This window comes from Pseudomonas sp. URMO17WK12:I11, from assembly GCF_007677725.1.
Taxonomy (GTDB): Bacteria; Pseudomonadota; Gammaproteobacteria; order Pseudomonadales; family Pseudomonadaceae; genus Aquipseudomonas.
Window position 1 is genome coordinate 1 of sequence record NZ_VEDF01000002.1, and the last position, 229410, is coordinate 229410.

At 62.4% G+C, this 229410-nt stretch carries 196 protein-coding genes, 3 tRNA genes and 3 pseudogenes (1 of these 202 only partly in view); 102 read left to right on the top strand and 100 right to left on the bottom strand.

Features of this window, described 5'->3' with window-relative positions; all coding sequences use genetic code 11:
• Nucleotides 1-218 precede the first annotated feature (218 nt).
• Nucleotides 219-1418, bottom strand: coding sequence for a tyrosine--tRNA ligase (gene tyrS, locus FS665_RS03295; RefSeq protein ID WP_145183377.1), 1200 nt, complete (start codon nt 1416-1418; stop codon nt 219-221).
• A gap of 215 nt (nt 1419-1633) precedes the next feature.
• Here tyrS and FS665_RS03300 point away from each other — a divergent pair, with 215 nt between their 5' ends.
• Both FS665_RS03300 and FS665_RS03305 read left to right on the top strand, forming a co-directional pair.
• Entirely contained in the window at nt 1634-3052 is a 1419-nt protein-coding gene (locus tag FS665_RS03300) for a peptidoglycan DD-metalloendopeptidase family protein (RefSeq protein ID WP_145183382.1), read from the top strand.
• 2 nt (nt 3053-3054) lie between these two features.
• Complete coding sequence (locus FS665_RS03305) at nt 3055-4146, top strand: anhydro-N-acetylmuramic acid kinase (protein ID WP_145183385.1); 1092 nt, start codon at nt 3055-3057, stop codon at nt 4144-4146.
• A 59-nt stretch (nt 4147-4205) separates the two neighbouring features.
• On the opposite strand, the gene erpA is transcribed toward FS665_RS03305, so the two are convergent.
• Nucleotides 4206-4556, bottom strand: coding sequence for an iron-sulfur cluster insertion protein ErpA (erpA, locus tag FS665_RS03310; RefSeq protein WP_015268740.1), 351 nt, complete (start codon nt 4554-4556; stop codon nt 4206-4208).
• A gap of 133 nt (nt 4557-4689) precedes the next feature.
• Nucleotides 4690-5724, bottom strand: coding sequence for an N-acetyl-gamma-glutamyl-phosphate reductase (argC, locus tag FS665_RS03315; protein WP_145183388.1), 1035 nt, complete (start codon nt 5722-5724; stop codon nt 4690-4692).
• Between the two features lie 142 nt (nt 5725-5866).
• Between argC and hemJ the strand changes: the two genes are divergently transcribed.
• The 6 genes from hemJ (at nt 5867) to FS665_RS03345 (ending at nt 10292) form a co-directional block, all read left to right on the top strand.
• Complete coding sequence (hemJ, locus tag FS665_RS03320; RefSeq protein ID WP_145183391.1) at nt 5867-6292, top strand: protoporphyrinogen oxidase HemJ; 426 nt, start codon at nt 5867-5869, stop codon at nt 6290-6292.
• Between the two features lie 26 nt (nt 6293-6318).
• Nucleotides 6319-7275 carry a nitronate monooxygenase family protein gene (locus FS665_RS03325; RefSeq protein ID WP_145183394.1) on the top strand — a complete coding sequence of 319 codons (957 nt, stop codon included), beginning with the start codon at nt 6319-6321 and terminating at the stop codon, nt 7273-7275.
• Between the two features lie 66 nt (nt 7276-7341).
• A complete protein-coding gene (locus FS665_RS03330) occupies nt 7342-8124 on the top strand; it encodes an SDR family oxidoreductase (protein ID WP_145183397.1) in 783 nt (260 codons plus the stop codon).
• Between the two features lie 64 nt (nt 8125-8188).
• Nucleotides 8189-8527 carry a histidine triad nucleotide-binding protein gene (locus tag FS665_RS03335; protein WP_145183401.1) on the top strand — a complete coding sequence of 113 codons (339 nt, stop codon included), beginning with the start codon at nt 8189-8191 and terminating at the stop codon, nt 8525-8527.
• Nucleotides 8528-8593: 66 nt separating this feature from the next.
• A complete protein-coding gene (gene coq7 / locus FS665_RS03340; protein ID WP_145183404.1) occupies nt 8594-9241 on the top strand; it encodes a 2-polyprenyl-3-methyl-6-methoxy-1,4-benzoquinone monooxygenase in 648 nt (215 codons plus the stop codon).
• Between the two features lie 10 nt (nt 9242-9251).
• The gene (locus FS665_RS03345) at nt 9252-10292 is read left to right on the top strand and encodes a DUF2157 domain-containing protein (protein WP_145183407.1); all 1041 of its coding nucleotides are present in this window, start codon (nt 9252-9254) and stop codon (nt 10290-10292) included.
• A gap of 33 nt (nt 10293-10325) precedes the next feature.
• Here FS665_RS03345 and FS665_RS03350 read toward each other — a convergent pair whose 3' ends face one another.
• The gene (locus FS665_RS03350) at nt 10326-10748 is read right to left on the bottom strand and encodes an OsmC family protein (RefSeq protein WP_145183410.1); all 423 of its coding nucleotides are present in this window, start codon (nt 10746-10748) and stop codon (nt 10326-10328) included.
• Nucleotides 10749-10939: 191 nt separating this feature from the next.
• On the opposite strand from FS665_RS03350, the gene crp reads away from it, so the two are divergent.
• Nucleotides 10940-11584, top strand: coding sequence for a cAMP-activated global transcriptional regulator CRP (gene crp, locus FS665_RS03355; protein ID WP_145183413.1), 645 nt, complete (start codon nt 10940-10942; stop codon nt 11582-11584).
• Here crp and FS665_RS03360 read toward each other — a convergent pair.
• The 4 genes from FS665_RS03360 to FS665_RS03375 form a co-directional block, all read right to left on the bottom strand.
• The gene (locus tag FS665_RS03360; protein ID WP_145183416.1) at nt 11581-12285 is read right to left on the bottom strand and encodes a lipoate--protein ligase family protein; all 705 of its coding nucleotides are present in this window, start codon (nt 12283-12285) and stop codon (nt 11581-11583) included. The genes crp and FS665_RS03360 overlap by 4 nt on opposite strands.
• A 105-nt stretch (nt 12286-12390) precedes the next feature.
• Nucleotides 12391-13224, bottom strand: coding sequence for an indole-3-glycerol phosphate synthase TrpC (gene trpC / locus FS665_RS03365; protein WP_145183418.1), 834 nt, complete (start codon nt 13222-13224; stop codon nt 12391-12393).
• A complete protein-coding gene (gene trpD, locus FS665_RS03370; protein WP_145183421.1) occupies nt 13221-14270 on the bottom strand; it encodes an anthranilate phosphoribosyltransferase in 1050 nt (349 codons plus the stop codon). Before trpD ends, trpC begins: the two co-directional genes overlap by 4 nt.
• Nucleotides 14271-14279: 9 nt before the next feature.
• Nucleotides 14280-14873, bottom strand: a complete 594-nt coding sequence (locus FS665_RS03375) for an aminodeoxychorismate/anthranilate synthase component II (RefSeq protein WP_145183424.1) — start codon at nt 14871-14873, stop codon at nt 14280-14282.
• A 371-nt stretch (nt 14874-15244) separates the two neighbouring features.
• Between FS665_RS03375 and estP the strand changes: the two genes are divergently transcribed.
• A complete protein-coding gene (estP, locus tag FS665_RS03380) occupies nt 15245-17149 on the top strand; it encodes an esterase EstP (protein ID WP_145183427.1) in 1905 nt (634 codons plus the stop codon).
• Between the two features lie 34 nt (nt 17150-17183).
• On the opposite strand, the gene trpE is transcribed toward estP, so the two are convergent.
• From trpE to FS665_RS03425, 9 genes are all read right to left on the bottom strand, one after another.
• A complete protein-coding gene (trpE, locus tag FS665_RS03385) occupies nt 17184-18665 on the bottom strand; it encodes an anthranilate synthase component I (RefSeq protein ID WP_145183430.1) in 1482 nt (493 codons plus the stop codon).
• A gap of 70 nt (nt 18666-18735) precedes the next feature.
• Nucleotides 18736-19554, bottom strand: a complete 819-nt coding sequence (locus FS665_RS03390; protein WP_145183433.1) for a phosphoglycolate phosphatase — start codon at nt 19552-19554, stop codon at nt 18736-18738.
• The gene (gene rpe / locus FS665_RS03395; protein WP_145183436.1) at nt 19551-20225 is read right to left on the bottom strand and encodes a ribulose-phosphate 3-epimerase; all 675 of its coding nucleotides are present in this window, start codon (nt 20223-20225) and stop codon (nt 19551-19553) included. Before rpe ends, FS665_RS03390 begins: the two co-directional genes overlap by 4 nt.
• 93 nt (nt 20226-20318) lie before the next feature.
• Nucleotides 20319-21146, bottom strand: coding sequence for an ABC transporter permease (locus FS665_RS03400; RefSeq protein ID WP_145183439.1), 828 nt, complete (start codon nt 21144-21146; stop codon nt 20319-20321).
• An 11-nt stretch (nt 21147-21157) separates the two neighbouring features.
• Nucleotides 21158-22405, bottom strand: a complete 1248-nt coding sequence (locus FS665_RS03405) for an ABC transporter permease (protein WP_145183442.1) — start codon at nt 22403-22405, stop codon at nt 21158-21160.
• A gap of 60 nt (nt 22406-22465) precedes the next feature.
• Nucleotides 22466-23500, bottom strand: a complete 1035-nt coding sequence (locus FS665_RS03410) for an ABC transporter substrate-binding protein (protein WP_145183445.1) — start codon at nt 23498-23500, stop codon at nt 22466-22468.
• A gap of 40 nt (nt 23501-23540) precedes the next feature.
• A complete protein-coding gene (locus FS665_RS03415; RefSeq protein ID WP_145183448.1) occupies nt 23541-24665 on the bottom strand; it encodes an ABC transporter ATP-binding protein in 1125 nt (374 codons plus the stop codon).
• A 137-nt stretch (nt 24666-24802) separates the two neighbouring features.
• Nucleotides 24803-25432, bottom strand: a complete 630-nt coding sequence (locus FS665_RS03420; RefSeq protein WP_145183451.1) for a response regulator transcription factor — start codon at nt 25430-25432, stop codon at nt 24803-24805.
• 10 nt (nt 25433-25442) lie between these two features.
• Nucleotides 25443-27830, bottom strand: coding sequence for a PAS domain S-box protein (locus tag FS665_RS03425; RefSeq protein ID WP_145183454.1), 2388 nt, complete (start codon nt 27828-27830; stop codon nt 25443-25445).
• A gap of 94 nt (nt 27831-27924) precedes the next feature.
• Between FS665_RS03425 and FS665_RS03430 the strand changes: the two genes are divergently transcribed.
• Nucleotides 27925-28920 carry an alpha/beta hydrolase family protein gene (locus FS665_RS03430; RefSeq protein WP_145183457.1) on the top strand — a complete coding sequence of 332 codons (996 nt, stop codon included), beginning with the start codon at nt 27925-27927 and terminating at the stop codon, nt 28918-28920.
• A gap of 15 nt (nt 28921-28935) precedes the next feature.
• Here FS665_RS03430 and FS665_RS03435 read toward each other — a convergent pair whose 3' ends face one another.
• From FS665_RS03435 to FS665_RS03445, 3 genes are read right to left on the bottom strand one after another with little or no spacing between them, the layout of a single operon-like run.
• Nucleotides 28936-29700, bottom strand: a complete 765-nt coding sequence (locus FS665_RS03435; protein WP_145183460.1) for a TerB family tellurite resistance protein — start codon at nt 29698-29700, stop codon at nt 28936-28938.
• 1 nt (nt 29701) lies between these two features.
• On the bottom strand, nt 29702-30373 hold the full coding sequence (gene murU, locus FS665_RS03440) for an N-acetylmuramate alpha-1-phosphate uridylyltransferase MurU (RefSeq protein ID WP_145183463.1): 672 nt from the start codon (nt 30371-30373) through the stop codon (nt 29702-29704).
• On the bottom strand, nt 30370-31389 hold the full coding sequence (locus FS665_RS03445; protein WP_145183466.1) for an aminoglycoside phosphotransferase family protein: 1020 nt from the start codon (nt 31387-31389) through the stop codon (nt 30370-30372). The genes murU and FS665_RS03445 overlap by 4 nt, the downstream gene beginning before the upstream one ends.
• A 131-nt stretch (nt 31390-31520) precedes the next feature.
• Between FS665_RS03445 and FS665_RS03450 the strand changes: the two genes are divergently transcribed.
• The 11 genes from FS665_RS03450 (at nt 31521) to FS665_RS03500 (ending at nt 45548) form a co-directional block, all read left to right on the top strand.
• Nucleotides 31521-34352 carry an LPS-assembly protein LptD gene (locus FS665_RS03450; RefSeq protein ID WP_145183469.1) on the top strand — a complete coding sequence of 944 codons (2832 nt, stop codon included), beginning with the start codon at nt 31521-31523 and terminating at the stop codon, nt 34350-34352.
• A complete protein-coding gene (locus FS665_RS03455; RefSeq protein WP_145183472.1) occupies nt 34333-35652 on the top strand; it encodes a peptidylprolyl isomerase in 1320 nt (439 codons plus the stop codon). The genes FS665_RS03450 and FS665_RS03455 overlap by 20 nt, the downstream gene beginning before the upstream one ends.
• The gene (gene pdxA / locus FS665_RS03460; RefSeq protein ID WP_145183475.1) at nt 35649-36638 is read left to right on the top strand and encodes a 4-hydroxythreonine-4-phosphate dehydrogenase PdxA; all 990 of its coding nucleotides are present in this window, start codon (nt 35649-35651) and stop codon (nt 36636-36638) included. The genes FS665_RS03455 and pdxA overlap by 4 nt, the downstream gene beginning before the upstream one ends.
• Complete coding sequence (gene rsmA / locus FS665_RS03465; RefSeq protein ID WP_145183478.1) at nt 36635-37435, top strand: 16S rRNA (adenine(1518)-N(6)/adenine(1519)-N(6))-dimethyltransferase RsmA; 801 nt, start codon at nt 36635-36637, stop codon at nt 37433-37435. The genes pdxA and rsmA overlap by 4 nt, the downstream gene beginning before the upstream one ends.
• Before the next feature lie 170 nt (nt 37436-37605).
• Nucleotides 37606-37986 (top strand): Co2+/Mg2+ efflux protein ApaG, encoded by a 381-nt coding sequence (apaG, locus tag FS665_RS03470; protein WP_145183481.1) that lies wholly within the window; start codon nt 37606-37608, stop codon nt 37984-37986.
• Entirely contained in the window at nt 37986-38852 is an 867-nt protein-coding gene (locus FS665_RS03475) for a symmetrical bis(5'-nucleosyl)-tetraphosphatase (protein ID WP_145183484.1), read from the top strand. The genes apaG and FS665_RS03475 overlap by 1 nt, the downstream gene beginning before the upstream one ends.
• Nucleotides 38853-38866: 14 nt before the next feature.
• Complete coding sequence (gene glpE / locus FS665_RS03480; RefSeq protein ID WP_145183487.1) at nt 38867-39196, top strand: thiosulfate sulfurtransferase GlpE; 330 nt, start codon at nt 38867-38869, stop codon at nt 39194-39196.
• Between the two features lie 283 nt (nt 39197-39479).
• Nucleotides 39480-41402, top strand: coding sequence for a PrkA family serine protein kinase (locus FS665_RS03485; protein ID WP_145183491.1), 1923 nt, complete (start codon nt 39480-39482; stop codon nt 41400-41402).
• 160 nt (nt 41403-41562) lie between these two features.
• Nucleotides 41563-42834, top strand: a complete 1272-nt coding sequence (locus tag FS665_RS03490) for a YeaH/YhbH family protein (RefSeq protein ID WP_145183494.1) — start codon at nt 41563-41565, stop codon at nt 42832-42834.
• Nucleotides 42831-44399 carry a SpoVR family protein gene (locus FS665_RS03495; RefSeq protein WP_145183497.1) on the top strand — a complete coding sequence of 523 codons (1569 nt, stop codon included), beginning with the start codon at nt 42831-42833 and terminating at the stop codon, nt 44397-44399. Before FS665_RS03490 ends, FS665_RS03495 begins: the two co-directional genes overlap by 4 nt.
• Nucleotides 44400-44453: 54 nt before the next feature.
• Nucleotides 44454-45548, top strand: a complete 1095-nt coding sequence (locus FS665_RS03500; RefSeq protein ID WP_145183500.1) for a multifunctional CCA tRNA nucleotidyl transferase/2'3'-cyclic phosphodiesterase/2'nucleotidase/phosphatase — start codon at nt 44454-44456, stop codon at nt 45546-45548.
• A 13-nt stretch (nt 45549-45561) separates the two neighbouring features.
• Here FS665_RS03500 and folK read toward each other — a convergent pair whose 3' ends face one another.
• Together folK and folB are read right to left on the bottom strand one after the other, a co-directional pair.
• Nucleotides 45562-46071: a 2-amino-4-hydroxy-6-hydroxymethyldihydropteridine diphosphokinase gene (gene folK / locus FS665_RS03505; RefSeq protein WP_145183503.1), complete on the bottom strand. Its 510-nt coding sequence runs from the start codon at nt 46069-46071 to the stop codon at nt 45562-45564.
• Entirely contained in the window at nt 46062-46418 is a 357-nt protein-coding gene (folB, locus tag FS665_RS03510) for a dihydroneopterin aldolase (protein ID WP_145183506.1), read from the bottom strand. The genes folK and folB overlap by 10 nt, the downstream gene beginning before the upstream one ends.
• A 74-nt stretch (nt 46419-46492) precedes the next feature.
• Between folB and plsY the strand changes: the two genes are divergently transcribed.
• A complete protein-coding gene (gene plsY, locus FS665_RS03515; RefSeq protein WP_145183509.1) occupies nt 46493-47062 on the top strand; it encodes a glycerol-3-phosphate 1-O-acyltransferase PlsY in 570 nt (189 codons plus the stop codon).
• Between the two features lie 12 nt (nt 47063-47074).
• Here the strand turns inward: plsY and tsaD are convergent, their stop codons facing one another.
• Nucleotides 47075-48100 carry a tRNA (adenosine(37)-N6)-threonylcarbamoyltransferase complex transferase subunit TsaD gene (gene tsaD / locus FS665_RS03520; protein ID WP_145183511.1) on the bottom strand — a complete coding sequence of 342 codons (1026 nt, stop codon included), beginning with the start codon at nt 48098-48100 and terminating at the stop codon, nt 47075-47077.
• Nucleotides 48101-48304: 204 nt separating this feature from the next.
• Between tsaD and rpsU the strand changes: the two genes are divergently transcribed.
• The 15 genes from rpsU to FS665_RS03595 all read left to right on the top strand — a co-directional run bounded on the left by rpsU (nt 48305) and on the right by FS665_RS03595 (nt 67410).
• Nucleotides 48305-48520, top strand: coding sequence for a 30S ribosomal protein S21 (rpsU, locus tag FS665_RS03525; protein WP_003255575.1), 216 nt, complete (start codon nt 48305-48307; stop codon nt 48518-48520).
• A 287-nt stretch (nt 48521-48807) separates the two neighbouring features.
• Nucleotides 48808-50787 (top strand): DNA primase, encoded by a 1980-nt coding sequence (gene dnaG, locus FS665_RS03530; protein WP_145183514.1) that lies wholly within the window; start codon nt 48808-48810, stop codon nt 50785-50787.
• Nucleotides 50788-50854: 67 nt separating this feature from the next.
• Entirely contained in the window at nt 50855-52702 is a 1848-nt protein-coding gene (gene rpoD / locus FS665_RS03535) for an RNA polymerase sigma factor RpoD (RefSeq protein WP_145183517.1), read from the top strand.
• Nucleotides 52703-52821: 119 nt separating this feature from the next.
• Complete coding sequence (locus FS665_RS03540) at nt 52822-56565, top strand: EAL domain-containing protein (protein ID WP_145183521.1); 3744 nt, start codon at nt 52822-52824, stop codon at nt 56563-56565.
• A gap of 16 nt (nt 56566-56581) precedes the next feature.
• Nucleotides 56582-56658, top strand: a tRNA-Ile gene (locus tag FS665_RS03545).
• A gap of 120 nt (nt 56659-56778) precedes the next feature.
• Nucleotides 56779-57240: an Lrp/AsnC family transcriptional regulator gene (locus FS665_RS03550; RefSeq protein ID WP_145183525.1), complete on the top strand. Its 462-nt coding sequence runs from the start codon at nt 56779-56781 to the stop codon at nt 57238-57240.
• A 166-nt stretch (nt 57241-57406) separates the two neighbouring features.
• Nucleotides 57407-59089, top strand: a complete 1683-nt coding sequence (locus FS665_RS03555; protein ID WP_145183528.1) for an NAD(P)/FAD-dependent oxidoreductase — start codon at nt 57407-57409, stop codon at nt 59087-59089.
• Nucleotides 59090-59104: 15 nt separating this feature from the next.
• Nucleotides 59105-59899 (top strand): carbon-nitrogen hydrolase family protein, encoded by a 795-nt coding sequence (locus FS665_RS03560; RefSeq protein WP_145183531.1) that lies wholly within the window; start codon nt 59105-59107, stop codon nt 59897-59899.
• 59 nt (nt 59900-59958) lie between these two features.
• A complete protein-coding gene (pqqF, locus tag FS665_RS03565) occupies nt 59959-62235 on the top strand; it encodes a pyrroloquinoline quinone biosynthesis protein PqqF (protein ID WP_145183535.1) in 2277 nt (758 codons plus the stop codon).
• A 167-nt stretch (nt 62236-62402) separates the two neighbouring features.
• Entirely contained in the window at nt 62403-62474 is a 72-nt protein-coding gene (gene pqqA, locus FS665_RS03570) for a pyrroloquinoline quinone precursor peptide PqqA (RefSeq protein WP_003243383.1), read from the top strand.
• 78 nt (nt 62475-62552) lie between these two features.
• The gene (gene pqqB / locus FS665_RS03575; protein WP_145183538.1) at nt 62553-63464 is read left to right on the top strand and encodes a pyrroloquinoline quinone biosynthesis protein PqqB; all 912 of its coding nucleotides are present in this window, start codon (nt 62553-62555) and stop codon (nt 63462-63464) included.
• Between the two features lie 27 nt (nt 63465-63491).
• Nucleotides 63492-64229, top strand: a complete 738-nt coding sequence (gene pqqC / locus FS665_RS03580) for a pyrroloquinoline-quinone synthase PqqC (RefSeq protein WP_178108296.1) — start codon at nt 63492-63494, stop codon at nt 64227-64229.
• A complete protein-coding gene (gene pqqD, locus FS665_RS03585) occupies nt 64226-64501 on the top strand; it encodes a pyrroloquinoline quinone biosynthesis peptide chaperone PqqD (RefSeq protein WP_145183544.1) in 276 nt (91 codons plus the stop codon). The genes pqqC and pqqD overlap by 4 nt, the downstream gene beginning before the upstream one ends.
• Nucleotides 64473-65621 (top strand): pyrroloquinoline quinone biosynthesis protein PqqE, encoded by a 1149-nt coding sequence (pqqE, locus tag FS665_RS03590; RefSeq protein ID WP_145183547.1) that lies wholly within the window; start codon nt 64473-64475, stop codon nt 65619-65621. Before pqqD ends, pqqE begins: the two co-directional genes overlap by 29 nt.
• Nucleotides 65587-67410, top strand: coding sequence for a S9 family peptidase (locus tag FS665_RS03595; protein ID WP_145183549.1), 1824 nt, complete (start codon nt 65587-65589; stop codon nt 67408-67410). Before pqqE ends, FS665_RS03595 begins: the two co-directional genes overlap by 35 nt.
• A 45-nt stretch (nt 67411-67455) precedes the next feature.
• Here the strand turns inward: FS665_RS03595 and FS665_RS03600 are convergent, their stop codons facing one another.
• Together FS665_RS03600 and FS665_RS03605 are read right to left on the bottom strand one after the other, a co-directional pair.
• Nucleotides 67456-67614 (bottom strand): YqaE/Pmp3 family membrane protein, encoded by a 159-nt coding sequence (locus FS665_RS03600; RefSeq protein WP_145183552.1) that lies wholly within the window; start codon nt 67612-67614, stop codon nt 67456-67458.
• 139 nt (nt 67615-67753) lie between these two features.
• Nucleotides 67754-69034, bottom strand: coding sequence for an aspartate aminotransferase family protein (locus FS665_RS03605; RefSeq protein ID WP_145183555.1), 1281 nt, complete (start codon nt 69032-69034; stop codon nt 67754-67756).
• A 209-nt stretch (nt 69035-69243) separates the two neighbouring features.
• Here FS665_RS03605 and FS665_RS03610 point away from each other — a divergent pair, with 209 nt between their 5' ends.
• On the top strand, nt 69244-70167 hold the full coding sequence (locus FS665_RS03610; protein ID WP_145183558.1) for a LysR family transcriptional regulator: 924 nt from the start codon (nt 69244-69246) through the stop codon (nt 70165-70167).
• 237 nt (nt 70168-70404) lie between these two features.
• Here the strand turns inward: FS665_RS03610 and FS665_RS03615 are convergent, their stop codons facing one another.
• From FS665_RS03615 to bioB, 9 genes are all read right to left on the bottom strand, one after another.
• Nucleotides 70405-72183: an acyl-CoA dehydrogenase C-terminal domain-containing protein gene (locus FS665_RS03615; protein WP_145183561.1), complete on the bottom strand. Its 1779-nt coding sequence runs from the start codon at nt 72181-72183 to the stop codon at nt 70405-70407.
• A 146-nt stretch (nt 72184-72329) separates the two neighbouring features.
• Nucleotides 72330-73613, bottom strand: a complete 1284-nt coding sequence (locus tag FS665_RS03620; protein ID WP_145183564.1) for a diguanylate cyclase — start codon at nt 73611-73613, stop codon at nt 72330-72332.
• Between the two features lie 183 nt (nt 73614-73796).
• Nucleotides 73797-75602: a phenylacyl-CoA dehydrogenase gene (locus FS665_RS03625; protein WP_145183567.1), complete on the bottom strand. Its 1806-nt coding sequence runs from the start codon at nt 75600-75602 to the stop codon at nt 73797-73799.
• A gap of 301 nt (nt 75603-75903) precedes the next feature.
• The gene (locus FS665_RS03630) at nt 75904-76200 is read right to left on the bottom strand and encodes a pyrroloquinoline quinone biosynthesis protein PqqE (RefSeq protein WP_145183570.1); all 297 of its coding nucleotides are present in this window, start codon (nt 76198-76200) and stop codon (nt 75904-75906) included.
• 124 nt (nt 76201-76324) lie between these two features.
• Nucleotides 76325-77005, bottom strand: a complete 681-nt coding sequence (gene bioD, locus FS665_RS03635) for a dethiobiotin synthase (RefSeq protein ID WP_145183573.1) — start codon at nt 77003-77005, stop codon at nt 76325-76327.
• A gap of 10 nt (nt 77006-77015) precedes the next feature.
• A complete protein-coding gene (bioC, locus tag FS665_RS03640; RefSeq protein ID WP_145183576.1) occupies nt 77016-77834 on the bottom strand; it encodes a malonyl-ACP O-methyltransferase BioC in 819 nt (272 codons plus the stop codon).
• Nucleotides 77827-78558 (bottom strand): alpha/beta fold hydrolase, encoded by a 732-nt coding sequence (locus FS665_RS03645; protein WP_145183579.1) that lies wholly within the window; start codon nt 78556-78558, stop codon nt 77827-77829. The genes bioC and FS665_RS03645 overlap by 8 nt, the downstream gene beginning before the upstream one ends.
• Complete coding sequence (gene bioF / locus FS665_RS03650) at nt 78551-79723, bottom strand: 8-amino-7-oxononanoate synthase (RefSeq protein WP_145183582.1); 1173 nt, start codon at nt 79721-79723, stop codon at nt 78551-78553. Before bioF ends, FS665_RS03645 begins: the two co-directional genes overlap by 8 nt.
• Before the next feature lies 1 nt (nt 79724).
• Nucleotides 79725-80783 carry a biotin synthase BioB gene (gene bioB / locus FS665_RS03655; protein ID WP_145183585.1) on the bottom strand — a complete coding sequence of 353 codons (1059 nt, stop codon included), beginning with the start codon at nt 80781-80783 and terminating at the stop codon, nt 79725-79727.
• An 88-nt stretch (nt 80784-80871) separates the two neighbouring features.
• On the opposite strand from bioB, the gene FS665_RS03660 reads away from it, so the two are divergent.
• The 4 genes from FS665_RS03660 (at nt 80872) to rarD (ending at nt 84395) form a co-directional block, all read left to right on the top strand.
• On the top strand, nt 80872-81609 hold the full coding sequence (locus FS665_RS03660; protein WP_145183588.1) for a ComF family protein: 738 nt from the start codon (nt 80872-80874) through the stop codon (nt 81607-81609).
• A gap of 26 nt (nt 81610-81635) precedes the next feature.
• Nucleotides 81636-82400, top strand: a complete 765-nt coding sequence (locus FS665_RS03665; RefSeq protein WP_145183591.1) for a TOBE domain-containing protein — start codon at nt 81636-81638, stop codon at nt 82398-82400.
• A gap of 77 nt (nt 82401-82477) precedes the next feature.
• On the top strand, nt 82478-83452 hold the full coding sequence (locus tag FS665_RS03670) for a serine/threonine protein kinase (RefSeq protein WP_145183594.1): 975 nt from the start codon (nt 82478-82480) through the stop codon (nt 83450-83452).
• A gap of 55 nt (nt 83453-83507) precedes the next feature.
• Nucleotides 83508-84395 (top strand): EamA family transporter RarD, encoded by an 888-nt coding sequence (rarD, locus tag FS665_RS03675; protein WP_145183597.1) that lies wholly within the window; start codon nt 83508-83510, stop codon nt 84393-84395.
• 229 nt (nt 84396-84624) lie between these two features.
• On the opposite strand, the gene FS665_RS03680 is transcribed toward rarD, so the two are convergent.
• Nucleotides 84625-85143: a glycine cleavage system protein R gene (locus tag FS665_RS03680; RefSeq protein WP_145183600.1), complete on the bottom strand. Its 519-nt coding sequence runs from the start codon at nt 85141-85143 to the stop codon at nt 84625-84627.
• Between the two features lie 447 nt (nt 85144-85590).
• On the opposite strand from FS665_RS03680, the gene FS665_RS03685 reads away from it, so the two are divergent.
• The gene (locus FS665_RS03685; protein ID WP_145183603.1) at nt 85591-87768 is read left to right on the top strand and encodes a malate synthase G; all 2178 of its coding nucleotides are present in this window, start codon (nt 85591-85593) and stop codon (nt 87766-87768) included.
• A 46-nt stretch (nt 87769-87814) separates the two neighbouring features.
• Here FS665_RS03685 and FS665_RS03690 read toward each other — a convergent pair whose 3' ends face one another.
• A complete protein-coding gene (locus FS665_RS03690) occupies nt 87815-88354 on the bottom strand; it encodes a response regulator (RefSeq protein WP_145184965.1) in 540 nt (179 codons plus the stop codon).
• A gap of 114 nt (nt 88355-88468) precedes the next feature.
• Here FS665_RS03690 and FS665_RS03695 point away from each other — a divergent pair, with 114 nt between their 5' ends.
• The 8 genes from FS665_RS03695 to FS665_RS03730 all read left to right on the top strand — a co-directional run bounded on the left by FS665_RS03695 (nt 88469) and on the right by FS665_RS03730 (nt 99534).
• Entirely contained in the window at nt 88469-90406 is a 1938-nt protein-coding gene (locus tag FS665_RS03695) for a DUF294 nucleotidyltransferase-like domain-containing protein (protein WP_145183606.1), read from the top strand.
• Nucleotides 90403-91113: a PolC-type DNA polymerase III gene (locus FS665_RS03700; RefSeq protein WP_145183609.1), complete on the top strand. Its 711-nt coding sequence runs from the start codon at nt 90403-90405 to the stop codon at nt 91111-91113. The genes FS665_RS03695 and FS665_RS03700 overlap by 4 nt, the downstream gene beginning before the upstream one ends.
• Nucleotides 91114-91241: 128 nt before the next feature.
• A complete protein-coding gene (locus tag FS665_RS03705) occupies nt 91242-91760 on the top strand; it encodes an RNA polymerase sigma factor (RefSeq protein WP_145183612.1) in 519 nt (172 codons plus the stop codon).
• The gene (locus FS665_RS03710; RefSeq protein ID WP_145183615.1) at nt 91757-92713 is read left to right on the top strand and encodes a FecR domain-containing protein; all 957 of its coding nucleotides are present in this window, start codon (nt 91757-91759) and stop codon (nt 92711-92713) included. Before FS665_RS03705 ends, FS665_RS03710 begins: the two co-directional genes overlap by 4 nt.
• A gap of 172 nt (nt 92714-92885) precedes the next feature.
• Nucleotides 92886-95318, top strand: coding sequence for a TonB-dependent siderophore receptor (locus FS665_RS03715; protein ID WP_145183618.1), 2433 nt, complete (start codon nt 92886-92888; stop codon nt 95316-95318).
• A 57-nt stretch (nt 95319-95375) separates the two neighbouring features.
• A complete protein-coding gene (locus FS665_RS03720) occupies nt 95376-96488 on the top strand; it encodes a PepSY domain-containing protein (protein ID WP_145183621.1) in 1113 nt (370 codons plus the stop codon).
• Nucleotides 96485-96673 (top strand): hypothetical protein, encoded by a 189-nt coding sequence (locus FS665_RS03725; protein ID WP_145183624.1) that lies wholly within the window; start codon nt 96485-96487, stop codon nt 96671-96673. The genes FS665_RS03720 and FS665_RS03725 overlap by 4 nt, the downstream gene beginning before the upstream one ends.
• A 71-nt stretch (nt 96674-96744) precedes the next feature.
• The gene (locus FS665_RS03730; RefSeq protein ID WP_145183627.1) at nt 96745-99534 is read left to right on the top strand and encodes a dermonecrotic toxin domain-containing protein; all 2790 of its coding nucleotides are present in this window, start codon (nt 96745-96747) and stop codon (nt 99532-99534) included.
• Here the strand turns inward: FS665_RS03730 and FS665_RS03735 are convergent.
• The 8 genes from FS665_RS03735 to glnE form a co-directional block, all read right to left on the bottom strand.
• Complete coding sequence (locus FS665_RS03735) at nt 99507-100949, bottom strand: lipopolysaccharide kinase InaA family protein (protein WP_145183630.1); 1443 nt, start codon at nt 100947-100949, stop codon at nt 99507-99509. The genes FS665_RS03730 and FS665_RS03735 overlap by 28 nt on opposite strands.
• Nucleotides 100949-101701 carry a lipopolysaccharide kinase InaA family protein gene (locus FS665_RS03740; protein WP_145183633.1) on the bottom strand — a complete coding sequence of 251 codons (753 nt, stop codon included), beginning with the start codon at nt 101699-101701 and terminating at the stop codon, nt 100949-100951. Before FS665_RS03740 ends, FS665_RS03735 begins: the two co-directional genes overlap by 1 nt.
• Nucleotides 101698-102432: a lipopolysaccharide kinase InaA family protein gene (locus FS665_RS03745; protein ID WP_145183636.1), complete on the bottom strand. Its 735-nt coding sequence runs from the start codon at nt 102430-102432 to the stop codon at nt 101698-101700. Before FS665_RS03745 ends, FS665_RS03740 begins: the two co-directional genes overlap by 4 nt.
• Nucleotides 102432-103238 (bottom strand): lipopolysaccharide core heptose(I) kinase RfaP, encoded by an 807-nt coding sequence (rfaP, locus tag FS665_RS03750; protein ID WP_145183639.1) that lies wholly within the window; start codon nt 103236-103238, stop codon nt 102432-102434. Before rfaP ends, FS665_RS03745 begins: the two co-directional genes overlap by 1 nt.
• The gene (locus FS665_RS03755; RefSeq protein WP_145183642.1) at nt 103235-104359 is read right to left on the bottom strand and encodes a glycosyltransferase family 4 protein; all 1125 of its coding nucleotides are present in this window, start codon (nt 104357-104359) and stop codon (nt 103235-103237) included. The genes rfaP and FS665_RS03755 overlap by 4 nt, the downstream gene beginning before the upstream one ends.
• The gene (gene waaC, locus FS665_RS03760; RefSeq protein ID WP_145183645.1) at nt 104359-105417 is read right to left on the bottom strand and encodes a lipopolysaccharide heptosyltransferase I; all 1059 of its coding nucleotides are present in this window, start codon (nt 105415-105417) and stop codon (nt 104359-104361) included. The genes FS665_RS03755 and waaC overlap by 1 nt, the downstream gene beginning before the upstream one ends.
• The gene (gene waaF, locus FS665_RS03765) at nt 105418-106467 is read right to left on the bottom strand and encodes a lipopolysaccharide heptosyltransferase II (protein WP_145183649.1); all 1050 of its coding nucleotides are present in this window, start codon (nt 106465-106467) and stop codon (nt 105418-105420) included.
• 126 nt (nt 106468-106593) lie between these two features.
• A complete protein-coding gene (gene glnE, locus FS665_RS03770) occupies nt 106594-109527 on the bottom strand; it encodes a bifunctional [glutamate--ammonia ligase]-adenylyl-L-tyrosine phosphorylase/[glutamate--ammonia-ligase] adenylyltransferase (RefSeq protein ID WP_145183653.1) in 2934 nt (977 codons plus the stop codon).
• 383 nt (nt 109528-109910) lie between these two features.
• On the opposite strand from glnE, the gene aceE reads away from it, so the two are divergent.
• The 5 genes from aceE (at nt 109911) to FS665_RS03795 (ending at nt 118526) form a co-directional block, all read left to right on the top strand.
• The gene (aceE, locus tag FS665_RS03775; protein ID WP_145183657.1) at nt 109911-112556 is read left to right on the top strand and encodes a pyruvate dehydrogenase (acetyl-transferring), homodimeric type; all 2646 of its coding nucleotides are present in this window, start codon (nt 109911-109913) and stop codon (nt 112554-112556) included.
• Nucleotides 112557-112569: 13 nt separating this feature from the next.
• A complete protein-coding gene (gene aceF, locus FS665_RS03780) occupies nt 112570-114201 on the top strand; it encodes a dihydrolipoyllysine-residue acetyltransferase (protein ID WP_145183660.1) in 1632 nt (543 codons plus the stop codon).
• A 254-nt stretch (nt 114202-114455) separates the two neighbouring features.
• Nucleotides 114456-117140 carry a bifunctional diguanylate cyclase/phosphodiesterase gene (locus FS665_RS03785; protein ID WP_145183663.1) on the top strand — a complete coding sequence of 895 codons (2685 nt, stop codon included), beginning with the start codon at nt 114456-114458 and terminating at the stop codon, nt 117138-117140.
• Between the two features lie 90 nt (nt 117141-117230).
• Entirely contained in the window at nt 117231-117899 is a 669-nt protein-coding gene (msrA, locus tag FS665_RS03790) for a peptide-methionine (S)-S-oxide reductase MsrA (RefSeq protein ID WP_145183666.1), read from the top strand.
• Between the two features lie 3 nt (nt 117900-117902).
• Nucleotides 117903-118526 (top strand): glutathione S-transferase, encoded by a 624-nt coding sequence (locus FS665_RS03795; RefSeq protein WP_145183669.1) that lies wholly within the window; start codon nt 117903-117905, stop codon nt 118524-118526.
• A 70-nt stretch (nt 118527-118596) separates the two neighbouring features.
• Here the strand turns inward: FS665_RS03795 and FS665_RS03800 are convergent, their stop codons facing one another.
• Complete coding sequence (locus FS665_RS03800; RefSeq protein WP_145183671.1) at nt 118597-119097, bottom strand: ATP-dependent zinc protease; 501 nt, start codon at nt 119095-119097, stop codon at nt 118597-118599.
• Between the two features lie 182 nt (nt 119098-119279).
• Between FS665_RS03800 and FS665_RS03805 the strand changes: the two genes are divergently transcribed.
• Together FS665_RS03805 and FS665_RS03810 are read left to right on the top strand one after the other, a co-directional pair.
• Nucleotides 119280-120167 carry an acyltransferase gene (locus FS665_RS03805; protein ID WP_145183674.1) on the top strand — a complete coding sequence of 296 codons (888 nt, stop codon included), beginning with the start codon at nt 119280-119282 and terminating at the stop codon, nt 120165-120167.
• Between the two features lie 140 nt (nt 120168-120307).
• Nucleotides 120308-121657 carry an APC family permease gene (locus FS665_RS03810; RefSeq protein WP_145183677.1) on the top strand — a complete coding sequence of 450 codons (1350 nt, stop codon included), beginning with the start codon at nt 120308-120310 and terminating at the stop codon, nt 121655-121657.
• Between the two features lie 77 nt (nt 121658-121734).
• Here the strand turns inward: FS665_RS03810 and FS665_RS03815 are convergent, their stop codons facing one another.
• On the bottom strand, nt 121735-122310 hold the full coding sequence (locus FS665_RS03815) for a DUF2780 domain-containing protein (protein ID WP_145183679.1): 576 nt from the start codon (nt 122308-122310) through the stop codon (nt 121735-121737).
• A gap of 207 nt (nt 122311-122517) precedes the next feature.
• On the opposite strand from FS665_RS03815, the gene FS665_RS03820 reads away from it, so the two are divergent.
• Together FS665_RS03820 and FS665_RS03825 are read left to right on the top strand one after the other, a co-directional pair.
• Nucleotides 122518-123486, top strand: a complete 969-nt coding sequence (locus FS665_RS03820) for an RHS repeat-associated core domain-containing protein (RefSeq protein WP_256674946.1) — start codon at nt 122518-122520, stop codon at nt 123484-123486.
• 382 nt (nt 123487-123868) lie between these two features.
• Entirely contained in the window at nt 123869-124843 is a 975-nt protein-coding gene (locus FS665_RS03825; RefSeq protein WP_145183682.1) for an RHS repeat-associated core domain-containing protein, read from the top strand.
• 87 nt (nt 124844-124930) lie between these two features.
• Here the strand turns inward: FS665_RS03825 and fdhA are convergent, their stop codons facing one another.
• The 7 genes from fdhA to FS665_RS03860 form a co-directional block, all read right to left on the bottom strand.
• Nucleotides 124931-126130, bottom strand: a complete 1200-nt coding sequence (fdhA, locus tag FS665_RS03830; RefSeq protein ID WP_023532721.1) for a formaldehyde dehydrogenase, glutathione-independent — start codon at nt 126128-126130, stop codon at nt 124931-124933.
• A 273-nt stretch (nt 126131-126403) separates the two neighbouring features.
• Nucleotides 126404-127261: a formyltetrahydrofolate deformylase gene (gene purU, locus FS665_RS03835; protein WP_145183685.1), complete on the bottom strand. Its 858-nt coding sequence runs from the start codon at nt 127259-127261 to the stop codon at nt 126404-126406.
• Between the two features lie 12 nt (nt 127262-127273).
• Nucleotides 127274-127906 carry a sarcosine oxidase subunit gamma gene (locus FS665_RS03840; RefSeq protein ID WP_145183688.1) on the bottom strand — a complete coding sequence of 211 codons (633 nt, stop codon included), beginning with the start codon at nt 127904-127906 and terminating at the stop codon, nt 127274-127276.
• A gap of 74 nt (nt 127907-127980) precedes the next feature.
• Nucleotides 127981-130998 carry a sarcosine oxidase subunit alpha gene (locus FS665_RS03845; protein ID WP_145183691.1) on the bottom strand — a complete coding sequence of 1006 codons (3018 nt, stop codon included), beginning with the start codon at nt 130996-130998 and terminating at the stop codon, nt 127981-127983.
• Nucleotides 130995-131330 (bottom strand): sarcosine oxidase subunit delta, encoded by a 336-nt coding sequence (locus FS665_RS03850; protein ID WP_145183694.1) that lies wholly within the window; start codon nt 131328-131330, stop codon nt 130995-130997. Before FS665_RS03850 ends, FS665_RS03845 begins: the two co-directional genes overlap by 4 nt.
• 14 nt (nt 131331-131344) lie before the next feature.
• Nucleotides 131345-132595, bottom strand: a complete 1251-nt coding sequence (locus FS665_RS03855) for a sarcosine oxidase subunit beta family protein (protein ID WP_145183698.1) — start codon at nt 132593-132595, stop codon at nt 131345-131347.
• A 15-nt stretch (nt 132596-132610) separates the two neighbouring features.
• Nucleotides 132611-133864 (bottom strand): serine hydroxymethyltransferase, encoded by a 1254-nt coding sequence (locus FS665_RS03860; RefSeq protein WP_145183701.1) that lies wholly within the window; start codon nt 133862-133864, stop codon nt 132611-132613.
• Nucleotides 133865-134126: 262 nt separating this feature from the next.
• On the opposite strand from FS665_RS03860, the gene FS665_RS03865 reads away from it, so the two are divergent.
• Nucleotides 134127-135167 (top strand): low specificity L-threonine aldolase, encoded by a 1041-nt coding sequence (locus tag FS665_RS03865; protein WP_145183704.1) that lies wholly within the window; start codon nt 134127-134129, stop codon nt 135165-135167.
• 50 nt (nt 135168-135217) lie between these two features.
• Here the strand turns inward: FS665_RS03865 and FS665_RS03870 are convergent, their stop codons facing one another.
• The 3 genes from FS665_RS03870 to gbcB form a co-directional block, all read right to left on the bottom strand.
• Entirely contained in the window at nt 135218-135520 is a 303-nt protein-coding gene (locus FS665_RS03870) for a cell division protein ZapA (RefSeq protein ID WP_145183707.1), read from the bottom strand.
• The gene (locus FS665_RS03875) at nt 135517-135747 is read right to left on the bottom strand and encodes a hypothetical protein (protein WP_145183710.1); all 231 of its coding nucleotides are present in this window, start codon (nt 135745-135747) and stop codon (nt 135517-135519) included. The genes FS665_RS03870 and FS665_RS03875 overlap by 4 nt, the downstream gene beginning before the upstream one ends.
• Nucleotides 135748-135983: 236 nt before the next feature.
• A complete protein-coding gene (gene gbcB / locus FS665_RS03880) occupies nt 135984-137084 on the bottom strand; it encodes a glycine-betaine demethylase subunit GbcB (protein ID WP_145183713.1) in 1101 nt (366 codons plus the stop codon).
• A gap of 295 nt (nt 137085-137379) precedes the next feature.
• Here gbcB and gbcA point away from each other — a divergent pair, with 295 nt between their 5' ends.
• On the top strand, nt 137380-138672 hold the full coding sequence (gene gbcA / locus FS665_RS03890; protein ID WP_145183719.1) for a glycine-betaine demethylase subunit GbcA: 1293 nt from the start codon (nt 137380-137382) through the stop codon (nt 138670-138672).
• Between the two features lie 42 nt (nt 138673-138714).
• Here gbcA and FS665_RS23865 read toward each other — a convergent pair whose 3' ends face one another.
• The 8 genes from FS665_RS23865 to FS665_RS03930 form a co-directional block, all read right to left on the bottom strand.
• On the bottom strand, nt 138715-139566 hold the full coding sequence (locus FS665_RS23865) for an RHS repeat-associated core domain-containing protein (RefSeq protein WP_145183722.1): 852 nt from the start codon (nt 139564-139566) through the stop codon (nt 138715-138717).
• A gap of 126 nt (nt 139567-139692) precedes the next feature.
• Nucleotides 139693-140403, bottom strand: coding sequence for an RHS repeat-associated core domain-containing protein (locus FS665_RS23805; protein ID WP_145183725.1), 711 nt, complete (start codon nt 140401-140403; stop codon nt 139693-139695).
• Nucleotides 140404-140608: 205 nt separating this feature from the next.
• Nucleotides 140609-141379, bottom strand: coding sequence for an electron transfer flavoprotein subunit beta (locus FS665_RS03905; protein WP_145183728.1), 771 nt, complete (start codon nt 141377-141379; stop codon nt 140609-140611).
• Between the two features lie 10 nt (nt 141380-141389).
• Nucleotides 141390-142622, bottom strand: a complete 1233-nt coding sequence (locus FS665_RS03910; RefSeq protein ID WP_145183731.1) for an electron transfer flavoprotein subunit alpha/FixB family protein — start codon at nt 142620-142622, stop codon at nt 141390-141392.
• The gene (gene dgcB, locus FS665_RS03915; RefSeq protein WP_145183734.1) at nt 142622-144574 is read right to left on the bottom strand and encodes a dimethylglycine demethylation protein DgcB; all 1953 of its coding nucleotides are present in this window, start codon (nt 144572-144574) and stop codon (nt 142622-142624) included. Before dgcB ends, FS665_RS03910 begins: the two co-directional genes overlap by 1 nt.
• Nucleotides 144575-144754: 180 nt before the next feature.
• Nucleotides 144755-146815: a dimethylglycine demethylation protein DgcA gene (gene dgcA / locus FS665_RS03920; protein WP_145183737.1), complete on the bottom strand. Its 2061-nt coding sequence runs from the start codon at nt 146813-146815 to the stop codon at nt 144755-144757.
• A gap of 15 nt (nt 146816-146830) precedes the next feature.
• Nucleotides 146831-147361 carry a DUF5943 domain-containing protein gene (locus FS665_RS03925; protein ID WP_013970507.1) on the bottom strand — a complete coding sequence of 177 codons (531 nt, stop codon included), beginning with the start codon at nt 147359-147361 and terminating at the stop codon, nt 146831-146833.
• Between the two features lie 77 nt (nt 147362-147438).
• Nucleotides 147439-148416, bottom strand: coding sequence for a dipeptidase (locus tag FS665_RS03930; protein ID WP_145183740.1), 978 nt, complete (start codon nt 148414-148416; stop codon nt 147439-147441).
• A gap of 286 nt (nt 148417-148702) precedes the next feature.
• Between FS665_RS03930 and FS665_RS03940 the strand changes: the two genes are divergently transcribed.
• Nucleotides 148703-149104, top strand: coding sequence for a lysozyme inhibitor LprI family protein (locus FS665_RS03940; RefSeq protein WP_145183746.1), 402 nt, complete (start codon nt 148703-148705; stop codon nt 149102-149104).
• 106 nt (nt 149105-149210) lie between these two features.
• On the opposite strand, the gene FS665_RS03945 is transcribed toward FS665_RS03940, so the two are convergent.
• Nucleotides 149211-152054, bottom strand: coding sequence for a metallophosphoesterase (locus tag FS665_RS03945; RefSeq protein ID WP_178108289.1), 2844 nt, complete (start codon nt 152052-152054; stop codon nt 149211-149213).
• 181 nt (nt 152055-152235) lie between these two features.
• Nucleotides 152236-153180 carry a GlxA family transcriptional regulator gene (locus tag FS665_RS03950; protein ID WP_145183752.1) on the bottom strand — a complete coding sequence of 315 codons (945 nt, stop codon included), beginning with the start codon at nt 153178-153180 and terminating at the stop codon, nt 152236-152238.
• Between the two features lie 147 nt (nt 153181-153327).
• Between FS665_RS03950 and choX the strand changes: the two genes are divergently transcribed.
• From choX to FS665_RS03975, 5 genes are all read left to right on the top strand, one after another.
• On the top strand, nt 153328-154272 hold the full coding sequence (gene choX, locus FS665_RS03955; RefSeq protein WP_145183755.1) for a choline ABC transporter substrate-binding protein: 945 nt from the start codon (nt 153328-153330) through the stop codon (nt 154270-154272).
• A 121-nt stretch (nt 154273-154393) separates the two neighbouring features.
• Entirely contained in the window at nt 154394-155278 is an 885-nt protein-coding gene (locus FS665_RS03960) for a 3-keto-5-aminohexanoate cleavage protein (protein WP_145183758.1), read from the top strand.
• A gap of 19 nt (nt 155279-155297) precedes the next feature.
• On the top strand, nt 155298-156263 hold the full coding sequence (locus FS665_RS03965; RefSeq protein ID WP_145183761.1) for an L-carnitine dehydrogenase: 966 nt from the start codon (nt 155298-155300) through the stop codon (nt 156261-156263).
• A gap of 10 nt (nt 156264-156273) precedes the next feature.
• Nucleotides 156274-156744 carry a thioesterase family protein gene (locus tag FS665_RS03970; RefSeq protein ID WP_145183764.1) on the top strand — a complete coding sequence of 157 codons (471 nt, stop codon included), beginning with the start codon at nt 156274-156276 and terminating at the stop codon, nt 156742-156744.
• A gap of 279 nt (nt 156745-157023) precedes the next feature.
• A complete protein-coding gene (locus FS665_RS03975; RefSeq protein ID WP_145183767.1) occupies nt 157024-157281 on the top strand; it encodes a hypothetical protein in 258 nt (85 codons plus the stop codon).
• A gap of 101 nt (nt 157282-157382) precedes the next feature.
• Here FS665_RS03975 and FS665_RS03980 read toward each other — a convergent pair whose 3' ends face one another.
• The 7 genes from FS665_RS03980 to FS665_RS04010 all read right to left on the bottom strand — a co-directional run bounded on the left by FS665_RS03980 (nt 157383) and on the right by FS665_RS04010 (nt 169650).
• A complete protein-coding gene (locus FS665_RS03980; RefSeq protein WP_145183770.1) occupies nt 157383-159041 on the bottom strand; it encodes an ABC transporter ATP-binding protein/permease in 1659 nt (552 codons plus the stop codon).
• Nucleotides 159038-161821 (bottom strand): M16 family metallopeptidase, encoded by a 2784-nt coding sequence (locus tag FS665_RS03985; RefSeq protein ID WP_145183773.1) that lies wholly within the window; start codon nt 161819-161821, stop codon nt 159038-159040. Before FS665_RS03985 ends, FS665_RS03980 begins: the two co-directional genes overlap by 4 nt.
• A 25-nt stretch (nt 161822-161846) precedes the next feature.
• Entirely contained in the window at nt 161847-164627 is a 2781-nt protein-coding gene (locus FS665_RS03990; protein ID WP_256674951.1) for a TonB-dependent receptor, read from the bottom strand.
• Nucleotides 164628-164927: 300 nt separating this feature from the next.
• Nucleotides 164928-165881 carry a FecR family protein gene (locus FS665_RS03995; protein ID WP_145183779.1) on the bottom strand — a complete coding sequence of 318 codons (954 nt, stop codon included), beginning with the start codon at nt 165879-165881 and terminating at the stop codon, nt 164928-164930.
• Nucleotides 165882-165981: 100 nt separating this feature from the next.
• Nucleotides 165982-166482: a sigma-70 family RNA polymerase sigma factor gene (locus FS665_RS04000; protein WP_145183782.1), complete on the bottom strand. Its 501-nt coding sequence runs from the start codon at nt 166480-166482 to the stop codon at nt 165982-165984.
• A gap of 239 nt (nt 166483-166721) precedes the next feature.
• The gene (locus FS665_RS04005; protein ID WP_145183786.1) at nt 166722-167828 is read right to left on the bottom strand and encodes a GlxA family transcriptional regulator; all 1107 of its coding nucleotides are present in this window, start codon (nt 167826-167828) and stop codon (nt 166722-166724) included.
• Between the two features lie 445 nt (nt 167829-168273).
• Nucleotides 168274-169650, bottom strand: coding sequence for an L-serine ammonia-lyase (locus FS665_RS04010; RefSeq protein WP_145183789.1), 1377 nt, complete (start codon nt 169648-169650; stop codon nt 168274-168276).
• A gap of 441 nt (nt 169651-170091) precedes the next feature.
• Between FS665_RS04010 and FS665_RS04015 the strand changes: the two genes are divergently transcribed.
• The 3 genes from FS665_RS04015 (at nt 170092) to choV (ending at nt 173144) form a co-directional block, all read left to right on the top strand.
• Nucleotides 170092-171039, top strand: a complete 948-nt coding sequence (locus FS665_RS04015; RefSeq protein ID WP_145183792.1) for a choline ABC transporter substrate-binding protein — start codon at nt 170092-170094, stop codon at nt 171037-171039.
• A gap of 81 nt (nt 171040-171120) precedes the next feature.
• Nucleotides 171121-171969, top strand: coding sequence for a choline ABC transporter permease subunit (choW, locus tag FS665_RS04020; protein WP_178108297.1), 849 nt, complete (start codon nt 171121-171123; stop codon nt 171967-171969).
• A complete protein-coding gene (gene choV / locus FS665_RS04025; RefSeq protein WP_145183799.1) occupies nt 171966-173144 on the top strand; it encodes a choline ABC transporter ATP-binding protein in 1179 nt (392 codons plus the stop codon). The genes choW and choV overlap by 4 nt, the downstream gene beginning before the upstream one ends.
• Before the next feature lie 145 nt (nt 173145-173289).
• Here choV and hisF read toward each other — a convergent pair whose 3' ends face one another.
• The 6 genes from hisF to FS665_RS04055 form a co-directional block, all read right to left on the bottom strand.
• Nucleotides 173290-174060, bottom strand: a complete 771-nt coding sequence (hisF, locus tag FS665_RS04030) for an imidazole glycerol phosphate synthase subunit HisF (RefSeq protein WP_145183803.1) — start codon at nt 174058-174060, stop codon at nt 173290-173292.
• Nucleotides 174061-174070: 10 nt separating this feature from the next.
• Complete coding sequence (hisA, locus tag FS665_RS04035; protein ID WP_145183805.1) at nt 174071-174808, bottom strand: 1-(5-phosphoribosyl)-5-[(5-phosphoribosylamino)methylideneamino]imidazole-4-carboxamide isomerase; 738 nt, start codon at nt 174806-174808, stop codon at nt 174071-174073.
• 27 nt (nt 174809-174835) lie between these two features.
• Entirely contained in the window at nt 174836-175096 is a 261-nt protein-coding gene (locus FS665_RS04040) for a DUF2164 domain-containing protein (protein WP_027917568.1), read from the bottom strand.
• On the bottom strand, nt 175097-175735 hold the full coding sequence (hisH, locus tag FS665_RS04045; RefSeq protein ID WP_145183808.1) for an imidazole glycerol phosphate synthase subunit HisH: 639 nt from the start codon (nt 175733-175735) through the stop codon (nt 175097-175099).
• Nucleotides 175736-176329: an imidazoleglycerol-phosphate dehydratase HisB gene (gene hisB / locus FS665_RS04050; protein WP_145183813.1), complete on the bottom strand. Its 594-nt coding sequence runs from the start codon at nt 176327-176329 to the stop codon at nt 175736-175738.
• A 1526-nt stretch (nt 176330-177855) separates the two neighbouring features.
• On the bottom strand, nt 177856-179517 hold the full coding sequence (locus FS665_RS04055) for an OFA family MFS transporter (RefSeq protein WP_145183816.1): 1662 nt from the start codon (nt 179515-179517) through the stop codon (nt 177856-177858).
• A gap of 368 nt (nt 179518-179885) precedes the next feature.
• Here FS665_RS04055 and FS665_RS04060 point away from each other — a divergent pair, with 368 nt between their 5' ends.
• From FS665_RS04060 to FS665_RS04085, 6 genes are all read left to right on the top strand, one after another.
• On the top strand, nt 179886-182120 hold the full coding sequence (locus tag FS665_RS04060; protein ID WP_145183819.1) for an AsmA family protein: 2235 nt from the start codon (nt 179886-179888) through the stop codon (nt 182118-182120).
• A complete protein-coding gene (gene mutY, locus FS665_RS04065; RefSeq protein WP_145183821.1) occupies nt 182117-183184 on the top strand; it encodes an A/G-specific adenine glycosylase in 1068 nt (355 codons plus the stop codon). The genes FS665_RS04060 and mutY overlap by 4 nt, the downstream gene beginning before the upstream one ends.
• Nucleotides 183181-183453 (top strand): oxidative damage protection protein, encoded by a 273-nt coding sequence (locus tag FS665_RS04070; RefSeq protein ID WP_145183824.1) that lies wholly within the window; start codon nt 183181-183183, stop codon nt 183451-183453. Before mutY ends, FS665_RS04070 begins: the two co-directional genes overlap by 4 nt.
• Before the next feature lie 90 nt (nt 183454-183543).
• Nucleotides 183544-183619, top strand: a tRNA-Phe gene (locus FS665_RS04075).
• A 202-nt stretch (nt 183620-183821) separates the two neighbouring features.
• Complete coding sequence (ppk2, locus tag FS665_RS04080) at nt 183822-184808, top strand: polyphosphate kinase 2 (protein WP_145183827.1); 987 nt, start codon at nt 183822-183824, stop codon at nt 184806-184808.
• A gap of 100 nt (nt 184809-184908) precedes the next feature.
• Nucleotides 184909-185352 carry a hypothetical protein gene (locus tag FS665_RS04085; protein WP_145183830.1) on the top strand — a complete coding sequence of 148 codons (444 nt, stop codon included), beginning with the start codon at nt 184909-184911 and terminating at the stop codon, nt 185350-185352.
• Nucleotides 185353-185446: 94 nt separating this feature from the next.
• Here the strand turns inward: FS665_RS04085 and gabP are convergent, their stop codons facing one another.
• Nucleotides 185447-186832 (bottom strand): GABA permease, encoded by a 1386-nt coding sequence (gene gabP, locus FS665_RS04090; protein WP_145184971.1) that lies wholly within the window; start codon nt 186830-186832, stop codon nt 185447-185449.
• Between the two features lie 630 nt (nt 186833-187462).
• Here gabP and FS665_RS04095 point away from each other — a divergent pair.
• From FS665_RS04095 to FS665_RS04115, 5 genes are read left to right on the top strand one after another with little or no spacing between them, the layout of a single operon-like run.
• Nucleotides 187463-188236: an ABC transporter ATP-binding protein gene (locus tag FS665_RS04095; protein WP_145183833.1), complete on the top strand. Its 774-nt coding sequence runs from the start codon at nt 187463-187465 to the stop codon at nt 188234-188236.
• A gap of 11 nt (nt 188237-188247) precedes the next feature.
• On the top strand, nt 188248-189000 hold the full coding sequence (locus FS665_RS04100; RefSeq protein WP_145183836.1) for an ABC transporter substrate-binding protein: 753 nt from the start codon (nt 188248-188250) through the stop codon (nt 188998-189000).
• Nucleotides 189001-189054: 54 nt separating this feature from the next.
• On the top strand, nt 189055-189747 hold the full coding sequence (locus FS665_RS04105; RefSeq protein ID WP_145183839.1) for an ABC transporter permease: 693 nt from the start codon (nt 189055-189057) through the stop codon (nt 189745-189747).
• Nucleotides 189748-190437, top strand: a complete 690-nt coding sequence (locus FS665_RS04110) for an ABC transporter permease (RefSeq protein WP_145183842.1) — start codon at nt 189748-189750, stop codon at nt 190435-190437.
• A 60-nt stretch (nt 190438-190497) separates the two neighbouring features.
• Nucleotides 190498-191703 (top strand): methyltransferase, encoded by a 1206-nt coding sequence (locus tag FS665_RS04115; RefSeq protein ID WP_145183845.1) that lies wholly within the window; start codon nt 190498-190500, stop codon nt 191701-191703.
• A gap of 206 nt (nt 191704-191909) precedes the next feature.
• Here the strand turns inward: FS665_RS04115 and FS665_RS04120 are convergent, their stop codons facing one another.
• A complete protein-coding gene (locus tag FS665_RS04120) occupies nt 191910-192182 on the bottom strand; it encodes a DUF3077 domain-containing protein (protein WP_145183848.1) in 273 nt (90 codons plus the stop codon).
• Complete coding sequence (locus FS665_RS04125; RefSeq protein WP_145183851.1) at nt 192175-192447, bottom strand: hypothetical protein; 273 nt, start codon at nt 192445-192447, stop codon at nt 192175-192177. Before FS665_RS04125 ends, FS665_RS04120 begins: the two co-directional genes overlap by 8 nt.
• A gap of 475 nt (nt 192448-192922) precedes the next feature.
• On the opposite strand from FS665_RS04125, the gene FS665_RS04130 reads away from it, so the two are divergent.
• From FS665_RS04130 to FS665_RS04150, 5 genes are all read left to right on the top strand, one after another.
• The gene (locus FS665_RS04130; protein ID WP_145183854.1) at nt 192923-193171 is read left to right on the top strand and encodes a hypothetical protein; all 249 of its coding nucleotides are present in this window, start codon (nt 192923-192925) and stop codon (nt 193169-193171) included.
• Nucleotides 193172-193268: 97 nt separating this feature from the next.
• A tRNA-Thr gene (locus FS665_RS04135) sits at nt 193269-193344 on the top strand.
• Between the two features lie 91 nt (nt 193345-193435).
• The gene (locus FS665_RS04140; protein WP_145183857.1) at nt 193436-194017 is read left to right on the top strand and encodes a hypothetical protein; all 582 of its coding nucleotides are present in this window, start codon (nt 193436-193438) and stop codon (nt 194015-194017) included.
• Nucleotides 194018-194583: 566 nt separating this feature from the next.
• Entirely contained in the window at nt 194584-195459 is an 876-nt protein-coding gene (locus FS665_RS04145) for a DUF5677 domain-containing protein (protein WP_145183860.1), read from the top strand.
• Nucleotides 195460-195544: 85 nt separating this feature from the next.
• Nucleotides 195545-196600: a hypothetical protein gene (locus tag FS665_RS04150; RefSeq protein WP_145183863.1), complete on the top strand. Its 1056-nt coding sequence runs from the start codon at nt 195545-195547 to the stop codon at nt 196598-196600.
• An 84-nt stretch (nt 196601-196684) separates the two neighbouring features.
• On the opposite strand, the gene FS665_RS04155 is transcribed toward FS665_RS04150, so the two are convergent.
• Nucleotides 196685-197722, bottom strand: coding sequence for a phage portal protein (locus FS665_RS04155; RefSeq protein WP_145183866.1), 1038 nt, complete (start codon nt 197720-197722; stop codon nt 196685-196687).
• Nucleotides 197722-198129: pseudogene (locus FS665_RS04160) on the bottom strand (terminase); the annotation flags it as partial. The gene FS665_RS04155 and the pseudogene FS665_RS04160, both read right to left, overlap by 1 nt.
• Between FS665_RS04160 and FS665_RS04165 the strand changes: the two are divergent.
• The 3 genes and pseudogenes from FS665_RS04165 to FS665_RS04185 form a co-directional block, all read left to right on the top strand.
• Nucleotides 198130-198585, top strand: a pseudogene (locus FS665_RS04165) (tyrosine-type recombinase/integrase); the annotation flags it as partial.
• A gap of 930 nt (nt 198586-199515) precedes the next feature.
• A pseudogene (locus FS665_RS04175) lies at nt 199516-200493 on the top strand (integrase domain-containing protein).
• Nucleotides 200494-200993: 500 nt separating this feature from the next.
• Nucleotides 200994-202334 carry a hypothetical protein gene (locus FS665_RS04185; protein ID WP_145183872.1) on the top strand — a complete coding sequence of 447 codons (1341 nt, stop codon included), beginning with the start codon at nt 200994-200996 and terminating at the stop codon, nt 202332-202334.
• Nucleotides 202335-202341: 7 nt separating this feature from the next.
• On the opposite strand, the gene FS665_RS04190 is transcribed toward FS665_RS04185, so the two are convergent.
• The 7 genes from FS665_RS04190 to FS665_RS04220 all read right to left on the bottom strand — a co-directional run bounded on the left by FS665_RS04190 (nt 202342) and on the right by FS665_RS04220 (nt 209145).
• On the bottom strand, nt 202342-202902 hold the full coding sequence (locus tag FS665_RS04190; protein WP_145183875.1) for a GNAT family N-acetyltransferase: 561 nt from the start codon (nt 202900-202902) through the stop codon (nt 202342-202344).
• A gap of 42 nt (nt 202903-202944) precedes the next feature.
• On the bottom strand, nt 202945-203352 hold the full coding sequence (locus FS665_RS04195; protein ID WP_145183878.1) for an ASCH domain-containing protein: 408 nt from the start codon (nt 203350-203352) through the stop codon (nt 202945-202947).
• On the bottom strand, nt 203330-204397 hold the full coding sequence (locus FS665_RS04200) for an N-acetyltransferase (protein WP_145183881.1): 1068 nt from the start codon (nt 204395-204397) through the stop codon (nt 203330-203332). Before FS665_RS04200 ends, FS665_RS04195 begins: the two co-directional genes overlap by 23 nt.
• A gap of 6 nt (nt 204398-204403) precedes the next feature.
• Nucleotides 204404-204925: an ATP-binding protein gene (locus FS665_RS04205; protein ID WP_145183884.1), complete on the bottom strand. Its 522-nt coding sequence runs from the start codon at nt 204923-204925 to the stop codon at nt 204404-204406.
• Between the two features lie 779 nt (nt 204926-205704).
• Complete coding sequence (locus tag FS665_RS04210; RefSeq protein WP_145183887.1) at nt 205705-206004, bottom strand: type II toxin-antitoxin system RelE/ParE family toxin; 300 nt, start codon at nt 206002-206004, stop codon at nt 205705-205707.
• Complete coding sequence (locus FS665_RS04215; protein ID WP_145183889.1) at nt 205994-206233, bottom strand: type II toxin-antitoxin system RelB/DinJ family antitoxin; 240 nt, start codon at nt 206231-206233, stop codon at nt 205994-205996. Before FS665_RS04215 ends, FS665_RS04210 begins: the two co-directional genes overlap by 11 nt.
• Nucleotides 206234-206865: 632 nt before the next feature.
• Nucleotides 206866-209145 (bottom strand): TonB-dependent siderophore receptor, encoded by a 2280-nt coding sequence (locus FS665_RS04220; protein ID WP_371921223.1) that lies wholly within the window; start codon nt 209143-209145, stop codon nt 206866-206868.
• Between the two features lie 157 nt (nt 209146-209302).
• Here FS665_RS04220 and FS665_RS04225 point away from each other — a divergent pair, with 157 nt between their 5' ends.
• Entirely contained in the window at nt 209303-210022 is a 720-nt protein-coding gene (locus FS665_RS04225) for a response regulator (RefSeq protein WP_145183897.1), read from the top strand.
• Nucleotide 210023: 1 nt separating this feature from the next.
• Nucleotides 210024-211418, top strand: a complete 1395-nt coding sequence (locus FS665_RS04230) for an ATP-binding protein (RefSeq protein ID WP_145183899.1) — start codon at nt 210024-210026, stop codon at nt 211416-211418.
• A gap of 48 nt (nt 211419-211466) precedes the next feature.
• On the opposite strand, the gene FS665_RS04235 is transcribed toward FS665_RS04230, so the two are convergent.
• The 3 genes from FS665_RS04235 to aguA all read right to left on the bottom strand — a co-directional run bounded on the left by FS665_RS04235 (nt 211467) and on the right by aguA (nt 214664).
• Entirely contained in the window at nt 211467-212786 is a 1320-nt protein-coding gene (locus FS665_RS04235; RefSeq protein WP_145183902.1) for an OprD family porin, read from the bottom strand.
• 395 nt (nt 212787-213181) lie between these two features.
• Entirely contained in the window at nt 213182-213379 is a 198-nt protein-coding gene (locus FS665_RS23640) for a hypothetical protein (RefSeq protein WP_145183905.1), read from the bottom strand.
• A 178-nt stretch (nt 213380-213557) separates the two neighbouring features.
• Entirely contained in the window at nt 213558-214664 is a 1107-nt protein-coding gene (gene aguA, locus FS665_RS04245; RefSeq protein WP_145183909.1) for an agmatine deiminase, read from the bottom strand.
• A 219-nt stretch (nt 214665-214883) separates the two neighbouring features.
• On the opposite strand from aguA, the gene rfbC reads away from it, so the two are divergent.
• Genes rfbC through FS665_RS04270 form a run of 5 tightly spaced genes read left to right on the top strand, consistent with a single transcriptional unit; the run spans nt 214884 to nt 219994 of the window.
• Nucleotides 214884-215426, top strand: a complete 543-nt coding sequence (rfbC, locus tag FS665_RS04250; protein ID WP_145183912.1) for a dTDP-4-dehydrorhamnose 3,5-epimerase — start codon at nt 214884-214886, stop codon at nt 215424-215426.
• Nucleotides 215423-216283, top strand: coding sequence for a dTDP-4-dehydrorhamnose reductase (gene rfbD / locus FS665_RS04255; RefSeq protein ID WP_145183915.1), 861 nt, complete (start codon nt 215423-215425; stop codon nt 216281-216283). Before rfbC ends, rfbD begins: the two co-directional genes overlap by 4 nt.
• 38 nt (nt 216284-216321) lie before the next feature.
• Nucleotides 216322-218136 carry an ATP-binding protein gene (locus tag FS665_RS04260; protein WP_145183918.1) on the top strand — a complete coding sequence of 605 codons (1815 nt, stop codon included), beginning with the start codon at nt 216322-216324 and terminating at the stop codon, nt 218134-218136.
• Nucleotides 218133-219539: a sigma-54 dependent transcriptional regulator gene (locus tag FS665_RS04265; protein WP_145183921.1), complete on the top strand. Its 1407-nt coding sequence runs from the start codon at nt 218133-218135 to the stop codon at nt 219537-219539. Before FS665_RS04260 ends, FS665_RS04265 begins: the two co-directional genes overlap by 4 nt.
• Nucleotides 219539-219994, top strand: a complete 456-nt coding sequence (locus tag FS665_RS04270) for a YiiD C-terminal domain-containing protein (RefSeq protein WP_145183924.1) — start codon at nt 219539-219541, stop codon at nt 219992-219994. Before FS665_RS04265 ends, FS665_RS04270 begins: the two co-directional genes overlap by 1 nt.
• A 167-nt stretch (nt 219995-220161) precedes the next feature.
• Here the strand turns inward: FS665_RS04270 and cysQ are convergent, their stop codons facing one another.
• Nucleotides 220162-220980, bottom strand: coding sequence for a 3'(2'),5'-bisphosphate nucleotidase CysQ (gene cysQ, locus FS665_RS04275; protein WP_145183927.1), 819 nt, complete (start codon nt 220978-220980; stop codon nt 220162-220164).
• Nucleotides 220977-221543, bottom strand: a complete 567-nt coding sequence (nudE, locus tag FS665_RS04280) for an ADP compounds hydrolase NudE (protein WP_145183931.1) — start codon at nt 221541-221543, stop codon at nt 220977-220979. Before nudE ends, cysQ begins: the two co-directional genes overlap by 4 nt.
• Nucleotides 221544-221607: 64 nt before the next feature.
• Here nudE and yrfG point away from each other — a divergent pair, with 64 nt between their 5' ends.
• On the top strand, nt 221608-222270 hold the full coding sequence (yrfG, locus tag FS665_RS04285; RefSeq protein WP_145183934.1) for a GMP/IMP nucleotidase: 663 nt from the start codon (nt 221608-221610) through the stop codon (nt 222268-222270).
• Nucleotides 222271-222330: 60 nt separating this feature from the next.
• On the opposite strand, the gene lysM is transcribed toward yrfG, so the two are convergent.
• On the bottom strand, nt 222331-222771 hold the full coding sequence (gene lysM, locus FS665_RS04290) for a peptidoglycan-binding protein LysM (protein WP_145183938.1): 441 nt from the start codon (nt 222769-222771) through the stop codon (nt 222331-222333).
• Between the two features lie 176 nt (nt 222772-222947).
• On the opposite strand from lysM, the gene fdhD reads away from it, so the two are divergent.
• The 3 genes from fdhD to FS665_RS04305 all read left to right on the top strand — a co-directional run bounded on the left by fdhD (nt 222948) and on the right by FS665_RS04305 (nt 226826).
• Complete coding sequence (fdhD, locus tag FS665_RS04295) at nt 222948-223778, top strand: formate dehydrogenase accessory sulfurtransferase FdhD (RefSeq protein ID WP_145183941.1); 831 nt, start codon at nt 222948-222950, stop codon at nt 223776-223778.
• A gap of 5 nt (nt 223779-223783) precedes the next feature.
• Nucleotides 223784-226129 carry an FdhF/YdeP family oxidoreductase gene (locus FS665_RS04300; protein WP_145183944.1) on the top strand — a complete coding sequence of 782 codons (2346 nt, stop codon included), beginning with the start codon at nt 223784-223786 and terminating at the stop codon, nt 226127-226129.
• Nucleotides 226130-226343: 214 nt separating this feature from the next.
• On the top strand, nt 226344-226826 hold the full coding sequence (locus FS665_RS04305) for a glycine zipper domain-containing protein (protein ID WP_145183946.1): 483 nt from the start codon (nt 226344-226346) through the stop codon (nt 226824-226826).
• A 51-nt stretch (nt 226827-226877) separates the two neighbouring features.
• On the opposite strand, the gene FS665_RS04310 is transcribed toward FS665_RS04305, so the two are convergent.
• The 3 genes from FS665_RS04310 to hslO form a co-directional block, all read right to left on the bottom strand.
• Nucleotides 226878-227318, bottom strand: coding sequence for a thioesterase family protein (locus tag FS665_RS04310; RefSeq protein WP_145183949.1), 441 nt, complete (start codon nt 227316-227318; stop codon nt 226878-226880).
• A 144-nt stretch (nt 227319-227462) separates the two neighbouring features.
• Nucleotides 227463-229010, bottom strand: coding sequence for a phosphoenolpyruvate carboxykinase (locus FS665_RS04315; RefSeq protein WP_145183952.1), 1548 nt, complete (start codon nt 229008-229010; stop codon nt 227463-227465).
• 179 nt (nt 229011-229189) lie between these two features.
• Nucleotides 229190-229410, bottom strand: partial view of an Hsp33 family molecular chaperone HslO gene (gene hslO / locus FS665_RS04320; RefSeq protein WP_145183955.1) — the 3' portion only. It continues 679 nt past the right edge of the window; 221 of the gene's 900 nt are visible here — the last part of the coding sequence; its start codon lies off the right edge, out of view; the stop codon is at nt 229190-229192.

The window sequence follows — 229410 nt, forward strand, 5'->3', positions numbered from 1 at the left end:
GCCGACCTGACGATCGAAGCGTTTCCAACGCCGCTTGAACAATCTAACTCGTTGAATCTCAAGGAGTTTCTCGTTCCATTGTCGCTGGAAGTGGGGCGCATTATAAGGGGATTCGAGAAGGCGTCAACCGTTAATTTGATTAAATGCAGCTATCGCTGAAAACAAAGCGGGGAGGCCTGCCGGCCTCCCCGCTTCTATATAGCTAAATCACCCGGCGCTTACTCGGCTTTCAAGGTAACCCGGCCGAACGACTTCTTCCCAGCCTGGCACACATGGGTCGCGCCGAGCGCAAACAGGAAGTCCTTGTCAACGACGGCGCCATCCACTTTGACGGCGCCACCACTCAGCAAGTCGCGGGCCTGTGCAGAATTCTTCACCAGGCCAGCCCGGTTGAGAACGGCAGCGATCGGCAGATCTTCAGTTGCTGCCACTTCGATTTCTGGCAGGTCCTCCGGCAGCTCCCCTTCCTTCATGCGGTTGCCCGCAGCGCGGTGAGCATTGGCCGCCGCCTCTTCACCATGGAAGCGTGCGACGATTTCTTCGGCCAGCTTGATCTTGATGTCACGCGGGTTCGCCCCATTGGCGACGTCGACGCGCAGCTGCTCGATCTCTTCCATCGAACGGAAGCTCAGCAGCTCGAAATAGCGCCACATCAAGGTATCCGGAATCGACACCAGCTTGCTGTACATCACACCTGGCGCCTCCTGGATACCCACATAGTTACCCAGCGACTTGGACATCTTCTTCACACCGTCCAGACCTTCGAGCAGCGGCATGGTCACGATGTTCTGTGCTTCCTGACCATAGGCGCGCTGCAACTCGCGCCCCATCAGCAGGTTGAATTTCTGGTCGGTCCCACCCAGTTCGACATCTGCGTGCAAGGCGACCGAGTCGTAGCCCTGCACCAATGGGTAAAGGAATTCGTGGATGGCGATCGGCTGGTTGGTGGTGTAGCGCTTGTCGAAGTCATCCCGCTCGAGCATGCGTGCGACGGTGTACTGCGATGCCAGGCGAATGAAGTCGGCCGGCGTGAGCTGGTCCATCCAGGTAGAGTTGAACGCGACTTCGGTCTTGGCCGGATCGAGAATCTTGAACACCTGCTGCTTATACGTCTCGGCGTTGTCCAGTACCTGCTCGCGGGTCAGCGGCGGACGCGTGGCGCTCTTGCCGCTGGGATCGCCGATCATGCCGGTGAAATCACCGATCAGGAAGATCACCTGATGCCCCAGCTCCTGGAACTGGCGCAGCTTGTTGATCAGCACCGTGTGGCCCAGGTGCAGGTCAGCCGCGGTCGGATCGAAGCCTGCCTTGATACGCAGAGGCTGGCCGCGCTTGAGCTTCTCGACCAGTTCCGACTCGACCAACACCTCTTCCGCACCGCGCTTGATAAGCGCCAGCTGCTCTTCAACCGACTTCATAGACAGACCCGCAAGGCTCAGATTCAAAGGGAGCCAACCATACAAGATCGGCCATCAATTACAAGTTTCGAAATGAAATGTGACCCGACCGTAGCGTCACAGCGTCTACGCGCCCTTGCGCGAAAATAGATTTGGTTATATTTTATACAGTTATTTCATCTTCATCATGTCATTCATCTTTTCCATATTCACTTTTCTTCAAAGTCTCCTTACCTATGACCAACGAAACGCCTAAAGCGCCTCCGCTTTATCCGAAAAGCCATCTGTTGGCCGCTAGCGGTATCGCCGCCCTGCTCAGCCTGGCCCTTCTAGTCTTCCCAACCAGCGACGTCGAAGCGAAAAAAACCACCCTTAGCCTGGAGCTCGAAAGCCCGGCCGAGCAATTGAAGGACGAAGCCGGCACCGCCCCGCTGGTCCAATCGCAAGCCGGTCAAGGCTCGCCCTTTGCACAGATCGAGGGCGCCCAAGCCGATACCGAGCAGGCCGCCCAGCAAGCGCCTGCCGCCGACGACAACACCACCGCCAAGCTCCCCGGCCACCGCGAAGTCACCGTGGCCCGCGGCGACACCCTGTCCACCCTGTTCGCCAAGGTTGGCCTGCCGGCCAATGCGGTCCACGATGTACTGGCCAGCGGCAAGCAAGCCAAGCAGTTCAGCCAGCTCAAGCATGGTCAGGTGTTGCAGTTCGAACTCGACAAGGATGGCCAGCTCGCCAGCCTGCACAGCAAGGTCAGCAACCTCGAAACCATCCGCCTGAGCAAGACCGCCAAGGGCTATGCCTTCGATCGCGAGATCGTCAAACCCGTAGTACGCACTGCCTATGCCCACGGCGTGATCAAGAGCTCGCTGTCAGCCTCCGCGCAGCGTGCCGGCCTTTCGCACAGCATGACCATGGACATGGCCAAGGTGCTGGGCTACGACATCGACTTCGCCCAGGACATCCGCCCAGGCGACGAATTCGATGTGGTCTACGAGCAGAAAGTCATGGACGGCAAGGTCGTCGGCACCGGCAATATCCTTTCTGCCCGTTTCACCAACCGCGGCAAAACCTACACGGCGGTGCGCTACACCAACAAGCAGGGCAACACCAGCTACTACACCGCCGATGGCAACAGCCTGCGCAAGGCGTTCATCCGTACGCCTGTAGACTTCGCACGCATCAGCTCGCGCTTCTCTGCAGGCCGCAAGCACCCCATTCTGAACAAGATCCGTGCCCACAAGGGTGTGGACTACGCCGCCCCACGTGGTACGCCCATCAAGGCTGCTGGGGACGGGCGCATCGAACTGGCCGGCCGCCGCGGCGGCTACGGCAACACCGTGATCATCGCCCACGGCAATCGCTACAAGACCCTCTACGGTCATATGCAGGGCTTCGCCAAAGGCATCAAGAACGGCAGCAACGTCAAGCAAGGCCAGATCATTGGCTACATTGGCACCACTGGCCTGTCCACCGGCCCGCACCTGCACTATGAGTTCCAGGTCAACGGTGTTCACGTCGACCCACTGAGCCAGAAGGTGCCCATGTCCGACCCGATCGCCAAGAACGAGCGCCAGCGCTTCCTGCAGCAGAGCCAACCCTTGATCGCACGCATGGACCAGGAAAAGGCCACCATGCTCGCGGCGAACAAGCGCTGAGCATGGCGCTTTATCTAGGGCTGATGTCCGGCACCAGCCTCGATGGGCTGGACATCGCGTTGATCGAGCAAGGTGCCCAATTGCGCTTGCTCGCAACGCATTACGTGCCCATGCCCACCGACTTGCGCCAGGAATTGCTCAGCCTGTGCAGCAGCGGCGCTGATGAAATCGCTCGCGCGGCCCTTGCCGAAAACCGCTGGGCCACCCTGGCGGGTGAAGGTGTGCATGCTTTGCTGGCCAGCCAGCAGCTGCCTGCCAGCGCCGTCCGCGCGATCGGCAGCCATGGCCAGACCATCCGCCACGAGCCAGCCCGCGGCTTCACCGTGCAAATCGGTAACCCGGCGCTACTGGCGGAGCTCACGGGCATCAGCGTGGTGGCTGATTTTCGCCGCCGCGACGTGGCGGCTGGCGGCCAGGGCGCGCCACTGGTTCCGGCGTTTCACGAGCACTTGTTCGGCCACCTTGGCCAACGCCTGGCGATTCTCAACATCGGCGGATTCAGCAACCTCAGCCTGATCGAGCACGACAAGCCCGTGCACGGCTTCGACTGCGGCCCTGGCAACGTCTTGCTGGATGCCTGGATCGAGCGTCAGCTGGGCCAGACCTACGATGCCAACGGCCGCTGGGCTGCCAGCGGTCAGGTCCAGGCGGACTTGCTGTCGCGCCTGCTCAGTGATGACTTTTTTGCCGGCAGCGGCCCGAAAAGTACGGGCCGTGAGGTGTTCAACCTGGCCTGGCTGGATCGCCACCTGGCTCAGCTGCCTGCCTATTCGATCCAGGACGTACAGGCTACGTTGCTGGAATTGACCGCGCGCAGCATCATCGACGCCTTGCAGAACGCTCAACACGGCACCGAGGCTTTATTGGTCTGCGGTGGCGGCGCGCGCAATGGTGCGCTGATGGCCCGTCTTGGGCAACTGCTGCCCGCTGCCACAGTCAGCAGTACCGGCAGCCACGGCATCGATCCCGACTGGGTCGAGGCCATGGCGTTCGCTTGGCTGGCCCACTGCTGCCTGGAGGGCATCGCGGCCAACCGCCCAAGCGTGACCGCAGCCCAAGGCCTGCGAGTGCTTGGCGCCATCTACCCAGCCTGACCTTAGCCCACAGGGTAAAACGCCGCGCAATTGCGCGGCGTTTTTGCATCCAGCCGGGTTCAGATGGAGAACGAGGAACCGCAGCCGCAGGTGGTAGCGGCGTTCGGGTTCTTGATCACGAAGCGCGAACCTTCCAGGCCTTCCTGGTAATCCACTTCGGCGCCAGCCAAATACTGGAAGCTCATTGGATCGACCACCAACGAAACGCCTTCGCGCTCGACGATGGTGTCGTCTTCGGCAACATCTTCATCGAAGGTGAAGCCGTACTGGAAGCCCGAGCAGCCGCCGCCAGTGACGAAAACGCGCAGTTTCAGACGGTCATTGCCTTCTTCGGAAACCAGGTTCTTCACCTTTTGCGCAGCGCCATGGGTGAATTCCAAAGCCGTAGGGGTGAAGGTTTCGACGCTCATGTTGACTCTCCCGGCGTAATCGCCGCCATAAAACTCGATGACGCGTATTATCCGCTTCTCCGAGAAAATCGGTCAACAATACGTAAGCTGCAAGCGGGCGCCAGGCGCGCGCCTGCAGCTCGACGCGGCTCGCTCAGGGCAGCAGGCCAGCGTGAGACAACCCCATGCGCTCGTCCAGGCCAAACAGGATATTGAGGTTCTGCACCGCCTGGCCCGAGGCGCCCTTGACCAGGTTGTCGATCACCGACAACACCACTACCAGGTCACCGCCTTGCGGGCGATGCACGGCGATACGGCAGACGTTGGCGCCGCGTACGCTACGGGTTTCCGGATGGCTGCCGGCCGGCATTACGTCGACGAACGGTTCATCGGCATAGCGTTTCTCGAACAGCGCCTGCAGGTCGACCGAGGTATCGACCACGGTCGCGTAAAGCGTTGCATGGATGCCGCGGATCATGGGCGTCAGGTGCGGTACGAAGGTAAGGCCGATATCCCCGCCAGCAGCCTGACGCAGGCCTTGGCTGATTTCCGGCAGATGGCGGTGACCTTTGACGGCATAAGCCTTCATGCTTTCACCCGCCTCACAGAACAACGAGCCCACTGCTGCGCCGCGACCAGCACCACTGACGCCGGACTTGCAGTCGGCGATCAGCCGCGAGGGATCGGCCAGGCCCGCTTCGAGCAGTGGCAGGAAGCCCAGCTGGGTGGCAGTCGGGTAGCAACCCGGCACGGCGATCAGACGTGCTTTGCGAATGCGCTCGCGGTTGACCTCGGGCAGGCCGTATACGGCGTCCTTGAGCAGCTCCGGCGCGCCGTGCGGCTGACCGTACCACGTGCCCCATTCCACCGCGTCCTGCAGGCGAAAGTCAGCGGAGAGGTCGATGACCTTGGTCCCGGCAGCCAGCAGCTCGCCGGCCAGGGCGTGGGCGACGCCGTGCGGAGTGGCGAAGAACACCACGTCACAAGCGGCCAGGGTCTTGCTGTCGGGCACGCTGAAGGCCAGGCCATCGTAGTGGCCGCGCAAGTTCGGGTACATGTCGGCAACAGCCATCCCCGCTTCGGAGCGCGAGGTGATGACCGCTACCTCGGCCTGAGGGTGCTGCGCCAGCAAACGCAGCAATTCGACACCGGTGTACCCTGTGCCGCCGACGATACCGACCTTGATCATAACGCTTGCCCCTTATCAACGAGCCGTCTGGAAAGCGCACGATGATAGGGGCGCAAGCCGTCTGTAACAACTCTTGGGGTGCCTCTTCGGGCGCTTGCCCTCTACTATCTGACGACCGTGATCACTTGAAGGAACTTCCCCCATGCTTTACCTATGGATCAAAGCGCTGCACATCGTCAGCGTGGTCTGCTGGTTCGCCGGCCTCTTCTATCTGCCCAGGTTGTTCGTCTACCACGCGCAGAGCCAGGACGGCATCAGCCAGGAACGCTTCATCACCATGGAACGCAAATTGTACCGCGGCATCATGAACCCGGCGATGATCGCCACCTACGTCTTCGGTGCCTGGATGCTCTACCTGACCCCCGGCTGGTTGAGCCAGGGCTGGTTGCACGCCAAGCTGACCCTGGTCATCGTGCTGACCGGCTACCATCACATCTGCGGCGCCCAGCGCAAACGCTTCGCTGCAGGCACCAATACTCGTAGCCATGTGTACTACCGCTGGTTCAACGAAGTACCGGTGCTCTTGTTGCTGGGCATCGTCATCCTGGTGGTGGTCAAACCGTTCTGATCGCCCTCGAGCACTGGAGCCCGCCCATGTCATTGCCCGCATCCCTTGAGCAACGCCTGTGCTTGCCAATCGTCGCCGCGCCGATGTTTCTCATTTCCAACCCTCAGATGGTGCTGAGCTGCTGCGCCAGCGGCGTGGTGGGCAGTTTCCCGGCCCTGAACCAGCGCGACAGCGCTGGCTTCAAGGCCTGGCTCGAGGAGATCGAGGCGGGCTTGGCCGCGCTGAAGGCGCCTGCGCCCTACGCGGTAAACCTGATCGTTCACCCGAGCAACCCGCGCTTGCAGGCAGACCTTGCATTGTGCGTGGCGCATCGCGTGCCGATCGTCATCACCAGCCTGGGCGCGGTGAAAGAAGTGGTAGACGCCGTACACGGCTATGGCGGCCTGGTATTCCACGATGTCACCACCCGCCGTCACGCTGAAAAAGCCGCCCAGGCCGGGGTCGATGGCTTGATCGCTGTGGCTGCAGGTGCCGGCGGCCACGCCGGAACTTGCAGCCCGTTTGCCCTGGCTGCCGAGATTCGCCAGTTCTTCGACAAGACATTACTGCTGGCAGGCTGTATCAACCACGGCCACGAAGTGCTTGCGGCCCAACTGTTGGGAGCCGACCTGGCCTACGTGGGTACCCGCTTGATCGCCACGCAGGAGAGCCAGGCCCAGGATGGCTACAAACAGATGCTGCTGAGCGCCCAGGCTGCCGACATCATCCATACCCCTGCCGTGTCGGGCATCCCTGCCAACTTCCTGCGCCCTAGCCTGGAACAGGCCGGCTACGACATGGCCTCACTCGAATCCGGGCATGAACAGGGCAAGCTCAAGCCGATCGACGACGAGGCCAAGGCGTGGAAAACGGTCTGGTCAGCAGGTCAAGGCGTCGGCGATATCCATGATCTGCCCAGTGTCGCTCGCTTGATCGAACGCTTGCACAGTGAGTACCACGCTGCCCTGGCACGCGCCGATGCGTTACGCGCCAAGGCCCCGTAGCAAAAGGCAACAACTCGCTCGGGCAAGCTGTACACTGTGCGCCCCTTCCGCCCCCAGGAGCCATGCATGACCCGTTACGCCATGATTACCGGTGCTTCCAGCGGCGTGGGACTGGCCCTGGCGGAAGCGCTGGCGCGGCGCGGGCGTAACTTGATACTGGTGGCACGTCATCGAGAAACCCTCGAACCCATCGCGCTCGAGCTGGCCCAGCGCTTCGGCGTCGAAGTGCTGCTGCGCGCTTGTGACCTCAGTCAGCCGCTGCGGCTCTCGGGCTTCGTTCTGGAGCTCGAAGAAGGCGAGCGACGCATCGACCTGTTGGTGAACGCTGCCGGGCAACGCACCTATGGGCCGTTCCTGGCCCATGAGTGGGCAGACGAGCAAGACCTGCTCGAGGTCAACATTCTTGCCGTTAGCCGGCTGTGCCATGCCATCGGTAACCTGATGGCAGTTCAAGGTGGCGGACAGATCCTCACCATCGCCGGCCTGGCCGCCGTTGCGCCGGGCCCCGGCATGGCCACTTACGCCGCCAGCAAGGCCTACGTGATGAGTTTCAGCGAGGCCCTGCGTGAAGAGCTCAAACCGGCTGGTATCAAAGTATCGGTACTGTGCCCGGGCCCGGTTCGTTCGCCGCGCCGGCGCATTCCCAGGCTCGAAGGCAGCAAGCGCTGCCTGAGCCCTGAAGAAGTGGCGCTGTACACGGTACGAGCCCTCGCCAAAAACCGCGCGGTGATCATGCCGCAGCGCCGCAACCGCTGGCTGGCAAGTCTTGCGCGTCTTTTGCCGCGCTGGGCGACGCGCAAGCTGGCCGGCTTGATTCACCGCCGTTACTGTCCGCTCGGTATGGAATAGCCACTGGGCGAGTGACGCCAGGCTGAGTACACTCGGGCCGGTCACTCACCCTGGAGCAAGTGCTGTGGACGATTTATTCATCAAGATCATCAACCGGGAAATTCCCGCCAAGATCATTTACGAAGACGACCAGGTCCTGGCGTTTCATGACATCGCGCCACAGGCGCCCGTGCATTTCCTGGTCATTCCGAAAAAGCACATCCGCACCCTCAACGACCTCACTGAAGAAGATAAGGGCCTGGCGGGCCACATTCTTTTCACCGCCCAGCGACTGGCCAAGGAACTGGGCTGCGCAGATGGCTTCCGCGTGGTCATGAACTGCAACGAACAAGGCGGTCAGACCGTCTACCACATCCACATGCACGTGCTCGGCCAGCGCCAGATGAACTGGCCGCCCGGCTGACCCAAGGCAAGCCCCATGTGGGCGATTGAGGTAGACTGTCGGGCATCACTTCAGCGGAGGTGCCCGATGGCTACCGAACGTCACTACTCGCCGCTCGACCGCTTGTTGCTGCAGGCCGATACCGCCATGCGCACCTTGCTGCCCTTCAGCGGCCAACCGTCCCGCCCGTCGCCGGCGATCATTCAACCCGATGCCCAGCTCGATGAGCAGCAGACCCGCCACGTCGCCGGCCTCATGCGCATCAACCACACCGGTGAAGTCTGCGCCCAGGCGCTTTACCAAGGCCAAGCCCTGACCGCCAAGCTGCCGCAGGTGCGCAAGGCCATGGAGCACGCCGCCGACGAAGAAATCGACCATCTGGCCTGGTGCGAACAACGTATCCGCCAACTGGGCAGTCACCCCAGCGTGCTCAATCCGCTGTTCTACGGCATGTCATTCGGTATTGGTGCCGTGGCGGGTCTGGTCAGCGACAAGGTCAGCCTGGGTTTCGTCGCCGCCACCGAGCATCAGGTGTGCAAACACCTGGACGAGCACTTGCAACAGCTCCCCGAACAGGACGAGAAATCCCGCGCTATTCTCGAACAGATGCGTGTCGATGAGGCCGAGCATGCCGATTCCGCCCTCGAGGCAGGCGGCTACCGCTTCCCGATGCCCGTACGGTTTGGCATGAGCCTGTTGGCCAAGGTCATGACCAAGAGCACTTACCGCATCTGAAGGCGCAACCATGACGGATCGAATCGACGCCAAGGACCTGGCGCGCGCCGTGCAAGCCGGGGTTCTGCAGCCGGGTCAGGACCAGGCCCTGCTGGCCTTTCTGCGCAGCCAGTCCCCGTCCCAAGGCAATCTTCAACTGGCCCACACGGCATTCTACTTCGGTGCGCTGCTGATCATGGGCGCCATGGGCTGGTTACTGACCGAAGCGTGGATGCGCATCGGCGATGGCGCCCTGCTCGCGGTGGCCGCCCTGTATATCGTGTCACTCACCGCACTTGCGCTGTATTGGCAGCGGCGCCAGCAACCCATCGCGGCGGGCGTACTGGCGGCGGCGGCGGTCAGTATCGTGCCGTTGCTGGTCTTTGCCATCGAACGGCTCGCCGGATGGTGGCCAATGGACGATACGCAGGCTGACTATCATCAGTACTACACCTACGTACAAGGGGGGTGGCTGCTGATGGAGGCCGCCACCGTTGTCGCGGGGCTGCTGATGTTGCGGCTGGTGCCCTACCCCTTCATCGTGATGCCGATCGCTGTAGCGCTGTGGTTCATGTCCATGGACTTGAGCGAATGGATCTATGGCTCACCGTTCAGCTGGGACCAGCGGCGCACGGTATCGCTGTGGTTCGGCCTCGCCACGCTCATGGCATTTCTGATCATCGATGGCCGCACGCGCGGCGATTATGCGCGTTGGGGTTACCTGGCCGGGCTGGCGGCGTTCTGGGGCGGGCTTACCATGACGGAAAGCGCCAGCGAGCTGGGCAAGGCGCTGTATTGTTTGATCAACCTGGGCCTGATGGGCATCGCTGTGCTCTTGCGCCGGCCAGTGTTCATGGTATTCGGGGCCATGGGGGTGGCCGCTTATTTGGGCTACCTGTCTTACGAGGTATTCGCCGCTTCGTTGTTGTTCCCCGTGGTGCTGAGCTTTATCGGCCTTGGGGTGATCGGCCTTGGCCTGCTTTACCAGAAGCGCCGGGAGCGCTTGAGCCAGGCAGTGCGCAGCAACCTCCCCGACTGGTTGGTGGCGGCGCTTCCCGCGCTGCGCGACTGAAACGAGGCGGGGCCGCGCGCCGCCCCGTCAGGCTCAGCCCAGCTCGACGATTTCGTAACCATGGGTGATTTCGACGTTGGCCCGTTCGAGCATGATCGAAGCCGAGCAATACTTCTCGGCCGATAGCTCTACCGCGCGCTTGACCTGGGCTTCTTTCAAACCGCGGCCCTTGACCACGAAATTCATGTGGATCTTGGTGAACACCTTTGGGTCTTCACTGGCCCGCTCGGCTTCGAGAAACGCCTCGCAGCTTTCCACGGCCTGGCGCGATTTCTTCAAGATGCTGACCACATCGAAACTGCTGCAGCCGCCCAGGCCGAGCAGGAGCATTTCCATCGGGCGTACGCCCAGGTTCCGCCCACCGGCTTCGGGCGGACCGTCCATCACCACGACATGACCGCTCCCGGACTCGCCGAGAAACATGGCTTCGCCGGCCCATTGGATGCGTGCCTTCATCTGTCTGTACTCCTGGAATTCGCAAAAGGGTGTCAGCTTAAGCCTTGGATGCCTGTCGGAAAAGCTCAATGCACTGCGCTTTAGTGTCAAAACTGCCGGCCGTGTCTGATAAGCTGGCGCCAATTGACTGGCGCTTCGCGTCAGCCGATGACTAACAAGAGCCTATGCGTCGCATCGAACAGGATTTCGTGATGGTTGCCTCAGCCCTACCCGCCAAGATCAAGAACATCGACAAGCTGTTAGCCCACTGCCAGCGCCGCCGCTATACCGCCAAGAGCAACATCATCTGCGCCGGGGATCGGGCCGATACGCTGTCGTTCATCATCAAGGGCTCGGTCACCATCTTGATCGAAGACGACGAAGGCCACGAGATGATCATCGCCTACCTCAACAACGGCGACTTCTTCGGCGAGTTGGGATTGTTCGAGCCCAATGGCGGCGAACACCAGCGCAGCGCCTGGGTACGGGCCAAGACAGAATGCGAAGTGGCGGAAATCAGCTACGACCGATTTCGTGAAGTGACCAGGCAAGATCCGGACATTCTCTATGCCCTGGGCAGCCAGATGGCCCAGCGCCTGCGCAATACCACGCGCAAAGTGGGTGACCTGGCCTTTTTCGACGTGACCGGTCGCGTGGCCCGATGCCTGCTTGAATTGTGCAAGCAACCCGATGCCATGACTCACCCTGACGGCATGCAGATCAAGATCACCCGCCAGGAGATCGGGCGGATCGTCGGTTGCTCCCGGGAGATGGTCGGCCGCGTCCTCAAGGACCTGGAAGAACGCAGCCTGGTGCAAGTCAAAGGCAAGACCATGGTGGTCTACGGTACGCGTTAGTCTTTGGGCAATGCCGCCAGCACATCGTCATAGGCTTTGGCCAAACGCTCGAACCAGGGTGCCTCGGGCGCTACTTCATGCAGGGCGATGTGACTGTCGGCGCGGCAGCGCTGCTCAAGTTCGCAACATTCGTTGAAGCGGTTGACGGCAGCGACCATCGACTCCCGTTCGTTGTCCAGCAACAGGGCACCGTGCACCAGCACCACCGGCCGTTTGCCACCCAGGCCCTGGCGCCAGCGCTGGGCCGTGCCGACCAGCTTGCGGCCATTGAGGTTGACGTTATAGCGCCCATCGCAGAAAGCCCCGTCGATCTCACCCACCGAGGCCACACCGCCCCACTCGCGCAATACCTCGCATAACGGCAGGCACAAACGCTCGTAGGCGTTCTCGATTCGGCCGTGGTCGCCTTCGCTGCGTGGCGCCACGTACACCAGGGCGATATTCACCGTCGCAGGCGATTGCGGGACCGGCTCGCCACCGGTTTCGCGAAGCAGCACCGGCCATCCGGCAATGGCCAACTCTGCACAGGCGGCTTCAAAGTGCTCGAGGCGGCTCATGCGCCGCGGCATGACCAATGCACAATCAGTCGGGCGCCAGAACAACACGGCGCATTCGCGATCACCGCGACATACCGCAGCCAACAGCGCCTGTTCGGCCTGCAGGCCTGCCTCAACAGTGATCGCAAGCGGTTGCTCAGTCATGGTTGTACCTTCGGTAGGGTGGCGCCGCCAAGGCTCGCTGGTCGCAACAGCAACGGCCGCGCGTGCAGGCAGAAAAAAGCCGGCAGTGCGCCGGCTTGTCTGCGCTCAGTCCAGTTGCTGAACGGTTTTCTTCACCTGATCCGGGAAGAACAGCCGCTGCAGTTCGAGCCCGGGCTGTTCGGCGCGCATGAATGCTTCACCGACCAGGAACGAATACACGTTGTTGATTGCCATCAACTGCACGTCTTCGCGATTGAGTATTCCGCTCTCGGTGATGGCCAGGCGGTCGCGCGGGATCCGTGGCAGCAGGTCGAGCGTAGTCTCCAGGCTGACCTCGAAGGTGTGCAGGTTGCGATTGTTCACCCCAACCAGTGGCGTATCGAGCGTATTCAAGGCGCGCTCCAATTCATCGCCATCATGCACTTCGACCAGCACGTCGAGCCCAACGTCCTTGGCGACCGCCGCCAATTCAGCCATCTTCACGTCGTCGAGCGCCGAAACGATCAACAACACACAGTCGGCGCCCAACGCCCGGGCCTCGACGATCTGGTACGGATCGACCATGAAGTCCTTGCGGATCACCGGCAGCGAGACTGCGCCACGGGCCTCTTGCAGGTAGTGGTCGGCGCCCTGGAAGTAATCGACGTCCGTCAGCACCGACAGGCAGGTGGCGCCGCCTTTTTCGTAGCTGACGGCAATTTCGCCAGGAACAAAGTGTTCGCGGATCACGCCTTTGCTCGGCGAGGCCTTCTTGATTTCGGCGATCACCGCCGGCTGCTTGCGCGCGGCCTGCTCGATCAGGGCCTTGGCGAAGCCGCGCGGGGCATCTGCTGTCTTGGCCAGGCGCTCCAGCTCAGCCAGGCTGACCCGCGCACTGCGCTCGGCCACTTCCTGAAACTTGCGGGCGATGATCCGCTCCAGCACCGTTGGCACACTCATGCTTCGTTCTCCACCTTGAATACCGCAGTAAAGGCGCCCAGCTCTTGCAGCTTCTCCCAGGCCAGGCCGGTGTGCAGCACGTCATGGGCCAGCTCCACACCCGACTTGAGGCTCATGGCGTGGTCTGCGGCATACAGCGCAGCCCCAGCATTGAGCACGATCATTTCGGCGGCCTTCTGACCGTTTTCGGTCTTGCGCCGGCTCAGCGCATCGCGAATCAGCGCCAGCGACGCTTGTGGATTCTCCACTGCCAGGCCGTGCAAGCTCTGGCTTTTCATGCCGAGGTCTTCCGGCTCGACCCAGTACTCGCTGATCTGGTCGTTCTTCAACTCTGCGACGAACGTGGGAGCCGCCAGGCTGAATTCATCCAGGCCGTCCTTGGAGTGCACGACCAGGACATGCTTGCTGCCCAGGCGCTGCAGCACCTCGGCGAGCGGGCGGCACAGCGCCTGGGTGAACACCCCGACCACCTGGTGCTTCACACCGGCCGGATTCGTAAGCGGGCCGAGCATGTTGAACAAGGTCCGCAGCCCCAGGTCGCGACGCGGGCCAGCGGCATGTTTCATGGCGCTGTGGTGGCTCTGGGCGAACATGAAGCCGATGCCCAGGCTATCGATGCAACGCGCGACCTGGGTCGGCGTCAGGTTCAGGTAGATACCGGCAGCTTCGAGCAGGTCAGCGCTGCCGCTCTTGCCGGACACGGCACGGTTACCGTGCTTGGCGACCGGGCAGCCGGCTGCGGCGAGCACGAACGACGAGGCGGTGGACACGTTGAAGATATTCGCGCCATCACCGCCGGTGCCGACGATGTCGACCACGCCATCGAGGCTATGCAACTCGACCTTGTCAGCCAGCTCGCGCATCACCGACACCGCCCCGACGATCTCGTCGATGCTTTCGCTTTTCATGCGCATGCCCATCAGGAAGGCGCCGATCTGCGCCTCGCTGCACTGGCCGGTCATGATCTGGCGCATCACATCGCGCATCTCATCGGTGCTCAAGTCCAGGTGGCCGACGATGCGGCTCAACGCGCTTTTGATATCCATGTTCGATCCTTAGCGGCGGCCGCCGGTCTGCTTGAGGAAGTTGGCGAACAGCTCGTGGCCCTGCTCGGTGAGTATGGACTCGGGATGGAATTGCACCCCTTCGATCTGCAAGGTCTTGTGACGCAGACCCATGATCTCGTCGACCGAACCGTCTGCATGGGTGGTCCATGCGGTGACTTCCAGGCAATCGGGCAGGGTTTCGCGCTTGACCACCAGCGAATGGTAGCGGGTCACGGTAAGCGGGTTGTTGAGCCCGGCGAACACGCCCAGATCGCGATGGTGAACCGGGCTGGTCTTGCCGTGCATCACCTGGCGGGCGCGCACTACCTCACCGCCAAAGGCCTGGCCGATCGACTGGTGCCCCAGGCATACGCCCAAGATCGGCAGCTTGCCGGCGAAGTGCAGGATGGCATCGATGGAAACGCCTGCTTCGCTCGGGGTACAAGGGCCGGGAGAGACGACGATGCGCTCGGGGTTGAGGGCCTCGATCTGGGCAATGGTCATCTCGTCATTGCGAATGACCTTGACCTCGGCACCCAACTCGCCAAGGTATTGGACGACGTTGTAAGTGAATGAGTCGTAGTTGTCGATCATCAGTAACATCGGGCTAAACCTCTTGAATCTACTGACTTCATAATCTGAACCTTCCTACACGATTCACAGACGCAGCTTTGCCATAAGGCAAACGTGAACGGACAGGAAGGCAAACGGGGGCGGGCCGGACAGGCCGGCAGGAGATAAAGTCAGGCGCGCCAACGCCAACGGGCGTGGGCCTTGATTACGCGCATCAAGAGTTTGCTGACGATCAACACAGGGTAGGTCTCGCACATACTTGCACGCACAGTAGCCTACCGGGGCGGCGGGCGCAATATGCCCCAAACACCGGGAAACGAATGGACTTGGAAGGGATGCCCGGCGATTTGCTATGGTCGTGCGGCTAGTCCTCATAAAAACAACGAAAAGGATGTTGAACGATGCGAAAAGCACCGCTGATACGCTTCACCCTCGCTTCCCTGGCACTGGCTTGCAGCCAGGCCTTTGCTGCCCCTTCGCCCTACTCCAGCTTGATCGTGTTCGGCGACAGCCTGAGCGATGCCGGGCAATTCCCCGACCTGACCGGCGGCACCTTGGGCATGCGCTTCACCAACCGCGACGCCGCAGGCAATTTTGCGCCGGTCTCGCCGATGATCCTGGGCAGCCAACTGGGCGTCAGCCCGACCGAACTGGGCCCTTCGACCTCGCCCACCTATCGCGCGCTCGGCTTGGCAGACGGCAACAACTGGGCCGTGGGCGGCTACACCACCCAGCAGATTCTCGAGTCGATCACCACCACCTCCAAGACCGTGCTGCCGCCCAATACAGCGCTGTTCCCAGGCCTGGTGCTGCGCGACAAGCCCGGCTACCTGGCCAATGGCCTGCGGGCAGACCCCAATGCGCTGTATTACCTGACTGGCGGCGGTAACGACTTCCTCCAAGGCCTGGTCAACAGCCCCGCCACCGCTGCTGCGGCCGGCGCCCGGTTGGCGGCCAGCGCCCAGGCCCTGCAGCAAGGCGGCGCGCGCTACATCATGGTCTGGCTGCTGCCCGATCTCGGGCAAACCCCGAACTTCAGCGGCACCCCCCAACAAAACGCCCTGAGCCAGCTGTCCGGCGTGTTCAACCAGGCGCTTACCCGCCAGCTGCGCCAGGTCGACGCCCAGATCATCCCGCTGAATATCCCCGTGCTGCTGAGCGAAGCCCTGGCCAGCCCGACGCAGTTCGGTCTGGCGGCAGGACAGGACTTGGTCGGCACCTGCTTCAGCGGTGACAGCTGCGTGGAAAATCCGCTCTACGGGCTCAACAGCAGCAATCCCGACCCGACCAAGCTGCTGTTCAACGACTCGGTGCACCCCACCATCGCTGGCCAGCAATTGATCGCCGACTACGCCTACTCGATCATCGCCGCACCGTGGGAGCTGACGTTGCTGCCGGAAATGGCCCATGCCAGCCTGCGCGCCCACCAGGATGAACTGCGCAGCCAATGGCAAACACCTTGGCAGCCGGTTGGCCAATGGCAGGCGTTCGTCAGCACTGGCGCCCAGGATCTCGACTTCGATGACCAAGGCAGCGCCGCCAGTGCCGACGGGCGCGGCTACAACCTGACCGTAGGCGGCAGTTATCGGTTGAACGACGCCTGGCGCCTTGGCCTTGCTGGCGGCGTCTACCGGCAGAAACTGGAAGCGGGCGCGCAGGATTCGGACTACAAACTCGACAGCTACCTGGCCAGCGCCTTCGCCCAGTTCAGGCAGGATCGCTGGTGGGCCGATGCGGCGCTGAGCGCCGGGCACCTGGATTACCGGGACCTCAAGCGCACCTTCGCCCTGGGCACCAACGCGCGCAGCGAAAAAGGCGATACCGATGGCGAAGCCTGGGCCATGACCGCGCGACTGGGTTACAACCTGGCAGCGGACAGCAGCCGCTGGCAACTGGCTCCGTTCATCAGCGCCGATTACGCGCGCGTCAAGGTCGACGGCTACGCGGAAAAGAGCGGCCGGGCAACAGCTCTGGGCGTCGATGATCAGGAACACACGTCACGGCGTCTGGGCGTGGGCCTGCTCGGCAGCGTGCAACTGGTGCCCAGCACTCACCTGTTCGCCGAGGTGGCGCAGGAGCACGAGTTCGAGGATGACCAGCAGGATGTGACACTGCACCTGACCAGCCTACCCGCCAATGATTTCACCTTGGCCGGCTATACACCGCACAGCGATCTGACTCGCGCGAGCCTGGGCATCAGCCATGAGCTGGTGGCGGGGGTGCACCTGCGCGGCAACTACAACTGGCGCAGAAGTGACGAGCTGACCCAGCAAGGAGTCAGCGTGGGCGTCAGCATCGATTTCTGAGATCGCCGGGGCCGCGCGAGCGGCCCCAACCCACTCACTTGGCGCAGGTCTGCTCGGCCAGCGCCACCGCGCGGAACATGGCCCGGCGCTTGTTGATGGTCTCTTCCCATTCCAACGCCGGCACCGAGTCCGCGACGATGCCGCCACCGGCCTGCACGTGCAGCTCACCGTCCTTGATCACGGCAGTACGAATGGCGATCGCGGTGTCCATGTTGCCGTTCCAGGCAAAATAGCCCACGGCGCCGCCATACACGCCACGCTTGACCGGCTCGAGCTCGTCGATGATTTCCATGGCGCGGATCTTCGGCGCCCCGGATAGGGTCCCGGCCGGCAGAATGGCACGCAGCGCATCCATCGCCGTCAGCCCTTCGCGCAACTGCCCGGTGACGTTGGAGACGATGTGCATCACATTGGAGTAGCGCTCGATGACCATTTTTTCAGTCAAGCGCACGCTACCGGTCGAAGACACGCGGCCCACATCGTTGCGGCCCAGGTCGATCAGCATCAGGTGCTCGGCGATTTCCTTGTCATCGGACAGCAGGTCATCTTCCAGCGCCCGATCGGCTTCTTCGGTTGCACCACGTGGGCGAGTGCCGGCAATTGGCCGGACGGTCACCAGGTTGTCCTCGACCCGCACCAGCACTTCAGGCGAACTGCCAACCACGTGGAAATCGCCAAAGTTGAAGAAGTACATGTAGGGCGTCGGGTTGAAGCAGCGCAGCGCCCGGTACAAGTCGATAGGCGCCGCCTTGAAGTCGATCGACATGCGCTGCGACGGCACCACCTGCATGCAATCGCCGGCGAGGATGTACTCCTTGATCCGGCCAACCGCCTCTTCATAGTCGTCACGGGTATAGCTGGAGCGAAACTCCGGCTCTGCGGCCATCGGCCCGCTGAGGTCAAGGCCACGCCGTGGCGTGATCGGCTGGCGCAGGGTTTCCAGCAGCGTCTGCAAGCGCGCCTGGCCGTGTTGGTAGGCCTGCTCCTCGGCCGGATCGACCAGCACGATGGCGTGCATCTTGCCCGCCAGGTTGTCGAACACCACCACGGCGTCAGACACCATCAGCAGAATATCGGGCACCCCCAAAGGATCGGGGTTGGGGCTGGCACCCAGGCGTTTTTCCACGTAGCGCACGCAGTCATAGCCGAAGTAACCGACCAGGCCGCCGTTGAAGCGCGGCAAGCCAGGGATGTCAGCGACCTTGTAGCGGTCCTTGAACTGCTCGACGAAGGCCAGTGGGTCTTCGACCTCATGGCTTTCGACTTCCACATCGTCCTGCAGAATGCTCACGCGGTAGCCATGGACGCGCATCACCGTGCGCGACGGCAGGCCGATCATCGAGTAACGGCCCCACTTTTCGCCGCCTTGCACCGACTCGAGCAGGTAAGAGTTGGCCTGATCGGCCAGCTTGAGGTAGATCGACAGCGGTGTGTCGAAGTCAGCCAGGGTTTCACAGGCCAGGGGAATGCGGTTGTAGCCGGCAGCGGCCAGGCGCAGGAATTCTTCGCGGGTCATCAGTAGCCTCGTGGCAAGCAGCAGTAGGGTCGGGCAAGCGGACGGGCCGGCGGGCGCCGGCGGGCAGGAGTCAGGCGCGCCAGCGCCAACGGGCCAGGGCCTTGATGACTTTCATCCACAATTTGCCAGTGACCGCCACGGGAGACTCTCTGTCTGGGGAGGCTTGAAGGTCCGCCAACGTTATCCCAGTGGCCGGGTCTGCGCAACCGGGCAGCAGCGCGCGCAGATCATCGACCACCAGGCTGGGCGTTTCATCGCTGATCGGCCGGCCATGGTTGTAGCCGTAGGTCAAGCCCACGCACTGCACGCCGGCCGCCTTCGCCGCCTGCACATCGCTGCGCGAATCGCCGACGAACAATGCCTGCTGGGGGCTGACCCCGGCCATCTGCATGACGAACAACAGCGCTGCCGGGTCTGGCTTTTTCTGCGGCAAGGTATCGCCGCCGATGATCCAGCGGAAATACCGGCCAATCTTCATCTGGTCCAACAGCGGCGCGACGAAACGCTCGGGCTTGTTGGTGATCAGCGCCATCTCCACACCCTGCTTCTGCAACCAGCGCAGGGTGTCCTTGACCCCAGGGTAGACCACGGTGAGCTCATGGCTTTGCGCGTAGGCTTCCATGAACAGCGCCAGGCCCTGCTCGGCCAGCGCGTCGTCCACCTGATCATGCTCCAGGCCGCCGGCCAGGGCACGGCGCACCAGCACCGGCGCACCGTTGCCCACCCAGTGGCGCACAGCCTCGAGGCCTGCCGGTGGGCGGCCGAGTTCGAGCAGCATGCGGTCCACGGCGGCAGCCAGGTCGGGCACCGAGTCGATCAGGGTACCGTCCAGATCGAACATCACCAACCTGGGCAGCGTCCCTGGGAACAGCTGCTCGAAGCCGCTCATGGGCGGGCCTGGGCCAGTTCGGCGCGCATCTTGGCGATCACTTGCTGATAGTCCGGCGCATTGAAGATCGCCGAGCCGGCAACGAAGGTATCGGCGCCAGCGGCGGCGATGTCACGGATGTTGTTGACGTTGACGCCGCCGTCGATTTCCAGGCGGATGTCGCGGCCACTGGCATCGATCAGGGCGCGGGCTTCGCGCAGTTTGTCGAGGGTGCCGGGGATGAACTTCTGCCCGCCAAAGCCTGGGTTGACGCTCATCAGCAGCACCATGTCGACTTTGTCCATCACGTACTTCAGGGCATCCAGGCTGGTGGCCGGGTTGAACACCAGGCCGGCCTTGCAACCGCCGTCCTTGATCAGCTGCAGCGAACGGTCGACATGCTGCGAGGCTTCGGGATGGAAGGTGATGTAGGTGGCGCCGGCCTCGATGAAGTCGCCGATGATGCGGTCGACCAGGCTGACCATCAGGTGCACGTCGATCGGCGCAGTCACACCGTATTTGCGCAACGCGCTGCACACCATCGGGCCAATGGTCAGGTTCGGTACATAGTGGTTGTCCATCACATCGAAGTGAACGATGTCGGCGCCTGCGGCCAGGACTTTGTCGACATCCTCGCCCAAACGAGCGAAATCGGCAGACAGAATGGAGGGGGCAATAGCGTAGGGCTGCATGGCGCACCTGTTGGCAGAATCACGGTGGCGCGCATTGTAACTCAGGCAAACGCCTCGGGGCTGATTGGTATCAACCCCGATGGCGTCCGCGCATCAGCCAGGTTGTTGGGTACGCAGCTTTTCGCTGCGTCCGCGCAACCACTCCAGGGTCAGCAACAGCACGACCGAGAATGCGATCAGCAAGGTCGCCGCGGCGGCAATGGTCGGACTGAGGTTTTCACGGATGCCGCTGAACATCTGCCGCGGCAAGGTGGCCTGTTCAGGCCCGGCGAGAAACAGCGTCACCACCACCTCGTCGAACGAAGTCGCAAAGGCGAACAAAGCGCCGGAGATGACGCCTGGGGCGATCAAGGGCAGGGTCACCCGACGGAAGGTCAGCAGCGGCGAAGCCCCGAGACTGGCGGCTGCCCGTACCAGGTTGTAGTTGAAGCCCTGCAAGGTCGCCGACACGGTGATGATGACGAACGGCACGCCCAGCACCGCATGCACCACAATCAACGAAACGAAGCTGTTACCCAGGCCCAGCGGCGCGAAAAACAGGTAGCTGGCCACACCAATGATCACCACCGGTACCACCATGGGCGAAATCACCAGCGCCATCACCAGCGACTTGCCGGGAAAATCGCCGCGGGTCAGGCCAATGGCCGCCAAGGTACCGAACACCATGGCCAGCACGGTGGCCGCTGGGGCGACGATGACGCTGTTCTTCAATGCCCGCATCCACTCAGCCGAGGCGAAGAAATCCTGATACCACTGCAGTGAGAAACCCTGCAGCGGATAGACCAGGAAACTGCCGCTGTTGAATGACAAAGGCACGATGACCAGTACCGGCAGCACCAGAAACAACAGGATCAGGCCGCAGAGAATGCGCAGGCTGTAGAACCATACCCGTTCGACGGGCGACATGTAGGGGCTCAGCATCTGATGGGTCCTCAGCTTAGGCGCAGGCGGCTGGCACCGACCAGCCAGCTATAGATCAGGTACAACAGCACGGTCGCCAGCAACAGCAAGCCTCCCAGGGCCGTGGCCATGCCCCAGTTGATGCTGGTGTTGGTGTAGAAGGCGACGAAGTAGCTGACCATCTGGTCGTTGGGGCTGCCGAGCAGCGCCGGGGTGATGTAGTAGCCGATAGCCAGAATGAACACCAGCAGGCAACCGGCGCCCACGCCTGCGTAGGTCTGCGGGAAATACACCCGCCAAAAGCTGGCGAACGGATGGCAGCCCAGGGAAATTGCCGCCCGCATGTAGCTCGGCGAGATGCCTTTCATCACGCTGTACAACGGCAGGATCATGAACGGCAGCAGGATATGCACCATCGAGATGTACACCCCGGTGCGGTTGAACACCAACTCCAGCGGCTGATCGATGATACCCATCGCCATCAGCGCACTGTTGATCAAGCCACCGGACTGCAACAGCACGATCCAGGCCGCCACCCGCACCAGAATCGAGGTCCAGAACGGCAACAGCACCAGGATCATCAGCAAGTTGCTTTGCCGGGTCGGCAGGTTGGCCAGCAGGTAGGCCAGTGGATAGGCCAGCACCAGGCAGATGGCGGTGATCACCACGCCCATCCACAGGGTGCGGGCAAAGATATCCAGGTAGATGGCCTGGTCGGGCGTGGCCTTGGCCAGCTCGCCAAGGTCATCGATACGGTGATCCAGCGAGGCGAGCAGGTAGAACGAGGTGGTCGCGCTGGTGTTGCGGCGGATCGCCTGCCAATAGGCCGGGTCGCCCCAACGCTCGTCGAGCGCCTGGAGGGCCTCCTTGTACGAGCTCGGCTCGGCCTTGAACGGCAGCGCCCGTGCAGTCTTGGCCAGCAAGCTGCGGTAGCCGGCCAGCTCCATGTTCAGGCGCTTGGAAAGGTCACCCAAGGTCTGCTGCTTGCGCGATTCGGCCAAGTCCTGGCTCAAGGCTTTGTAGACGTCTTCGCCAGGCAGGCTCTTGCCATCCCATTGGCTAATCAGCTCGACGGTACGCGGCAGGCCATTGACCACTTCAGGGTTGGCCACGCTCTTGTACAGCAGCGCCGCGATCGGCACCAGAAACACCAGCAACAGAAACAGCGCCAGCGGCGCGATCAACGCCTGCGCTTTCCAGCGGTTGACCCGCTCGGCACGCTTGAGGCGCTGCTTGAGACTTGGACCTGCGCCTTCATTGAGGGGCACTGCGATGGCCATGGCGAACTCCGCGAAACAGGCTGAGACGGGGCTGCCTGGCAGCCCCGCTTCCCGGTGGTATTACTTCTTCGCCGCCCAGGCGTTGAAGCGTTGCTCCAGCTGCTCGCTGTTATCGGCCCAGAAGGCCACGTCGATCTGCACCTGGTTGGCGATGTTCTCAGGTGTGGTCGGCATGTCTTTCTTCACCGCATCATCCAGCAGGGGCACGGCCTTGGCGTTGGCCGGGCCGTAGGCGATGTTCTGCGAGTAGGTCTTCTGTTGCTCAGGCTGCACGGTGTAGGCGATGAACTGCTTGGCCTGCTCGGCATCCTTGGCACCCTTGGGAATCGCCCAGGCGTCGAAGTCGTAGATGCCGCCGTTCCACACCACCTTGAGGTTGCTTTCCTTTTGCACGGCGGCGATGCGGCCGTTGTAGGCCGAGCTCATGACCACGTCACCGGAGGCCAGGTATTGCGGCGGCTGGGCGCCCGCTTCCCACCACTGAATGCTCGGCTTTAGCTCATCGAGTTTCTTGAAGGCGCGGTCCACGCCCTCCTTGGTGGCGAGTACCTGGTAGACATCCTTGGGTGCCACGCCATCGGCCATCAAGGCGAATTCCAGGGTGTACTTGGCGCCCTTGCGCAGGCCGCGTTTGCCCGGGAATTGCTTGGTGTCCCAGAAGTCCGCCCAACTGGTAGGCGCCGTCTTGAGCTTGTCAGCGTTGTAGGCGAGCACCGTGGACCAGACGAAGAAGCCAACACCGCACGGCTGGATGGCACCTTTGACGTAGTCGGCCTCGTTACCGAACAGCGCCGGGTCGAGCTCTTCGAACAGGCCTTCGTCACAGCCCCTGGCCAGCTCGGGCGATTCAACCTCCACCAGGTTCCACGACACGCTCTTGGTGTCGACCATGGCCTTGATCTTGGCCATCTCGCCGTTGTATTCGCCAGCGACGATCTTGCCTTTGCCGGCCTTTTCCCACGGCTCATAGAACGCCTTGACCTGGGCTGCCTTGTTGGCCCCGCCGAAAGACACCACGGTCAGGTCCGCCGCCATGCTTTGGCCGGCGGCGCACAGGCCGAGGGCCAGGGCGGTCAGTTTCAACTGCTTGCGCATTATTGTTTTCTCCACAGTTCAGGGTTGGTGAAGCAATCGATCAATGGGCCTCGGCGATCGGATCAAGCGCGCGCGCGTGCTCCACCTCCCAGCCCAGCGGAACCACATCGCCCACCGCCAGGGCCGGGTCGAGTTCGGCGATCGGCTGTTTGACGAAGAAGTCGGTCTTGCCGCACACCTCAAGGCGCACGCGCACGTGGTCACCCAGGTAGATGAACTCGGCCACCCGACCGGAGAAGCGGTTCACGCAGCGCTCGCTGTGGCCGTTGAGGCGCACACGCTCGGGGCGTATCGACAGGGTCACCGGTTCGCCCGCCTGGCCGACGTTCACCGCCAGGGCCTCGACGCGCTCACCGCGGGCCAACTGCACCTGGCAGCGCTTGCCGTCACTGGCCAGCAGCGTGCCGTTGAGGCGGTTGTTCTCGCCGATGAAGTTGGCGACGAAGGTGTTGCGTGGTTCTTCATAAAGCGTGCGCGGGTCAGCAATCTGCTGGATCTCGCCCTGATGGAACACCGCCACCCGATCGGACATGGTCAGGGCTTCGCCCTGGTCATGGGTGACGTAGACCACGGTCACGCCCAGGCGCTGGTGGATGTGCTTGATTTCCATCTGCATGTGTTCGCGCAGTTGCTTGTCGAGCGCGCCCAGCGGCTCGTCCATCAGCACCAACTGCGGCTCGAACACCAGTGCCCGGGCCAGCGCGACGCGCTGCTGCTGGCCACCGGAAAGCTGGCCGGGATAGCGTTGGGCGAAGGCATCGAGCTGGACCATGTTGAGCACCCGCTTGACCCGCTCGCTGATGTCGGTCTTGCTCAGGTTGCGCACGCTCAAGGGGAAGGCCAGGTTCTCGGCCACGGTCATGTGCGGAAACAATGCGTAGTTCTGGAACACCATGCCGATGTCACGCTTGTGCGGCGGCACGTTGTTGATCGAGCGCCCCGCCAGCTGAATTTCGCCGGCAGTGGGGGTTTCGAAGCCGGCCAGCATCATCAGGCTGGTGGTCTTGCCCGACCCGGAAGGGCCGAGCAAGGTGAGAAATTCACCTTTGCGAATGTCCAGGTTGAGGTCTTTGACGATCAGCGATTCGCCGTCGTAGCTCTTCTGCACACCACGGAAGCTGACCAGCGTCTCGCCGCTGGCAGCGTTCGAATTGGCCTCGCTCATGCCTGCACCTTCTTCTTGGAATGACTGCGTACGCACAAGATTAGAAGAGCCGGGGACGCCCGAAAATCGGCGCTGCTGAGAGAATCGCTTGGTCCATCTGGAAGATTTGCTGTAGGGATTGCCCTACAGCAGCACCGTCAAATCAGCTTGTGCTCCATGGCGTACTTGACCAGTTCGGCCAACGAGTTGACCTTGAGCTTCTGCATCAACCGCGCCTTGTGGGTGCTGATGGTCTTGCTCGATAGCGCCAGCTGCTGGGCGATGTCGTTGACGTTGGCGCCCTGGGCCAGGCGCTCGAACACGGAAAATTCCCGCTCCGACAACAGCGTATGCAACGGCCGGCTTTCGGTCAGCCCCACCTCGAAGACCATGCGGTCGGCCAGCGCCGGGTCGATGTAGCGCCCGCCACCGGCCACCCGGCGAATCGCCGTCAGCAACAGCGCAGGGTCGCTGTCCTTGGTGGCATAGCCAGCGGCGCCGGCCTTCAGCGCGCGGGCAGCCATCTGCGCCTCGTTGTGCATCGACAGCATCAGGATCGCCGGTGCATCGTGCAGCGCACGGATCCGTGGAATCGCCTCCAGACCATTGACCCCTGGCATCGAAATATCCAGCAGCACCACTTCACACGGCGTATGGCGCAACGCCTCGAGCAGCTGCTCGCCATTTCCGGCTTCACCCACCACCTGCAGGTCCTTGGCCAGGCCGATCAATTGCTTGATGCCTTCCCGGACAATGGTGTGGTCTTCAGCCACCAGCACTCGTATCACGCTTGCTCTCCTACTCCAAGGGAATGGTCACGCTCAGGCGAGTGCCCTCGCCCGGTTCGCTGTGCAGCGCCATGCTGCCGCCGAGCATCAGCACCCGCTCGCGCACACCCACCAGGCCAAACGAGGCAGGCCGGGGCTGAGCCTGGCTGAAACCTGCTCCATCATCGCTGATGCTCAGGCGCAGGTGCGCTTGCTCGCGCACCAGCTCGATTTCCACGCTATGCGCGTGGGCATGGCGCATCACATTGGTCAGCGCCTCCTGCAGGATGCGGAACAGGCCTGTGGCTTTCGCATCGCTCAATGCTGGCAGATTGTCCGGCACCTGGACCAGACAGGGAATCTGCGTACGCGCCTCGAACCGCCGCGCCTGCCATTCGACCGCCGAGGCGATGCCCGCGTCGAGGATCGGCGGGCGCAGTGCGCTGGCCACGTCTCGAACCAGTTGAAACAGCTGGGCGATCGAACGCTTCATGCTGTCAAGGCGCTCGCGTAGCGCCGGGTCGAGGTCGGCGAATGCCAGCTCGCACATCGACACTTCCAGCTTGAGCACCGTGAGCATCTGCCCCAGTTCATCGTGCACTTCACGGGCGATACGGGCTTTTTCTTCTTCGCGAACGCTTTCCAGGTGCGCCGACAGCTCGCGCAGTTGTTCCTGAGAGCGGGCCAAGGCCAGCTCGGCGCGCTTGCCTTGGGTGATGTCCCAGACGATACCGTCCCACACCACCCGGCCGCTGGCCAGGCGGCGGGCACTGGCCTTGATGTCGGCCCAGCGCAGCTCGCCCTGACGGGTGAGCATGCGGCCTTGCCAGGACCAGTCCTGATGACGGGCGATGGCCAGGTCCTGGACCTGATGGTAGTCAGCCCGGTCGTCAGGGTGCACGAGATTGCGCAGGCCCATCTGCGGGTGCTGGATCTGTGCTGGGGTATAGCCGACCAGTGCCTCGCTGCCTTCACTGATATAGGGAAACTCCGGCTCGCCCTCGGCCGGCGCTGGTTCCAAGCGAAACACCAGGCCCGGCACGTTGCCAGCAATCCCCTTCAGGCGCGCCTCGCTTTCACGCAGTGCTGCCAGGGCGCGATGGCGCTCGGTGACGTCGGCCAGGTACACCACCAGGTATTCGGCATCGCGAAACCGCAGGAAGCTCAATGACAGCTCGACCGGTAGCAACACACCGTCGGCGCGCCGGCAGTGGCTTTCGAAGCGGCGCGCACCACTGACGCCTGCGCGGGCATCCTTCCACAGCTCGAGCCAGCGATCCATGCTCAGGTTCGGCTCGAAATCGCCCAATGGCCGCTCCAGCAACTGGCCTTCGGCATAGCCGAGCATCGCTTGCGCCGCCTGGTTGGCATAGCGCACGTGGCTGTCCCAGTTGACCCAGAGAATGCCCACGGTGCTCTGGTCGATGGCGAACTGGCTCAAGCGCAGCGCCTCTTCACGGCCCTGCCGCTCGCGCAGATTCTCGCGTGCGGTCAGCAGCCTGTGCTCGAGCTGCAGTTGCTGACGGCGCTGCCACACTAGCGTTGCCAGGGCGCAGAGCAGCAACAGGCCAAACAGCAAGGCGAGGTTCTGCCAGAACCCAGGCGACTCACTCAGGCGCGGGTATTTGGGTTGCAGCCAGCGTTGGTGCAATTGCTCCAGCTGCTTGGCGGGCACCGCTTGCAGCGCGCGCTCGAGCACTTCAGCCAGCACTGGCCAGTCGCGCCGTGAGGCGATGCGCAGCAACTGTGGCAGGCCGATGTCACCGACCACCACCAACTCGGCGAACTCGCTTTCGCGAGACAACCGGCTCAACTGCGCTTCATCGAGCACCGCGTAACTGGCCTGGCCACCGAGCACCGCCTGCAAGGCCTCGCGCTCGCTGGGCACCCCTTGCAGATTCAGCCCGCTGTAGTTGCCGCGCAGGTAATCGGCCAGGCCGCTGGGCATGCGCACCGCCACACGGGTTTGCCCATCGAGTTTTTCCAACTCCACCGCCATCGCCCCGGTACGCGGCCCCACCACCAGTTGCGGTACCCGCATGTACGGGTCGCTGAATAGCCACAAGCGCAAGCTGGACGGGGTCTGGGTAAGGCCTGGAGCGAAGTCGATCTCACCCGCCTGCAGGGCATGTTCAAGGCTCGCCTGGTCGGCGAAGTTGCGCCAGGTCAGGTCCAGCTTCAGCGCCTGCGCCAGCCAGTTGACCAGTTCGACGTTGGCCCCATAGAGCTGCTGCAGGCGGCGGTCGAACTGCACGTAAGGCGCCTGCAGCACCACGCCGACCCGCAAGCTGCGGTGGCTGTCGAGCCACTGTTGCTGGGCAGGTTCCAGGACCACAGGCGCGGGCCCTTCTGCCCTGGCCAGGGCGATCAAGGGCAGGCACAACCAGCCGATAACCACAAGGCGACGCAATCGCTTCATCCACACGCTCGTCTGGCAAGGACGGCCATGCAGCATGGCCGTCGCGGGCAAATACTATTAGGCTGCCGGTATCATTCTGGCCTTGGGTTGATTCATGTTGACACTTTATCGCACGACGCTGGCAATGTGCTGCCTGGCCTCGCTACTGCCACTCGGCGCGCTGGCCGCCGATGCCGAAACACCCGAAGCGGCCGCTGAAGCCGCCGCTCCCGCTACCCGCCCGCCGCTGCTCGAGCGCAGCCAGGAAGACGCCCAGGCCTTGGAGCGACGCTTGCCCAAAGCCGAGCAGCAAACCCTGCAAGCCGGCGCGGAGCCTTTTCTCGCGCTGTGGAAGCCGGCCAACGACAGCGATCCCCAGGGCGCGGTGATCATCGTGCCCGGCGCTGGCGAAAATGCCGACTGGCCCGATGCGGTCGGCCCGCTGCGACGCAAATTCCCTGACTTCGGCTGGCACAGCCTGAGCGTGAGCCTGCCCGACCTGCTCGCCGACGCGCCGCAGGCGCGCGTGGAAGCCACACCTGCCGCTGCGCCCGAGCCGGCCGCGGGCGAGAGCGCGCCGGTCAAGGACACGCCGGCCGATGCCAACGCCAATGTCGCCCAGGCCACCGCCGCCGATGCCGAGGTCGCACAAGGCACCGACGCCGAGCAGGCCAGCGAGCAGAATGATCAGGCCGACGCCGAGCGTATCTTCGCCCGCCTCGACGCCGCGGTGGCCTACGCGCAGCAACACAATGCCCGCAGTATCGTGTTGATCGGCCATGGCAGCGGGGCTTACTGGGCCGCCCGTTACCTGAGCGAGAAACAACCGCCGCAGGTACAGAAACTGGTGATGATCGCGGCGCAAACGCCAGCGCGGGTCGAGCACGACCTGCTGAGCCTGACCCCTACCCTGAAGGTCCCTACGGCCGATTTGTACTTCGCCACTCGCACCGTCGACCGGCATGCAGCCATGCAGCGCTTGCAAGCCAGCAAACGCCAGAAAGACAGCCACTACAAACAGTTGTCGCTGATCGCCATGCCGGCCAACAAGGCCGGCGAGCAGGAACAGCTGTTTCGCCGGGTCAGGGGCTGGATGAGCCCGCAGCAGTAAGACGGCCGGCGGGGTTTACAGGCCCCGCCGCTTGCGCACCAGGGCATAGGCCTGGTGCAGCTCGCGGGTGCGCTCGGTGGCCTCACGCACCTGCGCCTCGGTCGCGCCACTGCCAGCCAGTTTGTCCGGGTGATGGCGGCTTACCAAGCGTCGATACGCCTGCTTGAGCTGGTCGATCTCGGTGTCGGCCTGGACCCCGAGCAAGCGCAGCGCGCTGGCGTAGGTCATCACGCCCGCCGTCAGCGGGGCCTTGCGCGGCTCATACTCCTGCGACATCGCCTGCACCTGGCGCCGGCTCAGGCCCAGGGCGTGCCCCCAATCCAACAGCAGCTCACGTTCATGCCGACCGGCCTTGCCATCGGCCCAGGCCATGCGCCAACAAGCACGCAAGGTGCCCTCGGCCGCATGCGGCTGTTGACGGATCCGCCGCAAGTGCCCGCTGAGCCGATCTTTACCGGCCTTGCCGCGGTTGAACGCAGCAATCGCTCGCAGTCGCGCCGCTTCGGCCATGTCCAGGCGCAGCATTTCCTGGCGGGCCTGCTGGATATGCTGCTCGACAACCCGGCCGTCGCTCTTGGCCAGCCGCCCCAGCAGCACGAAGAGCAGCTCATCGTCAGCCAGCGCCGGACGCCCACTGAGGCGCTCGCGCAGGTCAGTCCAGCCCTGCACGCGCAGGCGCCGGTCCATGGCCTGGCCGAGCAGGCCACCGAGCAACGCGCCCGGGATACTGGCGACGGCGAAGCCTGCGCCGAGTCCGATTAGCGTGCCTGGCCACCACATCTCAGGCGCGCTCGCCGATCAAGCGCTCGGCTTCGGCCAGGCGCTCCACGGTGCCGACATCGACCCACTGCCCACGGTAGTGTTCGCCACTGACCTGACCGCCAGCCATCGCCTGACGCAACAGCGGCGCGAGCTTGAATGCCCCCGCCTGGCAGCCTTCGAACAGCGCCGGGTGCAGCACGGACAGGCCGCTGAAGGTCAAGGTGCCAGGAGCTTGATCGCCATCGCTGACCTGCCCGCCCTGCAGGCGAAAATCGCCGCGCCCATGATGGCCAGGGTTGTCCACCAGCACCAGGTGCGCCAGGCCCTGCAAGGGCGCACGCAACCGGGCCAGATCGTAATCGGTCCACACGTCGCCGTTGATCAGGGCGAAGGGTTGCTCGCCCAGCAGCGGCAATGCCTGGAAAATGCCGCCGCCAGTTTCCAGCGGCTCCCCTTCGGGCGAGTAACGGATGTGCAGGCCAAAACGGCTACCGTCGCCCAAGTGCGCCTCGATCTGCTGACCCAGCCAGGCATGATTGATCACCACCTCCTGGAAGCCGGCAGCGGCCAGCGCCCGCAGGTGGTATTCGATCAGCGGCTGGCCGGCCACCGGCAGCAGGGGTTTGGGGGTATGCAAGGTCAGCGGGCGCATGCGCTCGCCTTTGCCTGCCGCAAGAATCATCGCCTTCATTCATGCACTCCGGCTTGCAACTCGGCAATCAGCTGGCCGAGCTCGGCAAGCTCGGGACGACGGCTGATCACTTCATCTATATAGGCGAAGAAACGCGGGACGTCGGCCACATAACGTGGTTTTCCGTCGCGGTGGCAAATCCGCGCAAAGATGCCGATGACCTTCAAATGGCGCTGCACGCCCATCAGGTCGCTGGCACGCTGGAACGCCTCGAACGACGCCTGGACCGGAATACCGGCGCTGCGCGCCTGGTCCCAATAACTGCGCAGCCAGGTTTCGACCCGCGCTTGCGGCCAGCTGAGGAACGCGTCCTTGAACAGACAGGTGATGTCGTAGGTGACCGGGCCGTAGACCGCGTCCTGGAAATCCAGCACGCCAGGGTTGGGCGCACTGTGCATCAGGTTGCGCGGCATGTAGTCGCGATGCACCAGCACCTTGGGCTGGGCCAGGGCGCTGTCGATCAGCAGTTGGGTGACGCGCTGCCAGCTGGCCTGTTGCGCCGCGGTGAAGGTGCGGCCGAGTTCATGCTCGACATACCACTGCGGGAACAGCTCGACTTCGCGGCGCAGCAGGGCTTCGTCGTAGCTGGGCAATGGCCCGTCCAGCGGCAGGCGCTGCAGGGCTAGCAGCGCCTCGATAGCGTCGGCGAACAGGGCGTCGGCGTTGTCGTCCTGGATGATGTCCAGGTAGGTCTGGTGGCCCAGGTCGCCCAACAGCAGGAAGCCGCGCTCCAGGTCCTGGGCATGGATGTGCGGGACATGCACGCCGCCGCTGGCGAGTAGATGATCGATGGCGACGAACGGTCGGCAGTTTTCCTGGGGCGGTGGCGCGTCCATGATCACGAAACTGCGCCCGGCACCCTGCCAACGGAAGTAACGGCGGAAACTGGCGTCGCTGCTGGCGGCGGTCAGACTGCCTGCGGGCACGGCGCCCCAGGCGTTGTCGCGGTAAAGCCGATCGAGCTGCTCGTCGAGCCAGACCGTCAGGTGTTGCAGGCGTACATCGTGTTCAGGCATTACAAGGGTCTCCGACGGCCCTAGCCGTCAAGCGGGTCATGCTTTATTATCCAGCATCTTTTTCAGACCATCGAGAGGCGTGCGGCCCCCACACGCGGGCAGATGGCACGCAGGAAGCCCGGACTAATAAGATGGCATTGAAATCCCCCGCGTTTCGTAGAAAGTTCCCGTTGCTGGTAACCGGCGGTCTGCTGGCCCTGCAACCTCTGGCCACCTCTTACGTGGTGGCAGCCGAGCAGTTCGACTGCCAAGTGTCCGCCTCCGGTGGTTGGGACTGCAAGCCCAAGGCACCCGTGAACAACCTGCCTCCGCGCCCGGTACATGACGGTGCGGCACTTGCGTCGGGCAGCGAAGCTGCGCCCGCCGAAGCCGAAAGCGCTGACAAGCCGGTGCTGGTCACCGAGGCCAAGGGCCGCGGCCTGAAGTCGCGCAGCGAAGACTACAGCCACCTCGACTGGGTACCACGGGACAAGCTCACTGCCGCGCAGCTGGCCGAAACCGGCCCGTACTGCGGCGGTGCCTATATCGAGCCGACCCGTCCAGGCATGGCCGACAACACGCCCAAGGACGAGTCGCCCACCTACATCAACGCCAAGGTGTCCAAGTACCAGCAGGAGCAGCAGATCGCTACCCTGGCCGGTGACGTGGTCATGCGCCAGGGCAGCATGCAGGCCGAGGCCGACGAGGCCAACCTGTACCAGACCGAAAACCGCGGCGAGCTCAAGGGCAATGTGCGCATTCGCGACAACGGCTCGCTGGTCGTCGGTGACCAGGCGCAAATCCAGCTCGACACGGGCGAGGCCCAGGTCGACAACGCCGAATACGTGATGCACAAGTCGCACATCCGCGGCAACGCCCTGTACGCCAAGCGTGGCGAAAACGCCATCATCCGCTTGAAGGACGGTACGTACACCACGTGCGAACCTGGCAGCAACGCCTGGCAGCTCAAGGGCAACAACATCACCTTGAACCCGGCCACCGGCTTCGGTACGGCGACCAACGTCACCCTGCGGGTCAAGGATTTCCCGGTGTTCTACACACCGTACATCTACTTCCCGATCGACGACCGTCGCCAGTCCGGTTTCCTGCCGCCGTCGTTCAGCAGCACCAGCGACACCGGCTTCATGCTGGTGACGCCGTACTACTTCAACCTGGCCCCGAACTACGACGCCACGTTGTACCCGCGCTACATGACCAAGCGCGGCATGCTGATGGAAGGCGAGTTCCGCTACCTGACCGAAAGCAGCGAAGGTCAGTTCGGCGGTGCGTACCTCAACGACAAGAGCGACGACCGCAAAGATCAGACCGACTACGAGAAACAGCGTTGGATGATCAACTGGCAGCACAAAGGCGGCCTGGATTCGCGCCTGCTGACCGAAGTCGACTACACCGACATCAGCGACCCGTTCTACTTCCAGGACCTGGAAACCGACCAGCTCGGGGTCAAGAGCCAGGATATGGTCAACCAGCAAGGCGCCCTGACCTGGCGTGGCGATAGCTACACCGCCCGCTTGAACGCACAGGCGTACGAAATGGCGACCGTGTCGCAGATTACCCCGTACAACAAGCTGCCACAGATCACCCTCGACGGCGTGCTGCCGTTCCAGCCGGGTGGTCTGAACTTCGCCTACGAGACTGAAGCGGTACGCTTTGATCGCGATCTCAAAGACGATCTGGTGTTCGACAAGGATGGTAACCCCGACTTTACTGCCGGCGTGGTCCGCGATGCCAACGGCAATGTGCTTGGCGGCAAGCGTCTGGACGAGAACATCAGCGGCATCGCACGCGCCAACGGTACGCGCCTGAACTTCGCCCCTTCGATGAGCCTGCCGATGACGGCAAGCTACGGCTACATCACGCCGAAGCTCAAGTACGCCTACACGCACTACGACCTTGACCTGGATAGTCAGGGCAAGGCGCAGGCCATCGCACAGTCGGCCAATCCTGCTTATGGCAGCTACAACAGCACCCTGAACCGCGATATCCCGATCGCCTCGATCGACAGCGGCCTGTACTTCGACCGCAACACCTCGTTGTTCGGCACCAACTATCGCCAAACCCTCGAACCGCGCCTGTTCTACCTCTACGTCCCGTACAAGGACCAGAAAGACATTCCGCTGTTCGACTCGGGCGAAACGCTGTTCAGCTACGATTCGCTGTTCCGCGACAACCGCTTCTCCGGCACCGACCGCATCGGCGACGAGAACAAGCTGTCGCTGGGTGTGACCACCCGCTGGATCGAGGAAAACGGCTTCGAGCGGCAGAACTTCAGCATCGGCCAGGCCTACTACTTCAAGGACCGCAAGGTCCAGTTGCCAGGCATCGACTACCGCACCCGCAGCGATGCGCAGTCGGACGTGTCGCCGTACGCCCTGGTGTACAACTACTACTTCAACCGCGACTGGCGCTTCAATTCGGACTTCAACTGGGATCCGGACAGCAGCAGCACCCGTTCGGCCAGTGCGATGTTCCACTACCAGCCGGAAGACAACCCGAACAAGGTGGTCAACCTCGGTTATCGCTACCGCAACGACACCATCGCCTACGACTCCACCACCGGTACCTGGAAAGTGGGCGGCGGCGACTACGGTACGCCGGGCGATCCGAACTACATCAAGGATTACTACAAGATCCAGCAGCACGACTTCTCGGTCATCTGGCCGATCGTGCCGCAGTGGAGCGTGATTGCACGCTGGCAGCATGACTACAACCGTAACCGTACCCTGGAAGCCATGGGCGGTTTCGAGTACGACAACTGCTGCTGGAAGCTTCGCTTGATCAACCGTTACTGGATCGACTACGACGACTTCAGCCAGGCCACGCCACAGAACGAAAAAGGCGACCACGGCATCTTCCTGCAGATCGTGCTCAAAGGCCTCGGCGGCGTTGTGGGCAATAAAGTCGAATCGTTCCTCGACCAAGGCATTCAAGGTTATCGTACACGTGAAGACCAAGCTTATTGATCGACTGCGCCCGGTGTTGCTGGGCGCTGCATTGCTGAGTGGCGCGGTGCATGCCGCGGTACAACCCCTCGACCGCGTGGTGGCCATCGTCGACAACGACGTGGTCATGCAGAGCCAACTGGACCAGCGCGTCCACGAGGTGCAGCAGACCATCGCCAAGCGCGGCGGCGGCGTACCGCCGACCGGCGCACTGGAGCAGCAGGTGCTGGAACGCCTGATCGTCGAGAACCTGCAGCTGCAGATCGGCGAACGTTCGGGCATCCGCATCACCGACGAGGAACTGAACCAGGCCCTTGGCACCATTGCCCAGCGCAATGGCATGTCCCTGGAGCAGTTCCGCGCCGCCCTGTCCCGTGACGGCCTGTCGTTCGACGACGCCCGCGAGCAGGTCAAGCGCGAGATGATCATCAGCCGCGTGCGCCAGCGTCGCGTGGCCGAGCGCATTCAGGTGTCGGAGCAGGAGGTGAAGAACTTCCTCGCTTCCGACCTCGGCAAGATGCAGATGTCGGAAGACTATCGCCTGGCCAACATCCTGATCCCGACCCCGGAAGCCGCCAACTCCGACGACATTCAGAAGGCCGCGCGCAAGATCGGTGATCTCTACCAGCAACTGCGTCAGGGCGCTGACTTCGCGCAGCTGGCGATCGCCAACTCGGCGAGCGAGAACGCACTCGAAGGCGGTGAGATGGGCTGGCGTAAAGCCGCTCAGCTGCCACCTGATTTCGCCAAGATGCTCAGCAGCATGCCGGTGGGTGAAATCACCCAGCCCATCCGTATCCCCAACGGCTTCATCATCCTCAAGCTCGAGGAGAAGCGCGGTGGCGGCGAGAACGTGCTGCGTGACGAAGTCCACGTGCGTCATATCCTGATCAAACCGAGCGAGATCCGCAGCGAGGCGGCGACCGAGCAGCTGGCCGAGCGCCTGTATGAGCGCATCCAGAATGGCGAAGACTTCGCCGAACTGGCGAAAAGCTTCTCGGAAGACCCAGGTTCGGCGCTCAACGGCGGCGACCTCAATTGGGTCGACCCGAACAGCCTGGTGCCGGAGTTCCGCGAGCAAATGGCCAACGCCCAACAAGGCGTGGTGACCAAGCCGTTCAAGACCCAGTATGGCTGGCACGTCCTGGAAGTACTCGGCCGTCGCGCCACCGACAGCACCGAGCAGGCGCGTGAACAACAAGCACTGAACGTGTTGCGCAACCGCAAGTACGACGAAGAGCTGCAGACCTGGCTGCGCCAGATCCGCGACGAAGCCTACGTTGAAATCAAGCTGCCTGGCGCCGACCAGGCTGCACAGTGAAGCCCCTGCGCTTCGCCGTCACCCCCGGTGAACCAGCCGGCATAGGCCCCGACCTGTGCCTGCTGCTCGCCGCAGACGCCCAGCCCCATCCCCTGATCGCCATCACCAGCCGCGACCTGCTCGCCGAGCGGGCCACGCAGCTGGGGCTGGACGTCAGCCTGCTGCCGGTCGGCCCGGGCCAGTGGCCTGATCAGCCGGCCCCTGCTGGCGGCCTGTACGTCTGGGATACCCCGCTGGCAGTGCCCGTGGTGGCCGGACAACTGGCCAGCGCCAACGCCGCATTCGTGCTGCAGACCCTGACCCGCGCCGGGCAAGGTTGCCTGGATGGCGATTTCGCCGGGATGATCACCGCACCGGTGCACAAAGGCGTGATCAACGAAAGTGGCATCGCGTTTTCCGGCCATACCGAGTTTCTTGCCGAACTCACCGGCACCGCCCAGGTGGTGATGATGCTGGCCACCCACGGTCTGCGCGTGGCCCTGGTGACCACGCACCTGCCGCTGCGTGACATCGCCGAAGCGATCACTGCCGAGCGCGTGGAACGCGTGACCCGCATCCTGCATGCTGACATGCGCGACAAGTTCGGCATCGCCAATCCGCGCATCCTGGTCTGCGGCCTCAATCCGCATGCCGGGGAAGGCGGCCATCTCGGCCGCGAAGAAATCGACATCATCGAGCCGACACTGGCCCGTCTGCGCCGCGAGGGCATGGACCTGCGCGGCCCGCTGCCGGCCGATACCCTGTTTACCCCCAAATATCTGGAGCACTGCGACGCAGTGCTGGCGATGTATCACGACCAAGGCTTGCCGGTCCTCAAGTACAAGGGTTTCGGCGCGGCCGTGAACGTGACCTTGGGCTTGCCGATCGTCCGCACCTCGGTCGACCACGGCACCGCATTGGACCTGGCCGGCAGCGGCAAGGTCGACACCGGCAGCCTGCGCGTCGCCTTGCAAACCGCCTACCAGATGGCCGAGAACCGACCATGAACGAGCACTACCAACACCGGGCGCGCAAGCGCTTCGGTCAGAACTTCCTGCACGACGCAGGCATCATCGACCGCATTCTGCGGGCGATCAACGCCAAGGCAGGCGAACACCTGCTGGAAATCGGCCCCGGCCAGGGCGCCCTCACCGAAGGCTTGCTCGGCAGCGGCGCGCAGCTCGACGTGGTGGAGCTGGACAAGGACCTGGTGCCTATCCTGCAGCACAAGTTTGCCGGGCGCGGCAATTTCCGCCTGCACCAGGGCGATGCGCTGAAGTTCGACTTCAACCAGCTGGAAGTGCCCGCACGCAGCCTCAAGGTGGTCGGCAACCTGCCCTACAACATTTCCACCCCGCTGATTTTTCATCTGCTCAGCCACGCCGGCCTGATTCGCGACATGCACTTCATGCTGCAGAAGGAAGTGGTCGAGCGCATGGCTGCCGGCCCAGGCGGTGGCGACTGGGGCCGTCTATCGATCATGGTGCAGTACCACTGCCGCGTCGAACACCTGTTCAACGTCGGCCCTGGAGCCTTCAACCCACCGCCGAAGGTCGACTCGGCGATCGTGCGCCTGGTACCTCACGAGGTGCTGCCGCACCCGGCCAAGGATGCCCGCTTGCTCGAACAGGTGGTGCGCGAAGCGTTCAACCAGCGCCGCAAGACCCTGCGCAACACCCTCAAGGGCCTGCTCGACAGCGCAGCCATCGAGGCTGCCGGTGTCGATGGCAGCCTGCGCCCCGAACAGCTCGACCTGGCCGCCTTCGTGCGCCTGGCCGATCAGCTGGCCGATCAGCAAGGCTGACCAGCTCTGCCCTGCCTCTTCGCCTGAAGGCCGGATCCGCGATCCGGCCTTCGCGCATCCCAGCCTGATACCTGGGCTGGCTATACGTCACCCAAGCCCCACACCGCTGGCCCTGCGCCCTCTCAATGGCCTAGACTGCATCATTGCGTCAGTTCGCCCAAGGCCCTTGCATGTCCGACCCCCGCTATCAGATCGACGTCAGCGTCGTGACCCGTTATTTGAAAGATCAATCCGACCCCGAAAGCAGTCGCTATGCCTTCGCCTACACCATCACCGTGCAAAACAACGGCTCGGTCAAAGCCAAGCTGTTGTCGCGCCACTGGCTGATCACCAACGGTGACGGCGAAGTCGAAGAAGTACGCGGTGCCGGCGTGGTCGGCAAGCAACCGACGATCGAGCCTGGCATGAGCCACACCTACAGCAGTGGCGCTGTGATCAGCACGCGCGTCGGCACCATGCAGGGCAGCTACGAAATGTTCGCCGAAGACGGCAAACGCTTCGAAGCCGAAATCGCCCCGTTCCGCCTCGCCGTCCCTGGGGCGCTGCACTGATGGCTACCTACGCCGTCGGTGATCTGCAAGGTTGCCTGCAGCCGCTCAAATGCCTGCTCGCCGAGGTCAACTTCGACCCGGCCGTGGACCGCCTGTGGCTGGTCGGCGACCTGGTCAATCGTGGCCCGGAATCGCTGGAAACCCTGCGTTACCTGTATTCGATCCGCCACGCCCTGGTGTGCGTATTGGGCAATCATGACCTGCACCTGCTGGCCGCCTGGCATAACGTCGAACGGCTCAAGAAAAGCGACACCCTGCGCGAAATCATCGAGGCGCCCGACGCCGATCAGCTGTTCGACTGGTTGCGCCAGCAGAAGCTGCTGCATTACGACGAACCGCGCGGCATCGCCTTGGTACATGCCGGTATCCCGCCGCAGTGGACCCTGGGCCAAGCACTCAAGCTGGCCGCCGAAGTCGAGCAGGTACTGCGCGACGACAACCGGCTGAAGCTCTATCTGGACGGCATGTACGGCAACGAGCCGAACAAGTGGAGCAAGCAGCTGAGCGGTGTCGAGCGCTTGCGCGTGATCACCAATTACTTCACGCGCATGCGCTTCTGCACCGCCACCGGCAAGCTCGACCTCAAGAGCAAGGAGGGCCTCGACAGCGCGCCCAAGGGCTACAAGCCCTGGTATGCGCACAAGGATCGCCGCTCACGCCATGTCACCATCATCTTCGGCCATTGGGCCGCACTGGAGGGCAAGGTCGACGAACCCGGGGTCATCGCCCTCGATACCGGCTGCGTCTGGGGCGGCGCCATGACCCTGTACAACGTCGACACCGGCGCTTACCACCGCTGCGACTGCGCCGACGGCGGCAGCGTGCGCCAGCTGGCGCCAACCTCTACACTCAACGATCAGACCTGAAGGAAAGCCCAGCCATGAGCGAATTCAAACGCATCCCTCCCGAGCAGGCCTTGGCCTTGCGCGCGCAAGGTGCGGTGGTCGTCGACATTCGCGACCCGCAAGCCTACGCCGCCGGCCACATCACCGGGGCCCAGCACCTGGACAACCACTCGGTGGCCGATTTCATCCGCAATGCCGACCTGGACGCGCCGACCCTGGTGGTCTGCTATCACGGCAATTCGAGCCAGAGCGCTGCAGCCTACTTGGTCGGGCAAGGGTTTTCCGACGTCTACAGCGTCGATGGCGGCTTCGAGCTATGGCGCGCCACCTACCCTGCAGAAACCGCCCAAGGGCCTGCCGAATAATTTTTTCATCTTGACTGCAGCCCGCGCCCCACGCGGGCTGGCACCCTACCTGACGAACGGTAGCAGGCAACTTCTTCCCCGCTCGCCCTTGACCTTGCAGATAACCAACTATCCTTAAGCGCAGGCCATCCAAAAAAGGGGAGAGCCGGTACACCGGCGTGCGGGTCATCGGTAGCGTTCCAAGGTGTTCTGGGGGGTATACAGCAGTCGGTCCAAGCCGATTGCATGCCAGCATCAGCTGACTGATCCGGCGTCGTCTCCACGTATCGAGCGAGGTGACGTCATGAGTATTTTTAGCCACTTCCAAAACCGCTTCGAATCAACGCGTCAGGAAGAACTCACGCTGCAGGAGTACCTCGAGCTGTGCAAAGAGGATCGCAGCGCCTACGCATCGGCGGCTGAGCGGCTGCTGCTCGCCATCGGTGAGCCAGAGCTGATCGACACCTCCACCAACTCCAGGCTGTCGCGAATCTTCTCCAATAAGGTGATTCGCCGGTATCCGGCCTTTGCCGACTTCCATGGCATGGAAGAGTGCATCGACCAGATCGTTTCCTACTTCCGCCACGCCGCCCAAGGCCTGGAAGAGAAGAAACAGATCCTCTATCTGCTGGGCCCGGTAGGCGGCGGCAAGTCGTCGCTGGCCGAAAAACTCAAGCAGCTGATGGAAAAGGTGCCGTTCTACGCGATCAAGGACTCGCCAGTATTCGAATCGCCGCTGGGTCTGTTCAACGCCACCGAAGACGGCGCCATCCTCGAAGAGGAATACGGTATTTCGCGTCGCTACCTGAACACCATCATGTCCCCGTGGGCCACCAAGCGCCTGCAGGAATTCGGCGGTGACATCAGCAAGTTCAAAGTGGTCAAGCTCTACCCTTCGATCCTCAACCAGACCGCCATCGCCAAGACCGAGCCTGGCGACGAGAACAACCAGGACATCTCGGCCCTGGTGGGTAAGGTCGATATCCGCAAACTCGAGGAATTTCCACAAAACGACGCCGACGCCTACAGCTATTCGGGCGCACTGTGCCGGGCCAACCAGGGCCTGATGGAATTCGTCGAGATGTTCAAGGCGCCGATCAAGGTCCTGCACCCGCTGCTCACTGCCACCCAGGAAGGTAACTACAACAGCACCGAAGGCCTGGGCGCGATCCCCTACTCCGGGATCCTGCTGGCGCACTCCAACGAATCGGAGTGGCACACCTTCCGCAACAACAAGAACAACGAGGCATTCATCGACCGGATCTACATCGTCAAGGTGCCGTACTGCCTGCGCGTCAGCGACGAAATCAAGATCTACGACAAACTGCTGATCAACAGTTCGCTGTCCAAGGCGCACTGCGCGCCAGACACACTCAAGATGCTCGCCCAGTTCACCGTGCTGTCGCGCCTCAAGGAGCCGGAAAACTCGAACATCTACTCCAAGATGCGCGTGTACGACGGTGAGAACCTCAAAGACACCGACCCCAAGGCCAAGTCGATCCAGGAGTATCGCGACTCAGCAGGCGTGGACGAGGGCATGAACGGCCTGTCGACCCGGTTCGCGTTCAAGATTCTGTCCAAGGTATTCAACTTCGACCCGCATGAGGTCGCCGCCAACCCGGTGCACCTGTTGTATGTGCTCGAGCAGCAGATCGAGCAGGAACAATTCCCTGCCGAAGTGCGTGAACGCTATCTGCGCTACCTCAAGGAATACCTGGCACCGCGCTACATCGAATTCATCGGCAAGGAAATTCAAACTGCCTACCTGGAATCCTACAGCGAGTACGGCCAGAACATCTTCGACCGGTATGTGCTCTACGCTGACTTCTGGATCCAGGATCAGGAGTACCGCGACCCGGAAACTGGCGAAATCCTCAACCGGATCGCCCTCAACGAAGAGCTCGAGAAAATCGAGAAGCCTGCAGGCATCAGCAATCCGAAGGATTTCCGCAACGAAATCGTCAACTTCGTCCTGCGTGCCCGCGCCAACAACAACGGCAAGAATCCGAGCTGGCTCAGCTATGAAAAACTGCGGGTGGTGATCGAGAAGAAAATGTTCTCCAACACCGAGGACCTGCTGCCGGTCATCAGCTTCAACGCCAAGGCCAGCAAGGAAGATCAACAGAAACACAACGACTTCGTCACGCGGATGGTGGAGCGTGGCTATACCGACAAACAGGTGCGCCTGCTGTCGGAATGGTACCTGCGGGTCAGGAAATCGCAATAAAGAGGCGAGCTACTAGCGGCAAGCCACAAGCTGTCAGCGCCGAGCTCACGCCCGGCGCCACTATCTGCAGCAGCGATGACTGCGCTTACCTGCAGCTTGAAGCTTGCCGCTTGAAGCTTATGGCCTGTGGCTTGCAGCTGCTCCAGCTACCGGAGGGACCATGAGCTACGTTATCGACCGACGCCTTAATGGCAAGAACAAAAGTACGGTCAATCGCCAGCGCTTCTTGCGGCGTTACCGTGAACACATCAAGAAGGCCGTCGAAGAAGCTGTCAGCCGCCGCTCCATCATGGACATGGAACATGGCGAGCAGATCAGCATTCCGGGACGCGACATCGACGAACCGGTGCTGCACCATGGCCGCGGTGGCAAGCAGACCATCGTCCACCCTGGCAACAAGGAATTCACGGCGGGCGAGCATATCGCCAGGCCGCAGGGTGGCGGCGGCGGGGGCGGCCGGGGCAAAGCCGGTAATTCCGGCGATGGCATGGACAACTTCGTCTTTCAGATCACCCAGGAAGAATTCCTGGAGTTCATGTTCGAAGACCTGGAACTGCCCAACCTGGTCAAGCGTCACCTGACCGGAGCCGACACGTTCAAGACCGTGCGCGCTGGCATTGCCAACGAGGGCAACCCGTCGCGCATCAACATCGTACGCACCCTGCGTTCGGCGCATGCACGGCGTATCGCCCTGACCGGCAGCAGCCGCGCTCTGCTGCGCCAGGCCCAGAAGGAGCTGGCGCGCCTGAAGGTCGAGGAGCCAGACAACTTCAGCGACATTCAGGAAGTCGAGCAGGAGATCGAGCGGCTCAAGGCGCGGATCAACCGCCTGCCCTTCCTCGATACCTTTGACCTCAAATACAACTTGCTGGTCAAGCAACCCAATCCCAGCTCCAAGGCGGTGATGTTCTGCCTGATGGATGTGTCCGGGTCAATGACCCAGGCCACCAAGGACATCGCCAAGCGCTTCTTCATCCTGCTTTACCTGTTCCTCAAGCGAAACTACGACCGCATCGAGGTGGTTTTCATCCGCCATCACACCAGCGCCCGGGAAGTCGACGAGGAAGAGTTCTTCTACTCGCGCGAAACCGGCGGCACCATCGTGTCCAGCGCGCTGAAGATGATGCAGGAAATCATGGCCGAACGGTACCCGGCGGCCGACTGGAACATCTACGCCGCTCAGGCCTCCGACGGCGACAACTGGAACGACGACTCGCCGATCTGTCGCGATATCCTGGCCAAGCAGATCATGCCTCACGTGCAGTACTACACTTACGTCGAGATCACCCCCCGCGAGCATCAGGCCTTGTGGTACGAGTACGAGCGGATCGGCGAAGCCTTCCCTGACACGTTTGCCCAGCAGCAGTTAGTCTCGGCCGGTGATATTTATCCGGTCTTCCGTGAACTCTTCCAGCGCAGGTTAGCCACATGACCGCCAGAGCACAGAGACGCCAACCCATTTCCACCGGCTCGGAGTGGACGTTCGAGCTCATCCAGACCTACGACCGCGAAATCAGCCGCCTGGCCGAGCGCTACGCCCTGGACACCTATCCCAATCAGATCGAGGTGATCACTGCCGAGCAGATGATGGATGCCTACGCCTCGGTGGGCATGCCGCTGGGCTATCACCACTGGTCCTATGGCAAACAGTTTCTCAATACCGAGAAATCCTACAGCCGCGGGCAGATGGGCCTGGCGTACGAAATCGTCATCAACTCCGACCCATGCATCGCCTACCTCATGGAAGAGAACACCATGTGCATGCAGGCACTGGTGATCGCGCACGCCTGCTACGGCCACAACAGCTTCTTCAAAGGCAATTACCTGTTCCGGACCTGGACCGATGCTACCTCGATCATCGATTACCTGGTGTTTGCCAAGCAGTACATCGCCCAGTGCGAAGAGCGCCATGGCATCGATGCCGTCGAGGACCTGATCGACTCCTGCCACGCCCTGATGAACTACGGTGTCGACCGTTACAAGCGGCCCTACCCCATCTCTGCCGAGGAGGAACGCCGCCGGCAAAAGGACCGCGAGGAGCACCTGCAGCGGCAGATCAACGACCTCTGGCGCACCATCCCCAAGAGCGCCGACAAGGGCGGCGAGCGTGATGACGCGCGTTTCCCGGCCGAACCCCAGGAAAACATCCTCTACTTCATCGAGAAAAACGCCCCACTGCTGGAGCCTTGGCAGCGGGAGGTGGTGCGCATCGTGCGCAAGATCGCCCAGTACTTCTACCCACAGCGGCAAACCCAAGTAATGAACGAGGGTTGGGCGACCTTCTGGCACTACACCCTGATGAACGATCTGTACGACGAGGGCTTGATCACCGAAGGCTTCATGATGGAGTTCTTGCAGTCGCACACCAGCGTGGTATTCCAACCCGGCTTCGACAGCCCCTACTACAACGGCATCAACCCGTATGCGCTGGGCTTCGCCATGTACATGGACATTCGTCGCATGTGCGAAAACCCAACCGAGGAGGACCGTCGCTGGTTCCCGGACATTGCGGGGGCCGACTGGCTGTCGACCGTCAAGTTTGCGATGAGCAGCTTCAAGGATGAGAGCTTCATCTTGCAGTACCTGTCACCCAAAGTGATCCGCGACTTGAAGCTGTTCAGCATCCTCGATGACGACCAACGCGACGATCTGCTGGTGCCGGCGATTCATGACGAGGCCGGTTACCGTACCATTCGCGAACAGTTGGCGGCCCAGTACAACCTCGGCAACCGCGAGCCCAACGTTCAGATCTGGAGCATCGACCGGCGCGGCGATCGCTCGCTGACCCTGCGCCACCAACAACACAACCGCAAACCGTTGGGCGAATCCACCGAAGAAGTCCTCAAGCACCTGCACCGCTTGTGGGGCTTCGATATTCACCTGGAAACCGTCCAGGGCGACCAGGTGGTCAAGACCCATCACATGCCCCCACGCGGGGAGCATGGCGAAGGCGCCGACTATGGGCGCATGGACCTCGCCGTGATCCATCACCTCTGATGCACTGCCATTACTGTCGACAAGGTATGCTGTCGGCAGTAATGGAGGCTGCACATGCAAATTTACAAAGTTGGTGGTGCCGTGCGCGATCGCCTGCTCGGGCTGCCAGTCAGCGACGTCGATTGGCTGGTCGTGGGTGCCACGGTCGAGCAGATGCACGACGAGGGCTTTCGTCCGGTCGGCGCTGACTTTCCGGTATTCCTGCACCCCAAGACCGGCGAGGAGTATGCCCTGGCGCGCACCGAGCGCAAGAGCGGGCGTGGCTATGGCGGCTTCACCTTTCACGCCAGCCCTGAGGTGACCCTCGAACAGGACCTGACTCGCCGCGACCTGACCATCAATGCGATGGCCGAGGATCTGCACGGGGTTATCCATGATCCCTACCACGGCCAGGCCGATCTGCAGCGGCGGATTCTGCGGCATGTTTCGCCGGCGTTTGCCGAAGATCCCCTACGGGTGCTGCGCGTTGCCCGGTTCGCCGCGCGCTACGCGGGCCTGGGCTTCAAGGTTGCAAAAGAGACCCTCGCACTGATGCGCCAGATCGCCGAATCTGGCGAGCTGCAGGCACTGACCGCAGAGCGCAGCTGGAAGGAAATCGAACGGGCCTTGATGGAAGATCAACCGCAGGTATTCATCGAAGTCCTGCAGGCCTGCGGCGCCCTGGCGCAGTTGATGCCCGAGCTGCCGGACAATCTGCCCACCCTGGCGGCATTGCGCCGGGCTGCGCAGTCACAGCAGCCCCTGCCGGTGCGCTGGGCATGCCTGTTGCGTGGATTGCCAGCGGCAGCAATCAAGGCTCTCAATCAGCGCTTCAAGGTTCCCCGCGAGTGCCAGGAGCTGGCTGTGCTGGTGGGAGAATACGCCGATCAGGCCGACCAGGCATTGCAGCTCCCTGCCGACACGTTGCTGGAGCTATTGCAGAAGTTCGACGTCTATCGGCGCCCGCAGCGCTTCGAAATGTTCGTCGCCACCTGTCAGATGAGCCAGCCAGCGGCCTATCCACAGGCTGGCTTTCTGCTCGGTGCGGCGGCAGCAGCGCGGGCAGTCGCAGTGCAGCCACTGGTGGCAGCGGGGCTGGCCGGCATGGCCTTGGGCGCGGCGCTCAAGGGTGAGCGATGCAAAGCGCTTGAAGCCTACATCCGCGGCTGAGCGCAGCGCTGGGTCACACCGGCGTCAACTGCAACCCGCGCCACTCAAAGGCAACCGGCGCCAGGACCTGCTCGATCTGCGCCTGCTGCCACAACTGCGCCATGCTTTTGCCCACGCCTGGATGCATCAGTGTCGGGGCCAATAGTGACAGTGGCCAGAGCACGAAGGCGTTCTTCAGGATTTCGGCCCGCGGCAGCACCAACCCGTCGAAGGTGCCATGCAGATCGTCGTACATCAGCACATCGATATCCAGCGGCAGGCCCTTGCGCTCAGGCGCATAGCGACCATTGTCCGCCTCGATGAACTTGAGCCGGCGATCGAGCTCGAGCAGCGGCAAATCGGTTTTGCCGGTCACCACGAAGTTGATGAATGGCCCACTCTTGATACCGACCGCCTGACTCTCGAAGGCCGGCGAGCAGTGCATGTCGCTGAGGATCGCCGCCAACGCGTCCAGCCCGGCACACAGATGCCGATGGCGGTCGATGTTGCTGCCAAGGCCCAGATAAACCGTGCTCAGAGACATCCGCGCTCGATCTCCACGCCGACACCGCCACGGGCCGCGGGTACCGCGCCCGGCTTGGTCAGCTTCAACCGCACCCAGGGAATGTGAAACTCCTGCATCAAGGTCGCCACCAGACGCTCGGCGAAGGTCTCGACCAATTCGAAGCGCGCCTGCTCGGCAAACGCCTGGATGCGCGCCGATACGCTGGCGTAATCCAGAGCCAGATTCAGGTCATCGCCGGCTGCCGCTGGGCGGTTGTCCCAGGCGAAACTCAGGTCCAGGCGCAGGCACTGGCGAATATCGCGCTCCCAGTCATAGGCACCGATCACGGTATCGACTTCCAGGCCTTCGATGAACACTCTGTCCAAGCACTTCTCTCCACGACACGACAAGGGCGACTGGCGCCGTTAGAATCAGGGCGTCCTCGCCCGGAATAGTTAGCATGTTTTGGTTATTGGCACTGCTCGCCTACCTGCTCGGCTCACTGTCCTTCGCCATTGTCCTGAGCCGCCTGACCGGTAGCCCAGACCCGCGTTGCAGTGGCTCGGGCAATGCCGGCGCCACCAACATGCTACGCCTGGCGGGCCGCAAGATGGCGATCCTGACGCTGCTGGGCGACCTGTGCAAGGGCTTGTTGCCGGTTCTGTTGGCCCGCGCTGCCGGCCTGGGCCTGCAGGAGCAGGCCTGGATCGGCATGTGCGCGGTGCTCGGCCACCTGTTTCCGCTGTACTTCCGCTTCCGCGGCGGCAAGGGCGTTGCCACTGCCGCTGGCATGCTCATGGGGCTGTACCTGCCGGCTGCCTTGCTGGCCATGGCCGCCTGGCTACTGACCTTCTACCTGACCCGAACCAGCTCGCTGGCAGCGCTGGTCGCCACGCCCCTGACCCTGCCACTGCTGGCCTGGCGCGAGCCCGAGGCGTTGCTGCCGATCGCCGTGCTGACGGTGATGATCGTCTGGCGTCACCGCAACAACCTGCGCGACCTGCTGGCCGGGCGCGAACGCCACTTCTGACCTGGCAAGCGCTCAGACCGGCGGCAGCTGCTCCATCGGCCAACGGGCCTGCACACTGATCGCCAGGTCCTGCTGCTGACCGGCCAGCAGGCGCTGGCAGCCGGCATAGGCGATCATGGCGCCATTGTCGGTACAGAACTGCGGGCGCGCGTAGTAGACATTGCCCTTGATGCTGGCCAGCATGTCTTCCAGCGAAGCCCGCAGTGCCTTGTTGGCGCTCACGCCACCGGCGATCACCAGGCGCTTGAGGCCGGTCTGTTTGAGGGCGCGCTTGCACTTGATGGTCAGAGTCTCCACCACGGCCTGCTGGAATGCCAGGGACAGGTCGCAACGGGTTTGCTCGCTGTCGTCGCCAGCATGCTTGCATTGCTGCCAGGTGTTCAGGGCAAAGGTCTTGAGGCCGCTGAAGCTGAATTCCAGACCCGGACGATCGGTCATCGGCCGCGGGAACACGAACCGCCCAGGTACGCCCTGCTCGGCCAGACGCGCGATCTCCGGCCCGCCAGGGTAATTGAGGCCGATCAGCTTGGCGGTCTTGTCGAACGCTTCGCCAGCCGCATCATCGAGGCTTTCGCCGAGCAACTCGTAGTGGCCGATACCATCGACCCGCACCAGCTGCGTATGGCCACCGGAGACCAACAAAGCGACGAACGGGAACTGCGGCGGATTTTCCTCGAGCATCGGCGCCAACAGATGGCCTTCCATATGGTGCACGCCGATTGCCGGGATATCCCAGGCAAAAGCCAGTGCCTGCGCGCACGAGGCGCCGACCAGCAGCGCCCCGACCAGGCCCGGGCCTGCGGTATAGGCGATGGCGTCGATTTCGGTAGCGACACAGCCGGCCTCGTCCAGCACCTGGCGGATGAGCGGCAGCATGCGCTTGACGTGATCGCGTGAGGCAAGCTCGGGCACCACGCCGCCGAACACGCGGTGCAGGTCGATCTGGCTGAACAGCGCGTCGGCCAACAAACCGCGCTCGCTGTCGTATAATGCGACGCCGGTTTCGTCGCAGGATGTTTCTAATCCCAGTACTAGCATGGGCTCGTCCCTTGTGGGGGCTGAATTCGAAGCCGCGCATGATAGTCCCCGTGCCGGGTGCCGACCAGCGGTTTTCGATCAGAGGCTTTGCATTCCGGCGTACTAAGGGTTAACATCCGCAACCCTTGAAAACCGACGTTCTCCAGCACACCTTTGTTTTGCCAGGAGCACGTCTACCCCGGTAATGAATTAAGGTAGCCCTGGATGCCAGCCGTCAAAGTTAAAGAGAACGAACCCTTCGACGTAGCTCTGCGTCGTTTCAAGCGCTCCTGCGAAAAAGCCGGTGTACTGGCTGAAGTTCGTAGCCGCGAGTTTTACGAGAAGCCGACCGCCGAGCGTAAGCGTAAAGCAGCTGCTGCTGTTAAGCGTCACGCCAAGAAAGTTCAGCGCGAACAGCGCCGCGCCGTTCGTCTGTACTAATACAGACGTTCTACGCAAAAAGCTTCTGCCCTGCCCGGCTCTCCGCCGGGCCGATGGCAGCGGTTTGGTTACACACCTTGAGCAGCTAGCCCAAGGCGCCCGTCGCAACCTGCAGTGGGCACAGCAGTAAAGTGTCAGTGCTGGCTTCGGCCAGGCGTGCACGTCATGACTGACGAGCCCTTGCGGCTGCCGACGAGCACATTTTTCCTCGCATTTTCCCTGTCAGCCTTCGCCCTTGTCGTCGCGGTAGCGATTAGACTTGCCAGCTGCCAGATGACGAGATTGCCATGGCCGGGCTCATTCCCCAAAGCTTCATCGACGACCTGATCAACCGCCTCGACATCGTCGACGTGGTGAGTTCACGTGTCCAACTGAAAAAGACCGGCAAGAACTACTCCGCCTGCTGCCCGTTCCACAAGGAAAAAACCCCTTCCTTCACGGTCAGCCCCGACAAGCAGTTCTATTACTGCTTTGGCTGCGGCGCCGGCGGCAATGCCCTTGGCTTCGTCATGGACCACGACAACCTGGACTTCCCCCAGGCCGTCGAGGAGCTGGCCCGCGCAGCCGGCATGGAAGTGCCCCGTGAACAGGGCCGGCGCGACAACAAGCCGCGTCAGCCGACCGACTCGCCGCTCTACCCGCTGCTCGATGCCGCCGCAGAGTTCTATCGCCAGGCGCTGCGCAGTCACCCGACCCGCAAGGCGGCTGTGGACTACCTCAAGGGCCGCGGCCTGTCGGGCGAAATCGCCCGTGACTTCGGCCTGGGCTTTGCCCCGCCAGGCTGGGATAACCTGCTCAAGCACCTGGGTGCCGACACCCTGCAGCAGAAGGTCATGATCGATGCCGGCCTGCTGATCGAAAATGCCGAGAGCGGCAAGCGCTACGATCGTTTTCGCGACCGGGTCATGTTCCCGATCCGCGACAGTCGCGGGCGCATCATCGCGTTCGGTGGCCGGGTGCTGGGCGATGACAAACCCAAGTACCTCAACTCTCCGGAAACCCCGGTGTTCCACAAGGGCCAGGAGCTCTACGGGCTCTACGAAGCGCGCAAGCACAACCGCAACCTCGACGAGATCATCGTCGTCGAGGGTTACATGGATGTCATCGCCCTGGCACAACAAGGCCTGCGCAACGCCGTGGCGACCCTCGGTACCGCCACCAGCGAAGAGCACCTCAAGCGCCTGTTCCGCGTAGTGCCCAGCGTGCTGTTCTGTTTCGACGGCGACCAGGCTGGGCGCAAGGCTGCCTGGCGTGCGCTTGAATCGACCCTGTCGGCCTTGCAGGACGGGCGCCGCGCGCGCTTTTTATTCCTGCCCGAAGGCGAAGACCCGGATAGCCTGGTGCGCGCCGAAGGCACCGACGCGTTTCAGGCACGCATCAACCAGCACGCACAACCGCTGGCTGACTATTTCTTCGAGCAACTGAGCAACGAAGCCGACCCGCGCTCCCTGGAAGGCAAGGCGCACATGGCGACCTTGGCAGCACCGTTGATCGAAAAGATCCCCGGCGCCAACCTGCGGCAACTGATGCGTAACCGTCTGCGCGAGATCACCGGCCTCGATCCGCAGCAAGTCGAGCAACTGGCGCAACAAGCGCCTGCGCCGAGCAGCGTGCCGGACTACGATCCAGGCTATGACTATGACGCCATGGCCAGTTACAGCCCCGACTATGGCGACATGCCGCAGCTCGATTACGCACACGCGCCACAGGAGCAGGCATGGAAGCCGAACAAAGGTGGCGGCAAGAAGCAATGGAGCGACAAGCCCTGGGACAAGAATCGCAAGGGTGGCAAGCCGTGGCAGCGTGACGAGGCACCGCCGCGCGTGCCGGCACCGGTCGAGCCGCCCACCCTGGCCGCGCTGCGCACGTTGCTGCATCACCCGCTATTGGCTGGCAAGGTCGAAGACGCCAGCCATTTCGCCGACGAAGAGCACCTGTATAGCCAGCTGCTGGTGGCGCTGATCGAAGCCGCGCAGAAAAATCCTGGGCTAAGCTCAATGCAGCTGATCGCACGCTGGCACGGTACCGAACAGGGCCGCCTGCTGCGCGCACTGGCGGAAAAGGAATGGCTGATCGTCGCCGACAGCCTTGAACAACAGTTTTTCGACACCATTACTAGCTTGTCCGCCCGCCAACGCGAGCGAAGTCTGGAACAACTGCTCAGGAAATCACGTCAAAGCGAATTGACCAGCGAGGAAAAATCGCAGCTTCTCGCGCTGCTGAGCCGGAATGTTCCCGCACAAACGCCGACCTCATCTGGCGCGTGAGGCCCATGCTCGGGTATAATCCTCGGCTTGTTTTTTGCCCGCCAAGACCTTCAGTGGATAGGGTGTTATGTCCGGAAAAGCGCAACAGCAGTCTCGTATCAAAGAGTTGATCACCCGCGGTCGTGAGCAGGGCTACCTGACTTACGCGGAGGTCAACGACCACCTGCCTGAGGATATTTCAGATCCGGAGCAGGTGGAAGACATCATCCGCATGATCAACGACATGGGGATCAACGTATTCGAGAGTGCTCCGGATGCGGATGCCCTTCTGTTGGCGGAAGCCGACACCGACGAAGCCGCGGCCGAAGAAGCCGCAGCTGCGTTGGCGGCCGTTGAAACCGATATTGGCCGCACGACCGACCCGGTGCGCATGTACATGCGCGAAATGGGTACTGTCGAGCTGCTGACCCGCGAAGGCGAGATCGAAATCGCCAAGCGTATCGAGGAAGGCATTCGTGAAGTCATGGGCGCCATCGCTCACTTCCCGGGTACCGTCGACTACATCCTCGGCGAATACGACCGCGTGACCACCGAAGGTGGCCGCCTGTCGGACGTACTCAGTGGTTACATCGACCCTGATGACAACATCGCTGCCCCGACCGAAGAAGTTCCGGTACCGGGCGCCAAGGCGCCTGCGGCCAAGGAAGAATCCGAGGACGAGGAAGAAGAAAGCGACAGCGACGACGAAGAAGAGACCGAAAGCGGTCCCGATCCGGTCGTTGCTGCCCAGCGCTTCGGCGCTGTGGCCGACCAACTCCAAGCCACTGCCAAGGTTCTCAAGAAGAACGGCCGTGATGCCAAGGAAAGCGTCGAAGCCCTGCAGGCCCTGGCTGATCTGTTCATGCCGATCAAGCTGGTGCCCAAGCAGTTCGACGTTCTGGTCGAGCGTGTGCGCGATGCCCTGAGCCGTCTGCGTCAGCAAGAGCGCGCGATCATGCAGCTGTGCGTACGTGATGCGCGCATGCCACGTGCCGACTTCCTGCGCCTGTTCCCGAGCAACGAAACCGACCAGACCTGGTCGGGCGACCTGGCCAAGCGCAGCACCAAGTGGGCTGCTGCCCTGGGTGAAAAGGACGCGGCCATCGTTGCCTGCCAGCAGAAGCTGATCGACCTCGAGAACGAAACCGGCCTGACCGTGGCCGAGATCAAGGAAATCAACCGTCGCATGTCCATCGGCGAGGCGAAAGCCCGTCGGGCCAAGAAGGAAATGGTCGAGGCCAACCTGCGTCTGGTGATCTCCATCGCCAAGAAGTACACCAACCGCGGTCTGCAGTTCCTCGACCTGATCCAGGAAGGTAACATCGGCCTGATGAAGGCGGTGGACAAGTTCGAATACCGTCGGGGCTACAAGTTCTCGACCTATGCCACCTGGTGGATTCGCCAGGCGATCACCCGCTCCATCGCGGATCAGGCGCGCACCATCCGTATTCCGGTGCACATGATCGAAACGATCAACAAGCTCAACCGGATTTCCCGCCAGATGCTGCAGGAAATGGGCCGCGAGCCGACCCCGGAAGAACTGGGTGAGCGCATGGAAATGCCTGAGGACAAGATCCGCAAGGTATTGAAGATCGCCAAAGAGCCGATTTCCATGGAAACCCCGATCGGTGATGACGAAGATTCGCACCTGGGCGATTTCATCGAGGACTCGACCATGCAGTCGCCGATCGATGTGGCCACGGTCGAAAGCCTCAAGGAAGCCACCCGTGACGTGCTCTCGGGCCTGACCGCACGCGAAGCCAAGGTGCTGCGCATGCGTTTCGGTATCGACATGAACACCGACCACACCCTCGAAGAGGTCGGCAAGCAGTTCGACGTGACCCGCGAGCGGATCCGTCAGATCGAAGCGAAGGCGTTGCGCAAACTGCGCCACCCGACCCGCAGCGAGCACCTGCGTTCATTCCTCGACGAGTGACGATCAGACCCCGGCCCAGGCCGGGGTTTTTCTTATCCGACAAATAGTTGTGGACGGCTAGTCGACTGGCCATTTGCCCGTCTACACTCGAGTTCAGACCCACTGAACGCGAGAGTGCTATGCAGCCGATGCCGGCCATCCTGTTGTTGCTCCTGATCTTGTGGAACACAACGGCCGGCGCCCTGACCCTGACAGACGAAGAAAAAACCTGGCTTGCTGAGCATCCACAGCTGAAGCTGGGCGTCTACGCCTCCCGGCCACCGTTCGAGTTTCGTGACCAGGAGGGCCGGTACCAGGGATTGGCCGCCGATTACATCAGCTCGCTCCAGGAACGTCTTGGGGTGAACATGACGCCGGTCGAGCCCAGCAGCTGGAACGATGTGCTGCAGCAGGCGCGCGAAGGGCGTATCGATTTGCTGCCCGGCATCATGTCCACGCCCGAGCGCCAGGATTACCTGGCGTTCACCCGTCCGTACCTGGACTTCCCCATCGTCATACTGGCCCACAAGGGCGGCCCGCAACCGCGCACGATCAACGACCTGTACGGGTTGAAGGTAGCGGTGGTCGAGAACTACGCGCCGCATGAACTGATGCGTGCCCATCACCCGGACCTCAACCTGGTGAGAATGCCCAACCTCACCTCGGCACTCCAGGCCTTGGCCACCGACACGGTGGACGCGGTGGTCGGCGACCTCGCCTCGAGCGTGTGGAGCCTGCGCCAGCTCAAGCTCGAAGGGCTGTACGTCAGCGGCGAGACGCCCTACCGCTATCAGCTGGCCATGGCCGCACCGCGCAGCGAACACGTGCTGATCGGCATCCTCGACAAGGCGATGGCTGACATGTCCAGCGCCGAAATCGCCGACATTCAGCAACGCTGGGTCGGCAATGTCGTGGACCAACGCAGTTTCTGGCGCGACATGTTGCTGTATGGCCTGCCGGCGGTGTTGCTGCTGGTGGCGATCCTGGCCGTGGTCATTCGGATCAATCGCCGGCTCAGCTCCGAAATATCCCGCCGAATTGCCCTGGAACAAGAACTGCGCAGCAGCGAATACCATTATCGCGGCCTGATCGAGAGCCTGTCGGCCATCGCCTGGGAAGCCGACGCCAACGACTTCACCTACCGCTATGTCTCCCCTCACGCCGAAGACCTGTTGGGCTATCCGCTGCACGACTGGCTCAAACCGGGCTTCTGGCGCAGCATCGTGCACCCCGACGACGCACTCTGGGCCCAGGCTTTCTGCGAAAGCGAAACTGCAGCTGGGCGCGATCATAGCCTCGACTACCGCGTGTTGCGCGCCGATGGCCAGCCGCTTTGGGTGCGCAACATCGTCAGCATGATCGAGCACGGCCACCGTCCGGTGATGCGTGGCCTGATGATCGACATCAGTGAAACCAAGCGCACCGAGGACGCCCTGCGCCTGTCGGAGCAGAAGTTCGCCTCGGTCTTCGAGCAGTGCCCGGACATCCTGCTGATTGCCCGGCACAGCGATGGCGTGCTGCTGGAGGTCAACGAAGCGTTCGAAGAGCAGATCGGCCTGAGCCCGGGCGAAGCGCTCGGCCGCACCGCCACCGAACTCAACCTGTGGGCCGACGAAGGCATGGGGCCCAAACTGTTGCAGCGTCTGCATGAAGGCGGCATCCGCAACCTGGAAATGAGCTTTCGCCGCAGCAATGGCCAGCTATTCACAGGCCTGACCTCGGCCGAGACCTTCGAGCTCGATGGCACCCTGGCGCTGGTCGTGGCAGTTCGCGACATCAGTCAACTCAAGGAAACCCAGCAGCAACTGCAAACCTCGGAAGAAAAGTTTGCCAAAGCTTTCCATGCCTCCCCGGACGGTTTGCTGCTGTCACGCCAGAGCGACGGCCTGCTGCTTGAGGTCAACGAAGGCTTTTGCCGCCTGACCGGTTATGAATTCCGCCAGCCGATCGACCAGACCTCGTTCGACCTGGGCATCTGGGTCGATCTGAACGAGCGCAAGCGCCTGGTCGAACGCCTGGGCCGGGATGGCTTCGTGCGCGACTTCAGTTGCCACCTGCGGCGCAGCGACGGGCAGATTCGCCTGTGCGAGCTGTCGGCCAGGCCGCTGCCGATCGCGGGCGTCGACTGCATGCTGACCATCGCCCGCGATATCACCGAACGCCACTTGATGCAGGAAAAACTGCAGCTGGCGGCCACCGTGTTCGAGAACACCGCCGAAGGCGTGTTGATCACTGATACCGACCAGCGCATCAGCGCCGTCAACCGCGCCTTCAGTGAAATTACCGGCTACAGCGAGATCGAGGCGCTTGGCCAAACCCCGCGCCTGCTGGCCTCCGGCCAACATGACAGCGCCTTCTACGCGGCCATGTGGCACCAGCTGACTGCAGAAGGCCATTGGCAAGGCGAGATCTTCAACAAGCGCAAGAATGGCGAGCTCTACCCTGGTTGGTTGACCATCAGCGCCGTGCGCAACAGCGAGCGCGAAATCACCCACTTCGTGGCGGTGTTCGCCGATATCTCAAGCCTCAAGCACGCCCAGGCCAAGCTCGACTACCAGGCCCACCATGACCCGCTGACCGGCCTGCCGAACCGCGCCCTGTTCGAGAATCGCCTGCAGGCGGTGTTGACCTGCGCGCAGGTGTCCAACCGCCAGGGCGCGGTGCTGTTCCTCGACCTGGACCGCTTCAAGCACATCAACGACAGCCTCGGTCACCCGGTGGGCGACTTGCTGCTCAAAGGCATTGCCCAGCGCCTCAAGGAGCAGGTGCGCGACGTCGATACCGTGGCGCGTCTGGGCGGCGATGAGTTCATCATTTTGCTGCCAGGCCTGCACAAACCCAGCGATGCCGACGCCATCGCCAACAAGCTGCTGGCGTGCTTCGCCGCGCCATTCCAGGCTGGCGAGCACGAGTTCTTCACCAGTGCCAGCATTGGTTCGAGCCTCTACCCGCAGGACGGCACCGACGTCGCCACGTTGATTCGCAACGCCGATGCCGCCATGTACCGCTCCAAGGCCAAAGGCCGTAACCGCGTCGAAGCCTACACCCGCGACCTGACCGTGCAGGCCAGCGAGCGCATCGCTATGGAGCACGAGCTGCGCCGCGCCATCGAGCGCAACGAAATGAGCCTCAACTTCCAGCCCAAGCTCAGCCTCAAGACGCAAACCCTGGTCGGCGCCGAAGCCCTGATCCGCTGGAGCCACCCGACCTTTGGCGAAGTGCCACCGGAGCACTTCATTCACCTGGCCGAAGAGAACGGCACCATCCTGCAGCTGGGCGACTGGGTGCTGGAGCAGGCGTGCCAGCAGATGCACAGCTGGAAGAAGCGCTACCAAGCCTTCGGCCCGTTGTCGATCAACCTCGCCGGTGCGCAACTGCGCCACCCGAACCTGGCCCAGCGCATCGAGCACCTGTTGAAGGTCTACCAGCTCAAGGCCGGCGACCTGCAGCTGGAGATCACCGAAAACTTCATCATGAGCCAAGCCGAGGAAGCCCTGGCCGTGCTGCACGAGCTCAAGCAACTGGGCGTGCAGCTGGCCATCGACGATTTCGGCACCGGCTATTCGTCGCTCAGTTACCTCAAGCGTCTGCCGCTGGACATCCTCAAGATCGACAAGTCGTTCATCCGCGGCCTGCCCGACGATCCCCACGATGCCGCCATCGCCCGCGCCATCATCGCCCTGGGCCGCAGCATGCAGCTGACGATCATCGCCGAGGGCGTGGAAAACCAGGCGCAGCAACGCTTTTTGGCGGCTGAGGGATGCGAGCAGATACAAGGCTACATCGTCAGCCTGCCACTGCCGCCTGAGGAATTTGCCGCAGCGTTCCTTCGCATAGCACTAACCGATCTTTCGGATGGCACGCTATCGAAACCCTCGTTATAATCCCGCCACTTACTGAGGGCCTATAGCTCAGTTGGTTAGAGCAGAGGACTCATAATCCTTTGGTCCACGGTTCGAGTCCGTGTGGGCCCACCAGATCTGCCGAAAGCCGCGCACCCGCGCGGCTTTTTCATGGCTGCGCGATAACCCTGCGGCAGGGCTTGCCCTGCCTGTCCATGCCTGACTAGGCTAACGGACTTAACGCAGAGGCTCGTCATGTCGAACGCCCTTCCCATCTCCCTCGACGAAATCGATCGCAAGTTGATCGCGCAGTTGCAGATCAACGCACGCGAAAGCGTCGCCACCCTCGCCCGGCAACTGGGTATCGCCCGCACCACGGTCAATTCACGGCTGGAGCGCTTGGAAAAACACAAGGTCATCACCGGCTACGGTGTGCGCCTGGGCCAGCGCGTGATCGGGGGCGGATTGCAGGCGTATGTCGGGATCAAAGTTCAACCACGCTCCGGCAAGGACGTGGTGCGTCGGCTGAGCGCCATGGGCCAGGTGCAGCAACTGTGCGCCGTCAGCGGCGAGTTCGACTATGTGGCCTGGCTGCGCAGTGACTCGCCCGAGCAACTCGATGACCTGCTGGATCAGATTGGCAGTGTCGAAGGCGTCGAGAAGACCACCACGTCGATCATCTTGAGCAACAAGGTCGATCGAGGACAACCGCTGTGACGATTTCGTCATAACTGTTCAATTGAGAGTCATAGTGACGAACATGCGTTCATAAAGTCTCCACTCTGCGCCTTAATTACGATCCGCCCACTCCCTAAAATGACCTCCAGCCATCTCCTATACTCAGGCTCCGCCCCTCGCGCAGCCGCTCTGGCAAGGTCATTACATGAACAACAACAACCGCCACCCCGCCGACGGCAAGCCACCGATCACCATCTTCGGCCCGGACTTTCCCTTTGCATTCGATGACTGGCTGGCGCACCCGGCCGGGTTAGGCCGCATTCCTGCCGATCGCCATGGCGAAGAAGTCGCCATTGTCGGAGCCGGTATCGCCGGCTTGGTGGCGGCCTACGAGTTGATGAAGCTTGGGCTCAAGCCCGTGGTGTACGAGGCGTCCAAGCTTGGTGGGCGCCTGCGCTCGCAGGCCTTCAATGGTGCTGATGGCATCGTCGCGGAGCTCGGTGGCATGCGCTTTCCGGTGTCTTCCACAGCGTTCTACCACTATGTCGACAAGCTTGGCCTGCAAACCAAGCCGTTTCCCAACCCACTGACCGGCGCCTCCGGCAGCACCGTGATCGACCTGGAAGGCCAGACCTACTACGCGCAAAAGCCCAGTGACTTGCCCGATCTTTTCCACGAGGTGGCCGACGCCTGGGCCGATGCGCTGGAAAGCGGCGCGCAGTTCGCCGATATCCAGCAAGCCATCCGCGATCGCGACGTCACGCGCCTCAAAGCGCTGTGGAACAAGCTGGTGCCGCTGTGGGACGACCGCACCTTCTATGACTTCGTCGCCACCTCGCGCTCGTTTGCCAAGCTGAGCTTCCAGCACCGCGAAGTGTTCGGCCAGGTCGGCTTTGGAACAGGGGGCTGGGATTCGGACTTCCCCAACTCGATGCTGGAAATCTTCCGCGTGGTCATGACCAATTGCGATGACCATCAGCACCTGGTCGTCGGTGGCGTGGAGCAGGTGCCGCAGGGTATCTGGCGGCACGTGCCGGAGCGCTGCGAGCACTGGCCGGCAGGCACCAGCTTGAGCGCGTTGCACGGCGGCGCGCCGCGGGCCGGGGTCAAGCGCATTGCCCGGGCCTCCGATGGCCAGCTGGCGGTGACCGATAACTGGGGCAACGCCCGCCATTATGCGGCGGTGCTGGTTACCTGCCAGAGCTGGCTGCTGACCACGCAGATCGACTGCGAAGAATCGCTGTTCTCGCAAAAGATGTGGATGGCCCTGGACCGCACACGCTACATGCAGTCGTCGAAGACCTTCGTCATGGTCGACCGGCCGTTCTGGAAAGACAAGGACCCGGAAACCGGGCGCGACCTGATGAGCATGACCCTCACCGACCGCCTGACCCGCGGGACCTACCTGTTCGACAACGGTGACGACAAGCCGGGGGTGATCTGCCTGTCCTACGCCTGGATGAGCGATGCCCTGAAGATGCTGCCGCACCCGGTGGAAAAGCGCGTGCAGCTGGCGCTCGATGCGCTGAAGAAGATCTACCCGAAAACCGACATCGCCGGCCATATCATCGGCGACCCGATCACTGTGTCCTGGGAGGCCGATCCGTACTTCCTCGGCGCGTTCAAAGGTGCGCTGCCGGGGCATTACCGCTACAACCAACGCATGTACGCGCACTTCATGCAGAAGGACATGCCCGTCGAACAGCGCGGCATGTTCATCGCCGGTGACGACGTGTCGTGGACCCCGGCCTGGGTCGAGGGCGCCGTGCAGACCTCGCTCAACGCGGTGTGGGGTATCATCAATCACTTCGGGGGCCATAGCCATCCGGACAACCCAGGCCCAGGCGATGTGTTCGACGAAATCGGCCCGATCGCCCTGGCTGACTGAACCCAAGGAGGCCGCATGCGTATCGCTCTGTACCAGGGCACACCTCACCCGCTGGATGTCGCCGGCAACGTGCAACGCCTGCGCGAGCAGGCACAACGGGCGGCAGAGGGCGGTGCACGGGTGCTGGTGTGCCCGGAGATGTTCCTGAGCGGCTACAACATCGGCCTGAGCAACGTGCGGCGGCTTGCCGAAGCCAACGACGGCCCCTCGGCCATGGCGGTGGCCGAGATCGCCCAGGCGCACGCGCTCGCCATCGTCTATGGCTACCCCGAGCGGGCCGCGGACGGCGCGATCCATAACAGCGTGCAACTGATCGATCAGCACGGCCGCAGCCTGTGCAACTACCGCAAGACGCACCTGTTCGGCGAGCTGGACCGGGCCATGTTCAGCGCCGGCGCCGATCACTTTCCGGTGGTGGAGCTGGAGGGCTGGAAGATCGGCCTGCTGATCTGCTACGACATCGAGTTCCCGGAAAACGCCCGGCGCCTGGCGCTGGCCGGTGCCGAACTGATCCTGGTGCCGACCGCCAACATGGAGCCCTACGATTTCGTCTGCCAGGTAACCGTGCGCTCGCGGGCCCAGGAGAACCAGTGCTACCTGGTGTACGCCAACTATTGCGGTGCCGAGGGCGATATCCACTACTGCGGGCAGAGCAGTATCGTCGGGCCAGACGGCAGCCTGCTGGCCATGGCCGGGCGGGACGAATGCCAGTTGCTCGCGCAGCTCGAACACGAACAGGTCCGGCGCGGCCGCGAGGCGTTTCCCTATCTCACTGACCTGCGCCGCGAGCTGCACTGGCTGAAAAACTGACCGCTGCCCCAGGCGCACCTGGCAAATGGGTTAGCATGAACGCCTGCCCCGGAGTTGCCATGCCCGACCCTACCCGCCACCTCATCCTGCCCAACGGCCTGACGCTGAAGCTGCGTCAGGCCTCGCGACTCAAGCGCTCGGCGGCAGCCCTGCGGGTGCAGGCTGGCAGCCACGACGCTTCGCCCCGCTGGCCGGGCCTGGCGCACTTCCTCGAGCACCTGTTCTTTCTCGGCACCGAGCGCTTCCCGCTGCACGACGGCCTGATGCGCTATGTGCAGGCGCTTGGCGGCCAGGTCAACGCCAGTACCCGCGAACGCACCACCGATTTTTTCTTCGAAACGCCGCCTGCAGCATTGGCCGGCGGCCTGGAGCGCTTGTGTCAGATGCTGGCCGAGCCCGACCTGGGCATCGCGCGTCAACGTCGCGAACGGGAGGTGATCCACGCGGAGTTCATTGCCTGGTCGCGCAACCCGCGGGCTCAGCAGCAGTTCGCGCTGTTGCAGGCGTTGACGGGCGAGCATCCGCTGCGGGCGTTTCACGCGGGTAACCGGTACTCGTTGCCGCTGAACAATGAGACGTTCCAGCAAGCCCTGAACGGCTTTCACCAGCGCTTTTATCAGGCTGGCCAGATCACCCTGAGCCTGTGCGGGCCGCAATCGCTGGATGAGTTGGAGCAACTTGGCAGGCAGTACGGCGGCAGGTTCGAGGCGGGTACCAGGCGGCCGCAAAGCGTGCCACCGCCATTAGCTTGCTCGCAGCCATGGTCATTCGCCCACGAAGGCTTGCCTGATGGCGCGGAACAGGCACTCGAACTGCTGCTGGCGAACCTGCGCGACAGCCGACCCGGCAGTTGGCTGGATGCCCTGCAGCACCGCGGCTGGCTGAGAGGGTTCGCGATAGAAAAACTGTACGCCTTCGCCGGGCAGCTGTACTGGCATATCGATCTGAAGCTGAGCCCGCAGGCCGATGCCGAAGAGGCGTCGAGGCTGTTGCAGGGTTGGTTCGAGTATCTGCGCCAAGTTCCAGTAGAGCTTCTTGCCAGCGCTTTCGCCAGCCTGCAGCAACGCCACGAACGCAGCGCCACCGCCCTGGACCTGGCCCGCCGCGACTGCGCCGGTCTGCCATTTGCCGCACTGAATGCTCAAGGCCGCAACGCGCTCTGCCTACTGCTCGAACAGCTGCCCCGATCGACTTATGGCAGCTGGCAGTTGCCAGACGCTGACCCGCTGATGCTCGACCCTCTGCCCGCTGCGCGCAGGGTGCACAAGCCGCATGGGCTGTGGATCAGTGACCTGCTGCCGGCTACCCGGCAGTTCGCTGCGCTGTACCTGCGCTGGGAACTGCCGGCAGCGGACCATCGGCTGCAGGCTATGCTGGCGCAAGCCTTGCAGCCCTTGCAGGCGCGCTGTGAACAAGCCTCGGTACACCTGCGATTCAGTGCGATCGGCGACTTCTGGCAATTGCGCTGTGCCGGCCATCCGGCAGCGGTGCTACGGGCCACGCAAGAAGCCCTGGCCGTGGTGCAGGCGCCGAACAGCTGGCAGCAACCGGCAAACGATGACCCTGCTCTGATACCGATCAGAGCACTGCTCGAGCGCTTGCCGGATGCCGTGCTTGGCGCTGCCCCGCTGGCCAACCCGCCGGGGCCGCTCGACCAGGCACTGCTCGACGGTACCTGGCGACACAGCCGCTGGCAGGGTTTGGCCGTGGGCTTCGACCCCAGCGCCGTCCAGGCACTGAGCGCAGTGCTGCAAAACTGTCCCGGCCACGCGGGCGCGCCTTCGCCTGCGCCCCGCTGGCCGGGTCGCCGTTGGCAGCATGCCCACGTGCCCGGCAGTGAAAACGCCCTGCTGCTGTTCTGCGCCCTGCCCCCCGCTGTGCAAGGCAGTGGTCGCCTGCTCGCGCAACACTTGCAAGGGCCGGTCTACCAACGCCTGCGGGTCGAGCTGCAACTGGGCTACGCCGTTTTCAGTGCTTTTCGTCAGGTCGAGGGTGTCGACGGTCTGCTGTTTGGCGTGCAATCCCCGCACACCAGTCAGCTCGAAATCCTCGATCATCTGTGCGCCTTGCTGGGCCAAGGTGTGACGCTAAATGTTCAGGCACGCCAGCAACTGGCCGAGCAGTTCGCCGAGCCGGCGATGGCCAATCCGGAGGTCGCCGAATGGGCTTGGCAATGCCACCTGGGCTCGCAGCCCGCCGACCTTCCCGCGCTGCAGCAGACTATCCTGAATACCCAGCAAGCTGACCTGGATGGCCTGCTAAGCTACCTGCAGAGCGAGCACTGCGCCTGGCTGTGTCTGGCCAACTGCGCCGCGCCCGACCCTGCATGGCACTGACGACAGGTCGATTGTTACGTTTGGCGCAAGGGCGCTTATCAAACAATTAACCTTTCGGTACAAAAATTTCTTGTAAGATAACGCTATCTCCGCCAAGGGAACCTACCGTTCCAGGCGGCGCCCAATGCTTTAGTTGAACCCCCCATCCAGCAAGAAGGAGAACGCCCATGTGGACCAAACCTGCCTACACTGACCTGCGTATCGGCTTCGAAGTGACCATGTACTTCGCCAACCGCTAAGCCCTGCTTGCGGTTCGACGCCTCGGCTCGCCGGGGCGTCGTCGTTTTCATCTTCGGCATTTCGCACACGGAGCGGCCATGTACATCCAGATTCTCGGTTCCGCCGCCGGTGGTGGTTTCCCGCAGTGGAACTGCAACTGCGTCAACTGCAAGGGCTATCGCGACGGCACCTTGCGCGCCACGGCACGCACCCAGTCCTCCATTGCCCTGTCCGACGACGGCGAGCACTGGATACTGTGCAACGCATCGCCCGATATCCGCGCCCAGCTCCAGGCGTTCGCCCCCATGCAGCCGGCCCGTGGCCTGCGCGACACGGGTATCGATGCGATCGTCCTGCTCGACAGCCAGATCGACCACACCACGGGCCTGCTCAGCCTGCGTGAGGGCTGCCCGCACCCGGTGTGGTGCACCGACATGGTCCATCAGGACCTGACCACAGGTTTCCCGCTGTTCACCATGCTCAGCCACTGGAACGGCGGCTTGCAGTGGAATCGCATCGAGCTCGAAGGCAGTTTCGTCATCCCCGCCTGCCCGAACCTCAGGTTCACCCCATTCCCGCTGCGCAGCGCCGCGCCGCCTTATTCGCCGCACCGTTTCGACCCGCATCCGGGCGACAACCTCGGCCTGCTGGTCGAAGACACGCGCACCGGTGGCAAGCTGTTCTATGCCCCAGGGCTCGGCCAGGTCGATGACGCGCTGCTGCAGATGATGCACGACGCCGACTGCCTGCTGGTCGACGGCACGCTCTGGGAAGATGATGAAATGCAGCGCCGGGGTGTCGGTACACGTACCGGCCGGGAAATGGGCCACCTGGCGCAGAACGGCGCGGGCGGCATGCTCGAAGTGCTGGACGGCTTCGCGCGCCAGCGCAAAGTGCTCATCCACATCAACAACACCAATCCGATCCTCGATGAAGACTCCCCCGAACGCGCCGAAGTCGAGCGCCGCGGCGTCGAAGTGGCCTTCGACGGCATGAGCATCGAGTTGTAAGGAGGCGCCGTGAGCGACGCATTGCCGATGTCCCCTGCCGAGTTCGAGCAGGCCCTGCGCGCCAAAGGCGCCTTTTATCACATTCATCATCCGTATCATGTGGCGATGTACGAGGGGCGTGCGACCCGCGAGCAGATCCAGGGTTGGGTCGCCAATCGCTTCTACTATCAGGTCAACATCCCGCTCAAGGATGCCGCGATTCTCGCCAACTGCCCGGACCGTGAAGTGCGCCGGGAGTGGATTCAACGCCTGCTCGACCACGACGGCGCGCCGGGTGAAGATGGCGGCATCGAAGCCTGGTTGCGCCTCGGCCAGGCAGTGGGCCTCGAGCCCGAGCAGCTGCGCTCGCAAGAACTGGTATTGCCAGGCGTGCGCTTTGCCGTGGACGCCTATGTCAACTTCGCCCGTCGCGCCAATTGGCAGGAAGCGGCCAGCAGCTCGCTGACCGAGCTGTTCGCGCCGCAGATCCACCAGTCGCGCCTGGACAGCTGGCCGCAACACTATCCGTGGATCGACCCTGCCGGCTACGAGTACTTCCGCACCCGCCTGGGCCAGGCGCGGCGTGACGTCGAGCACGGTCTGGCGATCACCTTGCAGCACTACACCACCCGCGCCGGCCAGGAGCGTATGCTGGAGATCCTGCAGTTCAAGCTGGATATTCTCTGGAGCATGCTCGATGCCATGAGCATGGCCTACGAACTGCACCGCCCGCCTTATCACACCGTCACCCAGCAACGGGTATGGCACAAGGGGATTGCGCTATGAGCTTCGACCGTAAACAAGTGCCGAGCTGGCGCCCCGGCTACCGCTTTCAGTACGAGCCGGCGCAGCAAGGCCATGTGCTGCTGTACCCCGAGGGCATGATCAAGCTCAACGACAGCGCCGGCCTGATCGGTGGGCTGATCGACGGCAAGCGCGACGTGGCGGCGATCATCGCCGATCTGCAAGGGCAGTTCCCCGAGGTGCCGGAAGTCGCTGACGACATCGAGCAATTCATGGAGGTGGCCCGTGCCGAGCACTGGATCACCCTCGCCTGAGGTTCCGGTCGGCCTGCCGCTGTGGCTGCTGGCCGAGCTGACCTACCGCTGCCCGCTGCAGTGCCCGTATTGCTCCAACCCGCTGGACTTCGCCGCCCAGGGCCAGGAGCTGAGCACCGCGCAGTGGTTCAAGGTGATGGCCGAAGCCCGCGAAATGGGCGCGGCGCAGATTGGCTTCTCGGGGGGCGAGCCGCTGGTGCGCCAGGACCTTGCCGAGTTGATCGGCGAAGCCCGCCGCCTGGGTTTCTACACCAATCTGATCACCTCGGGGATCGGCCTCACCGAAGCGCGCATCGCCGACTTCAAGGCGGCCGGGCTGGAACATATCCAGATCAGCTTCCAGGCCAGCGACGAGCAGGTCAACAACTTGCTGGCAGGCTCGAAGAAGGCCTTCGCGCAGAAGCTGGCCATGGCCCGGGCGGTGAAAGCCCACGGTTACCCGATGGTGCTGAACTTCGTCACCCATCGGCACAACATCGACAAGATCGACCGCATCATCGAGCTGTGCATCGCCCTCGAAGCGGATTTCGTCGAACTCGCCACCTGTCAGTTCTACGGCTGGGCGCACCTCAATCGCCTGGGCCTGCTGCCCACCCGCGAGCAGCTCGAGCGCGCCGAGCAGGTCACCAACGAGTACCGTGCCAAGCTCAAGGCAGCGGGCAGCCCTTGCAAGTTGATCTTCGTCACCCCCGACTATTACGAGGAACGGCCCAAGGCCTGCATGAACGGCTGGGGCAGTCTGTTCCTGACCATCACCCCCGACGGCACCGCCCTGCCCTGCCACGGCGCGCGCCAGTTGCCGGTGCAGTTTCCCAACGTCCGTGATCATGATCTGCGGCACATCTGGTACGACTCGTTCGGTTTCAACCGTTTCCGCGGTTATGACTGGATGCCCGAGCCGTGCCGCTCGTGCGACGAAAAGGAAAAGGACTTCGGCGGTTGCCGCTGTCAGGCCTTCATGCTCACCGGCGATGCCAGCAAGGCCGACCCGGTGTGCGCCAAGTCGCCCGACCACGGCATCATCCTTGAGGCTCGCGAGCAGGCGCAAACCGCCGATCTCGCCATTGAACAGATGACCTTCCGCAATGAGCGAAACTCCCGTGTCATCGCCCGCGGCTGAGTTCAGCGCCGCCCAGGCCGTCGCTGCCGGCACCGACTTCGCCGAGCTCAAGCTCAGTGCCGATGGCCTGTTCTGGGTCGAATTCCGACCTGCCGACGGCGCCTGTCGCATCTGGCACTGGCAGCAGCAGCAGGCGCGCTGCCTGACCCCTGACGGCTTCAGTGTGCGCAGCCGCGTCTATGAATATGGCGGCGGCAGCTTCTGCCTGGGTGGCGATGGGGTAGTGTTCGTCAACGAAAGTGACCAACAGCTCTACACTCAGCCGCTCGACGGCGCACCGCCACGCGCACTGACCGCGCGCAGCGACTGCCGCTACGGCGATGTGCAATGGCACGACGGCAGGGTTCTAGCCGTGGAAGAGTGCCATGGCGAGCAGGTCGCGCATCGCCTGGTGGCCATCGCTCAAGGCGCCCGTGAGGTGCTGGCCGAGGGCGCCGACTTCTACGCGGCACCGACCGTCAGCAGCGATGGCCAGCGCCTGGCCTGGATCGAATGGGACCGCCCGGCGCAGCCCTGGACCGTGACCCGGCTGATGTGCCGGCTGCGCGATAGCCATGGGCGCTGGGGTGCCAGCGAGTGCATCGCGGCTGCCGACGAGTCCCTGCAGCAGCCGCGCTTCGACCACGAGAGCCGGTTGTATTGCCTGTCGGACCGCAACGGCTTTTGGCAGCCATGGGGCGAGGTCGACGGCCGCTGGCAAGCGCTGCCTGCCGAGCTCGCCGACCACGCCGCGGCGCCTTGGCAAATGGGTGCGAGCACTTGGCTGGCAGCAGGTCCGCGAGACTACCTGGCCACGTGGTTCGTCGATGGCGTCGGGCAGCTGGGGCTGCGCGACGCCGACGGACGCGTGGTGCAGTATGCCAGCGCCTACACTCGCTTTCGCAGCCTGGCGGCCGATGACGCGCATATCTACGCCATCGCCGCATCGCCGATCAGCCCGCCGGCAGTCATCCGCATCGGCCGTGCTAGCCACGAAGTCAGCGTCCTTGCCGGTGGCGCCGAGGTGCTGCCCGCCGGCCGCATCAGCCTGCCGCAGCCGCTGTGCTACCCAAGCGCAGGCGCCTTGGCACACGGTTTCTTCTACCCCGCAGCGGCCAGCGACGGCCCCACGCCCTTGGTGGTGTTCATCCATGGGGGCCCGACCTCAGCCTGTTACCCGGTGCTCGATCCACGCATCCAGTTCTGGACCCAGCGCGGCTTCGCCGTCGCTGATCTGAATTACCGCGGCAGCACTGGCTATGGACGAGCCTATCGCCAGGCGCTGCACCTGCAGTGGGGTGTGAGCGATGTCGAGGATGCGTGCGCCGTGGTCGAGCACCTGGGCGCACGGGGGTTGATCGACCCAAGCAAAGCCTTCGTTCGCGGTGGCAGTGCTGGCGGTTACACTACCCTGTGCGCCCTTGCCTTCAGCCAGGTATTTCGCGCTGGTGCCAGCCTGTACGGGGTCAGCGATCCACTTTCCCTGGCCAAGGCTACACACAAGTTCGAAGGGGATTACCTGGACTGGCTGATCGGCGACCCGCAGCAGGATGCCGAGCGCTATCGTCAGCGCACGCCGCTGCTGCATGCAGCGCGGATCCAGGTGCCGGTGATTTTCTTCCAAGGTGAGTTGGACGCAGTGGTAGTCCCTGAGCAGACCCGCTCGATGCTGACGGCGTTACAGGCCAATGGCATCGAGGCAGAAGGGCATTTCTACCCTGAGGAGCGGCATGGCTTTCGCAAGGCTGTGAACCTGGCCGATGCGCTGGAACGCGAGTGGAAATTCTACTGGCGCGTGCTGCGCCAGTGAGGTACGCGGGCAAGTCAGCTTGCCCGCTAGCGGTCAAACCCAGATCTAGCGTTTGGCGATGATGTACACCGCATGAATGATGCCTGGGATATAGCCCAGCAAGGTCAGCAGAATATTCAGCCAGAAGGCCCCGCCAAACCCTACCTGCAGAAACACGCCCAATGGCGGAAGAATGATGGCGATGATGATGCGAATGAAGTCCATGGGGCTCTCTCCTGTAGGGGTTACAACAGAGACTCGCCGCGCCGTGCAGAGGTTCCACAGGCAAAAAAACGCCCCTGGCCAAATGAAACAGGCCCGGGGCGATGCGCAATAACGCCAGACGGTTCGTAGAAAGCTTTGATCAGGCCGGCATGTCGCGCCGGGCCTGTTGCAGGGTGTGCAGCCGGGCGAAGGCACGGGCCAGGCGCAGCAGCATCTCGTCGATGTTGCCCTTGCTCACCGTCAACGCCGGTGAGAAGCGCAGTACGTCGGACTGCACGGCATTGAGCAGCAGGCCTTCGTGCATGGCTGCATCGACCAGGGCGGGGGCCAGGTTGTCCTGAAGCTGCATTGCCCACAGCAGGCCCTGGCCGCGTACCTCGCCCTGGCCGTAGCGGCCGGCCAGACGGCTCAAGCCGTCACGCAAATGGCGGCCGCTGTCCTGCACACGCTCGAAGAAGCCTGGCTCGAGAACCGTGTCCAGCACTGCCAGGCCCGCAGCGCTCATCAGGGCATTGCCATGGTGGCTGCCCTGCAGCTCGCCAGGCTCGGCGCAGCAGGCGTTGCCGCGGGCCAGCAGGGCCGCCAGCGGCACGCCACCGCCCAAGCCCTTGCCGAGGGTGATGATGTCGGCCCGCACGCCGTAGCTATGCTCGGCCAGCAGCGCACCGCAACGGCCGATAGCGGTCTGCACTTCATCGAGGATCAACAGGATGCCCAATTCGCGGCAGAGCTTTGCCACCCCCTGAAGGTACTCGCGGGTCGCTGGAATCACGCCGGCTTCGCCCTGGATCGGTTCGAGCATGATCGCCACGGTGCGCGAGTCGACCTCGGCATGCAGCGCTGCCAGGTCATTGAACGGCACCTTGCTGAAACCCGGCAAGCCAGGCTCGCAGCGCTTGCACGGCAGCGGATCGGAGGCCGAGAGCGCACCCAGGCTGCGGCCATGGCAGGCTTGGCTGGCAGTGATGATGTGATAGGCGCCATTGCGGTGCAGTTGACCCCACTTGCGCGCCAGCTTTATTGCCCCTTCACAAGCCTCGGCGCCGCTGTTGAGCAGGTAGGCCTGATCGCTGCCGGTGCTTTGGCAGAGGCGCTCGACCAAGGTCAGCAGCTCGCGGTTGAGGTAGCCGGCGCCAGGGTTGATCAACGCCTGGGCTTGCTCGCTCAACGCCTTGCTCAGTACGGCCGGGCTGTGGCCAAGGCTGTTGACTGCGCCGCCCTGATTGAAATCCAGATAAGCATGCCCGGCATCGTCCCACAACCACGAGCCCTGACCGCGTACGAACACCTGCGCTTGGCGCTCGGCACCGGCCAGCAGGCGCTGGGCCGGGTATGACGGCGTCGCCACGGGGCTCACAGGCGCGCGCCGAGCCTCGGCCACGGTAACGGCAGCCGAACGGCGCAGTCTGAACAGGTTCATCGAAGCTCCAAACTCACGGTAGGGGTAACCAAGGCCCGGTCTTGGCGCCGGCGCTGATTAATTCTGTCTTGCCTATCAAAAGAGCGTTGTCGAATCGGTAACGAACAGCCGGGTCTAACGCTGTAACCCATTGGAATACGGCGATAGACTAGGGCGCAGCGGCTCACGCGGCCATTTCGATTTCCCAGCTTTTTCAATAAGTATCAGTTATGGATTTCCGCCAACTGCGTTATTTCGTCGCGGTCTATGAAGAAGGCCACGTGGGCCGTGCCGCCGAGCGTCTATCACTGTCGCAACCAGCGCTTTCCCAACAGATCCGCCAGCTGGAACATGGGTTGGACCTCAGCCTCTTCGAGCGCAGCAACAAGCGCCTGTTACCGACCTTGGCGGCCCATACCCTGTACAACCACGCGGTGCCTCTGCTCGATGGCCTGCAACGTGCCCATGAAGCCATGCGCAACTTCAAGGGCCAGTCACTGCGCACCCTGGCCATCGGCGTGCTGCAAACGGTAAGGCCGAGCCTGGTGCCGCAGTTACTTGAACGCGTGCGCAAGGCGCAACCGCATCTGGTGGTGCAGATCTACGAGTTGTCGGGGCTTGAAATCGAACGGCGCCTGCTCAGCGGCAACCTCGACATCGGCATCAGTTACCTGCCCCCGCGCCAGCCGGGGCTGCATGGACTGCTGCTGTACGAAGACGAGTTGCAGCTGGTCATCCCCGACGATCATCCCTTGAAGGACTTCAAAAAGGTCTCGATTCGCCAGGCGGCCGAATTACCGATGTTGATGCTGGGCGAGGAATTTCAGATCCGGCAGATCTGGAAAGAACAGCTGGCCAGCCAGGGCCGCCGGCCACAGGTGCAGGCAGAGATGAACAACATGGCAGGTATTCTCGACAGCCTGTCGCATACGGCGCTGGCGACTATCCTGCCCGGCCGGGCCAAGGATGCCGCTGAAGATGACCAGGGCTTGTTGTGGAAACCGCTGAGCGAGCCGCGCGTGCCGCTGCAAGTGGGCTTGGTGTTTCGTGACGCACAGCGTCAGCAGGCCTCGGTCGAGTTGCTGCGCACCTTGCTGGAGGAAGAAACCCACACCCGGTCGCCCAGTGCGCCAGCGCGCGACGTGCCTGGCTGAAGCGCAGACGAAGAAAACCCCGCCGAAGCGGGGTTCTCTAGACTGTTTCCCTATGACATCCCTATCGCCCCGCCTTCCTGGCAGGAAATCCTTCGTTGTCCCTGTTCTGTCCTTTGCGCTTCCTGCGCAACGTCCATGTGAGAAAGATTAACCGTGGATCCAATCTGACACCAGTGGCGAAAAGTCACCACGCAGTGTAGGAAAAAGCTTACAAACAGCAGCCATTCACAAACGCCTTCAGAACTGCTCGGCCGCTAGCAGATACAGCGACTCGCTGCCCGCCTGTACCGATGCGGCCAGGGACGTCACGCGCGGCAACAGGCGCGCGTAATAGAACCGTGCCGTGCCCAATTTGGCCGAGTAGAACGCCTCATCGCCCTGGCCAGCCAATGCGGCGCGTGCCATCAATGCCCACATGTAGGCGTAAGCCACATAGCCGAAGGCGTGCAGGTATTCCACCGAGGCCGCGCCGATTTCGTTCGGGTTGCCCTTGGCCTGCTCCAGCACCCATTCGGTCAAGCCGTCGAGCTGATCGAGATAGCGGCCCAGGGGCGTTGCGAACTCTGTCATATCGCCATGGCAGGCGGCGATGAACTGGCGAATCTCGTCAGAGAACAGCCGGTAGAACGCACCACCGGAGGCCACCACCTTGCGCCCCATCAGGTCGAGCGCCTGGATGCCGTTGGTGCCTTCGTAGATCTGGGTGATACGCACATCGCGCACCAGTTGTTCCTGGCCCCACTCGCGGATGTAGCCATGACCGCCGAACACCTGCTGGCCGTGGACGGTGCATTCCAGGCCCAGGTCGGTGAGAAACGCCTTGGCCACGGGGGTCAACAGTGCCACCATCTCCTCGCTGCGCTTGCGCGTGGTGGCGTCTTCACTGAACTTGGCGCTGTCGAGCTGCATGGCGACATAGGTGGAAAACGCCCGACCGCCTTCGGTGAGCGCCTTCATGGTCAGCAGCATGCGCCGTACATCCGGGTGCACGATGATCGGGTCGGCAGCTTTTTCCTTGGCCTGTGGGCCGGTCGGTGCGCGGCTCTGCAAGCGCTCGCGGGCGTACTCCACCGCGTTCTGATAAGAGCGCTCGGCCGACGCCAGGCCTTGAATGCCAACCCCCAGGCGCTCGTAGTTCATCATGGTGAACATCGCCGCCAGGCCCTTGTTCGGCTCGCCCACCAGGTAGCCGACCGCGTCGTCGAAGTTCATCACGCAGGTGGCCGAGGCCTGGATACCCATCTTGTGCTCGATCGAGCCGCAGTTCGCCGGGTTGCGTGCACCGAGGCTGCCATCATCATTGACGTGGAATTTCGGCACCAGGAACAGCGAGATGCCTTTGGGGCCAGCCGGTGCATCCGGCAGCTTGGCCAGCACCAGGTGGATGATGTTCTCGGTCAGGTCGTGCTCGCCGCCGGTGATGAAGATCTTGGTTCCCGTCACCTTGTAGCTGCCATCGGCCTGGGGTTCGGCTTTGGTGCGGATGATGCCCAGGTCGGTGCCCGCGTGCGGCTCGGTCAGGCACATGGAGCCGGCCCAGGCACCGGCATACATGTTGGGCAGGTATTTTTCCTTCAGCGCCTCACTGCCATGGGCATTGATCGACAAGCAGGCGCCCGCCGTCAGCATCGGGTACAGGCCAAAAGCCAGGCTGGCAGCGTTGACCATTTCCTCGACCTGGGCAGAAACCGCCTTGGGCATGCCCATGCCGCCGAACTGCGGATCACCGCCCACACCCACCCAACCGCCTTCGGCGTAAGTGGTGTAGGCCTCGATGAAGCCAGCCGGCGTGCGCACGGCGCCATTGTCCCAGTGGCAGCCTTCTTCGTCGGCCGCGCGGCTCAGCGGCGCAATGCTTTTGCTGGTGACCTTGCCGGCTTCTTCGAGCACCGCCAGGGCGGTTTCCACGTCGACCGCCTCAGCCAGCGCAGGCAACTGCGCCCACAGCTCGGCCACGTTGAAGACTTCATTCAGTACGAAGCGCATGTCGCGCAGGGGCGCTTTATAGTCAGCCATGACAACCTCTCGCTGGTCGGGTCAGGCGGTCGATGGACCGCGGCACTGGGCAGGGGCTCGGGTCGCTGACCCGGCATTGAATCCAGTGTAACCGAACAACTTTTGCGAGACATAGGGTCATCACGTGACCTATCAGTCAAGCCCGGTCACGCCATCCTTACCGCTCCGCGCTGGGCTTGGCGGCCGTGAACCATGACGCAATTGCGCCCCGCGCTCTTGGCGCTATACAGCGCCTGGTCGGCGGATTTGAGCACTTGCTCGGGATTGCGATGGTCCGACTGCCGCTCGGCGACGCCAATGCTGATGGTGACCGAAACCGTACCGCTGGCGCTGCCGCTGCGGCGCTGGCGGCCGGCGCTGTCATCTTGCGGGCGGCTGTTCTGATCGCGCAGGTGCATGGTGTAGTTGGCGATCATCTCGCGCACCGCTTCGACATGCGGCACGCACTCCTCAGCCGTCTTGCCGGCGAACACCAGGGCGAACTCCTCGCCGCCGTAACGGTAGGCGCGCCCGCCGCCGGTGACCTTGGACAGGCGGCTGGCGACCAGGCGCAGCACTTGGTCACCGACATCATGGCCATGGGTATCGTTGAATTTCTTGAAGTGGTCGACATCGGTCATGGCGATCACATAGTTGCGCCCCAATCGCTGCATGCGTTCGTTCAGGGCGCGGCGGCCGGGCAAGCCGGTCAACTCGTCACGAAACGCCATCTGGTAGGCCTCATGGGACACCGCCGCCGCGATCATCAGCATGACCTGGCTGCACATGATGTTCAGGGTGAACGGCAGGATGAAGGTCTTGGGCAACATCCAGAAGATCCCGACCAGGCCGATCAACTGTGCCGCATGCAACGGCCGGGGTTCGCGCAGGTACTGCACGATCAGCAGGACGAAGATCAGCAGAAACAGCGGGTAGGCCATCTGGATCAGGCTCATCCACTGGCCGTGCAGGGACGGCCAGCGAATCTCGGCCAGCCAGGCCAGCAACGCATCCGGGTAGCTCTGCTCGAGCGCCACGGCCACCCCGCCGACGGCGAACAGTACAGCGAAGCGGGCGAGCAGGTCCTGAGCCAGGTGGGTGCGTTCCTGCCAGGCGCCGAACAGGCCGTAGAGCGCGGGCAACAGCAGGCAGACCAGATGAAAGATCACCGCCGCATCCTCGCGCACACGGCCATTGTCGCGATAGAAATCGGTCTGGGTGTCGAGCAGGAAGTAAGCGATGTACACCGTGACCATCAAGAACAGTTCGCGCTGGCGGCGGTACACGGCGCAGTAGGCACCGCCCAACAGCAGCACCAAGGTCGGCAAGACATTGAACAGTGACGTGAAGAAGACGTTGAGGTCCCTCACGTAAGCCGCCGCAAGCCCGGCCAGCAGCAGAATCAGCGACGGCAGAAAGTGGCTTGCGCGTACAGCGTTTAGACGAAACAAGGGTAATCTCCGACCCTGTAGATCAATAATAGCATTGTGCCTCTACTTCATCGGCAGCACACGTGAATAGATGAGTGCATGGCTGGGTTAACGGCCGTCAACCCGTCTCGCTTGAGCTTTGTTGCGTGCAAAAAAAACGCCGCTCACAAGGAGCGGCGTTGATTCGAAGCCAACCTGCCGGGCTTAGTAGCCCAGGGCGAAGTCTTCTTCCTTCATGTCCATCAGGTTGTTTGCACCCGACAGCATGGTCGCCACATGGGCGCGGGTACGCGGCAGGATGCGCTGGAAGTAGAAGCGCGCGGTCTGCAGCTTGGCGGTGTAGAACGCTTCTTCGCTGGTGCCGGCCGCCAGTTTCTCGGCCGCCAGGCGCGCGATGTCGGCCCAGAAGTAGGCCAGGCAGGCGTAGCCGGAGTACATCACGTAATCCACCGAGGCCGCGCCCACTTCTTCGCGGTCTTTCATGGCCGCCATGCCCACTTTCATGGTCAGCTCGCCCCACTCCTTGTTCAGGGCGTTGAGCGGCGTGACAAATTCTCTGAGCGCCTCGTTGCCTTCCTGCGCCTGGCAGAACTTGTGCACGATCTTGGTGAAGCCCTTGAGCGCTTCACCCTGGGTCATCAGCACCTTGCGGCCGAGCAGGTCCAGCGCCTGGATGCCGGTCGTGCCTTCGTACAGCATGGAGATGCGGCTGTCGCGCACGTTCTGTTCCATGCCCCACTCGGCGATGAAACCATGGCCGCCATAGATCTGCACGCCGTGGTTGGCGGCTTCGAAGCCCACTTCGGTCATGAACGCCTTGGCGATCGGGGTGAGGAAGGCCAGCAGCGCGTCGGCTTTCTTGCGCTCTTCTTCATCCTGGCTGTACTTGACGATATCGACCTGCTTGGCAGTGAAGTACACCATGGCCCGGTTACCTTCGGCGAAGGCTTTCATGGTCAGCAGCATACGGCGCACGTCGGGGTGGACGATGATCGGGTCGGCGGCCTTGTCCGGGGCCTTGGGGCCGGTCAGCGAACGCATCTGCAAGCGATCGCGGGCATATTTCAAGCCGCCCTGGAAGGCCACTTCGGCGTGGGCCAGGCCCTGCAGGGCAGTACCCAGGCGCGCCGTGTTCATGAAGGTGAACATGCAGTTCAGGCCCTTGTTCGCTGGGCCAATCAGATAGCCGGTGGCAGCGTCGAAGTTCATCACGCAGGTCGCGTTGCCGTGGATGCCCATCTTGTGCTCGATCGAGCCACAGGTCACGCCATTGCGCTCACCTACGCCGCCTTCGGCATTGGGCAGGAACTTCGGCACGATGAACAGCGAGATCCCTTTGGTACCTGCCGGTGCATCGGGCAGGCGCGCCAGCACGATGTGCACGATATTGTCGGCCATGTCGTGTTCACCGGCCGAGATGAAAATCTTGGTGCCGGAAACCTTGTAGCTGCCGTCGGCCTGCGGCTCGGCCTTGGTACGCAGCATGCCGAGGTCGGTGCCGCAGTGTGGCTCGGTCAGGCACATGGTGCCGGTCCACTCACCGGAAACCAGCTTGGTCAGGTAGGTGTGCTGCTGTTCGTCGGTACCGTGGGCGGAGATGGTGTTCATCGCGCCATGGGACAGGCCTGGGTACATGCCCCACGACCAGTTCGAGCCGCCGACCATTTCGCTCAGGGCCAGGCCCAGCGATTCTGGCAGGCCTTGGCCGCCATGCTCGACGTCATGGGCCAGGCTTGGCCAGCCACCCTCGACGAACTGCTGGTAGGCCTCCTTGAAGCCGGTAGGGGTTTTCACCCCCGACTCGCTCCAGGTGCAGCCTTCCTGGTCACCGACACGGTTCAGTGGCGCCAGCACCTGCTCACAGAATTTCGCGCCTTCTTCCAGGATGGCGTCAACCATGTCGGGGGTGGCGTCCTGACAACCCGGCAGGCTCTGATAATGCGCCTCGTAGCCGAGCAGCTCGTCGCGCACGAAACGAATATCACGCAAGGGGGCTTTGTAATCAGGCATTGCGATGAACCTCTGTGATGAGTTCGGTAAGGGGCCGCTGATACCGACCAGCTCTTGAGTGGCTTTCGGTCAAACAGTTGTTTGAAACTTACGTTTAGCACCGCCCGATGTCAAGCAGGGACTATGGTGCCATTTATGCTGCGCAAGAGGGCATTTCTGCCAGCGTCGCCAAGCGGCCGGCAATAGCCAGAGATGAGCGCGCTAGCCGGCAAACGCCTAGGCGCAAGACGCCATCGGCATCCGTGCTAGGGCATTTACAGGCAAACGCGCTGCGGCAAGAGAAACTGAGAGCTGATCGGGTTCAGGCGTAGGTGTCGATGAAACGACCGAGCATTTCGTCGGAAGCCTTGGCAGCTTTGACACCAATCTCTACCTGGGCTTTGCCCAAGGCCAGCTCGACGGTGCTGGTGGCAAGGTCCATCTGCTGGCTGCGGTCGACACCGCGCAGGCGTTCTGCCTGGAAGTCGCTGGACTGGCTGGTGGCGGCGCGTTCGACCGACGCGTTGGCGATCTGGCCGGCGGCCTGATCGACGCGGTTCTGGCCGTTGTAGATCGCGTTGAGGCCCGCGTGATACGCGATGCTGCCGGTGATTTCCATGTCACAACTCCAATGCATCTGGATGGGAACAGGAGCCAATTAAAACAGGCCTGGGTCGAAAAGGCCCGTTTAAATCCCTAATGGCACCTTGCTACCTGATAGGCCACAGGTATTTCTGCGCTGCTCAATCGAGCAGGTCGAGTTGCAGGAACGCCGCCACGGCGTCTGCCGATGCTTGTCTGAGCTTGGGCACACGACCCAGGCACGGCGCCGGCAGCCGCTCTGCCAGGCTGGCCAGGTTCTCTTCAAGGCGCGAGGTTTTCGGTTCGATGATGTTCGCCACCCAACCGGCCAGTTGCAGCCCGTCGCGAGCAATCGCCTCGGCGCTGAGCAGCGCATGGTTGATACAGCCAAGGCGCACGCCCACCACCAGAATCACCGGCAGCTGCAAGGCAATGGCGAGGTCCGACAGATTGGCATGATTGGACAGCGGTACACGCCAACCGCCTGCGCCTTCGATCAGGGTGAAGTCCGCTTGCTGTGCGAGCACGTGCCCCATGGCCTTGGCCAGCGCCGCGACCTCCAGCGCGATACCGGCCTCGCGGGCTGCCACGTGGGGCGCGATGGCCGGCTCGAAGGCGAACGGGTTGATCTGTTCGTAGCTCAGCTTGATCGAGCTCTCATCGATCAATGCCTGGGCATCGCTGTTGCGCAGTCCCTTGGCGGTCATCGTGCAACCCGAGGCCACCGGCTTGGCGCCCAGGGTGCTCAGCCCTTGAACGCGTGCGGCGTGCAGCAGCCCGGCGGCGATGGTGGTCTTGCCCACGTCGGTGTCGGTCCCGGCGATGAAATAGGCCTGGCTCATGTCGCTCCTCTCATGCCTGTGGCTTGCGCAGCACACCATAGACCACTTGGTAGGTAGCCGGCAGCCCCTGAGGCTGGCGAAACGCTTCGTAGGCTTGCATCAGGCCCAGCATGCGCGCCCGGCCGGTCAGACCCGCCGGCCGGCCAGGGTTGAGGTTGTGAGCGCCGAGGGCCTTGAGTTCATGGGTCAGGCTGCGCACGTCGGGGTAGTAAAGCACCTGCGCCTCACGCCGCAGAACGAGCGTCTGCAGGCCACTGGCCGCGCACAGGCGCTGATAGTCTTCGAAGCGGCGGAAACGATTGACATGCACCAGGCCATCGACCGCCTGCCAACTGGCCCGCAGTTCATCCAGGGTACCGACACACAGGCTGCTGAATGCCAGTACCCCACCTGGACGCAAGACCCGTTGGGCTTCGTCGAGCACTGCCGCGAGCTGGTCGCACCATTGCACGGCCAGGCTGCTGAACACCAGGTCGACGCAGGCTGCCCGCAGCGGCAGACGCTCGGCGTCGCCGGCCACATGGTGGCGAGCGCCGCCGCGCCGGTTGCGGGCGTGATGCAACATGCCCTCGGCGATGTCTAGCGCAACGCCGCAGGCCTGGTCGAAGCGCTCATCCAGTACGCGGCTGAAATGCCCGGTGCCGCTGCCCAGGTCGAGCCAGCGCTGCGGTGCCAGGTCGCCAGGCAACTGCTCCAGCAGGCTGATACCGACCGCGCGCTGCAAGGCAGCGACGCTGTCATAACTGGCGGCTGCCCGGGAAAACGAAGCCGCCACCTGGCGCTTGTCCGGCAGGCTGCCAGGCAGGGTCGGACGGGATAGATCAGTCATCGCCACTCTCATGCAGGAAATTCTTGATGCCCGCCGCCAGCTCCTGGGGATACTCCAACAGGAAAGCGTGGGAACTGTCTTCGACCAGCCCGACCTCGACGTCCGGCAGCAGCTCGCTCAAGGCCTTGGCCGCCTCCGCCGGCACCAGCGCGTCGCTGCCGGCAAACAGATGCAACTGCGGCCCGGCATAGGCCTGCAAGGCATCGCGGGTGTCGAGCCTGGCCAGCACCTCGAGCCCCGTGCCCAGGTACAGCGGGTCGGTGTCGGGCACCCCGATGCCCAACTGACGCAGGAGCGTGCGCGGTTGCAAGGCGCCGTCGCTGCACAAACTGCGAAAACGCTTGAGGGTCACCGAGGTATGGCTGCGGCAGCCGTCGACAAACGTGCCGAAGGTATCTTCGGCCATGCCGTGCGGCCAGTCGCTGCGGGCAACGAAGCTTGGGTTGCTGGCCAGGGTGAGCAGGCCGCAGCAATGATCGCCACGCTTGCGTGCCAGCTCGCTGGCCAGCATGCCGCCGAACGACCAGCCGCCCAGCCAGGCATCGCTGGGCAACGTGCGGTCCAGGTAGTCGACCCACGCCTGCACATCGGCGTCGGCCAGTTCCGGCAACGCCGCCAGCTCGACCTGCAGGCGCGGATCTTGTGCGCGCAAGCTGGCGGCCAATGGCTCGAGGGCGGCGCTGCCCAGCCCCCAGCCGGGTAGAAGGATCAAACGATTACGCATCGGCGGCCTCCAGTTGTGGATAACACTCGGCCAATGCATTCAACAATAGCTGCACCTGCGCCTCGCTGTGCGCTGCACTGAGGGTCACGCGCAAACGCGCACCACCAACCGGCACGGTCGGCGGACGAATGGCGGTCACCAGCAGCCCGCGCTTGCGCAGCAACTGCGAGAGCTTCAGGGCCTTGGCGCTGTCACCGATCAGGATCGGCTGGATCGCCGTCGGGCTGTCCATCAGCGCAAGCCCCAGGCGCGCCGCGCCCTCGCGAAATTGCCCGATCAACCCGGCCAGATGCTCGCGGCGCCAGGTTTCGCGGCGCAGCAGCTCGAGGCTCTTGAGGGTGGCGCAGGCCAGCGCCGGCGGTTGGCTGGTGGTGTAGATGTACGGCCGGGCGAATTGCACCAGCGCCTCGATCAGCTCTTCGCTGCCGGCGACGAAGGCGCCAGCGGTGCCACACGCCTTGCCCAGGGTGCCGATCAGCACCGGCACGTCATCGATACCCAGGCCGAAGTGCTCGACGATGCCTGCGCCCTGCGCACCCAGGGTGCCGAAGCCGTGAGCGTCGTCGACCATCAGCCAGGCACCACGCGCTCGCGCCACAGCGGCCAAGCCCGGCAGGTCGGCAAGATCGCCGTCCATGCTGAACACCCCATCGCTCACCACCAGGGTATTGCCGCAGGCTTTTTCCAGTCGCTTGGCCAGGCTGCTCGGGTCATTGTGCAGGTAGCGGCTGAACCGCGCGCCGCTGAGCAATCCGCCGTCGAGCAGCGAGGCATGATTCAGGCGATCCTGCAGCACCGTATCGCCCTGCCCCAGCAGGGCAGTGATCGCGCCGATGTTGGCCATGTAGCCGGTGGAAAACAGCAGCGCACGGGGGCGTCCGGTGAGCTCGGCCAGGGCTTCTTCCACGGCGTGGTGCGGCGCGCTGTGACCGATCACCAGATGCGAGGCGCCGCCACCGACGCCCCAGCGCGCGGCACCGTCCTGCCAGGCCGCGATCACCTGCGGGTGGTTGGCCAGGCCCAGATAGTCGTTGCTGCAAAACGCCAACAGCGCCTGGCCATCGACCACCACCTCGGGGCCTTGCGGGCTCTGCAGCAGCGGTCGCTGCCGGTACAGGTCAGCCGCGCGCCGTTCGGCCAGGCGCGCGGCCAGATCGAAGGCCATCTCAGGCCGATGCTGCGTCGTAGAACAGGGCGGTGCTGCGCTGCTCCACCACGGCCTGCTCGATGGCCGCCTGATGCACTTCGTCGGCATGCTCTTCACGCGCTTCGGGCTTGATGCCCAGGCGGGCGAACAGTTGCATGTCCTTGTCGGCTTGCGGGTTGGCGGTGGTCAGCAGCTTCTCGCCGTAGAAAATCGAGTTGGCCCCGGCCATGAAGGCCAGCGCCTGCATCTGCTCGTTCATTTGCTCACGGCCAGCCGACAGCCGCACGTGCGACTTGGGCATCAGGATGCGAGCCACGGCCAGCATGCGAATGAAGTCGAAGGGGTCGACATCCTGCTCGTTGGCCAGGGGCGTGCCGGCGACTTTCACCAGCATGTTGATCGGCACCGATTCGGGGTGTTCGGGCAGATTGGCCAACTGGATCAGCAAGCCTGCGCGATCGTCCAGCGACTCACCCATGCCGAGGATGCCACCTGAGCAGATTTTCATGCCGGCTTCACGCACATAAGCGAGGGTCTGCAGACGCTCGCTGTAGGTCCGCGTGGTGATGATGCTGGTGTAGAACTCAGGTGAGGTGTCGAGGTTGTGGTTGTAGTAATCCAACCCGGCGTCAGCCAGGGCCAGGGTCTGCTCCTGGTCGAGCTTGCCGAGGGTCATGCAGGTTTCCAGGCCCATGGCTTTGACGCCCTTGACCATTTCCAGCACGAACGGCATGTCCTTGGCTGAGGGGTGTTTCCAGGCAGCGCCCATGCAGAAGCGCGTCGAGCCGATGGCTTTGGCCCGGGCCGCCTCTTCGAACACCTTCTGCACTTCCATCAGCTTCTGCTTTTCCAGACCGGTGTTGTAGTGGCCGGACTGTGGACAATATTTGCAATCTTCAGGACAGGCACCGGTCTTGATCGACAACAGCGTCGACACCTGCACGCGATTGGCATCGAAGTGCGCGCGGTGCACGGTCTGCGCCTGGAACAACAGGTCGTTGAAGGGCTGCTGGAATAGCGCCTTGACCTCGGCCAGGGACCAGTCGTGACGTGTTGTTGCAGTTGTGCTGGCGCTCATCGGTGTTTCCTTGTTTAGGCTGTAGCTGGCGCCGAGCAGCAATGCCGTTCAGCGCATCACGGATTGCTCGCATAGTCATGGAAGGCTTATGAACTGTCAACCTTGGTTAAAGTCGCTGGTTTACAAGTGTTTAAATATTAACCACGCATGTTTGTTGTGCGGCGAATCTGCCCAGCAGCCTTACCCGCTGTGCGTAGCCTGCGAACAGGAACTGCCCTGGCTCGATGAGTATTGCCTGCGCTGTGCCCTGCCCCTGCCGATGGCAGGCCTGACCTGTGGGCAATGCAGCCGCCGGCCGCCGGCCTTCGAGCAGGTCGTGGCGCCCTGGCGCTATGGCTTCGCCCTGGACACCATGATCAGCCGTTTCAAGCACCGCAGCCAGTGGCCGCTGGGCCGCCTGTTGGCAGAACTGCTGGGCCTGAATCTGCGGCACCGCTACGCGGAAGGCCTGGCCAGGCCGCAACTGTTGATACCCGTGCCACTGTCGAAACGGCGCCTGCGCGAGCGGGGTTTCAATCAGGCTGGCATGCTGGCCCGCTGGCTGGCCAAGGCCGTGCAGATCGACTGCAACGAGCAGTGGCTGCTGCGTTCCCGTGACACGCCTGCGCAACAGCGGCTGAACGCCAAGGCTCGGCGCGGCAATCTGCGCCAGGCCTTCGCCCTGAGCGACGAAGCTGAATTTGCGGATCGGCATGTGGCCATCGTCGATGACGTGATGACCACCGGAGCCACTGCGCAAACCATTGCACAGCTGTTGCGTGAGGCCGGCGCGCGCAGGGTCGATGTGTATTGCCTGGCACGCACGGCAAAACCGGGGCAAGCTTGATGGGTCAGTTTCAGATAGGCGCCATCATGTCCCTGCCCGCCCCGCTTACCCAGCATATCGCCCGCCGCCCGCAGCGCATCGCGCTGCTCCAGCACATCGCCGAGCAAGGCTCGATCACCCGCGCCGCCAAGGCTGCTGGTATCAGCTACAAGGCGGCGTGGGATGCCATCGACGAGCTCAACAACCTCGCCAATCAGGCCTTGGTCGAACGCAGCACTGGAGGACGCGGCGGCGGCGGTGCGAGATTGTCGGACGAGGGGCAGCGGGTGCTGCGTCTGTATCAAAAGATCCAGGCACTGCAGGCGCAGATCCTCGACTCCGCCGAGCACGCCAGCGATCTCGATCTGCTCGGCCGCTTGATGCTGCGCACCAGCGCCCGCAACCAGTTGCAGGGCCAGGTGATCGCCATCGAGCACCAAGGGCGGTATGACCGCATCAGCCTGGCGCTGGCCGGTGGCCTGCAGATAGCAGCCTTGATCACCCCGGACAGCACTGCGCGTCTGGAACTGCACTGCGGTTGCACGGTGGTGGCGCTGCTCAAGGCCGGTTGGGTGCATCTGCTGATGGCGCAGGACGGCGCAACAACGGACGCCAACCTGCTCGACGCCACGGTCGCGGCAATTACCACTGATGCAGAAGGCCAAGGCGAAGTACGGGTGCTGCTGGAAAACGGCCAGACACTCTGTGCGTTCGCCGATGCACAGTGGCTGGCGCAACGTGACATCAATGAAGGCGCCAGGCTCAAGGTGCAATTTCACCCTGACGCCGTGTTGCTGGGCGTGCCGGTCTAGGTGCTGGCGTCGGGCTGCCAGCCGTACTACGCCACATGCGGTACCATGCCTGAATGCCGCCATTTTCCGGAGCTTCCATGTCTCACCCCTTCGCTACCTTGACCCCCGACCTGGTGCTCGACGCCGTCGAGAGCCTGGGCTTTCTCAGTGACGCCCGTGTGCTGGCGCTGAACAGTTACGAGAACCGCGTTTATCAGGTGGGTATCGAAGGCGCTCAGCCACTGATCGCCAAATTCTACCGGCCCGGTCGTTGGAGCGATGCGGCGATCGGCGAAGAGCATCAGTTCACCGCCGAGCTGGCCGAGTGCGAGGTCCCGGTAGTAGCACCGTTGCAGCATGCCGGGCAGTCCCTGTTCGAACACGAGGGCTTTCGCTTCGCGCTGTTCCCCCGGCGCGGCGGGCATGCGCCGGAACCGGGCAACCTCGATCAACTGTACCGCCTTGGCCAACTGCTCGGCCGCCTGCATGCGGTAGGCGCGGCGCGCCCGTTCCAGCACCGCGAGGCACTGGCTGTGGACAACTTTGGCCATGCTTCGCTCGACACCTTGCTCGAAGGCGGCTTCGTGCCCAAGGAGCTGCTGCCTGCCTTCGAGTCGGTAGCCCGCGATCTGCTCAAGCGCGTTGAAGCGGCCTACGCGCGCACGCCGCACCAGATCATCCGCCTGCACGGCGACCTGCACCCGGGCAACCTCATGCACCGCGACGAGGTGTATCACGTGGTCGATCTCGACGACTGCCGCATGGGCCCTGCCGTGCAGGACCTGTGGATGATGCTCGCCGGCAGCCGCGAGGAGCGCCTGGGGCAGTTGGCCGAGCTGATCGATGGCTACAACGAGTTTCACGACTTCGACCCACGCGAACTGGCCTTGATCGAACCGCTGCGCGCCCTGCGTCAGTTGCACTACAGCGCCTGGCTGGCCCGGCGTTGGGACGATCCGGCATTCCCGCCGAGCTTCCCGTGGTTCGGCCAGCCGCGCTATTGGGGCGACCAGATCCTGGCCCTGCGCGAACAGTTGGCAGCGCTGGATGAAGAACCGCTGAAATTGTTCTAGAAGCGGGTGCGGCTCTGTCTACAATAGGCCTCGCTTCACTGAGCAAGGACTCTTCATGCAAGCTGCAAACCTGCGCCGCGGGTATCTCCTGGGCCTGAGCGCCTACATCATCTGGGGCTTGTTCCCCCTTTACTTCAAAGCGATTCAGAGCGTTCCGGCGGTCGAGATCATCGTTCACCGGGTGCTTTGGTCGGCACTGTTCGGCTCCTTGCTGCTGTTGCTGTGGAAGCACCCCGGCTGGTGGCGCGAGTTGCGCGACAACCCGCGCAGGCTGGGGATCCTGGCCCTGAGCGGCACGCTGATCGCCGGCAACTGGCTGACCTATGTCTGGTCGGTGAACAACGGGCGCATGCTCGAGGCGAGCCTGGGCTACTACATCAATCCGTTGATCAATGTGCTGTTAGGCATGCTGCTGCTCGGTGAACGCTTGCGCCGCTTGCAATGGCTGGCAGTGGCCATGGCAGCGGTTGGCGTGGCCCAGCAGGTGTGGCAGGTAGGGAGCTTGCCATGGGTGTCCCTGGCGCTGGCACTGAGCTTTGGCTTTTATGGCCTGATTCGCAAGAAGGCGCCAGTTGCAGCCCTGCCGGGCTTGGTCGTGGAAACCTGGATGCTGGTGCCGCTGGCGCTCGGCTGGTTGCTGCTGCATCCGGCTGCGATGAGCGCACAAGGCGCCTTCTATGGCAGCAGCGAGGCGCTCTGGCTGATCGCAGCAGGCCCGGTGACGCTGGTTCCGCTGGTGTGTTTCAACGCGGCAGCGCGGCATTTGCCCTACACCACCTTGGGCTTCCTCCAGTACCTGGCGCCGACTCTGGTGTTGTTGCAGGCAGTGCTGCTGTTCGATGAGCATTTGTCCCAGAGCAGCCTGATGGCCTTCATCTGTATTTGGGCAGGGCTGGCGGTGTACAGCGTCGATGCCTGGCTGAATTTACGCAAACGCGCCTGATCAAAAGATGACCAAACAGCTGCAGGCCAGGTATCGCAGGGCCTGCAGCAACATCTCCAGAGGTTATCCATACCCTCGTCCCCGCGCTTTGTGCAAAAGCCAAGCAGCATTGTGCAGTTTTTGATCAAATCTCTGCAGGCCCCATGGAATATGGGCTGGCGGCTTGGACCCCCAGGTTATCCACAGGGCCTTCCCCGTAAAAGCGGGATAACCCAGGCGGGCGCTGGGCTCATTCTTCAGAGCGCCATTGCAGCTCCACCATCAAATCATCGGCCAAGCCCTCCAGGCGCCGCTGCAGCTCATCCAGCGACAGGGTCAGCGGTAGCGCGAGCAGGGCGTCGGCGCGGAACAACGCCTCATTGCTCATGGGGGCCGGGGTAACTTCAGTGCTCAGACGCTCCACATTCACCCCCTGCTCTGCCAACAGCCGCGTGATATCGCGGACGATGCCAGGGCGGTCGTTACCGACCAGCTCCATGCTGATGGGCTTGCGATCACTGGCAGGCTCCAGGCCGCTTTCAGCGATGAGCACGCGGATGTCTTCTTGCGCCAACCCTTTGAGCGACTTGAGCAATGCTTCATGTCGCGACGCCGGTACTGCGACCCGCAAAATGCCAGCGAACTGCCCCGCCATGCGCAGCATGCGGCTTTCCAGCCAGTTGCCGTCATGTTCGGCAATGCACTGGGCAATCCGCTCGACCTGACCTGCTTTGTCAGGTGCTATAACGGTCAACACAAGATCATCCACTAGCCACCCCCTGCACTGAGCCGCCGAAGGCGGCGAAATCGCGTATCGCGTGAGTATAGGCAAGGCGCGGCAACCTGCCGCAGGGCAGAACGGCACAACAATCGTGTACTGTTTCAAGATTTATCTGGAACAATCCACCTCTTTTTTGCGAACATAGCGCGTTCCAGCGTGACCATTTGCGACCAACCGGTCGCAGAACGGCGCTTTTAGTCTGATTTTGCCGCGTCTACCGCTTCATGTAGTATCCCGTGGCGCGGACTACAAAACGTCGTTTGGATGTCTGCCAAGGCGCCTGTGAAAATACGCACACTGTCTGCCAGCCGGTCTGGCAGGCTGCACCCAGCCGCGCTCGGCTCGTTCGCCGAGGGCAAGCACTGGTACGTGTTTAGAGAAGCGCTACAGGCTTAATACAGAAGAGCGAAATAGCTGAGCAGAGTGAGGCAAGCAATGACTGGATACGTTCAAGTCGGTGGCCTTCAGGTCGCCAAGGTCCTGTACGACTTCGTCAACGACGAAGCCATCCCAGGGACCGGCATCGTCGCCGAGCAGTTCTGGGCCGGTGCAGAGAAGATCATCAATGACCTCGCTCCAAAGAACAAAGCCCTGCTCGCCAAGCGCGACGAGCTGCAAGCCAAGATCGACGCCTGGCATCAGGCACGCCAAGGCCAGGCCTTCGATGCCGTAGCCTACAAAGCATTCCTCCAGGAAATCGGCTATCTGCTGCCACAAGCCGAAGATTTCCACGCCACCACCCAGAACGTGGACGAAGAAATCGCCCACATGGCTGGCCCGCAACTGGTGGTGCCGGTCATGAACGCCCGCTTTGCCCTGAACGCCGCCAATGCCCGTTGGGGCTCGCTGTACGACGCGCTGTACGGCACCGACGCCATCAGCGATGAAGGCGGTGCCGAGAAAGGCCAGGGCTACAACAAGGTACGTGGCGACAAGGTCATCGCCTTCGCTCGCGCCTTCCTCGACGAAGCCGCACCACTGGCCGCGGGCTCGCATGTCGATTCCACCGGCTACCGCATCGAAGCGGGCAAGCTGGTCGTCGCACTGAAGGGCGGCAGCAACAGCGGCCTGCGTGATGACGCTCAGCTGATCGGCTTCCATGGCGATGCCGCGGCGCCAACGGCCGTGCTGCTCAAGCACAACGGCCTGCACTTCGAGATCCAGGTCGATGCCAGCACGCCGGTCGGCAGTACCGACGCCGCCGGGGTCAAGGACATCCTGATGGAGTCGGCGCTGACCACCATCATGGACTGCGAAGACTCCGTGGCCGCCGTCGACGCCGACGACAAGGTGGTGGTCTACCGCAACTGGCTGGGCCTGATGAAAGGCGACCTGGCCGAGAACGTCAGCAAGGGTGGCAAGAGCTTCACCCGCACCATGAACCCGGACCGCGAATACGCCGCGCCCAACGGTGGCAGCGTGACCCTGCATGGTCGCTCGCTGCTGTTCGTGCGCAACGTTGGTCATCTGATGACCAACCCGGCGATCCTCGATGCCCAGGGCAACGAGATTCCCGAAGGGATCCAGGACGGCATCTTCACCAACCTGATCGCCCTGCACAACCTCAACGGCAACACCAGCCGCCGCAACACCCGCACCGGCAGCGTCTACATCGTCAAGCCGAAAATGCACGGCCCGGAAGAAGTAGCCTTCGCCGCCGAGATCTTCAGCCGTGTCGAAGACGTGCTGGGCATGCCGCGCAACACCGTCAAGGTCGGCATCATGGATGAAGAACGCCGGACCACGGTCAACCTCAAGTCGTGCATCAAGGCGGCTGCCGAGCGTGTGGTGTTCATCAACACCGGCTTCCTCGACCGCACCGGCGATGAAATCCATACCTCGATGGAAGCCGGCGCCGTCGTGCGCAAGGGCGCCATGAAGAACGAGAAGTGGATCGGCGCCTACGAGAACAACAACGTCGACGTAGGCCTGGCCACCGGGCTGCAGGGCCGGGCGCAGATCGGCAAAGGCATGTGGGCCATGCCCGACTTGATGGCGGCCATGCTCGAGCAGAAGATCGCTCACCCGCTGGCCGGTGCCAACACCGCCTGGGTGCCGTCACCCACCGCCGCCACCTTGCATGCCCTGCACTACCACAAGGTCGACGTGCAGGCACGCCAGCGCGAACTGGCCTCGCGCACCCCAGCGTCGGTCGACGATATCCTGACCATTCCGCTGGCCGCCAATACCCAGTGGTCTGCCGAAGAGATCCGCAGCGAACTGGACAACAATGCCCAGGGCATCCTTGGCTATGTGGTGCGCTGGATCGACCAGGGCGTGGGTTGCTCGAAGGTCCCGGACATTCACGACGTCGGGCTGATGGAGGACCGTGCCACCCTGCGTATTTCGGCGCAATTGCTGGCCAACTGGCTGCGCCATGGCGTGGTCAGCCAAGAGCAGGTGCTGGAAAGCCTCAAGCGCATGGCGGGCGTGGTGGACAAACAGAACGCCGGTGATGCCTCGTACCGGCCGATGGCGCCGCACTTCGATGACAACATCGCCTTCCAGGCCGCTGTCGAGTTGGTGCTCGAAGGTGCCAGGCAGCCCAACGGCTACACCGAGCCGGTGTTGCACCGCCGGCGCCGCGAGTTCAAGGCCCGCAACGGGTTGTAAGGCGCGAGCCACAAAGTAACAAGGGGCGCTGCGGCGCCCCTTTTTGCTAGGCGATTCGTAACTCTGCCTTGACCAGGCTGAGCAACTTGCCCAAGTCCACCGGTTTCAGCAGAAAGTCGACGACGCCCAGGTGCATGACATCCACCGCTTCCTTCACGTCGGTGTCGCCTGAGACCACGATGATCGATAGCGCCGCCCGCTCCGACTCACGGACCTCCTTGATCAGCTCAAGACCATCGGCCGGCTGCATGCGCAGGTCGGTGATCATCAAAGCAATGCGCGGCTCGTAGTGCAGCTTGAGCATCGCCTCCTGCGCACCGTCGGCCGTCATGCACTCGATGCCCCTGCTTTTCAGATACAGCTTCAAGGCCTCGCTGTTCACCGGATTGTCATCGACAATCAATACCACGGGGCTCGGCGCCAACGGCGCACTTACCACGGCCAATGCTTCGCGCTCAGCGTCGCTCAGAATGTCGTCATGCTCAGCCATGGTCATCTCGTCAAAAAAATCCCGCTTAAGATTTAAGACCGCAGAACCGGCGTAACCCGGCTCGCCTTTCGTCGGCTGTTTGACACCGCCATTCATAGACTTACGTCCAATGGGCACCACTGCGTTGTCGGCTGACCATGGATGCCGAGAACAACAAGGCCGGCACCTATATAGATATATATAGTCCGGCGCAGCGATACGGTCAGTGTCATGAGTAAAAAGGACGCCTACAGCCAGGCGGGCAGAACGGCAGTACTGCAGAACATCCAGGGTACCTTGCAGTTCCTCCAGCGCTTCCCGCCGTTCAATCAGATGGAACATGCACACCTGGCGTTTCTGGTGGAGCAGTGCCAGCTGCGCTTCTATGCCCGTGGCGAAAGCATCATCAAGCCGGCCGATGGGCCGGTCGAGCACTTCTATATCGTCAAGCAAGGCCGCGTGGTGGGGGAGCGCCAGCACCTGGTCAAGCCGGGAGTGGAAACCACCTTCGAGATCGCCGGCGGCGAGTGCTTTCCGTTGGCGGCACTGCTCGGCGAACGAGCCACCCGCACCGAACACCTGGCTGGGGAAGATACGTTCTGCCTGCAACTGAACAAGGCGGCGTTCATTCGCATCTTTTCGCTGTCGGAAGTGTTTCGCGATTTTGCCCTGCGCGGTGTCAGCAGCCTGCTCGACCAAGTCAACCAGCAGGTGCGCCACCGCGCCGTGCAGACCCTGGGTATGCAGTACTCGCTCAACACCCCGCTGGGCGAGCTGGCCATGCGCCACCCGGTGGTCTGCGAGCCGCACACACCCTTGCGCGAGGCCGTGCGCCTGATGCACGAACAGCAGGTCGGCAGTATCGTCGTGGTCGACCCGCAGCGTTACCCGATCGGCATTTTCACCCTGCGCGACCTGCGCCAGGTGGTCGCTGCCGCCGACACTGACCTGGCCGCCGCCATCGCGGGGCACATGACCGCCCAGCCCTTTTACCTCAGCCCCCAAGCCAGTGCCTTCGACGCCGCGATCGCCATGACCGAGCGGCACATCGCCCATGTCTGCCTGGTGGATAACCAGCGCTTGTGCGGGGTGGTGTCAGAGCGTGACCTGTTTTCCTTGCAGCGGGTCGATCTGGTGCACCTGGCGCGCACGATCCGCCACGCCCCGCGTCTTGATGCCCTGGTGCAATTGCGCGGCGAGATTGGTCAGCTGGTCGAGCGCATGCTCGCACATGGCGCTTCCTCGACGCAGATCACCCAGATCATCACCCTGCTCAACGATCACACGGTGTGCCGCGTGATCGAACTGGCCCTGGCCGAACGCGGCGACCCCGGGGTGCCGTTCAGCTGGTTGTGCTTCGGCAGCGAAGGGCGCCGTGAGCAGACCCTGCATACCGATCAGGACAACGGCATCCTGTTCGAGGCCAACGACAGCGCCGACGCCGATGCCATTCGCGCGCGCCTGCTGCCATTGGCACAGTACATCAATCAGTGCCTGGCGCAGTGCGGCTTCAGCTTGTGCCAGGGCAACATCATGGCCGGCAACCCCGAGCTATGCCTGTCGCGCAGTGAATGGGCCAACCGCTTCGCCGCCTTCGTGCGCGAGGCCAGCCCGGAAAACCTGCTGGCGTCGAGCATCTACTTCGACCTGCGGGTGGTCTGGGGGGATGACAGCGGGTGTGAACAGCTGCGCCGCCAGCTGCTCGAGCAGGTAGCCGACAACCGCATCTTCCAGCGCATGCTGGCCGCCAACGCCTTGCGCCAACGCCCGCCAGTCGGTCGCCTGCGCGAATTCGTGCTCAGCCGCCAGGGCGACGACAAAGCTGCCACCCTCGACCTCAAGGTCCAGGGCCTGACCCCGTTCGTCGATGGCGCCCGCCTATTGGCGTTGGCCAACGGAATCGGCGCGTGCAATACCCTGGAACGCCTGCGCCAGTTGGTCGCCAACGGTGTGATCGATGGCTTCGATGGCGCCGCCTTCGAGGAGGCCTACCACTTTATCCAGCAGACCCGCATGCAACAGCACCAGCGCCAGACCCGTAGCAACCTACCCTATTCCAACCGTGTCGACCCGGACAGCCTCAACCACCTGGACCGGCGCATCCTGCGCGAGTCGCTGCGCCAGGCGCAACGCCTGCAAAGCAGCCTTTCCTTGCGGTACCAGCTGTGAGCCTGTTCGCCTGGCTTCGCCCCGCCGGTCCGCTGCTGGACGACGCCTTGCGCCAGCGCCTGGCCCGCTTGCCGTCGGCACTGCCACTGGGTGTCTGCTCCCTGCGCGAACAGCGCTGGGTGGTGCTCGACCTCGAAACCAGTGGCCTCAACCTCAATCGCGATGAAGTGCTGTCGATCGGTGCCGTTGCCATCGCCGATGGCGCCATCGATTTTTCCCAACAGTTCGAGCGCACCCTGCACCGCCCGCAGGTCAAGACCAGTGCCAGTGTGCTGATTCACGGCCTGGGGCCAAGCGCCCTGGCCGCCGGTTGCGACCCGGCCGAGGCCTTGCTCGATCTGCTCGAGTTCATCGGCAACAGCCCGGTGCTGGCCTTTCATGCGCCCTTCGACCAGCGCATGCTGGCGCGCGCCTTGAAGCACAGCCTCGGGCATCGCTTGCAGGTGCCCTTCATGGACGTCGCCGAACTGGCGCCGATGCTCAACCCCGACACCGTGCTGCGCGAAGCGGGCCTTGACGACTGGGTGGCGCGCTTTGGCCTGCAGGTCGATGAGCGCCACCATGCCAGTGCCGATGCCCAGGTCACGGCTGAACTTGCGCTGATTCTGTTCAGCCAGGCTCGACGCCAGCAGTTGGACAGTCCGCTGCAACTGGAGCAGCGCCTGCGCGAGTGGCGTCGCCGCGCGGTGCCGGCCTACGGCTTATGAACGCCCCATCAGCGTCAGTTTTTTCCATGATGGCATTCCGATAAGCGTCCATTGCAAGCGCCCCCGCCCTCTGTAACAATCGCGAATAATTATCGTTAGTTAATGCATTCGCTCCGGGGGGACGCTGCGTGTCTTCTGCCCACAGTCCACATGCCGAGTTGGTCGGCGCGCTGTACCGCGACCATCGTCGCTGGCTGCTGGCCTGGCTCCAGCGCAGCATCGCCTGCCGCCAGCGTGCCGAAGACCTGAGCCAGGACACCTTCGTGCGCCTGCTTGGCCGTGAGCAGCTGGACACCCCCCGCGAACCCCGTGCCTTCCTCGCCGCGGTCGCCAAAGGCCTGCTGTTCGATCATTTCCGCCGCGCCGCATTGGAGCAGGCCTATCTGGCAGAGCTGGCGTCACTGCCCGAAGCCGAACAACCCTCAGCGGAAATCCAGCACCTGATCCTCGAAGACCTCAAGGCCATCGATCGTCTGCTCGGCAAGCTGTCGAGCAAGGCCCGCGCTGCATTCCTGCACAACCGCCTCGATGGCATGAGCCATGCCGCCATTGCCGAGCGCCTGGGCGTCTCGGTGTCGCGGGTGCGCCAGTACATCGCCCAAGGCATGCGCCAGTGCTACGTGGCCTTGTACGGTGAGCCGACGTGAACAGCGCACCGGTTTCCTCACGGGTGTTGGAGGCTGCCATCGCCTGGAAGCTGACCCTCGACGCAGGCAGCGGCACGCCTGAGCAACACAGCGCCTTCAGCCGCTGGCATGCCGCCAGCGAAGAACATGCCCGCGCCTGGCAGCAGCTTGGCGCCCTCGATCAGCGTGTCGGCGCGGCAGCCGGTCCCGCCCGTCAGGCCCTGCTGCAATCACGCGCCGGCCTGCGCCGGCGCATCGGCAAAGCCGGCAGCAGTCTGGCCGGCATGCTGCTGCTGGGCGGTCTGCTGGCCTGGCTCGCCGGGCCTTCGTTGGCACCCAGCTATTGGCTGGCAGATCAACGCACCGCCACCGGCGAACTGCGGACCCTGCGCTTGGCCGACGGCACGCTGCTCAGCCTCAACAGCCACACGGCGGTAGATATCGACTTCGACGGCGAACAGCGTGTGCTGGTGCTGCACCAGGGCGAAATTTCCGTAGAGACCGGTCACGACGATCCGCGTGCCCTGCTGGTGCGCACCGACGACGGCCGCCTGCGGCCACTGGGCACGCGCTTCCTGGTGCGCCGCGAAACCCAGGGCACACGCCTGGAAGTGCTGCAGTCGTCGGTGGCGGCCAAGCCGCACAATCACCTCGAGGAGCAGGTACTGCACGAAGGTCAGCAGGTTTTGATGAGCGCCGATGGCCTGGGCCAGGTGGGCGCGGTAGCGACCGGAGCCGACGCCTGGACCCGCGGCATGCTGGTGGTCGACAACATCCGCCTGGCCGATCTGCTGAAACAGCTGAGCCCTTATCGCAGTGGCCATCTGGGTGTAGCCGCTGAAGTCGCCGACCTGCGCGTGAGCGGCAGCTTCCCATTGACCGATACCGACCTGGCGCTTGCCTCGCTGCTCCCGGTGCTACCGGTGAAGCTCGAACGGCATGCCCCGTGGTGGGTGACCGTCGTTCCCAAATAGATGATTTAGCGGCGAGCGCCTGCTCGTTACCTGCGACCGGGCGCCGATGCGCCCGCCTGCGGCTCACCTTCAGAGCCGAATAATTCTCAGTATTTTTCCGATTAGCCCTGTCACTTCTGCAATCTCGCTCGGCAAGGAAGCAATTAGCACTCATCCGTCGAGGAACCGCTGAATGTCCCGTGCCGTTGATCGTGTCTTGCGTCCTAGCCTGTTGGCCTTGGCGGTCGCGTTTTGCCTGCCATTGACCAGCCCCACCCTGCATGCCGCCGAGCAGGCTGCGCTGCGTACCTACAACCTGCCAGGCGCGCCGCTGGCCTCCACCCTCAACCAGATCGCCAGCCAGGCGGGCATCACCCTGGCCATCGACCCGGCCCTGGTCAGCGGCCGCACCGCGGCGCCGGTCAACGGCCAGTACGATGGCCTCGCCGCGCTGCAGGCAGCCTTGGCAGGCACCGGGCTGCAGTTGCAGTCGAGCAGTGCGGGCAGCTATAGCCTGGTGGCCATACCGGACGGTGCGCTGGCCCTGCCAGAAACCGCGATCAATGCCAGCACGGCCTATGAAAGTGCCTGGGGGCCGGTGGACGGCTATCTGGCCAAGCGCACCGCCGCAGGGACCAAGACCGACACCGCGCTGGTAGAGGCGCCGCGCTCGATTTCCATCGCCACGCGCCAGCAGATGAGCGACCGTAGCGTACACAGTCTCGACGACGCCGTGAAATACATGCCGGGCATCGTTTCGGCCAGTTTCGGCAGCGATACCCGTTATGACTGGATGCGCGTGCGTGGCTTCGAGCCGACCCAGTTCCTCGACGGCTTGCCGCTGCCGCGCGGGGTCTACGCCAACCCCAAGGCCGAAACCTGGAACCTCGACCGCCTGGCGCTGCTGCGCGGCCCGGCCTCGTCGGTCTATGGGCAAACGCCTCCCGGCGGCCTGCTGGACATCGTCAGCCGTCGCCCGCAGGCCGAAAGCACGCATGAAATCGAAGTGCAATATGGTAGCGACAACCATCGCCAGCTCAACTTTGCCAGCACCGGCAAGATCGATGAGCAAGGCCAGTTCCTGTACGGCGTCAGCGGCGTGATTCGCGACGGCGGCACGCAGATCGATCACATCGACGACAAGCGCTACAACATCGCCCCGAGCCTGACCTGGAACATCGACGAGGACACTTCGCTGACCTTGCTCAGCCAGTTCACCCGTGACGATACCGGCGCCACCAGCCAGTTCCGACCGATCCAGGGCACCAAGATCGACATGCCGTTCGGCAAGATCTCGCACCACAAGAACCTGGGTGATCCGGATTACGAGTTCTACGACCGTACCTATTACGCGCTGGGTTATGCGTTCGAGCATCGGCTTAATGACGTCTGGCAGTTCCGTCAGAACCTTCGCTACACCAAGTCGGACCTGGCCTTCCAGACCATCACCCCCGGCAGCTATTACCAGCCTGGCGGCCCTGTGCAAGACGACGGCACGGTCAGCCGCATGTCCACCAATACCGACGAGGACATCAGCCAGTTCGCGGTGGACAACAACTTCCAGGCCGACTTCGCCACTGGCGACATCACCCACACCCTACTGCTGGGCCTGGACCACCAGCGGGTCAACAGCAACTACCTGTCGATCTTCGGCTTCAACGTGCCGAACAGCAACGTGATCGACCCCGTATACGGCGTGCCAATCACCCGCCCCGACCGCTCCACGGCGTTCTATGATTACAACCAGAAGACTCGCCAGACTGGCCTCTATGCGCAGGACCAGATGGCCCTGGGCAACTGGCGTCTGACCTTGGGTGGGCGCGAGGACTGGGTGCACACCAGCACCAAGTTCCTCAACCAGGGCAACGCCACCAATACCCAGCGCGACAAGCAATTCAGCGGCAACGCGGCGCTCAGCTATGTGTTCGACTCAGGCTTTGTGCCGTACATCTCCTATGCCGAGTCGTTCCAGCCCGCCAGCAATGCGGCTGTGTCAGCCTCCGAGTCGTTCAAGCCCACCGAGGGCAAGCAGTGGGAGCTGGGGGTGAAATACCAGCCGCCGGGCTCCAACACGCTGCTGACGGCAGCGGTGTATGACCTGACCCAGAAGAATGTCTCGGTCACCAACAATCAGGGCGGTGTGACCTTCACCAGCCAGACCGGCGAAGTGAAAGTGCGAGGCCTGGAACTCGAAGCGGTGGCTGATGTGTCGGCCAACCTCAAGCTGACCGCCGCCTACACCCTGGCCAAATCCGAAGTGCAGGACGGCCTGTACAAGGGCAACCGTCTGCAACTGATGCCCAACCAGCAAGCCTCGCTGTGGGCCGACTACACCTGGCACAGCGGCATCCTCGATGGCTTCGGTATCGGCGGCGGCGCCCGCTACACCGGCAATACCTATGGCGACCAGGCCAACACCTACCTGGGCAAAGCCAACGCCTACACCGTGTTCGACGCCAGCGTGCACTACGACCTCGGCCGCCTGAGCAACAGCCTCAAAGGCGCCTCGGTAGCCGTCAATGCGACCAACCTGCTGGACAAGGACTATCTGTCCACCTGCGATAGCTATTACTGCTACTACGGTGACGAACGCAGCGTGGTAGCCAGTGCTTCCTATCAGTTCTGAAAGAACGGGGGGCTGCTGCGCAGCCCCCAGGTTCGCACAGACCGAATCGGTACTGTCATGAAAAGCCCAACCCTTCGCCGCTGGTCGGTGATTCACACCTGGAGCAGCCTGGTCTGCACCCTGTTCCTGTTGTTATTGGCCCTCACCGGCCTGCCGCTGATCTTCCATCACGAACTCGAACACCTGCTCGGCGATGCCGCAGTGCTGCGCGAGATGCCCGCTGGCACCGCGCACCTGGACCTGCAGCAGCTGGTCAGCAAGGCCGAGCAGCACCGCCCGGGTGAAGTGGTGCAGTATTTCGGCTTCGACAAGGACGAACCAGACGGCGTGCTTGCCATCACTGCCGCCAGCGCCGGCACCGAACCCAACGCGTCGCACACCTTCATGCTCGATGCCCGCACGGGCGAGGCAGTGGCCATGCCAGCAGCCAACGGCGGTTTCATGATGCTGATGCTGCGCCTGCACGTAGACCTGTTCGCAGGCCTGCCCGGCAAGCTGCTGCTGGCCTTCATGGGCCTGCTGTTCATCGTCGCGATAATTTCCGGCACGGTGCTGTACGCGCCGTTCATGCGCCGCCTGGGTTTCGCCAGCGTGCGCCGTGACAAGTCGCGCCGGCTGCGCTGGCTCGACCTGCACAACCTGATCGGCGTGGTCACCCTGACCTGGGCGCTGACCGTGGGCGTGACCGGCGTGATCAGCGCGCTGTCGGATCTGGTGATCGCCGCGTGGCGCAATGACAGCCTGGCGGCGATGGTTGCGCCGTACCAGGACGCGCCGGTGCTGAGCGAGCGTGCCCCGGCCACGCGCCTGCTAGCGATCGCCAGCGAGGCTGCGCCGGGCATGCGTGCAGACTTCATCGCGTTTCCCGGAACGCGTTTCTCCAGCGAACACCACTACGCGGTGTTCATGAACGGTGCCACGCACCTGACCTCGCACCTGTTCACTCCGGTGTTGATCGATGCCCGTACCCTGGAGGTCACCGCAGTCGGCGACCGCCCCTGGTACATGGACGCCATGGGGCTGTCGCAACCCCTGCATTTTGGTGATTACGGCGGGCGTCCCATGCAGATCCTGTGGGCCGTGCTGGATATCCTGACCATCGTCGTGCTCGGCAGCGGTGTCTACCTCTGGCTGGACAAACGCAAGCGCGCCAGAGAGGCCAAGGCATGAGCCACCGCTCTCGTTCCACCGTGCGCGTGTTAGCCTGGCCTGCCCTCATCGCCCTGCTCGGGGCCCTGGGTTTGTTCGCCGCCCTGCTCGGTGACGGCGCCTGGGATCTGCTGGCCTGGCTCGGCCTGGGCATCCCGGCAGCCTTGAGTGTGCGCGCTCTCTGGCAAGGCTCAGGGCGAAGATGAGGTAGCAGGCTACACCCAGCCGGCGCACGCCTCGCCACACCATGCCCGCTCCCGCCTACAAGGAGCGCCGCATGCTACCTCTGCAACGCATCGATTCGCTTCACGACCAGATAGTGGCATCGCTCGCGGCGATGCCGGTCATCAACACACCGCTGCCGTCACGCCAGCAACTGCACGGCGACCTGGCCGACTATTGGGCCTGGCCGAACAGCCAAGGGCTGTCGCGCCGTGAACAGCTGGCCGAGAACCGTCGCGCCATGCTGCACGCCGAATCCGCTCTGCGCGTAAGCGACGGCACCTTGAGCGCCGAGCAAGCCGCAGCGTTCAGCGTGCTGCTCGACATGCCGCAGGCCTGGCAACGCCACCATCAGGCGCTGGAGCGCCGAGCCCAGATCTACCGGCCGGTGCTGTCGCGCAGCCGCCCGGCCTGGCGTGCGGCCATACCAGGCCTGTTCGTCATGGTTCTCGGCCAGGCCGAAGGCCGCGACCTCGATCCTCAGCACCCGACTGGGCCAGTGCTGGTGTTCGGGCTGGGTCAGGGACTGGAGAGCTACGACTCACTGCAGGCCCTGCACCAGGAGCTGAGCGAGCGCGTCGACGACCCGATCCAGGGCAGGCAACTGCTGCAGTTGCTGGTCGAACCAGACAGCCTGGCCAGTGCCCGCCAGGCCGATCAAGTGCGTTACCAGTGGTACGCCGATGATCCACTGCTGGCACAAGTCGACAGCTTGATCGAAGCACAGCGGCTGCGGCTGAATCAGGTATGGTCAAGCCCCTCGAGCGACGCCGCGCCTAGCGTCGAGCAACTCCGTCGGGCCCTGCAACTGGCCGACGATGCAGGCAGCAAGACGCTGCTGGCCACGCGCTACGCCGCTCTGCTGGAAAAAAACCTGCCTAATTGGATGCGTTCGGCGAGTCCGCAAGCGCTTGCCCACATCATGCAGGGCATGCAGGAACTGGTGGCCGCAGGCGAGCGGGTAGCAGCGCCCGGCATCCTGACCCTACGCCAGTTCCAGCAACAAGACACCCTGCAGCTTTGGGCCCGCCAGCGTGTCGAAGCACGCCTGCGCCACGACCTGGGGCTGGACCTGACTCCCGGGCAGATCTTCGTCACCGTGGTTCACACCCGCCAGACCGGGCCATGGATCTACCCGCTGCAACCCTCGACCTACGTCACCTGGCGGGGCTTTCAGAACGTCGGCGGCCAACTGATCGAAGCGGTCGCTGTGCGCTATTCGCTGGACGAGCTGGCCAGGCGTAACGTGGCATGGTTCGACTACGACTACTGGCTGACTGCACGCGTCAGCGCAAGTGACAGCAGGGCCTTGCCTGCTGGCTTGACGCCTGCCTACATCAAAGCGATGGTCAGAAGCCTGAACGTCGGCGCGAGCTACGCCGATTACCTGCGCACGCAGCTGCTGGAGACTGCCGCCGGCCAATGGCGCTTGCGCGCCCACAGCGTGATCAATCGCGCGCGCATGCGTGCCGAAGCCGCCAAGGCGCGTTATGCCGGGCACCTTGCCCAGGACTGGGACGAACGCGACTACCGTTGGGTCGAGCAGGTCATTTCCCAGCCACACAACGCCCTGCGCCCACGTATCGATGGGCATCCGGTAATCGTTCGGCAGCTGCTGATCGAGCAGCACACCGTGCTGGGCGTGCTGCTCTTGAGCAGCGGCTCGCCAAATACAAACGCCTTTGTGTTGTATACCCCCGACGCCCCGGACCGCCGTGCCTGGCGCTCGTTCGCGAGCCCCCGTGCGCTGTTGCGCCTGGTCCGCGCCAAGCCCGCGCTGCGCACCTATCTGGCACAGCGTCTGCCGCTGTTGCCCGCTGAGCAGGTTGAGCGCTGGCTGGTCAAAGGACAGCTGGCCAGGCGCTTGCAAACCCCCGCCATCGAGGACGATCTGTTCCACGCTTGCTACATGGCCGAGGTGCGCAGCATGCTGGCACTGGCAGACGCCGACAGCCAGACCACGGCCGAGGCAGACCTCCACCAGGCGGTCACCCTGAGCTGGACACTGCTTGATCTCATCAGCATCTTTCTGCCGATCAAAGTCATGGTGCCGTTGACGCTTGGGCGCATGGTGCTGGAGATCTGGAAAGGCGTGGACGCTTACCGGCACGAAGACCTCAATGGCGTGCTGACCCATGCCTACAATGCCCTGAGCCATGCCAACGACGCCGGCACCAGCCTGGTCAGCACCGGGCTGGTGCGGCGTGTGTTGCGCGGCATACCCAAGCCACCGCCGCTGTTATTGCCACTGCGCTATAGCGTCAAGCCTGACAGCAGCAACCTGCGTTACCACATCAACGGTCTGTACGGGGAACAGGTGCATGAAAAAGCCTCGGCCTTCGAGGGTCTGTCCCAGTACTACGTGCAGGACAGCCATGGCCGCTACTACAAAGTGACGTTCGATGGCAGCCGCTGGGGGGCGATCGACCCGGACCAACCGGACGCCTACCTGACCCAACCGGTCAAACGCCTGGCCAACGGCGATTGGGTAATCGACTCACCGTTGCTCTGGTACGACGGCCTGCCGGATCTGCAGTTGCTGCTCGACAGCTGCCGCTTGCCGGCGCCGTTACAGGGCACCGCGCTGAGCGCAGCCGATGGCCTGCATGATGCGGATGGGCAACTGTACCTGCAGACCGACGCCGGACAGTTGCCGCTGCGCCAGCACATCCTGGCGGGCCGCTACCACCTGCCGATACCTGAGGCTGACACGGCCGGGGTGGTGCCATGGGCGGTCCTGCGCTGGCGAGATGAACAATGGCGCATCCAAGTGCGCCAGGCAGGGCGCAGCAGCGACTGGCTGGCCCTGCCTGCGGCCTATTCGGTGAGCTTGGGCAGCAACTGATCCAGGCGCTGGTACAGCGCGCTGCCGCTCGGCCAGTTGCGCAGCAGCCGCGCCCGGTCCCGGGCGTAGGCTGGCGCAAAGCTGAGGGCAGTGGCGTGCTGGCACATGGCGTCGAGATCGATCAGCCACCATTTGCCATCGGCCCAGAACAGGTTATGCCCCTTGAAGTCGCCATGGCTGATGCGCTCGCGGATCAACTGCTGCATGACCTGAACCAGGGCATCGAGCTGTTCCTGGGGGGCATCACCACTGTCTACATAGGGCGCGAAACACTCGCTCAAGTCTGGCCCATCGAGGTACTCGGTGACCAGGTAGGCCCGGCTGCGCAGCCCCAGCACCCGCTGCTCCAGCACCGCCAAGGGCCGGGGCGTGGCGATGTCGAGAAACATCAGACGCTGGCCTTCGATCCACGAATGCCAGGCCCGGCTAGGGCGCCAGAAGCGCTTGAACCAATGGGCAGTGTTCTTGATGTTGTAGCGCTTGAGGATCAGCGAGCGCCCCTGCACCTCGATGCGCGCCACGCTGGCCGCGCCTCCGGTCTTGTACAGGTGGCCTTGCTCGAGCAACGCATCGGCCTGCTCCAGCACCGCAAGCAGGTCCGGCAGCTGGTCACGTGCAATCGCGCGCAGCCCGGAGAGACTGCGCTCGACGCTGAACAGGCTGCACTCGCGGCCGGCTTTTTCCAGATAGTCCTTCTGCCGCCAGTGGCGCACCTTGTCGACCTGCTTCTGCAGCGCTTCCATCGGCAAGGCGTGCTCGGCGTTGGCCAGCAGGTAGTGCACCAGCAGCTCTTCGATGAAGGGTTCCAGACGCTTGGGCAACTGGGCGAAGAACACCCCGAGGTTTTCCAGCACGCGCGCACGCGTGAGCGGCTGCCCTGGCGTCTCGGCCTTGATGCCGGCGCCATCGATCAAGTACAGCTTGCCGCCATGGCGCAGCAAGTTGTCCAGGTGCAGGTCTTCCTGCCACAGCCCTTGCGCATGCATCTGCGCAACGGCAGTGAGCGCTTCGGCCAACACCGCCTGCTGCTCGTCAGCCAGCACCGGCATCGCCTCGACCGCCGCCCAGGCATCGGCCAGGCTCTCGGCGCCATCGAGAAACTCGAACAGCAACCAGCCGCCCTCTCCCTCGACAAGCCCATCGGCGAGCAGCTTCGGTGTCGTCAGGTGCTGTTGCGCCAGCAGCCTGACGCCATCGAGTTCACGCTGGAAATGCCGTGCGGCATTACCGCCGACCAGCAGCTTGGCCAGTACCGGCGTGCCGCGCCAGATGGCGGCGCCGACGTAGCGCTGCCCCGGCAGCACGCGCAGCAGGCTGAGCAGTTGCAGATCCGCGCTGCCGGCCGCATCGGCCAGGGTGATGCTCAACGGCAGCGTCGGGCTGCGCCCAGCTGCTTGCAGTTCGGACAAGCGCATCAACGGGCCTCCTTTTCACGACGGCGGTGCATCAGGCGTTGCAGCCAGGTATCGACCAAGGTGCTGGCGGCAGGTTGATGCAGGTAAGCGGCCAACAGCTGGCGCACGTCCGCTTCGCTCCAGATCGGTGCACGGCGCAACAATGGCTCCAGGTCGCGCAGGCGATCGCGCATGCCAAACAGCAGTGGCCGGGTTTTTTCCAGGTCGATCAGTTGCGCTTCCCAGCTTTCGCGACGCGGGCGCAGGAAGATGTGCTTGGGATAGAAGCAGCCATGCACCTGGCCGGCCCCGTGCAGCGTGCGCGCCAGTTGCCCGCAGGCGTTGAGAATAGCGATGCGGGCTGCGTCGTCCAGCTCGGGCCACTGGGCCAGCAGGCTGTCAAGATCGTTCCATTGATCCAGCGCGCGGGTCATCAGCATCGCCCGGTGCCGGCCGTTGTGCTTGCGCTCGCCATAGAACACCGCCTGCAGCGCCGGGATGCCCAGCTTCTGGTAACGGCTGATGTTGCGGAACTCGCGGGAGAAGGTCGGTTCGCCGAACGGTCGGTGCAAGCTGCGGGTCAGGTAGTCGCACTGGCGCTTGAGGTAGTAACCCTTGCCCTCCAGCTCCAGGCGATAGACGCTACTCCAACCGCCACGTGCCGTGTTGGGTTCATCCACCGCGTCCAGCTGCAGCGCCCACAGCGCTTCGAAATCATTCAAGCCATGGCGCTTGAGCAACGCAAGATCGGTACTGGCCAGGTAATCGGTCATTCCCTTCCCTCGAAGAAGCCCAGTACCTGGCGAATCCGGCGCTTGTCCTGCGCATTCAGGCGCTCGCGCTCACGGTACTGCAGGTAGAAGCGCAGGCGCTGGGTCGCCGACAGGTGATACTTGGCCACCTTGTCCAGGCATGCCAAGTCCTTGATCAAGCGATGCCGCCACATGAAGCCACGCCAGAAGTCGCCGGTCGGGCAGTCGATGAAGAACAGCGTACCCTGATCGTCCACCAGCAAGTTGCGCCACTTGAGGTCGTTGTGGGCAAAGCGGTGCTGGTGCATGACCCGGGTGTGGCGAGCCAGTTGGCGGCTCAGCTGATCGACCCAGGCGCGATCGGCCAGGCGCGCGTCGTGCCGTTCGGCCAGCGCCGATAGGTCTTCGGTGTGCGGCAATTCACGGGTGATCATCGCCCCGCGACCAAAGGCCAGACCCTTGCGCTCCAGCCCCCAGGCCACCACCTCGGCCGTCGGGATGCCCCACTTGGCGAACTGCTTGAGGTTCTGCCATTCAGCCTTGATGCGCGGGCGCCCCAGGTAGCGGCGCATGTGTTTGCCAGCGCCGGTATAGCGCTTGACGTAATAATTGACCCCATCGCGCTCGACGCGCACGACCTCGCTGAGCGGGTCGCGCGTGAGGCGCTCGCCCTGCAAGGCGAATACCGCGTCGAGGCTGCCGAAGTCCGCCGCCAGGTGTTGATAGCCTGGCGCCAGTGTCCAACCCGCCATCAGAGTGCATCCCCATAGCGTTGCTTGCGATCGTAGAGTTTCTGCGCCTTGCCCTCGAGCCAGGCGAGCAGGCTCGCCTCTTCGGCCAGCACCTGGCGCAGCGGGCGCTGGAAATAACCGCGCAGGAAGCGCAACTTGTCACGCCGCGTCAGGCCGATGTCCAGGGCCGAGAAGTACAGCGCGGCCAGGTCCTTGTCGCGCCAGCGCCGGCTGATTGTCGCGCGGGTCTGCGCGCGGTGCAGGTCGATCACCGACAGTTTGAAGTCATCCGCCGTCACCGGGCGGTCGGTGTGCAGCAGAAAGTGGCAGATGTAGCAGTCACGGTGATTGACCCCGGCGCGGTGCATGGTGCCGGTCATCTTCGCCACTTCGGCGATCAACGCGCGTTTCAGACGTGGCTGCGGTGGCTGCTGGCGCCAGTCGATGCTGAAATCTTCAAGGCTGATGGTCGGTGCCAGTTCCTCGGTGATGATGAACGAATGCTGGCTGGCCGGGTTGCTGCCGCGCTCGCCGTAGGCCACCGCGGTCATGGTTGGCACGCCGGCCTCATGCAGGCGCTGGATGGCTCGCCATTCCTGGCCGGCACCGAGCACCGGCAATTTCGCGGTGAACAGGTTCTTGAAGATTTCGCCCCAACCGATACCACGGTGAATCTTGACGAAGAAACCTTCGCCAGCGACTTCGGTACGCAAGGTCCGGCGCCCTTCGAGCTCGCGGTATACCTCACCTTGCAAGGCTTCGACGGCCACGAACGGATCGCGCCCGGCCCACAGCCGCTTGAAGGGTTCGGCCACTATCAGCTTCATGCGTTCTCCTGCCCCAGGATCACATCGGCAGCATGCTGCGGCATGCTGTAGAGGTCAGCGCTGTCGGCAAACGCCAGACCATTGCGCGACCAGTCGGCACGGGCGTGCGGGTCTTCGAGCATACGCTGCAGGTAGCCGTTGAGCTGCTCTTGCTCGAACGGCTCGTCCAGCACCAGGCCACTGTTGGCCTCGGCAATGTAGTGGGCGTAGCCGCAGACCTTGGACACCAGCACCGGCAAACCGGCTACCAGCGCTTCGAGCAGCACGGTGCCGGTGTTTTCGTTGTAGGCCGGGTGGATCAACAGGTCGGCGCCCAGCAGAAAGCGCGGGATATCGCTGCGACCTTTGAGAAACTGCACCTGCTCGCCCAAGCCCAGCGCCGCGCTCTGCAACTGGAACACCTTGGGATCGTCCTGGCCGATGACCATCAGCCGAGTCCGCTTGCGCAAGGCCGACGGCAACGCCGCCAACGCCTTGAGGCTGCGGTCGACCCCCTTGGTCTTGAAGCCTGAACCGATCTGCACCAGCAACAGGTCATCGGCGCCCAGGTTGAATTCGCGGCGAAAGTCGGCGCGGATCTCGGCAGCGTTGTCCGGCGCCCTGCGGTCCTGGGAAATACCCGGCGGCAACAGGTGGAAACGCTCCACCGGCGTGCCGTAATGCTTGATGAACAATGGCTGCTGCACCTCGGAAATCATCAGGATCTCGGTGCTGGCGTCCTTGGCGAACACGGCGCGCTCGTACTCGGCGAAGTGCCGGTAGCGGCCCCAGCGCCGGTACAGACCGCCGCGCAAGGTCTGCGCCTTGTCTTCGAAACAACCGTCGGCGGCGTAATACACATCCAGCCCCGGCATCTTGTTGAAACCGATCAGCCGATCCACCGGGCGCTTGGCCAGGTCGGCCGCCATCCAGGCGCTGAGTTTCTCGTTACGGCGGTGGTTGAAAACGGCCTTGACCGGCGCCACCAGCACTTCGAAGCCCGGTGGAATGTCGCCTTCCCAGATCAGCGTGTAGACCCGGATCTGGTGGCCGCGCTTCTGGCATTCCAGGGCAATGCGCATGAAGTCGCGCTGCAGTCCGCCAAAAGGGAAGTATTTGTAGAGTACGAAAGCCAGTTGCATCAACGGACATCCTCAGCCAGCAGCAGCGCGCTCAAGCGGCTCGCCACATGCTCGGGATTCAGGCGAGTGAAGCACAATGGCCACTCGCGTTTGAGATCGAACCGGCGCAGGTCCTCGGCGCTCGGCTTGTAGGTGCATTTCTTCTGCAGGCAAGGCGCGCAAGGCCAGTCGCTGGCCTGGTGTACCTGGGTCCGTCCGTAGGCGCCGGTCAGGCCCGGGTTGGTCGGGCCGAACAGGGAGATGGTCGGCACATCGAGTGCCGCCGCCAGGTGGCCAAGGCCGGTATCGACCGCCACGCAGGCTTTCGCCGCCGCCAGTACGCGAGCGACGCCGACCAGATTCAACTTGGGGAGCACCTGGCAATTGTTCAAGCCTTGGGCGATGCGCTCGGCACGGGCTTTTTCCGCAGGGTTGCCCCAGGGCAGGCGCACCTGCAGCTGGCGTCGGCCCATGCGCTCGGCAAGCTCGCGCCAGTAGGCTTCGGGCCAGTGCTTGGTGGCCCAGGTGGTGCCGTGCAGAAACACCACATAAGGCGCGGCGGGCGGCAATTGCAAACGCTCAAGATCCAGGCCGTAGTGGCCGACGCCTTCGGGCAAATCATAGGACAGGGCCATGGCGAACAACTGGCGCACGCGCTCGACCGCATGCTGCCCGGTGGCCACCGACAAGCGCCTGTCGTAGAAGCGACTGGCCCAGCCCTCGCGGGCGCTGTAGCGGTCCAGTCCGGCTACCGGTGCTTTCACGTAGCGGGTCAGCCAGGCGGACTTGACCAAACCCTGGGCATCGATCACCAGGTCATACCGACGCTCGCGCACGCGCTGCTTGAAGGCCTTCCACTCGCCGCTCTTGAGGGTCTGCCAGAGGTTCTTGCGCCAGCGCCGAATCGCCACCGGAATCACCCGGTCGACCGCCGGATGCCAGCCGGGGATCTCGGCGAAACCTTCTTCGACCACCCAGTCGAAGCGGATCCCGGGCACCGCGTGGGCGGCGTCGGTCAACGCCGGCAGGGTGTGGATCACGTCGCCCAGCGACGAGGTCTTGATGATCAGTACCCGCACTTAGTCGACCTCGGCCAGCACGTCGATGATGTTCGGCCCACCCAGCCGGGTGAGCGCGGCGATGACCATGCCGGGTTCGAGCAGGCGCAGGCAGTTGTAATGGCCGAAACGGCAGGTGCGGTCGAAGCACGGGCTACACTCGATGCCGGTGCGCACCACTTCGACCTGTTCGGCCAGCGGCGGCGTGAAACCGGGCGAGGTCGAGCCATAGACTGCCACCAGCGGGCGATTGAGCGCCGCCGCCACGTGCATCAGGCCAGAATCGTTGGACACCACGGCATCGGCGCAGGACATCAGGTCGATGGCCTCGGCCAGCGAGGTTTCGCCGGCCAGGTTGTACGATTCTTCCCTTAGCCCCGGGATCAGCCGCTCGCGGATCTGCTCGCCGACCGGGTGATCGTTTTTCGAGCCGAACAGCCACACCTGCCAGCCCTGACGAATCATCGCGTCGGCCACGGCGGCGTAATGCTCGGCCGGCCAGCGCTTGGCCTCACCGAACTCGGCGCCTGGACACAGCGCCAGCACAGGGCGGTCCAGGGTCAGGCCGAACTTGGCCTGCGCAGCCTCGCGGCTGTGCGCCTCGATCTGCAGGTGCGGCCGCGGATAGGGCTGCGGCAATTCGGCGTCCGGCGCGTAGGCCAAGGCCATGAAGCGCTCGATCATCAACGGATAACGGGCTTTGTCGAGCTTGCGCACATCGTTGAGCAGGCCAAAGCGCATCTCGCCGCGCCAGCCGGTGCGCTTGGGAATGCCGGCAAAGAACGGCACCAGCGCCGACTTCAGCGAATTGGGCAACAAGATGGCCTGGTCATACTGACCGGCCAGGGATTTGCCGATGCGCCGCCGCGTGGCCAGCTCCAGCGCCCCATGGCCGAGCGGGAAGCTCAAGGCCTGGCGCACTTCGGGCATGCGCTCGAGGATTGGCCGGCTCCACTCGGGGGCCAGCACGTCGATCACGCAGTCGGGGTGCTGCTGTTTCAGGCACTGGAACAGGGTCTGCGCCATCACCATGTCGCCGACCCAGCTGGGGCCAATGATCAGTATTCTCATGCTTAGTCCAGAAACGCTCGGGGAGGCTACAGGCTGCATACCGCCTGGCCTCCCCTCTTTATATTCAGGCTATGTGGCCGACAGTGTACCACTGCCGCCGAGGCAGGCGCCCTGGCGGCGGCTATCTCAGGTCAGCCCCAACTCGCTCCAGATGCGCCGCACCTCGCGACGCTCGTCGGCAAACTGCGCCGCATCGATCACCCCGGCCTGCTTCTGCAGGGCCTGGCGGTGCGATGCCGAGCGGAAGGCCTTGTACACCTCACGCAATAGCACCGCGTCACTGGCCGGCATCAAGCCTGCCTGCTCCAGCTCTTCCAGAATGCGGATGTTATCGGTCCATCGGAGTATGGCCGGGTGCTGGTCAGACCAGGCCAAAGCGGCGTATTGCACCATAAATTCGATATCGACGATACCGCCGGCATCCTGCTTGATATCGAACGCCACACCCGCCTCGTAGGCATTGGCTGCGGTCCCGGCCGCGGTGGCCTTGGTACCCAGGTTGTCACGCATCTTGGCGCGCATCTCGCTGACTTCCACCCGCAGCTTCGCCAGGTCACGCGGCTGGCCGAGCACCCTGGCGCGTACGCCCTCGAACGCCGTGGCCACCTGCGCGCAGCCGACCAGCACGCGGGCACGCACCAGCGCTTGATGCTCCCAGGTCCAGGCCTCGTTCTGCTGATAGCGCTCGAAGGCGCCCAGCGAACTGACCAACAGCCCGGCTGCACCCGAGGGACGCAGGCGCATGTCCACCTCATAGAGCTGCCCGGAGTTGGTCTGGGTGGTCAGCAGGTGAATGATGCGTTGGCCCAGGCGGGTGAAGAACTGGGCGCCATCGATCGGCTTGGCGCCGTCGGTTTCAGCATTCGGGTCGCCGTCATGGATGAACACCAGGTCCAGGTCCGAGCCATGGCCCAGTTCCAGGCCGCCGACCTTGCCGTAACCGATGATCACGAAGCCTGGATCGCACACACTGCCGTCACTGCGCTGGGGCTGGCCGTGGCGAGCCACGGTCTGGCGCCAGGCCAAGGCCAGAACCTGGTCGAGAATGGCTTCGGCCAGCCAGGTCAGGTAATCGCTGACCTTCATCAATGGCAGATTGCCGCTGATTTCCGAGGCGGCCACCCGCAGGCTGTGGGCCAGCTTGAAATGCCGCAGCGCCTCCATCTGCTGTTCGAGATCGTCCTCGGGAATACGGGTAAGGCGCTCACGCAGTTCGGCCGCCAACTCTGGCGCCAACGGCGGGCTGAACAGACGCCCTTCGTTGAGCAGCTCATCGAGCAGCAACGGGTAGCGTGCGATCTGCTCGGCAATCCATGGACTGGCCGCGCACAGGGTCAACAGACGCCGCAAGGCGCCGGGGTTTTCCGTGAGCAGCACCAGGTAGGCCGAGCGCCGCGCGACAGCTTCGACCAGCGGCAGTACGCGTTCGAGCACCAGGTCCGGGTTGTCATGCTCTACCGCCTGGGCCAGCAGGCGCGGAATGAATGCGTCCAGGCGCTCACGGCCAATGCGCTGAATCGAGCGCAGCTGCGGGCTGGCGCGTAACCCGGCCAGCCGGCGCAGGGCCTCGGCTGGTTGCTCGAAGCCAGCCTCGGCCAACTGGCGACCAGCGGCCTCTTCGTCCTGGGCCTGCTCCCACAACGGCGACCATTCGCCGCCCACCACCAGCTCACCCTCGCCTTCGTCGTCGTCGGGGTCGGCGATGACCTGGCGAAAATGCCAGTCGATACGCCCGCGCCAGTGCATCAACTGGGCATGGAACGCCTGCCAGTCGGCGAAGCCGAGCATGAAGGCGATACGCGCGCGGTCCAGGTCGTTGTCCGGCAGCATCTGCGTCTGGCGGTCGGCGATGGCCTGGATGGCATGCTCGGTATAGCGCAGAAACTCATAACCCTCACGCAGTTCGGCAACCACTGCCGGCGGCAGATAACCCTGAGCTTCCAAGGTTGCCAGGACCTTGAGCAGCGGCCGCTGTTGCAGGCTCAAGTCGCGCCCGCCATGAATCAACTGGAACGCCTGGGCGATGAACTCGACTTCGCGAATGCCCCCGGCACCCAGCTTGATATTGTCGGCCATGCCCTTGCGCCGCACCTCCTGCTGGATCAGCTGCTTCATGGTGCGCAGCGCTTCGATGGCGGAGAAATCCAGATAGCGGCGGTAGACGAACGGGCGCAGCATTTCCTGCAATTGCGCCCCGGCGGTTTGATCACCGGCCACCACCCGCGCCTTGATCATGGCGTAGCGCTCCCAGTCGCGCCCCTGGTCCTGGTAATACTGTTCCAGGGCATTGAAGCTCAGCACCAGCGCGCCAGCCGAGCCGTAGGGGCGCAGGCGCATGTCGACGCGAAATACGAAGCCATCGACGGTCACCGGGTCCAGGGCCTTGATCAGACGCTGGCCCAAGCGGGTGAAGAACTCCTGGTTTTCCAGCGAACGCTTGACGCCTTCGGTCTCGCCGCCCTCGGGGAAGCCGAAAATCAGGTCGATGTCCGACGACAGGTTCAGCTCCCCTGCCCCCAGTTTGCCCATGCCCAACACCACCATATGTTGCGGCTGGCCGCTGCGGTTGCCGATCGGCGTGCCGAACTGCTGGCAGTGACGCGGGTACAGCCACTGGTAGGCTTCATCGATGGCGGCGTCAGCGAGGTCCGAAAGGTCGCGACAGGTTTCGCCGAGTGCAGCCTGCCGGGTGATGTCGCGCCAGATGATTCGCAGCTGTTGGCGATTGCGCGCGCGGCGCAGGTGACGCGCCAGTTCTTCCTCGCTTTGCGCGGCCTGGGCCGCTGCAGCGATCTGCGTGCGCAACTCGCCTGGGCCGTAGCGCCGTTCCAGCTCGCCACTGGCGATCAGGCTGAGCAATTGCGCCGGTTCGCGCTGGACCGCAGCGAGCACGAAGTCGCTGGCAGCGGCGACCTGATCGAACTGCTGGCGGTAGGCTGGGGTCAACGCCTGCAGATCGAGGTCGGCATTGCCGGCCACGGCATCGCGCAGAAACTGCTGGTTGCGCACGACCAGCGGTTGCAGGGATTCAGGCAGTTCGGGCGGCAAAGGCAGGCGCATGGGCTATCCTTGATCGGCGTGAAATGGAGGAGGAAAAGCAGCCGCGAGGAATCCGGCACACGGTTGGACTGTCGTACAAAAGTTGGAAATAGCTGAAAAAACCGAATCCCTGGCACTAATCATCAAGATTCGCCCGCTCTCGACACCAAGCCAACCAACATGAACGTTTTTCCTCACAAGCCGAGGTGCGACCAAACGTCGCATTTCTGTAGTTTTACTACTACCCATTGGATGCAAAAGCATGAAATGCCGGAGCAAATGTAGTAAAACTACACGGCGCCGGGAGACACCCCGGTAATCCAAGAATTCACGACGTCTGCCCATAAGGCCAGTCGCAAACTCAGGCCCCCGATTCTGGTGGCCTTTCCGCCCTGGAGCAAGCCATGCAAGACCTCGATCCAATCGAAACCCAGGAATGGCTGGATGCCCTGGAGTCGGTCCTCGACAAAGAAGGCGAAGACCGCGCTCATTACCTGATGACCCGCATGGGCGAGCTGGCCACCCGTAGTGGCTCCCAGCTGCCGTACGCGATCACCACGCCATACCGCAACACCATCCCTGTCACCCACGAAGCACGCATGCCTGGCGACCTGTTCATGGAACGCCGCATTCGCTCGATGGTGCGTTGGAACGCGTTGGCCATGGTGATGCGCACCAACCTCAAGGACTCGGACCTGGGCGGCCACATCTCCAGCTTCGCTTCCAGTGCCACCCTGTACGACATCGGCTTCAACTACTTCTTCCAGGCCCCTACCGAAGAACATGGCGGCGACCTGATCTTCTTCCAGGGCCATGCCTCGCCAGGCGTCTACGCCCGCGCGTTCATGGAAGGCCGCATCAGCGAAGAGCAGATGGACAACTTCCGCCAGGAAGTCGACGGCAAAGGCCTGTCCTCCTACCCGCACCCATGGCTGATGCCTGATTTCTGGCAGTTCCCCACCGTGTCGATGGGCCTGGGCCCGATCCAGGCGATCTACCAGGCACGCTTCATGAAGTACCTCGAAGCCCGTGGCTTCATCCCGGCCGGCAAGCAGAAGGTCTGGTGCTTCATGGGCGATGGCGAGTGCGACGAGCCGGAATCCCTGGGCGCCATTGCCCTGGCCGGCCGCGAGAAGCTCGACAACCTGATCTTCGTCATCAACTGCAACCTGCAGCGCCTCGATGGCCCGGTACGCGGCAACGGCAAGATCATCCAGGAACTCGAAGGCGTGTTCCGCGGTGGTGGCTGGAACGTCAACAAAGTGGTCTGGGGCCGTTTCTGGGACCCACTGCTGGCCAAGGACACCAACGGTGCCCTGCAGCGCCGCATGGACGAAGTCATCGACGGCGAGTACCAGAACTACAAAGCCAAAGACGGCGCATACGTGCGTGAGAACTTCTTCAACACGCCAGAACTCAAGGCCATGGTCGAAGACCTGTCCGACGACGAGATCTGGAAGCTCAACCGTGGCGGCCACGACCCATACAAGGTCTATGCGGCCTACCACCAGGCGGTCAACCACAAAGAGCAGCCGACCGTCATTCTGGCCAAGACCATCAAGGGTTACGGTACCGGTGCCGGCGAAGCCAAGAACACCGCGCACAACACCAAGAAGGTCGACGTCGACAGCCTGCGTCACTTCCGTGACCGCTTCGACATCCCGGTCAAGGATGCCGACCTCGAGCACCTGCCGTTCTTCAAGCCTGAAGAAGGTTCTGCCGAAGCCAAGTACCTGGCCGAGCGCCGTGCTGCCCTGGGCGGTTTCGTGCCGCAGCGCCGCGCCAAGAGCTTCAGCGTGCCGACTCCGCCACTGGAAACGCTGAAGGCGATTCTGGACGGCTCGGGCGACCGCGAAATCTCTACCACCATGGCCTTCGTGCGCATCCTGGCGCAACTGGTCAAGGACAAGGACATCGGCCAGCGCATCGTGCCGATCATCCCGGACGAAGCCCGTACCTTCGGTATGGAAGGCATGTTCCGCCAGCTGGGCATCTACTCGTCGGTCGGCCAGCTCTACGAGCCTGTCGATAAAGACCAGGTGATGTTCTACCGCGAAGACAAGAAGGGCCAGATCCTCGAGGAAGGCATCAACGAAGCCGGCGCCATGTCGTCGTTCATCGCTGCCGGTACCTCGTACAGCTGCCACAACCAGCCGATGCTGCCGTTCTACATCTTCTACTCGATGTTCGGTTTCCAGCGCATTGGCGACCTGGCCTGGGCCGCTGGCGACAGCCGCACCCGTGGCTTCCTGATCGGCGGTACCGCCGGCCGTACCACCCTCAACGGTGAAGGCCTGCAGCACGAAGACGGTCACAGCCACATGATGGCGGGCACCATCCCGAACTGCCGCACCTACGATCCAACCTACGGCTACGAGCTGGCGGTAATCATCCAGGACGGCATGAAGAAGATGACCGAAGAGCAACAGGACATCTTCTACTACATCACCGTGATGAACGAATCCTACCAGCAGCCTGCCATGCCGGCCGGTGTCGAGGAAGGCATCATCAAGGGCATGTACCTGCTCGAGGAAGACACCCGCGAAGCGGCGCACCACGTCCAGCTGATGGGCTCGGGCACCATCCTGCGCGAAGTCCGCGAAGCGGCGAAGATCCTGCGCGAAGAGTTCAACGTCGGTGCCGACGTGTGGAGCGTCACCAGCTTCAACGAACTGCGTCGCGACGGCCTGGCCGTGGAACGTGCCAACCGCCTCAAGCCTGGCCACAAGCCACAGCAGACCTACGTCGAGCAGTGCCTGGGCGGGCGCAAGGGCCCGGTCATCGCCTCCACCGACTACATGAAGCTGTTCGCCGAGCAGATTCGTCAGTGGGTGCCGAGCAAAGAGTTCAAGGTCCTGGGTACCGACGGTTACGGTCGCAGCGACAGCCGCAAGAAGCTGCGTCACTTCTTCGAAGTCGACCGTCACTTCGTGGTGCTGGCTGCCCTGGAAGCGTTGGCTGACCGTGGCGAGATCGAGCCCAAGGTTGTGGCTGATGCCATCGCCAAGTTCGGCATCGACCCGGACAAGCGCAACCCACTGGACTGCTGAGGAGTATTTTTAAGTGAGCGAACTCATTCGCGTACCTGACATCGGCAGCGGTGAAGGTGAAATCATCGAGCTGTTCGTCAAGGTCGGTGATCGTATCGAGGCTGATCAAAGCCTGCTGACCCTGGAGTCCGACAAGGCCTCCATGGAAATCCCGGCCCCCAAGGCCGGTGTTATCAAGGAACTGAAGGTCAAGCTGGGCGACCGCCTGAAAGAAGGCGACGAACTGCTGGTCCTGGAAGCCGAGGGCGCCGCTGCGGCCCCTGAGGCAGCTGCCCAAGCACCGGCGCAAGCGCCTGAGCCCGCGCCGGCCGCTGAAGCTGCAGCGCCTGCCGAGGCCCCGGCCCCGGCTGCTGGCGCCAGCGTGCAGGACATCCACGTGCCGGACATCGGTTCGTCGGGCAAGGCCAAGATCATCGAAGTGCTGGTCAAGGTTGGCGACACTGTCGAAGCTGACCAGTCGCTGATCACCCTGGAATCCGACAAGGCCTCCATGGAGATTCCATCGCCGGCTGCCGGCGTGGTCGAAGAAGTGCTGTGCAAGCTCGAAGACGAAGTCGGCACTGGCGACCTGATCTTCAAGCTCAAGGTCGCAGGTGCCGCTGCCCCTGCGGCTGCGCCCGCTCCAGCCAAGGCTGAGGCGGCGCCGGCTGCCGCGCCTGCCGCTGCAGCACCAGCCCCAGCTGCAGCGCCTGCTGCGGCTGCAAGCGCACCGGCTGCGGCAAGCAACGCCAAGGTCCATGCAGGCCCTGCAGTGCGTCAGTTGGCCCGCGAATTCGGTGTCGAGCTGGGCGCTGTCGCCGCCACTGGCCCGCACGGCCGTATCCTCAAGGAAGACGTGCAGGTCTACGTCAAGGCGATGATGCAGAAGGCCAAGGAAGCCCCGGCTGCTGCCGGCGCGACCGGTGGTGCCGGCATTCCGCCGATCCCTGCAGTGGACTTCAGCAAGTTCGGTGAAGTCGAGGAAGTGGCCCTGACCCGCCTGATGCAGGTCGGTGCTGCCAACCTGCACCGCAGCTGGCTGAACGTGCCGCACGTGACCCAGTTCGACTCCGCCGATATCACCGAGCTGGAAGCTTTCCGCGTCGCGCAGAAAGCCGTGGCCGAGAAGGCCGGCGTCAAGCTGACCGTGCTGCCGTTGCTGCTCAAGGCCTGCGCCTTCCTGCTCAAGGAACTGCCGGACTTCAACAGCTCGCTGGCACCAAGCGGCAAGGCCATCATCCGCAAGAAGTACGTGAACATCGGCTTCGCCGTGGACACCCCGGACGGCCTGCTGGTCCCTGTGATCAAGAACGTCGACCAGAAGAGCCTGTTGCAACTGGCTGCCGAAGCCGCTGCGCTGGCTGAAAAAGCCCGCAGTAAAAAGCTCTCGGCCGACGACATGCAAGGCGCGTGCTTCACCATTTCCAGCCTCGGTCACATTGGCGGCACCGGCTTCACGCCGATCGTCAACGCGCCGGAAGTGGCGATCCTGGGCGTCTCCAAGGCGACCATGCAGCCTGTCTGGGATGGCAAGGCCTTCCAGCCGAAGCTGATGCTGCCGCTGTCGCTGTCCTACGATCACCGTGTGATCAACGGCGCCGCCGCCGCGCGCTTCACCAAGCGTCTGGGCGACGTGCTGGGCGACATCCGCACCATGCTGCTGTAAGCCAGCCCGCTGCCCCCGTACACGGGGGCAGCAACGTTTTCGAGCTGCCACGCTCGTACCTCAACCCCGCCACCTTGGCGGGGCTTTTTTTGCCTGGCCAACGGCGGCGCGCACAGCCGATTACAGTTTCCCGCCGAGCGGCCGAAAACATGTAAAGGACAGCCCTAATGGCCGCTTGCCAGCCCTAGGGACATGATGCAACCTTGCCAGATGCGCCGTCGCTCAGACCGCGTCCCTCTTCAAGCGAGTCTTCGATGAAAAGCCAACCCGATGCCGCCAGCCGTGTGGCGGCCGAGGTCGTCACGCAGCTCCCCGTGCCTTCACGGCTCGGCATGCTGCGTTTCGAAAGGCTCAACGAAGCGAACTGGGCAATGTTGTACCTGGACCCAGCCTGCTACCGACAGTTCGGCCTCCCAGCTTCGGAGCTCTGCGCGTTGATCGATTCGCCCTATGCCAGCCTGATGGAGCCTGAAGCCCGCTACCGGCTGCATGACGACATTCAGCTGCAGCTGAGCAATCGTGGCTATTACCGGGTGCGCTACATCCTGCACACGCAGACCCACACCCTGCGCCTGCTGGAAACCGGCGAGGCGTTCAAGCAGCACAATCGCCAGTTGCTGCGCGGCTACCTGAGCGTGCTGGACGACGAAGACGACAGCGAGTTCGACACTCATGCCCTGGAGTCGCGCAACAACCGCCTGCAACTGGCCCTGCAGATCAACCAGCGCGCCCAGCAGGAGCAACTCGAACACCTGGAGCGCGTGCGCGCCCAGCAAGACCTGATCCTGCGTCTGGCTCGCCAGCGTTACAGCGCGGAAAACTCGCTGCTCGAAGCCGCCCAACTGATCACCCGCAGCGCCTGTGAGATCTACAAGGTCGACAGCGCCAGTATCTGGCACCTCGATGATCAGCGCCTGGAGCCCATCAGCGCCTGGCTGCGCAGCGAACAACTGCACCGTCTGCCGGAACCCATCGATGCCAGTCGCTTTCCCGACTACCTCGAAGCGCTGCACGCCAGCCGTGCCATCGATGCGCACAACGCCAAGCATGACCCGCGAACCCGTGAACTGGCCGAGTGCCTGTCCGCCGACAACAACGCCATGCTCGATGCCAGTATCCGCGTCGATGGCCAAGTGGTGGGCGTGCTGTGCCTGGAGCAGACCGGCCAGCCAAGGGCCTGGCAGTCCGACGAAATCGCCTTTGCCGGCGAGCTGGCCGACCAGTTCGCCCAAGTCATCACCAACCACAACCGGCGCACTGCGGCCAGCGCCTTGCACCTGTTTCAACGCGCCGTCGAGCAGAGCGCCAGCGCCTTTTTGCTGGTCAACCGCAGCGGCGTGGTCGAGTACGTCAACCCCAGCTTCACCGCCATCACCCAATACAGCACCGAGGAGGTGCAGGGTCACCACCTGGCCGAGCTGCCAGCCCTGGAGAACCTCAGCGAGCTGCTGTTCGACTCGCCGTCGAGCCTGGCCATGGGCAACAGCTGGCAAGGCGAATTCAAGAGCCGACGCAAGAACCTCGAACCCTACTGGGGCCAGCTGTCGATTTCCAAGGTCTATGGCGACAACCGCGAGCTGACCCATTACATCGGTATCTACGAAGACGTCACCCAGAGCAAGATGGCTCAGCAACGCATCGAGCGCCTGGCCTACACCGACAACCTGACCAACCTGGGCAACCGTCCGGCGTTCATCCGCAAGCTCGACGAGCGCTTTGCCCGTGACAGCGAAAATCCGCTGTGCCTGCTGCTGGTGGACATCGACAACTTCAAGCGCATCAACGACAGCCTGGGCCACCACACCGGCGACAAGCTGCTGGTCAGCCTGGCCAGGCGCTTGCGCAACAGCCTGAGCGCCAATGGCGTGCTGGCCCGCTTCGCCAGTAACGAATTCGCCGTGCTGCTCGATGAAACCAGCCTGGAAGATGGCCAGAGCGTCGCCCAGCAATTGCTGCGCACCCTCGACAAGCCGATGTTCGTCGACAACCAGCTGATCAACGTCACCGCCTCCGTGGGCCTCTCGTGCGCGCCGCTGCACGGCAGCGATCCGACCACGCTGATGAAGAACGCAGGCCTGGCATTGCACAAGGCCAAGGCCAACGGTAAGCACCAAGTGCAAGTGTTCACCGAAGTGCTCAATGCCGAGGCCAGCTACAAGCTGTTCGTCGAGAACAACCTGCGCCGCGCGCTGACCCAGAACGAACTGGAGGTGTTCTACCAGCCCAAGCTGTGCCTGCGTAGCGGACGCTTGCTGGGGCTGGAGGCGTTGCTGCGCTGGAACCACCCCGAGCGCGGCATGATCCGCCCGGACCAGTTCATCAGCGTGGCCGAGGAAACCGGCCTGATCATCCCCATCGGCAAGTGGGTGGTGCGCCAGTCCTGCCGCATGAGCCAGCAACTGCAACAGGCCGGCATGGGTTGCCTGCATGTCGCGATCAACCTGTCGCCCAAGCAGTTCTCCGACCCCGATCTGGTGGCCTCGATCGGCACCATCCTCAAGGAAGAAGGCCTGCCGGCGCACCTGCTCGAGCTGGAACTGACCGAGGGCCTTCTGCTCGAAGCCACCGAAGACACCCACCGCCAGCTCGACGAGCTCAAAGCCCTGGGCCTGACCCTGGCCATGGATGATTTCGGCACTGGCTATTCGTCGCTCAGTTACCTGAAGAAATTCCCGATCGACATCATCAAGATCGATCGCAGTTTCATCAACGAGATCCCCGACAACCAGGACGACATGGAAATCACCTCTGCCGTGGTGGCCATGGCGCACAACCTCAAGCTCAAGGTGGTGGCCGAGGGCATCGAGACGCCGGAACAGCTGGCCTTCCTGCGCCGGCACCGCTGCGACGTGGGCCAGGGCTACCTGTTCGACCGCCCCATTCCCGGCCGGGAGCTGGAAGAAAAACTCAAGCGCTATCCGCGCGGTCCAATGGCCTGACAGCAACGCCAAGCTCGGGCACACTAGTCCTCATCCGGGCCACGTGCGAGCGGCCCCAGCACCTATTCACAGACCTACAGAGGAACGGCCATGGTCCTGCGTTCGGAAATCCTGGTGAACAAAAACGTCATGCCTACCGCGGAACAGGCCCTGCCTGGTCGCGAAACGCCCATGCAGTTGCCCGAGTTCCACTACGTGTTCGAAGGCACCCCATTGCTTGGCCCCTTCTTCGAAGGCGCTATCGACTTCGCCATCTTCGGCCTTGGCTGCTTCTGGGGCGCCGAACGGCGCTTCTGGCAGCGTGAAGGCGTGGTCAGCACCGTGGTCGGCTACGCTGGCGGCTTCACCCCGAACCCGACCTACGAAGAAGTCTGCTCGGGCCTGACCGGCCATACCGAGGTGGTGCTGGTGGTGTACGACAAGGACAGGGTCAGCTACCGCGAGCTGCTGGCGATGTTCTGGGAGCTGCACAACCCTACCCAAGGCATGCGTCAGGGCAACGATGTCGGCACCCAATACCGCTCGGCAATCTACTGCACCAGCCCCGAGCAGCTCGAGCAGGCCAAGGCCAGCCGCGATGCTTTCCAGGCTGAGCTGAGCAAGGCCGGCTTCGGCGAAATCACTACCGAAATCGATCAGGCCCCGACCGTGTACTTCGCCGAGGCCTACCACCAGCAGTACCTGGCCAAGAACCCCAACGGCTACTGCGGCATCGGCGGCACCGGTGTGTGCATGCCGCCAAGCCTGCAAGGCAACTGAGCCATGGGCAGCATGACCCTGTTCCACTCGCCATTGTCGCCTTTCGTACGCAAGGTCATGGTGGTGCTGCACGAAACTGGCCAGCTGGACAGGGTCACCCTGCAGCCGGTGAACATCAGCCCGGTCAATGCCGACGCGCAGCTCAACCAGGACAATCCGATCGGCAAGATTCCTGCCTTGCGCCTGGCGGACGGTACGGTCCTGCATGACAGTCGGGTCATCTGCGAATACCTCGATCAGCAGCACGTTGGCCAACCGCTGCTGCCCCGCGAGGGCTCGGCGCGCTGGCGGCGCATGACCCTGGCATCGCAGGCCGATGCGATGCTCGATGCAGCGGTGGCCAGCCGCTACGAGCGTTTCCTGCGCCCTGAAGACAAGCGCTGGGATGCCTGGCTGGACGCGCAAGCCGAGAAGATTCGCCGCAGCCTGGCCAACCTTGAGCAGCAGCACCTGGCGGAACTGGCGTCTGGTTTCGATCTGGCGGCGATTGGCGTGGCCTGTGCGCTGGGGTATCTGGACCTGCGTCAGCCAACGTTTGGTTGGCGCGAGCGTCAGCCCGGCTTGGCAGCCTGGTATGCCGAAGTCGCCAAGCGACCGTCGATGCAGGCAACCGCTCCGCCAGCCTGACGGCGCTGCAACCCTTGCAGGAGCCGCCTTGCCGGGGCGCTCCTGCATGAGCGCCAAACCGCGCTGTGGATCAGCAGCCAGGCTTGCCCGCTGTGTACTTCTTGGCCGGATTGACCGCCGCCTTGAACTCACGCAAGGCCTTGGAGCCGATCAGCAGCGGATAATTGAAGCTGCTGCGGTCCACCAGATTCACTTCGACCGTGCGTTTCTCCTCACCCAGGCACAGCTCCAGGTCGACCACCGGGCGCTTGGACACTTCCGGCGTGTCGCCCTCGTCCTCTTCATCGGCCCGGCCTTTGATCTTGCTGATGCGCGACACCTTGTGTTCGTAGACCTTGCCGTCCGAGTCCTTGGTCGCCAGGCGGAAGCGCACCCACTCATCGCCATCTCGGGTGAACATCTCGATGTCCTTGGCGGACAGGGAGGCGGTGAAGGCCCCGGTGTCCATCTTGGCTTTGAGCGTTTCGCCCAGCTCAGGCAACTTGATGTTCTCGTAGCGACCATAGAGCGTGGGATCGGCAGCCATCACCGGCAGGGCCAGCAGCGATAACAGGGCAAGCAGTGGTTTCACAGTCGGGCTTCCTTGAAAGGGGTCAGTGCTTAGACTGCACTGGGCAGATAGGTTCGCGGTCACAAGCCTAGCCAACATGTTGTGAAACATTTGTCTGTGCCGCCGAGCATTGGATATTTGGCGTAGCGCGCAGCGCTGCTTATCATTGCGCCCTGCTAATTTCCCACAACAAGAGTCTCTCTATGCGTCGCCTGTTTACCGGCATTCTTACGACCACCCTGCTGCTGCTCAACACGGTGGTGTTGATCTGCCCGCTGTTGGTCTTCGCGTTGCTCAAGCTGGTATTACCCGGTCGCGGACGCGACTACGCCTCGGCGGCGGTGATGTGGGTGGCGGAAACCTGGTCGGAAATCGACAAGGCGATTTTCGCCCTGTGCATCCCCACGACGTGGGACATTCGCGGCGTGGAGAACTTGCGCCGCGACACCTCGTATCTTGCCATCAGCAATCACCAGACCTGGGTGGATATCCCGGCGTTGATCGAAAGCCTCAACCGGCGCACGCCGTTCTTCAAGTTCTTCCTGAAAAAGGAGCTGATCTGGGTGCCGCTGCTGGGCCTTGCCTGGTGGGGCCTGGATTACCCGTTCATGAAGCGCTACAGCAAGGCGTTCCTGGACAAGCATCCCGACCTCAAGGGCAAGGACCTGGAAATCACCAAGGCCGCCTGCGAGCTGTTCAAGCGCCAGCCGGTCACCGTGGTCAACTATTTGGAAGGCACACGCTTTAGCGAAGCCAAGCACCGCGAACAACAATCGCCCTATCGCTACCTGCTCAAGCCCAAGGCGGGCGGCGTGGCGTTCGTGCTGGCGGCCCTGGGCGAGCAACTCGATGCCCTGCTGGACGTCACCATCGTTTACCCCGGCAACCCGGCCCCGGGCTTCTGGGCGTTGCTCAACGGCAGCATCAGCCGGGTAGTTATCGACATTCAGGTACGCGAGTTGGACCCCGCGCTGTGGGCGGGTGATTACGAAAATGATCCGGCGTTCCGCCAGACCGTGCAGGCCTGGGTCAATCAACTGTGGCTGGAAAAGGATCGACGGATCGAACTGCTGCGGGCAGAACTGCGCTGAGCGACACGCCCCGAGGGTGACCGCACGCCTCGATTAAAACCCTGGCTAATAATCAGCATAAGTAATCCTTTTTTGTCATCACCCCCTCATGTGGATAAAAATCGACCAAAGCACAACTACAAAAATGCCTGGATCGATCGATGGCCAACCTACCCAGCTCCAACTCCGCCCAACTGCGCCGCGTCCTCGGCCTCCCCGCCCTGGTCTTCTTTGGCCTGGTGTACATGGTCCCGCTGACCATCTTCACCACCTACGGCATCGTCACCGAGATCACCGGTGGGCGCACCGCCAGCGCCTATCTGGTAACCCTGGTGGCCATGCTGTTCACTGCGGCCTCCTACAGCTTCATGGTCAAGCGTTTCCCGGTCGCCGGGTCCGCCTATTCGTACACCAATATGGCGTTCGGCCCCAACGTAGGGTTTCTGGCCGGATGGTCGCTGCTGCTCGATTACCTGTTCCTGCCCATGATCAACTACCTGCTGATCGGCCTGTTTCTCAACATTGCCTTCCCGGCCATTCCGGCCTGGTCGATTGCCTTGGCTGCGATCGTGCTAGTGACCGTGCTCAATGTGGTGGGCATCCACTCGGTGGCCAAGACCAGTAACCTGATCGTCGGCGCGCAGATCGTCTTCATCGGGGTGTTCGTCGCGCTGTCGTGCCAGTCCCTGGGCGGTCAGCCCCTGGACTTGCTTTCCCCGCTGTTGGGCGACGGCTCACAGCCTGGCTTTGGCGCGATCATGGCAGGGGCCGCCGTGCTGTGCTTGTCGTTCCTGGGCTTCGATGCCGTTTCGACGTTGGCCGAGGAATGCCGCGACGCGCGCCGCGACGTGCCACGGGCGATCATCCTCACCACGCTGTTCGCGGGGGTGCTGTTCACGGTCCTGGCCTATGTCAGCCAGCTGGTCTTGCCCGGCAGCACGTTCGCCAATGCCGATGCCGCGGCCAATGAGGTCATGTTCAAGGCGGGCGGGCAATTTTTGGCCAACTTCTTCACTGCCGCTTACGTGGCTGGCAGCCTGGGGTCGGCACTGGCCTCGCAGGCAGCGGTGTCGCGCATCCTGTTCACCATGGGGCGCGACAACGTGTTGCCTCGGCGCAGCTTCGGCTACCTGTCGCCGCGCTTCGGCACACCCGTGTTCGCCATCGTGCTGGTATCGGCGTTTTCGTTGTTGGCGCTGGTGATCGACCTCGCCACCCTCGCCTCGCTGATCAGCTTCGGTGCGCTGGTGGCGTTCTCGGCGGTGAACCTGGCAGTGGTGAAGACCCACCTGATGGATGACCGCGCCCAGCGTCACCTCAAGGGGCTGCTGTGCTATGGCCTGGTGCCGTTGGTGGGCTTGGGCCTGACCTTGTGGCTGTGGACCAGCCTCTCGGCGCTGACCTTGGTGATCGGCCTGTGCTGGTTCGCCCTGGGCCTGGCTTACCTGGCAGTGCTCACCGCCGGCTTCCGCCGCCCGGTCCGGCTGGTGGACTTCACTGAAGCCGCCTGAGCGGACGTGGCCCTGCTGTGCTTGTCATGTGGGAGCCAGTGCCGGCGAAAAGGCCGGCACTGGCGCCGTAAAGATCATCACACCGACGGTTGAGCCAACGGCGCAGGCGTTGTCCACAAGCTCCCCAGGCTCTGCAACAACGATCCGGCAATCCCCTGCTGCCCCAGGTACTGCAGAATCAACGGCGCAAACTGGCCGATCATGCCGCTATCCATCCCCAGCGCCTTGAACGCGTTGTCCAGGTCACTGCGGTTTTCCACATCATTGCCCAGGGCCTTGCTCAAGGCCGACTGACTGTCCTTGTTCTCACCCAGCAACTCACCCAACCCACTCAGCCCGCCCAGGGCATTGGCCCCCGACAGCAGGTCCAGCCCCGGCACGGCCTTGCTCAGCTGGCCATAGTCGTAGGTACTGAGGGTGTTGCGCGCCAGCCCCAGCATCGCCCCTGCCCCGCCCACCGCCTGTTCGGGGGTGATGCTCAACTGGCTGCCCAGCGTATTGAGCAGGTCGGCCTGCCCCTCGGGCGCCTGTACCTGGCCTTGTTGCTTCTGACTCTGCATGGAGGAGACGGCGTTGGCGGCGTCGCTCAGGTTGAAGGCGAACACCGGGCTTGCGGCTAGGGTCATGAGGGTTGCCAGGGTGAATGCTTTCATCGGGAGGGACCTCGTGGGTCGGGATGAGCTCGGGAACGGATATTGGAGCGAAAGCCGGGAAAATTGTTCCCCGCCCTCGTCAGTTTAATTTGTCGATCCGAAGATGCTGTCAGCTTCGACCAGTCAATTATCCGCAAGGATGTATTCACCTATTATTTTTGCCAGTTGACGCTCAGTATAGAGCGCATGAAGACTAAAGCGTCGAACATGACCCTGCTGATCGATACCAAGGTGATCACCATGCCCGCTCGCAGCCGTACATATGTCTTCTATCAGAAAAACAACGTTACCGGATTACTTTCAAGCGGCGAAAATCGCCGGGTAATACAAGCAAACAACATAGCGTTAGCAGAATCCTGCAGCGACGACGCCACCCCAGCATCCATATTGGCAAGCGACTTCAATGGATCCATCTTCGAAGTCATAAGCAGCACTTCACGTGAAACCCATGCCTATTCGGCTTATGGCTTTAATGTAAAACTACCTTCGCCCAACACTTTGTTTGGATTTAACAGAGAGATGGTAGATCTGTCGAGATGTGTTTACTTACTCGGCTCATACCGTACGTACAGCCCTGGACTCAAGCGCTTTCAATCACCTGACAATTTGAGCCCCTTCGAAGCGGGTGGGCTAAACAGCTACTGCTATGTAAGTGGAGATCCAATAAATCAGGTAGATCCGTCAGGCCACGCCTTTATAAAAGGCCTTAAAAACCTCCTGGGGCGTCAGGAAAGAAAATTCGAAAGAATAAAAAGATATAATGATAACGCCTCACACTACAATGCCAAAGCGGAGCCCCTAAAGTTAAGAGATAACGCCCACAGCGCACTTGATCGACGCATCAACATTACCAATCTTTATTTCAACCGGGAAACCATCGAGAAGATCAACCAACTCCCGGCCAGGCCAATGTTGTCAAACAAAGACCGGCACTACGCAAACAAACACGAACGAGCCGTGGCCCAGCTTGTTGAAGACCCAAGAGAAAGCCCCTCTTACCTATTCACTCGGGATCTAATCGAGAAAAATCTCAAGCAACTAGATAGTCTTCGAAGAGACGTTAACCCCGCAAAAGCGGCTCGCGAGGTCCGTGGTCATGTTCCGGAAAGAAGTTTGCTGGGCTACAGGACTGCACGTAAGATTAGGGACCGATATGGTTACAACCCTGAAGTCTGATTCGACGTAGAACAGGTGTTGAGCACACCAAAGCGTTGTCGCGGGTCAATTAGCAGCGAACAGATGAAATCTGCTTAGGTTTTCGTTATTTGCTCTTACCTGTGGGACGTTTCTGAGTTAGTGGGCTTGTCCGCTATCACGGCACAGGTCCAGCTGAACCAGAGTTCTGAACCTTTTATGCCTTCGCTGACATCTCCGCAGCTTCGGTCTCGTAACATGATTTAGGCGTGCTGACCAAAGCGCTGATGAACAATGCAAGATGGGGTATGGTGGCCCAGCGAACGTTTAAAACTGTCATTTTTACCAGTATCTAAATTGCTGTAGGTATTCACAATGAGCTGCACTGAAAGCCCATCCATCCCGCGCAGCAGGTGGTCTAGCCATGAACAAAGCACCGAATCGCACGCTCTTCTTTTACCAACTCAACAAGCTCATCTGCATCAAGCAAGGCGACCAGCATCGCTCCATTTTCCGGCATGCGGATGTGCCGCTGGCTGAACATCAAATGGGTGGCGACCCGAGCACCGCATTGTTAGCCACTGACGATAAAGGTTCGGTTCTCGTCGCTGCGGACGAAGGCGATTCGGAAGACCACCTCTATTCAGCCTACGGTCACGATCCTAACCTGCCGTCGGCACGAACTGCAGCAGGCTTCAACGGCGAGTTTTTCGAACCACACTCTATCTGCTATCGCCTTGGGCAAGGTTATCGAGCGCTAAGTGTAGTGCTGATGCGATTTCTCTCAGCCGACAGCTGGAGCCCTTTCGGGCAAGGCGGCATTAACGCCTATACCTATTGCAGCGGTGATCCAATTAACAACACCGACCCCAGTGGCCATGTGCTGGTCCGGGTTCCACCCGCCTCAGCGCTCACTCCCAGGGCACCCAGTACACCTAGCTATCTGGAATACTGGGGCAAGCGGATCGTGCGGCGCTTCGAGGTAGATCACTATGAGAGCTTAACCACAAAGACGATTGTGACGACAGGTAAGGGCAGGAATACCAGCAGCCAGGTTAGCGAAACAACGCGTAGAACGTTACGCACCACTGAGCTGTTCGAAGTGATTGCCGATCCCCATAAAGGCCCGGCTACCGTGCACGTTACCCGTACACAGCTGGACAGCTTCCTGGAAGCGAGCAATAACCTGCGTAACGCACAGGCGGCTGACGCACTGGGCGATTCGGCTCACACAGTGAGCACTGCCTATATCCGCAACTTAGAGAATTTCCGGCGCGGCTTGACCGTTAGCGGCGAAGATCTGGCACGGCGAGCCAACAACCCCAACGATCTGACAGCGTACCTGGCGGGGAGCTTCCGAGTCAGCGACGGCAACTCGAAGATTCGCCAACGCCAATGATCATCGCGGCTGTACCCATTTTGGCTACCGATAACCTCCATTCAAAAAAGCCCCTCATCGTGAGGGGCTCTTGGTTACATCACGCGATCACGCCGCGCCCCACATCTTGTGCGGGTCGATCACGAATTTCTTCGGCACACCGGCATCGAACTCGCCGTAACCTTCCGGCGCCTGATCCAGGTTGATCACCTGCACACCCACCACTTCAGCGATGTTGATGCGATCCCACATGATCGCCTGCATCAGCTGACGGTTGTACTTCATGGTCGGGGTCTGGCCGGTGTGGAAGCTGTGCGACTTGGCCCAGCCCAGGCCGAAGCGGATGCTCAGCGCGCCAATCTTGGCAGCGGCGTCCACCGCACCCGGGTCTTCGGTCACATACAGGCCAGGGATACCAATCTGGCCGGCAACACGCGTCACCTGCATCAGCGAGTTGAGCACGGTGGCTGGTGCTTCGTGCTTGGCGCCCTCATGGCCATGGCCACGGGCCTCGAAGCCTACGGCGTCAACGGCGCAGTCCACTTCCGGCTCGCCGAGGATGTCGACGATCTGCTCGTGCAGCGGGGTATCCTTGGACAGGTCGACCACTTCGAAGCCTTGGGACTTGGCGTGGGCCAGGCGCGCCGGGTTGAGGTCGCCGACGATCACGCAGGCAGCGCCCAGCAGGCGCGCCGAGGCAGCGGCAGCAAGGCCAACGGGGCCTGCGCCAGCGACGTAGACGGTGCTGCCTGGGCCAACACCTGCGGTGACAGCGCCGTGGTAGCCGGTCGGCAGAATGTCGGAGAGGCAGGTCAGGTCACGGATCTTCTCCATGGCCTTGTCGCGCTCTGGCAGTTTCAGCAGGTTGAAGTCGGCGTAGGGCACCAACACGTATTCGGCTTGCCCGCCAGTCCAGTCGCCCATGTCGACGTAGCCGTAGGCACCGCCTGCGCGGGCCGGGTTGACCGTCAGGCAGACACCGGTGTGCATCTCTTTGCAGGAGCGGCAGCGGCCGCAGGCGACGTTGAACGGCACCGACACCAGGTCGCCGATCTGCATGCGCTCGACGTCGCTGCCCTTCTCGACGATTTCCCCGGTGATTTCGTGGCCCAGGACCAGGCCGACCTGGGCAGTGGTACGGCCACGGACCATGTGCTGGTCGGAGCCGCAGATGTTGGTGGAGACCACCTTGAGGATCACGCCGTGCTCGATCTTCTTGCCGCGCGGGTCCTGCATTTTCGGGTAGTCGATCTTCTGCACTTCGACCTTGCCGGCGCCGAGATATACCACTCCACGATTGCCAGACATGCTCTTACCTCGCTTGATTTGTATTTATGCAGCGGTGGTTGAACGTGCCGCCATCCATGGGCGGCATGGGTTACTGGAATGCAGGGAATTGTGGGCTTGATGGGGCGATGTGCGCTGACTGGAAACGACAGGGAGATGCCATTTAGCGGCAAGGAAAAAGCTGGGGCCGCTGTGCGACCCTTTCGCGACACAAGGCCGCGCCTACAGGGGGAATGTGACACCTGCAGGCGCGGCCTTGTGTCGCGAAAGGGCTGCACGGCAGCCCCAACAGGTTCAGAGCACGACGGTCCGATTGGCGTTGAGGAACACCCGCCGCTCGATGTGATAGCCCACCGCCCGGGCCAAGGTCAGGCACTCGATGTCGCGGCCCTTGGCGATCAGGTCTTCCGGGTAGTGGCTGTGGTCGACGGTCTCCACCCCTTGGGCAATGATCGGCCCTTCGTCCAGGTCGTTGTTGATGTAGTGAGCCGTGGCGCCGACCATCTTCACGCCCTTGTTGTAGGCCTGATGGTACGGCTTGGCGCCCTTGAAGCCCGGGAGCAACGAGTGGTGAATGTTGATCGCCCAGCCATCCAGACGCCGACACAGCTCTGGCGACAACACCTGCATGTAGCGGGCCAGCACCACCAGCTCCGCGCCGGTTTCCTCGATCACCTGGATCACCTTGCGCTCTTGCGCAGGCTTGTCCTTGGGGTCGAGCGCGAAATGGTAGTAGGGAATCTTGTGCCAGTGCGCGAGCGGCTCGAGGTCGGGGTGGTTGGACACCACCGCGACCACGTCCATCGACAGCTGGCCGATGCGCTGCCGGTACAGCAGATCGTTCAGGCAGTGGTCGGCCTTGGACACCATGATCACCACTTTGGGGCGGTGATTCGGTGCGGTCAGCTCGAAGCTCATGCCGAAGGCATCGCTGCGCTCGGCAAGGCCGGCACGAAAGCCGGCTTCGTCGAAATCGTCCGGTTGGCGAAACTCCACCCGAATGAAGAAACGCCCAGACAGCCGGTCGTCGAAGGAATGGTGCTCGGTGACGTAGCAGCGCTGCTCGTAGAGGTAACGCGTCACCACGTCGACCGTGCCGAGCATGCTCGGGCAGTCGGCGGTGAGAATCCAGGTATCCGGTGCCCGACTCATGTTCAGCGCTCCTTAACCTTCGATGCTCAAGCCATACTCAGCCGACGCGTCCTGCAGCCACAGCCACCAGTAGTCGGCGAAGCTGCGACGAATGACCAGCTCCCAGGTGTCCTCGGCAGTGCGCCGGATCACCAGTTGCGACTTGGCGAACACGGTGCCGACCGCCTTGCCAACCGGGAAGTTGTTCGGATGAACGTCGTAGCTGGTGGATTTCATCAGCACTTCACGCACGTTCGGCCCGCGCAGCTCCAGCAGGCTCTGCCCGCCGCTGACGTTGACCACCTGGATGTGCTGGCCTTCAAGCGCCGCGCGCAGCTTCTGCTCGACGGCCAGTTCCTCACCGCCCGGGACGATCAGCAGCCACTCATCCGGCCCGACCCATTGCAGCGACATGTCGCCATTGGCGACCACGGTCAATGCCACAGGCAGCTCCAGGCCCAGGGCCTTGTGCACGCCAGCGGCGAACTCCGGGTTGTGGCCGTCGCCACGCAGGGTCAGATGGCCGAGGAACTTGCGTTCGCGCAAGGTCACCCCCGCGTTCTTGCGACCCTTGCCGACCAGGCTGGCCAGATCGGCGTGATGCAGTGGCGACTGGGCCTTGGCCTCAGCGCCGGGATTTTGCTGGAAGACGTTGATAGCGCTCATTTCGTACCTGCCTTGAATTCTTGTTCGTCAGGGCAGCGCAGCCATGGGTTCAGGCTGCGCCGCCATCCGGGGCCTTAGACGTTCTGCCGCTCACCCTTCGGATCGAAGAACACCGAAGACACGATTTCCGCCTCGATCACGCTGCCATCGGCCTGCGGCGAGTAGACACGCTCGCCCATGCGCTTGAGGCCGCCCTTGACCACACCCATGGCGAACGAGTAGCCCAGGGAGTTGGCTGCGTAGCTGGAGGTCACGTGGCCGACCATATCCATGGGGATCGGCTGCTTCGGATCGAACACCAGCTGAGCACCTTCCGGCAGCCATTTGGTCGGGTCGATCGGTTTCAGGCCAACCAGCTGCTTGCGGTTGTCACGCAGGCAGTCCTCGCGGTTCATGCCACGCAGGCCGATCCACGAGAACGGCTTGTTGCGGCCCACGCACCAGCTCATGTTTAGATCGTCCGGATTCATCGAACCGTCGGTATCCTGGCCGACGATGATGAAGCCCTTCTCGGCACGCAGGACGTGCATGGTCTCGGTGCCGTATGGCGTCAGGTTGTACTTCTTGCCGGCTTCGATGATCTGTTCCAGCACGCCCATGGCGTAGTTGGCCTGGACGTTGACTTCGTACGACAGCTCACCGGTGAACGAGATACGGAACACCCGCGCAGGGACCCCGCCGACGTTGCCTTCCTTCCAGGTCATGAACGGGAAGGCTTCCTTGTCCATGTCGATGTCGGTCAGCTCGCTGAGCAGCTTGCGGCTGTTGGGGCCGGACAGGGTCATGGTGGCCCAGTGGTCGGTGACCGAGGTGAAGTACACCTTCAGGTCCGGCCATTCAGTCTGGTGGTACAGCTCCATCCACTGCAGGACGCGGGCAGCGCCGCCGGTGGTGGTGGTCATGATGAAATGGTTATCGCCGACGCAGGCGGTCACGCCGTCGTCGAAGACCATGCCGTCTTCCTTGCACATCAGGCCGTAGCGGGCCTTGCCCACATCGAGCTTGGTCCAGGCGTTGGTGTAGATGCGGTTGAGGAACTCGCGGGCATCCGGCCCCTGGATGTCGATCTTGCCCAGGGTCGAGGCGTCCAGCAGGCCGACGCTGTCGCGCACCGCCTTGCACTCGCGGGCCACGGCGGCGTGGATGTCTTCACCGGCCTTGGGGAAGTACCACGGCCGCTTCCACTGGCCGACGTCTTCGAACTCGGCACCGTTTTTCACGTGCCAGGCATGCAATGCAGTGAAGCGCACCGGCTCGAACAGGTGACCACAGTGGCGACCCGCTACCGCGCCGAATGTCACCGGCGTGTAGTTGGGGCGGAACATGGTGGTGCCCATTTCCGGAATGGTGATACCGATCGAACGGGCGGCAATCGCCAGGCCGTTGATGTTGCCCAGTTTGCCCTGGTCGGTACCGAAGCCCAGCGCGGTGTAGCGCTTGACGTGCTCGACCGACTCGAAGCCCTCGCGGGTCGCCAGCTCGATGGCGGCGGCGGTCACGTCGTTCTGCTGGTCGACGAACTGCTTGGGTGCGCGAGCGGTACCCTTGTCGTGCGGCACCTGGAACAGCGCGACGGTTGCATCTTCCTTGCGGGCAACGGTTTTCGGCAGCACGCCGACGGTAGCCTTGAAGCCTGCCTCGGTGGCAGCACGAGCGCCGCCTTCGAAACCATCGGCGATCACATCGCCAAGCGCGTAGACGCCGTTGATGCCGCCGACGCACTCACGTTTCTGCGGCGCATCGCCCGGCACGAAACCGAGGATGTCGTCACGCCACACCGGACGGCCGCCGAGGTGTGAGGCCAGGTGCACGATCGGGCTGTAACCACCGGAGGTGGCGATCAAGTCGCAGTCGAGGGTTTCGCCTGGGCTGGTGACCTTGTGTGCCTGCACATCGATAGCGGCGACTCGGGCACCGGTCACGTGCTTGCTGCCCTTGGCCTCTATCACGGCGCTGGAGGTGAGGATGCGAATGCCCTTGGCGCGCGCTTCTTCGACCAGCGAACCGCGGGGGTTGTGACGGGCGTCGGCGATGGCCACGACCTGCAGGCCGGCATCGTGCCAGTCCAGCGCAGCGCGGTAGGCATGATCGTTGTTGGTCGACAGCACCAGCTTGCGGCCGGGCGCTACGCCATAACGGCGCACATAGGTCGACACGGCGCCGGCCAGCATGTTACCTGGCAGGTCGTTGTTACCGTAGACCAGCGGACGCTCGTGGGCACCGGGCGCCAGCACTACGCGCTTGGCCCGCACGCGGTGTACACGATGACGCACCTGACCCATCGGCGCGCGGTCGCCGAGGTGGTCGGTCAGGCGCTCGTGGATGGTCAGGAAGTTGTGGTCGTGGTAACCGTTGACCGTGGCGCGTGGCAGCAGGGTCACTTCCGGCAGGCTTTCCAGTTCTTTGACCACGGCGTTGACCCAGTCGCTGGCAGGCTTGCCGTCGAGGGTTTCGCGGGTGTCGAGCAGGCTGCCGCCGAACTCTTCCTGCTCATCGGCGAGGATCACGCGGGCGCCGCTGCGGGCTGCAGCCAGCGCCGCGGCCAGACCGGCCGGGCCGGCGCCGACGATCAGCACGTCGCAGTGCTGGTTCATGTAGTCGTAGCTGTCCGGATCGTTCTGCAGCGGCGCACGGCCAAGGCCTGCGGCTTTGCGGATGTACTTCTCGTAGGTCATCCAGAACGATTTGGGGTACATGAAGGTTTTGTAGTAGAACCCCGGCGGCATCATGTTGCCGCCAACCTTGCCCAGGATGCCCATCACGTCGTTGTTGACGTTCGGCCAGCCGTTGGTGCTGGTGGCGACCAGACCTGCGTACAGCGCCTGCTGCGTGGCGCGCACGTTGGGGATCTGGGTGGCTTCGGTGGAGCCGATCTGCAAGATGGCATTGGGCTCTTCGGTGCCGGCGGCGATGATGCCGCGTGGACGTGAGTACTTGAAGCTGCGCCCGACGATGTCGACGCCGTTGGCCAGCAAGGCAGCGGCCAGGCTGTCACCGGCATAACCCTGGTAGGTCTTGCCGTTGAAGGTGAAGTTCAGGACCTTGCTGCGGTCGATACGGCCGCCGCTGGCGAGGCGATAGGTCTGGCTCATACTTTTTCCCCTTGGCCTTTGACGGTCGACACTGGGCTGGTTTGCTTGCCGGCTTCGGTCACTTGCGGCTTCTCGCCAATCTTGTAGGTTTCCAGAATCTCGTAAGTCACGGTATTACGGGTGACGTTGAAGTACTGGCGGCAGCCGGCGACGTGGTCCCACAGCTCATGGTGAATACCGCGCGGGTTGTCACGGTAGAACATGTAGGTGCCCCACTCCTCGTCGGAGCAGGCGTTGGGGTCCAGCGGGCGAGCGATGTGCGCCTGGCCAGAGGCGTGGAACTCTTCTTCGGAGCGCAGCTCGCCGCAGTGGGGACAGAAAATATGCAACATGACGGTGTCTCCGGTTAGTGGGCGACGGCGGCGGCGCCGTGTTCGTCGATCAGTGCGCCGTTGTAGAAACGGTCCATGGAGAACGGCGCAGCCAGTGGGTGCATTTCGCCCTTGGCCAGGCTCGCGGCGAAGACGTTGCCCGAACCCGGGGTCGCCTTGAAGCCGCCGGTACCCCAACCGCAGTTGAAGAACATGTTCTTGACCGGGGTCTTGGTGATGATCGGGCAGGCGTCCGGCGAAGTATCGACGATGCCGCCCCACTGACGGTTCATGCGCACGCGCGAGAGGTTGGGGAACATCTCGACGATGGCCTGCAAGGTGTGCTCGATGACCGGATAGGAGCCGCGTTGGCCGTAGCCCAGCCAGCTGTCGATACCGGCGCCGATCACCAGGTCGCCCTTGTCGGACTGGCTGATGTAACCGTGCACCGCGTTGGACATGATCACGCTGTCGATGATGGGCTTGATCGGTTCCGATACCAGCGCTTGCAGCGGGTGCGATTCCAGCGGCAGGCGGAAGCCGGCGAGCTTGGCCATGTGCCCGGAGTTACCGGCAGTGACCACGCCAACGCGCTTGGCACCGATGAAGCCCTTGTTGGTTTCGACGCCGATGACCGCGCCGTTCTCCTTGCGGAAACCGATCACCTCGGTCTGCTGGATCAGGTCCACGCCCAAGGCGTCGGCGGCACGGGCATAGCCCCAGGCCACGGCGTCGTGACGCGCCACGCCACCACGGCGTTGCACGGTGGCGCCGAGGATCGGGTAGCGGGTGTTCTTCGAGCAGTCCAGGTACGGAATTTCGGCCGCGACCTGGGCAGTGTTGAGCAGCTCGCCATCGACGCCGTTGAGGCGGTTGGCCGACACACGACGCTCGGAGTCGCGCATGTCCTGCAGGGTGTGGCACAGGTTGTAGACGCCGCGCTGGGAGAACATCACGTTGTAGTTGAGGTCCTGGGACAGGCCCTCCCACAGCTTCATGGCGTGCTCGTACAGGTGCGCGGACTCGTCCCACAGGTAGTTGGAACGCACGATGGTGGTGTTACGGGCGGTGTTGCCGCCGCCCAGGTAACCCTTCTCGATCACCGCGACGTTGGTGATGCCATGTTCCTTGGCCAGGTAGTAGGCGGTCGCCAGGCCATGCCCGCCACCGCCGACGATGACCACGTCATAGACCTTCTTAGGGGTCGGCGTGCGCCACATGCGCTGCCAGTTCTCGTGGTGGCTGAGGGAGTGCTTTAGAAGGCCGAAGCCCGAGTAACGTTGCATGGTGTGTGACTCCACTCAGCGGTAAACAGGGAAATCTGCGCACAGCGCGGCGACGTTCTTCGCCACATCGGCTTCGACGTCAGCGTCACCGAGGTTGTCGAGGATGTCGCAGATCCAGCCAGCCAGCGCCACGCACTGGGCGACCTGGAAGCCGCGGGTGGTGACGGCTGGTGTGCCGATGCGCAAGCCAGAGGTCACGAACGGCGACTGCGGATCGTTCGGGACGGCGTTCTTGTTGACGGTGATGTGCGCGCGGCCCAGGGCAGCGTCGGCATCTTTGCCGGTCAGGCCCTGACGGATCAGGCTGACCAGGAACAGGTGGTTGTCGGTGCCACCGGAGACCACGTCATAACCGCGGTCGACGAATACCTGGGCCATGGCCTGGGCGTTTTCGATGACTTGTTGCTGATAAGCCTTGAACTCAGGCTCCAGCGCTTCCTTGAAGCACACCGCCTTGGCCGCGATCACGTGCATCAGCGGGCCACCTTGGGCACCGGGGAACACGGCAGCGTTGAGCTTCTTTTCGATCTCTTCGTTGGACTTGGCCAGAATCAGGCCGCCACGTGGACCGCGCAGGGTCTTGTGGGTGGTGGTGGTGACCACATCGGCGAACGGAATCGGGTTCGGGTACAGGCCCGCGGCGACCAGGCCAGCCACGTGGGCCATGTCGACGAACAGCAGCGCCCCGACCTTGTCGGCGATGGCGCGGAAGCGCGGGAAGTCGAGGGTCTTGGAGTAGGCCGAGAAGCCGGCGACGATCATCTTCGGCTTGTGCTCGAGCGCCAGGCGCTCGACTTCGTCGTAGTCGATCAGGCCAGTGTTGGTATCGATGCCGTACTGCACGGCGTTGTACAACTTGCCCGAGGACGACACCTTGGCGCCGTGAGTCAGGTGGCCACCATGGGCCAGGCTCATGCCCAGGATGGTATCGCCTGCCTGCAGCAGGGCCAGGTAGACCGCGCCGTTGGCGGAAGAACCTGAGTGCGGCTGGACGTTGGCGTAGTCGGCACCGAACAGCTGCTTGGCGCGCTCGATGGCCAGCGCCTCGACCTTGTCGACATGCTCGCAGCCGCCGTAGTAGCGCTTGCCTGGATAGCCTTCGGCGTATTTGTTGGTCAGGCCGCTGCCTTGGGCCTGCATCACGCGCTGGGACGTGTAGTTTTCCGAGGCGATCAGCTCGATGTGATCTTCCTGCCGCTGTTCTTCGGCATTCATCGCCGCCAGCAGTGCATCGTCGTAACCTTGGATCTGGTCTTGCTTGCTGAACATCTTGTATCTCCCGGCAGCGATCATTTTTTGTTGGGCGGGTTCAATCGACCCTTTGCGGCGATGGTATGACTGGGCGGGTCGGGTCAGATGCCTGCGCACGCCTTGCAATGGCGCGTTTACGACATTGGCTTTGGCGTTGCGCGTCCAGCCCGCTTGGCGGGCCTCGCCAGCCTGGCCAGGCGCTGGCGGCCGGCTTGTATAGGCAACCGCTGAATCGATGGTTTAGAGTGCTGTCCTGCGTCGTTCACAGGACAGTAGCGTCATGACAGACAAGAGCCAGCAATTTGCCAGCGACAACTATTCCGGGATTTGCCCAGAAGCCTGGGCCGCCATGGAGAAGGCCAACCAGGGCCATGATCGCGCCTACGGCGACGACCAGTGGACCGAGCGCGCGGCCCAGTATTTTCGCGACCTGTTCGAAACCGACTGCGAGGTGTTCTTCGCCTTCAACGGCACGGCCGCCAACTCCCTGGCCCTGGCCTCGCTGTGCCAGAGCTATCACAGCGTGATCTGCTCCGAGACAGCCCACGTCGAAACCGACGAGTGCGGCGCGCCGGAGTTCTTCTCCAACGGCTCCAAGCTGCTGACCGCAGCCAGCGTCAACGGCAAGCTGACGCCCGAGTCGATCCGCGAGGTGGCGCTCAAGCGCCAGGACATCCACTACCCCAAGCCACGCGTGGTGACCATCACCCAGGCCACCGAAGTGGGCACGGTGTATCGCCCTGACGAGCTCAAGGCGATCAGCGCGACCTGCAAGGAGCTGGGCCTGAACCTGCACATGGATGGCGCGCGCTTCACCAACGCTTGCGCGTTCCTCGGCTGCAGCCCGGCCGAGCTGACCTGGAAAGCCGGCGTCGATGTGCTGTGCTTTGGCGGCACCAAGAACGGCATGGCCGTGGGCGAGGCGATCCTGTTCTTCAACCGTCAGCTGGCTGAAGACTTCGATTACCGCTGCAAGCAGGCCGGGCAGCTGGCCTCGAAGATGCGCTTCCTGTCGGCGCCATGGGTGGGGTTGCTGGAGGACGGCGCCTGGTTGCGCCATGGTGGACACGCCAATCATTGCGCGCAGTTGCTGGCGTCGTTGGTCAGTGGCCTACCCGGCGTGCAGCTGATGTTCCCGGTGGAGGCCAACGGGGTGTTCCTGCAGCTGCCTGAGCACGCGCTCGAAGCGCTGCGCAGCAAGGGCTGGCGCTTCTACACCTTCATCGGCAGCGGCGGCGCGCGGTTCATGTGCTCGTGGGATACCGAAGAAGCGCGAGTGCGCGAGTTGGCAGCCGATATCCGCAGCATCGTCAGCGCCTGACGGGCCCCATGCGCAGGCAAGCCTGCGCTCGCCTGGGGCCTGCGCAGGCATTACTGTTCGGCGATGGTGCGCACGATGGCATCGACCGTGGCGTCAATCTGCGCCTGGGTGCGCGCCAAGGTGTTCTGGTGTTCGTGCTGCAGCTCGACCTGCTTGGAACACAGGTTCAGTGCAGCGAGCACCAGCAGTTTGTCACCGATCAGGGTCGGGTACTGTCGCTTGGTGTCGTTCAGCGCGGTGTTGAGCATCCGCACGGCCTGGGCCAGGGTTTCTTCCTGGCCCTCTGGCGCCTTGATCGAATAGTCGATGCCGAGAATCGACACGACATTGATCGGCTGCTCTTGCAGTCTCATGCCTCGACGGCACCTGCACTGGCGCGCTCGAGCAGGGCCTGGATGCGCGCGGCGGCGGCGCCTTGCTTCTCTTCCTGCTCCATCAGCGACAGCTGCAGGGTTTCGTTCTCTTCCTTGGCCTGGGCCAGTTCCTGGTCGAGGGTGGCGTTGTGCGCGGTGAGTTGCGCATTTTTCTGCATCAGGTCGCTGACCAGTTGCTCGAGTTGATTCAGGGAGGCTTCCAGCATGGGGTCTATCTCGGTTGTTGCAAAGGGCGCACACGATAAAGAAAAGCGTGAGCCCCCGCCATTAAATATCGATTTCGCGAGGTTTCACGCCGCAGATTGACAGGCTATCGGCTCCCTTGTTCCGACCTGCGTCAACCGTCGGTCAGCTTTCGAGCTGCTAATGGCTAGCTACAAGCTGCAAGCTACATGAAAGAGCGACGGTGGCGCGTTCCCTCTTGCAGCTTGCAGCTTGCACCTTAGTAGTCGATGCGCACGTCGCCCTTGGGCACGCTGCAGCACGACAGGATGTAGCCTTCGGCTTCGTCTTCTTCGGTGATCCCGCCGTTGTGCTCCATCTCCACTTCACCGCCCAGCTTGAGCACCTTGCAGGTGCCACAGATGCCCATGCCGCAAGCTTTGGGGATCATCAGGCCGACTTTCGCTGCAGCCGCGTGCACGGTCTCGCCCGGGGCGATGCGGATGCTCTTCTCGCTGCCGATGAATTCCACCAGGTTCAGGTCCGAGGCATCGACTTCCGGTGCATCGGCAGCCTGCTCGGCATGCTCCACGGCATCGGCCTTGGCCTCCGCTGGGGTCGCACCGAACGACTCCTCGTGGTAGTTCTTCATGTCGAAGCCGACCGCTTCGAGCATGCGCTTGACTGCGCTCATGTACGGGGTCGGGCCGCAACAGAACACCACGCGCTCCATGTAGTCAGGAGCGATCAGCTCCATCAGGCGCTGGTTCAGATAACCGCGATAACCCGCCCAGGGCTCGCCCAGGCCATGCTTCTCGCAAATGATGTGCAGGCTGAAGTTAGGCACGCGCGAGGCCATTTGTTCGAGCTCGCGGTGGTAGATGATGTCCTTGGGCGAACGAGCGCTGTGCACGAACACCATGTCGACATTGGCATTGGTGTCGTAGAACCAGCGCGCCATCGACATCACTGGGGTGATACCGACGCCACCGGAAAGGTAGAGCACCTTGGCCGCCGGGAAATCGATGGCATTGAACAAGCCCACCGGGCCGTGCACCGGCAACTCGGCGCCTTCGTGCATGGTGTCGTGCAGGAAGTTGGACACCTGCCCGCCCGGCACGCGCTTGACCGTGATCGAGAAGCTGTAGGGCACCGACGGCGAGCTGGAGATGGTGTAGGAGCGCATCACCGGCTTGCCTTCGATCTCCAGCTCCAGGGTCACGAACTGCCCGGGCTTGAAGAAGAACATGATCGGCTGGTCGGCCATGAAGCAGAAGGTGCGCACGTCCCAGGTCTCCTGGATGACCTTGACGCAGCGCACGATGTGGCGGCCGTTGGCCCAGGTCTGGGTAGTGACCGGATTGAGGAAGGTATCGGACATGTTCATCTCCAGCAGCCGACTAGTGGGCTTTTTATGGCTGGGATAATGCGCAAGCTTGCGACGCCGTACATTCCTGCCAGCGACATCGGCGTGCTTATCGCGACCAGCCCCGCACGACAAGGCTTGGCGCGTCGTAATTCAAATCGGCCATGTCGCCCATGGATACGGATCACGCCGCCTTCGGACGCACACTCCACGGCAAAACAACCTGCCATTTTTCGCAGGCAGCCTTGCGCCAACCACAACAACGATTAGCCACCTTTTGCCGGCCGCACACGGCCCCGAGGAATACACGATGGACGTCACCGCAACCCTGAGCCTGGGCGATCCACTTGAAGCTGCACGCAAGGCGACTGCCGAGATGCTGCAGACCCGCGAGCGCACCTACTCGCTGCCCCAGCCGTTCTACACCGACGAGCGTCTGTTCCAGATCGACATGCAGGAGATCTTCCACAAGGAGTGGTTGATCGCCGGCATGACGTGCGAGATCCCGGCCAAGGGCAACTACATCACCTTGCAGATCGGCAAGAATCCGATCCTGGTGGTGCGAGGCACCGAAGGCAAGGTGCATGCCTTCCATAACGTCTGCCGCCACCGCGGTTCACGCCTGTGCGTCAGCGACAAGGGCAAGGTGGCCAAGCTGGTCTGCCACTACCACCAGTGGACCTATGAACTGGACGGCCGCCTGCTGTTCGCCGGCACCGAAATGGGCGCCGACTTCGACATGAAGGAGTACGGCCTCAAGCCTGTGCACGTGAAGGTCGCCGGCGGCTATATCTTCATCAGCCTGGCGGAAAACCCGCCTGCCATCGACGAGTTCCTGGCCACCCTGGACCACTACATGGAACCGTACGACATGGAAAACACCAAGGTGGCGGTGCAGACCACCTTGATGGAAAAGGCCAACTGGAAGCTGGTGCTGGAAAACAACCGCGAGTGCTACCACTGCTCCGGCTCCCACCCAGAGCTGCTGCAAAGCCTGCTGGAGTGGGACGACACCAACGACCCGCGCGCCGACCAAGCCTTCAAGGACCACGTGGCTGCTTCCGCCGCCGCCTGGGAAGCCGAGAAGATCCCGTACCTGCACAAGAGCCATGGCCTGCGTAACCGCATCGTGCGCATGCCGCTGCTCAAGGGCACCGTGTCGATGACCATGGACGGCAAACAGGCCTGTCAGAAGCTGATGGGCCGCATCAAGAACCCGGACCTGGGCTCGATGCGCATCCTCCACCTGCCGCACTCGTGGAACCACTGCATGGGCGATCACATGATCGTCTTCACCGTGTGGCCGATCAGCGCGCAGGAGACCATGGTCACCACCAAGTGGCTGGTGCACAAGGATGCGGTAGAAGGCGTGGACTACAACCCTGAGCACATGCGCAAGGTATGGGATGCCACCAACGACCAGGACCGCCGCCTGGCCGAAGAGAACCAGCGCGGGATCAATTCCACCGCCTACCAGCCTGGGCCGTACTCGAAGACCTACGAGTTTGGCGTGGTCAACTTCATCGACTGGTACAGCCAGCGGGTACTGGAGAACCTGGGAGCGGAGCCGGCGCCGTACTTGAAAGAAGTTCAAGCTCAATAATTGACTGAAACACGCCTGTGGATGAACCACAGGCGTTTCTCATCAGCTGCTGCGGATATCCTTGCGTTCGTCTGAGAGTGAGTTGGAGGGTGAGTTGGAGGGTGGCCTCCTAGCCGGATTTATTCCGGAATCCTGCATCAACTCCACTTCTGTCAATTCCAGCGATATAGGTTCTCGCCTTCGGGGAAACCAGGCGGTCACCATAGCCCCCGTGTTCGCTTTGACGTTTTGCCATGCCTGGAGCCCCATGGGTTTAACGACCAATACTGCTTTGGTTACCAGTGACAAGGCCACCAAGTCTGTTCCAAGCGCTCCAGCGACGAATGCTTGCGGAGCAAATCGGGTATAGCTGGTTATTGCCGCGCCCGTACTTATCGCGCCGCCAAGCACTGCGAGGGCATTAGCGCCCACTCCCCATCTGGAAGTGGGTACCGGTAAGACCAGGGACATGACAGCGCCTGCTGCGTTCAATGCCACTACCCCGCCGTTGAGCGCGTGTCCGGCGACTGCAGAGACAATAGCGGGTACCGGGGGTGGCGGTGTAGTGGTGGGTAGCGTCGATGTGAAGGTACGGCGTAGAGGGAAGCCACCCGACGGATCCCGACGGTTTACCGGATCGCCTGCGCAGTACATATACGCATTCATCCCGCCTTTGCCAAACGGGCTCAGTCTATCTGCACTTTGAAAGCGCATGATGCCCGGATTGAATTGCCGATAGCCGTTGCCTAGGTGATAACAGCCCGTCAGAGGATCCTTGGGTTCGCCACAGAACGCACTCATTGGCCCGTCTTGATCGGCAGACCGCCCATAGGCCGTATACGCACGGGGGACATAGGCCGAATCGTGGATGACAGAACGCTGGCCGTCGAGCGCAAGTAGCCGTACATGTTCCATGGCAGGCCTCGGAGATTGAGGGTGAATTCACAGCTGATAGTGGTATGTACCAGCCCTATGTCGAAAAGCGCGGGAGTTTCACAAGCGGATGGCGACGCCTGCCGCTGGTCGTTTCACATGGACGTTTCATGATGTACGTCTCACCACTGTGACGCTTTCTGGCGGACTCGGCGACGAGCGAAGATGACTCAAGGGAAGTACGACTTGCGGGCCGCTGGATCGCCAGGGTTTATGCTGCGCCAATTTCCATGCTTCAAACGCAGAGGTCGCCAGCGATATGCTCGTCAACCCTGCAACTGCCCAGGTTTGCCAATCGCTTTCCGGATCAACCATCCGAGTGATACCGATGGTAATCCCTGCAGTAGCTGATACGGCACTGATGCTGGAAAGCACCCAGTCTGAGCGAGTGGGCAATGGAATGTCCGGCGCGAGCGGCTCCAGGGCAGTCCTTCGTGCAGCACTGCCCTGCTTGTAAAGAGATCTGAAGCGCAATCCGCTGATGAACAGCCCCACCATATTGGTCAGAACACTCAGCGCTGGAAGCACATAATCCGCTGGCTTGGACTCTGACTGGGCACCAGTGGGATCACGGTGGTTGACTGGATCACCCCTGCAATAGGCATAACTATTCAGCCCACCCTGGTCAAACGGGCTTAGCCTGTCTGCTGACTGAAAGCGCATCAAAGCAGGGTTGTAGGCACGGTAGCCATTGCCCAGGTGGTAACACAGGGTAAAGGGATCATGGCGCTCACCGTTGTATGCAAGCACACCGACTGTGGCATTCGCTCGGTAGCCGTAGGCAGAATAGCGACTGACAGCGAGTGGCACGAGGAGCATCGGGACCGTTCCTGATGGGTGAACCTCGAAAGAGATTACCCGGCCGAACGCGCCACGCTCCACTGGCAGTTTTGTCAGTAGACGGGCTCATCGACATGCCCTGTCCACACGGTGATGGTCCACAGCCGGCGCCGTGCGATGCGATTACTTGGGTCAAAACCGCGTCATGCACAGGCACCAGGCTGAAACCATGAGATGGCCAGGCTCAGCGCAGGACACCCTCCTCTATCAGCAGCTTGAGGATGGCTTCGGCGCCTTCCTGTGGAGAAACATCCTTCAGCACCTTGCCGCCACCACCACTGGCCTTGGCGGTGGCTGCCTTCATCCGGTCCGCGCCGCTCTTGGCTTTGATCACCTTGAGCCGCTTGGGCCGTGGCCGTGCTGGCTGCAGCTCGGCATCCGTGAGCAATTGATCCTCGACGATCGTGACATTACGCGCCGCCAGCACGCCACGGCGCGCCGGCCCGAAGGCGCTCTGGCGAGGCTTGGGGGCGGCGTTATCCACAGTCGCCAGCAGCGGTAGACGCACTTTCAGGCGGCGACGTTGGCCACGCGGCAATGCCTGCAGCACCTGGGCAGTACCGTTCTCGATCGACTCTACCTCGGCCAAGCCGACGATCAGCGGCCAGCCCAGCTTCTCGGCCAGCAGAAACGGCAACATCCCCGAGCCTTCGCCGGTTTCGGCCTGGCTGCCGGTCAGCACCAGTTGCGCGCCGGCATCGCGCAGGTAATCGCCCAGCACGCCCAGCACATCGGCACCGACCGGTTGCTCCAGCACGTCCAGGTGCTCCAGGCCCATGCCCAGGTAGGCACGCAATGCTTCTTCATGCGGGTCGCCGGCGTGTACCACTTGCAAATCATCCCCAGCCAGCTGCAAACCCAGCTCGACGGCGCGTGCGTCTTGCTCGGCGCGGCGCGCGCGGCCGGAGCTTGGGTGGGCACCGATGGAAACCAGGCTGATCACTTTCGTACTCATGCTCATGCCCCTATGCCGCATCGCGCTGAGCGCCGCTGCGGAAGTTTTCCACAGCCTCGATCAAGGCCTTGAGAATTGCCGAGCTGTCGCCAATGACCGACAGGTCGGCGCGTTTGATCATGTCGCAGCCAGGGTCCATGTTGATCGCCACGACCTTGTCGCAGGCGCCGATGCCTTGCAGATGCTGGATAGCGCCGGAGATACCCACCGCCATGTACACCCGCGCGGTGACCCAGGTACCCGTGGCGCCCACCTGGCGATTGCGCGGCATGAAGCCGTCGTCCACCGCCACCCGCGAGGCACCCTCGGTAGCGCCAAGGGCTGAGGTCGCCTGGTGATACAGGTCCCAGTCCTTGACCCCGTTGCCCCCGGACACGATGAATTCAGCTTCGGCCATGGCGATGGTCGCCGGGTCCACCGCCACCGAGCCAAGGTCTTCGATGCGCGAGAGGCTGCGCACCACGCTTGTGGACAACTCGACCGGCAGTGCCTCATGCCGGGTATCACTGACTGGATCGGCGCACTCTGCGGCTGCCAGGATCAAGCGCGGTAGCGAGCGCTGCAGGTCCTGCTGGCCGGCGCCGGCACGGCCGATGCATTGGCCGTCCTTGACCTGCCACACCCGTGTGGCCGGCCGCTCGCCGAGCGAGGCGCCCAGGCGCCGACCCAACTCGCCGCCGCCGGTGCGGCTGTCTGGCAGCAGCCAATGGCGCGGCGTGAACTGGTTATCCACAGCGCGCAGGCCCTGCACCAATTGCTCGGGCGCATAACCTTCGAATGCTTCACCTTCGATCACCAGCAGGCGGTCGACGCCAGCGCTGGCGAAGTTGCTTTCCTTGTGCTCACCGAAGACCACGGCGAGCACTGCGCCGTCACTGCCGGCCAGGCCGTGGGCCAGACCCAGCAGATCACGGTCATGGCTGCTCAGGCGGCCACCGACCATGTCCGGCACCACCGCCACGTAGAAGGCCGGTGTCGGCACCTGGTGCAAAGGCAACTGCACTTCGGCGGCGGCCGTGCGCCGCCCTACGACGCCGGTGCCTTGCTGGGCGCCGCTGCGATCGATGCGCTTAAGGCCAGCAGGGCCAACGAACCCGGCTGCCATGGCGTGGGGATTCTTGCGCATGAGGCCGTTGGGCCCCATCCAGCTGGTCTGTTGCGTCTGCATCGCCGCATGCAGCGGATGCAGTCGGTTACGGGCGATCCACTCGGCGCGTGGGTCGCGGCGGATGATGTCGCTCATCAATGCACCTCCGCAGGTTCACGTTTGCTTGCGGGCGACTTGGCAGGCGCCGGCGCTTGCTCTTCGATCAGCACATCGGCGACCAATTCGGCGAGGTCCTTGATCTGTGGGCGCGGTTCGACCACACCTTCGAGCATGGCGGTGCATTGCGGGCAGCCCACGGCCACCAGCTCTGCCTCGGTCTCGCGAATGTCGTCCATGCGCATGTCAGGGATACGCTGCTTGCCAGGGATGTCGGTGATCGGTGCACCGCCGCCGCCGCCGCAGCAACGCGAACGGAAACCTGAGCGCTGCATCTCGCGTACTTCGATTCCCAGTGCCTTGAGCACCTCGCGCGGCGCTTCGTATTCACCGTTGTAACGGCCCAGGTAGCAAGGGTCGTGGTAGGTGACGCTGCCGCCCTTGTGCTGGCCCAGGTTGAGTTTCTTCGCCGCGATCAATTCGGCGATGTAGGTACTGTGGTGCTGTACCTGGTATTCACCGCCCAAGGCGCCGTATTCATTCTTCAGCACGTGGAAGCTGTGCGGATCGCAGGTGACGATGCGCTGGAAGCTGTACTTGGCCAAGGTCTGGATGTTGCGTTTGGCCAACTGCTGGAAGGTCGCCTCGTCGCCCAGGCGCCGCGCCACGTCACCGCTGTCGCGTTCTTCCAGGCCAAGCACGGCGAAGTCCACGCCCGAGGCTTTGAGCACTTTGACGAACGAGCGCAGGGTGCGCTGGTTGCGCATGTCGAATGCGCCGTCTCCAACCCAGAAGAGCACCTCGGTGGTGTTCACCTCAGACAGCAGTTTCAGGTTCAGGTCAGCCGCCCAGTTCATCCGCCCACCGGGGGCGAAGCCGCCTGGGTTGTCGGTGGCGATCAGGTTGTCCAGCACCTCGGCGCCTTTGTTTGGCGTGGCGCCTTTCTCGAGGGTCAGGTGGCGACGCATGTCGACGATGGCATCGACGTGCTCGATCATCATCGGGCACTCCTCGACGCAGGCGCGGCAGGTGGTGCACGACCACAGGGTTTCGGCATCGACCAGGCCGTTGACGATCGGCTGGTGCGGGTTGCCGCCATGCTCGCCAAGCGGCTTGCCGGGGTATGGGCTGCCGGCGAACTTAGCGTCGGTGCCACCCGCCAGGCCGATCACCATGTCCTGGATCAGTTTCTTCGGGTTCAGTGGCTGGCCGGCGGCGAAGGCTGGGCACATGGCCTCGCACTTACCGCACTGCACGCATGCGTCGAAGCCGAGCAGCTGGTTCCAGGTGAAATCGATCGGCTTCTCCACACCCAGCGGGGCGCGCGGGTCTTCGAGGTCCAGCGGTTTGAGGCCGGTGGAGCGACCGCCGCCGAAGCGCTCGGCGCGGCGGTGCCAGGCCAGGTGCAGGGCGCCGGCGAAGGCATGCTTCATTGGCCCGCCCCAGGTCATGCCGAAGAACAGCTCCGACACACCCCACAGCACGCCCAGGCCGAGAATGCCCACCATGACCCAGCCGCCGGTATTGGCCGGCAGGATTCCGGCCACCGGCAAGGTAGCGATGAAGAAGCTCGCCGCGAACACCAGCAAGCTCTTGGGCAGCCGCATCCACGGCCCCTTGGACAGGCGCGCAGGCGGGTTCAGGCGGCGTTTGAAGACGAAGATCGCGCCCGTGAACATGATCACCGTGGCCACCAGCAAGGCGTAGCCGAGGATCTTGCTCTGCAGGCCGAAGCCGTGCACCAGGATCGCCAGCGCGGCCGACAGTACGAAGCCACCGGCGGTGGCGACGTGGGTCCTGGACATGTACTTGTCGCGCTCGACCACGTGGTGCAGGTCCACCAGGTAGCGCCGCGGCATGGCCAGCAGGCCGCCGATCAGGTTGACCTTGGCAGGCCGGCCACGGCGCCACATGCGCACCCGGCGCAGGGCGCCGAGCACCGCCAATCCGAGGGCAGCGAACAGCAGGATGGGTAGAAGGGTGTTCAACATGGGAGGCTCCCACAACAGCTGGATTCTTGCGTCACCTCAATGGCGGCGCGGACCCCTGTAGGAGCGAGCATCGCTCGCGATAGCGCCCGGTCGGACAACCCGGTTGCCAAAGCCGACGCCATCGCGAGCTCTGCTCGCGCCTACAGGGGGGCCAGTCCCGCCTCTACAGAGGCGGTGCGATCAGAAGTCCTTGCACAGGCGCAAGGCGTCGTAGATCGCGGCATGCACGTTGCGCTGGGCTACGCAGTCACCAATGCGGTACAGCAGGTAACCCTCGCCCGGTTGGCTGAGCATCGGCTGTGGCTTGATGGCGAACAGCGCCTCCACGTCGATCTGGCCCTTGTTGCGCGAGCCGTCCTTCAGCGCGTAGTACAGCTGCTCGTCAGGACGCACGCCGTTCTCCACCACCACCTGGTCGACCACGCGTTCTTCCTTGGCGCCGGTGTACTCGTTCTCCAGTACCGCCACCAGCTTGTCACCCTCGCGATAGACCTTTTCCAGCATCATGTCGCCGGTCATGATCACTTCCTTGGGGTACATGCTGCGGTAGTAGGTCGGGAAGGTCGTACCGCCCATGGCCACGCCCGGCTTGATGTCGTCGGTGACGATCTCGACCTGGCTGCCCTTGTCGGCGATGAAGTCGGCCACCGACATACCGGTGAATTCGCAGATGGTGTCGTACACCAGCACGTTCTTGCCCGGCGCGACCTTGCCGTCGAGCACGTCCCAGCTGCTGACCACCAGCCCTTCGTCAGCGCCCCAGTGCTCGTTCTGCTCGAGGAACGAATGCCCGCCGACCGCCAGTACGATCACATCCGGACGCAGGTCCTGAATGGTCGGCACGTCAGCGGCAGTGCCCAGGCGCAGGTCGACCTTCAGACGCGCCAGCTCCAGCTGATACCAGCGGGTGATACCGGCGATCTGGTCGCGCTGCGGCGCCTTGGCGGCGATGGTGATCTGCCCGCCGATCTGGTCCTTTTTCTCGAACAGGGTCACGTCGTGGCCACGCTCGGCAGCGACCCGCGCCGCTTCCATGCCCGCCGGACCTGCACCTACCACCACCACCTTGCGCTTGACCCCAGTGGTCTTCTCGATGATGTGCGGCACGCCCATGTATTCCCGGGAGGTCGCAGCGTTCTGGATGCACAGCACATCCAGGCCCTGGTACTGGCGGTCGATGCAGTAGTTGGCACCGACGCACTGCTTGATCTGGTCGATCTGGCCCATCTTGATCTTGGCGATCAGGTGCGGGTCGGCCATGTGCGCACGGGTCATGCCGACCATGTCCACGTAGCCGCCTTCCAGAATGCGCGTGGCCTGGTTCGGGTCCTTGATGTTCTGCGCGTGCAGCACCGGTACCTTGACCACTTCCTTGATGCCGGCCGCCAGGTGCAGGAATGGCTCCGGCGGGTAGCTCATGTTCGGGATGACGTTGGCCAGGGTGTTGTGGGTGTCGCAGCCAGAGCCGACCACGCCGATGAAATCGAGCATGCCGGTGCCGTCGTAGTAGGCGGCGATCTGCTTCATGTCCTCGTGGCTCAGGCCATCGGGGTGGAATTCGTCACCGCAGATGCGCATGCCTACGCAGAAATCGTCACCGACTTCGGCACGTACCGCCTTGAGCACTTCCAGGCCGAACTTCATGCGCCCTTCGAAGCTGCCGCCCCATTCATCGGTACGCTTGTTGACCCGAGGGCTCCAGAACTGGTCGATCATGTGCTGGTGCACCGCCGACAGCTCGACGCCATCCAGGCCGCCTTCCTTGGCCCGGCGCGCTGCTTGTGCGTAGTTGCCGATCACCCGCCAGATCTCTTCGACCTCGATGGTCTTGCAGGTGGCGCGGTGCACCGGTTCACGGATACCTGACGGCGACATCAGGGTCGGCCAGTTGAAGCCGTCCCAGCGCGAGCGACGACCCATGTGGGTAATCTGGATCATGATCTTGGCGCCATGCTTGTGCATGGCGTCAGCCAGGTTCTGGAAGTGCGGGATGATGCGGTCGGTCGAGAGGTTGACCGACGCCCACCATTCCTGCGGGCTGTCGATAGCCACCACCGACGAGCCACCACAAATGGCCAGGCCGATACCGCCCTTGGCCTTCTCTTCGTAGTACTTCACGTAGCGGTCGGTGGTCATCCCGCCGTCAGTGGCGTAGACCTCGGCGTGCGCGGTGCTGAGCACGCGGTTGCGAATGGTCAGTTTGCCGATCTGGATCGGTTGGAACATTGCTTCGAATGCCATGACGCTATCTCCGGCTTACAACGGCTTTGTAACGAACAGGCCATCTTCGTGGCCTTCTTCCGACCCGCCATATACCTGCTCGGCGACGGTGCGAATCGAGCTGCCGCGGGCAGCGAGAATCTGGTCCATGGCGCCGGCGAACCAGCCGGTGAACATGTAGTCGACCTTGCGGCCACACTTGCCATAGACGTAGACGAATGCAGAGTGCTTGAGCTTGACGCTGCAGGTGCCTTTATCCAGGTCGATGTCCTGGATCTCGAACAGGCCCCAGCCACGCTGGCTCAGGCGCTTCATGTAGTGCTCGAACACCGCCACGCCTTCCAGGCCATGGCATTCGGCTTCTTTTTCGCACCAGTGCCAGGCGGACTTGTAACCGGCCTTGTAGAGGATCTCGGCGTACTTGTCGGCGCCCAGGACTTCCTCGATGCCCATGTGGTTGTTGACGAAGAAATGCCGCGGCACGTACAGCATCGGCAAGGCATCGCTGGTCCAGACACCGGTCTCGCTGTCGACTTCGATTGGCAATTGCGGGGCGATCTTGGCCATGGAAACTCAACTCCAGAAAATTTTTGTTTGGATGCCCCTGCGTTGCTGGCAGGGGCCGGTCAGGCGTGGAGAGCGGCTTATTCGCCCCAGACATCCTTGAGGACATTGACCCAGTTCTCGCCCATGATCTTGCGCACCACGCGCTCGGAATGGCCGCGTTTGAGCAAGGTCTCGGTGAGGTTGGGGAACTCGCCAACGGTGCGAATGCCCAGCGGGTTGATGATCTTGCCGAAGTTGGTCAGGCGACGCGCGTAGCCCTTGTCGTGGGTCAGGTACTCGAAGAAGTCCTGGCCGTGGCCCTGGGTGAAGTCGGTACCGATACCGATGGCGTCTTCACCGACGATGTTCATGGTGTACTCGATGGCTTCGGCGTAGTCGTCGATGGTCGAATCGATACCCTTGGCCAGGAACGGCGCGAACATGGTCACGCCGACGAAGCCGCCGTGGTCGGCGATGAAGCGCAGCTCTTCATCGGACTTGTTGCGTGGGTGTTCCTTGAGGCCCGAAGGCAGACAGTGGGAATAGCACACGGGCTTCTTCGATTCGAGAATGACTTCCTCGGAAGTTTTCGAGCCGACGTGGGACAGGTCGCACATGATGCCGACGCGGTTCATCTCGGCGACGATCTCGCGGCCGAAGCCCGACAGGCCGCCATCGCGCTCGTAACAACCGGTACCGACCAGGTTCTGGGTGTTGTAGCACATCTGCACGATGCCCACGCCCAGCTGCTTGAACACATCGACATAGGCGATCTGGTCTTCGAAGGCATGGGCGTTCTGGAAGCCGAACAGAATGCCGGTCTTGCCCAGCTCCTTGGCTTTGCGGATGTCGGCGGTGGTGCGCACCGGCATGACCAGGTCGGTGTTGTCGCGTATGAGTTTCTGGCTGGCGGCGATCTGGTCGACGGTGGCCTTGAAACCTTCCCAGACCGAGACGGTGCAGTTGGCCGCAGTCAGGCCGCCCTTGCGCATGTCCTCGAACAGCTCACGGTTCCACTTGGCAATGATCAGGCCGTCGATAACGATGCTGTCGGCGTGCAGCTCGGCTGGGCTCATCAGGCTGTCCCCTTTTTATTCAGTTGGGCTTCGCCGAACCACGTGCCGGCGCTTTGGGGCCAGCATATGCCTGTGCCCGGTGACGCCCCGATGCAAAAACGACAGGGGGTTTGCCGAAAGCGTCAAGGCGCGACATAGCGCCCTCTGGCCCGCCGTTCGGCAATGAGAGACGGTCTCGATAACGACATGGCCGAGCGGTTCATGAACATTTCTGCAGATGGCTACCGCCGCGCGCGCGTCTGAGCGAGAATCCCTGCGATTCGTCAGCCTGATGAGGAGCAAAGGGATGAAATCATTGGCGTGGCTGGTACTGCTGGCGGCCGTCTCCGGCGCCCAGGCCGGCGAAGAAGAAAGCACCCCATGCGACAACGTCGAGACCGACCAGCAGGCGTACGCGTGCGCGGCGTTCAACAAGCACACCGCCGAGCGCGAGCTGAAGGCGTCGTACGAGGACCTGCTGCAGCGTATCCGTGACCAGTATGCCGACGACAATGCCCAGGCCAGTGCCCTGACCGCGCGCATGAGTACTGCAGAGCAACTGTGGCGGCAGCTGCGCGATGCTGATTGCACGGTCGAGACGTACGCCGAAAAAGCCGGCAGCAACGCATTCCAGGCAGCATGGGATACCTGCGTGGCGCAGCACAGCGATGACCGTTCGGAATATCTGCAGTCCATCGGCCAGCAGTGAACGGGCGTAGGACCTCGGGTAACGGCCGCAGCCATCAGGCCGACAGGCGGGTCGCTACCCGATAAGAACGCGCGACCCAGCGCCTAGCTGGGCCGCGTGCAGTCTGTCAGTGACCTGCTTCAGCCTGGCTGGATTCCACCCGGTACACGATCTGGCCAATGTGTTCGATCCCACCTGCCGATTGCGACATACTCAACCCCACAGGCAGCGCATGCTCCTGAAGCATGTCCGGCACGTCGAAGGGTCCTGCATAGCTGCCGCGGTAACTACGGTTGGCGGGCACGCCGTTTTTCTGACCCAGCACACCGAAGACGCCACCCGAAGCGAAGCGCTTCACCTTCATCGAACCCGTGGTTAGCGTCGACCAGTCGACTGAACACGGGAAGTCCGACAGGTAATGAATGCCTGGTGGCACTACGATCGAGCACTTGGAATTCAGCTGGATCATGCCTGGACGGTCGTACAAGGTGACCTGCAACGCTTCTTCCTCACCCGGCCGCTGCGGGCTTGCAGCTATCGAGACGATGTCCTTGGTGATGGGGGAGCCACGGGCGAGCATCTCTGTACCGGCGGGAAGTTCCGGCGCCAAATTGAGGTAATCGATACGGAAACCGCCCGCCTGCCGACTGGTGAAGCAGCGCTCTCCGCTATGCCCTTGAATGCACACCGTCTGGCCTGGTGCGAGACCATTCACGTAAGCTGACGACGCGCGGTTTTGCCAGCCGTCACAAGGGCTCGCGCTCAATCGAGTCACGGCCACGCCCTGCGGTAACGGCAGCCTGCAACTGGCACCTGTCACGCGTTCACCCTCGAACAAGAGGATCTCTGGCGTGGTTGGCTTGAATTCTCGGGTGGAAATGCTGAGCAGGTTGTTGAGCAGCGCGCCTCCCTTGATTTCGACCCTGCGGCCTTGCGCCCCAGTAGTCCAGTTGCTCATACCCTGCAAATTATCAAGGTTGAACGTGCCATTGAACGGGCCGGACAAGCACCACTCCCGGTTATCAGCGCCCTGCAAGCACACACTGGTCGCTGAGCTGAAGGCCGCGATCTGAAGTGAAGCTGCCCTGTTCCGGAAACCAGCACAGGGGGTGCCTGACAGGTCCAGGTAGTCCGCGTTGTAGGCATAAGCGAACGCACAGGTATTGCCTTGACGGTTGGGCTTGTCGTACACATTGATCCACATCGTCTTGTGCACGTTTGCGGTATTCGAAACAGAACTCAGGCCCTTGGTCAGCGCTCCTCCTTTGTGGTCATACCAAACGCCTTTGGGCAAGGTGGGCATACCGCTGAGCGTGCGCAGATGCACATCCCCCTCATAATCACCCCAATAGCACCGTTCCGACTCGGGCTGTATACCTTGCAAGCAAATGCTATCGCCTGGTTTGAAGCCCTCCAGCCTGGCCGAAGCGGCTTTGCTCTCGAACCCTGAGCAGCGCGTGTCGCGCAAGGACGTAAGAGGTGCACCGGCAGCTAACCTGAACTCGCAGGTATCACCCCACTCACTCTCTTGAGCGAACAAGACTACGTTGATCGACCGTACCTGCGGCGTGGCCGACATCGATACAGCATTGCTCAGCGACCCCACCGAAACGACCTGCATACCCGCGGGTACTTGTGGATTGCTTCCAGTCAGGTCTGCGCTGAATCGTCCACGAAAGGTTGTTGAGCTGAAGCAACGTTCTGTCAGCCCTGTGCCATCCTGGAAGCACATCGTCTTGCCAGGCTGCATGTTGTAAATCAAGGCCGTGCGAATGTACGGGGAGTCGCAGTCAAGGCGCTTGAGGAGTTGGTACTCTTCGGCAACGTTACGCAGGCTGCAGATCTCGCTTCCATTCGCCGCAGTTGAAAATCGGATGGCCAGGCCCTGCGGGTTACCCGAACTGATCAGGTTGGTGATCGACTTGGACGGCTGCGTTGATCGATCCTTGAGCACCGGCTGTACGGTGAGCTTCATGCTGTTCCAATCGAACAGGGTTTGCAGGTAGCTGTGAGCCTGCAAGCCTCCTGAGCGATACACCGGTACACCCACGATAGAACCCGCGTACCCCACCGAATCGTGGATATGCCCTGCAAACACTGCACTGACGCCATATTCGATGAGCAGGTCTGCAAACTCAGTGATCCTGATATTGCGCTGCCACTCCCAGTCCTTGTGCAAGTTGACAATGATCACCTGATTACGGCGCCGTGCATCGGCCAAGGCCCCCGCGAACCATGCCATTGAGTCGGTGATCTTGAAATAGCGCTTAGGGTTGGGGTTTGGAAAGCCACCGGTGGACCACGAACGGGTATAGGTCGGTTCCAGGTTGAGCTGGATCAACTCGACCCGCCCTACCGCTACCGCGTAGGACAGCGAGCCTGTATGGGTACTTCCGTTGTACCGGTAATCGAAACCGGTCTTCGGCGAGATAGCCTGCACCCAGGTAATCTGGTCGCAGGTCGCATCCCGCGCACACCCATTGTTGCCGCAGTCATCCACGTTATTCGAATAATCATGGTTGCCCAGACCTGGCAGCATCAGCGGGCCGCCCACACCACCGGCCAGTTGCTGACGAAACAGATTGCGCGTGTCCCGACGCTCATCGCCATGGCCGTACTCGTTCATGTCGCCATTGATCACCAGCGGCACGTAGTAGTTCTTGCTCATCCGCTCTGCACGAATTGCCGACAGCGTCCTGGTCACCGCTGCTGCCCAGCCAGGCTTGTCGATTTCTTCCCTCAAAGGTTTGCGCTCGGCCATAAAGCGATAGGCTTGCGGATCGGACGCGAAGATCATCAGTTGCTGGTTACCTGGGTAGTTGGCGAGCTGGTTCCAGCCAGGCTTGATGAATTCGGAGAAGGTTTGCGAATCGGCGCCTTCACAACCCTCGGCGGCTCTGCTGCTTGCTGCTGGATCCGCAATAGGGGCCGGCGTCTGCTCCTCGGCGAAAGCGGCGCCGGTCAGCAGCATGTGTGCCAGTAAACAAAGGCGTGATGCGGTAACGAAGCCAGGCCACCCCATGATCGGTGCTCCAACTGGATGAGGACGGCACCACGTTAGAGCAGCCGAGAGGTGGCAGGAAACTGGCAGAAATATCAGGTCGGCGGCTTACGTTGTGCCGACATACTCATCGCTGGCCAAACGGCGATCTTCAAATGGCCCGGGCCAGCCTGTCTTCGCGCGGGCAGCGCTGGTAGCGCGCCCGATAACAGCGGGTAAAGTACGAAGCCGACTCGAACCCGCAGGCTACCGCCACTTCCAGTACGCTCATGTCGGTCTGGTGCAACAGCTGCCGCGCCTTGTCCAGCCGCAGGCGCAGATAGAATCCGCTGGGCGTGTCGTCCAAGTGCAAGCGGAACAAGCGCTCCAGCTGCCTGCGAGTCACTTGCACTGCATCGGCCAACACCTGGGTATTGAGCGGCTGCTCGATATTGCCCTGCATCTCGCCGATCACCTTTACCAGCTTCTTGTTGCTGATGCCGTAACGGCTGGCGATCTGCATGCGTTGGTGGTCCTGGCGCGGGCGGATGCGCCCGAGCACGAATTGCTCGGACACCTGCACCGCCAGCTCGCTGCCATGGGCCTGGGCGATCAGGTCGAGCATCAGGTCGATCGATGCGGTGCCGCCTGCGCAGGTGATGCGACGGCGGTCGATCTCGAACAGTTCCTGGGTCACCTGCAGGCGTGGGTAGCGCTCCTTGAATGCCTCCAGCGCCTCCCAGTGCAACGTTGCACGGTAACCGTCGAGCAAGCCGGCCTCGGCCAGCACCACGGGGCCGGTGTCGATGCCGCCGAGGATCACGCCCTCATGCTCGAGCCGACGCAGCACCTGCTGCAGCCGAGGGCCATAACAGGCCAGCGGCTCGAAGCCGGCGACGATCAGCAGCACGCCGCCCGCTTCGCCCTCCCCCAGGGCGCCATCGGCATTGATCGACATGCCATTGCTGGCCTGCACTGCACCGCCATCCAGGCTCAGCACGCGCCATTGGTATGACGGCCCCTTGAAGCGGTTGGCCACCCGCAGGGGTTCCACGGCACTGATGAAGCCCATCGCCGAGAACCCTGGCAACAGCAGGAAATGAATCAATTGCGGCATTGCATGCTCCAGGCCGAAAGGTGGTCGCCTCCGTGCAAATCTTGGTCGCCAGGGTGCGATTTCCCACCCTGGCGCCAGCGTAGCTTATCCACACGGCCCGCAGAGGTCGCCCTCAATAACAATACGCCCTGCCGATGGAGAGCCACCATGCACAGCTTGATCCGCCGCAGTCTGTTGAGCCTTGCCCTGAGCAGCATCGCTTCCACCCCGCTGTTCGCCGCCGAGCCAGCAGTTTGCAAGAACGTACGCCTCGGCGTGGTCAACTGGACCGACGTCATCGCCACCAGCGCCATGGCCCAGGTGCTGCTCGACGGTCTGGGCTACCAGACCAAGCAGACCAGCGCCTCGCAGCAGATCATCTTCGCCGGCATCCGCGACCAGCGCCTGGACATGTTCCTGGGTTACTGGAACCCGATCATGACCCAGACCATCACTCCGTTCGTCGACGCCAACCAGGTCAAGGTTCTGGAAAAACCCAGCCTGGAAGATGCCCGCGCCACCCTGGCGGTGCCGAAGTACCTTTACGACAAGGGTTTGAAAACCTTCGCCGACATCCACAAGTTCGAGAAGGAACTGGGCGGCAAGATCTACGGCATCGAGCCCGGCTCCGGTGCCAACACCCAGATCAAGGCCATGATCAGCAAGAACCAGTTCGACCTGGGCAAGTTCCAGCTGGTCGAGTCTAGCGAAGCCGGCATGCTCGCCGCCGTCGACCGCGCCGTGCGGCGCAAGGAAGCGGTGGTTTTCTTCGGCTGGGCGCCGCACCCGATGAACGTGAACATCGACATGGCCTACCTGGGCGACAGCCAGGACGCACTGGGCCCGGATGAAGGCCGTGCCACGGTGTGGACAGTGACCGCGCCGGACTACGCCCAACGTTGCCCCAACGCCCACCGCCTGCTGGCCAACCTGAACTTCAGCGCCGAGGACGAGAGCCGCATGATGCAGCCGCTGCTCGACCACAAGGACGCGTTGGAGTCGGCCCGCCAGTGGCTCAAGGACCACCCTGAGGACAAGGCCCGCTGGCTGGAAGGTGTGACCACCTTCGATGGCAAGCCGGCGGCGGACAACCTCAAGCTCAGCGCCAACTGACAAGGCCTGTTCGCCGGCTAGCCAGCTCCCCCAGCAGTAGCGCTGACCAGGGTTCACCGAGAACCCTGCGGGGGCGGGCTTGCCCGCGAAAAGCCCACCACAGACAACCCAAGGAAACGCCATGAACCACGACGTCATCATCACCTGCGCCCTCACCGGCGCCGGCGACACAGTCGCCAAGAGCCACCTGGTCCCGGTCACCCCGAAACAGATCGCCGAAGCCGCCGTAGAAGCGGCCAAGGCCGGCGCTACCGTGGTCCACTGCCACGTCCGCGATCCGCAGACCGGGCGTTTCAGCCGTGACGTGGCGTTATACCGCGAAGTCATGGAGCGCATCCGCGAAGCCGACGTCGACATCATCGTCAACCTCACCGCCGGCATGGGCGGCGACCTGGAGATCGGCCCAGGTGAAACGCCCATGGAATTCGGCCCCGGTACCGACCTGATCGGCCCGCTGGAACGCCTGGCCCACGTCGAAGCGCTGCTGCCGGAAATCTGCACCCTGGACTGCGGCACCCTCAACTTTGGCGACGGCAACGCCATCTACGTCTCCACCCCCGCGCAACTGCGCGCCGGGGCCAAGCGCATCAGCGAACTGGGCGTGAAAGCCGAGCTGGAAATCTTCGACACCGGCCACCTGTGGTTCGCCAAACAGATGATGAAAGAAGGCCTGCTCGAAGATCCGCTGTTCCAGCTGTGCCTGGGCATTCCGTGGGGCGCACCGGCCGACACCACCACCATGAAGGCCATGGTCGACAACCTGCCCGCCAACGTCACCTGGGCCGGCTTCGGCATTGGCCGCATGCAGATGCCGATGGCCGCCCAGGCCGTGCTGCTCGGCGGCAACGTGCGCGTGGGCCTGGAGGACAACCTGTATCTGGACCGTGGCGTGCTGGCCAGCAACGGTCAGCTGGTGGAACGCGCCGCCGAGATCATCACCCGCCTGGGCGGTCGCGTGCTCAGCCCGGCTGAAGGTCGGGAAAAAATGAACCTCAAGCGCCGCTGATTGCACCCTGGAGACCGATATGCCCTTCATCACCGAAATCAAGACCTTCGCTGCCCTGGGTAGCGGCGTGATCGGCAGCGGCTGGGTTGCCCGCGCCCTGGCCCACGGCCTGGACGTAGTCGCCTGGGACCCGGCCCCCGGCGCCGAGCAGGCCCTGCGCAAACGCATCGCCAATGCCTGGCCGGCACTGGAGAAACAAGGCCTGGCCCCAGGTGCATCGCAAGACCGGCTGCAATTTGTGGCCACCATCGAGGAATGTGTACGCGACGCCGACTTCATCCAGGAAAGCGCACCCGAGCGCCTCGAGCTCAAGCTCGACCTGCACGCCAAGATCAGCGCCGCCGCCAAGCCCGATGCGATCATCGGCTCCAGTACCTCGGGCCTGCTGCCCAGCGAGTTCTACGAATCGTCCACCCATCCCGAGCGCTGCGTGGTCGGTCACCCGTTCAACCCGGTGTACCTGCTGCCGCTGGTCGAGATCGTCGGTGGCAGGCGCACGGCGCCGGCGGCCATCGAAGCGGCCAAGACCGTCTACACCGCGCTGGGCATGCGCCCGCTGCACGTGCGCAAGGAAGTCCCCGGCTTCATCGCCGACCGCCTGCTCGAAGCGCTGTGGCGCGAAGCGCTGCACCTGGTCAACGATGGCGTCGCCAGCACCGGCGAGATCGACGACGCGATTCGCTTCGGCGCCGGCTTGCGCTGGTCGTTCATGGGCACCTTCCTCACCTATACCCTCGCCGGTGGCGATGCCGGCATGCGCCACTTCATGGCGCAGTTCGGCCCTGCCCTGAAGCTGCCCTGGACCTACCTGCCAGCTCCGGAGCTGACCGACACGCTGATCGACGACGTGGTCGAAGGCACGTCGCAGCAACTGGGCGAGCACAGCATCGCCGCGCTCGAGCGCTATCGTGATGACACGCTGCTGGCGGTGCTGGAAGCGGTGAAGACCAGCAAGGCCAAGCACGGCATGGCTTTCGCCGACTGAGGAGAAGACGATGCCCGCACTGATCACCTACCGCACCCCAGTCCAGGAGGACTGGGTCGACTACAACGGCCACCTGCGCGACGCCTTCTACCTGCTGATTTTCAGCTACGCCACCGACGCGCTGATGGAGCACATCGGCCTGGACGAAGGCAGCCGTGGGCACAGTGGCCACTCGCTGTTCACCCTGGAGGCGCACATCAACTATCTGCATGAGGTGAAACAGGGGACAGAGGTGTGGGTGCAGACACAGATCATTGGCGTCGACCACAAGCGCCTGCACGTCTACCACAGTCTGCACCGCGCAGGTTTCGACGAGGCCTTGGCGGCCAGCGAGCAGATGCTGCTGCATGTGGATCTGGCAGGCCCTCGATCGGCGCCGTTCAGTGAGCGCAGTACGGTCCTGCTGCAGGACTTGCTGGGCAGTCAGCACGACCTGCCTGCTGCCCAGTTCGTTGGCCGGATCATCCAGCTACCACGCTGATCAGGCAAAAAAATAACCCCGGAAAGCCGTGAGCATCCGGGGCCAAGAGCGAGCAACATTCACTGTATCCACTGTGCATGAACGCGGGTGACCAAACCCTGCATTACCGTAGATGGCTTGAGTGTGCGGACTTCCAGCGCGGTCGATTTAGCCGGAAACGACCTGTTCTTAGCCAAAGCAGCCATGCCGGCATCTTGCTGTTGCGGGCATGTCGCAGGCGTCACAGAATCGGTCGTAAACAACAGCAGCTCTCTCTTCGCGATAAAAGGGACAACAGCCATGATGCATGCGGATTTGATTGACCAGGACGACCTGGCAGGCCACCTGCGCGCGCGCGGATTCGACATTCCCGCCGGGGCCACTGCCGAACAGGCCTGCGAGGCGGTGGTACGCGGCTTGACCGAGCCTAATGCACGCGCGCTCAAAGGCATGGTCGAGCAGATGTACACCGGCAGCGCGACCATTCTGCCGGCGGTGCGCCAGGCGATCGACAAGCAGCTGCTGCCGGCGTTGGCCCAGTTCAGCCGGCGCGCCTGATCTCTCCTGTACCGGCCCTTTCGCGGGACAAGCCCGCTCCTACAGAGGTACGCGATCTCTTTGTAGGAGCGGGCTTGCCCCGCGAAGGGGCCGGCACTGGCTTACGCAAGCTCGGCCAATTTCTCCAGTTCCAAGGTGCGGTCGAACAGCCGAGCCACACCCTCCTGGTGCGTCACCCCCACCACCGTGCACCCAGGCAATTCCCGCCTGAGCATCTCCAGCAACCCCCGCGCACTTTCGCTATCGAGCTGACTGGTCGCCTCATCCAGATACAAGGTATCCGGCCGATAAACCAACGCCCGCGCCAGGCTCAGCCGCTGCTGCTCACCCCCTGAAAACACCCGCTCCCACTCTTGCTCGTCATCCAGCCGCCCACCCAGCCCAACCTTGGCCAGTGCGTCCAGCAACAACCGGTCATCGCCAACCGCGACCTGTGGATAAGTCAGCAACCCACGCAAGCTCATGCGCGGCAGATAAGGCTTCTGCGGCAGCAGTAGACTGCGCCCGGGCGGCAACTGCCACTCACCTTGGCAATAAGGCCAAAGCCCCTGCAAGGTGCGCAGCAAGGTCGACTTGCCCAGCCCGCTACGCCCGCCAAGGCGTACCCATTCGCCCTGCCCCACGCGCAGGTCGAGCGCGTCCAGCAGCACACCGCCATCGGGCTTGCACAGCGTCAGCCCCTGGGTGCACAGGCATTGCCCCTGCGGCGCCTCGAGCACCTGCTGGCGGCTCGCGGCAATCGCCTGCTCGAACTGCTCCAGCCGCTGCAACGCCGCGCTCCAGCGCACCAACCGCTGATAGAGCTTGATGAACCAGCTGAGCGAGCCGTGCACGGCATTGAAGGCACTGCGGATCTGCATCAGCCCGCCCAGGGTGATGGTCTTGGCCATGAACGCCGGCAAGGCAGCGAACACTGGGATGATCAGGCTCAGGCGCTCATACGAGACGGTGAACAGGCTGAGGTTGCGCTCACGCCCCATCAACTGCCGCCAGTTGTCGGCGATGGCGCGAAAGCGCTGCGCCAGGTGTGCGCGCTCCACGGCCTCGCCGCGGTACAGGGCGATCTGCTCGGCGTGGTCGCGCTTGCGCAGCAGGCTGGCGCGGAAGTCCGCCTCACGGTGTTCGCGCTCGTAGTTCAGCGCGTGCAGCGGCTTGCCGATCAGGTGCGTCAGCAGGCTGCCGGCCAGGGTGTAGGCCAGCACGATCCACACCAGGTAGCCGTGCACCGTGAAGGTTTCGCCGAACAGGCTGAAGGTCTGCACCCCCGACAGGTTCCACAGGATCACCACGAACGCGCCGACCTGGGCCAGGTTGATCACCAGCGAGGCCACCAGCTCGATGCTCAGGCCGACCATCAGGTCGATGTCCTGGGCGATACGCTGGTCGGGGTTGTCCGGCTCGCCGGTCAGGCCCAGGCGGTAGAACGCCTGGTCGGCCAGCCAGGCGTCGGTCAGGCGCCCGGTCATCGCCTGGCGCCAGCGCAGCTCCAGGCCTTTGCGGATGTAGTCCATGACCACGATGATCAGCACGTAGCTGCCCAGGTACAGCGCGTACTCGCCGACCAGGCCGTACAGCCCTCCGGTGTCGAACGCCGCAAGGGTGTCGTAGAAGGTCTTGCTCCAGCTGTTGATCAGCACATTGATCTGCACCACCAGCAGGCCCAGGCCGATCACCGCCGCCAGCATCAGCCAGGCCGGCCCCTGCTGGCGGCTGGCCCAGAACGGGCGGCTGAGGCGGTAGAACGCACGCAAGGTCTTCACAGCGCCTGCTCCAACGCCGCCGGCGATGGCAACAGGCGCAGCTGCACCTGGTTGGCGCGTGGGAATAGCTGTTTCGCCTGCTGCTGCAGTTCAGGCAGGGTCAGTGCCTCGGGCAACTGCGCCTGGGTTTGCAGGTAGCGCGGGTCGTGCCAGTGGCGGTCGCTGAGGATCAGGCGCTTGAACTGGGTTTGCGGGTCGTCGCGGCGCTTGCTCTCCTGGCGCAGGAACTCGGCGCGCTCGGTCACCAGCCACTGGGCATCCGGTTGCAGGCTGGCCAGGGTCTTCTGGGCCATGGCCCAGAGTTCGTCGACCCGCGCCGGGTCGCAGGTAAAGCTCAGGCTGCTCTCGATGCGCTGGGTGTCGGCATTCAGCTCGCTGTCGAAGCGCAGGCGGTAGACGCCGGACGCCTCGCCGCGCAACTGGGCCTTCAGGCGCTGGTTGGCCAGGTCGCGCAGCAGCGCAACGCGCGCCGCCGCTTCCGGGCTCCAGGCCTTTGGCTGGAAGCTGCTGGCTTGCAGCACGGCACGGGGTTCCAGGGCGATGGCCAGGTCTTCACGGCGCTGGCCGGGTTGCTGCAATGCCGGCTGGCCAGGCACTGCGTGGCGGCGAGGAATGGTCGCCAGCGCCTCGCGCACCAGCGGTTCGAGCTGCCCTGGGGCGATGTCGGCCATCAGGTAATAGGTCACCGGCGCGCTGGCCAGGCGCAACCAGTCGGCGCTCAGTTGCTGGACCGTCAGCCCCTCGAGGCTGGCGACGTCCGGTGACTGCCAGTGATCGACACCGTACTTCAGCGCGCGCTGGGCGCTTTCCTGGCGTCCACGCACATCATCGGGGCGGCTGCGCAGGCGCGCCAGCAGCTCATCGCGGGCCTCGTCGAAAATCGCCGGATCGACGCTGACCATCTGGCTCATCCGGTAGCTCTGCAACAGGAACAGGAACTGCTCGGGCGCAGCGCCGAGGTTGACTTGCAGGCGTTGCGGCTGATGGTCGAGGCTGAGCGTGGCACGCTGCTGCTGGCGCCAGTCGGCAAGCGCTTGCGGGTCCATGCCCGACGATGGGCTGCGCAAGGCAAGCTGCGCCGCCATCTGCAGGCGCCAGACCGGCACGTCGGCCTGCTGATAGCCGGCGGACGATTCTGCCTGCAGCAACCAGTTGCCCTCAGGGCCGTTGCGCTTGAGCCAGACCAGGCGATCACCATTGCTCAGTTGCCACTGCTCGACCTGTTGTTCAGGGAACGCCTTGCGCGCGACGATATCCGCCGCTGCGCCCAGTGCAGGCATGACCACCTTGGGTCGCGCGGCGGCTACAGGGGCCTGTTGTACTGGCGCATCGAGCACACGGCCAGCCAGCTCGGCCTGCTGCGCCTCGACCTGCGCAACGCTTGGCAGCGCTACTTCGGAATTGCCCGCCGCACTGACCTGCAACACCCGATCCGGGCTGGCCAACCAGCGCCGCAAACGGGCGTCCAGATCCTTGCGGTCGATGCTGCCCAGCACCTGCAGATAACGCTCGGCGGTCGCCTGGCGCTCGGTCACTGCATTGCCCTGAACAGCGGCGTTGTTGAGCTGCTCGACCCATTGCTCGAAGGTGCGCGGCGCCTGGTTGGGCACGGTCTTGGCGCCAAGATTGCGAATGTGCTCACGTTCGCGCTGCAGGTCGGCCTCGCTGAAACCGTGCTGGCGCAGGCGCTCGATCTCGGTCAGCAGCTGTTGCAGCGCCTGCTGGTGGGCCTGGCCTTCGACACCCGCAGCGATGCCCAGCACGGCGGAGTGTTCGCCGATCAGGGTTTTCTGCACGATCAGGCTGCGCACACCCGGCTCACGGGGTTGGCGGCGCAGGCTGTCGAGCATGGCGGCCAGGGTCATGCGGTCGATCAATCGCTCGCGCAAGGCCTTGTGAGTGGTGCCACGGCTATCCGGCTCGTGGGCGCGGAACAGCATCGCCACCTGGTTGCTGCCCGATTGCGTGTCCTGCAGGCGGAATACTTTCAGCTTGTCGTCCAGCGGCAGTTCACGCTGCTCGCGGCTGGCGAGCTTGCCGGCCTTGGCCGAGCCGAAGGCCTGTTCGATCTGCGTGCGCATCGCCTGTGGGTCGAAATCGCCCACCACCGACAGCACCATGTTGTTAGGCAGGTACCAGCGGTCCTGGAAGGCCTTGAGGCTGGCCAGGCTGGCCGAGCGGATCGCTGCCTCGTTGCCGATGGTGCGGTGCTCGGGGTAGCGCGAGCCGGTGCGCTGGGACGCCGTGCGCTGTTCGTTCATGCGCTGGGCCACGCCCAGGCCGCCGCGCCATTCCTCGATCACGATCGGCCGCTCGCGCTCCAGGTCTTCGGCGGCGTAGTCGCGGGCGAAGGCCAGGTCGGCCAGCGCCTGCAAGGCCTGCGGCGCCTGGCGCACGCCGGCGGGTGGGCCGATCAGGTACTGGGTGCGCTCGTAGTTGGTCACCGCATTGAAGTTGCGGCCCTGGACCCAGCCCAGGTCAGTCATGCGCTGGCGCAGCTTCTGCTCGCCGCCGGCGCGGCTGTGGAAGGTCAGGTGCTCGACCATGTGGGCCACGCCGACCTGGTCGTCGGTTTCGTCCACGGAACCGGCCTTGACCGTCAGGCGCAGGTCCAGGCGGCTGGGTTGCGAGGTCTCCCGCACCAGGCGGTAGGCCAGGCCGTTGGCCAGTTGGCCATGCACCACCTGGGCATCCCAGGGCAGCGGCGCGTCAGGTTCGGGCAGCGCCGCGCAGGCGCCGAGCAGCAGCGGGCCGAGCAGGCCCGCAATGAGCTTTTTCATCAGGGTATCCAGGTTTCTTATAGGGTCAGAAGCGGTAGCCGACTTCCAGCCAGTACTGGCGGCCGATTTCGTAGGTGGTGCGGGCGGTGCTGCTGTTGCTGACGATCGGGTTGACCTTGTCGGTGACGTTGGTCACGTCCACCGCCACGAACAGCGCCTGCTCGCGGGCCGTGGGGATCTCCCATTTGACGCGCATGTCCCAGGTCGGCGCGGCGGCCACCGAGGCGGTGTCGTATACCTGCAAGCTCTCACCACCCACCTCTTCGGTGCGACCGGTGTCGATGATCTGGTCGTACGCGCCGCGGTAGCGGAAGAAGTTGCTGACGGTCAGGTGCCAGGCAGGGATCTCGGTGATGGTCGTCAGGCGTGCGGTCCATGGGCGGTTGAAATCGCTGGCCGGTAACTCGCTGTAGGCCATGCGCTTGCCGTCGTAAAGCACATCGCCATCGGCGTATTCGGTATCGTTGAAGCCTGATTCATAGGTGCTGTAGGCGTTCTTGCTACGCGACCAATCCAGCGCCAGCTGCAGGCTGGTGACACTGCCCAGCACGCGGAACGACTGATTGGGGGTGATGGTCAGTGAAACGTTGTCGCTCTCGCTGGTGCCGGCATTGACGTAGTTGTAGTAGATGGCCTGGTAGCCCTCCGCTGGGTCCAGGCCAAGCACCCGCGACGAGGCCCGCACCACCTGATCCTTGCCTTTGCGGTGCACGTACTTGAGCCGGAAGTCGGTGTCCAGCCAGCGCTGCTCGAGGCCCAGCATCAACTCGTCGTCGTAGGGGATGTTCATGTCCGAGAGCCGGTTGGTATTGAGCACCTGCCTGCCCACCCATTCACCGGTCTGGGTGGCGCGGGTGTAGGTGGTGTTCAGCCCCTGGCGGCCGTCGGCGAGACGGTACTTGAACAGGTTGCGCCCGTAGTAGCGGTTGGCGCCGAACACCAGCACGGTGCTGCGGTCGCCGAAGAAGTCGTAGTCACCGGCAAAACGCGGCGACACGGTCTTCTGCTTCATGTAGTCGTCGCCCTCGAAGCGCAGGCCGGGGCGCAGGCTGAGCTTGCCGATCTGCATCTGATCGTCGATGAAGAAGGCGTAGGCGTTTTCGGTGAGGTCGATCTTGCCGGCGTTGTACTGGGTACGGGTACTGGCCCACTGGCGGCTATTGCCATTTAGCAACGGGCTGACCGAACACCACGGGTCGCTGGCGGCGCAGCTGGTGCCGTTGTCGCGCTTGAAAGTGCTGACGCCCTGGCCGGTTTGCTCACGTTCCCACACGGCGTGCTGCTGGGACAGTTCCAGGCCGGTGGTGAAACCATGGCTGATGCCAGCGAATTCGAAGGTCTGCCACTCTCCCTTGAGGGTGTAGTCAACGCCGCGCTGGGTCTGGTCGAGGTCACCGAACGCGCCTTCACCGCTTTTGGCCGTGTTGCTGCTGGGGTTGCCCCAGTTCTTGGCGTCGGAGTACCACCACATGACGGTGTCCGTTTCATCGGACTCACGCGAGCTGTACAGGTTGGTCAGCGCCAGCGTATGGGTCCAGCGCGCCTGATCACCTTCCCAGATCGCTTTCAGCGAGCCCTGCCAGCCACCGTTGGTGTTGGTGAACCCGGAGTTGATGAAGTTTTCGCGAAAGAACACGTTCTCCTGGGGCGCCTGGATGAACGAGCCTTCCAGGGTCAGCCGGTCGCTGACGTCCCAATAGGTCTTGAGCATGTAGTTGTCGAGCTGCCGGGTCTGGTCTTCGCGGCTGTCGGCATTGGGGCTGGAGTAGCCATTGTCGTAGCGGTTGAGCGGGATCACCGAACGACGCTGGGAAAAGCTCAGGATCGCGCCGAAGTTGTCGGTCAGGTGGCCTTCGAGCATGCCGCGCAGGGTGGTCTTCTCGAATTCTGGCTGGTACTGCTCGGAGGACGAGTTGTCGAAGCTCTCCTGGTCTTCCTGGGTGATGTGGTAGCGGGTCCATTCCGAGCGACTGATGCCGTAGGAGAACTTGCCGTGGAAGTCCTTGCTCGGGCGGCGGGTGATGGCATCGATCACGCCGCCGTTGAAGCCGCCGTACTCGACCGGCACGTTGCTGTCGTAGACCTTCACTTCCTGCAGCAGGTCGGCGTCCAGGGCGATGCCGTGGGGGTTGCTGGGTGCGGCGTCGAACTGGCGGTTCTCGCTGTAGCCGTGGGCTCCGGGGTCGAGGTCGTTGTTGATCGAGATGCCGTCGATCATGAAATTGTTCTGGTAGAACTTGGCGCCGTTGATGCTGATGTCGGCGGGGTCGATCTCGCCCGGGGTGTTGGAGCTTTTCTGCGACCCGGAGAACTGCACGCTGGGGTGCATCTGCAGCAGCGTGGTGATGTCGCCGTTGGCGCCGGGGAAGGCATGGATGGCTTTGCCGCTGATGACCGTGGCGCCCATGTAGCCGTTGCCTTCGGTATCGCCCAGCACCAGGGTGTCGTGCAGCTCCAGGGGACCGGTGTCGGCTTCGCTGTGCAGCAGACGCAGGCTGACAACATCGCCGTCGGCGTCCCAAGTGAGGCCGCTGCCGGAGAGCAGGCGCGAGAGTGCCGCCTCGCTGCTGAAGTGGCCCTGTACCGGGTTGCTCCGGGCGCCTTCGAGCAGTTGTGCATCGACGCTGACTTGCAGGCCACTCTGTTGACCGAAGGCGATCAGCGCGGCGGCCAGGCTCTGCGCCGGGATGGCGAAAGCGTGCGTCTGGGCCAGCTTCACGGGCGCTTCGGCAGCGCACAGCAACGGCGCCTGCAATACGCAGCCCAGGCCCAGCAGGCCACTGCCCAGCACACATTTCAGGCGCAACGACCAACCCCGCGCGCTGCGCGGCTTCCGGCTTGTTGTTTGAGTCATGCCACATCCCCGCCCCGGGCAGTCGCCGGGAAGCAAAATTGAATACGAATCGATATCATTTGTTGCGCGCGGGGGAGAAGACGGGGCAGTTCGGGGAATTTTCAGAAAATTGTGAAATTATTTTTTCAGCGGGGATTTTTGGGGGCTGCTGCGCAGCCCTTTCGCGACACAAGGCCGCTCCCACATGGGAATGCGACCTCCTGTGGGAGCGGCCTTGTGTCGCGAAAGGGCCGCAAAGCGGCCCCAGCAATCTCAAGGCTTAACAAGCACCAGCAGCCAAGGCCCATAGCTGCGCACCTCACCACCATGGGGCCGGATCACCGCCCGCAAGGCCGCCTCAGGTTTACGCAGGTCATAAACACCGGTGACTCGCTTGTCACCCAGCGCCTTGTCCCGCAGCACCACCTCTCCCGGCAGGTACCGCGCCAGTTCCTGCACCAGCTCGGCCACGCGCTGGTCATCGGCAATCAACTGACCTTGGCGCCAGGCGGCGGTCTGCGAAGGTACGAAGGTCTTCACCTGAACGATCCCCTCGGCATAACGCAGCCGCTCCCCGGCGGTGAGGGCATCCGAGAGCAGACGCGCATCGGCGACATCCTCGACCCGCACCGAACCATGCTGCACATCTACCCCCACCGTGCCCGGCCGCAGCTCGACGTTGAACGCCGTACCGGTCACCGTCACCTTGACCGCCTCGGCGCGCACATGGAACGGCTTGGTCTTGTCGGGCTTCACCTCGAAGAACGCCTGCCCGGCCAGCAGCTTCACGTCGCGGTGATTGCCGGAGTAGTCCACGGCGATGGCAGTGTCGCTGTCCATCTGCACCACGCTGCCATCGGCCAGGGTGATATCGCGGGTCTCGCCCTGGGCGGTGCGATAGTCAGCCTGCAGGCGCAGGCTCAGGGATGGCGCCACGGCCACCAGCAGGCAGGCCGCCACGGCCGCCCCAAGCCACCAGCGTCGGCGGCGTACAGGCAATTGCACCACCGGCGCCTTGGGCCAGTGCTCGATGGTGGCCGGTGCCAGCTGGCCAGTGAGCTGCCAGAGCTTTTCGGCCTTGCGATAGGCCTCGGCATTGGCGGTATCACTCGCGCACCACTGCTCGAACGCCTCGCGCAGTTGCGGGTCGTACGGGGCCTGCTGCAGGCGCAGGAGCCAGTCCAGGGCCTGCTCGCGGCGGCTGGCGGTGAGGTCTGCTGACGTCATGTCGGGCATGGCTCCTGGGGGATCTCTGAGGCGCGAATGGCCGCGAAGGGTCGCACAGAGTCGCCCCGTTCAGCAAAAGACGCGGCAGCCGGGCGTTTTTTCACAGGTCATCCTCCAGGCGTGCCATGCAGTGGCTGAGGGCATCACGCACCAGCTGGTGCACCAGGCTGACCGAGACGTTCAGGTGCGTGGCCACCTCCTGCAAGGTATGCCCGCCCAGGCGGTGCATCTCGAAGGCCACGCGGGTGCGCAGCGGCAACTCTTCGAGGGCGCGGCTGATGGCGCTGAGTTCATTCTGCTGGGTGACGGCCTGTTCGGGCGAGGCGCTGCTGGACGGCAGTTCGGCAAGGATCTCGTCGCCGCCGGGCTGGGCCTTTTCCGTGGCGCTGCGGCGGGTCTGGTCGAGGGCCAGGTTGCGCACGATGCGGTACAGGTAGCTGGCCGGGTGGCGGATGTCGGCATCGTCCTGCTGGCGGCTGAAACGCAGCCAGGCTTCCTGCACCACATCTTCGGCGCGCGCGCGGCAGCCGACGATCGGCGCGGCATAGTCGAGCAGTGCCGCCCGGTGGGCCAGGTAGAGCTGGAGTTTGTCGTCCGCCACGAGGTGGTATGCCAGAGGGTTTCGGGGGCGGCGATGTTACCCGTAGTCGAGAATCATTATCAACGGTTGGATTTGTGTTGCCTGTCCGGGCCTCTTCGCGGGTGAACCCGCTCCCACAGGGATCGTAGAGATTTCGGGGGCTGTGCAGTACCTATGGGTTCCACAGGTACTGCACAGATTTCGAGAACTGCGCAGTACCCTGTGGGAGCGGCTTTAGCCGCGAAGCAGGCGACTCGGTGTCAGAGCCTTACACTGGCAAAGGTCGACTCGTTGCGCGCCTGGCTCAGGGCCGCCATCGGCCCGCTGTGCGGCGACAGGGTCATGGCCTGCGGGATTGGCATCATCGCCACCTGCTGCGTGGTGTTGGAGCCGACGCGCTCGTCGCGCGGCGGGATGCCGAAGTATTCGCGGTAACACTTGGAGAAGTGCGGCGTGGACACGAAGCCGCACACCGAGGCGACTTCGATGATCGACATCGGCGTCTGCTTGAGCAGCTGGCGCGCGCGGATCAGGCGCAGCTTCAGGTAGTAGCGCGACGGCGAGCAGTGCAGGTATTTCTGGAACAGCCGCTCGAGCTGGCGGCGCGATACCGACACGTAGACGGCCAGTTCGTCGAGGTCGATCGGCTCTTCGAGGTTGGCTTCCATCAGCGCGACGATTTCCTGCAGCTTCGGCTGGTTGGTGCCGAGCATGTGCTTGAGCGGCACGCGCTGATGATCCTGCTCGTTACGGATACGCTCGTAGACGAACATCTCCGAGATGGCTGCCGACAGCTCGCGGCCGTGATCGCGGCTGATCAGGTGCAGCATCATGTCCAGCGGCGCGGTCCCGCCTGAACTGGTGAAGCGATTACGGTCGAGGGTGAATAGGCGGGTGCTCATGTTGACCCGCGGGAACGCCTCCTGCATGGCGGCCAGGCATTCCCAGTGCACGCTGCAATCGAAGCCATCGAGCAGACCGGCACAGGCCAAGGCCCAGCTGCCGGTACACACCGCGCCAAGGCGGCGTGACTGGCGAGCCTGGGCCTGCAGCCAGGTGACATGCTCGCGGGTAACGGTGCGCTGAATGCCCACGCCACCGCAGACGATCACTGTGTCGATCGGTGGCGCACTGTGCATGGCGGCATCGGGGGTGATCTGCAGGCCGTCACTGGCCCATACCTGGCCGCCGTCGACGGTGAGCGTGTGCCAGCGGTACAGCTCGCGGCCGGACAACTGGTTGGCCATGCGCAGCGGTTCGACCGCCGATGCCAGGGAGATCAGGGTGAAATTATCCAGAAGAAGAAACCCGATGGACTGGGGTGCTGTGCGGTTCTGGGTTGAATTCCCGGAGGTGTACGACGTCATCGCGATTTCTCCTCACACAAATGCAGGGTGTGTGCCTCAGGCGGGCACTGATTTCTTGTTATTGCCCCCGTCTCATGTGTAGGGGCTGGTTTCCAATCCCAACGCAAACGCCGTGCCTGAAATTGAACGGCTGATCGAAAAAACCTGAAAACGACGTCTTCATCTGCCAAATCAGGTACTTCGAGCGTTGTGAAGATCCTGCTGAAACGCGCGTCCTAGCGCCGTTGCTGTAACTGCTGAGCAATTAAGTGACACGCGTTGGGTAAGTTGCCCAGAAACGACACTCTTGAGTGTCACCGACAATGCCCACATCGATTGCGACAGCCGACGATCGGTCGCCTGCGCCGTGCACTGAAACGGGGCTTGGCGCACCGATAAAACTCAAGGGCTTCTACCCGGGCGATGCAAGCTGCCCGTGCAGAAGCCCTTGTGATCGATCAGCCCGTCAGCACTCGATGGCGCTGACCGCCAGCCCGCCGCGCGAGGTTTCTTTGTATTTGTCGTGCATGTCGGCGCCGGTGTCACGCATGGTGCGGATCACCTGGTCGAGTGAAATGAAATGCTCGCCGTCGCCGCGCAGCGACATCTGCACCGCGTTGATCGCCTTGACCGCAGCGATGGCGTTGCGCTCGATGCACGGCACCTGCACCAGGCCACCGACCGGATCGCAGGTCAGGCCCAGGTTGTGCTCAAGGGCAATTTCGGCGGCGTTTTCCACCTGCGGCGGGGTTGCCCCGAGCACCTCGGCCAAGCCGGCAGCCGCCATGGCGCAGGCCGAGCCGACCTCGCCCTGGCAACCGACCTCGGCGCCTGAGATCGATGCGTTCTTCTTGCACAGGATGCCCACCGCCGCTGCCGCGAGAAAGAAATCGACCACGCTCGACTCATCCACTGCGTCGCTGAAGCGCATGTAATAGTGCAGCACCGCAGGAATGATCCCGGCGGCGCCATTGGTCGGCGCGGTGACCATGCGCCCCCCGGCGGCGTTTTCTTCGTTGACCGCCAGGGCGAACAGGTTGACCCACTCCATGGCGCTCATGGTCGAGCCGATCACGTTGGGCTTGCCGATCTCTTGCAGGCTGCGGTGCAGCTTGGCGGCGCGGCGCCGCACATTGAGCCCACCGGGCAGCGTACCTTCGTACTTGAGGCCGTTGTTGACGCATTCCTGCATCGCGTCCCACAACTTGTGCAGGCCTGCGCGAATCTCCGCTTCGCTGCGCCAGACTTTCTCGTTGGCCATCATCAATTGCGACACGCTGAGGTCGTTTTGCTTGCACAGCCGCAGCAGTTCGGCGGCGCTGTTGAAATCGTAAGGCAGCACCGTCTGATCGGCGTCCAGCACACCGCTGGCCGCCTGCGCGGCATCGACCACGAAACCGCCGCCGACCGAATAGTAGGTATCGCGATGCAGCTCACCCTGAGCGCCTTCGGCGATCAGGGTCATGGCGTTGGGGTGATACGGCAGGTTCTCTTCCAGCAGCAGCATATCGCGGGCCCAGACGAACTCGATGGGCAGGCGGTTATCCAGCTTGAGGACATGGGTTTCGCGCAGATCGGCAATGCGCGGCACGATCTGGTTAGGGTCGATGGCGTCGGGCCATTCGCCCATCAGGCCCATGATGGTGGCGTTGTCAGTGCCGTGACCGACGCCGGTGGCCGACAGCGAGCCGTACAGGCGCACCTCGATCCTTTGCACCTGTTCCAGCTCACCGCGCTCACGCAGCCCCTGGACGAACAGGGCGCCGGCACGCATGGGGCCGACGGTATGTGAGCTGGAAGGCCCGACACCGATCTTGAACAGGTCGAACACGCTGATGGCCATTGTCGAATCACCTCTTGCTGGGCTTGTCTCTGCGCGCCAGGCGCAGGGCGGGGCAACTGCTAGGCTGAAGCTGCGAGCCGCCAGGAATGCACGCATCATCGGGCTTTTGCCTACCCCCTCGCCGTCTGCAACCGACGTACTTTTGTCCAGCAGCGCCGCTGGTTTTCGGCCATCGATGCGCCGCTTTCAAACGCGCTTGTGACGTAAAAATGCGGTGGGAGGGATGGAAAAATCCATAAACGACATCGCCCGTACTGGAAGCGACCCGTTGCGTACTGGTTACGACCCCACCAGTAGGCGATTGCCCGGCGCTGGAGGATTATCGAAAGCGACTCGTAAAGCACGGCCACGCAACCTGCCCTCTGCAGGCCTGGTCGACCGGACCCTGAGAAAACCCGGCGACCCACGCGAACCCGAAGACAAAATCACAGGAGTCCACCCATGAAAGGTTCACCCTCGCTGTTGCTGGTCGCGATGCTGAGCGCACCGCTGCTGGCCCAGGCCGCCGAACCCGAGCAGTGCCAGACGGTACGCTTCTCCGACGTCGGCTGGACCGACATCACCGTCACCACGGCGACCACCAGCGTTGTGCTCGAGGCACTGGGCTACAAGACCCACACCACCATGATCTCGGTGCCGGTGACCTACAAGTCACTGGCAGCCGGCAAGGACCTGGACGTGTTTCTCGGCAACTGGATGCCGACCATGGAAAACGACATCAAGCAGTACCGCGATGCCGGTACGGTGGAAACCGTGCGCGCCAACCTGGAAAACGCCAAGTACACCCTCGCCGTGCCCCAGGCGCTGTACGACAAGGGCCTCAAGGATTTCAGCGACATCCCCAAGTTCAAGGATGAGCTGGGCGGCAAGATCTACGGCATCGAGCCGGGCAACGATGGCAACCGCACCATCCAGAGCATGATCGACAAGAACGCCTTCGGCCTCAAGGATGCCGGTTTCAAGATCGTGCAATCGAGCGAAGCCGGCATGCTGTCGCAGGTCGACCGCGCGCAGAAACGCGGTGAGGCGATGGTGTTCCTGGGTTGGGAACCGCATCCGATGAACACCCGTTTCAAGATGCAGTACCTGACCGGCGGGGACGACTTCTTCGGCCCCGACTTCGGCAAGGCCACTGTGTACACCAACACCCGCAAAGGCTACGTGCAGCAATGCAGCAACGTCGGCCAACTGCTGAAGAACCTGTCGTTCGAGCTCAAGGACGAGAGCACCATGATGGGCTACGTCCTGGACGACAAGATGAAGCCTGACGCAGCCGCCAGGAAGTGGCTCAAGGACAACCCCGGCAAGCTCGATACCTGGCTGGCCGGCGTTACCACCGTGGATGGCAAACCAGGCCTTGAGGCGGCCAAGGCCAAGCTCGCTCAATAACGCAATACGCCGTAGCGCTACCTCGGGGCGGGACCGTGCCCGCCCCGGACTGATTTCAATCTTTGCAGGTGGAAGCTCGCTATCATGCTTATCGATCAGAAAATACCCTTGGGGCAGTACATCGCGTCGTTCGTCGAATGGCTGACCCAGAACGGCGCGAACTATTTCGATGCCATCGCTCAAGGCCTGGAATTCATGATCCATGGGGTCACCAGCGCCCTGACCTTCTTCAACCCCTTCGTGCTCATTGCCATCTTCGCCGCGCTCGCGCACTTCATTCAGCGCAAGTGGGCACTGACCGCATTCGTCGCCGTGTCATTCCTGTTGATCCTCAACCTGGGTTACTGGCAGGAAACCATGGAAACCCTCGCCCAGGTCACCTTCGCCACCGTGGTGTGCGTGGCCATCGGTGTGCCGCTGGGTATCGTCGCGGCGCACAAGCCGATGTTCTACACCGCCATGCGCCCGGTGCTTGACCTGATGCAGACCGTGCCGACGTTCGTCTACCTGATCCCGACCCTGACCCTGTTCGGCCTGGGCGTGGTGCCGGGGCTGATCTCGACGGTGGTGTTCGCCATCGCCGCGCCCATTCGCCTCACCTACCTGGGCATCTGCGACGTCCCGCAAGAGCTGATGGACGCCGGCAAGGCCTTCGGCTGCTCACGCCGCCAACTGCTCACCCGAATCGAACTGCCGCATGCGATGCCGAGCATCGCGGCCGGCGTTACCCAGTGCATCATGCTGTCGCTGTCGATGGTGGTGATCGCCGCCCTGGTGGGCGCCGATGGGCTGGGCAAACCTGTGGTCAACGCACTGAACACCGCCGATATCTCCCTGGGCTTCGAAGCGGGCCTGGCGATCGTGCTGCTGGCGATCATGCTCGACCGTATCTGCAAGCAGCCGGAACTGCCGGCAAGGGGTGAGGCATGAGTATCATTCGATTCGAAGACGTCGACGTCATCTTCTCCAACAAGCCGCGCGAGGCGCTGTCGCTGCTCGACCAGGGCCAGACCCGCGAGCAGATCCTGCAGAAGACCGGCCTGGTGGTTGGGGTGGAAAAAGCCAACCTGGACATCAACAAGGGCGAGATCTGCGTCCTGATGGGCCTCTCAGGCTCGGGCAAGTCGAGCCTGCTGCGCTGCATCAACGGCCTCAACACCGTGAGCCGCGGCAAGCTGTTCGTCGAGCACGAAGGCAAGCACATCGACATCGCCCACTGCACCCCGGCGGAGTTGAAGATGATGCGCACCAAGCGCATTGCCATGGTGTTCCAGAAATTCGCCCTGATGCCTTGGCTGACGGTGCGCGAGAACATCAGCTTCGGCCTGGAAATGCAGGGCCGCCCGGAAAAGGAGCGGCGCAAGCTGGTCGATGAGAAACTCGAACTGGTCGGCCTGACCCAATGGCGCAACAAGAAGCCCGACGAGCTCTCCGGCGGCATGCAGCAGCGCGTGGGCCTGGCCCGGGCGCTGGCGATGGACGCCGACATTCTGTTGATGGACGAACCGTTCTCGGCGCTCGACCCGCTGATTCGCCAGGGGCTACAGGATGAGCTGTTGGACCTGCAGGCCAAGCTGAGCAAGACCATCGTGTTCGTCAGCCATGACCTGGACGAGGCGCTGAAGCTCGGGAGCCGCATCGCGATCATGAAGGACGGGCGGATCATCCAGTACAGCAAGCCGGAAGAGATCGTGCTGAACCCGGCCGACGAATACGTGCGCACCTTCGTCGCCCACACCAACCCGCTCAACGTGCTGTGCGGGCGCAGCCTGATGCGCAGCCTGGACAACTGCAAGCGGGTCAATGGCTCGGTGTGCCTGGACCCCGGTGGCGATTCGTGGCTGGACCTGGGCGAAGGCAATTCGATCAAGCGCGCGCGCCAAGGGCAGAACGGGCTGGACATGCAGAACTGGGCGCCTGGGCAGGCCGTCGAAGGCCTGGGCCGCAGGCCGACGCTGGTGCATGCCGACATCGGCATGCGTGAGGCGCTGCAGATTCGTTACCACACCGGTAACAAGCTGGTGCTGCAGGACAACGACAAGGTCGTGGGGATTCTCGGTGATACCGAGCTTTACCACGCCTTGCTCGGCAAGAATCACGGGTGATGCAAATGGGGCCGCGTTGCGGCCCTTTCGCGCCCGCTCTGGCGTTCCGGCAAGGCCAGTGTTCGATACGTGAGCGAGGCTTGCGCAGTCTCTGCAGGAGCGCCCTGGGGGCGCGAAAGGAGGGCAACGCCCTCCCAGCAAGGTTTCAGCGAACGACGATTCCGCGCGACGCCATGTAAGCCTTGGCCTCTGGCACGGTGTATTCACCAAAGTGGAAGATACTGGCCGCCAGCACCGCGCTGGCGTGCCCTTCCAGAATGCCATCTGCCAGGTGTTGCAGGTTGCCCACCCCACCCGAAGCAATCACCGGAATGCCCAGCGCGTCACTGATGGCGCGGGTAACGCCCAGGTCGAAGCCATTTTTCATGCCGTCCTGATCCATGCTGGTCAGCAGGATCTCACCGGCACCCAGGCCTTCCATCTTCCGTGCCCACTCAACGGCATCCAGCCCGGTCGGCTTGCGCCCACCGTGGGTGAAGATCTCCCAGCGCGGCGCTTCACCTGGCCCGGACACCTTCTTGGCATCGATGGCAACGACGATGCATTGCGAACCGAAACGGTCTGCCGCTTCGCCGACGAACTCCGGGTTGAACACCGCAGCGGTGTTGATCGAAACCTTGTCGGCACCGGCGTTGAGCAGGTTGCGGATATCCTGCACGGTGCGCACGCCACCGCCGACGGTCAGCGGAATGAACACCTGGCTAGCCATGCGCTCGACGGTATGCAGGGTGGTATCGCGACCGTCGACGCTGGCGGTGATGTCGAGGAAGGTGATTTCATCGGCACCCTGCTCGTTGTAGCGACGGGCAATTTCCACCGGGTCGCCAGCATCACGGATGTTCTCGAACTTGACGCCCTTGACCACACGGCCGTTATCCACGTCCAGGCAAGGGATGATGCGCTTGGCCAGTGCCATGATTGCGTCCTCAGCCTTGGTAGTTGTCACAGAAGGCCTGGGCCTCGGCGACATCGAGGGTGCCTTCGTAGATGGCGCGGCCGGTGATGGCGCCGATGATCCCTGGGGCCTTGGCCTCCAGCAGGGCTTTGATGTCACCCAGGTTGTGGATGCCGCCCGAGGCGATTACCGGGATCGACGTGGCTTCGGCCAGGGCCTTGGTGAAGGGCACGTTGCAGCCCTGCATCATGCCGTCCTTGGCGATGTCGGTATAGACGATCGCGGAAACGCCATCGGCCTCGAAGCGCTTGGCCAGGTCGATGACCTGCACCGAGCTGACCTCGGCCCAGCCGTCGGTGGCGACGAAGCCGTCTTTCGCGTCCAGGCCCACGATGACCTTGCCTGGGAAGGCTTTGCACGCTTCGGCGACGAACTCAGGCTGCTTGACCGCCTTGGTGCCGATGATCACGTAGCTGACACCCGCCTTGACGTAATGCTCGATGGTTTCCAGCGAGCGAATACCGCCACCGATCTGGATCGGCAGGTGCGGGTAGCGCTTGGCGATGGCGGTGACCACTTCACCGTTGACCGGCTGGCCTTCGAAGGCGCCGTTGAGGTCGACCAGGTGCAGGCGGCGGCAGCCCCCTTCGACCCACTTGGCGGCCATGCTCACCGGGTCGTCGGAGAATACCGTGGAGTCTTCCATGCGGCCCTGGCGCAGGCGTACGCAGGCACCGTCCTTCAGATCGATAGCGGGGATAATCAGCATCTTGGGAACCTGTCTGTTCTTGGGGGTTCAGGGCTTTTCGAGTGCCCACAGATCGCTTTCGATGCTCTCGAACCGCTCCTTGAGGTGCAGCTGAACATCGGCAATCGCCCTGTTGTAGTAATGGGGTGCAATTTCTTTGCTGAACAGCTCAAGGACCTCGGCCACCTCGAACGAACCCAGCTGCAGTTCGAAGCGGTCTTCGAGAAAGCGCTTGAGTGTGTCGAGCGCCTCGCGTTCCTCTTCGGGAGCCAGGGTAATGATCGGGGCCTTGGTCTTCGAGCGGCTCATTTACCAGCGCCCGTCCCAGGCCACGAAGTTCTGCAGCAGCTGCAGGCCATGGGTATGGCTCTTCTCCGGGTGGAACTGCACGGCAAAGCGCGAGCCATCTGCCAGGGCGGCGGCGAAATCGACGCCGTAGTGGCCGCGACCGACCACCTGGCCCGGCTTGCCGGCGTTGATGTAGTAGCTGTGCACGAAGTAGAAACGTGCGCGGTCGCTGATGTCGTGCCACAGCGGATGGTCGATGGTCTGGCTGACCTCGTTCCAACCCATGTGCGGCACCTTCAGGTGCTCGCCGTGTTCTTGCAGGTCCTTGCCGAAGAAACGCACCTGGCCTGGGAACACACCGATGCAGTCTACACCGTCGTTTTCTTCGCTGTGCTCGAGCAGCGCCTGCATGCCGACGCAGATGCCGAGAAACGGGCGGTCCTGGCTGACTTCGCGGACCAGGCTGTCGAAGCCCAGGCGGCGGATTTCGGCCATGCAGTCGCGAATCGCGCCCACGCCCGGAAACACCACGCGGTCCGCTTCGCGAATCACCGCAGCGTCACTGGTGACCATCACCTTGCCGGCACCGACGTGCTCCAGCGCCTTGGCCACCGAGTGCAGGTTGCCCATGCCATAGTCGATTACCGCTACCGTCTGCATTTACAGGCACCCTTTGGTCGACGGCATCTGCCCGGCCATGCGCTCGTCGAGGGTCACGGCCATGCGCAGGGCGCGGCCGAATGCCTTGAACACGGTTTCGATCTGGTGGTGGGTGTTGTGCCCACGCAGGTTGTCGATGTGCAGCGTCATCAGGGCGTGGTTGACGAAGCCCTGGAAGAACTCCTGGAACAGGTCGACATCGAAGCCGCCCACGCTGGCGCGGGTGTACGGCACATGCATCTGCAGGCCTGGGCGGCCGGAGAAGTCGATGACCACGCGCGACAGCGCTTCGTCCAACGGCACGTAGGCGTGGCCGTAGCGGAAGATGCCCTTCTTGTCGCCAATGGCCTGGGCGAACGCCATGCCCAAGGTGATACCGACGTCTTCGACGGTATGGTGATCGTCGATATGCAGGTCGCCCTTGCACTCGATATCCAGATCGATCAAGCCGTGTCGGGCGATCTGGTCCAGCATGTGTTCAAGGAAAGGCACGCCGATATCGAATCGGGCCTTGCCGCTGCCATCGAGGTTGATCGAGCACTTGACCTGGGTTTCCAGGGTATTGCGCTCGACGGAAGCCTTACGTTCGACCATCACCAGCTCCGCAAAATCATGGGGCGAAAAGGGCTCCATTATAGGCCCAGATCGCGCTGGCTTGAAACGCGGATGACATATGGCAAGGCAAGGAATTGCGCAGGCGCACAGGCCTACAGGTCTATACAACCGAGCAATTGGGGCTGCTTTGCAGCCCATCGCGACTTGCAGTCGCTCCTACGGGGTAAGCGCATCCCCACGTAGGAGCGACTGCAAGTCGCGATGCGCCGCAAAGCCCCCAACGGGGTGAGCGCACCCCACGTAGGAGCGACTGCAAGTCGCGATGGACCGCAAAGCGCCCAACGGGTGAGCGCATCCCAATGTAGGAGCGACTGCAAGTCGCGATGGACCGCAAAGCCCCCAACGGGGTGAGCGCACCCCACGTAGGAGCGACTGCAAGTCGCGATGGACCGCAAAGCCCCCAACGGGTGAGCGCACCCCACGTAGGAGCGACTGCAAGTCGCGATGGACCGCAAAGCCCCCAACGGGTAAGCGCACCCCACGTAGGAGCGACTGCAAGTCGCGATGGGCCGCAAAGCGCCCAACGGGGTGAGCGCATCCCCACGTAGGAGCGACTGCAAGTCGCAATGGGCCGCAAAGCCCCCAACGGGGTAAGCGCACCCCACGTAGGAGCGACTGCAAGTCGCGATGGGCCGCAAAGCCCCCAACGGGTAAGCGCACCCCACGTAGGAGCGACTGCAAGTCGCGATGGGCCGCAAAGCCCCCAACGGGGTGAGCGCACCCCACGTAGGAGCGACTGCAAGTCGCGATGGACCGCAAAGCCCCCAACGGGTGAGCGCACCCCACGTAGGAGCGACTGCAAGTCGCGATGGACCGCAAAGCGCCCAACGGTGTGAGCGCACCCCCACGTAGGAGCGACTGCAAGTCGCGATGGACCGCAAAGCCCCCAACGGGGTGAGCGCACCCCACGTAGGAGCGACTGCAAGTCGCGATGGTCCGCAAAGCGCCCAACGGGTAAGCGCATCCCCACGTAGGAGCGACTGCAAGTCGCGATGGATCGCAAAGCGCCCAACGGGTGAGCGCATCCCCACGTAGGAGCGACTGCAAGTCGCGATGGACCGCAAAGCCCCCAACGGGTGAGCGCATCCCAATGTAGGAGCGACTGCAAGTCGCGATGGACCGCAAAGCGCCCAACGGGTGAGCGCATCCCAATGTAGGAGCGACTGCAAGTCGCGATGGACCGCAAAGCCCCCAACGGGGTGAGCGCACCCCACGTAGGAGCGACTGCAAGTCGCGATGCGCCGCAAAGCCCCCAACGGGGTGAGCGCATCCCCACGTAGGAGCGACTGCAAGTCGCGATGGACCGCAAAGCCCCCAACGGGTAAGCGCACCCCACGTAGGAGCGACTGCAAGTCGCGATGCGCCGCAAAGCCCCCAACGGGGTGAGCGCACCCCACGTAGGAGCGACTGCAAGTCGCGATGCGCCGCAAAGCCCCCAACGGGGTGAGCGCACCCCCACGTAGGAGCGACTGCAAGTCGCGATGGGGCGCAAAGCGCCCCCAAGCTCAATGGAACAGGACAGCCGTCTTCTGCAGGGTAATCCACACACCCCAAGCCAACGGCACAACCACCACCGCCCAAGCCAGCAGCACCAGCGGCAGGCTGCCCGGCGCGGCGTGCCACTCCAGCGACCGCGCACCGTCAGCGCCTTTGTCGTGGCTCAGCGCACGTTCGGCGGCAAGCTCGGCATCGCTCATGAAGTACTTGTCGGCAACCGGGCGAATCAGCAGGTTGCAGATGAAGCCCAGCACCAGCAGGCCTGCCAGAATGTACAAGGTCATGTCGTACGCAGCTGCACGCTCCACGCCCGCTGCCAGCTGATACTCGCGCAAGTAGGTGATCAGCACCGGGCCCAGCACGCCGGCAGCGGCCCAGGCCGTCAGCAGGCGACCGTGGATGGCGCCGACCATCTGCGTGCCGAACAGGTCGGCCAGGTACGCAGGCACGGTGGAGAAACCGCCGCCGTACATCGACAGAATGATGCAGAACGCCGCCACGAACAGCGCCACGTTACCCAGGTGGCCCATGTTCGGCACCAGGCTGTAGAGGCCGACACCCAGGGCGAAGAAGGCGAAGTAGGTGTTCTTGCGGCCGATGTAGTCGGAGAACGACGCCCAGAAGAAACGCCCGCCGATGTTGAACAGGCTCAACAAACCGGTGAAGCCTGCGGCAATCGCCGCGATCTGCGCCAGCTGGGCAGGGTTGAGCTCACTGAAGCTCAGCTCGTTGCCCAGCAGCTTGCCGGCGAACACTTCCTGCAGCAGCGGCGAGGCCATGCCGAGGATGCCGATACCCGCCGAGACGTTCAGGCACAGCACCAGCCAGACCAGGGCGAACTGCGGGGTTTTCCAGGCGACGCTGACGTGCACGTGGCGGTCGGTGACCATGCCATTGCCGACTTTCTTCGCCGGGGCAGTCCAGCCTTCAGGCTTCCAGCCGGTTGGCGGAACCCGGTAGGCCAAGGCGCCTGCGGTCATGAACACGAAATAGATCGCGGCCATGGCGACGAAGCTCTGCCATACGCCCACTTCCTGGGCGTTGCCAAAGTGCCCCATCAGCGCGGTTGCCAGCGGGGCGCCGACCATGGCGCCGCCGCCAAAGCCCATGATCGCCATGCCGGTAGCCATGCCGCGCTTGTCCGGGAACCACTTGATCAGGGTCGAGACCGGCGAGATGTAGCCCAGCCCCAGGCCAATGCCGCCGATCACGCCCGAGCCCAGCCACATCAGCCAGAGCTGATGAGTCTTGACCCCGATCGCCGAGATCAGCATGCCGCCGCACCAGCACAGCGCCGATACCAGGCCGGCCTTGCGCGGGCCGGCGTGTTCCAGCCAGCCGCCAAGCACCGCGGCCGAGCAGCCGAGGAAGACGAAGAACAGCGTGTAGATCCAGCTCAGCATGGAAATCGGCCAGTCGCACTCGGCGCTGAACATGCGGGCAACGAAGCCCATGTCCGCCGAACAGGCAACCGGTGCGGTGATGCCGATGGCTTGCGACAGCGGCAGCCAGAACACCGAGAAGCCATAGGCCATGCCGATGCACAGGTGGATAGCCAGGGCCGCCGGTGGGACCAGCCAGCGGTTGAAGCCCGGGCGGGCGATGATGCGCTCCTTCGACAGGAAGCTCGGCGCGCTGACCGCGCCGCCTGCCGTGATGGTACTGCTCATGGATTCGATCCTTTTGTAGGTAGACAGTGCTGGCGGATGCTGCCCGGGCTCTTGTTCTCGCACGCATGGCGGACTGGCCTTTTCCCTGGGTAACGGCCCGCGACAATGGGTCGCGGTCGCTCCGCAAAGCGGCACAAGGGTACCAGCTCACAGATGACATGAAAGCAATCTGATATCGTTATTTTTTCGCCCAGCTGAATAGGTATTTCCGCGTCGGCCTGTTTACCGGCTCGTCGGCGAACAGGCCGACGCAGAAGGAACTGGCCACACCACAACTGTCGAACCCCAAATCAGCGGACTCACCGTCACCCCTGCGGCGTTATACTCAGCCGTTCGGAATTCTTACTACGAACTACAAGGACTCGCCCATGAAAGCGTTCGGCAAAATCCTGGGACTTGGGCTTCTCGGGTTGCTGCTGATCATCGTGGCGCTGGGCTTCGCCCTGACCCACCTCTTCGATCCCAACGACTATAAAGACGAGATCCGCCAACTGGTGCGCGACAAGGCCCATGTCGAGCTGACCCTCAATGGCGATATCGGCTGGAGCCTGTTCCCCTGGTTGGGGCTGGAGTTGCACGAAGCCAGCATCGCGACGCTGACCAACCCGCAAACACCCTTTGCCGACCTGCAGATGCTCGGCCTTTCCGTTCGGGTGCTGCCGCTGCTGCGCCGCGAAGTGCAGATGAGCGACGTGCGTGTCGAAGGCCTGAACCTGATCCTGGCACGCGATGAAAACGGCCACGGCAACTGGGAAGACATCGGCAAACCGCTGCCCACGGCAACCGATGGCAGCGCCGCTGGCACTGCGCAAACCCCAGCGGGTGAGCCAAGCGCGCCTGCCGACAGCAGCAGCGAGCGCGCCGTCAAGCTCGACATCGACAGCCTGACCGTGAACAACGCCCGCGTGCAGTACAGCGATGCCAAGAGCGGCCAGAACTACAGCGCCGAGAGCATTCAATTGAGCACCGGCCCGGTGCATGAAGGCGCCAACATCGCCGTCAAAGCCAGCGCCTTCCTCAGCGCCAGCCAACCGGCGATCAAGGCACGCACTGAACTAGCCGGCGAACTGCGCTTCGACCGCAAGCTCAAGCGCTACAACTTCGAAGACCTGCGCCTGACCGGCGAGACGTCGGGCGAGCCGACCGCCGGCAAGACCGTGACTTTCGGCGCCCAGGGCCAGTTGCTGGTCGACATGGGGGCCAATGTGGCGTCGTGGAACGGCCTGAAAATCTCGGCCAACCAACTGCGTGCCTTGGGCGAGCTGAATGTGCGTGACCTGGACAAAACCCCGCAGGTCAGCGGCGGCTTGTCGATCGCGCAATTCGACCTGCGCACCTTCCTCGATGGCATCGGCCATCCGCTGCCGGCCACTAACGACGCCACGGCCTTCGGCAAGCTCGAGCTGGTGACCCGCCTGCAGGGCACGCCGACCAGCCTGAACCTGGCCGACCTTGCCGTGAAGCTGGACGACAGCACCTTCACCGGCCGCGTAGCCATCGAAGACTTCGCCAAGCAAGCCCTGCGCCTGCAACTCAAGGGCGACAAGTTCGACGCCGACCGCTACCTGCCGGCCAAGAGCGAGCAGGCCAAAGGGGCCACGGCGGCGCGTCAGGCCGAGGTCCAGCAACAGGAAGCCAGCGTCAGTGCCGCTGCCAGCAGCTCACCGCTGCCCAATGCACCTACCCAGCAAGCCTGGAGCGAAGACAAGCTGCTGCCGGTCGACCGCCTGCGCGCCCTCGACCTGCAAGCCGACCTGGCTTTCGGCGCGCTGACCCTGGACAAACTGCCGATCACCGACGCCCAACTGCAAGCCAGCGGCCAAGGTGGCCTGCTGACCCTGCAGACCCTGCGCGGCGGCCTCTACAACGGCAGCTTCGAAGCCAAGGGCAGTGTCGATGTGCGCCCTGCCGTGCCGCAGATCGGCATCAATACCAAGATCAACCGGGTGCCGGTCGAGCACTTCATCAAGACTGAGGACAACAAAACGCCTCCGGTCAAAGGCCTGCTGACCCTGACCAGCGATCTGACCGCTACCGGTAACAGCCAGAAGGCACTGGTCGAAACCCTCAATGGCAGCGCAAACTTCACCATCGCCAACGGCGTGCTGGTCAACGCCAACCTGGAACAGCAACTCTGCCAGGCCATTGCCACCCTCAATCGCAAGACCTTGAGCGGCGATCCGCGCGGCAAGGACACCCCGTTCGAGGAACTGCGCGGCAGCTTGGTGATTCGCAATGGCGTGGCCAGCAACCCAGACCTCAAGGCACGCATTCCGGGCCTCACCGTCAACGGCCATGGCGACCTTGACCTGCGCGTGCTGGGCATGGACTACAACGTCGGCGTGATCGTCGAAGGCGACCAGCGCGCCATGCCCGACCCGGCCTGCCAGGTCAACGAGCGTTACGTCGGGGTCGAACTGCCGCTGCGCTGCCGTGGCCCGCTGGAGCTGGGCGCCAAGGCCTGCCGGCTGGACCAGGACGGCTTGGGCAAAGTCGCTGCCAAGCTCGCCGGCAACCGCCTCAAGGACAAGCTCGATGAAAAACTCGGAGACAAAGTGAGCCCAGAACTCAAAGACGCGCTCAAGGGGCTGTTCAAGCGATGACCCCCACGCAGTTCTCCAGCGCCGTGCTGGCGTGGTACGACCAACACGGCCGCCACGACCTGCCCTGGCAACAGGGCATCAACCCATACCGGGTATGGGTGTCGGAAATCATGCTGCAGCAGACCCAGGTCAGCACCGTGCTGAACTACTTCGACCGTTTCATGCAGGCCTTGCCGACCGTGCAGGCCCTGGCCGAAGCGCCCGAGGACGAAGTGCTGCACCTGTGGACCGGGCTGGGCTACTACACCCGTGCGCGCAATCTGCAAAAAGCCGCGAAGATCGTCGTCGCGCAGTACGGCGGTGAATTCCCGCGCAGCGTCGAGCAGCTCACCGAGCTCCCTGGCATCGGCCGCTCCACCGCCGGAGCGATCGCCAGCATCAGCATGGGTATCCGTGCGCCGATCCTCGATGGCAACGTCAAGCGCGTGCTGGCCCGCTTCACTGCCCAGGCCGGCTACCCAGGCGAGCCGAAAGTCGCCAACCAGCTGTGGGCGACCGCCGAGCGCTTCACCCCGCAGCAGCGCGCCAACCACTACACTCAGGCGATGATGGACCTGGGCGCAACGCTGTGCACACGCAGCAAGCCTACTTGCCTGCTGTGCCCGGTGCGCAGTGGCTGCGAGGCGCACCTGCACGGCGAAGAAACCCGCTACCCCGAGCCCAAACCGCGCAAGGCGCTGCCGCAGCGGCGCACCTTGATGCCGCTGCTGGCCAACCACGAAGGTGCCATCCTGCTCTATCGCCGGCCTTCCAGCGGGCTGTGGGGCGGCTTGTGGAGCCTGCCCGAGCTCGACGACATCGCCCAGCTCGACGACCTGGCCTACCAGCATGGCCTGCGCCTGTCTGAACGCCGCGCGCTGGATGGCCTGACCCATACCTTCAGCCACTTCCAGCTGGCCATCGAGCCCTGGCTGGTGCGGGTAGACCCGGTCGACCCGCACGTGGCCGAGGCCGACTGGCTCTGGTATAACCTCGCCACCCCACCGCGCCTGGGCCTGGCCGCCCCGGTCAAGAAGCTGCTCAAACGCGCGGCCGACGAATTGATTGCAGGAGAAGCCCAATGACCCGCACCGTGATGTGCCGCAAGTACAACGAACAGCTGCCAGGCCTGGAGCGTCCGCCATACCCCGGCGCCAAGGGCCAGGACATCTTCGACAACATCTCGCAGCAAGCCTGGGCCGACTGGCAGAAGCACCAGACCATGCTGATCAACGAAAAGCGCCTGAACATGATGAACGCCGAGGACCGCAAATTCCTCCAGGGCGAGATGGACAAGTTTTTCGCCGGCGAGGATTACGCCCAAGCGGAAGGCTACGTTCCCCCCGCCGAATGACCCCACGGAGCGTAAGCGACGGAATTAATTTAAAATTTTTTCAAAAAGTCGTTGACGACCGATCTGAAAATCTATTTAATTCACCTCGTCGCCCAGATAGCTCAGTCGGTAGAGCAGAGGATTGAAAATCCTCGTGTCGGCGGTTCGACTCCGTCTCTGGGCACCACCTTCAAGCTTCTGGTGGTTGCAAAGTTACCCGAAGCGACAACAAGAAACCCGCCCAGTGCGGGTTTTTTGTTGCCTGTGATTTGGCTTCTCTAGCTTGATCCGGATGGCGCTGAGCCATCAGCCATTGATGCTCATCAACGAGCACCTTGCTGCGTCTCGATAGTATGGCTCGTGGACATTCGACCACGACAAGGCCATTCATGAGCGACGAATCCCCCCTCCTCCTTCCAGCACCAACCGACATCACGCCCCCAACCGCCAAGCCCCCGCGCCCGCGCCGGCCACGTCAGCGCAAGCCTGAGCCGACCATCACCAAGGTCAGCCAGGCCCCCGCGGCGCTGCAGGTGGCATCCGCGCCCAAGGGCAGCAACGAAGACAGCACCGCCGCGCGGCTGCCAGCCAGTTACCCGTACCGCACCCGCCTGCGCCGCAATGAGTACGAAAAGGCCAAGCACGCGCTGCAGATCGAGCTGTTGAAAGTCCAGAGCTGGGTCAAGGAAACCGGGCAGCGGGTGGTGGTGCTGTTCGAAGGGCGCGACGCCGCTGGCAAGGGCGGCACCATCAAGCGCTTCATGGAGCACCTGAACCCCCGTGGCGCGCGAATCGTCGCCCTGGAAAAGCCTTCTGAGCAGGAAAAGGGCCAGTGGTACTTCCAGCGCTACATCCAGCACCTGCCCACGGCAGGAGAAATGGTCTTCTTCGACCGCTCCTGGTACAACCGCGCCGGGGTCGAGAAGGTCATGGATTTCTGCACGCCGCTGCAGTACCTGGAGTTCATGCGCCAGGCGCCGGACCTTGAGCGGATGCTGTGCAACAGCGGCATCCTGCTGTTCAAGTACTGGTTCTCGGTGAACCGCGAAGAGCAACTGCGCCGCTTCATCTCGCGCCGGGACGACCCGCTCAAGCACTGGAAGCTCTCGCCCATCGACATTAAGTCGCTGGACCGCTGGGAGGACTACACCGCCGCCAAGCAGGCGATGTTCTTCCACACCGACACCGCCGATGCGCCGTGGACGGTGATCAAGTCCGACGACAAGAAGCGTGCACGCATCAACTGCATCCGCCACTTCCTGCATTCGCTGGATTACCCCGACAAGGACCTGAGCGTCGCCCATGCCCCCGATGAGCTGCTGGTGGGCCGTGCCTCGCGCGGCTTCGAGGAGGACGAGCCGGCGCCCGCCAGCTGAATGACCGGGCCGCTCAGCGGCCCTGTGCTGCAGCACTTGGGTTTCCCCGGCAACTGCGCTTCAATACGCGCACTTTTCCGCCACACCCAAGGATTTGCCCATGGCCACGCCAACCAAACAACAGAAACGCGCCAAGCGCGCCGCCAGCAAGGCCAAGCAAAACCGCATGGTCCGCAGCGGCCAGGCGGTCAAAGCCAGTGCCGGCGACAGCGCCAGCATCGAGCAGGTGTTCAACAAGGCCATGGAAAGCGACAGCTACAAAGAGCTGTTCGAGAAGATGAAGAGCGCCCAGGAAAACGGCCTGGTGCCGATGATCTCGGTGTTCCTGGTCGACCCCCTGCTGGCCTTGGTGCTCAAGGGTCACAAGGAAGAACACGCCACCGACTACATCGTGCTGGTGTTCACCGCCTACCGCACCTGGCTCGACGGCGCCGACGAAGACACCACCATGGCCTGGCTCGAAAGCGACGAGTTCCAGCAGGCCTACATCGCCGCCTCCGAGCTGGTGGCCAAGCAGCAGCAACAGCAAAAGCAGTTCGGCTGACTTCGCCGCAGACGCTGCGCCAGCCGTTCTTCGCGCCACAAAAAAGGCCGCACCCTGCAGAGGATGCGGCCTTTGTCATTGCCAACAGCGCCGGTCAGCTATCCAGTGCCACGCGCGCAGCCGCGGCACGCTTGCGGTGCACCAGCAGGCCCGCCGCGACGACGCCAATGCTCAGCAGCGCGGTCGCGATGATCTCGGCACGGTGATCCTCGCGCAGCCCCATCACCACCAGCACCGCGACGATGAAGGCGATGGTCGCCCAGGTCAGGCCAGGGAACAGCCACATCTTGAAGTCGATGTGCTCGCCACGCGCTTCGCGCTGACTGCGCATGCGCAGCTGCGATACCGCGATCACCAGGTACACCAGCAGGGCGATGGCGCCAGAGCTGGCCAGCAGGAACTCGAACACCTGGGCCGGCGCCACGTAGTTGGCGAAGACGCAGAGGAACGCCGCTGCGGTAGACAGCAGCACGGCCACATGCGGCGTCGCTGCCTTGGTGGTGCGCTGGGCAATGGCCGGGGCGTCACCGCGCTTGCTCAGCGAGAACAGCATGCGCGAAGAGGTGTACAGCGCCGAGTTCAGGCAGCTGGTGACCGCGACCAGTACCACGATGTCGACGATCAGCTTGGCATTCGGCACGCCGATACGGCTGAGCACCGTCTGGTACGAGCCCACTTCAGCCAGCGCTGGGTCGTTCCAGGGCACCAGTGCCACCACCAGGAAGATCGACACCAGGTAGAACAGGCAGATGCGCCAGATCACCGAATTAGTGGCGCGGCTGATCTGCTTGCCTGGGTTTTTCGATTCGGCAGCAGCGATGGTGACGATCTCGGTGCCCATGAACGAGAACATGGTGGTGAGCATGGCCGCCAGCACCGCGCCCAGGCCATTGGGCATGAAGCCTTGGGTATCGAACAGGTGCGCAGCGCCGCTCACCTGGCTGTCGGGCACGAAGCCGAACATGGCGACACAGCCAACCACGATGAAGCCGATGATCGCCAGCACCTTGAGCAGGGCGAACCAGAACTCGAACTCACCGTAGTTCTTGACGCTGCACAGGTTGGTCAGGGTCAGCGCCAGGGTAATCAGCAGGGAAAATGCCCACAGATCGACTGCCGGGAACCAGGCATGCAGGATGGCCGCCGCAGCGTTGGCCTCCAGCGGGATCACCAGCACCCAGAACCACCAGTACAACCAGCCAATGGTGAAGCCTGCCCAGCGGCCAATGGCGCGGTCGGCATAAGTAGAGAACGAACCAGTGTCGGGCGAGGCGATGGCCATTTCACCCAGCATGCGCATCACCAGCACCACCAGCGTGCCGGCAGCGGCATAGGCCAGCAGCACCGCAGGGCCAGCAGCTGCAATGGCGTGCCCGGAACCTACGAACAAACCGGCGCCAATAACGCCAGCGATGGACAGCATGGTCACATGCCGTTGTTTGAGCCCCTGAGCGAGGTCATTGGAATTGTTACCGCTCATAAAACTACCTTTGTAAGGAGTGGACCACTCCGACTGCGGGAACACAGCACGCGCGGGGATTACCTAGGCATTGCTGCAATCGGCATGTTCACACTGGCAATAAGCGCGCCAGGTGCTGAACGCCTTTGTCAGGAACACCGCGCACCCTCATAAACGTTGGCTTGCGGGGCATATGGCCAGGTTCTGACCGAATGCCCGTCAAATCCCCATGCCAAGTCTGGATTACTGAAATACCCACTTACAAACGCCCCAAAGGTGCCCCTCGGTAACACCCTTGCACCAATGCAATGCAGAAAAGTGCAACCCATGGGTACAACCTATCAAGCCAGGTCTTCTGCTTTTTCAGTACCACCCTGTAGCCAACGAATACCCGTCGATGGTTGAAAGCGCTTCCAACCGCCGCCCAAAGCTGGCACCATCGCGCCTTTTTTCATCAAGGCTCTGGAGCTGGGCGAGACCGTTTGCGGACATCTGCGCGACGTTGCGCTGCAGCGATGCGACAAACTGCCCCAGCAATGCCTTGAGCCCCTTGTACCCCTGTTGGCCGTCATATTGCCGCTATGCTAGCGTGGCGCTCGCCAGGAAGGCCGCCAACAGCTGGGAACGCACCCGAATACATGAGGACCGCACATGGCCCAGGCCACGCCCGCGCTGGAAATCCGCAATCTGCACAAACGCTACGGCGAGCAGGAAATTCTCAAGGGCATTTCGCTGACCGCGCGCGACGGTGACGTGATCTCCATCCTGGGGTCGTCCGGCTCCGGCAAGTCCACCCTGCTGCGCTGCATCAACCTGCTGGAAAACCCGCACAAGGGCGAGATCTTGGTCGCCGGCGAAGCCCTCAAGCTCAAGGCCGCCAAGAACGGTGACCTGATCGCCAGCGACAACCGCCAGATCAACCGCCTGCGCAGCGAAATCGGCTTCGTGTTCCAGAATTTCAACCTGTGGCCGCACATGTCGATCCTCGACAACATCATCGAGGCGCCGCGCCGCGTACTGGGCCAGAGCAAGGCCGAGGCCATCGAGGCCGCCGAGGCGCTGCTGAACAAGGTCGGCATCTACGACAAGCGCCACAGTTACCCCGCCCAGCTTTCCGGTGGCCAGCAGCAGCGCGCCGCCATTGCCCGCACCTTGGCCATGAAACCCAAGGTCATCCTGTTCGACGAGCCGACCTCGGCGCTCGATCCGGAAATGGTCCAGGAAGTGCTTAACGTTATCCGCGCACTGGCCGAAGAAGGCCGTACCATGCTGCTGGTGACGCACGAGATGAACTTTGCCCGCCAGGTGTCCAGTGAAGTGGTCTTCCTGCACCAGGGCCTGGTTGAAGAGCAGGGATCGCCGCAGCAGGTCTTCGAGAACCCGACCTCGGCGCGTTGCAAGCAATTCATGTCCAGCCACCGCTAACGGAGCAATACATGCACACTTACAAGAAGTTTCTCCTGGCAGCCGCTGCCACCCTGGTCATGTCGGCCAACGCCATGGCCGCGGAAAAACTGCGCATGGGTATCGAAGCCGCCTACCCGCCGTTCAACAACAAGGATGCCAGCGGTAACGTCGTCGGCTTCGACAAGGACATCGGCGACGCCCTGTGCGCCAAGATGAAAGTCGAGTGCTCGGTGGTGACCTCCGACTGGGACGGCATCATTCCGGCCCTGAACGCCAAGAAGTTCGACTTCCTGGTGTCGTCGCTGTCGATCACCGACGAGCGCAAGCAGGCCGTCGACTTCACCGATCCGTACTACTCCAACAAGCTGCAGTTCATCGCGCCGAAGAACGTCGACTTCAAGACCGACAAAGACTCGCTCAAAGGCAAGGTCATCGGCACCCAGCGCGCGACCCTGGCTGGCACCTACCTTGAAGACAACTTCCCAGGCGTCGACGTCAAGCTGTACGACACCCAGGAAAACGCCTACCTCGACCTGGTCTCCGGCCGCATCGACGGCATCCTCGCCGACAAGTACGTGCAGTACGAGTGGCTCAAGAGCAAGGACGGCATGAACTACGAGTTCAAGGGCGAGCCGGTGATGGACAGCGACAAGATCGGCATCGCCGTGCGCAAGGGTGACACCAAGCTGCGCGACGACCTGAACAAAGCCCTGGCAGAGATCAAGGCCGACGGCACGTACAAGAAGATCAACGACAAGTACTTCCCATTCAGCATCGAATGATCCGCCCTGACCTGCGCGCCCTGGCGGCGCGCAAGTCCCTAGAATGACCTGCCCATGAATATCGACTTGCACGGATTCGGTCCGGCCATGCTGGCCGGCACCCTGATGACCGTAAAACTGGCGCTTTGCGCCCTGCTGTTGGGGCTGGTGCTGGGCCTGCTCGGCGCCCTGGCCAAGACTTCCTCGATCAAGCCGCTGCAGTGGCTTGGTGGCTTCTACTCGACCCTGGTGCGCGGCGTGCCCGAGCTGCTGTGGGTGCTGCTCATCTACTTCGGCACCGTCGGCTTGATGAACAGCCTCGGTGAAGCCCTGAACCTGCCGGGCCTGGAGCTCAGCGCCTTCGCCGCCGGGGTCATCGCCCTGGGCCTGTGCTTCGGGGCCTATGCCACCGAAGTGTTTCGCGGCGCGATCCTGGCCATTCCCAAAGGCCACCGCGAGGCGGGCCAGGCACTGGGCCTGTCCAAGGGGCGCATCCTGTCGCGGATCATTCTGCCGCAGATGTGGCGCATCGCCCTGCCCGGCCTGGGTAACTTGTTCATGATCCTGATGAAAGACACCGCGCTGGTGTCGGTGATCGGCCTGGAAGAAATCATGCGCCACGCCCAGATCGGCGTGACCGTGACCAAGGAGCCGTTCACCTTCTACATGGTGGCGGCCTGCATTTACCTGAGCCTGACCGTCATCGCCATGACCGGCATGTACTTCATGGAAAAACGCGCCGCTCGCGGCTTTGCGAGGGCCGAATAAATGAATTGGGAAGTCATCATCAAGTGGCTGCCGCGCCTGGCCCAGGGCGCGACCCTGACCTTGGAGCTGGTGGCCATCGCCGTGGTCGCCGGGCTGATCCTGGCGATCCCGCTGGGTATCGCACGCTCCTCGCGGCACTGGTACGTGCGCGCGCTGCCGTTCAGCTACATCTTCTTCTTCCGCGGCACGCCGCTGCTGGTGCAGCTGTTCCTGGTCTACTACGGCCTGGCGCAGTTCGAGGCGGTGCGCTCCAGCTCGCTGTGGCCCTACCTGCGCGATCCGTTCTGGTGCACGGTGCTGACCATGACCTTGCACACCGCTGCCTACATCGCCGAGATCCTGCGCGGTGCGTTGCAGTCGATCCCCAAGGGTGAAATCGAGGCGGCGCGGGCGCTGGGCATGTCGCGGGGCAAGACGCTGTTCTACATCATGCTGCCCCGCGCCGCACGCATCGGCCTGCCGGCCTACAGCAACGAAGTGATCCTGATGCTCAAGGCCAGCGCCCTGGCCAGCACCGTAACCCTGCTGGAACTGACCGGCATGGCCCGCACCATCATCGCCCGCACCTACCTGCCGGTGGAGATCTTCTTCGCTGCCGGGTTGTTCTACCTGCTGATCTCGTTCGTGCTGGTGCAAGGCTTCAAGCTGCTCGAGCGCTGGCTGCGCGTGGATGCCTGCCAGGGGCGTTGAGCCTTCGCGGGCCTGCTCGACGGACAGGCCCGACAACTTACCCACAACAAGCCCGGTACCATGCCCGCCTACCTCCACGGCTATCAGCTGCTTGACCGCTTCCAAGGCCTCGATCAGTTTCTGACCGAGTACCAGGGGCTGTGGAAGCCAAGGCCGTTCACCTGCCTGCAGCTGGGCTGGGAACGCCAGTATCCCGAGCTGGCTTCCCACCTGCGCCAGTGCACGCTCGAGGAGGCCGAAACCGAGGCTGGCGCTGAACGCCTGCCCGCGCCCTACTCGCAGCTCGCCACCCAGGCCAAGCACCTGTCTGCCGTTGGTGAGCTGCCGGACGCAGGCCTTCCCAGCGCAGGCCACCGCCTCGACGTCAATGTTCCGGGCCGCAAGTGGCAACAAATCGAAGCCTTCAGCCGTCGCCTGGCGTTTCGTGAAAACACCCGACATTGGCTGGACTGGTGCGCAGGCAAAGGCCACTTGGGCCGCCGTCTGCTGCAACCAGGCCAGCAGCTGACGTGCCTGGAGTACGACGCCGATCTGGTCGCAGCCGGCCAGGCCTTGAGCGACCATCACCATCTGCCAGCTACCCATGTGCACCAGGACGTCATGGCTGCCGGCAGCACTGATTACCTGACCGTGGATAAAAGTGTCGTGGCCCTGCATGCCTGCGGCGAGCTGCATGTGCACCTGCTGCGCCAAGCCAGCGAACAGGGCTGCCGGCACCTCGCCGTGGCGCCGTGCTGTTACAACCGCATTCCAGGCGAGCGCTACCAGCCGTTATCCACAGCCGCGCAGGCCTCGGCATTGCAGCTGGATATGCTCGACCTCGGCTTGCCCCTGTCTGAAACGGTCACCGCCGGCGCCCGCGTGCGTCGCCAGCGTGACCTTTCCATGGCCCGCCGCCTGGGCTTCGATCTGTTGCAGCGCGAGCAGCGCCAGTGCGACGACTATTTACCCACACCGTCCTTGCCAGTCGCCTGGCTGGACAAGACATTCGAGCACTACTGCCGAGAACTCGCCGCGCTGCGGCAAGTGGACATACAGGGCACGCCAGACTGGACTCGTCTCGAAGCCGCTGGCTGGCAGCGCCTGGCCCAGGTGCGCAACCTGGAACGGGTACGCAACCTGTTCCGCCGCCCGCTGGAAATGTGGCTGGTACTCGATCGCGCGCTGTTCCTCGAGGAACAGGGCTACAAGGTGCGCCTGGGTACGTTCTGCGACTACCCACTGACGCCGCGCAACCTTTTGCTGCTGGCCGAACGTGACCGATAGCCGCAGCACAACCTGTGGATAAGTCTGTGAACAAGCTTTTGATGAATGCTTGGAGCCGAGGGCTATTTCAAACGCCTGGCTTATTCCGCAGCAGGCTGCAAGCCCAGCAAAAACAGGTATTTGCGCAAAGACAGGTGGTATATAAGAGCGGCACGCGTTTCGCTGGAGATGGCAATGCCGCTTGTGCATAAGCAAATTATGTCAAGTCACAGCGGCCTGTTTTTCGCAAGCTCGATGTCGTTCATCAGCGCTTTGGCCATGGCCAATAGATAGTCGGCTGCGCCGAGCAGTTTGTGGTCATCTTCCATGTCGCCTTCGCGCACTAAATGCGTGATGTAGCCCAGGAGCACCGTGACGTGTTCGTAAGCGCCTTCCACAGGGACGCCCGGTTGTACGCCGAAAAGGTTGTGGGACGAGTTGCCGGCCTGGAGGAAGGTGACATTGCCGGCAGTGACCCTGGGCCTTGGGTGATCAGTCATCGGTTTTGTCCTCTTTGGCGTTCAGGGTCGCAATTGCGTGCTGGAAGAGGATCAGGGCGGCGTCCACTGCCTGGGAGGCGCTGGCCAGCGTCGGCAGGCCCCGTTGTCCGGCATGCAGGCGGCAGTGTTCATCGATGGTGTCGGCCACGCCGCGCATGAGGTCGTAGGCGTTGTGCAGGGCGTCTTCGGGGGTGATGTCGCTGTAGGCGGTGATGAAGGGGTTTTGGACGAGTAGGTGGGGTGGGTCGGGGACGATCTTTTTCATGGCAGCAGCTCCTTGAGTTGGAACCACCACATGGACCTTCTCACGGATTCAGGTGGCAGTCGTACGCGGGGTGAGAAACCGAGGGAGCTACAAAGCTCGGCCAGACCGAGGTCTGCCCGCGTACGACCGCCATAAGTGGCTAGCCGATGAGTCTCCATATCGGGTTCTCACGCCCGTTCGCCAGGATTTGGCGACCCAGGAACAATATCCCTGGGCCACTTCCCCGCCAACAGAGAAGCGTCGACTAGGCGCGTAGGATAATTCCCAACTACCTCGATCAAGAAGTATTTGGTTTCAAGTCCGGAATTTCCTCACAAACTCCGCTCAGATCAACGTGGGGCTCACCCCCAAAAACGCTGGACGGTGTATCATCCGCGCCCCGAATCACCAGAACCCGAGCCGCCCGCTGCCCGCCAGCCCCGCGGCCATCTGGCATTGCGCCAGAATCGACCATGGACTAACGGACTAAACCATCGTGCCTCAAGCCAAGACCCTCGCCCTGCTGGCCTTCACCCTGTCCCTCGGCGCCTGCACCACCAGCCAGCCCGCGCACCCCGGCAGCAAGCTGGACTGGAACACACCTGGCATGCAACTCGGCGGCGACCGCGGCCTCTCCATGCGCCACGAAGCCCCCTGCCGCAACCGCGGCTGCGACAACGACGAGCTGTTTTTCAACCCTGGCAAGACCGAGCCAAGCGTCAATACCATCCACCGCGGCTGGTAAGAAAATATCCTTCTGAGTCGGTGACTTAGGCTATTTTCACGCTTTCGCACATAAGTGGTTTACAGGCGCCAACCGATCGTTATAATGACGCCCCATTGCCGGTATAGCTCAGATGGTAGAGCAACTGACTTGTAATCAGTAGGTCCCGGGTTCGATTCCTGGTGCCGGCACCATATAAATCAAGGGCTTGCAGCGATGCAGGCCTTTGTTTTTTGCGGTACACGTAACAAATGATGTAACAAGCGCCCGCTCTGGAGCTGCACCATGGACTGGATGCAATTTGTCGCCGCTATGACTTCTTCCCTCGCCTGGCCGCTGGCAGCCATCGTGCTAGGGCTAGCGATCAGGGGACCGCTCATCGGACTGCTACCTAAAATCCGCAGTCTCAAATATGGCGACTTGCAGATTGACCTAGAGCAGCAGCTGAAAGAAGTCGAAGCAGATTTGACAGAGGGCACAGCAGCAATCCTTCCAGCACCTCCTTCAGAAGAAGCAGTCGAGCTGGCAACGATTTCTCCAGACGTGGCCATGCTGCAATCCTGGTTTGAGGTTGAGATCGCGCTGAATTCGCTGATGCTTAAGCTGGGTTGGAAGATGGCGCCGCAGCACAACCGTTCCATCCACAAAATGTGGTTACTACGGGAGCGACGTTTAATCGATGAGCTGACGTATTCAACGTTCGTCCGCCTGCTGAAGATCCGGAATCAGGTTGCCCACATCAAAGGCATGCCGTTGAACCAGGACGATGCGTTGTCGATGTCCAGCTCATGCGCCTGGTTGGTGGAGCAGTTGGAGTCTGTTGATGCATCAGCAGAGACAGGTGATGCACCGAGTGGGGCGGTGTAGACCAGCCGTCGCATAGCGGCCTTACGGTTTGATGTTGACCCCTCGGAAAGAGGTTAGGTCGGTTAGTTTGTGAGCGAACAGGCTGTGTCCCCCTCACTGCCTGGCTTCTAGAAGGCCTTTAAAAGTTAGGTTTTGGTTATATATTGGTAATTTCCTAACCTTTACCTATAGCCAGTTTCTCAAAAATAAAAACCCTTTTAAAATCAGGCAGTTGAGAATCCCTAACCTCAAACCTAACCATTCCTAACCATCAAAAGTTAGCGACCAAGCCCAACAAATCCGGGCACCTCAGCCCCCAGAAAGCCCCCTCCACGAAAACTAACCTTTTTCCCACGGCTCTCCCAAGATCGAGAGGGCACAGCTTCCCCCTCGCCACAAAAAGCACACCGCCGCAGGGATCCGCAGAACACCCACACATCTCATAACCTGCCCAAGCCCAGACACGGGGCGGCTTGACCCTGGCTGCAGGGGCGCGGAGATTCCGACACGTTTAGCCCGCAGGCGTGGCGGGGGGACGAGGGCGCGCGCCGGGTGCATACTTGCGTGATTTCTAACGGAGAATGCCGATGGACGGATCTAGCCTGTACATAAGGAACGAAGAAACGGAAATGCAGTTCGAGGCGATGCTGGGCCTGATGGCGGACATGATCACAGCCCAAGGTGGCACGCCCGAAACAGAACCTACTCCCCCTAAGTGGTCCGTCGATTTGCACGTGCTATCGATAAAGCTCTTCAAGCATCTAGGCTCGGCGCGGACCTTACTTGAACCCTGCCCGTTCCGCACAGCAACTCACTCGCCATATGGCTATATCGATCACTCTTCAATCGCTACAGTGACTAGGGCGGCACTGGAAAACTATCTAGTGATGCACTGGCTGTTCTGCGAAAAGGACGCCAATAAGCGCGAATACAATCACAATTTGTGGATGTACGGTGGCTGGAAGAAACGAAGCAAATTTATAGCTACTACTGCAGAGGCCGAGACTGCGAAGAAGCTAGCAGCAATCCAGGCTGATGAACTACTCCCCCAGATCACGGCCTCCCCGTTTTATCAAAGCTACGATAAAGTTCAGAAAAGGAAGGTGCGCAAGGGCCTATGGGACGTGGAATGGTACCTTCGAGACCTTGCAAGCGACGCGGGAATGCACATTGTTTATTTCTCATCGATCTATCAGCATATGAGCGGCTATGTGCATACTGATTACATCAGCTGCCTACAGATCGGGCAGGCAAATCGGCTCACTGACCAGTACATGCTCGGATCTGCGTCGATCTCCACATGCCTCATGATTTTGGGACATTTCGCTATTTTCTATGCTCGGATATTCCCAGTTGCTAAATCCGTCCTAGAAGAAAGCAATGTGAAGAGTCTCGTAGAAAAGTGGCATATCCGGACAGAAGACATGGACTTCTTGTACCCGGAGAACAATACCGAAACTTGATCATTGGATTCAACACAGGATTGATGGACTGACGAGTACCGATTTAACTGAGAAAATGGAATTCAAATCTTGGGGAAACTTTATCATGACGAGCGGGAAAGTTAGAATTGCCGACCTGATCATTGAGACAGGTCTTAGCTATAGCGGCTTACCAGGCGCAGAAAAAATATATAGCTTTGCTAAACTTGGGGCTTCGTTTGTTCGCGACTACATCGCCGAACGAAACGAAAAAAAAGCTTACGAGTTTCACCATCAGCTTCTGCTTGACTCCAACAAGTCAACTGAAGATGAGCTGAATAACGCGAGCCTAGACACCGCTGACTATCATGCACTTCTCAGCGCATGTCTAGCAGATATCGAAGAAGAGAAAAGCGGACTTTACGGGCACCTAGCCAAGTCCATCGCAATCAATAAAGTCCCACAAGATTACAAGAGGTTTTTCATCACCAAGCTCAAAGAATCGACCTGGGACCAATTAGATTTGCTTGCTAACGCCCACGTAATCACAAAGCACAATATCATGCCTCCGCAAGGAAACTGGAAGCTTAATACTGACGAACTCCTGAAGAACGTCAACCCTATAAGTGCACGCGGCCTGGACAGCAATTTCCTTCATCAAAACAGGTTCCTACAGGACGACAAAATCAGCGCCCTCGGCAAGAGCTTTATTGAAGCCTGCTTCCCACAGGACCTACTTACACCCAGCGCATTCGGATACGACGAGTGGCTAGGCGCTAATTACACTATGATAACTCTTGCTCAATCCGGCCCAGCTTATGCCGGATCCCAGATAATTGCGGAGCATTATAGAAAGCAACGTATCCAAGGCCACACCGGTCTATTAGAAGGGATATTGAACCGAGAAATAGTAATGCTTCCTGCTACATTCGTCATTATAGGTTACGAAAACGGAAAGCAGTTAGCGCCTCAACAACTGCGCAACCTAGAATCTTACATCCGTCGGAAAATAGCCCTACAAGTCATCTATGTTAATAGCCCATCCGAAAAATTATCACCAATCACTGAATTAGCTCCACTCATCACCATACCCATCACAGACTTACAAACAGTCGGAATCACGACCTACGAAAAGGTAGGCCAGCTACTTGTAAATCGTCAAAAAAAATCAGAAGCCAATTAGTTCACGCCTCTCCGATCAGATATATTCCCCACACAACCAAGCAATAGGTGCTGATACTCACCTACAGCACCTACGCCAAAAATCTTAGATACCTTCGCCAATCTGGCATGAAGAAAACCTAATTACTTCCTCACCAAGCCAATCATTAATCTGTAGCAACCTGGCTTGCTCCGGTTCCAACTCATTGATCGCCCAAACCTGAGCTGCATCGCGAATCGAACCGAACCCGCCTGCATTTTGAGGCACCACCCCCATGAGCTGCGGCGGGATCCTTAGCATGGCCAACTGATCGTCGCGGCTGATGTTCTTAATCGCACCGAAGTCGTCCTTCGCCGCCACCTCGCTGATCGGAATGAGCTGAATGCCGTCCTTCTTACCGTTGGGCGCGTACATGAACAGGTTGCGGAAGTTGCCCGGCCCCTTGCTGCTTTTCATTGCCGTGCGCAGGTCGTCGACAAAGTCTTCGTTCTGGGCAGCGTCAGTCATGTACAAGATGAAACCTGCATGGCTACCGTTCTGGTAGTACTTGCGGCGGAACAGCGTTGCCGCCTCGTTAAGCAGCGCGGCCTGCAACGCTGGCAACCACTCCGGCAGGCCGTAGACCTCTTGGTTAATGTCTGCCATCCGCAGATGGCAGATACTGTCAGCCCTGAACTCGTGCTCATCACGCCAGCCGCGCACCTGGTAGTAGGTTTCCAGATCCGCACCTCGGCGCATGTACTTAGCCAGGCAGGGCCGAAGGCCCATCGCTCGACCGAGCATGTTGTCGCGCTTCTCAAGGTACAGATTACCCGACCACCCCAGGTCCATAACAATCTGCTCGAAAGCCTGCCGGCTCAGCAGTTTGTGGGGAATGAATGTCCGAGCAAGGGCGTTGCGCTTGAAGATCAATCCAGACTGCAGGTAGACGCTAGCCTTCGACGAGCGTGCCAGGCCTTCCAGCGAGACAGGTGGCTCATACCATCTACCGTTGAGGTAACACTCCAAGTAATCCAGGATTTCGCGCCCGTCCAGAACCGGTACCGGATCGCCAAACGTGAAGGCTTCGGCTCGGGCACTCGGGTTGGCGAGCAGCTCACCAGCCGGCGCCGGCGCAGCGCCGGCCTGATCGATGTTGCTCATCAGAAGATCTCCATAATGCGTGTGTTGGTCGCGGTCTGCCCTTCGAGCGGCTCGTTGTGCAGCGCGTGGAACAGTGCCCAGGCCAAGTCGGCGTGACCCGTGGCTTCGTTGCGGCCTGCGGTGTAGGTGAATTGGCGACCACCGGGTGTGATGGTTTTGCGGATGGCCATGAGGGACTGCGCAACGTCCGTAGCGCCGGCATCAAACTCCAGCCGGCCTTTGCTGATGACGTCCCAGGCCTTCATGACCAGGCGGGTTTTGACTTCGGGGTTGTAAGCGAAGGTGCGAAGCGCCGGGAAGAACTGGCGCACCAGCTCGGCCACCGCGCTGCCCATACCCGTGGTGTCGATACCGATGTAGGCCACGTTGTAGCGCCTGGTGATCTGGCGAATCGTCTCGGCCTGCGAGACATTCACGTTGTACCCTTATCGCCGCAAGCAGTGGGCTTGCTTGAGCAGATCCACGCGATCACCGGCAAGTTCGAGCTGGTGTTCGCGGGAGATGCCAAACCGTGGAAACCGATGTCTGAGAACACGGTGAATGCCGCGCTAAGGACGATGGGCTATGACACCAAAGTGGATATCTGCGGCCACGGGTTCCGAGCCATGGCGTGCAGTGCGCTGGTCGAATCCGGACTTTGGTCAGAGACGGCCATCGAACGGCAGATGAGCCACAAAGAACGCAACAACGTGCGCGCCGCTTATACCCACAAGGCCGAGTTCCTCGAAGAGCGCCGGATGATCATGACCTGGTGGAGCCGGTTTCAGGAGGCGAACCGCGAGGACCATGTGACGCCGCATGAGTTTGCCAAGCAAACGGGCGAGAACGTCACGCGGCTTCGCAGTGCCAAGAGGACCGAGTAACCCGCCGCACCACCGCATCAAGCTCACTGTGAAGTTACCCACAGCACCGCATGAAGCTCCTCCGCGCGGGTCCTTTCAAACGGGGCTGCAAAGCCGCCCCGTTTGAAAGGACCATACCTAAGAAAAAAACTGCTGGCACAGCTTACGTCTGTGGAAAACCACTGATGTCCACCGGGGGATAGTTTTATCCACAGGCGCTAAATCCCTGATATCGCGCTGCTTGACGAATATTGTCCACAAGCGTAGACCGGGAGTCGCAAGAGCTGTCAATGGCAGCACCCCAGGTGACCCGAACCTTTAAGGTCACGCCGCTCCCGCGGTGGTTCACCCGCAAGTACGATTCGCGTCCGGCAGCTCGTACGGTCACTACCCATGTGATGGATGCCAACTCAATATCGTTGCCCCTGCGGCAACCACCCTACCCATCTGCTCAGCAGCAACCTATTCGCTTGGCCATTTCGCGTGCGCCAACCTGTGCCCGTCTCTTTCACTGGAAAGAGACGGGCGCTCCTGACACTGCTGCAGCCCTGATCGCACATGGCTCAGCGGCAATTCCCCTCGTGACAATCGGCGTGACAAACGCCGATGTCACCAGCAACAGCCATGCAGATGATGGTGCCGCAGACCAGGGAATGGACTGCACCTGACTGACAGTCAGGCATGCCCCGGTCATCGCATTGCTGCGTTCACCCGGCTCAGGATCTCTCGGCACTGGTCTCGTCAGCCAATGCAGCCTCCACCCGCCCACCGGTAACGTTGCTCAGGAGGCCAGATCATGAGATGCCCTTGCTCCCGGACGTAAGGAGCCGCCAGTCCCGCGTTAGAGGACATCCCCACAGGTCGCAGGGGCCTTGATCCCTGATAACACTCAACATTCTTGGCGGGATGACGTGGGGCGAGGATCGGAGATCGGAAGATGAGGTGACTGACATGGCATTGGTAAGTAGACGCGATGGCCGCAATTTCGGCTATGGCAGGCAATTGAGCTATGCAGGGCCGCAGGCGCTGAAAGACATGTTCGGCGGAGGTCATTACGGCACGGTCAAGGCGCACTGTGATCGGTGGCAGGCATTTGTACGGTGGTGCCAGTCGGAGGATGGGCCGGGCTTTAACGACGCGCGACAAATTGCTCGGCAGACCTTGCTGGATTACGCGGCGCATCTACGTCACTTGGTTGAGCGCGGCGATCTCGCCGTCGCTACCGCACAAAATCGACTGTCCAGCGTTAAACGAACCATGGTTGCGCTCCGCGGTGATCAATATGTGAAAGTGCTAAGTCCGAGCAAGGCTTTGTGAGCGCAGCGCATAACTGTGCGCACGACAAATCCTCAGGGCCAAGATCACGAACACATGATGCGCATCGTCGAAGCGCTTCGCGAAAAGCATCCGCGTGCTGCCGCCATCGTACAACTGGCACGCGCCACTGGCATGCGTCTGCGCGAAGCGATTCTGGCCGACCTATCGCGACTCAAGTGCGAAGCCGAAAACTACGACAAGATCAACATCCAGGACGGCACCAAAGGTGGCCGCTGCGGCGCAACTGCGCCTCGTTGGATCACGGTCGATGACCATATTCGCGAAGCGCTCAGGTACGCCGAACAGATCTCACCCGACGGTAGCCGCAACCTGCTGGCACCGAACGAGAGCTACCTCGATTTCCAACGGGAAGTCGTTCGGCCCGCCCGAGATATCCTCCATACGCACAACCTCAAAGGCTTCCACGAACTGCGCGCGGCATATATGTGTGAACGCGATGAGCAGATCAGCCATCACCTAGCACCCATCAACGGTGGCAGGTGCAGGCGCCTCGATCCACGCCTTGATCGAGAGGCACGCTTACAAATCAGCTATGAGCTGGGACATGGTCGAATCGACGTGGTATCGGCGTACATCGGTGGTGGGGTATGAATAAACCATTCGATATGGAGATCTTCTTGACTGGGGTGCTGACTGGAGCACATGCCACACGCGAACGTCACATACGCCAAGCTAAGGTTATACAGTCGACTATAGCCTGTCGCTGGAGGCTTGAAAATCCATGGCGCTGGAAGGATAAACATTTACATTGGTTTCTCACAAAACACTTAGAAGGCTGCTCAGAGCCAACCCGCTACTATTACTATTTGACTGTTAAGCTAATAAAAGCCCGACTTGGAAAAACCAAATTACGGCCAAAGAATAATTAATGCCTAATAGAAACTATAAGCATACTTAGCCAGACAAAAAATAGAGATAATTTACTTTTTGCTACTTAATCCAGCATAAATAGAGCCGCAAAAAGCTTTTAAGAGCTAAATTAAGCTTTTCGGGCATAAGACCACCCCTGCCAGAAAAGAAACAAATGATAGCCGATTGACATACGTCAAATCCCGCCCCAAAATGCTGAGTACTTGGGTAAGGAGCGCGCTATGCGACCACCATTTTCGGGAATAATTGTACGATACCGTCCCCCTCAGCAAGGGATTTGTCAATATCATTCGGTGGACAAGGTACTCCCCGAGGCCGAGGCATCTCGCGAACCTAAAAAAGAAGATTCTGAAAAGTCGGAACTGAACGCGGGCGAAACAGACTCCCCAAGAGTTTGTGCAAAGTGCGCAGAGGCATTAGAGAAAGATCAAACATCCCAAGACAAGCCGCTAAACGAAAAGAAACGAAAAGATGAATTACATATAAACATCTGGGAAATAGGGGATAACACAAGCAGCCCTTTCATGGATATCGGTGTAATGATATCAAACCGCGACCATACAGGCTTTGTGCAAGTTGACCTGCCTTGGGAAGTCAACAAAAGAGATCTTAGTGATCTGGGCGCAAAATTGAATGGCGAAAAAAGCGTTGCAGCAATATTTAATGAAGTAGTTCACTACGATGGCTTTGCCGAAGGCAACTTTGCAAATATAAGTTTCCGCAAGGATGGAAAAGATGAAAAACCGTTTTCTTTGCTTAGACTAAACTCTGAACTTTTTAAGATTGAGTATGTGCACCTAAGCAACGGAGCTACTTCAACTCGTTTAATGGTGGAGATCCCGCGCCCACACCCCGAGACACTCAGTAAAGATAAAAGAATTTCTGCATACGTTAGATTTAGAATTCGCAACGTGCCCGAAAAAATGTACACCAGTACATTTGAGCAAAAAGACCGAACAATTATAAGCTCAAGAACCGTAACAAGAATTATTGATTTTCGAATTAATGTTCGCCGTGGCGTACCCGAAGAACTTTTAAGCGGTAGCGAAACCGTAGAGTTTCCTCAATTCGAAAGAATACACTGTTTCTTAACAACTGACCGAAGCGAGGACTGCTCATCTCAAGGAAAAACTTATATGGGCTACAGATCTTTAATGGATGAAGATGTATGGAATGAATATATAAGACTAGACCACAGAGAAAGAATCTCCGAAGAAAATAGCGTCAGCAACTACTTAGGGCATCAATGGACTGCAAGCAATGAAAATGGCGTTAAAGACTTAATTGTCCTAGGCCGCTTCTCTAAAACTAAGTCGGGCATCGGCCTGATAATTCGATTTATACTACTGGGTATTATCTTCGGGGCTACAGGTAACGGTGTTTGGGAGGTAATCCCAACCTGTGTGACTAGCTACTCGACGGCTACCTGCAGAGATCCCGCGCTAAAAATACTCGTCTTAACATCTGCGGGCGTAGCTTTGATGGTTGCGGAGCCATTATGGAAACTGCTGACTAGAAAAGCTCGAAACTTATTTGGCAGGAAAGAGCGCTCATCGTCTTAAAAAAACGCTAGCGAACAGCAACTTTAAGACTGTTCGGGTTATTTTGAATTAGGCTATCTTGCAATAGAGTCGAACTCTGTTCAATCAACCCGTTAAAGCTAAGCTCTGCCTTGCAGGGCCTGTAATAATCAGGATAGATCTTAGCAATTTCAAAGCCATAGTAATTAAAAAGCTTCCGGAACACTGCTATCTGCTCTTCCGCAATAGACAATAACGGGGACTCATTATTCAGAACATCGAACGAACGCTCAAAAAGTTTTAAGCCGACACCTGTTCCCTGATAAGGTGGCAAGACTCTTAAACAGCATAGCTTCTGCTCAACCCCATCATTCTTAACGATTGCCAAACCCGACAATTCACGACGGCGATATTCTAAAATAATACTTCGCTCACCTGTGATCAATCCCGGGAAAACTTTTTTATTGAGCCACTCATCAAAAGCTGGATAATATCCAGATAGCTCTGATAGGTGCTGAAAAACCTTTGGCAACAGCGTAATGATTGCATCCGAGTTTGAGTTTAGATACTCGCGATCTATTAAGCGCGGAAACTCTAACGACTCAATCATTTCGCCACCATTCGGTAGAGGTTTTTCTAAACACCATAGCGCTCATGACAATTCTAATGATACTTGACGGTCAGGCGATCCGATATAACAAAATGACTGAGGCGGACTTTTGGGCCCGTCTAATTCTTTTAAGTCCAAAGGCATATCGTAAGCTACAACCCGCCCGACCGCGATAGCGACAGCCCTGGTTCGCCCCTCATAATAAGAGTCGAAAAATTTTTTATTGACACCAGCAAATGCTTTGGTCTGCTCCCATATTTTACTAGGGGAATCCTGATAAATATTAGTAACTTCGAACTCACCAACAATTTTTCCAACTGGTTTGGTGGCATAAATAACAACTGTATGAACAGCCGGATTAGAAAAGCCGACCTTCCTAAATTCAAAGCGTTTTTCACCGCTGAGAATTTTAGATGCATACTCGGGCTTAATCGACAATAAGACCTTCATTAACGCCCCCGAAATCTGCAATCCACCGAACTTGGTCTTCTGTTAGACCGATTAAATCCCATCGAGGTGCGCTAATACCGCATTCATCGATGAGTCTACCTCTAATGATACGCGTCGTTAGCGCTGCATTGTAGGTAAATTTTATTATATAGTATTTCTTTCTATTAGTAAAATAGTCTTTGAGTTGCTCCTTGGTAAAAACACTATAGGGCTTTGTATATTTTACAAACTCACTTTCAGTGTTGAATGTTTTAATTTGGCGAACCTCTTCCACAACTACAATTGAAGAAGCCACTGATCGAAACCTTGCTTGTCCTGGCCGATCTGTAGTACGGTAAATAACTATAACATCGCCCGGACGCATCTGTTTCGCACGTGCAATGCCGGATATATATGTTTTATGAATACTGTTTGTATGAGAAACGTCTTCCAAGATATCATGACTTTCATTATTTAGTATTGATTCCGGCAGAAATGAAGAATGATATTCTGGATATATCGCGAGCAAGAAATATCTTTTGTCTTTTAGCTCAACCTTTGGGAAATCCTTGACCGGATCGCCAACCAACGGAGTCAATGTTTTAACGAATACCTCTTCACGACCATCGACCGAATCTTTAAAGCCGTGAAGCTCAAAGCCATAGCGCAAGAATAATTCAATCAGTGACTGATGCTTTGGAAAAACAGTTACATAGATAAATTCAACTTTTTCACTGATGGCATGATCGAAAATTTTCTTTATAAATCGTTCACCAAGCCTAGTGCCATGCGCATTAATTTTCAACGTGCCTATCTTTAACCGCTTTCCTGCGGGTAAAGCAGGCTCAATACCCTCAGATTCGTCTTCGCTCTTTAAATAAAGAAATCCATCCAGGCGCCGCTTAGGTCCTCTAAATGTGTACGCTTTATCCCCCGCCGCGATTTTTTTCGCGTACCACCCAGGAAAGCCGGCATAATCACTTTTTAACGAGTCAAAAAATTCCTCACTCAACTCGGCACTAGAAAAAACATCATATTTTAGACTGTTGAAAGTACTGCTTGCCATTCTAAACTATTCCATAAGTTCATTTACAAAGCGCTTAGCTGACAACACATCAAAGCTTGAGAGAACGCAGATAGGTATATCAAGGTTCTTCCCTACAGTTTCAGCCCAGACTCGTTCAGCATCTGCCATATTTTGGATTAATTCAGTCGACCAGATCTGGCCGTCTCTTTGCTCCAGGCGAGCCTGAATCAAATCAGTAGGAGCTTCCAGACAGATCAACCCGCTAGGCCTTATTTTCTCGAAAACGTCAAATTCAACCCTATAGATACCGTTAGCCTTATTCAGCAACGTAAAATGACCATCTAATATTAATCGTTCACGCCCTTTATTTTTATTAAGCCAGCTAATCAATGCACGTTGATTGCTATTTAAATCCCCAGATCTTTTAGTACTATTAAGGTCGTGTGCAACCAACTCTTCTTTTATCAAATCGCTCACTGTCCGATGTTTCATCGCGGTTTGAATGGCAAGCTGTTGGCAAAACGTGGTTTTGCCCACTCCATGAATCCCACCAACAAAAATAACCAATTCGTTCCCCCCTGAAGAATTGCCGTCCTAAGCTACATGTGCTAACAGTACTAATTCGCCATCACTATGTCCAGGCAGGCTCAAGACATCAGCCTCAGCACGAGGCGATCTGCCACTCATTATTAAAGACGGGCGTCAGCCCGGAAAAAAAGCAAAAGGATAGTCTTAGGGGTACGCCAGCATAAGTTCGATAAACTAATCTAAACAAATCAAACACTTACATTATTTTTTGACTCCTGGTGCCGCACCATACGCAGTATCAAAAAGGCTCACCGAAAGGTGGGCCTTTATTTTTCAGCCGCGCCCCACTGTCCATCGCGATTCCCCATTTGCACAGCTGTCCAGCTCAATTTCTAGAATCCCGCGCGCATCACATTGCTGCCTGCACCTGACTCAGGATCTTCAGGCGCTGGTCTCGTCAGCCAATGCTGCCTCCACCCGCCCGCCGGTAACGGTGTTCTAGAGGCCAGATCATGAGATGTCCTTGCTCCCGGATGTAAGAAGCCGCCAGGCCCGCGTTAGAGTACATCCCATAGGTCGCAGGGGCCTTGGTCCCTGATAACGCTCAGCATTCTTGGCGGGATGGACGTGGGGGAAATGCGGTGGTAACCGTCAGAGGACGGTAATAAGGCTGTGAAATTTCTGCATCAAGCAGGATGAGGGCGCGGGCTTGAATCGGAAAAACAGACGTCGCCGACCAGGGCCGTTCGTCTGGTGCCTCCATTGCGTTCCACCACATGCCGTGGAAGCCCCTAAACCACCCTTCAACGGGTTGTTCGTTACGACGTTTTACCTACCCCTCGCTCTGCCACCTTGCGATAAGCCTGTTCCCGCTCGCGCTTATCCACAGCTACCACAAAAACCACAACCTCCTGATCGATCACCTGGTAGACCAATCGGTAGCCACTACTGCGCAGCTTGATCTTGTAGCAGTCCGGCAAGCTATGTAGCCGGTTCGCCTCAATCCTCGGATCCAGCAAAACCGAGACGAGTTTTTTCTTGAGTTGCTGCCGGACCGTATCCCCTAGCTTTTGCCATTCCTTTAGCGCTCGCGCATCGAACTCAAGGCTATAGGTCATCCAGCGAAACCCTCACGCGTTGAGGGTCTGCCAGGCGCTCGCGAACCTTCGATAGCAGCGCCTCATCTTCTTCAGTCATGAGCACAGGTTTAAAAGGCAACTGCCCGCGCTCGGCGACGTACTGCAAGGCTTGGCGCATGAGCTCGGAAGGCGTAACCCCCAACCGCTCAAGCTCACGGTAGGCTCGGATTTTGAGATCGTCGTCGATACGAACATTGATGGATGCCATGTTGGCTTGCTCACTGTAATGACATTGGTCTTTACAGTGGCGCAATTCTGGTCAGCAGACAAGCGCCTTATGAGCACAAATCGACGAAGGACAAGGCCGTTACGCGCCGATTCGATTCCACAAATAGCCGTGAAGAACTGATTTATTTAGAGCTACTCAATGCGATACACCCCAAGATCCACCAATTCCAGCCCCGCGAATCCCCTACCCTCACAGTGAGAACCCGTTCGTCTGGTACCGCCACACACGATTTCGAAAGGCTCACCTTTTTAGTCGTGCCTCGTTCCTGGACGCCAGCAATCTTCAGGTGGGCAAGGTCTAGAGCTGGGGTGAGCCGCAAAGCGGTCCCGGCTAGCTCATGCGATCCAGCCAACTACGCCACTCCCTGTAAGGCATGAGCTTCCCTCCCGCTCACAGGAACTGCGTTGGACTCTGGAATCGAGGAAGACAGTTGCCCCCACAAAAAATATCGCTCTGGATTTGATCATTGAGCGAAGCGGTCACCCCATCACAAGTAGACCGTCGGGGACCCTGGAGACTGAGCGCGACAGTTACCTCCCCGCACCACGAAGCGCGCGCCACCCCTGCCCCCAGGGATCGCGCGCGCGTAAGAGCGTGGACGTTCCTCCTTTTTAAAACGCCGTGCTAACCGACACCGACATGTTCCGCGGATCGCCGTAGATGGCCCCTGCGTAGAACCCATACTGGGTGTAGTAATGCTTGTCGAAGAGGTTATCCACGTTCAGGCTCACCGAGGTGTCATCCGTCAGCTGATACTTGGCCATGGCATTCCAGATCGCATATCCCGACCAGTTCACATCAGTCGCCCCGCTGCTCACGCCATTCGCCGGCTGCCCAGCCGGGCTGGAGATTGCGCGGATGTTGCTCTGCGCTTTCACCCCAGCCCCCAGGGTCAGGCGGTCCAGCGCACCGGACAGGCGATAGGTGGTGGAGGCCTTGAACAGGTGCGAGGGGTCGCTGCGGCCGTCGCTGTCGACGCGGCGGAAGTGCAGGTAGGTGTAGCCTGCATACACATTCCAGTTCGGGGTCAGGGCGCCGGCGATTTCCAGGTCGATGCCGTCGGTTTCCTGGCCGGTGCCTGCCTTGTAGGCATCGTTGCCGGTTGGCGTGAGCTGGCCGTCGTCGAGCACGGCTTTGTTTTCCTGCTTGGTGCGGAAATACGCCGCCGAGGCGTTCAGCCGGCCGTCCAGCCATTCGCCCTTGATGCCGGTTTCGTAGCTCTGGCCACGGATGGGCTCGACGCGGGTGCCGCTGGCCGTTTCGTTGGTCTGCGGGTTGAAGATGTCGGTGTAGCTGGCGTACAGCGAGTAGGTGTCGTTGAGGTCGTACACCGCGCCCAGGTACGGGGTGACGATGCCGTTGTTCTGCTGGTTGCTGCGCACGCCGGCGACGCTGCGGGTAGTGGCCGAGTAGTCGGTGGTGCGCACGCCGAGGATGACCGACAGGGGGTCGGTGATGCTCAGGCGGGTGGCGGCGTACATGCCTTGCAGGCGCGTGGTGGTCTTGGTGTGCAGGCCGGTGCGCGAGGCGATCATGTCGTAGTCGCTGTCTACGCCGTTGCCCCAGTTGCTGATCGGCAAGCCGTTGTTGGCGCGGAACTGGCAGCCCAGCGACGGCGCGCTGGCACGAGTGGCGCCGACCATGGTGCAGGTGTATTGCGGCGACCAGGCCACGGTGCGGCTGTCGTTGTAGCCGACCATCGCCTGATGGGTGCGGCCGAACAGCTGGAACGGGCCAGACAAATCGATCTGCGCCGACTGCTGGGTGGTGTCGCTGGAGCTGTGCAGGCCATTGAGCACGGCGCCGCTACCGTCCTGGTTCCAGTAGCCGCCATAGCTGCCACGGCCGGCCGAGTTGACCTTGGCCAGGCCGCGGTGGTTGAGCACCTCGGAGGTGCTCTGGGCGGCTTTCAAGTCCAGCGTCCAATCGTTATCGAAGCGGTGTTGCAGCGAGCCGAAGGCGGTGCGGGTGGTGTACTCGCCGAAGCTCCAGCTCGGCACCACGTTGGTGCTGCGCGGCAGGTCGGTCTTGCTGCCGTCGCGGTACCACAGCGGGATGTTCGCACCCCAGCCGCCGCCGACCACCTTGTTGTACTCGTACTGGTAGCCAGCGCCGAGGGTGGTGGCGTCGTCGAGGTCGAATTCGAAGTTGGCCAGCGCCGCGCGGGAACGTTCGGACTGGTTGTCGCGGAACGAGTTGGCCTCGCCCTGGGTCATCACCAGGCGCGAACGCAGGCGGCCGTCTTCAGTCAGCGGCAGGTTGAGGTCAGCGCCGAGGCGGCGTTTGTCCCAGCTGCCGTAGGTGGCGTAGGCGCTGCCGCCGAAGGTGCGGGTCGGCGCCTTGCGGATCAGGTTGACCGTGGCCGACGGGTCGCCCGTGCCGCCGAGCAGGCCATTGGCGCCGCGCACGATATCGATGCGCTCGTAGAGGTCCATGTTCAGCGCATTGCCGCCGCCGTTGAAATCCGAGCCACCCTGGAACTGCAAACCGTCGAGCTTCCAGTTGCTGATCGAGTAACCCCGGGCGCGGAAATCGGTGCGCCCGCCGACTTCGGACTTGGTCGCGCTGACGCCTGGTGTAGTATCCAGCGCCTGCTCGATGGAACGAACGTCACGATCGTCCATCTGCTGTCGGGTGATGGTGGTCACCGACTGCGGCGTTTGCCGTGGGGTCAGCTTGAGGCCGGTGGAGCTCTGGGTGCTTTCGACGGTATAGCCGAGCTGGCCGGTTTCGTCGGCCGACAGCAGCGCCGTGTCGTCAATTTGCGTGGCTTGCAGCTCAAGGGGCTGGGCCTGGGCGGCCACCGCGCTGCCGCTGACGGCAATGGCGACCAGGATGGCAAGCGGGTGCAGGCGGCTACCGCAGCGGACAACAGCAATGGAGTCGTTCATGGCGCTCTTGGGATTCATTTGGGAAGGCTTCGTATTTGCAGATGATTTTTTGTTACGATTCTAGGCATCCGCCTCTTTTGCTCTATCCCCGGCTTGTAACGGGGATGTAATCGAACGTAACAAGCCAATCGGCCCTCCCCTGACAGGTATTTTTTTGATGAGCACGACCCTTCTGGTCGTCGATGACGACGACGAGATTCGCGAACTTCTTTGCGATTACCTCACCGATGCGGGCTATCGGGTGCTGGCCGCAGCCGACGGCGACGGCATGCGTGAGCAACTGACCGCCCACAAGGTCGACCTGGTGGTGCTCGACCTGATGCTGCCCGGCGAAGACGGCCTCAGCCTGTGCCGGCATTTGCAGACCGTGCCTGGCCTGGCGGTGATCATGCTGTCGGCCAAGGGCAGCACGCTGGACCGCATCATCGGCCTGGAAGTCGGCGCCGATGACTACCTGGCCAAACCCTTCGAGCCGCGCGAACTGATCGCGCGCATCAAGGCCGTGCTGCGCCGCCCGCAACGATTGGAGGCCGCCAGCGAAGAAGCGGCCGCCGAGACGCAGCACTTCGCAGGTTTCAGCCTCGATCACGTCAAGCGCCTGCTGACCTGCCCGGACGGCGAAACCCTGACCCTGCCGCGCTCCGATCACCGGGTCCTGCGCGAGCTGCTCGAAGCCAACAACCGCGTAGTCTCGCGCGATCAACTGACGCGTAGCGCATTCGGCCGTGACCATCACCCCGACGACCGATCGGTGGACATGTGCATCAGCCGCCTGCGCCAGCAGCTGCGCCGCGCGCCGGCTGGCGAGGTGCAGATCCTGACCATCCGCAACGAAGGCTACCTGCTGAGCATCGTCCGCAGCGAGGCGCCTCACTGACATGCGCTGGCTGCGCCGCCTGTGGCCCCGCACGCTGTTTGGCCAACTGCTGCTGATCATGGTCAGCGGTACCGTGGTGATCCAGCTGATGTCGAGCAGCATCTGGTTCGACGTGCGTTTTGCCCAGGTGCTGGAAGCGCCGGTACGGCTGATGGCCGCGCGCAGTGCCCCGTTGATTGCCCAGGCCCAGTGCGATGCGCACAGCCTGCAGGTGCCGGCGCACTACCAGCTGCGCTGCGCCGAAAGCGCGCCGGCGGTAGAGGAAGACCAACGCCGTGGCCGTCGCCGCGTTGAGCAGCTGCTGCAACAGGCCTTGCAGTACGAACTTGGCCAGGCCCAGGAGGTGCGCCTGCTGAAGGTGCGGCTGACCGATGAGTCGGGCCAGCCGATCGTCTGGCGCAGCCTGTTCGGCCTGCGCACTGCCCAGGCGCATATCCAGTTCGCCGTGCGCTTGGCCGACGGCCACTGGCTGAGCGTCGATGGCCAGGAGCTGCAGGGCTGGAGCGGCGAGTCGGCCTGGGTGTTGATCAGTGATTATCTGTTGCGGGTGTATGCCCTGCGCATCATTGCCGTGCTGCTGGTATGCCTGATCGCGGTGCGCTTGTGCCTGCGCCCGTTGCGGCGCCTGGCCGACGCGGCGCGTGGGCTGGGCAGCAACCTCGAGCAGCCGCCGCTGGCGCTGGAGGGGCCGGAGGAGGTGCGCCAGGCCGCGCAGGCGTTCAATGCCATGCAGCAACGGCTGATCGCCATGGTCAACGACAAGGCGTATTTCCTCGCGGCGGTGTCACACGATCTGCGCACCCCGCTGACGCGCATGCGCCTGCGCCTGGAACGGCTGCCAGACGATGAGCAGCGCGAGCGCTTGCGCCACAACATCACGCAGATGGACGACATGATCGGCCAGGTGCTGGATTACCTGCGCGCCGGCGAGCAGCAGCACCTGCGCAACGTCGACCTCGACCGCCTGGTGGCCCGCCTGTGTGCGGACCTTGCCAGCGCTGATGAGCCACTGCCGGTGCAGGGCCACGCGGGCAGCCTGCACGTCGATGCCCTGCTGCTGCAACGCTGCCTGCAGAATCTGGTGGTCAATGCCCTGCGTTATGCCAAGGAGGTGTCGGTGACCTTGGCGTCTGGCGCCAGCGAGGTCTGTATCCACATCGACGACCGCGGCCCAGGCATTGCACCTGAGCTGCTGAGTACCATCACCGACCCCTTCGTGCGCGGCGAAGGCTCACGCAACCAGGCCTCGGGCGGTTACGGACTGGGCCTGAGCATCGCCCAGCGCATCGCCAGCAGCCACGGCGGCAGCCTGCAGGTGAGCAACCGCGACGGCGGCGGCCTGCGGGTCAGTGTGTGCCTGCCCCGAGCAGCCGCCACGGACGGCGCCCGCCCCTGACGAAACAGCCCCGGCATAGGCCGGGGCTGCTGGTCCATCCGCTCAGTATCAGAAGATGCTGATTGGGTACTCGACGAACACACGTACTTCGTTGCCGTCGTCGTTGTAGCCGTTCTGGCGAACAGCGTTATTGGTACGCAGGAACGAGCTGCGCAGCTTGATCGACAGATCCTTGGCCGGGCCTTCCTGAACCACGTAGCGAACCTGGTTGAAGATCTCGCGCTCTTTACCTTCGCCGAAGCCCTGCGGGTTGTTCACGTTACGGGTGTTGATGTTGTCACCCACCACGTAGGCCAGCTTGTAGGTCAGGCCGGGAATCCCGTAGGCGCCGAAGTCCAGGCCGTAGCCCAGCTGCCAGGAGCGCTCGTCTTCGGCGTTGAAGTCGGACCAGTAGGAGTTGGCCAGGTAGATGGTCGAACCACCGTCACCCACGCCGCCTTCGTTCTGGTACCAGCCGTAGTTGTAGCCGGTGCTGCCGGTGCTGCGCTGGTGCGCCAGGGTGAACGAGTGCGCACCGTAGGTGTAGGTGGCGGCCAGGCTCCAGATGGTGTTGGAGTCGCCGTTCAGGCCAGCAGCGCGCACGTACTTGTTGTCGATGTCCGACTTGTAGCCGTTGAAGTCCAGGGTCAGGGACTGGTCGCTGGCGATCGGGAAGACGTAGTTCAAGCCCAGGTAGTGCTTCTTCATCACGTCTTCGTTGTCGGCGGTGTACAGCGAAGCGGTGAAGTTATCGGTGAACTTATAGCTACCGCCGAAGACGTTGATCGACTTCAGGCCACCACCGTCGCGGCGCTCGGCGCTCTTGCGCGCTTCCTGAGTGAAGCGGCCGGCGTTCAGCTCCAGGCCTTCGATTTCCTTGGAGGTGATCAAGGTGCCGGTGAAGCTTTCTGGCAGCAGACGGGCGTCGTCGTATTGCAGCACAGGCAGCGCAGGCATCTGGTCACCGTACTTGAGCACGGTGTTGGAGATGCGGAACTTCACGGCGGCGCCAGCGCGCGCCAGGTTGTGCGGTGCGTTGGTCTCTTCGCCGTCGAAGGTGGGATCGGAGCGCTTGAAGAAGTCGACGCCGCCACCCTGGTTACGGCCTTTGCCGCCGTCCAGACGCAGGGCGTACAGGCCGAATGCGTCGACGCCGACACCGACGGTGCCCTGGGTGAAGCCGGAGGAGAAGTTGGCGATGAAGGCCTGGCCCCACTGGGACTGGTCATTGGTGCCGTGCTTCTTGTCACGGTTGATGAACGCGTTACGCAGCAGAACGTTTGCGTGGCTGTCCTCGATGAAGCCTTTGCTGTCGGCCTGATCGTTGGCCTGGGCCTGGGTGGCGGCGATCATCGCCAGCGCGACCAGGCTGATGCTGGTTTTCAACATGTTGTTTTCCTTATTTCTAAATCAAAAACGCTTTGCACTATTACGCCAGGAACCAACGCCCCTTCGTAGGTTCGACGCTATGCGGATCCAACTGAAAGCCCCGCCATTACTCAGTTTGCCGGGGCTTTCGCAGCAGCATGGCCAAGGGTGGCCAGCAAGCGTTGGCCGAATCCTAGCCGCCTGCGATTACAAATGTCAAAAAGTCGTGAAATGCAGGTTGTTATAACCAAATTATCCAGCGCGGCTGGTGCATTTTCTTGCCACATGTGGCAATCGCCAGTCTTTTTATCTTTTGTAGGAAGTCTCCGAGTTAACCTGTGCCGGTGTCACGCTGTACAAACGAAAACGCCACCGCAAAGGCGGTGGCGTTTTGATGGGGCGGGCTCCTGCCCTGGTCAGTGCCAGACCCCCAGCAGCGCATCCAGCTCAGCTTCGCTGATCAGCCCTGCAGGATAGCGGCCGACAAGCAGACGTCGTGGGTCGGTCGTCCTGACCCGTTTGCCTCCATGGTGTCTCAACCACTGCATCAGTAGCCTGAGCGATTGGTGATTCACTGCCGATGGGCGCAAAGCCGTCTCACTTGCTGCGTTCATGTGCACATACTCCTGGGCCCGTGAGCGGCTAATCTACGTCGTCATTGTTACAGTACCGAGCGACCTGCCTAACAGGTAACCCGCTGAAAACAATACAAAAGGTATGCCAGCTGGGCAGCGCCAGGCAGACCAGGCAAAAAAAAGCCCGTCAGGCGACGGGCTCTTGTGCACGATGGGCTCAGCGCTTGACCGGTGCCGGTTGCTGCTGCGTCAGGCAGTGGATGTTGCCGCCGCCCAGCAACAGCTCACGACCGGGGATCATCACCACTTCATGCTCCGGGAAGATTTCCGCCAGGATCGCTCTGGCCTGGGCATCTGCCGGGTCGTCGAAGCTTGGCGCGATGATGCCGCCATTGACGATCAGGAAGTTCACGTAGGAGCCGGCCAGGCGCACCGACGGGTCGCGCTCCTGGCTGCCGGCCACCTGATCGACGCCTGCACATTCTTCGGCGGTGGCGAACAGCGGGCCGGGGATCGGCATCTTGTGCACCACGAACTCACGGCCTTTGGCATCGCGGGTGTTCTTCAACACCTCGTAGGCGGCATGGCAGCGTGCGTAGTTGGGGTCGTTGGAATCATCGGTCCAGGCCAGTAACACTTCGCCTGGGCGGACGTAACAGCAGAAGTTATCCACATGACCGTCGGTTTCATCGTTGTACAGGCCATCAGGCAGCCAGACGATGGTGTCCACCGCCAGGTGCTCGCGCAGCACCTCCTCGATCTGCTCGCGGGTCAGGTGCGGGTTGCGGTTGCGGTTGAGCAGGCACTCTTCGGTGGTGATCAGCGTGCCCTCGCCGTCGACATGGATCGAGCCGCCTTCGAGGACGAAGCCTTCGGTGTGGTAGCGCTGGCAGCGCTCCATCTCCAGCACCTTGGCAGCCAGCGCTTCGTCACGGTTCCACGGTGCGTACAAGCCCCCGTCGAAACCGCCCCAGGCATTGAAGCCCCAGTTCACGCCACGCACCTCACCCTGGTCGTTGATCACGAAGGTCGGGCCGGTGTCGCGCACCCAGGCGTCATCGTTGCTGATTTCGACCACGCGGATATTGGGCAGGTCGAGCTGGCGCCGGGCGTTCTCGTACTGGCCGGCGGAAACGCCCACGGTGACCGGCTCGAAACGCGCGATGGCCTTGGCCAGGGTAACGTGCGCCGCCTGCGCCGGCTTGCCGCCCAGGCGCCAGTTGTCGGAGCGCTCCGGCCAGACCATCCAGACCTGGCTTTGCGCAGCCCACTCGGCGGGCATGTGGAAACCGTCGGCGCGGGGGGTGGAGTTGAGGGTTTTCATGGGTAACCTCTGGGTAGGCCCTAGGCCGCTGGTGGATGGGTAGGCGCTGCTGTACGCGAAAGCTGATTTATAACCGATAAATATCGGCCTTGAAAGCGTTACAGATCAGAATGCACGCTTTATGAAATGTTTTGATCGATATCAATCGATTCTTCACCACGGATGAGAGGGCTTTGACGCCTCCGCTATAATCGCAGCATACTTACCGAAGACTTCTCCATGAATATCATTGAAACCGCTATTCCAGATGTCCTGATCATCGAGCCGAAGCTGTTCGGTGACAGCCGCGGCTTTTTCTTCGAGAGCTTCAATGCCCGTGAATTCCTGAAACTGACGGGCTTCGATGCACGCTTCGTTCAGGACAACCATTCACGCTCGCAGCGTGGCGTGTTGCGTGGCCTGCACTATCAGATCGACAACCCACAAGGGAAGCTGGTGCGCGTCGTCGCTGGCGAAGTGCTCGACGTGGCCGTGGACCTGCGCCGTAGCTCACCGACGTTTGGGCGTTGGGTCGCCACCCGCCTGTGTGGCGAAGATCATCGTCAATTCTGGATTCCGCCAGGGTTCGCCCATGGCTTTCTGGTACTGAGCGACACCGCCGACTTCCTGTACAAGACCACCGATTACTACAACCCCAGCGCCGAGCGTTCGATTCGCTGGAACGACCCTGAACTGGCCATCGACTGGGGTGTGGATAACCCGATCCTGTCGGCCAAGGATCAGGCGGCGCCGCTGTTCAAGGAGGCGGACCTGTTCCCATGAAAATTCTCGTGTGTGGCCATAACGGCCAGGTCGCCCAGGCCCTGCGCGGGCCATTGGCAGGGTTCGGCGAGGTGCATGTAATGGGCCGCGCGCAGCTCGACATGAGCTGCCCGCAGGCGCTGCGCGAACCGTTGCGACAGCTTGCCCCGGATTTGATCGTCAATGCGGCGGCCTACACCGCCGTCGACCAGGCCGAACAGGAGCCTGACACCGCCTTCGCGATCAACGCCGAGGCGCCAGGGGTGCTGGCCGAGGAGGCGCAGCGCCTGGGCGCGCCGCTGATCCACTTCTCCACCGATTATGTGTTCAATGGTAACCAGGCCAGCCCTTACCGCGAAGAGGACCAGCCCGACCCGCTGGGGGTATACGGCCGCAGCAAGCTGGCCGGTGAACAGGCGATTGCCGCTGTTGGCGGCGAGCACCTGATCTTGCGCACCAGCTGGGTCTACTCGTTATATGGGCGTAATTTCCTCCTGACCATGCAACGTCTGCTGCAGGAAAGGCCCGAGCTGCGCGTGGTCGACGATCAAGTCGGCGCCCCCACCTGGGCCGCCAGCATCGCCACCGCCACCGCCGCCCTGATCGAGCGCTGGCAGGCGGGCCAGGCCGGCGCCTGGGGCATCTATCACCTGACGGCCCAAGGTGAGACCTCCTGGTTCGGCTTCGCCCAGGCCATTGGCGCCCAGCTAAAGGCACGCGGCCTGCCCTGCGCCGCGCTGCAGCCGATCGCCACCCGCGACTACCCGACACCGGCACGCCGCCCGCTGAACTCGCGCCTGGACTGCTCGCGCCTGAGCCGCGAATGGGACGTGCGCCTGCCGCATTGGCAGCAGGCACTGATCGACTGCCTGAAGTAGCGCATAATTGCGCCAGACCCTTCTGGCGCACGTAAGCGATGATTGCAAAACCCACGCCCCCTCGCCGCCCCCGTTGGCGCAGCCTGGCCCTGCTGGCGCTGTGCCTGGCCCCGTTGCTGTGGCCGCTGCACCACCTGGCCGAGCGTTACTACCATGACCAACTGGCGTCGCAAAATCGCCAGACCCTCGACCTTTACGTCGCCAACCTGCTCGGCACGCTGCATCGCTACGAAACCCTGCCGCAGATCCTCGGCGACCTGCCGGCGCTGCGTGGCGTGCTGGCCGATCCATTTCGTCTCGAAGCGGTGACCAATGCCAACCGCTTGCTCAAAGGCATCGTCCAGCAGACCGGCGCCGAGGTGATGTACCTGATGGACGTCAGCGGCAATACCCTGGCGGCCTCCAACTGGGACAAGCCAGACAGCTTCGTGGGCCGCAACTTCTCCTTCCGCCCCTACTTCAACGAAGCCATGGCCGGGCACCTGGGGCGCTTCTTCGGCCAGGGCACGACCTCGGCCAAACGCGGCTACTTCTTCGCCGCAGCGGTGCGCGACCGCGAGCGCATCGTCGGTGTGCTGGTGGTCAAGGTCGACCTGGACCATACCGAAACCCTCTGGGGCAATACCCCCGAGCAGCTGCTGCTGACCGACCACAACGGCGTGGTGATTCTCACCTCGCGCGCCGACTGGCGCTTCCGTGCCACCCGCCCGCTGAGCGAGGCCGAGCGCCAGGCGATCATCGCCATCCAGCCCTACCCGACCCAGGCCCCGCAGCCGCTGGTGCTGAACCAGGACGCCTGGCTGACCCAGACCCGCGACATCAAGGAAACCGCCTGGCAGGTGAGCATCCTCGCCCCGCGCCAGCTGGTCGACCGCTCGGTGCAGACGGTCATGGCCATCGGCGGTGGCGGCCTGCTGATGCTGATGCTGCTCGCCGGCCTGGTGATGCAGCGGCGGCGCCACTACATCGACCGCATCGATTTCGAGGCCCGCGGCCGTCAGGAGCTGGAAAAGCGCGTGGTCGAGCGTACCGCCGCTCTCGAAGGCCTCAACACCCGGCTCAAAAGCGCCGTGCTGGAGCGTGAGAATGCCCAGCAAGAGCTGGTCCGCGCCCAGGACGAACTGGTCCAGGCCGGCAAGTTGTCGGTGCTTGGCACCATGTCGGCGAGCATCAGCCACGAGCTCAACCAACCCTTGGCAGCGATTCGCAGCTACGCGGAAAACGCCGAGATCCTCCTCGATCACCAGCGCACCGACGATGCGCGTGGCAACCTCAAGCTGATCGGCGAGCTGACCGGGCGCATGGCCTCGATCATCGCGCACCTGCGCGCCTTCGCCCGGCGTGACCGCCATGCCCCGGAAAGCGTGGCGCTGCAACCGGCACTCGACGACGCCCTGGCGCTGCTGGCCAAGCGCCGCCGGGCGATGGCCGTGGAGCTGATTCGCGACTTGCCCGAAGCCACGTTGTGGGTCCAGGCTGGCGAAACCCGGCTGCGCCAGGTGCTGGGCAACCTGCTGGCCAATGCCCTCGATGCCCTGACCGAAAAGGCCAACCCGCGACGCCTGTGGCTGAGTGCCGAAAAGCGTGACGAGTACGTCTACCTGTACATTCGCGACAACGGCCCAGGCTTCAGCCGCCAGGCCCTGGAGCATGCCAAGGAGCCGTTCTTCACCACCAAGACGCGCACCCAGGGCCTGGGCCTGGGCCTGGCCATCTGCGAAAGCCTGATGCGCACCCTGGGCGGCGAACTGCTGCTGGCCAACCACCCTGAAGGCGGCGCCCTGCTTACCCTGCAACTGCGCACGGCCGCACCCGGCGCGACCTTGCCCACTTCGGAGGATTCCTCGGCATGACCACCGAGCCTTACATCGACAGCCAGGCCCAGGTGATTCTGGTCGATGACGATCCACACCTGCGCCAGGCGCTGAGCCAGACCCTTGACCTTGCCGGCCTCAAGGTCGTGGCCTTGGCCGACGCCCAAGGCCTGGCCGAACGCATCGAGCCGGACTGGCCGGGCGTGGTGGTCAGCGACATTCGCATGCCAGGCATCGATGGCCTGCAACTGCTCGAGCAACTGCACGGGCGCGACAGCGAATTGCCGGTGTTGTTGATCACCGGCCATGGCGATGTGCCGCTGGCGGTTCAGGCCATGCGCGCCGGTGCCTACGATTTTCTGGAAAAACCCTTCGCCAGCGATGCCCTGCTCGACAGTGTCCGCCGCGCCCTGGCCCTGCGCCGCCTGGTGCTGGATAACCGCAGCCTGCGCCTGGCCCTGAGCGACCGCCAGCAGTTGGCCACGCGCCTGGTGGGTCACTCGCCGGCGATGCAGCGCCTGCGCGAGCAGATTGGCGCACTGGCCGGCACGCGCGCCGATGTCCTGATCCTGGGCGAAACCGGCGCCGGCAAAGAGGTGGTGGCTCGCGCCCTGCACGATCTGTCCAGCCGGCGCGATGGGCCGTTCGTGGCGATCAATGCCGGTGCGCTGGCAGAATCGGTGGTCGAAAGCGAGTTGTTCGGCCACGAGCCAGGGGCGTTCACCGGCGCGCAGAAACGCAGGATCGGCAAATTCGAGTTCGCTAACGGCGGCACGTTGTTCCTCGACGAAATCGAGAGCATGAGCCTGGATGTGCAGGTCAAGTTGCTGCGCCTGTTGCAGGAGCGTGTGGTCGAGCGGCTGGGCGGCAACCAGCTCATTGCGCTGGATATCCGCATCATTGCGGCGACCAAGGAAGACCTGCGTACTTCGGCCGATCAGGGTCGCTTTCGCGCCGACCTGTATTACCGCCTGAACGTCGCACCGCTGCGCATTCCACCGTTGCGTGATCGCGGCGATGACATCCTGGTGTTGTTCCAGCACTACGCCGACGCGGCCAGCCAGCGCCACGGCCTGCCGCCGCACAGCCTGCAGCCGGCCCAGCGCGCCCAGCTGCTGCGCCATCCTTGGCCTGGCAATGTGCGCGAGCTGCAAAACGCTGCCGAGCGTTTCGCCCTGGGCCTGGAGCTGGCGCTCGACGGCCAGGCGCCGGCAGCGGCGGCAAGCGCAGCGCCGATGCTGGCGGGCAACCTGAGCGAGCAGGTCGAACAATTCGAACGTTCCCTCATCGCTGCGGAGCTGGCCCAGCCGCACAGCTCGATGCGCAGCCTCGCCGAAGCCTTGGGGGTACCGCGCAAGACGCTGCACGACAAGCTGCGCAAGCATGGCCTGCATTTCGAGGGCGCCAGCAGCGGCACTGACGACCATGAGGAGCATCGTTGATGAGCGCTGACAGCCATTATCTGCAAGCCGTGCTGCACGGCGATATCCCGCTGACCCGGGAAATGGGCCTGGAAGTGATCGACTGGCAGGCAGGCGTCTTGCGCCTGCAACTGCCCCTGGCCGCCAACGTCAACCACAAGAGCACCATGTTTGGCGGCAGCCTGTATTGCGCGGCGGTATTGGCCGGCTGGGGCTGGCTGCACCTGCGCTTGCGGGAGTTGGGTATCGATGACGGGCATATCGTGATCCAGGAAGGCCAGATCGCTTATCCGTTGCCGGTCACTGGCGCTGCGATCGCACGCTGCGAGGCGCCGGATAGCAAAACCTGGGAGCGCTTTGTGACGCTCTACCAACGCCGCGGGCGGGCCCGACTGACACTGGCGACCACGGTCAGCAATGCCGGCAGCGACGAGCCTGCCGTGACCTTCAGCGGTCAGTACGTGCTGCACCGCTGAGAGCCCTCAGTCGCGCGAGCAGCTGTCTTGCCAAGGCAGCGCGCCCCGCCGTGAGGGCGACTGTCTTCATCGATTCCTGCACTCAACGTTTTTCTGTGAGCGCGGCGCTTTCGCGACGCGAGGCCGCTTCCACAAGGACATCGTCATGGGTTTGGAGATTGAACGCGTCAGATCAAATCCAGCAACGCCTGGCGCCATGGCGCAGCGCCAGGCAGGGCCAGGAAGAACGGATTGAGCAGCGATTCGCGTGGCGGATAGCGCAGTGGCTGGCCACTGACGTCAATGACTTCGCCTCCAGCACCTTCGAGCACACCTTGGGCGGCAGCCGTGTCCCATTGCGAGGTCGGCGCCAGACGCGGGTAGCAGTCGGCGCTGCCCTCGGCCATCAGGCAGAATTTCAGCGAGCTGCCGATGTTGGCCAACTGCAGCTCGCCCACCGCAGCGCTCAAGCCAGCCAGCAAGGCTTCTTGCTCAGGGCTCGAATGCCGGCGGCTCGCCACCACCGTGAAACCGGTGCCCGCCGGCGGCGCTGAACGGACCTGGATCGGCACTGCCTCGCCGTGCGCTTCGGCGCGCCAGGCGCCCAGGCCACGACCGCCAAAATAACTGCGGCCGCTGGTAGGCATCGACACCACGCCAAACACCACCTCGCCGTTCTCGATCAAGGCGATGTTGACGGTGAATTCCTCGCTACCGGCGATGAATTCCTTGGTGCCATCGAGCGGGTCCACCAACCACCAACGACTCCAGCCCTGGCGCTCGGCCAACGGGATCTCGCAGTCCTCTTCCGACAACACTGGAACCTGCGGCGCCAGGGCCTGCAGGCCATCGGCGATGACCCGGTGTGCGGCGAGGTCGGCGGCAGTCACCGGCGAATCATCGGCCTTCTGCGTCACCGCCACCTCGGCGCGCCAGAACGGCAGGATGGCCTCACCGGCCAGGCGCGCCAGGTCGACCACTGCATGCATCAGTCGTTGATCGTTCATGCTGCCAACAGCCCCCGCTGAATCAACAAGTCGCGGGCCAGGTACAGCGCTGCCAGCGCCCGCCCTTCGGTGAATTGTGGGTGCATGGCCAGCGCCGACAGCTCGCGCAGGTTGACCTTGTCGACCCGCATCGGCTCAGGTTCATCACCTTCCAGGCGTTCTTCATAGAGGTCGCTGGCCAGCACCACCTGAATTTTCTGGCTCATGTAACCTGGCGACAGCGACAGCTCCGTCAGGTGCTCCAGTTGGCGAGCGCCGAAGCCAGCTTCTTCCTTGAGCTCGCGGTCGGCTGCGGCGAGCACGTCCTCGCCGGGCTCGATCAAACCCTTGGGCAGCGACAGCTCGTATTCGTCGGTACCGCCGCAGTATTCCTCGACCAGCACGGCATGCTCGGCGTCGAGCATGGCCACGATCATCACTGCGCCATAGCCGTTGCCGCGGCCAACCAGGCGCTCATAGGTGCGCTCGACACCGTTGCTGAAGCGCAACTGCACGGCTTCGACCCGGAACAGGCGGCTGCTGGCGACGATTTCGCGGCTGAGGACAGTGGGTTTCTGGCGCATGGGGCAGCTCCTTGGCGTGAACGGGTTACTATACCGTGGCTTGCCGACTGATCGAGAGTTTCCCATGCCTGTTCTTACCTGGTCCGACATCGACACCGTTCTGCTGGACATGGACGGTACCCTGCTCGACCTGCACTACGACAACCGCTTCTGGCTCGACCACCTGCCCCAGCGCTACGCCGAGCTGCACGGCGTCAGCCGGGCCATGGCGCAAATGGAGCTGGAGCCGCTGTTCGCGCGCAATGCCGGCACCCTCAACTGGTATTGCCTGGACTTCTGGAGCCGCGAACTGAAGCTGCCGATCCGCGAGCTCAAGCGCGAGATCGCCGACCTGATCGCCTTGCGTCCCGATGCCGACACGTTTCTGGCAGCCATCCGCGCAGCCGGCAAGCGCGTGGTAATGATCACCAACGCCCATCGCGATTCGCTGTCGTTGAAGCTGGAACGGGTCGAGCTGGCCCCGTATTTCGAGCGTTTGATCAGCTCGCATGACTACGGCTACCCGAAAGAAGCCCCGCAATTCTGGGATGCCCTGCAAGCGGACATCGGTTTCGATCCGCAGCGCAGCCTGTTCATCGATGACACCTTGTCGATCTTGCGCAGTGCCCAGCGCTTCGGTGTCAAGCACCTGCTGGCAGTACGCCTGCCGGACAGCAAGGCGCAGCCGCGCGACACCGAGGAATTTGCCGCAGTTGAGGATTATCGGGATTTGCTGGCAGGGCTTTGAGGGCCTGTGCGGGCCAGCGCAGCTTCAACCAGGCCGGCCCGCAGTACAGGTGGACGCCGCTCAGTCAGGAATACGCAGCACCTGCCCCGGGTAGATCTTGTTCACATCCTTGAGCATCGGTTGGTTGGCTTCGAAGATCTTCTGGTATTTGTTGGCGTCGCCGTACACGCGTTTGGAAATCGCGCTGAGGGTATCGCCCTTTTCCACGGTGACGAAGCGCGCGGCCTGGGCCACCGGCCCGGTCACGGTAATCTGATCGTCGACGCTGGCCACGCCCTCGATGTTGCCGGCGGCGAGGATGATTTTCTCCTTCTCCTCCTGGCTGGCAACCTCGCCTTTGAGGATGACCTTGTCGCCCTCGACCGTGGCGGTGATGTTAGGGTTACCCAGGCCGACATTTTCCACGTGTTTTTTCAACTGCTCCTCGGCCTTGGCATTGCCCGGCGTGAGCAGGTCGATCAATTTCTCACCGGCTTCCTTGACGAAACTGAACAGGCTCATGGTGCGCTCCTTGTTGAGGTAAACCTTGGATCCGCAAGTCTAGGCCATGATCGCCACCTGCGCCTGGCTGCGACCAATCGACGCGGTCTATCAGGGCATAGACCCTAGCGATTAGACGCGCGCGCCGTCGCGGCCTAGGCTTGTGCTATCAAACAGCCGCCAACCGTCCGCCTACGATGCCAAGCAAACCGCCGGTCTGCACTGCCTCCACACCCTTGGCCCTGCCGGCCGCCAGCAACACCTACGACTACGTCCAGCTCAGCGACGCTCAGGGTGCCTGCACGCCGCTGGCCGAAGAGGTTGCCCTGGCCATCGTCTATAACGGCCTCAACCAGGCAGTGATGCTGGTCAGCCCCACCGACCTCGAAGACTTCGCCGTGGGTTTCAGCGTCGGCAGCGGCATTGTCGACGGCACCGCAGAAATCTACGACCTCAAGCTCTCGGGCAGCGGCTCGGCGCTGTACGCCGATCTGGAAATTTCCAGCCGCGCGTTCTGGAACCTGAAGAACCAGCGCCGCCAGCTAGCCGGTACCAGCGGCTGCGGCCTATGTGGGGTCGAGGCCCTGGAACAGGCCCTGCCGGACTTGTCGGTCTTGCCTGGCGCGCCATTGCCGCCGGCGCAGTGGCTGGTCGGCCTGCGCGAGCGCATCGATGCATTCACGCCGCTGGGCCAGCACTGCGGCGCGGTACACGCGGCGTTGTTCATGAACGGCGCAGGCGAACTGCTGATGGGCCGCGAAGACATCGGCCGGCACAACGCCCTCGACAAACTGATTGGCGCCCTGCTGCGCCAGCGCATCGGCACCGCTGGCGGCCTGGCCATTGTCACCAGCCGTTGCAGCCTGGAGCTGATCCAGAAGGTGCTGCGTGCCGGCATCCAGACCCTGGTGAGCCTTTCTGCGCCCACCGGCCTTGCCCTGCAGTGGGCGCGCAAGCACAACCTCAACCTCATTCATCTGCCCAAACACAGCGCACCGCGGGTCTACAGCCCAGCGGCGGAGTCGTAACTGTCGTGACCTCGTACCAGCAACTTCCAGACAACGCCCCAGCTTCCACCCCTCGCTACAAGCCCTACCACGGCCCCGCCGGCGGCTGGGGTGCGTTGCGCAGCGTGGCCAAGGCCTGGGTGGGCAGTGACAACGCACTGAAGAACATCCGTGCCCTGCTCAAGACCAACCAGAACGGCGGTTTCGACTGCCCCGGCTGCGCCTGGGGCGACTCGCCCGAAAGCGGCATGGTCAAGTTCTGCGAAAACGGCGCCAAGGCGGTCAACTGGGAAGCCACCAAACGCCGGGTAGATGCCGCGTTCTTCGCGCGCTACAGCGTCAGCGCGTTGCTCCAGCAAAGCGATTACTGGCTGGAGTATCAAGGACGCCTTACCGAGCCGATGGTCTACGACCCTCTGAGCGATCGCTACCAGCCGATCAGCTGGGAAGCGGCCTTTGCCCTGATCGCCCGCGAGCTGAACAAACTCGCCACCCCGGACCAGGCGGAGTTCTACACTTCGGGCCGGGCCAGCAATGAAGCGGCCTACCTCTACCAGCTGTTCGTGCGGGCCTATGGCACCAACAACTTCCCCGACTGCTCGAACATGTGCCACGAGGCCAGCGGCGTGGCCCTGGGGCAAAGCGTCGGGGTCGGCAAAGGCACCGTGACCTTCGATGACTTCGAGCATGCCGATGCCATCTTCGTCTGGGGCCAGAACCCTGGCACCAACCATCCGCGCATGCTCGACCCGCTGCGCGATGCCGTGAAGCGCGGCGCCCAGGTGGTCTGCGTCAACCCGCTCAAGGAGCGTGGCCTGGAGCGCTTCCAGCACCCGCAAAACCCGCTGGAGATGCTCACCAACAGCGACCGTCCGACCAACACCGCGTTCTTCCGCCCGGCCCTGGGCGGCGACATGGCGCTGCTGCGCGGCATGGCCAAGTTTGTGCTGCAATGGGAGCGTGAAGCGCAGGCCAAGGGTGAAGCGGCCGTACTCGATCATGTGTTCATCGCCGAACACGGCCATGGGGTAGACGAATACCTGGCGGCTGTCGATGCCACGTCCTGGGAGCACATCCAGCAGCAGTCCGGGCTGGCGCTTGCCGACATCGAGCTGGCCGCACGCATGTACTGCCGCGCCAAGCGAGTGATCATGTGCTGGGCGATGGGCATCACCCAACACCGCCACTCGGTGCCGACCATCCAGGAGATTGTCAACCTGCAGATGCTGCGCGGCAATATCGGCGTACCCGGCGCCGGCCTGTGCCCGGTGCGCGGCCACAGCAATGTCCAGGGCGACCGCACCATGGGCATCAACGAACGTCCACCGGTGGCCCTGCTCGATGCCATCGAGAAACGCTTCAACTTCCGCGTACCCCGGCATAACGGCCACAACACGGTCGAGGCGATCCACGCCATGCTCGACGGCCGCGCCAAGGTGTTCATCGGCCTCGGTGGCAACTTCGCCCAAGCCACGCCGGACACCGAGCGCACTGCCCAGGCCCTGCGCAACTGCGAGCTGACGGTGCACATCAGTACCAAGCTCAACCGTAGCCACCTGATCCACGGCAAGCAGGCGCTGATCCTGCCGTGCCTGGGCCGCACCGACATCGACCTGCAAGCCGAAGGTCCACAGGCGGTGACCGTGGAAGATTCCTTCAGCATGGTCCACGCCTCCAATGGCCAGCTCAAGCCGCTGTCCACGCAGATGCGTTCGGAGCCTGCCGTAGTGGCCGGTATCGCGGCCGCGACCCTGGGCAAGCAGCCGGTCGATTGGCACTGGTTGGTGGCCGACTACGCGCGCATTCGCGACTTGATCGGCGACACCATTGCGGGCTTTGCCGACTTCAACCAGCGCCTGGCCCACCCCGGTGGCTTCTACCTGGGCAACAGCGCCGGTAGCCGTCAGTGGACGACTGCCAGCGGCCGCGCCAACTTTAAGGCCAACCTGCTTCCGGACACCCTGCTCGACGAGCGCGTACGGGCCAGCGGCCAGGTGCCTGACCTGATCATGCAGTCGATGCGCTCTCACGATCAGTACAACACCACCATTTATGGCCTCGATGATCGCTACCGTGGCGTGCGCGGCCAGCGCGACGTGCTGTTCGCCAACGAAGCCGACATCATCCGCCTGGGCTTTCAGCCGGGGCAGAAGGTCGATATCGTTTCACTTTGGGGTGATGAGCATGTGCGCCGTGTGCAGGGCTTCACCCTGCTGGCGTTCGATATTCCGGCCGGGCAAGCGGCGGCCTATTATCCGGAAGTGAACCCATTGATTCCGCTGGAAAGCATCGGTGAAGGTAGCCACACGCCGACCTCGAAATTCGTCGCGATCAAGCTTGAGCGTGCCTCGGACAACGGCCGGATCGTGTAACGCCCGGTAGGTTGCGCAACCACGAAAAAAGCCCTGTACCGCGAGGTTCAGGGCTTTGTCCTAATTACCTAGGACAACCGAAAATGGTTTAAGTTTCATAGCAAATACAACAACTTAGCTAATTGTGTACAACTCGTGTTACTCGTCGGATTTTCGTTGCCAGGCGCCCGCCATCGCTGCAAATTCGCCTCGTCATCCCTCTGAGGCTCTCTTGATGAAGAAGTACTCCTCGATTCTGTTGTTGTCTTTCAGCTTGCTCAGCGGCGTTGCCATGGCTGGCGGCTCCACCGAGGCCGGCATTGGCGGCGCATTGGGTGGGGTACTCGGCTCCGTCGTGGGCAACTCCATCGGCGGTAGCACCGGTGGCGCCATCGGCGCAGGCCTGGGCGGCGCTGCCGGCGGTGCCCTGGGTGCCGACAAGCGTCAGCGTGGCGAAGCGGCAATCGGCGGTGCGCTGGGCGCTGCCGGCGGTAACGTGGTCGGTCGCTCGGTCGGCGGCACCACCGGTAGCTACATCGGTGCAGCCGCAGGCGGCGGCGCTGGTGGCGCGCTGGGTAACTACATGGGCAACAAGGCCGATGAAGACGAGCGCCACGAGAACCGTCGCTACCGTCGCGGCTACGACGACGACCGTCGCCACTGGGACCGTGGCCACCACTACGGCCATCGCAAGCATAAGCGCCACGGGCGCCACTGATAGCTCAGCGCAGCTGCAGGTCGAAAGCCCCACCCAGAAGGTGGGGCTTTTTCATACCTGCGGATCCAGGCGTAAACCTGCGAGCCGTGTCTGCAGGCTTTCTGGCAGCGGCACCGGGCGGCCACTGGCGCGCTCGATGAACACCTGGACCACGCTGCCCGCTGCGCAGGCATCCGCTTCACCCGGGCGGTACAGGGCCAGGCGGTATTCCACCGTGCTGCCGACCAGGCGGGTCACGCCGAGGCCGACTTCCAGCACGTCCGGAAATCCCGGCAGGGCGAAGAAGTCCGCGGCCGAGCTGACCACGAACGCAGCCAGCTCGCCGTCGCGCAGGTCGAGGTCCGCCTGCTCGAGCAGAAACGCTTGGATGGCGGCTTCGAAAAACCCATGCACCGTGGCGCCCGCGATATGGCCGTTGAGGTCGTTATCCTGCGGTCGCGTGAGGATCGGGTGAAAGTGCAGGAAGGCCGTGCGGCCGGGGGATTCGGTCATCGGTTGAGCGCCTGTCTTCACAATCGGTGCCGACAGTGAAACAGAAAATGCCGACCGATGCAGAGACTGCTGCCCTGCGCAGCGAACGCCGCCCAAAAAAAAGCCGCCCTGAAGGGCGGCTCTCTGGGTGCTGCTGGCGCCAGCTTAGAGCTGAGGACCGGCGGCTTTGATGGCGTCGGAAACTTCGAACTTCTTGAAGTTTTCGATGAACAGTTTGGCCAGGCCCTGAGCCGCCTCGTCATAGGCAGCTTTGTCTGCCCAGGTCGCGCGCGGGTTGAGCAGCTCGGTATCAACGCCCGGAACGGCCTTGGGCACGTCCAGGTTGATGATGTCCAGGTGCTCGGTTTCAGCGCCGACCAGAGCGCCGCTCTGGATGGCAGCGATCACACCACGGGTGGTCGGGATGCTGAAACGCTTGCCCACGCCGTAGCCACCGCCGGTCCAACCGGTGTTGACCAGGTAGACCTTGGAGCCGAAGGCGTTGATACGCTTGATCAGCAGCTCGGCATACTCGCCAGCAGGACGTGGGAAGAACGGGGCGCCGAAGCAGGTGGAGAAGGTCGACTTGATGCCGCCGCCCGAACCCATTTCGGTAGAACCAACCAGCGCGGTGTAGCCGGACAGGAAGTGATAGGCCGCCTGCTCGTTGTTCAGGATCGATACCGGTGGCAGCACGCCAGTCAGGTCGCAGGTCAGGAAGATGACCGCATTAGGCTCGCCACCCAGATTGGCTTCGGCGCGCTTGGCAACGTGCTCCAGCGGGTAGGCCGCGCGGCTGTTCTGGGTCAGGCTGACATCGGCATAGTCGGCATGCTTGTTGGCGTCGAGCACGACGTTTTCCAGCACAGCGCCATGCTTGATGGCTTTCCAGATGACCGGCTCGTTCTTCTCGGACAGGTCGATGCACTTGGCATAGCAGCCGCCTTCCATGTTGAACACGACGCCTTCGCCCCAACCGTGCTCGTCATCGCCGATCAGGTAGCGGCTTTCGTCGGCCGACAGGGTGGTCTTGCCGGTACCGGACAGGCCGAAGAACAGGGTCACATCGCCTTCTTCGCCGATGTTGGCAGCGCAGTGCATCGGCAGCACGTCGGCGGCCGGCAGCAAGAAGTTCTGCACCGAGAACATGGCTTTCTTCATCTCGCCGGCGTAGCGCATGCCAGCGATCAGCACCTTCTTCTGGGCGAAGTTGATGATCACGCAGCCGTCGGAGTTGGTGCCGTCGCGCTCAGGTTCGCAGACGAAGTTGGCGACGTTGAGGATCTGCCACTGGTCGCGACCGGCCGGGTTGAACTGGCCTGGCTCGGGGTTGATGAACAGGCAACGGCCGAACAGGTTCTGCCAGGCGGTTTGCGTGGTCATTTTCACCGGCAGGTAGTGCTCGGCAGCAGCCCCTACGTGAACGTAGGAAACGAAGTGATCCTGGGCGTTGTTGAACGCCTCGACGCGAGCCCACAGGGCATCGAACTTGTCGGCCGGGAACTTGCGGTTGATCGGGCCCCAGGCGATGGCGTCCTGGGTGGAAGGTTCTTCGACGATGAAACGATCTGCCGGCGAGCGGCCAGTACGATGGCCGGTTTCGACCACCAGTGCGCCCGTATCGGCCAGCACGCCTTCACCGCGTTGCAGCGCTTCTTCAACCAGCTTATCGACGCTCAGGTCGGTGTACACGGTGTTGTTGGCTTGCGTCATGAGATACCCCATCCGGCCCGAGGCCGAGTGCTCCAAACGTTTTGTAGTTGTCTCGAAAAAACTACTACAGCGAAAAAAGTGGCCGGATTATGCCAGAAACGCCCAAAAAAAGTAGGCCCCTCCTGTCAGATCTGCGCTTTTGCGCAATTCGACAGGAGATTCCCCTGTAGTTAAACGTTTCAGTGGCGAGTTTCTGACGCCGCTTCTGTGCCGCCACCGGCAAACAGTTGCGCCACATCGCTCGCATCGAAGAAATAGCGCTCGTTGCAGAACTGGCAATCGATCTCGACCTTGCCGCCGCACTCCTCGACCAGTGCCTTGGCATCTTGCTCGCCCAAACTGACCAGAGCATTGCCGGAACGTTCGCGCGAGCAGCTGCAGTTGAAGCGCAGCGGGTGGG

What these genes read in the sequence shown, in the direction of transcription:
- tyrS (WP_145183377.1), bottom strand. Translation starts at nt 1,418, where the DNA reads ATGAAGTCGGTTGAAGAGCAGCTGGCGCTTATCAAGCGCGGTGCGGAA.
- FS665_RS03300 (WP_145183382.1), top strand. Translation starts at nt 1,634, where the DNA reads ATGACCAACGAAACGCCTAAAGCGCCTCCGCTTTATCCGAAAAGCCAT.
- FS665_RS03305 (WP_145183385.1), top strand. Translation starts at nt 3,055, where the DNA reads ATGGCGCTTTATCTAGGGCTGATGTCCGGCACCAGCCTCGATGGGCTG.
- erpA (WP_015268740.1), bottom strand. Translation starts at nt 4,556, where the DNA reads ATGAGCGTCGAAACCTTCACCCCTACGGCTTTGGAATTCACCCATGGC.
- argC (WP_145183388.1), bottom strand. Translation starts at nt 5,724, where the DNA reads ATGATCAAGGTCGGTATCGTCGGCGGCACAGGGTACACCGGTGTCGAA.
- hemJ (WP_145183391.1), top strand. Translation starts at nt 5,867, where the DNA reads ATGCTTTACCTATGGATCAAAGCGCTGCACATCGTCAGCGTGGTCTGC.
- FS665_RS03325 (WP_145183394.1), top strand. Translation starts at nt 6,319, where the DNA reads ATGTCATTGCCCGCATCCCTTGAGCAACGCCTGTGCTTGCCAATCGTC.
- FS665_RS03330 (WP_145183397.1), top strand. Translation starts at nt 7,342, where the DNA reads ATGACCCGTTACGCCATGATTACCGGTGCTTCCAGCGGCGTGGGACTG.
- coq7 (WP_145183404.1), top strand. Translation starts at nt 8,594, where the DNA reads ATGGCTACCGAACGTCACTACTCGCCGCTCGACCGCTTGTTGCTGCAG.
- FS665_RS03345 (WP_145183407.1), top strand. Translation starts at nt 9,252, where the DNA reads ATGACGGATCGAATCGACGCCAAGGACCTGGCGCGCGCCGTGCAAGCC.
- FS665_RS03350 (WP_145183410.1), bottom strand. Translation starts at nt 10,748, where the DNA reads ATGAAGGCACGCATCCAATGGGCCGGCGAAGCCATGTTTCTCGGCGAG.
- crp (WP_145183413.1), top strand. Translation starts at nt 10,940, where the DNA reads ATGGTTGCCTCAGCCCTACCCGCCAAGATCAAGAACATCGACAAGCTG.
- FS665_RS03360 (WP_145183416.1), bottom strand. Translation starts at nt 12,285, where the DNA reads ATGACTGAGCAACCGCTTGCGATCACTGTTGAGGCAGGCCTGCAGGCC.
- trpC (WP_145183418.1), bottom strand. Translation starts at nt 13,224, where the DNA reads ATGAGTGTGCCAACGGTGCTGGAGCGGATCATCGCCCGCAAGTTTCAG.
- trpD (WP_145183421.1), bottom strand. Translation starts at nt 14,270, where the DNA reads ATGGATATCAAAAGCGCGTTGAGCCGCATCGTCGGCCACCTGGACTTG.
- FS665_RS03375 (WP_145183424.1), bottom strand. Translation starts at nt 14,873, where the DNA reads ATGTTACTGATGATCGACAACTACGACTCATTCACTTACAACGTCGTC.
- estP (WP_145183427.1), top strand. Translation starts at nt 15,245, where the DNA reads ATGCGAAAAGCACCGCTGATACGCTTCACCCTCGCTTCCCTGGCACTG.
- trpE (WP_145183430.1), bottom strand. Translation starts at nt 18,665, where the DNA reads ATGACCCGCGAAGAATTCCTGCGCCTGGCCGCTGCCGGCTACAACCGC.
- FS665_RS03390 (WP_145183433.1), bottom strand. Translation starts at nt 19,554, where the DNA reads ATGAGCGGCTTCGAGCAGCTGTTCCCAGGGACGCTGCCCAGGTTGGTG.
- rpe (WP_145183436.1), bottom strand. Translation starts at nt 20,225, where the DNA reads ATGCAGCCCTACGCTATTGCCCCCTCCATTCTGTCTGCCGATTTCGCT.
- FS665_RS03400 (WP_145183439.1), bottom strand. Translation starts at nt 21,146, where the DNA reads ATGCTGAGCCCCTACATGTCGCCCGTCGAACGGGTATGGTTCTACAGC.
- FS665_RS03405 (WP_145183442.1), bottom strand. Translation starts at nt 22,405, where the DNA reads ATGGCCATCGCAGTGCCCCTCAATGAAGGCGCAGGTCCAAGTCTCAAG.
- FS665_RS03410 (WP_145183445.1), bottom strand. Translation starts at nt 23,500, where the DNA reads ATGCGCAAGCAGTTGAAACTGACCGCCCTGGCCCTCGGCCTGTGCGCC.
- FS665_RS03415 (WP_145183448.1), bottom strand. Translation starts at nt 24,665, where the DNA reads ATGAGCGAGGCCAATTCGAACGCTGCCAGCGGCGAGACGCTGGTCAGC.
- FS665_RS03425 (WP_145183454.1), bottom strand. Translation starts at nt 27,830, where the DNA reads ATGAAGCGATTGCGTCGCCTTGTGGTTATCGGCTGGTTGTGCCTGCCC.
- FS665_RS03430 (WP_145183457.1), top strand. Translation starts at nt 27,925, where the DNA reads ATGTTGACACTTTATCGCACGACGCTGGCAATGTGCTGCCTGGCCTCG.
- FS665_RS03435 (WP_145183460.1), bottom strand. Translation starts at nt 29,700, where the DNA reads ATGTGGTGGCCAGGCACGCTAATCGGACTCGGCGCAGGCTTCGCCGTC.
- murU (WP_145183463.1), bottom strand. Translation starts at nt 30,373, where the DNA reads ATGAAGGCGATGATTCTTGCGGCAGGCAAAGGCGAGCGCATGCGCCCG.
- FS665_RS03445 (WP_145183466.1), bottom strand. Translation starts at nt 31,389, where the DNA reads ATGCCTGAACACGATGTACGCCTGCAACACCTGACGGTCTGGCTCGAC.
- FS665_RS03450 (WP_145183469.1), top strand. Translation starts at nt 31,521, where the DNA reads ATGGCATTGAAATCCCCCGCGTTTCGTAGAAAGTTCCCGTTGCTGGTA.
- rsmA (WP_145183478.1), top strand. Translation starts at nt 36,635, where the DNA reads ATGAACGAGCACTACCAACACCGGGCGCGCAAGCGCTTCGGTCAGAAC.
- apaG (WP_145183481.1), top strand. Translation starts at nt 37,606, where the DNA reads ATGTCCGACCCCCGCTATCAGATCGACGTCAGCGTCGTGACCCGTTAT.
- FS665_RS03475 (WP_145183484.1), top strand. Translation starts at nt 37,986, where the DNA reads ATGGCTACCTACGCCGTCGGTGATCTGCAAGGTTGCCTGCAGCCGCTC.
- glpE (WP_145183487.1), top strand. Translation starts at nt 38,867, where the DNA reads ATGAGCGAATTCAAACGCATCCCTCCCGAGCAGGCCTTGGCCTTGCGC.
- FS665_RS03485 (WP_145183491.1), top strand. Translation starts at nt 39,480, where the DNA reads ATGAGTATTTTTAGCCACTTCCAAAACCGCTTCGAATCAACGCGTCAG.
- FS665_RS03490 (WP_145183494.1), top strand. Translation starts at nt 41,563, where the DNA reads ATGAGCTACGTTATCGACCGACGCCTTAATGGCAAGAACAAAAGTACG.
- FS665_RS03495 (WP_145183497.1), top strand. Translation starts at nt 42,831, where the DNA reads ATGACCGCCAGAGCACAGAGACGCCAACCCATTTCCACCGGCTCGGAG.
- FS665_RS03500 (WP_145183500.1), top strand. Translation starts at nt 44,454, where the DNA reads ATGCAAATTTACAAAGTTGGTGGTGCCGTGCGCGATCGCCTGCTCGGG.
- folK (WP_145183503.1), bottom strand. Translation starts at nt 46,071, where the DNA reads ATGTCTCTGAGCACGGTTTATCTGGGCCTTGGCAGCAACATCGACCGC.
- plsY (WP_145183509.1), top strand. Translation starts at nt 46,493, where the DNA reads ATGTTTTGGTTATTGGCACTGCTCGCCTACCTGCTCGGCTCACTGTCC.
- tsaD (WP_145183511.1), bottom strand. Translation starts at nt 48,100, where the DNA reads ATGCTAGTACTGGGATTAGAAACATCCTGCGACGAAACCGGCGTCGCA.
- rpsU (WP_003255575.1), top strand. Translation starts at nt 48,305, where the DNA reads ATGCCAGCCGTCAAAGTTAAAGAGAACGAACCCTTCGACGTAGCTCTG.
- dnaG (WP_145183514.1), top strand. Translation starts at nt 48,808, where the DNA reads ATGGCCGGGCTCATTCCCCAAAGCTTCATCGACGACCTGATCAACCGC.
- rpoD (WP_145183517.1), top strand. Translation starts at nt 50,855, where the DNA reads ATGTCCGGAAAAGCGCAACAGCAGTCTCGTATCAAAGAGTTGATCACC.
- FS665_RS03540 (WP_145183521.1), top strand. Translation starts at nt 52,822, where the DNA reads ATGCAGCCGATGCCGGCCATCCTGTTGTTGCTCCTGATCTTGTGGAAC.
- FS665_RS03550 (WP_145183525.1), top strand. Translation starts at nt 56,779, where the DNA reads ATGTCGAACGCCCTTCCCATCTCCCTCGACGAAATCGATCGCAAGTTG.
- FS665_RS03555 (WP_145183528.1), top strand. Translation starts at nt 57,407, where the DNA reads ATGAACAACAACAACCGCCACCCCGCCGACGGCAAGCCACCGATCACC.
- FS665_RS03560 (WP_145183531.1), top strand. Translation starts at nt 59,105, where the DNA reads ATGCGTATCGCTCTGTACCAGGGCACACCTCACCCGCTGGATGTCGCC.
- pqqF (WP_145183535.1), top strand. Translation starts at nt 59,959, where the DNA reads ATGCCCGACCCTACCCGCCACCTCATCCTGCCCAACGGCCTGACGCTG.
- pqqB (WP_145183538.1), top strand. Translation starts at nt 62,553, where the DNA reads ATGTACATCCAGATTCTCGGTTCCGCCGCCGGTGGTGGTTTCCCGCAG.
- pqqC (WP_178108296.1), top strand. Translation starts at nt 63,492, where the DNA reads ATGTCCCCTGCCGAGTTCGAGCAGGCCCTGCGCGCCAAAGGCGCCTTT.
- pqqD (WP_145183544.1), top strand. Translation starts at nt 64,226, where the DNA reads ATGAGCTTCGACCGTAAACAAGTGCCGAGCTGGCGCCCCGGCTACCGC.
- FS665_RS03595 (WP_145183549.1), top strand. Translation starts at nt 65,587, where the DNA reads ATGAGCGAAACTCCCGTGTCATCGCCCGCGGCTGAGTTCAGCGCCGCC.
- FS665_RS03600 (WP_145183552.1), bottom strand. Translation starts at nt 67,614, where the DNA reads ATGGACTTCATTCGCATCATCATCGCCATCATTCTTCCGCCATTGGGC.
- FS665_RS03605 (WP_145183555.1), bottom strand. Translation starts at nt 69,034, where the DNA reads ATGAACCTGTTCAGACTGCGCCGTTCGGCTGCCGTTACCGTGGCCGAG.
- FS665_RS03610 (WP_145183558.1), top strand. Translation starts at nt 69,244, where the DNA reads ATGGATTTCCGCCAACTGCGTTATTTCGTCGCGGTCTATGAAGAAGGC.
- FS665_RS03615 (WP_145183561.1), bottom strand. Translation starts at nt 72,183, where the DNA reads ATGGCTGACTATAAAGCGCCCCTGCGCGACATGCGCTTCGTACTGAAT.
- FS665_RS03625 (WP_145183567.1), bottom strand. Translation starts at nt 75,602, where the DNA reads ATGCCTGATTACAAAGCCCCCTTGCGTGATATTCGTTTCGTGCGCGAC.
- FS665_RS03630 (WP_145183570.1), bottom strand. Translation starts at nt 76,200, where the DNA reads ATGGAAATCACCGGCAGCATCGCGTATCACGCGGGCCTCAACGCGATC.
- bioD (WP_145183573.1), bottom strand. Translation starts at nt 77,005, where the DNA reads ATGAGCCAGGCCTATTTCATCGCCGGGACCGACACCGACGTGGGCAAG.
- bioC (WP_145183576.1), bottom strand. Translation starts at nt 77,834, where the DNA reads ATGACTGATCTATCCCGTCCGACCCTGCCTGGCAGCCTGCCGGACAAG.
- FS665_RS03645 (WP_145183579.1), bottom strand. Translation starts at nt 78,558, where the DNA reads ATGCGTAATCGTTTGATCCTTCTACCCGGCTGGGGGCTGGGCAGCGCC.
- bioF (WP_145183582.1), bottom strand. Translation starts at nt 79,723, where the DNA reads ATGGCCTTCGATCTGGCCGCGCGCCTGGCCGAACGGCGCGCGGCTGAC.
- bioB (WP_145183585.1), bottom strand. Translation starts at nt 80,783, where the DNA reads ATGAGCGCCAGCACAACTGCAACAACACGTCACGACTGGTCCCTGGCC.
- FS665_RS03660 (WP_145183588.1), top strand. Translation starts at nt 80,872, where the DNA reads ATGAACTGTCAACCTTGGTTAAAGTCGCTGGTTTACAAGTGTTTAAAT.
- FS665_RS03665 (WP_145183591.1), top strand. Translation starts at nt 81,636, where the DNA reads ATGTCCCTGCCCGCCCCGCTTACCCAGCATATCGCCCGCCGCCCGCAG.
- FS665_RS03670 (WP_145183594.1), top strand. Translation starts at nt 82,478, where the DNA reads ATGTCTCACCCCTTCGCTACCTTGACCCCCGACCTGGTGCTCGACGCC.
- rarD (WP_145183597.1), top strand. Translation starts at nt 83,508, where the DNA reads ATGCAAGCTGCAAACCTGCGCCGCGGGTATCTCCTGGGCCTGAGCGCC.
- FS665_RS03685 (WP_145183603.1), top strand. Translation starts at nt 85,591, where the DNA reads ATGACTGGATACGTTCAAGTCGGTGGCCTTCAGGTCGCCAAGGTCCTG.
- FS665_RS03690 (WP_145184965.1), bottom strand. Translation starts at nt 88,354, where the DNA reads ATGAATGGCGGTGTCAAACAGCCGACGAAAGGCGAGCCGGGTTACGCC.
- FS665_RS03695 (WP_145183606.1), top strand. Translation starts at nt 88,469, where the DNA reads ATGAGTAAAAAGGACGCCTACAGCCAGGCGGGCAGAACGGCAGTACTG.
- FS665_RS03715 (WP_145183618.1), top strand. Translation starts at nt 92,886, where the DNA reads ATGTCCCGTGCCGTTGATCGTGTCTTGCGTCCTAGCCTGTTGGCCTTG.
- FS665_RS03720 (WP_145183621.1), top strand. Translation starts at nt 95,376, where the DNA reads ATGAAAAGCCCAACCCTTCGCCGCTGGTCGGTGATTCACACCTGGAGC.
- FS665_RS03725 (WP_145183624.1), top strand. Translation starts at nt 96,485, where the DNA reads ATGAGCCACCGCTCTCGTTCCACCGTGCGCGTGTTAGCCTGGCCTGCC.
- FS665_RS03730 (WP_145183627.1), top strand. Translation starts at nt 96,745, where the DNA reads ATGCTACCTCTGCAACGCATCGATTCGCTTCACGACCAGATAGTGGCA.
- FS665_RS03735 (WP_145183630.1), bottom strand. Translation starts at nt 100,949, where the DNA reads ATGCGCTTGTCCGAACTGCAAGCAGCTGGGCGCAGCCCGACGCTGCCG.
- FS665_RS03740 (WP_145183633.1), bottom strand. Translation starts at nt 101,701, where the DNA reads ATGACCGATTACCTGGCCAGTACCGATCTTGCGTTGCTCAAGCGCCAT.
- FS665_RS03745 (WP_145183636.1), bottom strand. Translation starts at nt 102,432, where the DNA reads ATGGCGGGTTGGACACTGGCGCCAGGCTATCAACACCTGGCGGCGGAC.
- rfaP (WP_145183639.1), bottom strand. Translation starts at nt 103,238, where the DNA reads ATGAAGCTGATAGTGGCCGAACCCTTCAAGCGGCTGTGGGCCGGGCGC.
- FS665_RS03755 (WP_145183642.1), bottom strand. Translation starts at nt 104,359, where the DNA reads ATGCAACTGGCTTTCGTACTCTACAAATACTTCCCTTTTGGCGGACTG.
- waaF (WP_145183649.1), bottom strand. Translation starts at nt 106,467, where the DNA reads ATGAGAATACTGATCATTGGCCCCAGCTGGGTCGGCGACATGGTGATG.
- glnE (WP_145183653.1), bottom strand. Translation starts at nt 109,527, where the DNA reads ATGCGCCTGCCTTTGCCGCCCGAACTGCCTGAATCCCTGCAACCGCTG.
- aceE (WP_145183657.1), top strand. Translation starts at nt 109,911, where the DNA reads ATGCAAGACCTCGATCCAATCGAAACCCAGGAATGGCTGGATGCCCTG.
- FS665_RS03785 (WP_145183663.1), top strand. Translation starts at nt 114,456, where the DNA reads ATGAAAAGCCAACCCGATGCCGCCAGCCGTGTGGCGGCCGAGGTCGTC.
- msrA (WP_145183666.1), top strand. Translation starts at nt 117,231, where the DNA reads ATGGTCCTGCGTTCGGAAATCCTGGTGAACAAAAACGTCATGCCTACC.
- FS665_RS03795 (WP_145183669.1), top strand. Translation starts at nt 117,903, where the DNA reads ATGGGCAGCATGACCCTGTTCCACTCGCCATTGTCGCCTTTCGTACGC.
- FS665_RS03805 (WP_145183674.1), top strand. Translation starts at nt 119,280, where the DNA reads ATGCGTCGCCTGTTTACCGGCATTCTTACGACCACCCTGCTGCTGCTC.
- FS665_RS03810 (WP_145183677.1), top strand. Translation starts at nt 120,308, where the DNA reads ATGGCCAACCTACCCAGCTCCAACTCCGCCCAACTGCGCCGCGTCCTC.
- FS665_RS03815 (WP_145183679.1), bottom strand. Translation starts at nt 122,310, where the DNA reads ATGAAAGCATTCACCCTGGCAACCCTCATGACCCTAGCCGCAAGCCCG.
- FS665_RS03820 (WP_256674946.1), top strand. Translation starts at nt 122,518, where the DNA reads ATGACCCTGCTGATCGATACCAAGGTGATCACCATGCCCGCTCGCAGC.
- FS665_RS03825 (WP_145183682.1), top strand. Translation starts at nt 123,869, where the DNA reads ATGAACAAAGCACCGAATCGCACGCTCTTCTTTTACCAACTCAACAAG.
- fdhA (WP_023532721.1), bottom strand. Translation starts at nt 126,130, where the DNA reads ATGTCTGGCAATCGTGGAGTGGTATATCTCGGCGCCGGCAAGGTCGAA.
- purU (WP_145183685.1), bottom strand. Translation starts at nt 127,261, where the DNA reads ATGAGTCGGGCACCGGATACCTGGATTCTCACCGCCGACTGCCCGAGC.
- FS665_RS03840 (WP_145183688.1), bottom strand. Translation starts at nt 127,906, where the DNA reads ATGAGCGCTATCAACGTCTTCCAGCAAAATCCCGGCGCTGAGGCCAAG.
- FS665_RS03845 (WP_145183691.1), bottom strand. Translation starts at nt 130,998, where the DNA reads ATGAGCCAGACCTATCGCCTCGCCAGCGGCGGCCGTATCGACCGCAGC.
- FS665_RS03850 (WP_145183694.1), bottom strand. Translation starts at nt 131,330, where the DNA reads ATGTTGCATATTTTCTGTCCCCACTGCGGCGAGCTGCGCTCCGAAGAA.
- FS665_RS03855 (WP_145183698.1), bottom strand. Translation starts at nt 132,595, where the DNA reads ATGCAACGTTACTCGGGCTTCGGCCTTCTAAAGCACTCCCTCAGCCAC.
- FS665_RS03860 (WP_145183701.1), bottom strand. Translation starts at nt 133,864, where the DNA reads ATGTTCAGCAAGCAAGACCAGATCCAAGGTTACGACGATGCACTGCTG.
- FS665_RS03865 (WP_145183704.1), top strand. Translation starts at nt 134,127, where the DNA reads ATGACAGACAAGAGCCAGCAATTTGCCAGCGACAACTATTCCGGGATT.
- FS665_RS03870 (WP_145183707.1), bottom strand. Translation starts at nt 135,520, where the DNA reads ATGAGACTGCAAGAGCAGCCGATCAATGTCGTGTCGATTCTCGGCATC.
- FS665_RS03875 (WP_145183710.1), bottom strand. Translation starts at nt 135,747, where the DNA reads ATGCTGGAAGCCTCCCTGAATCAACTCGAGCAACTGGTCAGCGACCTG.
- gbcB (WP_145183713.1), bottom strand. Translation starts at nt 137,084, where the DNA reads ATGTCCGATACCTTCCTCAATCCGGTCACTACCCAGACCTGGGCCAAC.
- gbcA (WP_145183719.1), top strand. Translation starts at nt 137,380, where the DNA reads ATGGACGTCACCGCAACCCTGAGCCTGGGCGATCCACTTGAAGCTGCA.
- FS665_RS23865 (WP_145183722.1), bottom strand. Translation starts at nt 139,566, where the DNA reads ATGGAACATGTACGGCTACTTGCGCTCGACGGCCAGCGTTCTGTCATC.
- FS665_RS23805 (WP_145183725.1), bottom strand. Translation starts at nt 140,403, where the DNA reads ATGCTCCTCGTGCCACTCGCTGTCAGTCGCTATTCTGCCTACGGCTAC.
- FS665_RS03905 (WP_145183728.1), bottom strand. Translation starts at nt 141,379, where the DNA reads ATGAGTACGAAAGTGATCAGCCTGGTTTCCATCGGTGCCCACCCAAGC.
- FS665_RS03910 (WP_145183731.1), bottom strand. Translation starts at nt 142,622, where the DNA reads ATGAGCGACATCATCCGCCGCGACCCACGCGCCGAGTGGATCGCCCGT.
- dgcB (WP_145183734.1), bottom strand. Translation starts at nt 144,574, where the DNA reads ATGTTGAACACCCTTCTACCCATCCTGCTGTTCGCTGCCCTCGGATTG.
- dgcA (WP_145183737.1), bottom strand. Translation starts at nt 146,815, where the DNA reads ATGGCATTCGAAGCAATGTTCCAACCGATCCAGATCGGCAAACTGACC.
- FS665_RS03925 (WP_013970507.1), bottom strand. Translation starts at nt 147,361, where the DNA reads ATGGCCAAGATCGCCCCGCAATTGCCAATCGAAGTCGACAGCGAGACC.
- FS665_RS03930 (WP_145183740.1), bottom strand. Translation starts at nt 148,416, where the DNA reads ATGAGCCCAGCCGAGCTGCACGCCGACAGCATCGTTATCGACGGCCTG.
- FS665_RS03940 (WP_145183746.1), top strand. Translation starts at nt 148,703, where the DNA reads ATGAAATCATTGGCGTGGCTGGTACTGCTGGCGGCCGTCTCCGGCGCC.
- FS665_RS03945 (WP_178108289.1), bottom strand. Translation starts at nt 152,054, where the DNA reads ATGCTGCTGACCGGCGCCGCTTTCGCCGAGGAGCAGACGCCGGCCCCT.
- FS665_RS03950 (WP_145183752.1), bottom strand. Translation starts at nt 153,180, where the DNA reads ATGCCGCAATTGATTCATTTCCTGCTGTTGCCAGGGTTCTCGGCGATG.
- choX (WP_145183755.1), top strand. Translation starts at nt 153,328, where the DNA reads ATGCACAGCTTGATCCGCCGCAGTCTGTTGAGCCTTGCCCTGAGCAGC.
- FS665_RS03960 (WP_145183758.1), top strand. Translation starts at nt 154,394, where the DNA reads ATGAACCACGACGTCATCATCACCTGCGCCCTCACCGGCGCCGGCGAC.
- FS665_RS03965 (WP_145183761.1), top strand. Translation starts at nt 155,298, where the DNA reads ATGCCCTTCATCACCGAAATCAAGACCTTCGCTGCCCTGGGTAGCGGC.
- FS665_RS03970 (WP_145183764.1), top strand. Translation starts at nt 156,274, where the DNA reads ATGCCCGCACTGATCACCTACCGCACCCCAGTCCAGGAGGACTGGGTC.
- FS665_RS03975 (WP_145183767.1), top strand. Translation starts at nt 157,024, where the DNA reads ATGATGCATGCGGATTTGATTGACCAGGACGACCTGGCAGGCCACCTG.
- FS665_RS03985 (WP_145183773.1), bottom strand. Translation starts at nt 161,821, where the DNA reads ATGAAAAAGCTCATTGCGGGCCTGCTCGGCCCGCTGCTGCTCGGCGCC.
- FS665_RS03995 (WP_145183779.1), bottom strand. Translation starts at nt 165,881, where the DNA reads ATGACGTCAGCAGACCTCACCGCCAGCCGCCGCGAGCAGGCCCTGGAC.
- FS665_RS04005 (WP_145183786.1), bottom strand. Translation starts at nt 167,828, where the DNA reads ATGACGTCGTACACCTCCGGGAATTCAACCCAGAACCGCACAGCACCC.
- FS665_RS04010 (WP_145183789.1), bottom strand. Translation starts at nt 169,650, where the DNA reads ATGGCCATCAGCGTGTTCGACCTGTTCAAGATCGGTGTCGGGCCTTCC.
- FS665_RS04015 (WP_145183792.1), top strand. Translation starts at nt 170,092, where the DNA reads ATGAAAGGTTCACCCTCGCTGTTGCTGGTCGCGATGCTGAGCGCACCG.
- choV (WP_145183799.1), top strand. Translation starts at nt 171,966, where the DNA reads ATGAGTATCATTCGATTCGAAGACGTCGACGTCATCTTCTCCAACAAG.
- hisF (WP_145183803.1), bottom strand. Translation starts at nt 174,060, where the DNA reads ATGGCACTGGCCAAGCGCATCATCCCTTGCCTGGACGTGGATAACGGC.
- hisA (WP_145183805.1), bottom strand. Translation starts at nt 174,808, where the DNA reads ATGCTGATTATCCCCGCTATCGATCTGAAGGACGGTGCCTGCGTACGC.
- FS665_RS04040 (WP_027917568.1), bottom strand. Translation starts at nt 175,096, where the DNA reads ATGAGCCGCTCGAAGACCAAGGCCCCGATCATTACCCTGGCTCCCGAA.
- hisH (WP_145183808.1), bottom strand. Translation starts at nt 175,735, where the DNA reads ATGCAGACGGTAGCGGTAATCGACTATGGCATGGGCAACCTGCACTCG.
- hisB (WP_145183813.1), bottom strand. Translation starts at nt 176,329, where the DNA reads ATGGTCGAACGTAAGGCTTCCGTCGAGCGCAATACCCTGGAAACCCAG.
- FS665_RS04055 (WP_145183816.1), bottom strand. Translation starts at nt 179,517, where the DNA reads ATGAGCAGTACCATCACGGCAGGCGGCGCGGTCAGCGCGCCGAGCTTC.
- FS665_RS04060 (WP_145183819.1), top strand. Translation starts at nt 179,886, where the DNA reads ATGAAAGCGTTCGGCAAAATCCTGGGACTTGGGCTTCTCGGGTTGCTG.
- mutY (WP_145183821.1), top strand. Translation starts at nt 182,117, where the DNA reads ATGACCCCCACGCAGTTCTCCAGCGCCGTGCTGGCGTGGTACGACCAA.
- FS665_RS04070 (WP_145183824.1), top strand. Translation starts at nt 183,181, where the DNA reads ATGACCCGCACCGTGATGTGCCGCAAGTACAACGAACAGCTGCCAGGC.
- ppk2 (WP_145183827.1), top strand. Translation starts at nt 183,822, where the DNA reads ATGAGCGACGAATCCCCCCTCCTCCTTCCAGCACCAACCGACATCACG.
- FS665_RS04085 (WP_145183830.1), top strand. Translation starts at nt 184,909, where the DNA reads ATGGCCACGCCAACCAAACAACAGAAACGCGCCAAGCGCGCCGCCAGC.
- gabP (WP_145184971.1), bottom strand. Translation starts at nt 186,832, where the DNA reads ATGAGCGGTAACAATTCCAATGACCTCGCTCAGGGGCTCAAACAACGG.
- FS665_RS04095 (WP_145183833.1), top strand. Translation starts at nt 187,463, where the DNA reads ATGGCCCAGGCCACGCCCGCGCTGGAAATCCGCAATCTGCACAAACGC.
- FS665_RS04100 (WP_145183836.1), top strand. Translation starts at nt 188,248, where the DNA reads ATGCACACTTACAAGAAGTTTCTCCTGGCAGCCGCTGCCACCCTGGTC.
- FS665_RS04105 (WP_145183839.1), top strand. Translation starts at nt 189,055, where the DNA reads ATGAATATCGACTTGCACGGATTCGGTCCGGCCATGCTGGCCGGCACC.
- FS665_RS04110 (WP_145183842.1), top strand. Translation starts at nt 189,748, where the DNA reads ATGAATTGGGAAGTCATCATCAAGTGGCTGCCGCGCCTGGCCCAGGGC.
- FS665_RS04115 (WP_145183845.1), top strand. Translation starts at nt 190,498, where the DNA reads ATGCCCGCCTACCTCCACGGCTATCAGCTGCTTGACCGCTTCCAAGGC.
- FS665_RS04120 (WP_145183848.1), bottom strand. Translation starts at nt 192,182, where the DNA reads ATGACTGATCACCCAAGGCCCAGGGTCACTGCCGGCAATGTCACCTTC.
- FS665_RS04125 (WP_145183851.1), bottom strand. Translation starts at nt 192,447, where the DNA reads ATGAAAAAGATCGTCCCCGACCCACCCCACCTACTCGTCCAAAACCCC.
- FS665_RS04140 (WP_145183857.1), top strand. Translation starts at nt 193,436, where the DNA reads ATGGACTGGATGCAATTTGTCGCCGCTATGACTTCTTCCCTCGCCTGG.
- FS665_RS04145 (WP_145183860.1), top strand. Translation starts at nt 194,584, where the DNA reads ATGGACGGATCTAGCCTGTACATAAGGAACGAAGAAACGGAAATGCAG.
- FS665_RS04150 (WP_145183863.1), top strand. Translation starts at nt 195,545, where the DNA reads ATGACGAGCGGGAAAGTTAGAATTGCCGACCTGATCATTGAGACAGGT.
- FS665_RS04155 (WP_145183866.1), bottom strand. Translation starts at nt 197,722, where the DNA reads ATGAGCAACATCGATCAGGCCGGCGCTGCGCCGGCGCCGGCTGGTGAG.
- FS665_RS04185 (WP_145183872.1), top strand. Translation starts at nt 200,994, where the DNA reads ATGCGACCACCATTTTCGGGAATAATTGTACGATACCGTCCCCCTCAG.
- FS665_RS04190 (WP_145183875.1), bottom strand. Translation starts at nt 202,902, where the DNA reads ATGATTGAGTCGTTAGAGTTTCCGCGCTTAATAGATCGCGAGTATCTA.
- FS665_RS04195 (WP_145183878.1), bottom strand. Translation starts at nt 203,352, where the DNA reads ATGAAGGTCTTATTGTCGATTAAGCCCGAGTATGCATCTAAAATTCTC.
- FS665_RS04200 (WP_145183881.1), bottom strand. Translation starts at nt 204,397, where the DNA reads ATGGCAAGCAGTACTTTCAACAGTCTAAAATATGATGTTTTTTCTAGT.
- FS665_RS04210 (WP_145183887.1), bottom strand. Translation starts at nt 206,004, where the DNA reads ATGACCTATAGCCTTGAGTTCGATGCGCGAGCGCTAAAGGAATGGCAA.
- FS665_RS04215 (WP_145183889.1), bottom strand. Translation starts at nt 206,233, where the DNA reads ATGGCATCCATCAATGTTCGTATCGACGACGATCTCAAAATCCGAGCC.
- FS665_RS04220 (WP_371921223.1), bottom strand. Translation starts at nt 209,145, where the DNA reads ATGAACGACTCCATTGCTGTTGTCCGCTGCGGTAGCCGCCTGCACCCG.
- FS665_RS04225 (WP_145183897.1), top strand. Translation starts at nt 209,303, where the DNA reads ATGAGCACGACCCTTCTGGTCGTCGATGACGACGACGAGATTCGCGAA.
- FS665_RS04230 (WP_145183899.1), top strand. Translation starts at nt 210,024, where the DNA reads ATGCGCTGGCTGCGCCGCCTGTGGCCCCGCACGCTGTTTGGCCAACTG.
- FS665_RS04235 (WP_145183902.1), bottom strand. Translation starts at nt 212,786, where the DNA reads ATGTTGAAAACCAGCATCAGCCTGGTCGCGCTGGCGATGATCGCCGCC.
- FS665_RS23640 (WP_145183905.1), bottom strand. Translation starts at nt 213,379, where the DNA reads ATGAACGCAGCAAGTGAGACGGCTTTGCGCCCATCGGCAGTGAATCAC.
- aguA (WP_145183909.1), bottom strand. Translation starts at nt 214,664, where the DNA reads ATGAAAACCCTCAACTCCACCCCCCGCGCCGACGGTTTCCACATGCCC.
- rfbC (WP_145183912.1), top strand. Translation starts at nt 214,884, where the DNA reads ATGAATATCATTGAAACCGCTATTCCAGATGTCCTGATCATCGAGCCG.
- rfbD (WP_145183915.1), top strand. Translation starts at nt 215,423, where the DNA reads ATGAAAATTCTCGTGTGTGGCCATAACGGCCAGGTCGCCCAGGCCCTG.
- FS665_RS04260 (WP_145183918.1), top strand. Translation starts at nt 216,322, where the DNA reads ATGATTGCAAAACCCACGCCCCCTCGCCGCCCCCGTTGGCGCAGCCTG.
- FS665_RS04265 (WP_145183921.1), top strand. Translation starts at nt 218,133, where the DNA reads ATGACCACCGAGCCTTACATCGACAGCCAGGCCCAGGTGATTCTGGTC.
- FS665_RS04270 (WP_145183924.1), top strand. Translation starts at nt 219,539, where the DNA reads ATGAGCGCTGACAGCCATTATCTGCAAGCCGTGCTGCACGGCGATATC.
- cysQ (WP_145183927.1), bottom strand. Translation starts at nt 220,980, where the DNA reads ATGAACGATCAACGACTGATGCATGCAGTGGTCGACCTGGCGCGCCTG.
- nudE (WP_145183931.1), bottom strand. Translation starts at nt 221,543, where the DNA reads ATGCGCCAGAAACCCACTGTCCTCAGCCGCGAAATCGTCGCCAGCAGC.
- yrfG (WP_145183934.1), top strand. Translation starts at nt 221,608, where the DNA reads ATGCCTGTTCTTACCTGGTCCGACATCGACACCGTTCTGCTGGACATG.
- lysM (WP_145183938.1), bottom strand. Translation starts at nt 222,771, where the DNA reads ATGAGCCTGTTCAGTTTCGTCAAGGAAGCCGGTGAGAAATTGATCGAC.
- fdhD (WP_145183941.1), top strand. Translation starts at nt 222,948, where the DNA reads ATGCCAAGCAAACCGCCGGTCTGCACTGCCTCCACACCCTTGGCCCTG.
- FS665_RS04305 (WP_145183946.1), top strand. Translation starts at nt 226,344, where the DNA reads ATGAAGAAGTACTCCTCGATTCTGTTGTTGTCTTTCAGCTTGCTCAGC.
- FS665_RS04310 (WP_145183949.1), bottom strand. Translation starts at nt 227,318, where the DNA reads ATGACCGAATCCCCCGGCCGCACGGCCTTCCTGCACTTTCACCCGATC.
- FS665_RS04315 (WP_145183952.1), bottom strand. Translation starts at nt 229,010, where the DNA reads ATGACGCAAGCCAACAACACCGTGTACACCGACCTGAGCGTCGATAAG.